Annotated in this window: 166 protein-coding genes, 1 pseudogene and 1 riboswitch (2 of these 168 cut by a window edge); of the genes and pseudogenes, 91 read left to right on the top strand and 76 right to left on the bottom strand. The window is 72.2% G+C overall.

What is annotated here, in order from left to right; all coding sequences use genetic code 11:
• On the top strand, positions 1 to 10,258 hold the 3' portion of the coding sequence (locus ACQP09_RS01090; RefSeq protein ID WP_433395195.1) for an amino acid adenylation domain-containing protein. Its footprint begins 656 nt before the window's first position; only the last 10,258 of its 10,914 coding nucleotides appear in the window; its start codon lies beyond the left edge, outside the window; the stop codon is at positions 10,256 to 10,258.
• A 9-nt stretch (positions 10,259 to 10,267) separates the two neighbouring features.
• Positions 10,268 to 11,971 (top strand): ABC transporter transmembrane domain-containing protein, encoded by a 1,704-nt coding sequence (locus ACQP09_RS01085; RefSeq protein ID WP_433395193.1) that lies wholly within the window; start codon positions 10,268 to 10,270, stop codon positions 11,969 to 11,971.
• Positions 11,972 to 12,037: 66 nt separating this feature from the next.
• Here ACQP09_RS01085 and ACQP09_RS01080 read toward each other — a convergent pair whose 3' ends face one another.
• Complete coding sequence (locus ACQP09_RS01080; protein WP_433395191.1) at positions 12,038 to 13,168, bottom strand: alpha/beta hydrolase-fold protein; 1,131 nt, start codon at positions 13,166 to 13,168, stop codon at positions 12,038 to 12,040.
• A gap of 150 nt (positions 13,169 to 13,318) precedes the next feature.
• Between ACQP09_RS01080 and ACQP09_RS01075 the strand changes: the two genes are divergently transcribed.
• Positions 13,319 to 14,002 (top strand): helix-turn-helix domain-containing protein, encoded by a 684-nt coding sequence (locus tag ACQP09_RS01075; RefSeq protein WP_433395190.1) that lies wholly within the window; start codon positions 13,319 to 13,321, stop codon positions 14,000 to 14,002.
• 27 nt (positions 14,003 to 14,029) lie between these two features.
• Here the strand turns inward: ACQP09_RS01075 and ACQP09_RS01070 are convergent, their stop codons facing one another.
• Positions 14,030 to 14,920: a universal stress protein gene (locus ACQP09_RS01070; RefSeq protein WP_433395188.1), complete on the bottom strand. Its 891-nt coding sequence runs from the start codon at positions 14,918 to 14,920 to the stop codon at positions 14,030 to 14,032.
• A 216-nt stretch (positions 14,921 to 15,136) separates the two neighbouring features.
• Here ACQP09_RS01070 and ACQP09_RS01065 point away from each other — a divergent pair, with 216 nt between their 5' ends.
• Complete coding sequence (locus tag ACQP09_RS01065; protein WP_433395187.1) at positions 15,137 to 16,045, top strand: universal stress protein; 909 nt, start codon at positions 15,137 to 15,139, stop codon at positions 16,043 to 16,045.
• A gap of 17 nt (positions 16,046 to 16,062) precedes the next feature.
• Here ACQP09_RS01065 and ACQP09_RS01060 read toward each other — a convergent pair whose 3' ends face one another.
• Positions 16,063 to 17,067: an Acg family FMN-binding oxidoreductase gene (locus ACQP09_RS01060; protein ID WP_433395186.1), complete on the bottom strand. Its 1,005-nt coding sequence runs from the start codon at positions 17,065 to 17,067 to the stop codon at positions 16,063 to 16,065.
• Positions 17,068 to 17,248: 181 nt separating this feature from the next.
• Positions 17,249 to 17,578 (bottom strand): annotated as a pseudogene (locus ACQP09_RS01055) (response regulator); the annotation flags it as partial.
• A 242-nt stretch (positions 17,579 to 17,820) separates the two neighbouring features.
• Between ACQP09_RS01055 and ACQP09_RS01050 the strand changes: the two are divergent.
• From ACQP09_RS01050 to ACQP09_RS01025, 6 genes are all read left to right on the top strand, one after another.
• A complete protein-coding gene (locus ACQP09_RS01050; protein ID WP_404066201.1) occupies positions 17,821 to 19,158 on the top strand; it encodes a radical SAM protein in 1,338 nt (445 codons plus the stop codon).
• A gap of 270 nt (positions 19,159 to 19,428) precedes the next feature.
• The gene (locus tag ACQP09_RS01045; protein ID WP_432150032.1) at positions 19,429 to 20,190 is read left to right on the top strand and encodes a DeoR/GlpR family DNA-binding transcription regulator; all 762 of its coding nucleotides are present in this window, start codon (positions 19,429 to 19,431) and stop codon (positions 20,188 to 20,190) included.
• A 163-nt stretch (positions 20,191 to 20,353) separates the two neighbouring features.
• Positions 20,354 to 21,724 (top strand): ABC transporter substrate-binding protein, encoded by a 1,371-nt coding sequence (locus ACQP09_RS01040; protein ID WP_433395183.1) that lies wholly within the window; start codon positions 20,354 to 20,356, stop codon positions 21,722 to 21,724.
• The gene (locus ACQP09_RS01035; RefSeq protein WP_433395181.1) at positions 21,721 to 22,686 is read left to right on the top strand and encodes a carbohydrate ABC transporter permease; all 966 of its coding nucleotides are present in this window, start codon (positions 21,721 to 21,723) and stop codon (positions 22,684 to 22,686) included. Before ACQP09_RS01040 ends, ACQP09_RS01035 begins: the two co-directional genes overlap by 4 nt.
• Positions 22,683 to 23,573: a carbohydrate ABC transporter permease gene (locus tag ACQP09_RS01030; protein ID WP_404066192.1), complete on the top strand. Its 891-nt coding sequence runs from the start codon at positions 22,683 to 22,685 to the stop codon at positions 23,571 to 23,573. Before ACQP09_RS01035 ends, ACQP09_RS01030 begins: the two co-directional genes overlap by 4 nt.
• Positions 23,570 to 24,559: a zinc-dependent alcohol dehydrogenase family protein gene (locus ACQP09_RS01025; RefSeq protein ID WP_433395179.1), complete on the top strand. Its 990-nt coding sequence runs from the start codon at positions 23,570 to 23,572 to the stop codon at positions 24,557 to 24,559. The genes ACQP09_RS01030 and ACQP09_RS01025 overlap by 4 nt, the downstream gene beginning before the upstream one ends.
• Before the next feature lie 76 nt (positions 24,560 to 24,635).
• On the opposite strand, the gene ACQP09_RS01020 is transcribed toward ACQP09_RS01025, so the two are convergent.
• The 3 genes from ACQP09_RS01020 to ACQP09_RS01010 all read right to left on the bottom strand — a co-directional run bounded on the left by ACQP09_RS01020 (position 24,636) and on the right by ACQP09_RS01010 (position 28,728).
• Positions 24,636 to 25,088, bottom strand: coding sequence for a peptidoglycan-binding domain-containing protein (locus ACQP09_RS01020; protein WP_433395177.1), 453 nt, complete (start codon positions 25,086 to 25,088; stop codon positions 24,636 to 24,638).
• A gap of 229 nt (positions 25,089 to 25,317) precedes the next feature.
• Positions 25,318 to 26,364, bottom strand: coding sequence for a helix-turn-helix domain-containing protein (locus ACQP09_RS01015; RefSeq protein ID WP_433395175.1), 1,047 nt, complete (start codon positions 26,362 to 26,364; stop codon positions 25,318 to 25,320).
• 171 nt (positions 26,365 to 26,535) lie between these two features.
• Entirely contained in the window at positions 26,536 to 28,728 is a 2,193-nt protein-coding gene (locus tag ACQP09_RS01010) for a discoidin domain-containing protein (protein ID WP_433395173.1), read from the bottom strand.
• Between the two features lie 354 nt (positions 28,729 to 29,082).
• Here ACQP09_RS01010 and ACQP09_RS01005 point away from each other — a divergent pair, with 354 nt between their 5' ends.
• Positions 29,083 to 30,816: a discoidin domain-containing protein gene (locus tag ACQP09_RS01005; protein WP_433395169.1), complete on the top strand. Its 1,734-nt coding sequence runs from the start codon at positions 29,083 to 29,085 to the stop codon at positions 30,814 to 30,816.
• A 45-nt stretch (positions 30,817 to 30,861) separates the two neighbouring features.
• On the opposite strand, the gene ACQP09_RS01000 is transcribed toward ACQP09_RS01005, so the two are convergent.
• A complete protein-coding gene (locus tag ACQP09_RS01000; protein ID WP_433395168.1) occupies positions 30,862 to 31,854 on the bottom strand; it encodes a DUF3048 domain-containing protein in 993 nt (330 codons plus the stop codon).
• Positions 31,855 to 32,125: 271 nt separating this feature from the next.
• On the opposite strand from ACQP09_RS01000, the gene ACQP09_RS00995 reads away from it, so the two are divergent.
• Both ACQP09_RS00995 and ACQP09_RS00990 read left to right on the top strand, forming a co-directional pair.
• Entirely contained in the window at positions 32,126 to 32,581 is a 456-nt protein-coding gene (locus tag ACQP09_RS00995) for a hypothetical protein (protein ID WP_433395166.1), read from the top strand.
• Positions 32,578 to 34,749, top strand: coding sequence for an NB-ARC domain-containing protein (locus ACQP09_RS00990; RefSeq protein WP_433395164.1), 2,172 nt, complete (start codon positions 32,578 to 32,580; stop codon positions 34,747 to 34,749). The genes ACQP09_RS00995 and ACQP09_RS00990 overlap by 4 nt, the downstream gene beginning before the upstream one ends.
• Before the next feature lie 12 nt (positions 34,750 to 34,761).
• Here ACQP09_RS00990 and ACQP09_RS00985 read toward each other — a convergent pair whose 3' ends face one another.
• The 7 genes from ACQP09_RS00985 to ACQP09_RS00955 form a co-directional block, all read right to left on the bottom strand.
• Entirely contained in the window at positions 34,762 to 36,480 is a 1,719-nt protein-coding gene (locus tag ACQP09_RS00985) for a hypothetical protein (RefSeq protein ID WP_433406446.1), read from the bottom strand.
• Positions 36,481 to 36,696: 216 nt separating this feature from the next.
• Positions 36,697 to 37,245, bottom strand: coding sequence for a CchlQ (locus ACQP09_RS00980; RefSeq protein ID WP_433395163.1), 549 nt, complete (start codon positions 37,243 to 37,245; stop codon positions 36,697 to 36,699).
• Between the two features lie 46 nt (positions 37,246 to 37,291).
• Positions 37,292 to 38,128 (bottom strand): ECF transporter S component, encoded by an 837-nt coding sequence (locus ACQP09_RS00975; RefSeq protein WP_433395162.1) that lies wholly within the window; start codon positions 38,126 to 38,128, stop codon positions 37,292 to 37,294.
• The gene (locus ACQP09_RS00970) at positions 38,125 to 39,777 is read right to left on the bottom strand and encodes an ABC transporter ATP-binding protein (protein WP_433395160.1); all 1,653 of its coding nucleotides are present in this window, start codon (positions 39,775 to 39,777) and stop codon (positions 38,125 to 38,127) included. Before ACQP09_RS00970 ends, ACQP09_RS00975 begins: the two co-directional genes overlap by 4 nt.
• Positions 39,774 to 40,943, bottom strand: coding sequence for an energy-coupling factor transporter transmembrane component T (locus ACQP09_RS00965; RefSeq protein ID WP_433395159.1), 1,170 nt, complete (start codon positions 40,941 to 40,943; stop codon positions 39,774 to 39,776). Before ACQP09_RS00965 ends, ACQP09_RS00970 begins: the two co-directional genes overlap by 4 nt.
• Positions 40,944 to 40,950: 7 nt before the next feature.
• A complete protein-coding gene (locus ACQP09_RS00960; RefSeq protein WP_433395157.1) occupies positions 40,951 to 41,859 on the bottom strand; it encodes a hypothetical protein in 909 nt (302 codons plus the stop codon).
• 17 nt (positions 41,860 to 41,876) lie between these two features.
• Positions 41,877 to 44,657 carry a prenyltransferase/squalene oxidase repeat-containing protein gene (locus tag ACQP09_RS00955; protein WP_433395155.1) on the bottom strand — a complete coding sequence of 927 codons (2,781 nt, stop codon included), beginning with the start codon at positions 44,655 to 44,657 and terminating at the stop codon, positions 41,877 to 41,879.
• Between the two features lie 363 nt (positions 44,658 to 45,020).
• A riboswitch (cobalamin riboswitch) is annotated at positions 45,021 to 45,097 on the top strand.
• A 120-nt stretch (positions 45,098 to 45,217) separates the two neighbouring features.
• Here ACQP09_RS00955 and ACQP09_RS00950 point away from each other — a divergent pair.
• Entirely contained in the window at positions 45,218 to 46,627 is a 1,410-nt protein-coding gene (locus tag ACQP09_RS00950; RefSeq protein ID WP_433395153.1) for a hypothetical protein, read from the top strand.
• A 27-nt stretch (positions 46,628 to 46,654) separates the two neighbouring features.
• On the opposite strand, the gene ACQP09_RS00945 is transcribed toward ACQP09_RS00950, so the two are convergent.
• Complete coding sequence (locus ACQP09_RS00945; protein WP_433395151.1) at positions 46,655 to 48,148, bottom strand: short-chain fatty acyl-CoA regulator family protein; 1,494 nt, start codon at positions 48,146 to 48,148, stop codon at positions 46,655 to 46,657.
• Between the two features lie 389 nt (positions 48,149 to 48,537).
• On the opposite strand from ACQP09_RS00945, the gene aceA reads away from it, so the two are divergent.
• From aceA to pgm, 5 genes are all read left to right on the top strand, one after another.
• Positions 48,538 to 49,818 carry an isocitrate lyase gene (aceA, locus tag ACQP09_RS00940; RefSeq protein WP_433395149.1) on the top strand — a complete coding sequence of 427 codons (1,281 nt, stop codon included), beginning with the start codon at positions 48,538 to 48,540 and terminating at the stop codon, positions 49,816 to 49,818.
• 82 nt (positions 49,819 to 49,900) lie between these two features.
• Entirely contained in the window at positions 49,901 to 51,493 is a 1,593-nt protein-coding gene (gene aceB / locus ACQP09_RS00935; protein WP_433395147.1) for a malate synthase A, read from the top strand.
• A complete protein-coding gene (locus tag ACQP09_RS00930; RefSeq protein WP_433395145.1) occupies positions 51,490 to 52,359 on the top strand; it encodes a 3-hydroxybutyryl-CoA dehydrogenase in 870 nt (289 codons plus the stop codon). The genes aceB and ACQP09_RS00930 overlap by 4 nt, the downstream gene beginning before the upstream one ends.
• 250 nt (positions 52,360 to 52,609) lie before the next feature.
• Positions 52,610 to 53,680, top strand: a complete 1,071-nt coding sequence (locus tag ACQP09_RS00925; protein WP_433395144.1) for a chitinase — start codon at positions 52,610 to 52,612, stop codon at positions 53,678 to 53,680.
• 213 nt (positions 53,681 to 53,893) lie between these two features.
• Positions 53,894 to 55,537 carry a phosphoglucomutase (alpha-D-glucose-1,6-bisphosphate-dependent) gene (gene pgm, locus ACQP09_RS00920; RefSeq protein WP_433395142.1) on the top strand — a complete coding sequence of 548 codons (1,644 nt, stop codon included), beginning with the start codon at positions 53,894 to 53,896 and terminating at the stop codon, positions 55,535 to 55,537.
• 214 nt (positions 55,538 to 55,751) lie between these two features.
• Here the strand turns inward: pgm and ACQP09_RS00915 are convergent, their stop codons facing one another.
• A complete protein-coding gene (locus ACQP09_RS00915; RefSeq protein ID WP_433395141.1) occupies positions 55,752 to 56,171 on the bottom strand; it encodes a hemerythrin domain-containing protein in 420 nt (139 codons plus the stop codon).
• A 149-nt stretch (positions 56,172 to 56,320) separates the two neighbouring features.
• Entirely contained in the window at positions 56,321 to 57,958 is a 1,638-nt protein-coding gene (locus ACQP09_RS00910; protein ID WP_433395140.1) for a family 20 glycosylhydrolase, read from the bottom strand.
• A 326-nt stretch (positions 57,959 to 58,284) separates the two neighbouring features.
• Here ACQP09_RS00910 and ACQP09_RS00905 point away from each other — a divergent pair, with 326 nt between their 5' ends.
• Together ACQP09_RS00905 and ACQP09_RS00900 are read left to right on the top strand one after the other, a co-directional pair.
• Positions 58,285 to 59,559 (top strand): glycoside hydrolase family 1 protein, encoded by a 1,275-nt coding sequence (locus tag ACQP09_RS00905; RefSeq protein WP_433406445.1) that lies wholly within the window; start codon positions 58,285 to 58,287, stop codon positions 59,557 to 59,559.
• Positions 59,560 to 59,569: 10 nt separating this feature from the next.
• The gene (locus tag ACQP09_RS00900; protein WP_433395138.1) at positions 59,570 to 60,178 is read left to right on the top strand and encodes a TetR/AcrR family transcriptional regulator; all 609 of its coding nucleotides are present in this window, start codon (positions 59,570 to 59,572) and stop codon (positions 60,176 to 60,178) included.
• Positions 60,179 to 60,246: 68 nt separating this feature from the next.
• On the opposite strand, the gene ACQP09_RS00895 is transcribed toward ACQP09_RS00900, so the two are convergent.
• Positions 60,247 to 62,700 carry a glycoside hydrolase family 3 C-terminal domain-containing protein gene (locus tag ACQP09_RS00895; RefSeq protein WP_433395137.1) on the bottom strand — a complete coding sequence of 818 codons (2,454 nt, stop codon included), beginning with the start codon at positions 62,698 to 62,700 and terminating at the stop codon, positions 60,247 to 60,249.
• 409 nt (positions 62,701 to 63,109) lie between these two features.
• Here ACQP09_RS00895 and ACQP09_RS00890 point away from each other — a divergent pair, with 409 nt between their 5' ends.
• Entirely contained in the window at positions 63,110 to 64,039 is a 930-nt protein-coding gene (locus ACQP09_RS00890) for an SGNH/GDSL hydrolase family protein (protein WP_433395135.1), read from the top strand.
• On the opposite strand, the gene ACQP09_RS00885 is transcribed toward ACQP09_RS00890, so the two are convergent.
• The gene (locus tag ACQP09_RS00885; protein WP_433395133.1) at positions 64,029 to 64,739 is read right to left on the bottom strand and encodes a TetR/AcrR family transcriptional regulator; all 711 of its coding nucleotides are present in this window, start codon (positions 64,737 to 64,739) and stop codon (positions 64,029 to 64,031) included. The two genes, ACQP09_RS00890 and ACQP09_RS00885, sit on opposite strands and share 11 nt — an antisense overlap.
• Before the next feature lie 186 nt (positions 64,740 to 64,925).
• On the opposite strand from ACQP09_RS00885, the gene ACQP09_RS00880 reads away from it, so the two are divergent.
• The 4 genes from ACQP09_RS00880 to ACQP09_RS00865 are packed head-to-tail and all read left to right on the top strand — an operon-like array spanning position 64,926 to position 70,119.
• A complete protein-coding gene (locus ACQP09_RS00880) occupies positions 64,926 to 66,452 on the top strand; it encodes an ABC transporter substrate-binding protein (protein WP_433395131.1) in 1,527 nt (508 codons plus the stop codon).
• A gap of 45 nt (positions 66,453 to 66,497) precedes the next feature.
• On the top strand, positions 66,498 to 67,439 hold the full coding sequence (locus ACQP09_RS00875) for an ABC transporter permease (RefSeq protein ID WP_433395129.1): 942 nt from the start codon (positions 66,498 to 66,500) through the stop codon (positions 67,437 to 67,439).
• Positions 67,436 to 69,235 carry a dipeptide/oligopeptide/nickel ABC transporter permease/ATP-binding protein gene (locus ACQP09_RS00870; RefSeq protein WP_433395127.1) on the top strand — a complete coding sequence of 600 codons (1,800 nt, stop codon included), beginning with the start codon at positions 67,436 to 67,438 and terminating at the stop codon, positions 69,233 to 69,235. The genes ACQP09_RS00875 and ACQP09_RS00870 overlap by 4 nt, the downstream gene beginning before the upstream one ends.
• Before the next feature lie 20 nt (positions 69,236 to 69,255).
• Complete coding sequence (locus ACQP09_RS00865) at positions 69,256 to 70,119, top strand: ABC transporter ATP-binding protein (protein ID WP_433395125.1); 864 nt, start codon at positions 69,256 to 69,258, stop codon at positions 70,117 to 70,119.
• A 9-nt stretch (positions 70,120 to 70,128) separates the two neighbouring features.
• Here ACQP09_RS00865 and rho read toward each other — a convergent pair whose 3' ends face one another.
• The 6 genes from rho to ACQP09_RS00835 all read right to left on the bottom strand — a co-directional run bounded on the left by rho (position 70,129) and on the right by ACQP09_RS00835 (position 76,274).
• A complete protein-coding gene (gene rho / locus ACQP09_RS00860) occupies positions 70,129 to 71,268 on the bottom strand; it encodes a transcription termination factor Rho (RefSeq protein WP_433395124.1) in 1,140 nt (379 codons plus the stop codon).
• A 327-nt stretch (positions 71,269 to 71,595) separates the two neighbouring features.
• Positions 71,596 to 71,835, bottom strand: a complete 240-nt coding sequence (locus tag ACQP09_RS00855; protein ID WP_432150194.1) for a phosphopantetheine-binding protein — start codon at positions 71,833 to 71,835, stop codon at positions 71,596 to 71,598.
• Positions 71,832 to 72,464 (bottom strand): isochorismatase family protein, encoded by a 633-nt coding sequence (locus tag ACQP09_RS00850; RefSeq protein ID WP_433395121.1) that lies wholly within the window; start codon positions 72,462 to 72,464, stop codon positions 71,832 to 71,834. Before ACQP09_RS00850 ends, ACQP09_RS00855 begins: the two co-directional genes overlap by 4 nt.
• Before the next feature lie 49 nt (positions 72,465 to 72,513).
• A complete protein-coding gene (locus ACQP09_RS00845) occupies positions 72,514 to 74,145 on the bottom strand; it encodes a (2,3-dihydroxybenzoyl)adenylate synthase (RefSeq protein ID WP_433395119.1) in 1,632 nt (543 codons plus the stop codon).
• Positions 74,142 to 75,353 carry an isochorismate synthase DhbC gene (gene dhbC / locus ACQP09_RS00840; protein WP_433395117.1) on the bottom strand — a complete coding sequence of 404 codons (1,212 nt, stop codon included), beginning with the start codon at positions 75,351 to 75,353 and terminating at the stop codon, positions 74,142 to 74,144. Before dhbC ends, ACQP09_RS00845 begins: the two co-directional genes overlap by 4 nt.
• 90 nt (positions 75,354 to 75,443) lie before the next feature.
• Positions 75,444 to 76,274 carry a 2,3-dihydro-2,3-dihydroxybenzoate dehydrogenase gene (locus ACQP09_RS00835; RefSeq protein ID WP_433395116.1) on the bottom strand — a complete coding sequence of 277 codons (831 nt, stop codon included), beginning with the start codon at positions 76,272 to 76,274 and terminating at the stop codon, positions 75,444 to 75,446.
• Positions 76,275 to 76,375: 101 nt separating this feature from the next.
• Here ACQP09_RS00835 and fhuB point away from each other — a divergent pair, with 101 nt between their 5' ends.
• Positions 76,376 to 78,772: a Fe(3+)-hydroxamate ABC transporter permease FhuB gene (fhuB, locus tag ACQP09_RS00830; protein ID WP_433395114.1), complete on the top strand. Its 2,397-nt coding sequence runs from the start codon at positions 76,376 to 76,378 to the stop codon at positions 78,770 to 78,772.
• Positions 78,773 to 78,786: 14 nt separating this feature from the next.
• A complete protein-coding gene (gene fes / locus ACQP09_RS00825) occupies positions 78,787 to 80,067 on the top strand; it encodes an enterochelin esterase (RefSeq protein WP_433395113.1) in 1,281 nt (426 codons plus the stop codon).
• Positions 80,068 to 80,155: 88 nt separating this feature from the next.
• Here fes and ACQP09_RS00820 read toward each other — a convergent pair whose 3' ends face one another.
• From ACQP09_RS00820 to ACQP09_RS00810, 3 genes are read right to left on the bottom strand one after another with little or no spacing between them, the layout of a single operon-like run.
• Positions 80,156 to 81,619, bottom strand: coding sequence for a DHA2 family efflux MFS transporter permease subunit (locus ACQP09_RS00820; protein WP_433395112.1), 1,464 nt, complete (start codon positions 81,617 to 81,619; stop codon positions 80,156 to 80,158).
• Positions 81,616 to 81,813: an MbtH family protein gene (locus tag ACQP09_RS00815; RefSeq protein ID WP_433395110.1), complete on the bottom strand. Its 198-nt coding sequence runs from the start codon at positions 81,811 to 81,813 to the stop codon at positions 81,616 to 81,618. Before ACQP09_RS00815 ends, ACQP09_RS00820 begins: the two co-directional genes overlap by 4 nt.
• Positions 81,814 to 81,818: 5 nt before the next feature.
• Positions 81,819 to 89,168 (bottom strand): amino acid adenylation domain-containing protein, encoded by a 7,350-nt coding sequence (locus tag ACQP09_RS00810; protein WP_433395109.1) that lies wholly within the window; start codon positions 89,166 to 89,168, stop codon positions 81,819 to 81,821.
• A 138-nt stretch (positions 89,169 to 89,306) separates the two neighbouring features.
• On the opposite strand from ACQP09_RS00810, the gene ACQP09_RS00805 reads away from it, so the two are divergent.
• Positions 89,307 to 90,515 (top strand): M20 family metallopeptidase, encoded by a 1,209-nt coding sequence (locus ACQP09_RS00805; RefSeq protein WP_433395107.1) that lies wholly within the window; start codon positions 89,307 to 89,309, stop codon positions 90,513 to 90,515.
• 89 nt (positions 90,516 to 90,604) lie between these two features.
• On the opposite strand, the gene ACQP09_RS00800 is transcribed toward ACQP09_RS00805, so the two are convergent.
• The gene (locus ACQP09_RS00800) at positions 90,605 to 91,618 is read right to left on the bottom strand and encodes an ABC transporter substrate-binding protein (RefSeq protein ID WP_433395106.1); all 1,014 of its coding nucleotides are present in this window, start codon (positions 91,616 to 91,618) and stop codon (positions 90,605 to 90,607) included.
• A gap of 149 nt (positions 91,619 to 91,767) precedes the next feature.
• On the opposite strand from ACQP09_RS00800, the gene ACQP09_RS00795 reads away from it, so the two are divergent.
• On the top strand, positions 91,768 to 92,559 hold the full coding sequence (locus ACQP09_RS00795; protein WP_433395104.1) for an ABC transporter ATP-binding protein: 792 nt from the start codon (positions 91,768 to 91,770) through the stop codon (positions 92,557 to 92,559).
• Between the two features lie 83 nt (positions 92,560 to 92,642).
• Here ACQP09_RS00795 and meaB read toward each other — a convergent pair whose 3' ends face one another.
• From meaB to ACQP09_RS00780, 3 genes are read right to left on the bottom strand one after another with little or no spacing between them, the layout of a single operon-like run.
• On the bottom strand, positions 92,643 to 93,638 hold the full coding sequence (meaB, locus tag ACQP09_RS00790) for a methylmalonyl Co-A mutase-associated GTPase MeaB (RefSeq protein ID WP_433395102.1): 996 nt from the start codon (positions 93,636 to 93,638) through the stop codon (positions 92,643 to 92,645).
• Positions 93,639 to 93,650: 12 nt separating this feature from the next.
• On the bottom strand, positions 93,651 to 95,900 hold the full coding sequence (gene scpA / locus ACQP09_RS00785) for a methylmalonyl-CoA mutase (RefSeq protein ID WP_433395100.1): 2,250 nt from the start codon (positions 95,898 to 95,900) through the stop codon (positions 93,651 to 93,653).
• Positions 95,900 to 97,762 (bottom strand): methylmalonyl-CoA mutase family protein, encoded by a 1,863-nt coding sequence (locus tag ACQP09_RS00780; protein ID WP_433395099.1) that lies wholly within the window; start codon positions 97,760 to 97,762, stop codon positions 95,900 to 95,902. The genes scpA and ACQP09_RS00780 overlap by 1 nt, the downstream gene beginning before the upstream one ends.
• Positions 97,763 to 98,053: 291 nt before the next feature.
• On the opposite strand from ACQP09_RS00780, the gene ACQP09_RS00775 reads away from it, so the two are divergent.
• From ACQP09_RS00775 to ACQP09_RS00765, 3 genes are all read left to right on the top strand, one after another.
• The gene (locus ACQP09_RS00775) at positions 98,054 to 98,581 is read left to right on the top strand and encodes a DUF6325 family protein (RefSeq protein ID WP_433395097.1); all 528 of its coding nucleotides are present in this window, start codon (positions 98,054 to 98,056) and stop codon (positions 98,579 to 98,581) included.
• A gap of 77 nt (positions 98,582 to 98,658) precedes the next feature.
• Entirely contained in the window at positions 98,659 to 99,456 is a 798-nt protein-coding gene (locus ACQP09_RS00770) for a tyrosine-protein phosphatase (protein ID WP_433395095.1), read from the top strand.
• Between the two features lie 90 nt (positions 99,457 to 99,546).
• On the top strand, positions 99,547 to 99,708 hold the full coding sequence (locus ACQP09_RS00765; protein ID WP_433395093.1) for a hypothetical protein: 162 nt from the start codon (positions 99,547 to 99,549) through the stop codon (positions 99,706 to 99,708).
• A 66-nt stretch (positions 99,709 to 99,774) separates the two neighbouring features.
• Here ACQP09_RS00765 and ACQP09_RS00760 read toward each other — a convergent pair whose 3' ends face one another.
• Both ACQP09_RS00760 and ACQP09_RS00755 read right to left on the bottom strand, forming a co-directional pair.
• The gene (locus tag ACQP09_RS00760; protein WP_433395092.1) at positions 99,775 to 100,416 is read right to left on the bottom strand and encodes a hypothetical protein; all 642 of its coding nucleotides are present in this window, start codon (positions 100,414 to 100,416) and stop codon (positions 99,775 to 99,777) included.
• Entirely contained in the window at positions 100,413 to 100,991 is a 579-nt protein-coding gene (locus tag ACQP09_RS00755) for a hypothetical protein (RefSeq protein WP_433395091.1), read from the bottom strand. The genes ACQP09_RS00760 and ACQP09_RS00755 overlap by 4 nt, the downstream gene beginning before the upstream one ends.
• 208 nt (positions 100,992 to 101,199) lie before the next feature.
• Here ACQP09_RS00755 and ACQP09_RS00750 point away from each other — a divergent pair, with 208 nt between their 5' ends.
• Positions 101,200 to 101,694 carry a GNAT family N-acetyltransferase gene (locus ACQP09_RS00750; RefSeq protein ID WP_433395089.1) on the top strand — a complete coding sequence of 165 codons (495 nt, stop codon included), beginning with the start codon at positions 101,200 to 101,202 and terminating at the stop codon, positions 101,692 to 101,694.
• A 10-nt stretch (positions 101,695 to 101,704) separates the two neighbouring features.
• Here ACQP09_RS00750 and ACQP09_RS00745 read toward each other — a convergent pair whose 3' ends face one another.
• The gene (locus ACQP09_RS00745) at positions 101,705 to 102,085 is read right to left on the bottom strand and encodes a VOC family protein (protein WP_433395087.1); all 381 of its coding nucleotides are present in this window, start codon (positions 102,083 to 102,085) and stop codon (positions 101,705 to 101,707) included.
• Between the two features lie 223 nt (positions 102,086 to 102,308).
• On the opposite strand from ACQP09_RS00745, the gene ACQP09_RS00740 reads away from it, so the two are divergent.
• Positions 102,309 to 102,827: a DUF6328 family protein gene (locus ACQP09_RS00740; protein WP_433395085.1), complete on the top strand. Its 519-nt coding sequence runs from the start codon at positions 102,309 to 102,311 to the stop codon at positions 102,825 to 102,827.
• 5 nt (positions 102,828 to 102,832) lie between these two features.
• On the opposite strand, the gene ACQP09_RS00735 is transcribed toward ACQP09_RS00740, so the two are convergent.
• From ACQP09_RS00735 to ACQP09_RS00725, 3 genes are all read right to left on the bottom strand, one after another.
• Positions 102,833 to 103,648, bottom strand: coding sequence for a VOC family protein (locus ACQP09_RS00735; RefSeq protein WP_433395083.1), 816 nt, complete (start codon positions 103,646 to 103,648; stop codon positions 102,833 to 102,835).
• Between the two features lie 100 nt (positions 103,649 to 103,748).
• The gene (locus ACQP09_RS00730; RefSeq protein ID WP_433395081.1) at positions 103,749 to 104,663 is read right to left on the bottom strand and encodes a cation diffusion facilitator family transporter; all 915 of its coding nucleotides are present in this window, start codon (positions 104,661 to 104,663) and stop codon (positions 103,749 to 103,751) included.
• A gap of 54 nt (positions 104,664 to 104,717) precedes the next feature.
• Positions 104,718 to 105,074 carry a DUF6479 family protein gene (locus tag ACQP09_RS00725; protein WP_433395079.1) on the bottom strand — a complete coding sequence of 119 codons (357 nt, stop codon included), beginning with the start codon at positions 105,072 to 105,074 and terminating at the stop codon, positions 104,718 to 104,720.
• A gap of 88 nt (positions 105,075 to 105,162) precedes the next feature.
• On the opposite strand from ACQP09_RS00725, the gene ACQP09_RS00720 reads away from it, so the two are divergent.
• The 9 genes from ACQP09_RS00720 (at position 105,163) to ACQP09_RS00680 (ending at position 116,041) form a co-directional block, all read left to right on the top strand.
• A complete protein-coding gene (locus ACQP09_RS00720; protein WP_433395077.1) occupies positions 105,163 to 106,128 on the top strand; it encodes an LLM class F420-dependent oxidoreductase in 966 nt (321 codons plus the stop codon).
• A gap of 90 nt (positions 106,129 to 106,218) precedes the next feature.
• A complete protein-coding gene (locus ACQP09_RS00715) occupies positions 106,219 to 106,614 on the top strand; it encodes a hypothetical protein (RefSeq protein WP_433395076.1) in 396 nt (131 codons plus the stop codon).
• A 48-nt stretch (positions 106,615 to 106,662) separates the two neighbouring features.
• Entirely contained in the window at positions 106,663 to 107,226 is a 564-nt protein-coding gene (locus ACQP09_RS00710) for a (2Fe-2S)-binding protein (protein WP_432150222.1), read from the top strand.
• Positions 107,223 to 108,233, top strand: a complete 1,011-nt coding sequence (locus ACQP09_RS00705) for an FAD binding domain-containing protein (RefSeq protein WP_433395074.1) — start codon at positions 107,223 to 107,225, stop codon at positions 108,231 to 108,233. Before ACQP09_RS00710 ends, ACQP09_RS00705 begins: the two co-directional genes overlap by 4 nt.
• A 28-nt stretch (positions 108,234 to 108,261) precedes the next feature.
• A complete protein-coding gene (locus tag ACQP09_RS00700; protein ID WP_433395072.1) occupies positions 108,262 to 110,358 on the top strand; it encodes a xanthine dehydrogenase family protein molybdopterin-binding subunit in 2,097 nt (698 codons plus the stop codon).
• Between the two features lie 179 nt (positions 110,359 to 110,537).
• Positions 110,538 to 110,996 carry an ATP-binding protein gene (locus tag ACQP09_RS00695; protein WP_433395070.1) on the top strand — a complete coding sequence of 153 codons (459 nt, stop codon included), beginning with the start codon at positions 110,538 to 110,540 and terminating at the stop codon, positions 110,994 to 110,996.
• A 154-nt stretch (positions 110,997 to 111,150) separates the two neighbouring features.
• The gene (locus tag ACQP09_RS00690; RefSeq protein ID WP_433395068.1) at positions 111,151 to 112,563 is read left to right on the top strand and encodes an NADP-dependent succinic semialdehyde dehydrogenase; all 1,413 of its coding nucleotides are present in this window, start codon (positions 111,151 to 111,153) and stop codon (positions 112,561 to 112,563) included.
• A 53-nt stretch (positions 112,564 to 112,616) separates the two neighbouring features.
• Positions 112,617 to 115,022, top strand: coding sequence for a phosphoketolase family protein (locus tag ACQP09_RS00685; protein ID WP_433406444.1), 2,406 nt, complete (start codon positions 112,617 to 112,619; stop codon positions 115,020 to 115,022).
• Between the two features lie 59 nt (positions 115,023 to 115,081).
• Positions 115,082 to 116,041 (top strand): D-2-hydroxyacid dehydrogenase family protein, encoded by a 960-nt coding sequence (locus ACQP09_RS00680; RefSeq protein ID WP_433395066.1) that lies wholly within the window; start codon positions 115,082 to 115,084, stop codon positions 116,039 to 116,041.
• Between the two features lie 55 nt (positions 116,042 to 116,096).
• Here the strand turns inward: ACQP09_RS00680 and ACQP09_RS00675 are convergent, their stop codons facing one another.
• Entirely contained in the window at positions 116,097 to 117,212 is a 1,116-nt protein-coding gene (locus tag ACQP09_RS00675; protein WP_433395064.1) for a chemotaxis protein, read from the bottom strand.
• Positions 117,213 to 117,471: 259 nt separating this feature from the next.
• On the opposite strand from ACQP09_RS00675, the gene glsA reads away from it, so the two are divergent.
• Entirely contained in the window at positions 117,472 to 118,824 is a 1,353-nt protein-coding gene (glsA, locus tag ACQP09_RS00670) for a glutaminase A (protein WP_433395062.1), read from the top strand.
• Positions 118,825 to 118,837: 13 nt separating this feature from the next.
• Here the strand turns inward: glsA and ACQP09_RS00665 are convergent, their stop codons facing one another.
• Both ACQP09_RS00665 and ACQP09_RS00660 read right to left on the bottom strand, forming a co-directional pair.
• Positions 118,838 to 119,659 carry an endonuclease I family protein gene (locus tag ACQP09_RS00665; protein ID WP_433395061.1) on the bottom strand — a complete coding sequence of 274 codons (822 nt, stop codon included), beginning with the start codon at positions 119,657 to 119,659 and terminating at the stop codon, positions 118,838 to 118,840.
• Between the two features lie 205 nt (positions 119,660 to 119,864).
• Positions 119,865 to 120,410, bottom strand: coding sequence for a GH25 family lysozyme (locus ACQP09_RS00660; protein ID WP_433395059.1), 546 nt, complete (start codon positions 120,408 to 120,410; stop codon positions 119,865 to 119,867).
• Between the two features lie 165 nt (positions 120,411 to 120,575).
• Between ACQP09_RS00660 and ACQP09_RS00655 the strand changes: the two genes are divergently transcribed.
• From ACQP09_RS00655 to ACQP09_RS00605, 11 genes are all read left to right on the top strand, one after another.
• Positions 120,576 to 120,788, top strand: a complete 213-nt coding sequence (locus ACQP09_RS00655) for a hypothetical protein (RefSeq protein ID WP_433395058.1) — start codon at positions 120,576 to 120,578, stop codon at positions 120,786 to 120,788.
• 235 nt (positions 120,789 to 121,023) lie between these two features.
• On the top strand, positions 121,024 to 122,178 hold the full coding sequence (locus tag ACQP09_RS00650; protein ID WP_433395057.1) for a methyltransferase: 1,155 nt from the start codon (positions 121,024 to 121,026) through the stop codon (positions 122,176 to 122,178).
• Between the two features lie 101 nt (positions 122,179 to 122,279).
• Positions 122,280 to 123,458 (top strand): acyl-CoA dehydrogenase family protein, encoded by a 1,179-nt coding sequence (locus tag ACQP09_RS00645; RefSeq protein WP_433395055.1) that lies wholly within the window; start codon positions 122,280 to 122,282, stop codon positions 123,456 to 123,458.
• A 269-nt stretch (positions 123,459 to 123,727) separates the two neighbouring features.
• Entirely contained in the window at positions 123,728 to 134,650 is a 10,923-nt protein-coding gene (locus ACQP09_RS00640) for an amino acid adenylation domain-containing protein (RefSeq protein WP_433395054.1), read from the top strand.
• Positions 134,651 to 134,674: 24 nt separating this feature from the next.
• On the top strand, positions 134,675 to 139,147 hold the full coding sequence (locus ACQP09_RS00635; RefSeq protein WP_433395052.1) for a beta-ketoacyl synthase N-terminal-like domain-containing protein: 4,473 nt from the start codon (positions 134,675 to 134,677) through the stop codon (positions 139,145 to 139,147).
• A complete protein-coding gene (locus ACQP09_RS00630; RefSeq protein ID WP_433395050.1) occupies positions 139,140 to 147,518 on the top strand; it encodes a type I polyketide synthase in 8,379 nt (2,792 codons plus the stop codon). The genes ACQP09_RS00635 and ACQP09_RS00630 overlap by 8 nt, the downstream gene beginning before the upstream one ends.
• A 13-nt stretch (positions 147,519 to 147,531) precedes the next feature.
• Positions 147,532 to 148,596 carry a ketoacyl-ACP synthase III family protein gene (locus ACQP09_RS00625; RefSeq protein ID WP_433395048.1) on the top strand — a complete coding sequence of 355 codons (1,065 nt, stop codon included), beginning with the start codon at positions 147,532 to 147,534 and terminating at the stop codon, positions 148,594 to 148,596.
• A complete protein-coding gene (gene fabD / locus ACQP09_RS00620; protein WP_433395047.1) occupies positions 148,596 to 149,966 on the top strand; it encodes an ACP S-malonyltransferase in 1,371 nt (456 codons plus the stop codon). The genes ACQP09_RS00625 and fabD overlap by 1 nt, the downstream gene beginning before the upstream one ends.
• A gap of 105 nt (positions 149,967 to 150,071) precedes the next feature.
• On the top strand, positions 150,072 to 150,491 hold the full coding sequence (locus ACQP09_RS00615; RefSeq protein WP_432150240.1) for a helix-turn-helix transcriptional regulator: 420 nt from the start codon (positions 150,072 to 150,074) through the stop codon (positions 150,489 to 150,491).
• Positions 150,492 to 150,501: 10 nt separating this feature from the next.
• On the top strand, positions 150,502 to 150,918 hold the full coding sequence (locus ACQP09_RS00610) for a VOC family protein (RefSeq protein ID WP_028417068.1): 417 nt from the start codon (positions 150,502 to 150,504) through the stop codon (positions 150,916 to 150,918).
• Between the two features lie 148 nt (positions 150,919 to 151,066).
• A complete protein-coding gene (locus ACQP09_RS00605) occupies positions 151,067 to 153,460 on the top strand; it encodes an ATP-binding cassette domain-containing protein (protein ID WP_433395045.1) in 2,394 nt (797 codons plus the stop codon).
• Positions 153,461 to 153,517: 57 nt separating this feature from the next.
• Here ACQP09_RS00605 and ACQP09_RS00600 read toward each other — a convergent pair whose 3' ends face one another.
• A complete protein-coding gene (locus ACQP09_RS00600; protein ID WP_433395043.1) occupies positions 153,518 to 153,973 on the bottom strand; it encodes a hypothetical protein in 456 nt (151 codons plus the stop codon).
• Between the two features lie 235 nt (positions 153,974 to 154,208).
• Here ACQP09_RS00600 and ACQP09_RS00595 point away from each other — a divergent pair, with 235 nt between their 5' ends.
• Together ACQP09_RS00595 and ACQP09_RS00590 are read left to right on the top strand one after the other, a co-directional pair.
• Entirely contained in the window at positions 154,209 to 156,476 is a 2,268-nt protein-coding gene (locus ACQP09_RS00595) for a tetratricopeptide repeat protein (protein WP_433395041.1), read from the top strand.
• Between the two features lie 167 nt (positions 156,477 to 156,643).
• Positions 156,644 to 158,227, top strand: a complete 1,584-nt coding sequence (locus ACQP09_RS00590) for a phytoene desaturase family protein (RefSeq protein WP_433395040.1) — start codon at positions 156,644 to 156,646, stop codon at positions 158,225 to 158,227.
• A 38-nt stretch (positions 158,228 to 158,265) separates the two neighbouring features.
• Here the strand turns inward: ACQP09_RS00590 and ACQP09_RS00585 are convergent, their stop codons facing one another.
• Together ACQP09_RS00585 and ACQP09_RS00580 are read right to left on the bottom strand one after the other, a co-directional pair.
• Complete coding sequence (locus ACQP09_RS00585; RefSeq protein ID WP_433406442.1) at positions 158,266 to 159,429, bottom strand: SGNH/GDSL hydrolase family protein; 1,164 nt, start codon at positions 159,427 to 159,429, stop codon at positions 158,266 to 158,268.
• Positions 159,430 to 159,625: 196 nt separating this feature from the next.
• A complete protein-coding gene (locus ACQP09_RS00580; protein WP_433395038.1) occupies positions 159,626 to 161,539 on the bottom strand; it encodes a serine hydrolase in 1,914 nt (637 codons plus the stop codon).
• Positions 161,540 to 161,763: 224 nt separating this feature from the next.
• On the opposite strand from ACQP09_RS00580, the gene ACQP09_RS00575 reads away from it, so the two are divergent.
• Positions 161,764 to 162,873, top strand: coding sequence for an NAD(P)H-dependent flavin oxidoreductase (locus ACQP09_RS00575; RefSeq protein ID WP_433395037.1), 1,110 nt, complete (start codon positions 161,764 to 161,766; stop codon positions 162,871 to 162,873).
• Positions 162,870 to 164,420 (top strand): acyl-CoA synthetase, encoded by a 1,551-nt coding sequence (locus tag ACQP09_RS00570; RefSeq protein ID WP_433395035.1) that lies wholly within the window; start codon positions 162,870 to 162,872, stop codon positions 164,418 to 164,420. Before ACQP09_RS00575 ends, ACQP09_RS00570 begins: the two co-directional genes overlap by 4 nt.
• 73 nt (positions 164,421 to 164,493) lie before the next feature.
• Here the strand turns inward: ACQP09_RS00570 and ACQP09_RS00565 are convergent, their stop codons facing one another.
• The gene (locus ACQP09_RS00565) at positions 164,494 to 166,917 is read right to left on the bottom strand and encodes a penicillin acylase family protein (protein ID WP_433395033.1); all 2,424 of its coding nucleotides are present in this window, start codon (positions 166,915 to 166,917) and stop codon (positions 164,494 to 164,496) included.
• A 197-nt stretch (positions 166,918 to 167,114) separates the two neighbouring features.
• On the opposite strand from ACQP09_RS00565, the gene ACQP09_RS00560 reads away from it, so the two are divergent.
• Positions 167,115 to 168,614, top strand: coding sequence for an acyl-CoA synthetase (locus tag ACQP09_RS00560; protein WP_433395031.1), 1,500 nt, complete (start codon positions 167,115 to 167,117; stop codon positions 168,612 to 168,614).
• 73 nt (positions 168,615 to 168,687) lie between these two features.
• On the opposite strand, the gene ACQP09_RS00555 is transcribed toward ACQP09_RS00560, so the two are convergent.
• Complete coding sequence (locus tag ACQP09_RS00555) at positions 168,688 to 170,550, bottom strand: glycosyl hydrolase family 18 protein (protein WP_433395030.1); 1,863 nt, start codon at positions 170,548 to 170,550, stop codon at positions 168,688 to 168,690.
• 242 nt (positions 170,551 to 170,792) lie between these two features.
• Between ACQP09_RS00555 and ACQP09_RS00550 the strand changes: the two genes are divergently transcribed.
• Complete coding sequence (locus tag ACQP09_RS00550; protein ID WP_433395028.1) at positions 170,793 to 171,812, top strand: endonuclease/exonuclease/phosphatase family protein; 1,020 nt, start codon at positions 170,793 to 170,795, stop codon at positions 171,810 to 171,812.
• 42 nt (positions 171,813 to 171,854) lie between these two features.
• On the opposite strand, the gene ACQP09_RS00545 is transcribed toward ACQP09_RS00550, so the two are convergent.
• The 5 genes from ACQP09_RS00545 to paaK form a co-directional block, all read right to left on the bottom strand.
• Positions 171,855 to 172,559, bottom strand: coding sequence for a GPR1/FUN34/YaaH family transporter (locus ACQP09_RS00545; RefSeq protein WP_433395026.1), 705 nt, complete (start codon positions 172,557 to 172,559; stop codon positions 171,855 to 171,857).
• Between the two features lie 116 nt (positions 172,560 to 172,675).
• Positions 172,676 to 173,428, bottom strand: coding sequence for an amino acid ABC transporter ATP-binding protein (locus tag ACQP09_RS00540; RefSeq protein ID WP_433395024.1), 753 nt, complete (start codon positions 173,426 to 173,428; stop codon positions 172,676 to 172,678).
• Positions 173,425 to 174,303 (bottom strand): amino acid ABC transporter permease, encoded by an 879-nt coding sequence (locus tag ACQP09_RS00535; RefSeq protein WP_433395022.1) that lies wholly within the window; start codon positions 174,301 to 174,303, stop codon positions 173,425 to 173,427. Before ACQP09_RS00535 ends, ACQP09_RS00540 begins: the two co-directional genes overlap by 4 nt.
• A complete protein-coding gene (locus ACQP09_RS00530; RefSeq protein WP_433395020.1) occupies positions 174,300 to 175,193 on the bottom strand; it encodes an ABC transporter substrate-binding protein in 894 nt (297 codons plus the stop codon). The genes ACQP09_RS00535 and ACQP09_RS00530 overlap by 4 nt, the downstream gene beginning before the upstream one ends.
• A 178-nt stretch (positions 175,194 to 175,371) precedes the next feature.
• Positions 175,372 to 176,667 carry a phenylacetate--CoA ligase PaaK gene (gene paaK, locus ACQP09_RS00525; protein WP_433395019.1) on the bottom strand — a complete coding sequence of 432 codons (1,296 nt, stop codon included), beginning with the start codon at positions 176,665 to 176,667 and terminating at the stop codon, positions 175,372 to 175,374.
• Positions 176,668 to 176,829: 162 nt separating this feature from the next.
• On the opposite strand from paaK, the gene ACQP09_RS00520 reads away from it, so the two are divergent.
• Positions 176,830 to 178,350, top strand: coding sequence for an alpha/beta fold hydrolase (locus ACQP09_RS00520; RefSeq protein WP_433395017.1), 1,521 nt, complete (start codon positions 176,830 to 176,832; stop codon positions 178,348 to 178,350).
• A 3-nt stretch (positions 178,351 to 178,353) separates the two neighbouring features.
• Here the strand turns inward: ACQP09_RS00520 and ACQP09_RS00515 are convergent, their stop codons facing one another.
• Complete coding sequence (locus ACQP09_RS00515; protein ID WP_433395016.1) at positions 178,354 to 179,217, bottom strand: MBL fold metallo-hydrolase; 864 nt, start codon at positions 179,215 to 179,217, stop codon at positions 178,354 to 178,356.
• Positions 179,218 to 179,392: 175 nt separating this feature from the next.
• On the opposite strand from ACQP09_RS00515, the gene ACQP09_RS00510 reads away from it, so the two are divergent.
• Positions 179,393 to 179,953, top strand: coding sequence for a TetR/AcrR family transcriptional regulator (locus ACQP09_RS00510; protein ID WP_433395014.1), 561 nt, complete (start codon positions 179,393 to 179,395; stop codon positions 179,951 to 179,953).
• 55 nt (positions 179,954 to 180,008) lie between these two features.
• Here the strand turns inward: ACQP09_RS00510 and ACQP09_RS00505 are convergent, their stop codons facing one another.
• The gene (locus ACQP09_RS00505; RefSeq protein ID WP_433395012.1) at positions 180,009 to 181,628 is read right to left on the bottom strand and encodes an acyl-CoA synthetase; all 1,620 of its coding nucleotides are present in this window, start codon (positions 181,626 to 181,628) and stop codon (positions 180,009 to 180,011) included.
• Positions 181,629 to 181,794: 166 nt separating this feature from the next.
• Here ACQP09_RS00505 and ACQP09_RS00500 point away from each other — a divergent pair, with 166 nt between their 5' ends.
• Genes ACQP09_RS00500 through ACQP09_RS00485 form a run of 4 tightly spaced genes read left to right on the top strand, consistent with a single transcriptional unit; the run spans position 181,795 to position 185,808 of the window.
• Positions 181,795 to 182,625, top strand: coding sequence for a crotonase/enoyl-CoA hydratase family protein (locus ACQP09_RS00500; RefSeq protein ID WP_433395010.1), 831 nt, complete (start codon positions 181,795 to 181,797; stop codon positions 182,623 to 182,625).
• A 23-nt stretch (positions 182,626 to 182,648) separates the two neighbouring features.
• Positions 182,649 to 183,596 (top strand): Zn-ribbon domain-containing OB-fold protein, encoded by a 948-nt coding sequence (locus ACQP09_RS00495; RefSeq protein ID WP_433395008.1) that lies wholly within the window; start codon positions 182,649 to 182,651, stop codon positions 183,594 to 183,596.
• On the top strand, positions 183,597 to 184,649 hold the full coding sequence (locus ACQP09_RS00490) for a thiolase domain-containing protein (protein ID WP_433395007.1): 1,053 nt from the start codon (positions 183,597 to 183,599) through the stop codon (positions 184,647 to 184,649).
• Positions 184,642 to 185,808 (top strand): thiolase domain-containing protein, encoded by a 1,167-nt coding sequence (locus ACQP09_RS00485; RefSeq protein WP_433395005.1) that lies wholly within the window; start codon positions 184,642 to 184,644, stop codon positions 185,806 to 185,808. Before ACQP09_RS00490 ends, ACQP09_RS00485 begins: the two co-directional genes overlap by 8 nt.
• Positions 185,809 to 185,865: 57 nt before the next feature.
• On the opposite strand, the gene ACQP09_RS00480 is transcribed toward ACQP09_RS00485, so the two are convergent.
• The gene (locus ACQP09_RS00480) at positions 185,866 to 187,422 is read right to left on the bottom strand and encodes a hypothetical protein (RefSeq protein ID WP_433395003.1); all 1,557 of its coding nucleotides are present in this window, start codon (positions 187,420 to 187,422) and stop codon (positions 185,866 to 185,868) included.
• Positions 187,423 to 187,738: 316 nt separating this feature from the next.
• Here ACQP09_RS00480 and ACQP09_RS00475 point away from each other — a divergent pair, with 316 nt between their 5' ends.
• On the top strand, positions 187,739 to 188,239 hold the full coding sequence (locus tag ACQP09_RS00475; RefSeq protein ID WP_026242033.1) for a hypothetical protein: 501 nt from the start codon (positions 187,739 to 187,741) through the stop codon (positions 188,237 to 188,239).
• Positions 188,240 to 188,340: 101 nt separating this feature from the next.
• Here the strand turns inward: ACQP09_RS00475 and ACQP09_RS00470 are convergent, their stop codons facing one another.
• The 3 genes from ACQP09_RS00470 to ACQP09_RS00460 form a co-directional block, all read right to left on the bottom strand.
• Positions 188,341 to 190,554 (bottom strand): terpene synthase family protein, encoded by a 2,214-nt coding sequence (locus ACQP09_RS00470; RefSeq protein ID WP_433395000.1) that lies wholly within the window; start codon positions 190,552 to 190,554, stop codon positions 188,341 to 188,343.
• Between the two features lie 199 nt (positions 190,555 to 190,753).
• Positions 190,754 to 191,482 (bottom strand): transglycosylase SLT domain-containing protein, encoded by a 729-nt coding sequence (locus tag ACQP09_RS00465; protein WP_433394999.1) that lies wholly within the window; start codon positions 191,480 to 191,482, stop codon positions 190,754 to 190,756.
• Between the two features lie 595 nt (positions 191,483 to 192,077).
• On the bottom strand, positions 192,078 to 193,214 hold the full coding sequence (locus ACQP09_RS00460) for an aminoglycoside phosphotransferase family protein (protein ID WP_433394997.1): 1,137 nt from the start codon (positions 193,212 to 193,214) through the stop codon (positions 192,078 to 192,080).
• A gap of 231 nt (positions 193,215 to 193,445) precedes the next feature.
• On the opposite strand from ACQP09_RS00460, the gene ACQP09_RS00455 reads away from it, so the two are divergent.
• Entirely contained in the window at positions 193,446 to 194,942 is a 1,497-nt protein-coding gene (locus ACQP09_RS00455) for a DNA-binding protein NsdB (RefSeq protein WP_433394995.1), read from the top strand.
• Positions 194,943 to 195,059: 117 nt separating this feature from the next.
• On the opposite strand, the gene ACQP09_RS00450 is transcribed toward ACQP09_RS00455, so the two are convergent.
• Positions 195,060 to 196,481, bottom strand: coding sequence for a PP2C family protein-serine/threonine phosphatase (locus ACQP09_RS00450; RefSeq protein ID WP_433394993.1), 1,422 nt, complete (start codon positions 196,479 to 196,481; stop codon positions 195,060 to 195,062).
• 273 nt (positions 196,482 to 196,754) lie between these two features.
• Here ACQP09_RS00450 and ACQP09_RS00445 point away from each other — a divergent pair, with 273 nt between their 5' ends.
• The 3 genes from ACQP09_RS00445 to ACQP09_RS00435 all read left to right on the top strand — a co-directional run bounded on the left by ACQP09_RS00445 (position 196,755) and on the right by ACQP09_RS00435 (position 198,238).
• Positions 196,755 to 197,606 carry a phosphotransferase gene (locus tag ACQP09_RS00445; protein WP_433394991.1) on the top strand — a complete coding sequence of 284 codons (852 nt, stop codon included), beginning with the start codon at positions 196,755 to 196,757 and terminating at the stop codon, positions 197,604 to 197,606.
• A 128-nt stretch (positions 197,607 to 197,734) separates the two neighbouring features.
• Positions 197,735 to 197,899, top strand: coding sequence for a 50S ribosomal protein L33 (gene rpmG / locus ACQP09_RS00440; protein ID WP_018515115.1), 165 nt, complete (start codon positions 197,735 to 197,737; stop codon positions 197,897 to 197,899).
• 78 nt (positions 197,900 to 197,977) lie between these two features.
• Complete coding sequence (locus ACQP09_RS00435) at positions 197,978 to 198,238, top strand: type B 50S ribosomal protein L31 (protein WP_404065914.1); 261 nt, start codon at positions 197,978 to 197,980, stop codon at positions 198,236 to 198,238.
• 224 nt (positions 198,239 to 198,462) lie between these two features.
• Here the strand turns inward: ACQP09_RS00435 and ACQP09_RS00430 are convergent, their stop codons facing one another.
• Together ACQP09_RS00430 and ACQP09_RS00425 are read right to left on the bottom strand one after the other, a co-directional pair.
• Positions 198,463 to 199,098, bottom strand: coding sequence for a DUF1275 family protein (locus ACQP09_RS00430; RefSeq protein WP_433406441.1), 636 nt, complete (start codon positions 199,096 to 199,098; stop codon positions 198,463 to 198,465).
• A gap of 207 nt (positions 199,099 to 199,305) precedes the next feature.
• Entirely contained in the window at positions 199,306 to 199,806 is a 501-nt protein-coding gene (locus tag ACQP09_RS00425; protein ID WP_433394989.1) for a tetratricopeptide repeat protein, read from the bottom strand.
• A 145-nt stretch (positions 199,807 to 199,951) separates the two neighbouring features.
• Between ACQP09_RS00425 and ACQP09_RS00420 the strand changes: the two genes are divergently transcribed.
• The 6 genes from ACQP09_RS00420 (at position 199,952) to ACQP09_RS00395 (ending at position 204,611) form a co-directional block, all read left to right on the top strand.
• On the top strand, positions 199,952 to 200,689 hold the full coding sequence (locus ACQP09_RS00420; protein ID WP_433394987.1) for a VanZ family protein: 738 nt from the start codon (positions 199,952 to 199,954) through the stop codon (positions 200,687 to 200,689).
• 179 nt (positions 200,690 to 200,868) lie between these two features.
• Positions 200,869 to 201,576 carry a DUF4230 domain-containing protein gene (locus tag ACQP09_RS00415; RefSeq protein WP_433394985.1) on the top strand — a complete coding sequence of 236 codons (708 nt, stop codon included), beginning with the start codon at positions 200,869 to 200,871 and terminating at the stop codon, positions 201,574 to 201,576.
• Positions 201,577 to 201,851: 275 nt separating this feature from the next.
• The gene (locus ACQP09_RS00410; protein WP_433394983.1) at positions 201,852 to 202,367 is read left to right on the top strand and encodes a lytic polysaccharide monooxygenase auxiliary activity family 9 protein; all 516 of its coding nucleotides are present in this window, start codon (positions 201,852 to 201,854) and stop codon (positions 202,365 to 202,367) included.
• Between the two features lie 178 nt (positions 202,368 to 202,545).
• On the top strand, positions 202,546 to 203,214 hold the full coding sequence (locus tag ACQP09_RS00405; protein WP_433394981.1) for a TNT domain-containing protein: 669 nt from the start codon (positions 202,546 to 202,548) through the stop codon (positions 203,212 to 203,214).
• A 6-nt stretch (positions 203,215 to 203,220) separates the two neighbouring features.
• Complete coding sequence (locus ACQP09_RS00400) at positions 203,221 to 203,454, top strand: hypothetical protein (protein WP_432150277.1); 234 nt, start codon at positions 203,221 to 203,223, stop codon at positions 203,452 to 203,454.
• Positions 203,455 to 203,609: 155 nt separating this feature from the next.
• On the top strand, positions 203,610 to 204,611 hold the full coding sequence (locus ACQP09_RS00395) for an alpha/beta fold hydrolase (protein WP_433394979.1): 1,002 nt from the start codon (positions 203,610 to 203,612) through the stop codon (positions 204,609 to 204,611).
• A 6-nt stretch (positions 204,612 to 204,617) separates the two neighbouring features.
• Here ACQP09_RS00395 and ACQP09_RS00390 read toward each other — a convergent pair whose 3' ends face one another.
• Positions 204,618 to 204,983 carry an iron chaperone gene (locus ACQP09_RS00390; protein WP_433394977.1) on the bottom strand — a complete coding sequence of 122 codons (366 nt, stop codon included), beginning with the start codon at positions 204,981 to 204,983 and terminating at the stop codon, positions 204,618 to 204,620.
• 74 nt (positions 204,984 to 205,057) lie between these two features.
• Between ACQP09_RS00390 and ACQP09_RS00385 the strand changes: the two genes are divergently transcribed.
• From ACQP09_RS00385 to lepB, 3 genes are all read left to right on the top strand, one after another.
• Positions 205,058 to 205,567 carry a mycothiol transferase gene (locus tag ACQP09_RS00385; RefSeq protein ID WP_433394975.1) on the top strand — a complete coding sequence of 170 codons (510 nt, stop codon included), beginning with the start codon at positions 205,058 to 205,060 and terminating at the stop codon, positions 205,565 to 205,567.
• Positions 205,568 to 205,679: 112 nt separating this feature from the next.
• Positions 205,680 to 205,988, top strand: a complete 309-nt coding sequence (locus ACQP09_RS00380; RefSeq protein ID WP_432150280.1) for a hypothetical protein — start codon at positions 205,680 to 205,682, stop codon at positions 205,986 to 205,988.
• 122 nt (positions 205,989 to 206,110) lie between these two features.
• The gene (gene lepB, locus ACQP09_RS00375) at positions 206,111 to 206,800 is read left to right on the top strand and encodes a signal peptidase I (RefSeq protein ID WP_433394973.1); all 690 of its coding nucleotides are present in this window, start codon (positions 206,111 to 206,113) and stop codon (positions 206,798 to 206,800) included.
• Positions 206,801 to 206,839: 39 nt separating this feature from the next.
• Here the strand turns inward: lepB and ACQP09_RS00370 are convergent, their stop codons facing one another.
• The 5 genes from ACQP09_RS00370 to ACQP09_RS00350 form a co-directional block, all read right to left on the bottom strand.
• Positions 206,840 to 207,277 carry a protein-tyrosine phosphatase family protein gene (locus tag ACQP09_RS00370; protein WP_433394971.1) on the bottom strand — a complete coding sequence of 146 codons (438 nt, stop codon included), beginning with the start codon at positions 207,275 to 207,277 and terminating at the stop codon, positions 206,840 to 206,842.
• An 80-nt stretch (positions 207,278 to 207,357) separates the two neighbouring features.
• A complete protein-coding gene (locus ACQP09_RS00365; RefSeq protein WP_433394970.1) occupies positions 207,358 to 209,340 on the bottom strand; it encodes a PTS fructose transporter subunit IIABC in 1,983 nt (660 codons plus the stop codon).
• Positions 209,341 to 209,421: 81 nt separating this feature from the next.
• Positions 209,422 to 210,369, bottom strand: coding sequence for a 1-phosphofructokinase (gene pfkB / locus ACQP09_RS00360; protein WP_433394968.1), 948 nt, complete (start codon positions 210,367 to 210,369; stop codon positions 209,422 to 209,424).
• A complete protein-coding gene (locus ACQP09_RS00355) occupies positions 210,366 to 211,127 on the bottom strand; it encodes a DeoR/GlpR family DNA-binding transcription regulator (RefSeq protein ID WP_433406440.1) in 762 nt (253 codons plus the stop codon). The genes pfkB and ACQP09_RS00355 overlap by 4 nt, the downstream gene beginning before the upstream one ends.
• A 193-nt stretch (positions 211,128 to 211,320) precedes the next feature.
• A complete protein-coding gene (locus ACQP09_RS00350; protein WP_433394966.1) occupies positions 211,321 to 211,569 on the bottom strand; it encodes a DUF6296 family protein in 249 nt (82 codons plus the stop codon).
• Positions 211,570 to 211,745: 176 nt separating this feature from the next.
• On the opposite strand from ACQP09_RS00350, the gene ACQP09_RS00345 reads away from it, so the two are divergent.
• Positions 211,746 to 212,591: a PepSY domain-containing protein gene (locus ACQP09_RS00345; protein WP_433394964.1), complete on the top strand. Its 846-nt coding sequence runs from the start codon at positions 211,746 to 211,748 to the stop codon at positions 212,589 to 212,591.
• 123 nt (positions 212,592 to 212,714) lie between these two features.
• Here the strand turns inward: ACQP09_RS00345 and ACQP09_RS00340 are convergent, their stop codons facing one another.
• The 3 genes from ACQP09_RS00340 to ACQP09_RS00330 form a co-directional block, all read right to left on the bottom strand.
• The gene (locus ACQP09_RS00340) at positions 212,715 to 213,842 is read right to left on the bottom strand and encodes a serine hydrolase domain-containing protein (RefSeq protein WP_433406439.1); all 1,128 of its coding nucleotides are present in this window, start codon (positions 213,840 to 213,842) and stop codon (positions 212,715 to 212,717) included.
• 359 nt (positions 213,843 to 214,201) lie between these two features.
• Positions 214,202 to 216,235 carry an ATP-binding protein gene (locus ACQP09_RS00335; RefSeq protein WP_433394962.1) on the bottom strand — a complete coding sequence of 678 codons (2,034 nt, stop codon included), beginning with the start codon at positions 216,233 to 216,235 and terminating at the stop codon, positions 214,202 to 214,204.
• Between the two features lie 117 nt (positions 216,236 to 216,352).
• A complete protein-coding gene (locus tag ACQP09_RS00330) occupies positions 216,353 to 217,321 on the bottom strand; it encodes an LLM class flavin-dependent oxidoreductase (protein WP_433394960.1) in 969 nt (322 codons plus the stop codon).
• A gap of 253 nt (positions 217,322 to 217,574) precedes the next feature.
• On the opposite strand from ACQP09_RS00330, the gene ACQP09_RS00325 reads away from it, so the two are divergent.
• From ACQP09_RS00325 to ACQP09_RS00300, 6 genes are all read left to right on the top strand, one after another.
• Complete coding sequence (locus ACQP09_RS00325) at positions 217,575 to 217,817, top strand: hypothetical protein (protein WP_433394958.1); 243 nt, start codon at positions 217,575 to 217,577, stop codon at positions 217,815 to 217,817.
• 204 nt (positions 217,818 to 218,021) lie between these two features.
• Positions 218,022 to 218,183 (top strand): hypothetical protein, encoded by a 162-nt coding sequence (locus tag ACQP09_RS00320; protein ID WP_356750640.1) that lies wholly within the window; start codon positions 218,022 to 218,024, stop codon positions 218,181 to 218,183.
• Positions 218,184 to 218,882: 699 nt separating this feature from the next.
• Positions 218,883 to 220,235, top strand: coding sequence for an ABC transporter substrate-binding protein (locus ACQP09_RS00315; protein WP_433394956.1), 1,353 nt, complete (start codon positions 218,883 to 218,885; stop codon positions 220,233 to 220,235).
• A gap of 3 nt (positions 220,236 to 220,238) precedes the next feature.
• Positions 220,239 to 221,207, top strand: coding sequence for a carbohydrate ABC transporter permease (locus ACQP09_RS00310; RefSeq protein WP_433394954.1), 969 nt, complete (start codon positions 220,239 to 220,241; stop codon positions 221,205 to 221,207).
• An 18-nt stretch (positions 221,208 to 221,225) separates the two neighbouring features.
• On the top strand, positions 221,226 to 222,179 hold the full coding sequence (locus tag ACQP09_RS00305) for a carbohydrate ABC transporter permease (protein ID WP_433394952.1): 954 nt from the start codon (positions 221,226 to 221,228) through the stop codon (positions 222,177 to 222,179).
• A 180-nt stretch (positions 222,180 to 222,359) separates the two neighbouring features.
• Positions 222,360 to 223,961, top strand: a complete 1,602-nt coding sequence (locus ACQP09_RS00300) for a glycoside hydrolase family 13 protein (RefSeq protein ID WP_433394950.1) — start codon at positions 222,360 to 222,362, stop codon at positions 223,959 to 223,961.
• Positions 223,962 to 224,139: 178 nt separating this feature from the next.
• Here the strand turns inward: ACQP09_RS00300 and tsaD are convergent, their stop codons facing one another.
• Both tsaD and ACQP09_RS00290 read right to left on the bottom strand, forming a co-directional pair.
• A complete protein-coding gene (tsaD, locus tag ACQP09_RS00295) occupies positions 224,140 to 225,210 on the bottom strand; it encodes a tRNA (adenosine(37)-N6)-threonylcarbamoyltransferase complex transferase subunit TsaD (protein ID WP_433394948.1) in 1,071 nt (356 codons plus the stop codon).
• Positions 225,211 to 225,291: 81 nt separating this feature from the next.
• Entirely contained in the window at positions 225,292 to 225,507 is a 216-nt protein-coding gene (locus ACQP09_RS00290) for a hypothetical protein (protein WP_433394947.1), read from the bottom strand.
• A gap of 126 nt (positions 225,508 to 225,633) precedes the next feature.
• Here ACQP09_RS00290 and ACQP09_RS00285 point away from each other — a divergent pair, with 126 nt between their 5' ends.
• On the top strand, positions 225,634 to 226,302 hold the full coding sequence (locus ACQP09_RS00285) for a lysophospholipid acyltransferase family protein (RefSeq protein ID WP_433394946.1): 669 nt from the start codon (positions 225,634 to 225,636) through the stop codon (positions 226,300 to 226,302).
• Positions 226,303 to 226,409: 107 nt separating this feature from the next.
• A complete protein-coding gene (locus ACQP09_RS00280) occupies positions 226,410 to 227,213 on the top strand; it encodes a VOC family protein (protein ID WP_433394944.1) in 804 nt (267 codons plus the stop codon).
• Between the two features lie 15 nt (positions 227,214 to 227,228).
• Here ACQP09_RS00280 and ACQP09_RS00275 read toward each other — a convergent pair whose 3' ends face one another.
• The 4 genes from ACQP09_RS00275 to ACQP09_RS00260 all read right to left on the bottom strand — a co-directional run.
• Positions 227,229 to 228,077: an endo alpha-1,4 polygalactosaminidase gene (locus ACQP09_RS00275; protein ID WP_433394942.1), complete on the bottom strand. Its 849-nt coding sequence runs from the start codon at positions 228,075 to 228,077 to the stop codon at positions 227,229 to 227,231.
• 74 nt (positions 228,078 to 228,151) lie between these two features.
• Positions 228,152 to 229,477, bottom strand: a complete 1,326-nt coding sequence (locus ACQP09_RS00270; RefSeq protein WP_433394940.1) for a sensor histidine kinase — start codon at positions 229,475 to 229,477, stop codon at positions 228,152 to 228,154.
• On the bottom strand, positions 229,474 to 230,136 hold the full coding sequence (locus ACQP09_RS00265) for a response regulator transcription factor (protein WP_433394939.1): 663 nt from the start codon (positions 230,134 to 230,136) through the stop codon (positions 229,474 to 229,476). Before ACQP09_RS00265 ends, ACQP09_RS00270 begins: the two co-directional genes overlap by 4 nt.
• Before the next feature lie 67 nt (positions 230,137 to 230,203).
• Positions 230,204 to 230,686, bottom strand: partial view of a LysR family transcriptional regulator ArgP gene (locus ACQP09_RS00260; protein WP_433394937.1) — the 3' portion only. It continues 432 nt past the right edge of the window; only the last 483 of its 915 coding nucleotides appear in the window; the start codon falls outside the window, past its right edge; its stop codon occupies positions 230,204 to 230,206.

Here is a 230,686-nt window from a genome sequence, read left to right as displayed (position 1 = left end):
CGACCCGCAGTGGCCCGCCGCCCGCAGGGCCGTCGTCATCGAGGACGCCCGGGTCGTGCTCCAGCTCAACAGCTCCGGCGAGTCGGAGGCGGCCGAACCGGACGCCGTCGCCGTCGACCTCGGCCGCTGGGTGTTCGGCTCCCACCCGGCCGACGGACCCGAGGCGACCGTCCACGCCACCTCACTCGCGTACGTCATCTTCACCTCCGGCTCCACCGGCCGGCCCAAGGGGGCGATGATCCATCACGAGGCCATCAGCGAACGCCTGTTGTGGCAGAGGGAGGAGATCCTGCGGTTCGGCCACGACGACGCGTCGCTGTTCAAGGCGCCGCTCTCCTTCGACATCTCCATCAACGAGATCTTCCTGCCGCTGGTCTCCGGCGGCCGGCTGGTGATCCTGCGCCCCGGCGGCGAACGCGACCCGCACCACCTGCTCGGCGTCATCGCCGAACAGCGCGTCACCTTCACCTACCTGGTCTCCTCCATGCTGGACGTCCTCCTGGAGATCGAAGGCGGATCCGGCCGCCTCGACAGCCTGCGCCACGTCTGGTGCGGCGGCGAGGTGCTGACCCCGGAGCTGTACGAGCGGTTCCGCACCCGGCTCGACATCCCCATGTACCACGGCTACGGACCGGCCGAGACGACCATCGGCGTCTCCCACGTCATTTACCGGGGCGAGGCCGAACGCCTGTCGACCTCGATCGGCAGGGCCAACCCCAACACCCAGCTCTATGTGCTGGACGACGAGCTGCGCCCGGTCCCGTTCGGTGTCGGTGGCGAACTGTACGTCGGCGGACTCCTCCTGGGCCGGGGCTACGTCAACGCCCCCGGCCTCACCGCCTCCCGCTTCGTCGCCAACCCCTTCGCCGCCGACGGCTCCCGCCTCTACCGCACCGGCGACCTGGCCCGGTACGCGGCGGACGGCTCGCTGGACTTCCTCGGCCGAGCCGACAACCAGATCAAGATCCGCGGGATGCGGCTGGAGATCGAGGACGTCGAGGCCTCGCTCGCCGAACACCCGCGCGTACGGCACAGCTGTGTCGTCGCTCGCAAGAACAGCGCGGGCGGCACCTACCTGGTCGGATACGTCATCCCCTCGGGCGGCGGTGAAGAGCTCACGGCCGACGAGGTGACGGCCTGGGCCACCACCCACATGGTCGAGTACATGGTCCCCGCCCACCTCGTCGTCCTCACCGCGTTCCCGCTCACGGCCAACGGCAAGATCGACCGCAACGCCCTGCCGGAGCCCGCCCGGCCCACCGGCAACCTCGTAGCGCCCACCACCGGGAACGAGCGCCTGGTGTGCGCGGCGGTCGCCGCCGTGCTGCGCATCGACGAAGTCGGCGTCGACCAGGACTTCTTCCAGCTCGGCGGCGACAGCATCCTGGCGATCTCCCTGCTCAGCGCCCTGCGCGAGGCCGGCCTCCACGTCACGGCACGCCAGATCTTCACCCACACCACCGTCGGCGCGCTGGCCGCGGTGGCGAGCCGCGACGACGTCTCCACCGTGGACCACGCCGACACCGCGACCGGCACCGGCGTCGGCTCGCCCATCGTGCAGTGGCTCGGCGAGACCACCGACGCGATCGACGGCTTCGTCCAGTCGCTCGTCCTCAACACTCCGGCCGAGCTGACCGCCGAAGGACTCGACGCCGTCCTCGCCGCTCTCCTCGACCGCCACGACATGCTCCGCGCCCGGCTGGTGCGCGGTGAACTCTGGAGCTTCGACATCCCGCCGGCCGGACAGGCCGCCGTGGAGTGGCAGGAGAGCGACCGGCCGCTTGAGGAGTGCGTCGAGCTGGCCACCGAAGGACTCGACCCGGACCACGGCGTCATGCTGCGCGCCGTCTGGCGCCGCGCGGAACGCCAACTCGTCCTGGTCGCCCACCATGTGGTGATCGACGGCGTGTCCTGGCGGATCCTCATGGACGACCTGGCCACGGCCTGGCGCCAGTACACCTCGGGCGTCTCCGTCGAACTCCCGCCCGTCGGTACGTCGTTCAGGCGCTGGACCCAGCTCCTCGGCCGCGCACCCTTCGACGCCGACCGCACGTACTTCCAGCGCGCCCTGCCCGCAGCGGACACACCGCTCGGCAGGCGCGCCCTCACCGAGGCCGACACCGTGGCCCGCGAGCGGACCCGGACGGTGGCCGTCGGCCCCGAGGAGACGGCCGCGCTGCTCGGCGAGATCCCCGCCACGTTCCACGCGGGCGTCAACGACGTCCTGCTCACCGCGCTCGCCGTGGCTCTCGCCCGGTGGCGCCGCGACCGTGGCCAGGAGCAGACCTTCGCGCACATCGAGCTGGAAGGCCACGGCCGCGAGGGCCGCTTCGTCGCGGACGCGGCCGGATTCGAACCCGAACTCTCCCGTACGGTGGGCTGGTTCACCACGCTCTTCCCGGTGACCGTGGACCCCGGCACCGCATCCGACCTCACCGCACCCGACTACCTCGCCGCCGCCCTCAAGGCGGTCAAGGAAGACCTCGCCCGGGTCCCGAGCAACGGTCTCTCCTACGGCGCCCTGCGCTACCTCACCGGCACCGAATCGACCGGCCCCGCGCCGCAGGTGCTCTTCAACTACCTGGGCCGCTTCGACGCCGGAGCCGCCGGAGACTGGCAGCTCGCGGGAACGACGGGGCAGTTGGGCGAAAGGCGCGATCCGAGGATGCGCCTGCCGCGTGCCCTGGAGTTCAACGCCATCGCCGAGCCGGACGCCGACGGCGCGTACGAACTCGTCACCACCATCTCCTGGCCCGAAGGCGTCTTCACCGATACGGACATCACCACGCTCGGTACGTACTTCGGCGCGGCCCTCTCCACGCTCGCCGCGCTCGACGAAGGTGGCCCCACGCCCAGCGACTTCCCGCTCGTGCCGCTGCTCACCCAGGCCGACGTGGACGACCTGGACAGCGAGCGGCTGCGGGACATCCTCCCGCTGACGCCACTCCAGGAAGGCCTCTACTTCCACTCGGTCTTCGACGACGACGCCACGGGAAGCTACGTCGAGCAGCAACTGCTCACGCTCCGGGGCGAGGTGGACGCCGACCGGCTCGCGGCCGCTGCCACCCGGCTGCTGACGCTCTACCCCAACCTCGCCGCCCGCTTCACCGCGCTGGCCGACGGCCGGGTCGTCTCGGTCGTCGAGAGCGGCGTCCGCGCGCCCTTCACCACGCTGGACCGCCCCGCCATCACCGACGACGAGATCCGCGACCTCGCCGAGACGGACCGCCGTACCGGGTTCGACCTCGCCACCGGCCCTCTGATGCGCTACACGCTCATCCGCGCCGGAGCCGGCCGCACCGTCCTGGTGCAGACCGTGCACCACATCATCGCCGACGGCTGGTCCGTGCCGCCGATGCTCCGCGCCCTGCTCGCCGAGTACCACGCATCGGGCTCCGTGTACCCGATCGGCGGCTACCACGACTACGTCGGCTGGCTCGCGGACCAGGACCAGGACGAGAGCGACCGTGTCTGGGCCGAGGAACTCGCCGATCTGCCCGGCCCCTCACTCGTCGCCGAGGGCCACACACCCTCCGCGAGGTTCGCCGACATCGCCGCCGAACCCGCCGACGACATCGACATCGCCGCACGGTCGGCGGGCGTGCCGCTGAGCGCGGCCGTCCACAGCGCGTGGGCGGTCACGCTGGGCGGGATCCTGCACGGCCGGGACGTCGTCTTCGGCTCCACCGTCTCCGGGCGCGACGCCGAGGTGCCCGGCATCCGGGACATGGTGGGCCTCTTCATCAACACCATCCCCGTACGCGCCCGTTGGGCCGCCACCGACACCGTGTACGACCTGCTCACCGCGGTGAAGGAGCACCAGAGCACGGTCCTGGCACACCAGCACGTCTCGCTCGCCAGGATCGGCCGACAGGCCGGCGCGGGCTCGCTCTTCGACACCCTGGTGGTGTTCGACGTCGCGACCGACGTGGCCGCGCTGCGCGGCCCGGACGACACCCTCACCATCACCGACATCGTCAACGAGGGTGCCCCGCACTACCCGTTGACGCTCGTCGTCGAGCGGTCGGACGACGGCCGCCCGCGCTTCAAACTCATCTACGACGGTGAGTTGCTGCGCGGGGAGAGCGCCGAGGCGATCCTGCACACCTTCACCCGGACCCTCACCGAGCTGCTGAGCCGCCCGGACGCCCGTGTCGACGAACTGGTCCCCGCCCGGGACCGCGTCCCCGAGCGCGTCACCCCGACGACCCTGGGTGCGCTGTTCGACACCGCCGCACACCGCGACCCGGCGGCCACCGCCGTGACCCAGTGCGCTCTGGACAGCTCCACACGCTCCCAGACGTACGGCGAACTCGGCTCGGCCAAGGACGAGTTGGCATCGGCCCTGCGCGCGGCCGGAGTCCGTCCCGGGCAGCGGGTCGCCGTCGCCGTGCCGCGCTCCCTGGAGCAGGTCGTCGCCCTGGTCGCCGTCGTCACCGCCGGAGGCGCGTACGTACCCCTCGACCTCGCCTATCCGGACGAGCGGCTGGAGTACATCCTCGCCGACGCCGCCCCGCAGGTCGTCCTGGTCGACCGGGAGCAGCGCGACCGCTTCACCGATCTGCTGGAGCGGGCCGGTGTGCGGGCCCGCGTGCTCGTCCAGGGCGAGGACCTACCGCAGGCCGCCGACACCGCCGCGCCGGAGGTGCGCCCGCAGGACCCGGCGTACGTCATCTACACCTCCGGCTCCACCGGCCGGCCCAAGGGTGTCGTCGTCCCGCACTCCGCCGTGGTGGCGCTCCTCGCCAACACCCGGCCGGACATGGACTTCGGGCCGCATGACGTCTGGGTCCAGTTCCACTCCTTCTCCTTCGACTTCGCCGTCTGGGAGCTGTGGGGCGCGCTCGTGCACGGCGGTGAGCTGCTGGTCCCGGAGTACGGACTGACCCGCTCGCCGGTCGACTTCCACCGGCTGGTCCGCGAGCGCGGCGTGACCGTCCTCAACCAAACCCCGTCCGCCTTCCACCAGTTCATCGAGGCCGACCTCCACGCCGACGAACCGGTCACCGCGCTGCGCCGGATCATCTTCGGCGGCGAGGCACTGGACCTCGGACGGCTGCGCGGCTGGGTCGAGCGGCACGGCACCGCGTCGCCCGAGCTGGTCAACATGTACGGCATCACCGAGACCACCGTCCATGTCACGCACCGGGTCCTGACCGACGAGGACTTCGCGCGCTCGACGGACATCAGCCCGATAGGTGGCCCGATTCCCGGTCTGGCCACCTATCTTCTCGACGACCGGCTCCGGCCGGTGCCACCAGGCCGGGTGGGCGCCATCTATGTGGCGGGCGACCAGGTCTCCCTCGGCTATCTCGGCCGCCCCGGCCTCACCGCGAGCCGCTTCGTGGCGAACCCGTTCGCCGGCGACGGCACCCGGATGTACCACACGGGCGACCTCGCGCGGCGGACACTCGACGGCGAGCTGGAGTTCGCGGGCCGCGCCGACGACCAGGTGCAGCTGAAGGGGTTCCGGGTTGAGCTCGGCGAAGTGGAGGCGGCAATCAGGGAGTTGGCGGGCATCGTCGATGCGGCCGTCACGGTGGCGGCCGGCGGTGACCACCTCGTCGCGCATGTCGTGGGCCAGGTGCCCGCCGACCTCACCGCTCTCCTCTCCGCCAAGCTGCCCGTCCACATGGTCCCGGGCCGCGTCCTGCCGCTCGACGCGCTGCCGCTGACGGTCAACGGCAAGCTGGACCGCAAGGCCCTCACCGAGCGCGCGGCCACCACACCACAGAACGCACCGACAGCGCCCAGCGGCTCCCAACTCGCCGCACTCGTCGGCATCTTCGCCGAGGCGCTGCCCGGCGCCACCGTGGACGCCGACACCGACTTCTTCGGCGCCGGCGGCGACAGCATCGTCGCCATCACCGTGATCAACCGGGCCCGCGCACACGGCCTGCCGATCGCACCCCGCGACGTCTTCCTCCTCAAGACCCCGCGCGCCCTCGCCGACCACCTGGCCACCCGTACGCCCCAGGTCGCTCCGGCACCCGTCGCCCGCCGCGAGGACGGCCCGCTGCCGCTCACGCCGATCATCCTGCGCCTGCGCGAGCTGGGTGGATCGCTGACCCGGTTCGCCCAGGCCAGGGCCCTGGCGGCGCCCGACACCGTCAGCCTCGCCGACATCCGGCGCGCCGCCGACGCCGTCGTGGCCGCCCACCCGGCCCTCCGGCTCCGGCTCCACGTCGAGCACGGCGTCTGGGCCCTGCGCACCGAACCCGCCCGCGAGGCCACGGTCACCACCCCGGACACCACCGACGCGACGGCCGCCGCCGACGAGGCCGCCGGACGGCTCGACCCCGAGGCCGGAGACGTCATCGCGTTCTCCTGGCTGGCGGCGAGCCGCACCCTGGTCGTCACCGTGCACCACCTCGCCGTCGACGCGGTGTCCTGGCTGATCCTCCTCGACGACCTGACCACCGCCCTGAACGGCTCCGCTCTGCCGCCGCCGACCACGTCGTACGCCGAGTACGCCGAGGCCCTCGCCGTACGGTCCGCCGCATCCGCCGACGGCCTCGGCCACTGGATCACCACTCTCCAGGCACCACCGCTCCTGCCCACGGACACGACCGCGCCCACGGCCTTGCGCGAGACCACCGTCGTCCTCGCACCCGATATCAGCGACCAGGTCACCCGCACCGCCCCCGCCGCCCTCGGCACCGGCCTCACCGAGCTGCTCTGCGGCGCCCTGCGCGCCGCGCTCACCCACATCCAGCCCGAAGCGGCCCCCACCGACCTGGCGATCGACCTGGAGCGCCACGGCCGGGTCCCGGCGGCGGACCACCACGACTACACCCGTACCGTCGGCTGGTTCACCTCGATCGCCCCCGTACGCCTCACCGCTCACACCGACCCCGTCGCCGCCGCCCGCGAGATCGCCGACCGCCAGCCGGACGAGGAAGGGCACATCGCCTACGGCCGCCTCCGCCACCTCAACCCGCAGACGGCCCCGCTCCTCACCGGCCGCCCCCAGGTCCTCTTCAACTACCTCGGCCGGGGCGGCGAATCGCAGGCCCTGCGCCTCACCGCCGGTGAGCAGCACAGCCCGTACGCCGTCGAGGTCAACGCCTGGACCGACGAGGCTACCGGCAGCCTCCACGCCGCCTTCACCCTCGCCGACGGCATCCCCGACACCATCACCGACCACTGGCTCACCGCCTTGGCACGGATCGGCACCGCCGCCGCGACCGCCGAGCGCACCGCACCGGTCACCCCGCTCCAGCTCGGCCTCTTCTTCCAGGCCCAACTGGCAGGCGCAGCAGGGCATTACGTGGCGCAGAGCTGGTTCACCTTCGACCGGCGGATCGACACCGACGCACTGGCCGAGGCCATGGCGTACGTCATCGCCCGCCACCCGGTCGTCGGCGCAGGCTTCACCACCGACGACGACGGCAACCCGGTCCAACTCCTCAAGGCAGGACGGCGGGTCGACGTCCGCACGGTCGAGCTGACCACGGACGCCGAGGTGGAGGAGGTGCGCACCCGCGACCGTGAGCGCGGCTTCGACCCGGGCGAGCCGCCGCTGATCCGGCTGACCGTGGTCCGGCTGCCCGACGGCCGGGACGGGCTGCTGCTCAGCTACCACCTGCTGCTCTGGGACGGCTGGTCCCGCGAGATCGTGCTGCGCGACCTGTTCGACGCGTACGAGGCCGTCGTCGCGGGCGAGCCGTGGGACGCGGCTCCGGCCGTGCCGAGCTTCGAGGAGTACGCGCGGGAGCTCGCCGCCACGGACCCGGCCGTGTCGGAGCGCTTCTGGGCCGACCACCTGGCCGGGCTGACCGGGCCCACGCTGCTCGCCGGACCGGCCCCCGCTCTCAGCGAGGAGCTGCCGCAACCGCTCACGCACACGCTCTCCGCCGAGCTGACGGATCTCCTGCGCGACGCGGCCCGGGTTCACGGCGTCACGCTGAACTCGGTGCTGACCGGCGCCTTCGGCCTCCTGCTCGGCGCCCGCACCGGCCGGAGCGACGCGGTGTTCGGCGTCACCGTCTCGGGCCGGGAGGGCGAGGGGCACGGCGGCATCGTCGGCGTACTCCTCAACACCGTGCCGATGTGGACCCGGGCCCGGCCCGAGGAGACGGTCGGCACCTACCTGTCCGGGGTGCAGGCGGCGCGGGTCGCGGCGATGGACCACGAGCACCTGGGGCTCGGCGAGATCCAGCGGGCCAGCGGCCACGACACCCTGTTCGACAACCTCTTCGTCCTCCAGAACTTCCTGGACCTGGACGCCTTCGCCGCGATGAACGCCCGCCACGGCATCACCTCCGTCCAGGCGGACGACTCCACGCACTACCCGTACACCTGGGTCGTCACCCCCGGCGACCGGCTCACCGTCAAGCTGGAACACCGCCACGGCGACGCGGCCGCCGCCCGCCTGCTCCTCGGCGACTACCTGCGGGTGCTGGAGGACGTGGCCCGCTCGACGACGGGACGCATGGGCGCCCTGCCGGGACTGGGACCGGTCCCGGAGCCCGCAGAACGTACCGACGTCGGCACCGACACCGTCGTCGACCGCTTCGACCTCGCAGCCGACCGCCATCCGGAACGGATCGCGCTCGTCGCCGACGGCGCGACCCTCACCTTCGCCCAACTCCGCGACCGCAGCCGGGCCGTGGCGGGTGTGCTCGCGCAGCGCGGGATCGGCCCGGAGACGGCCGTGGGCCTGGCGATCCCGCGCTCGCTCGACTGGATCGCCGCACTGTTCGCCGTCCTGCGCGTGGGTGCCGCCTACGTACCGCTGGAGCTGGACCACCCGGACGAGCGCATCGCGACCATCGTCGAGGACGCGAGGCCCGAGGTGATCCTCACGGTGAGCGGTGTGTCACCCCGACTCTCCGGCGAGCTGATCGAACTGGACCGACCGCTGCCGGCCGCCGAGCCGTACGTGACCTTCGCCCCGGACGATCCGGACCGGCTGCGCCACCCCGCGTACACGATCTACACCTCCGGCTCGACCGGGAAGCCCAAGGGCGTGGTGACCGAGTACGCCGGACTCACCAACATGCTGATCAACCATCAGCGCCGCATCTTCGAACCGGTGCTCGCCGAACACGGCCACCGGACCTTCCGGATCGCGCACACCGTGTCGTTCGCCTTCGACATGTCGTGGGAGGAGCTGCTCTGGCTCGCCGACGGCCACGAAGTCCACATCTGCGACGAGGAGTTGCGCCGCGACGCACCCCGCCTCGTCGAGTACTGCGCCGAGCACGCGATCGACGTCATCAACGTGACCCCGACCTACGCGCAGCAGCTCATCGCCGAAGGACTGCTGGACAACCCGCACCAGCGGCCCCCGCTCGTGCTGCTGGGCGGAGAGGCCGTCACGCCGACCCTGTGGTGGCGGCTCGCCGAGACCGAAGGCACGGTCGGCTACAACCTGTACGGGCCCACCGAGTACACCATCAACACCCTCGGCGTCGGCACCTTCGAATGCCAGGACCCGGTGGTCGGCGTGGCGATCGACAACACCGAGGTGTACGTCCTCGACCCCTGGCTGCGACCGCTGCCCGACGGGGCGCCCGGCGAGCTGTACGTTGCGGGCGTCGGCATCGCCCGCGGCTACCTGGGCCAGAGCGCCCAGACCGCGCACCGCTTCGTCGCCTGCCCGTTCGGCGCGCCCGGCGAGCGGATGTACCGGACCGGCGACCTGGTGGTCCGCCGGCCCGACGGGAACATCGTCTACCTGGGCCGTACCGACCAGCAGGTCAAGATCCGGGGCCACCGGGTCGAACTCGGCGAGGTGGAGGCCGTGTTCGCCGCCCATCCGGCGGTCCGGTTCGTGGCCGCGGTCGCCCAGCCCGACCCGCAGGTCGACGGCGCCTACCGGCTGGCCGCCTACCTCGTGCTGGAGGGAGGGGATTTGGCTCAGGTCGCCGCTGAAGTCAGTGCCGGACTACCGGACTTCCTGCGGCCGACCCACTTCGCCCAGGTCGACAGCATCCCGCTGACCGTGAACGGGAAGGCCGACACCAAGGCGCTGCCCGAGGCCCGGCCGCTCGGCGCGCTGACCACGGCGGGGGAGCGCGGACCTTCGGGCGGGACCGAGACCGTGGTCTGCGAGTTCTTCGCCGAGGCACTGGACCTGGACGACGACGAGGTGAGCGCGGTGAGCGATTTCGTCTCCCTCGGCGGACACTCCATGCTGGCGGTGCGGCTGATCGGGCTGCTCCGCCGCGAGTACGGTCCGGTGATCACCATCCGCGACCTGTTCACCCTGCGTACCCCGGAAGCGATCGCCCGCCACCTCGATGAGAACTGACTCCCCTTGATGAAGACTGACACGCAGCGGCCCCGCCACGGCGCCGCCATCCTGCGGACCGCTCTGCGCCGCAACATCGGCGCCATGATCGCGGGCACCGTCCTCATGGGCCTCTACCAGGCGGCCGAGACCGCGTTCCCCATCGCGCTCGGACTGATCGTCGAGCACACGATGCAGGACCGCAGCCTCGGCTCCCTCGGGGTGTCGATCGGCTCGCTCGCCGTGATCATCACGACGGTCTCGCTGTCGTGGCGGTTCGGCATGCGGGTGCTCCAGAAGGCCAACACGACCGAGGCGCACCGCTGGCGGGTCCAGGTGGCGGCCTGCGGGCTCCAACCGGTGGCCAGGGACGACGTGGACGGGCTGAAGTCCGGCGAGATCCTCACCATCGCCACCGAGGACGCCGACCAGACCGCCGACATCATCGAGGTGGTGCCGCTGCTGATCAGCTCCCTGGTCGCGGTGGTCGTCGCGGCGGTCGCGCTGAGCCTGGCCGACCTGCGGCTCGGTCTGCTGGTGATCGTGGGGACCGTCGGCATCCTGTCGATCCTGGCGGTGATGTCCAAGCGGATCGGCTCTAGCACCCAGGTGCAGCAGGCCAAGGTGGCGCGGGCCGGGGCCAAGGTCGCCGACCTCATCATCGGCCTGCGCCCGCTCCACGGCTTCGGCGGCAACCACGCGGCGTTCGGCTCCTACCGCCGGGTCAGCACCGACGCCAAGCGCCAGGCGATCACCGTCGCCAAGGTGAACGGCGCCTACGCGGGCACCGCGCTGGCCCTCAACGCCGTCCTCGCCGCCGCCGTCTCCCTGACGGCGGGCTGGCTGGCGTTCGGCGGCCAGATCTCCATCGGCGAACTGGTGATGGCCGTGGGGCTCGCGCAGTTCATCATGGAACCGCTCAAGATGTTCTCGGAGATGCCCAAGTACGTGATGATCGCCCGCGCCTCCGCCGAGCGCATGGCCCTGGTGCTCTCCGCCCCGCCGGTGACGGTACCGGGTCCCGGACGCCCGGCGCCCGGCGGGGACCTGGAGGTCGACAACGTACGCCATGGAACGCTGCGCGGGCTGAAGTTCACCGTGGCCGCAGGGGAGTTCGTGGCGATCGCCCCCTACCAGCCGCGTGCGGCAGCGGACTTGGCCGCCGTACTCGCGGTGAACGTCCCGCCACCGGCGTACGAGGGAGTGGTCCGGCTCGGCGGTCAGGAGCTGGCGGACCTGTCGGTCGAGGCGGTACGGGAGCACCTGCTGGTGAATCCGTACGACGCGGAGATCTTCGGCGGCACGCTGCGGACCAACATCGACCCGTCGGGCAGCAGCCGTACGCTCCCCGAAGCCGTCGAGGCGTCCATGCTGACCGATGTCGTCGCCCTCCACCGCGACGGGCTCGACTACGCGGTCCGCGACCGCGGGGCCAACCTCTCCGGCGGGCAGCGCCAGCGGCTCTCGCTGGCCCGGGCGCTGGCCGCCGACGCCGATGTGCTGGTCCTGCACAACCCGACGACCGCCGTCGACGCGGTCACCGAGCAGCTCATCGCCCGCAACATCGCGAAGCTGCGGCGGGGCCGGACCACGCTGGTGATCACCAGCAGCCCGGCGCTCCTGGACGCGGCGGACCGGGTGCTGGTCCTGGACGAGGGGGTCGTCACCGCCGAGGACACGCACCGCAACCTGCTCGCGGGCGACGAGGCGTACTGCCTGGCCGTGGCGCGGTAGGCCGTCGGCGGGGGAGGGGCGGGGACCCACCCGCGTACGGCAGCCGCCCCCGCCCCTGCCGACGGCTCAGCCCAGCGCCCAGGCGACATCCCTGAGCAGCGCCTGCCGCCAGCCGGCCCGGTCGTGGTCCGAGGCGGAGCGGGAGACGCGCACGGTGGCACCGGCCCGCTCGGTGAGCGACTCGGTCAGCTCGCAGTGCGGCAGCATCCGCGTCTCGTGCTCGCCCACGTCGAAGGCGCACCGCAGCCGGGACAAGTCGGCTCCGCCGCGCAGGAGTTCGGCGACCGTCCCGCCGACCGGGCCGCCCAGCGGGTCCGGCAGCTCCTCGGCGCCGGGCGCCCACCAGAACGACCCCGACTGACAGGCGATACGGGAGACCAGCCCCGGGAACGCCAGCGCTGCGTACAGCGCGCTCAGCCCGCCCAGGCTCTGCCCGGCGACCACCAGCCGGTCCAGATCGGCCCGGACACCGGATCCGGCCACCAGCGGCAGCAGTTCGTCCCGGACCGCCTCCCACAGCTCCGGGCGGCAGGTGAACTCGGCCTCCCGGTCCTTGGCCGGGAGGAACACCAGCGTGACGGGCTCCGACTCACCGGCGGCCACGGCGGACGCGAAGGCGGTCATCGCCGGATGGAGGTACAGCCAGTCGTCCCCGTCCAGCAGCAGGACCACCGGACCGCCGCCGCCCACCGGATGGACGCGCACGGTCCGCCGCCCGCCGAGCCGCTCGCTGCTCCAGCGCAGCCGGGTCTCCGGGAGCGGCAGGATGTCGTCCGGGCCGACGGCGGGCCAGTGCGGCTGGGGCGGGGCGTCCGGGGTCGCGGCGATGGAGCGGTCGCCGCCCGCCCCGGCCGGGTTGAGCGGGTCTGCGTGGGGTTCGCCGTCCACGAGGAGGCGGTAGGTCACCCGCAGCCGCGCGGGCATGGACACCTCCGCGTACCAGCAGTCCGTCGCGCCCCACCGCCGCAGCGGGACCGGCCCGGACCAGCTCTCGAAGTCCAGATCGGCCGGAGACCCGCGCCACAGGAACAGTGCCGTCCAGCCGTCACCGTCAGGGACCGCCGCAGGGGTGCGCGCCGAGGCCCAGAACGCGTCGGTGCCGGGTTTGCCGGGAAGTCCGATGGGAGCGAAGGGGCTCTCGGCGTCCGGGGCGTCGGAGGAGGCGGAGGAGTCGGAGCCATCGGCCGCGAGGCGCATGAACATCTCCTGGTGGGAGGGGATGGGAAGGGGCGGAGCCCTCATGCATAAGGCGAGCCTAACCTAACGGGCTTCCGGACTGCACGTGGTGCGGGCTCTCGTTAGCGTGGGCACGTAGGGCCCCGCCCCGACGAGCCGAAGGACCACACGATGTCCCGACCACCGCATCCGCCCCGAGGCGACATCGGCCGACGTGTCGCGGCGCGCCGCCTCCAACTCGATCTGACCCGGCAGGACGTGGCCCTGCGGGCGGGCGCCGCACCCGGCTACATCCAGTACGTGGAGGAGCAGTCCGCGACCCCCGGCATCGGCTTCCTCCTCCGGCTCGCCGACGCTCTGGAGACCACGGTCCCGGAGCTGACCGGCGGGACCGTGGACCTGCCGGGCGGACTCGGGCGGGCGGCCCGGCAGGCCCGGATGGTCGAACTCGACGACACCGAATGCCGGCAGCTCCTCGGTGACCACGGCATCGGCCGGGTGGCGCTGACCGGCGGCGACGGCCCCGTCGTCCTTCCGGTCAACTACCAGGTGCTCGACGGCGAGGTCATGTTCCTCACCGGCGACCGCTCCCCGCTCGCCGGAGCGGCGGGCACCGAGATCGCCTTCGAGACCGACCACATCGACGACGCCTTCAGCAAGGGCTGGAGCGTGCTGCTCGTCGGAACCGTCCGGGCCGTGGAGGACGAGGACGAAGCGCGCCGCCTCCGGGAGACGGCGTACTCGGCGCCCTGGGCGGGGGAGGGCCGGGAATACGTCATGGTCCTCACGCCCCGCCGCACCACCGGCCGCCGGATCATCGTGGACGACGCCCCGGAGGATGCCGCTCCCCGCTGAGCGGGACGGCGGGCGAGGATGTACGGCTCACTCGAAGGGCACGACCGCGACCGGGGTCGGGCTGTGGTGGATCGCGGCGTGCGCGACATGGCCGAGGTGCGGGCCCACCGGCGAACGCCGGCTGCGCCGCCCCACCACCAGCAGCGCGGCGCTCCGGTCCCCGTCGACCAGCTCGGCCGCCGCGGACCCGGCCACCGCCCGCTCGGTCACCCGGACGGCCGGGAACCTGGACCGCCAGGGCCGCACCATCCCGGCCAGGCCGTCGGCGGCCTTCCGGCCGAGGCCGCTGCCGACGCCTGGGTCCAGGACGGCCGTGTACCCGTACGCCGGAGGCGGGGACCAGCTGTGCACGATCCGCAGCTCCTCGTCCCTGCGGGCCGCCTCACCGAAGGCGAAGGCGAGCAGCGGATCGCACGGCTGATCGATGTCGACGCCCAGGACGATGCCCGAGCGCGCGCCGCCGGGGTCGTCCCCGCCCGTGCCGCGCACCCCGGACGGGGGCGGCCCCGACCGTACGAGCACCACCGGCCGCCGCGCCCGGCCGACGACGGCGAGCGACACCGAGCCGATCAGGAAGCCCACCACACCGCCGAGCCCGCGCGATCCGAGCACGGTCACCTCGGACTCGTCGGCGGCGGCGGTCAGTTCGGCCGGTGCCCGGCCTCGGGCCATCTCGGTGGTCACATCGAGGCCGGGGTGGTCGTCCCTGACCCGGTCGGCGGTGGCGCGCAGCAGGCTCCCGTACCGCTCGACCGGTGATGCGGCGGAGAGCACCGGCACCTCCGCGGTGACCGGCCACTCCTCCACATGGACGAGGCGCAGCGGAACGCCGAGCAGGGCGGCCTCCTCCGCGGCCCACAGCGCCGCCGCGAGGCTCTCGGGTGACTCGTCCATTCCGACGGTGACATGCGGGGTCATGGCCAAAGCCTCCTCGGTACGCGGGACTCCGGGTGCGGAACCCTGCGTCCACCCTCCCCGCGTCGGCGCCCGCCCGGCGAGGGGCCGAGAGGGCCGGATCGGGGCCGAAGGACCCATGCGCGGCGGCCGTGCCCCGGTGCGACGGTGGAGAGGCAGCCCCCGGCCACCCCGGGCCCCGGGCCACCCCGGGCCCCGGGACACCCCCGAGGAGGAGCCATGACCAGCGACCTTCCCGACCCCGCGGAACTCGGCGCCGTCGTCGTCGGAGTCGACGCGTCCCCGCAGGCCCGGGCAGCCGCCCTGTGGGCCGCCGCCGAGGCGGACCTCCGCGGACAGCCGCTCGCCGTCGTCCACGCCGCCGACCTGGAGGGGCGTTCCGTCCTGACCTCGGCCGAGACCCTCCAGGCCCTGCGCGACACGGCACGCGACCTGCTGGCCGAGACCGTCGACGCCGTACGGGAGACGTACCCGGACCTGATCGTGACGAAGGAGCTCAGCAGCGGCGACGCGGTGGACGGGCTGCACGCGGCGGCCGGGGAGCGGGGCACGATCGTGGTGGGCAGCCGGGGGCTCGGCGGCTTCGCCTCACTGACGCTCGGCTCCGTCGGACTGGGCGTGGCCGCACGCACCGAGGTGCCCGTGATCGTCGTACGGGGCGAGCCCGGCCGGCCGGCGACCGGCGTGGTCACCGCGGCCGTGCGGGACACCTCCGACCTCGACTGGCTGCTGATCGCCGCCGCCGAGGCACAGGTGCGCGGGGCGTCGCTGCGGCTGCTGAGCGTCAGCAACGTGCTGGCGTACGTCGGCAGGTTCACCACCATGCTCGACAGCATCGGGGAGCTCACCGAGGAGAAGGCGCGGGAGACGGCCGCCGTGGCCGAGTGCATCCGGACGGCCTTCCCCGGCCTCACCGTCACCCACGACGTCGAGACCGGCACCAGCGTGCCGGGCATCCTCGTCGAGGCCACGGCCCTCACCGACCTGCTGGTGATGGGCGCCAGGCACCGGGTGATCGGCTCCGGTTCCGCGCTGGGCCGGGTGACCCACGCACTGCTGCACCACGGGCGCTGCCCGGTCCAGATCATTCCGCCCGGTTACGTGACGGCGGCCGACGGCGGCAGTTGAGCGGGACGACCCGCACCTCACTCCACGGTCAGCACCTCGTCCACCGGCCGGCGCGGTGTGGGCGCTCCGCGCGGCCCGTAGCCGAACCGGAACACCATGTGGACGAAACCGGTCAGGGAACCGGGCTCACGGGTCAGGGCGCGGAGCTCGGGCCATTCGAGAGGCTGCGACAGCAGCGAGGTCGACAGACCGTCGAGCGTGGCCTGCAACAGCACCCGCTCCATGGCCTGGCCCGCCCGCAGCCAGTCGGCCGGCGCGTCGTCCACCGTGCCCAGGAGCGCGATCTGCGGCCGCTCCTCGAAGGCGGCGACGGCCCGGCCCGGCAGGTCGCGCGGAGCGTCGAAGTCCCGGGCGGGGGCGCTCACACCGAACTGCCGGGGGCCGAAGGCGTACGACGGGATGCCCTCGGTCGCCGGCCCCTCACCCGCCCTGCCCGTCCGGGTCCAGGAGGCGATCTCCTCGCGGAGCACGGCGTCGGCCGACTCGAAGAGCGCGGCGTCGCGCACCAGGTCCAGGACGGCGTCCGAGTGCCAGGAGCCCGGCACGATCAGCCGGCACCCCTCCAGGAGGGCGGCGCCGCGCAGCCCGTCGAGGATCTCGCCGGGGATCCGCTCGTCGGAGAAGGGGAAGCGGCTGGTGTGCCGCTGCCGTACGGCGGGGTACAGGTCCGCCGGGCCGGACTCCACCGGGCCGGACTCCACCGGCCCTGGCTCCTGGAGCACGACATCGGCCAGGTGCCAGGGGTCGCGCGGATCGGGGAGCAGCTCGGTGGCGGCGTCCCGCCCGTGGTGGGCGGCGGAGACCCGCAGGTTGAACAGCGCGGCCCCGCAGCCGAGGTGCAGCCCGCGCCCCTCCGGGTCACCGGCCGGGAGCGAGCGTGACGGGTCGCCGTACACGGCGATCGAACGGGTGCCCGCGCGGTGGACGAACCTCCAGGGCTGGGCGTTGTGCATGGACGGTGCGGTGACGGCGTCCGCGACCAGCGAGGTCACGGTCTCCACGAGGTGGTCTGTGGTCGGCATGGCTTCCTCTCCGGTGCTCCCTGGGCTCCCTGGGCTCCAGCCTCCCGGAGAGGACGCCGTACGCAGCAGGGGCCGAACGGCCCTGCCCCGGGGACCGACCGGGGTCCCGTTCCGTCCCGGAGGCCCCTGGCCGCCGCCCTCCCCCCGATGCCAGCCTCGGGAGGGAGGAGCCAGGCCCTGCGGTGGCACCGGCCATGATCGCGTCGAGCAGCGCGTCCTCGTCGTCGAAGGACGTCAGCATCAGGCAGGCCAGCTCCGGCATCCGCGAGCGCAGCTCCCGGCAGACCGCGATGCCGTCCCCGTCCGGCAGCCGGACGTCGAGCACCGCCACATCGGGCCGGAGCGCGGGTCCGCGGGCCAGCGCCTGGGCCGCCGTGGACGCCTCTCCGACGACCTCCATGCCCGGCTCGGCCCCCAGCAGATCGTGCAGCCCCCGGCGTACGACCTCGTGGTCGTCCAGCAGGAAGACCCGGATCGGAGCACCGGCTGCGGCGGTCGGTGTGCCGGACATGGGCGGCCCCCGGTGGTCGGCTCGTCGGGCGTTCGGCCAGGGCTTTCGTCGGGGTCGGGCCCCGGCGGCCCCGTCTCCCCGCATTGTCCCAGGGGCGGCGCCGAAGGGCCTCCGGGATCCGTTCTCCGCTGGTCAGTGCAGGTGGCGGAAGGCGTTGGCGTAGGCTTGCCAGCTGACTGGACAAGACCTGCCCACCCGTGCGCGCGCCGTTGCGGTGGGGTGACTTTCGGAGGTTCGCGTACATGCCGAGCAGCAGTCGTACGGCACTGGTCGAGGACCTGATGGGGCGTTTCCCCGAGGTGCCCCGGGAAGCCGTCATCAAGGAGGACCTGCTGCGCGGCGGCATGGCCTTCGACGAGTCCGCGCTCAGCGGATCCATCGGCGGTGCCACCGGTGACGTGAAGCCGAAGTCGTACTTCATCTTCTCCTTCGACCACCGCACCCTGCCCGAGCTCGGTGCCGCCGCGCTCAACCGGCCGCCCGAGGAGGTCGTCCTCACCGGCGGCCCCTACGGGCTGCGCCGCACGGTCGTGTCGGTGCGCGTCAACCCCGACTCCCCGTACGTCGTGCGCGGCGGCGAGGACGGGACGCTCGGCCTCTACCTGGACGGGGCGCGGATCGCGGACGTCGGCCTCCCGCCGATGCCGGAGTACTACCGCCACCAGCTCTCCAACGGCAAGTCCGTGATGGAGGTCGCCCCCACCATCCAGTGGGGCTACCTCATCTATCTGACGGTCTTCCGGGTGTGCCAGTACTTCGGCGCCAAGGAGGAGTGCCAGTTCTGCGACATCAACCACAACTGGCGCCAGCACAAGGCGGCCGGCCGCCCGTACACCGGGGTCAAGCCGGTCGAGGAGGTGCTGGAGGCCCTGGAGATCATCGACCGGTACGACACCGCCGGCGTCTCCCGTGCCTACACGCTCACCGGCGGCTCGATCACCTCCCAGGTCGCCGGCCGCGACGAGGCCGACTTCTACGGGCACTACGCCAAGGCCATCGAGGAGCGCTTCCCCGGCCGCTGGACCGGCAAGGTGGTGGCCCAGGCGCTGCCCCGCGAGGACGTGCAGCGCTTCCACGACTACGGCATCCGCATCTACCACCCCAACTTCGAGGTGTGGGACCGCCGCCTCTTCCAGCTGCACTGCCCCGGCAAGGAGCGGTACGTCGGCCGCGACGAGTGGCACCGCCGGATCCTGGAGTCCGCCGAGGTGTTCGGCCCGCGCAACGTCATCCCGAACTTCGTCGCGGGCATCGAGATGGCCGAGCCCTTCGGCTTCACCAAGGTGAGCGAGGCGATCGACTCGACCACCGAGGGCCTGCGGTTCTTCATGTCGAACGGGGTCGTGCCGCGCTTCACCACCTGGTGCCCGGAGCCCACCACCCCGCTCGGCAAGGCCAACCCGCTGGGCGCGCCACTGGAGTACCACATCCGGCTGCTCCAGGCGTACCGGGCGACGCTGGAGGAGTTCGGCCTCAACTCCCCGCCCGGCTACGGCCCGGCGGGACCCGGCCGCGCGGTCTTCTCGGTGAGCTCCTTCATGGACAGCCTGGAAGGCCTGGAGGAGGAGCCGGTCGCCTGACGTTCCCCGGGGAACGGGTACCGTTCCCCGCGTTCGGGCACGGATCGGGCGCGAAAACCGGCGGAGCGGACACCGGAAGCGCCCGGAAAGGCCGGTGGTACCGGTGTGACCAGCGGCGGTTCGCCGACGGAAACGGGCACGAACGGGCAGAGGGGATGCGGCGAAGAGCCTGGTCGAGCGGCTGACCCTGCTTGTAAAAACGTCACATGGGCCCGAACGGACCGGGTCGCCGCCTGAAAAGTGCCACCGCAAGAGCCAGGGATGTGTGTCGTGGACACCGACGAACGCCGCAGGGGAATTCTCGACACCGCCCGCCGGGACGGATCGGTCGAGGTGAACGCCCTGGCAACGCTGTTCAAGGTGGCCAAGGAGACCGTCCGCCGCGATCTCCACGTACTGGAGGAGCACGGTCTCGTCCGCCGGACCCACGGCGGCGCCTACCCGGTGGAGTCGGCGGGCTACGAGACCACGCTCGCGGTCCGCACCACCCGTAACGTCCCGCAGAAGTCGCGGATCGCGGCCGCCGCCGCCGATCTGCTCGGGGACGCCGAGACCGTCTTCGTCGACGAGGGCTTCACCCCCCAGCTCGTCGCCGAGGCGTTCCCCCGGGACCGCCCGCTGACCGTGGTCACGGCGTCCCTGGCCGTCGCCACCGTCCTCGCGGACGCCGAGAAGATCTCCGTCCTGCTGCTCGGCGGCCGGGTGCGCGGATCCACCATGGCCACCGTCGACCACTGGGCCTCCAAGATGCTCGCCGGCTTCGTCATCGACCTGGCGTATGTCGGTGCCAACGGCATCTCCCGCGAGTACGGCCTCACCACCCCCGACCCGGCCGTCAGCGAGGTCAAGGCCCAGGCCATGCGCAGCTCCCGGCGCCGGGTCTTCGCCGGGATCCACTCCAAGTTCGGCGCGGTGAGCTTCTGCCGGTTCGCCGGTGTCGGCGACTTCGAGACGATCGTCACCGACGCGGGGCTCTCCTCGGCCGAGGCCCAGCGCTACTCCCTCATGGGCCCCCAGGTCATCCGCGTCTGACCCGCGCCCCGGCCTCGTACCGGCCGCGCACCCCCTGACCACCGCGCCCCGCCCCCCGTCGGGGCGCGCTTCGCCCTGCCCGCACGACCCGCCCCCGCAGAACCCGCGCCACCCCCTCGCCCGACCCGATCACCGAGCCGCTACCGACTGATCAGGAGTCCCCATGCGCCACCACCCCCGCCGACGACACGGCCCACGCCGCCTGCCACGCGCCGGCGCCGCGGTCACGGCACTCGCCCTCCTCGCCACCGGCTGCGCCGGAGCGGGCGGGACCTCCTTCGGGGGCGGTGACGCCCTCAACGTCCTGATGGTGAACAACCCGCAGATGGTCGAACTGCAGAAGCTGACCAAGGAGCACTTCACCAAGGAGACCGGCATCACCGTCCACTTCACGGTGCTGCCCGAGAATGACGTCCGCGACAAGATCAGCCAGGACTACTCCAACCAGGCCGGCCAGTACGACATCGCCACCATCTCCAACTTCGAGCTGCCGTTCTTCGCCGAGAACGGCTGGCTGCGCCCGCTGGACGAATACGTCGACGCCGACCCGGACTTCGACCAGCAGGACATCCTCCCGCCGCTGCGCGAGTCGCTGACCCACAAGGACGGCAAGCTCTACGCCCAGCCCTTCTACGGCGAATCCTCCTTCCTGATGTACCGCAAGGACGTCTTCGAGAAGGAAGGGCTCACCATGCCCGCCAAACCGACCTGGAAGGAGGTCGCCGAACTCGCCGCGAAGACCGACGGATCGCAGCGCGGGATGAAGGGCATCTGCCTGCGCGGCCTGCCCGGCTGGGGCGAGGTCATCGCTCCGCTCACCACCGTCGTCAACACCATGGGCGGCACCTGGTTCACCGAGGACTGGCAACCGCAGCTGACCTCACCGGAGTTCAAGAAGGCCACCAAGTTCTACGTCGACCTGGTGCGCGAACACGGAGAGCTCGGCGCCCCGCAGTCCGGGTACGCCGAGTGCCTCAACAACATGACCCAGGGCAAGACCGCCATGTGGTACGACGCCACCGCCGGCGCCGGATCGCTGGAGGCCAAGAACTCCCCGGTCAAGGGCAAGATCGGCTACGTACCGGCCCCCGTCGAGCAGACCAAGAGCTCCGGCTGGCTCTACACCTGGGCCTGGGGCATGCAGAACGCCTCCAAGAAGGCCGACGACGCCTGGAAGTTCATCTCCTGGGCCTCCGGCAAGGAGTACGAGGAGCTCGTCGGCGCCACCAGCGGCTGGTCCAACGTTCCTGCGGGCAAACGGGCGTCCACCTACGCCCACCCCGACTACCGCAAGGAAGCAGGGGCGTTCGCCGACGTCACCCAGCAGGCCATCTCCGAGGCCGACCCCAACAACCCCGGCACCCAGCCGCGCCCCACGGCGGGCATCCAGTTCGTCGGCGTACCGGAGTTCACCGACCTGGGCACCAAGGTCGCGCAGGAGATCAGCGCCGCCATCGCGGGCCGCCAGTCGGTGGACGCCGCACTCGCCACCTCCCAGAAGCTGGCCGAGAAGGTCGCGGAGGAGTACCGATGACCACGACCACCGCCGTACGGCCGACCCCGCCCCGGCCGGCCCCGCCCGGCAAGCGCCCTACGGGCGGCAGAGCCAAGGCCTGGGCCACCCGCGCACCGCTGCTCCCCGCGCTCGTCTTCCTGATCGTGGTCACCCAACTGCCCTTCGTGGCAACGCTGGTGATCTCCTTCTTCGACTGGAACTCGCTCAAGCCGGACCAGCGCCACTTCACCGGATTCGCCAACTACGGCTCCGTCTTCACCGACCCGGCCCTGCGTGAATCGGTCCTCACCACCGTCCTGCTCACCGCGACGGTCGTGATCATCAGCGTCGCACTCGGCCTCGCCTTCGCCCTGCTCCTGGACCGCACCTTCTTCGGCCGCGGCTTCGTCCGCACCCTCCTCATCACGCCGTTCCTCATCGTGCCGGTCTCGGCGGCGCTGCTCTGGAAGCACGCGCTCTACAACCCCGAGTACGGCCTGTTCAACGGTGTGCTGACCTGGTTCGGCAACCTCTTCGGCATCGAGTCCATCGCCCAGCCGGAGTGGACCTCCGAGATGCCGCTGATGGCCGTCGCCGCTGCCCTCGTCTGGCAGTGGACGCCGTTCATGATGCTGATCCTGCTGGCCGGACTGCAGAGCCGCCCCGCCGAGATGATGGAGGCCGCCCGCCTCGACGGCGCCGGGCCCTGGCAGATGTTCCGCTTCCTGACCCTGCCGCACCTGCGCCGCTACCTCGAACTCGGCGTCCTGCTGGGCTCGGTGTACATCGTGCAGAACTTCGACGCCGTGTTCACCATCACCGCGGGCGGCCTCGGCACCGCCAACCTCCCGTACACCGTCTACGAGACCTTCTACCGGGCCCATGAGTACGGACTGGCGTCCGCCGTGGGCGTGGTCGTGGTGATCGGCACCGTGATCATCGCGACCTTCGCGCTCCGGGTGGTCTCCTCCCTCTTCCGTGAGGAGGCGAGCCGCGCATGAGCGCCTCGACCGCAGCCCCGACCCGCACCCGAGCCACCGCGAAGGCCACCGCGCCGACGGCCCGCGCCCGCAGGCGCTCCACCGTCCTCGGCCTGGCCGCCTGGGCCGTAGGCCTCGTCTTCTGCCTGCCCGCCCTGTGGATGGTGCTGACCTCCTTCCACTCGGAGGCCGACGCCGCGACCAACCCGCCGTCCCTGGCAGCCGCGTTGACACTCGACGGCTACCGCACCTTCTTCGGCGGCGGAGGCGGCCCGACCCCCTGGCCCCCGCTGGTCAACTCCCTCACCGCGTCGCTGTTCTCCACGCTGCTGGTGCTCCTGCTGGCGCTGCCCGCCGCGTACGCGCTCTCCATCCGGCGGGTCCGCAAGTGGACCGACGTGATGTTCTTCTTCCTCTCCACCAAGATGCTGCCGGTGGTCGCCGGTCTGCTGCCGATCTACCTGTTCGCGAAGAACACCGGGCTCCTGGACAACATCTGGCTGCTCGTCCTGCTCTACACCTCGATGAACCTGCCGATCGCGGTCTGGATGATGCAGTCCTTCCTCGCCGACGTGCCCGTCTCCATCATCGAGGCGGCCCAGGTCGACGGAGCGAGGCTGCCGACGGTCCTCGGCCGCGTCGTCGCCCCGGTCGCCGCCCCCGGCATCGCCGCCACAGCCCTGATCTGTTTCATCTTCAGCTGGAACGAGCTGTTGTTCGCCCGGGTGCTGACCGGCGTGGTCGCCGGGACGGCGCCCGTCCACCTGACCACCTTCGTCACCAGCCAGGGCCTCTTCCTCGCCCAGCTGTGCGCCGCGTCCGTGGTCGTGTCCCTGCCGGTGCTCATCGCCGGCTACGCCGCCCAGGACAAACTCGTCCAGGGCCTTTCACTGGGAGCAGTCAAATGAGGGCAGCCATCGTCGAGGCCCCCGGCAAGGTGTCCGTCACCACGGTCGACGACCCCAAGCCCGGCCGGCGGGACGTGGTCGTGAAGGTGGCGTCCTGCGGGCTCTGCGGCACCGATCTCCACATCCTCCAGGGCGAGTTCGCGCCCACCCTGCCGATCGTCCCGGGCCACGAGTTCGCCGGCGAGATCGTCGCCGTCGGCACCGGAGTCACCGAGCTGGCCGTCGGCGACAAGGTGGCCGTCGACCCCTCGCTGCACTGCCACGAGTGCCGCTACTGCCGCTCCGGCCGCGGCAACCTCTGCGACAACTGGGCGGCGATCGGCGTCACCGTCCCCGGCGGAGCGGCCGAGTTCGCCGTCGCCCCGGTCGCCAACTGCGTCAAACTGCCCGAGCACATCGACGTCCGCGACGCGGCCCTGATCGAGCCGCTCTCCTGCGCGGTGCGCGGCTACGACGTCCTGAAGGGCAACCTGGGCGCCGAGGTCCTCATCTACGGCTCCGGGACGATGGGCCTGATGATGCTGGAGCTGGCCAAGCGCACCGGCGCCGCGTCGGTGGAGGTCCTGGACATCAACGCGCAGCGCCTGGAGACCGCGAAGCTGCTCGGCTGCACGGGCGCGGCCGCCCGCGCGGAAGAGCTGGACCGGCCCGGCGGCTGGGACGTGGTCATCGACGCCACCGGCAACGCGGGAGCGATCCAGGACGGCCTGGGCCGGGTCGCCAAGGGCGGTACGTTCCTCCAGTTCGGGGTGGCCGACTACGCCACGACCGCGGTGATCGAGCCGTACCGGATCTACAACCAGGAGATCACCATCACCGGCTCGATGGCGGTCCTGCACAGCTTTGAGCGGGCCGCCGCACTCTTCGCGAGCGGCGTGCTGGACCCGGCGGTCTTCATCAGCGACCGGCTGCCGCTGGAGCGGTACCCGGAGGCGATCGACCAGTTCAAGGCGGGGGTGGGGCGGAAGATCGTGGTGCAGCCGTAGGGGCGCGCGTGCCGGAGGCGGTGGTGCGGGGCCTCCGGCACGCGCGCCGACGCCCGTACGGGCGTCGGCGGTGGTTCTAGATCACGTTGGCGAACCGCTTGAACGCGGCCTGGGTGCCGGACCCGGCGATTCCGTCGATGGCCCCGGTATAGTTGTAGTGGGCCTTGAGGAAGCGCTGGAGCGCCTTCACCGTGCCGCTGCCGACGATCCCGTCGATGGCCCCGGTGTAGTTCCAGTACTTCTTGAGGAAGCGCTGCTCCGCCTTCCAGCTTTCGGTGCCGAGCTGGCCGTCGATGGCTCCGTTGTAGTTGTAGTACGTCTTCAGCCAGCGCTGGACGTTCTTCGCCTGGGCGCTGCTCAGCCCCAGGTTGACCACGGCGAACGGGGCGACGGCGTCCGCGCTCACGGCGGGCTGCTGGGCCGGCGGGGTCGCCGCGACACTGGTGCCCGCGGTCGCCAGCCCCCCGACGGCGATACCGACGGCGGTGGTGACACTGACGAGCGTCTTGACCAAGACGTTCGATCGCATGCTGTTCCCTCTCGGGTCATGGCGCGGCGGCCCGGACGGCCGGCGCGCTGGATGGCAAAGGCGATGCGTGTCGTGCACAGGGCGGTTCCCCCGCCCTGTGGGCGCCCGGTCGTCGTGCGTTCCCCGGCGCCCACAAGAACTCTGACCGATCGGCAGTGAACTGTCCTTGACCATCAGTGCCAGGCTGTTGACTCGTAGCGCCATCGTTCCGGCAGACGGGCTCTGCGCTCTACGCCGGAATCGGGTCCCGGTCGGCGGCGGGCGGCAGGGCCGGCGACCGCAGCTCCGTGGCCAGCTGCTGCCGGTGCTCCAGCTCCCGGTACTCCCGGGGCGCCATGCCGTACGCGGCGGAGAAGGAGCGGCTGAAGTGCGCGGCGCTCGTGTAGCCGCAGCGCTGCGCGATGGTCTGGACGGACGTCGTGTACTGCGCCGGGTCGGCCAGGCGGCGACGGGCCTCCGCCAGGCGCCGGCCGCGGATGTAGGCCGCCGCGGTGATCCCCTCGGCCTCGAACAGCCGGTGCAGCTGCCGCGGCGAGACGAAATGGGCGGCGGCGACGCTCCGCGGGGTCAGCGCCGGATCATGACAGTTCTGCTGGATGTAGGAGCGAATGAGGAGGAATGTGTTTCTTCGCCTCGTCTCCGTGCAGAGAGAGGCCTCCGCGTCCAGTTCGCGAGCCGCGAGTCCGGCGACGAGATCCAGCAGGATCTGCTTGAGCCGGGGCATGTCGGACGGCCGGTGCGCGGAATTCCGGGAGACGAGGTGTGACAGTAAATGCGAGAGAACCGCTCCGAATCCCTCCTGTCCGGAAATGCGGCGGCCGACTATGCGGCCGATGGCTCTTTCGGCCGTTGCCGGAAAGTTGCTCCGGGGGATCTCGACGCCGATCCCGACGGCCAGTTCGCTCTCTTCCACTTCGACATCGCACGGCTGTGAACTGTTCAGCAGGTAAAGGTCGTCGACTGCGGAGAGGTGTCTCCGCCCGTTGTGGTCCACCCTCAGTCGGCCGCTTCCCGGCAGGACGAGGGTGAGGTGGTAGAGCTCGGGGTCGCCCTGCCGGACCAGTTCGGCCGTCCGGCGATAGCGTGACGCCTGCATGGCCACCGGCCAGAGCAGAACGTCGTCCAGGGTCAGCAGGCGGGTATGACCCCAGAAGTCGGAAGAGTGCCGGCTGCTGATATGCATCGGGGACATGGTGGCCGCCATGGCTTCCCGCCATACGTCGAATCTGATGTCCGGAGCCACGTCGTCCGTTCGGAGAACCGTTTCGGGGAGCATGTCTCTCCTTCACCGCAGTTCCTCGGGCGCAGGCGTTTTTTCCGCCCGGAGTCCTTGCCGTGATGATATCGACGGCATCCCTTCGGCGCAGCGAGCCGCCGGCAGCCGAGGAAGCCCTCCGGTGGACGGCCATGTCCACCGGAGGGCCTCTGCGCTGCGAGCAGGTTCGGATCAGGGGAAGTTGACGACCGTCGAAGGGATCGTCGACGTCCCCGAGGTGGGTGAGCCGATGTTGTTGATCACGTGCTGGTACTGCCCGTTGCCGCCGAGCGAGACGACCAGGAGGTTGTGGAACTTCACGCCCGGCTTGACCGGTGCCTTGAAGCCGTGTTCCTGGATGATCGTCGGGTCGACGTTGTAGTAGCAGTAGCTGCCCATGCCCCAGCCCTCGTGCTGGTTCACCGAGTCGTCGACCCGGTAGGCCGCGTACCCCTTGGTGGCGCCGTTCTGGATGGCCGCCTGGTTGGGGGCGTCGTACGCCTTCTCGTTCTGGAAGAAGATCGTGCGGCCGCGTTCGCCGTACCACTCGACGTCGTACTTGTTGAAGTGCTCGACGAACAGCCCGGTGGCGAGCACGTCGTCGCCGTTGACCCGGACGCCGTAGTCGGCCCGGTTGGTCTCCCAGCCCCAGCCCTCGCCGTGGTCCGCGCGCCAGATCCAGGTGTGGTCGATGATCACGTCGTCGCTGTTGACCACCAGGCTGGTGGTCGCCTTGCCGGGACCCGCGCCGCCGATGCGGATGAACACGTCCTGCACGGTGGTGGGGTTGACCGCGTGGTCGGCGGAGGCGCCCTGCGGACCGACCTCCAGCAGCGTGGGCGAGTTGACGGGACCGGCGTCGATGAGGAAGCCGGCCAGCTTGACGCCGTCGACGTCGGCGACCTTCATCGCCGTGATGCCGTTGTCCGGGATGATCGTCGCGAGGCCGAGACCGAGCACGACGGTGTTGGCGCGGTTCACGTTGATCGTCTGGTCGATGTGGTAAACCCCGGGCGTGAACAGCAGGTTGAGGCCCTGCGCGAGCGCCGCGTTGATCGTGGCCGCGGTGGCGCCCTGCTTGACGACGTAGAAGCGGTTCAGCGGGATGGACTCACCCTGCTGGTTCCCGCCGTCCCACGAGACGCCGCGCGCGTTGACACGCTTCGCGGGCACGAACACCTTGTACTCGTTGCCGTCCAGGTAGAGGAACGGCTTCTCGCGCGAGATCGGAGTGGTGTCCAGCGTGGTGTACGGCGGGCTCGGATAGCTGGTCGCGGGCGCGCCCTGCACCCCGGAGAAGGTCATGTTCCAGACCGCGTTGGTCCAGCCGCCGACCGAGCTGTCGCGGGTGTACCACTGCTGCTGGGAGTACGGGCCCACGGTGCCGTCGATCTTGCTGTCCGCGATGTAGCCGCCGCTGGCCCAACCGTAGCCGTTCGGGGCCAGGTTGAGGCCGCCCTTGACGTGCATACGGCGGAACGGCGCGGCCTGCGAGACGGCCCAGCGGTTGGTGCCGTTGACCGGATTGAGGGTGAGGTTCTCCGCCGCGCGCCAGAAGTTCTGCGTGGCGTTGCCGTTGAACCAGCCCGCGTCCACGGTCACATCACCGTTGAAGGTGGTGGAGTTGGGGTGGAGGCCGAGGCCCGCGATCTGGGTGTAGAACCCGATCTGCGCGTTGATGTTGTTGTACGTACCGGGCTTGAACAGCAGCGCGTGCCGGCCGTTGCCGAACTGCGCGGACTCCTGCTGCCGGAAGATCTCGTCGACCCTGCCCTGGATGTTCGGCGTGGAAGGGTCGAAGACATGGACGTTCGGGCCGAGGTCGCCGCCGCCCGGAATCTGCGGGCCGCCGCCTCCGTCCCGCGTACCGAAGACCTTGAACTCCCAGAGGGAGTAGCCGTATCCGGTGGCGCGCTGGGTGCCGGTGAGGCGTACGTAACGGGCCTCGCCGGAGACGGTGAGCGTCTCGTTGCCGCCCTGGCCGGTGGTGGTGGAGTAGGCGTTCGTCCAGGTGGTGCCGTTGGTGGAGGTCTCGATGCGGTAGCTCCTCGCGTACGCGGTCTCCCAGGAGAGCTCCACCCGGCTGAGCGCGGCCGGGGAGCCGAGGTCGATCCGTATCCACTGCGGGTCGGAGAACGCGCTGGACCAGCGGGTGCCGGGGTTGCCGTCGACCGCGTTGCCGGCGGCCGTACCGCCGTTCTCCTGGCTGGAGGCGGTCACCGGACTGCCCTGGGAGAGCAGGACGGGCGCGGCCTGTGCCGGAGCGGTCTGCATGACGCCGAGCAGGGTGGCGACCAGGGTGGTCACCAGCGCGAAGCCGATTCCGCGCCGTCGGTGGAGTGCGGCCACCGGGGGCCTCGAGGGTCTGACGAGGGCAACAGGCATGTCCTGATCTCCTGAGGTGTCAGCTGTGCGGGGGGCGGGAGGCGGGGGTGGCACGCGCTCCCGGTGAAGAAAGAGAGCGCTCTCTCGGTAGCCGAATGATTCTCCCGGGTTTCGGCCGCGTCAAGAGTTGTGCACAGGATCACCGGGATCGGCCTCCGAGGGTGCCTGATGTTTCATCTCCTGAAAGCGCAAGGGGAGTTGGCGGTGGACTGGCGGGACAAGTCGGGCGAGGCCCTTCAGGTGTCCGGGCCAACTGCCCCGTAACCCCTTGACGGTTGGCGTCGCTCCCGCCACGCTCCCCACTGCGGGGAGCGCTCTCTCGGCCTCCATCCCGCTACAGAGCAAGGAGTCCACATGAATGCCCGTGGAACACCACGGCTTCGAGGCACCGTGGCCGTCATGGCCGCGGTGGCCCTCCTGTTCACCCTCGCGGTGGCCCTCGCCCCGGAACGGGCCGTCGCCGCCCCCGCCCTCGTCTCGCAGGGCAAGCCGGCCACCGCCTCCAGCGCCGAAGGCCCGTTCACCGCGCCCAACGCAGTGGACGGCAACCGCGGCACCCGCTGGTCCAGCGAGTTCAGCGACAACCAGTGGATCCGCATCGACCTCGGTACGGCCACGGCCGTCGGACAGGTCGTCCTGGACTGGGAGGCCGCGTACGCCAAGGGCTACCGGATCGAACTCTCCGCCAACGGCACCGACTGGACGACGATCCACTCCACCACCACCGGCACCGGAGGCGTCGAGACGCTCACCGTCTCGGGAACCGGCCGCTACATCCGGCTCGTCGGCACCCAGCGCGCCACCCCGTGGGGCTACTCCCTCCACGAGTTCCAGGTCTACTCGACCACCGGCGGTACCGGCCCCGGCGGCGACGTCCTGCTCTCGTACGGCAAGACCGGCTCCGCCTCCACCTCCCAGCACGACGGCACCTGCTGGCAGTGCGGCCCGGACAAGGCCTTCGACCGTGACCCGGCGAGCCGCTGGGCCACCAGCCCCGAGGGCGGCTGGACCGACCCCGGCTGGATCGCGGTCGACCTCGGCGCCCGCGCCGAGATCCACCGCGTGGTCCTCCAGTGGGACCCGGCGTACGCCCGCGCCTACCGCATCGAGGTCTCCGACAACGGAACCGACTGGCGGACGATCCACCAGACCACCACCGGCGCCGGCTTCAAGGAGACCCTGAACGTCACCGGCACCGGCCGCCACGTACGCCTGTACGCCACCCAGCGCAGCGGCCAGTACGGCTACTCGCTCTGGGAGTTCCAGGTCTGGGGCACCGGCGGCGCGCCGATCCCCGCACCGCCGCTGCCGCCGGAACCCACCTACGACCGGCTGGTCTTCAGCGACGAGTTCAACGGCCCCGCCGGTGCCGCACCCGACCCGGCCAAGTGGGTCCCGGAGACCGGAACCGGCCCGAACAACGAGCTGGAGTACTACACGAACAACAAGAACGCCGCCCAGGACGGCAACGGCAACCTCGTCCTGGAGGCCCGCCGCGAAGTCACCCCCGGCTCGTCCTGCCCGCGCGACCCGCTGAGTTCCAGCACCACCTGCCAGTACACCTCGGCGCGGCTCAACACCTACGGGAAGTTCCAGTTCACCTACGGCCGGGTCGAGGCGCGCATCAAGGTCTCCGGCACGCAGGGGCTCTGGCCCGCGTTCTGGATGCTGGGCGCGGACTACTTCGACAAGGGGCGTCCGTGGCCCTACACCGGTGAGATCGACATCATGGAACACGTCGGCAAGGAGCCGAAGACCACCTACTCCACGCTGCACGCACCCGCCTACAACGGTGCGGCCGGCTACGGAGGCCCGCACTCACTGCCCGGCGGCGCGAACTACGCCGACGACTTCCACACCTTCTCGGTGGACTGGAACAGCACGGGCATGACGTTCCGGGTCGACGGCCAGGTGTCGTTCCGGGTCGACCGGGAGGAGCTGGAGCGCACCCGCGGACCGTGGGTGTTCGACCACGACTTCTTCCTGATCCTCAACAACGCGGTCGGCGGTGACTGGCCGGGTCCGCCGGACACCACCAGCCGCTTCCCGCAGAAGCTGAGCGTCGACTACATCAAGGTCTGGCAGTAGCCCCACTCCGGCGGAGGGCGGCCCGGGCCGCCCTCCGCCGGAGCCTCAGCGGGCTTCGTACACGATCCAGAGCGGCCCTTCGGCCAGATCGATCCGCTCGCCGTCCGGTGTGGTGAACCGCGTGTCCGCGTCCGCCACGGGCCGCGTCCACCGGGCCTCGTACGCCCTGCCGTCCCGCAGCACCTGCGCTCCACCCGACCCCACGGTCTCGGTGAACGGCGTGTTGTTCCCGGACCGGTCGCCGAAGGACGACGGACGTACGGTCACCTCCTGCACGATCACCGTGGCGGCCCCGAGCTGCCCACCCTCGCTCCCACGGGCCGGCGAGCCGTCCATGGCGATCAGCCACCGCTCGCGCTCGGCGGACCAGGTGAAGGTGGTGCGCGCGGACGGGAAGCGGACCGTACGGCTCTCCTCGGTGCTCCCGCCGGACGGCGCCGGCCCGAACCGCAGCCCCAGTGCCTCCACGGCCCCGGTCCCCGAAGCGGTGTACGGAATCCGCTCCGGCCGCAGGTAGAGGTTGTGCGGCGCCGGCCGCTCGGAGTCCCGGAAGTACGCCCCCGGCGCGGCCGACGGCGGTACGGCGTCGAGCGGCGCTCGCTCGATGGCCGGCAGCAGCCTGCTCTGCGCCCCCGAGAAGGCGAGCACCGGCCGGTCGAACTGGCGCAGCAGCTCCAGATCGGTCTCCCGGGCGCTGCGGACCGGCCCGATCACCGGCGGTACCTCGGAGGAGTAGACCGCGAGGAGCCGACTGAGCCCGGCCTCCACCTGCTCGACGTAGACGACGTCCGCCTGCTGGAGACCGGTCTGCGGCCGGGCCGGCACCACGTTGTCGATCTTCACCGCGAGCACCTTGGCGTCCGCCCCCGTACCGGACGGAGTGCTGCTCCGGCTCTCGGGCGCCGAACCGCCGCCGCCCGTGCAGCCGGCCGCGAGGAGGACGAGGAGGAGCGCCATGACGAGCGCGGCGGCCGGGGCCTTCGACCGGGGGGCCATGGGCGTCCGGGGGGCTGCGGCCCTGCGGAGGGGTGCGGACATGGCGACGACCGTCCTTCCGGGGCACCGGCCGGCCGTCCCGGCGGAGCGCTGCCGCGTCGGGCCCTTCCTCCATCATCACGCACCGGGCCTGCTCACGGTTGCGTACGCGCCCGCCACACGCCCCGGGTGCACAGCCCACCAGCCGACATGGCTGGAACTGCACGGCGCCGCGCCCTCGATTCCGCTTCCGATGGGACCGTTCGCTCTCTACGGTTGCACCAGCGACGGGTTACGTGTCCGTACGGTGACGGGTGAGGCGGAGGGGGGTCCGGTGGAAGCCGAGTTGACGGCGCTGGCGGCATCAGGTGCGACGGCCTTCGTGGGGCTGATGGCGACCGAGGCGTGGAACCAGGTGCGCGGCCGGGTGGCCCGGTTCCTGGCGCGCGGCGAGGACGGCGAGGACGTGGACGCCGAGCTGGAGGAGTCCCGCGCGGAGCTGCTGGCGGCGCGCCGCAGCGGCGACGAGGACGGGGCCGCGGACATCGCCGCGGAGTGGCGCGTCAGGCTCCGCCGGGCCCTGCGCGACAACCCGGAGGCCGAGCGGGAGCTGCTGAGCCTGCTCGACGAACTGGCCCCGCACCAGCCGCCCGCACCCACCGTCACGGTCAACAACAGCACCAACGGCGGGACGTATTACGGCCAGGTGATCCAGGGGCACGACATCTCCGGGCTGACCTTCAACGGCGGGGGTGCGGCGGCTCCCCGGCCGGAACCGGGCACCAGGTGAGCGCCCCGGGCGCCGGTGACGGGTCCCACCACACCGCCGCGCGGAACGATCTCTCCGGCACCGTCCACGGCCCGGTCGTGCAGGCCGCCACGATCCACGGCGGCATCACGTACGCCGTCCAGCAGGCGCCTCCGACCGGTCCTCGCGTCACACCCGACGAGATCCCGCCACTGATGGTGCGGTTCATCAACCGGACCGAGAACCTCGCCGGCCTCGACGGCCGGCCGACGACCGGGGAGCACGGCGCAGGCGTCGGTTTCGCCGTGCTGCACGGACCGCCCGGCGTGGGCAAGACCGCGCTGGTGACCCGGTGGGCGGAACAGGGCCGGGAGCGGTTCCCGGGCGGACAGATCTACGTGGACTTCGCGGCCCTGCGCGGAGAGACGGCGGGAGCCGACGTCTCCGAGGCGGCCCGCTGCTGCCTGAGGTCCCTCGGCGTCGACGACGCCTACATTCCGGCCTCGTTCGCGGACCGGGTCCGGCTCCTGCGAAGTCTGTCCGCGGACCGGAGGCTGCTGATCTTCCTGGACAACGTCTCCCAGCCCGGCCAGGCCGCCGCGCTGATCCCGAAGGGGAAGGGCAGCTTCCTCGTGGTGGCCGGCGGCAGCGGGCTCGGGGAACTCGTCCACGACGGCGCCCGGCTGATGGCCGTGGAGCCGCTCGACCGGTACAGCGCCCTGGAGTTGCTCGCCGACCGGTGCGGCGCGGAGAAGGTCGCCGCCGACCCGGCCTCGGCGGAGCGCCTGGTGGAGCTCTGCGAAGGGCTGCCGGTGGCGCTGCACGTGGTCGCCGGGCGGCTGGTGGCCCGGCCGCGCCTCACCCTGGCGGCGCTCACGGCGGAGCTGGCCGCGGAGGAGCGCCGACTGGCAGGAATGTCCCTCGGAAAGGAACGGTCCGTGGCCGCCGCATTCGACCTCGTCTACCGCGAACTCGCCCCGGAACCGGCCCGCCTCTACCGCCTGATGGGCTGGTACCCGGGAGCCACCTTCGACGCCGGAGCCGCCGCGGTGGCGGCGGGCCTGGACCCGCGGCGCACCGCCGAAGCCCTGGAAGCACTGACCGGTGCCAGCCTGCTGGAGGAGACGCCGGACGGCCGCTTCCGCTTCCACGACCTCGTACGGCTGCACGCCGGTGACCGCGCGGCGGAGGAGGAGGCACCGGCCGAGCGGCCCGCCCTCCTGCGCCGGGTGACCCTCCACTACCTGGCCCTCACCGCCCTGGCCGACCGGGCGATCCGGCTGGACCGGCTGCGGATCGCCGACCTCGACCACCTGCTCGCCACCGTCCCCGACCCCTTCACCGCGCCGGACGCACCCCGGCCCGTGGACTGGCTGGAGGCCGAGCACCGCAACATCCTCGGCGTGCTGCGGGCCGCCGCGCGCGAGGAGACGCTGCGGACGGAGGTGTGGCAGCTGGCGGAGGCCTTCACGGTCCTCTTCCTCCACCACCGGCACCTCGGCGACTGGCGGGAATCGCTCGAACTCGGTGCGGCCGCCGCCGCCGAGGCCCTGGTGCCCGCGGCCGAGGCGCGACTGCGCAGCCTCCTGTCCCGCCCGCTGATGGACCTCGGTGAGGACGAGGCGGCCCGGCGCGAGCTGGACACCGCCCAGGCCTGCGCCGAGGTCTCCGGCCATCTGGTCGTCCGCGCCTCCGTGCAGGAGTTCTCCGGCCGCTACTGGGACCGCCACGACCCGGTCCGGGCCATGGAGGCCTACCGCAGCGCCCTCGACCTCAACACGGCGGCGGACGAAGACCGGGGCGCCGCCATAGCGGCCTACTTCCTCGGCTGCGCCCAGGAGACGGCCGGGAACACCCGCGAGGCCCTGGACACCCTGCGCGGCGCCCACGACCGGCTCCTCGCCCGCAAGGACCTGCGGATGGCGGCCCGGGCCCAGGTGGCCATCGGCATCGCCCACGACCACCTCGACGAGACGGACCAGGCGGTACGGGCCCTGCGGGAAGCGGCGGCCGCCCTCCGCGAGCAGGAGGCCACCCACTACGAGGCCCAGGCGCTCGTCGCGCTGGCCGACATCCAGGAGCGCACGCAAGGCGACGCCCAGGAGGTGCGCACCCGTCTGGAACGTGCCCTGGAGATCTACGAGGCCGGCGGCAGCCCGCGCGCGGAAGAGCTGCGACAGCGGCTGGCGGGAGGCGGCGCGGCGGGGTGAGCCGGACACCGCCTAGCGGGGTGCGGAGCCGGGCGACGGCGATGTACGCAGCCGGAGCGCCACGTCCTCCTCGCGCGTCCCGATCCGCAGGGTGACCAGGACGTCGTCCAGCGGGGCGGCCGCTCGCAGCAGGGCGTAGACGGCGGCGGCCGGCACACCGGGATCCGTCGCCGTCCCGGTCATGGCCGCCTCCACGACCCGGCCGTCCCGCAGCCCCACGAGAAACCCGCCTCCGGCCAGCGCGGTCGCCGCCAGCCGGCAGCCCGGAAGGCGGTCCAAGGTCTCCGCGACCCACCGGAGGCCCGCCGCCGCGGTACGGGCGGGAGCGCCGCCCAGGAGCACCGACGCGCTCTCCACCACCCGCCGGTCCGGCTCCCGCTCGTCGCAGGCGAGATGCCGGAAACGCCCGGCCGCCGCGTCCTCGTCCGCCTCCTCCCGCGACACCGCCGCAGGAAGCCTCCGTACGGTGACGGCACCAGGCCCGCCCCCGGGCGCGGCCGTCGTGGTGACCGTCCAGGCGGTGACCCGCGCGCCCGTCTCCTCGGGCTCGGCCAGGAACCACCGGGGCGGGGGAGCGGGTACGGGCTCGGCCAGGCCGAGCAGGTCGTAGAGCGCCGTACGCAGCAGGGGCAGCGCCTGGCCCGGCTGGTCGAAGGCGCCCTCGGCGACGGTGGCGAAGCGGTCCGGGCGCTGAGCGGTGAGGGCGGACGCGATCTGTTCGTGCAGGTCACCGTGTACGTCGAGCCGGGGGGCCGCACGCCCGAGCGCGGTCACCGCCGTCCCGGGCACGGCCTCGCTGCCGAAGGCGCCCAGCAGAACGGGTTTGCCGAGCGCGGCACCGTACAGCGTCACCGACCCGTGGTCGCCCACGACCAGGTCCGCCGCGATCAGCGCCGGCCGCCACGCGTGGATGTGCGGGACGAGCATCAGCCCCGCGTCCAGCGCCGGCGCGAGGAGATTGCGGATCTGCCAGGCGCCGTGGCCCGACCAGACATTGGGGTGGACGATCGCCGCCACCCGGAACTCGTCGTACGGCAGCGCGGCGAGCACGCGGGCCGCCAGTTCAGGGTGGTGCCCGATCAGCGACGTCGGCCCCCAGGTGGAGCTGAGCACCACCAGCCGGTGCGCATCGGGCACGCCGAGTGCCCGGCGGTAGACGTCCGCCCGGTCCACGCTGCCCAGCAGCTCGTCGTAGCACGGGTCACCCACGAGCAGCGTCCGCCCGGCCGCCTTGGGGTGCGAGGAGAGCAGCTGCTCCTCCTGACCCGGGTGCGAAATGGCCAGCCAGGCCCGGCCGGACTCCAGCAGGCCGTCCGGTACGACCCCGGACAGCCGGTCACCGGACGCGCGGGAGTCCGGCACCTGCTTCTGGAAGCCGATGCCGTGCGGCAGCACGAGCACGGGACAGTGGCCCTCGGGTACGTCGATGTTCTCGCTGGCGGTGAGGATCAGATCGGGCTCCGCGTGGCCCACCTGCTCCCAGGGGATGACCCGGCAGCCCGCGTCGTGCAGCAGGTCGAGCACCCCGTCGTTGAACGCGGAGGTGGGGTCGTGGGCGAAGACGACGGTGACGCGGCGGTCCCCGCGGAGGAGGGCGGGCAGGCATTCGAGGACCCGGACGGTGGAGGTCACCGTACGGGCCGCTACGACCAGGGTCTTCTCACCGTGAAAGGTGCTCCACCGCCCGGCGTCGGTCCCGACGGGGACGCGGAGAGGCTGGCTAGCGTGCATGGCCACCCCGAAAGGCTACGGGTACGCCCGCCCACTCGCGGCTCGCGGCTCGCGGCTCGCGGCTCGCGGCTCGCGGCTCGCGGCTCGCGGCTCGCGGCTCGCGGCTCGCGGCTCGCGGCTATTGTCGGCCTATCGCATCTCAAGCGGTGCTACAACCGTTTCGAGGTCGGATGGAAAGTATGGAAAACGATGATCGTATTGTACGTTCATCGCCCCTCATGCCCCCACGGTCAGCTCATCCCGGCAGATCGGGCAGCGGTCCTTGCCGTCCCAGTCGTCCCACCCGAAGGACGCGGGCGAGAACGTCCGGTCCCGCAGCTCCTTGCGCACCTGGACCCGGTAGGTCCAGACCCGGTCCAGGTAGGGGTGGTAGGCATCGTGGAAGGCCGCGGACGTGGGCCCGGCGCCCGCGCCCACCACACGCTGGACCGCACGCAGTTGCGCGAACATCGCCTGGCCCGCGCCGGCCACATCGGCCGACGCGTCGATGAAGAACCGCTCCCGTACCTCGTGGACGGCCGCCTCGCTCAGGGCCGCGCGGGCGGCCCGGTCCGGGTCGGTCGCGGTGTCCTGGTCCTGGGCGATCTGCCGCAGCCGGGAGTGGCAGTCCCCGACGGCCGAGATGAACTCGATGTACACCGCGCGCCGCCGTTCCGCCGCCTCGCGGTCGTTCTCGTGGCGCCGACGCAGATGGTCGGCCAGTACGGTCCCCGAGATGGCGATGAAGCCACCGCTGACCGTCGCGACGAGCGTTCCCCAGTCCACGACTTCCCCCAAAGAAGTGATCCCCGTTCCTGCGGTGTCCCCGAATCTACCGTGGGCCCTCCGCCTTCGGCCCCGTGAACCGCACCGGAGCCCGGAAGCGGGCCTTGCGGGCCGCCCGGCGGAACGTGGTGAGGACCGCGGGGCCGGCCAGGGTGATGCAGAGGAAGTTCGTGACGGCCCGTCCGGTGTCCCAGCCCAGCGAGGTCGCCACGTCGAAGGCGAGGTAGCGCTGCCACTGCTCGGTGAAGGGGAGGCCGGGCAGGTAGGCGATGGAGCTGTTCGGGTCCACCGAGAACGGCCAGAAGGACAGGTTCAGCAGAAAGCCGAAGAGGTAGCCGGAGAGCGAGCCGTAGACCGCGAGCATCATCACCTCGCGGCGGCCCGTGGCGCGCGGCAGCAGGCCCGCGAGCATGCCGACGAACGCGCAGCCGAACATCTGGTACGGCATCCACGGCCCGACCCCGCCGGTGATCAGCGCGGAGGCGAAGAGGGACGTGCAGCCCAGCGTGAAGCCGAAGCCGGGACCGTAGACGCGGCCCGCCAGGACCAGGACGAAGAACACCGTCTCGATCCCCGCCGTGCCGGCGCCGAGCGGCCGCAGCGCCGCGTTGACCGCGGAGAGCACCCCGAGCATCGCCAGCGCCTTGGAGTTGATGCCGCCCTCGGAGATCTCGGAGATCACCACGCACAGGACGAGGACCAGCAGGACGCCGAAGATCAGCGGCGGGGCGTAGTTGGCGCCCAGCCGGCCGGGAGCGACCAGGAACGGCCAGAAGAAGGCGACCAGGCCGAGGAACGCGGCCAGCGCGATGACGATCCCGGCGCGCGGGCCGATCCGGATGGCGTCGGCCGGGCGGTCGGTGAGCGGCGGAAGTTCCGTCATGCGCCCGCCTCCCCGGCCCGGAGTGCGGCGGCGACTTGATCGACCGTCAGGTACGGCAGTGGCGACAGGATCTTCGCCACCTGCGGGGCGAAGACCGGTGATGCGACGATCACTTCGGTGGTCGGGCCGTCCGCGACGATGTCGCCCTCGGCCATCACGACCACCCGGTCGGCCGCCCGCGCGGCGAACTCGACGTCATGGGTCGAGATCACCACCGACCGCCCCTCGGCGGCCAGTTCGTCGACCATCGCGATGAGCTGGGTCTTGGCCCGGTAGTCCAGGCCGCGGGTGGGCTCGTCCAGCAGCAGGACTCCGGGCGCCGCTGTCAGCTGGATGGCCAGGACCAGTGCGAGCTTCTGGCCCTCGGAGAGGTCGCGCGGGTGGGTCGCGCCGTCGATGCCGGGCGCCAGCCGGTCCAGGATCGCGCGGGCGGACAGGCCGTGGCCCTCCCGTACCGCCGATTCGGTGTCCGCCTGGTCGAGTTCCTGCTTGACGCTCTCCAGGTAGAGGAGGTCGGTCGGGGTCTGCGGGACGAGGCCGACGAGCTGCCGGGCCTCGGCGGCGGAGAGCGACTTGGGGTCCCGCGAGCCCTGCGCGTCTCCTCGGTCGACGCGTACCGTACCGGACTTGCGCGGTCCCGAGCCCTGGAGCGCCCACAGCAGCGACGACTTGCCCGAGCCGTTGCGGCCCATCAGAGCGGTGATCTCGCCGGCCCGCAGATCGAGGTCCACCTCGCGCACCGCCGCCACGCCCCGGTACGCCACCGTTACCCCGCGCGCCGTGAGCAGCGCCGGGCCCGGCTCTTCCGGCAGCAGGCGTACGGGCGGGGGTGCGGTGGTCGCGAGGGCGGTGCGCAGCGGGGCGGCGGCCCGGCGGGCGTCCCGGACCGAGAGCGGGAGCGGTGACCAGTGCGCGGCGCGGCCCAGCTCCACGATCGGCGGCGCGATGGACGACGTGGTGAAGATGTCCGCCGGTGCGCCCGACACCACGCGGCCGTTGCCGGGGAGATGGATGACCCGGTCCGCGTACTGCACCACCCGCTCCAGCCGGTGTTCGGCCAGCAGCACCGTGACGCCCAGGTCGTGGACCAGGCGGGTCACCGCGGCCAGCACCTCCTCCGCCGCTGTCGGGTCGAGCGCGGAGGTCGGCTCGTCGAGGACCAGGACGCGCGGGTGCGCGGTGAGGACCGAGCCGATGGCGACGCGCTGTTGCTGGCCGCCGGAGAGCTCGTACAGCGCCCGGTGGCGTAGATCCGCCAGCCCGAGCAGATCGAGGGTCTCCTCCACCCGCTTCCGCATCACCGCCGGGGAGATCGCCAACTGCTCCATGGCGTAGGCGAGTTCCTCCTCCACCGTGTCCGTGACGAAACCGTCCAGCGGGTCCTGCCCGACCACGCCGACCACATCGGCCAGCTCGCGCGGCGGATGGTCGGCGGTGGTGCGGCCGTCGACGGTGACCGTGCCGTACAGCGTGCCGCCCGTGAAGTGCGGCACCAGCCCGTTCACCGCGCCCAGCAGCGTCGACTTGCCGACCCCCGTATGGCCCACCACCAGGCAGAGTTCGCCCTCCTCGACCTCCAGGTTCACCTCCCGCAGGACCGGCTCGTCGGCCCCGTCGTACTCCACGGTGACCTGGTCGAAGGTGATCATGCGGCTTCCTCGGTGCGCGGTACGGAGACGTACGGGACGGGCTTGCTCGGCGGCGGAGCCAGGAACCCGGCGGCTCCGGCCAGCAGGATGGCGGCGGCCGGGACGGGCGGCAGCGTCGGCCAGCTGAGCGGATAGAAGGACGGGTTCAACGCGGCCGGGTCGTAACCGACGTCGGTGAACAGCAGCACCGCCGAGAGCACCCCGCACGACGCCACCGCCCACTCCGCGAACCGCCACGGATCGGGCCGGTACGTCGTCCGCGTCACCCGGCGCCCGCCGAGCCGCAGCCCGGCCACGCAGAGCGCCGAACCGGCCGCCAGCGCGGGCAGCCCGAGCAGCTTCGGCGCGGTCGGATCGAGGAGCCCGTACGCTCCGGCGCAGAGTCCGCACATGCCCGCCAGCATCAGCACCCCGGTCAGCCGGCGCGATCCGCGGGTGGCCGAGCCGGCCCGCCCGTAGCCGCGCGAGTCCATCGCCGCGGCCAGCCGCAGCGACCGCTCCAACGCGTCCTCCAGGACCGGCACGACGATGCCCCGCAACGCCTTGAGCCCCTTGTTGCGGCCGGCCCGCAGACGGCGGGCGCGCGAGACCCGTTGCACGCTCTGCACCAACTGCGGTGCCACGCTGATCGATACGGTGACGGCGACCCCCAACTCGTACAGCGCGCCCGGCAGTACGCGCAGCGCCCGCTTCGGGTTGGCCAGCGTGTTCGCCGCGCCGATGCAGCAGAGCATGCAGGCGAGCCGGAGCCCGTCCGTGGCGGCCGACAGCAGCGCCTCCAGCGAGACAGGACCGCCGAGTTGGATGCCCGCGTACCAGTCCGGAGTGGGAATGTGAGGGAGTGAGAAGAGGTGGTGGTCGGTCGGGCGCATTCCGGTGGCGAAGACCGCCCGGAAGATCACGCGGATCGCGACGACCGTCAGCGCCAGATAGAGGTAGTACTTGAAGCCCCGCGCCCACGGAGCCTCGGTGCGGCGCACGGTGATGACGTAACCGAGCACCGCGAGGACCAGGAAGAGCAGCAGCGGGTTGTTGGTCCGGCTGACGGCGGTGGCCAAGGCGAGCGCCCAGATCCACCAGGCGAGTGGATGCAGGGTGCGCGGAAGCCGCCTCCCGCCGGTGTCCGGCACCGGCGTACCGGGTTTCACCGGAGCGGCACGGGTCACGCCGGCGCTACTCCGCACGGCGGCGGCGCTTCGCGGCGAAGACGGCCGCGCCGCCGATCACCGCCATCAGGCAGGCCGTCGCCGCGAGCGGCACCATCGAGCCTGAGTCGTGCTCCGCGTCCGGCGCCGGAGCGGCGTCCACCACCTTCGTCTCCTCGCCCGGCGCCGCGACGACCTCACCCGGGGGTGTGGAGGAGGCGGAAGCGCTGGGGGAGGGGGACGGCGAGGCGGAGGGAGACGCGGACGCGGACGGGGATGTGCCGGCGGAGGCGGTCGGTGAAGGGGGCGCAGCAGATGGCGGCGGCGGTGCGGCCGGAGCGCCACCGCCCGGCTGCTCCGTCGTCCGTACCGGATCGGGCTGCGGCTTCGGCGGGGGCTGCGGGGCCGGATCGCCGCCCGTGGGACGGGAGTTGTGCGCCCGCAGCTGGTTCGGTGTGAGCGTCGGGCGGCCCTTCGTGCCGCCGATGTCCGTCCCGCCGAAGATCCACAGGTCCACGCTGCCGGGCTTCGGCCGGTAGCTCATGGCGCCCAACTGGCTGTACTCCCAGGTGTTCTGCCCGGGGTCGGCGTGCCAGTACGACCAGTAGGCGGAGGCGGGCGGGGTGAGGACGCAGTCCTCCTGCTGAGGCGTCGGATACTGCTTGCCGCCCTGGTGGCCGCTGTAGCCGATCCGGCAGATGAACGCCGGTCCGTCGTGCCCGGTGCCGGTGGTCCGCCAGCCGCCCTGGTTGAGCAGCTCGTAACCGGTCGTCGGCGTCGTACCGCAGGAGCGGTAGACGGGACCGCCCCAGTGGCTGAAGTCCACGGCCAGCACCGCACCCGACGAGGTCGTGCACTTCCCGATCGGCTGTGGGGCCGCTGCCGCCGGAGCGGCGGGCGCGAGGAGCGCCGCGCCCACCAGCCCTAGCACGGCCACAGCGTGAGTGGATGTCCTCACAGCTCACCGCCCACGGTCGTACGCCGGTTGCGTGCGGCCACGACCGAGCCCCAGCCCGCCAGGATCAGCACGGCGGCCGCTGCCGCCAGGCCGAGCGCCTGCCCGCCGGTCGACGCGAGACCGCCTCCGCTTCCGCCGCCCGGACCGTCCGCGTTCACGATCCCCGGCCCACCGGCGGAGCCCGCGCTGTCGCCGGGCGTGACGATCACCGGAGTGGAGGAGGACGGCAGCGGATTCGGGGTCGTACCGTCCAGGGAGCGGGTCAGCACGCCGAACGAGATACCCGTCGAACCCCCCACCGCCTGCGTCGAGGCGCGCAGGTCGGAGCCGCGCTGGCCCTCCTTGGCCACGTTGAAGCCGCCGTCCGCGTTCTGCTGCGAGGCCAGGAACTTCCGCGCCTTCGCGATCTGCTTCCCGTACTTCTCGGCGTCCAGGGAGAGGCCCTGCACGGCGAGCGCCGCCGAGTTGACCGAGTTGCCGGCCGCGCCCGGGAAGCCGCCGTCCGGCAGCTGCTTCGCGGCGATCCAGGCCAGGGCCTTCTTCACGGCCGCCGCGTGCGGGTCACCGGGGACCAGGTCCAGGGCCATCGCCGCCATCGCCGTGGAGTCGACGTCCGCGTCACCCGTCGGCGGGACCAGGCTCGGCCAGGCGCCCGTGGAGGTGTGCTGGAGACCGGCCAGATAGCCGATCGGCGCCTCGGCGGCCTCCGTCTCGCCCGCCCGCACCTGGGCGATGACGCCGAGGGACTGGCCGAAGACGGACATCGCGTAGGCGTAGGCGCCCTGGTCGGCGCAGCTGCGGTCCGGCTGCGGGCTCTTGGCGGTGCAGACCGCGTCGGCGAGACCGGCGATCAGGTCCTTGCCGCCGAAGTCGCGCGGGTCGCGTTCGACGACCTGGGCGAGCACCGCCGCCTTGCCCATCGAGCCGCCCAGCGCGTGCGCGGAGCCGGCGTTGGTCCAGTCGTGCACCGTACGGGCTTCGCCGTCCTTGTCGCCCCGGTCCAGGAAGTCCACGACCGTACGGAGCGCGTCGTTGTCGTGGCCGGTCGCGGCCAGTGCGAAGGCGCCGTCGATGGTGAGGCCGAAGTCGGCCCGGGTGGTGGACCCGCCCGCCGCGTAGTAGCGGCCCTGCTGGAGGTTGGCGGGGCTGGTGAGGTAGGCGACGCCCTTCTTGAGGTCCGGGCCGTCACCTGACGGCGGGGGCGTCGTGGTGGGCGGCGGTGTCGTCGTCGGGGGAGTGGTCGGAGGCTTGGTGGGCTCGGGCACCTTCGTGGTCAGGGTGACCAGGTCGGTGCCACTGCCCGCCAGCACGGCCGGGGCCGTCGCGTAGAGCGCGCCGTCCTCGGCACCCTCGTCGAACCCGAAGCCCCCGTCGGCGAGTTGCTCGCGCGACAGCCACCAGACCGCCGTGTCGGCGGCCCGGGTGGCACCGAGCGCGCGCAGCGCCTGCGCCGCGTAGGCGGTGGCCGGGACGGAGCCGGTGGTGGAACCGTTGTACGCGGCGAACGCACCGCTCCTGAGCTGCGCCTTCTTCAGGTACGCGACGTTCTTGGCGACGACGGCGTCATGGCCGCCCGCCTCGTCCAGCACCAGGGCCACCAGGCCGGTGGTCATCGGGTCGCCGTCGCAGTGCTCCCCGGGGCCGATGAGGATGCTGGTCACCGAGCCGTCGTCGCAGACCAGTTGGGTCAGCCGGGTCACGGTGTCGGCAGGCGGCACCACCCCGCCGCGCAGCAGCGCCAGGACGGCCAGCGCCTGCCCGTCGCCGTACGAGGCACCCCGGAAGTCGCCCTTGGCCGTGCACCCCGGCGCACCGCCCGCCGCGCAGACGTTCTTCTCCAGGTCACCGAGCAGGTCGTGCCCGCCGAAGTCGCGCGCGTCGCCCTCGGTGACCGCCGCGACCAGCGCCAGCCGGGCCGCGGCGGTGGCGTCGGGCGCCTCCTCCGGGCCCGCCGCGTAGGCGTACCCGGTGGCGCCGGAGGCGAGCCCGGCCACCACCTTGTCCAGGGCCGGGCTCTTCCCTCCGGCGGCGGCCAGCGCGTACGCGGCCTCGGTGGTCAGGAAGTAGTTCGGGGTCTCGGAGCCTTCGTCCACCACATGGGAGCCGTCGTGCAGCCGCTCCGACACCCAGCGGGCGGCGGCCGGGACGTCGATCTTCCCGACCGGCACGCTCGGGCCGTCCGTCGGTGTGTCCGACGGGTCCGGCGTGGTGCCGCGCGCGCGGACGTCGTCCGGGGTGAAGGCGGGCCGGCCGGTGGTGCCGCCGACGTCGGTGCCGCCGAACACCCAGGCGTCCACGTCGCCCGCCTTCGGCTTGCGGTCCATGGCGCCGAGCGGGCTGTAGGACCAGTTCGTCTGGCCGGGCGAGGCGATCCAGTACGACCAGTAGGCGGTGGCCTGCGGCGTGAGAACGCAGTCCTCGGTGGCCGGAGTCGGGTACTGCGTACCGGAGTTGAAGGAGCCGGTCCCGATGCGGCAGATGAAGCCGGGCCCGTCGTGCCGGGTGCCCTCGGTGGTGAACCCGCCGTCGCGCAGCAGCTCGTACCCGCTGGTCGGCGTGGTGTCGCAGCCGCGCACCACACCGCCGCCGAACGGGCCGAAGTCCACGGCCACGACGGCGCCGACGGTGGGCGTGCACTGCTCGATCGGGTCGGCGGCCGCCGGAGCGGCGCCGGTGACGAAGGCCAGACCCGCGGCAAAGGTCACCGCTGCCGCCGAGAACAGCGAGAGGAGTCTTCTGCCGGCCGTGCGCCGGTCCTGTTGCTGTGCGGTCCCCACCACGGCCCCTCGTGTTCGTCCGGGCGGGCGTGCGTGGCAGACGGCTCCCCGGGACGCGGCCGTGAAAGGCCGCCCGCAGGGGGAGCTGTTCGAACCACGCCGTAGTCCGCGACGGCGCTTCTCGCTGACATTCCAGGCCCCAGGCATTCCGGCTCGCCCGCGCGGTGGCGGGCCTACGGTTGCGGGTCAGCGCCGGATTCCGACCGGCTTCCCCTGGGGCTGAGTGCTTATCAGCCGGATTGGAACACGCTCTCGAAGAGACCGTCAAGGTGGTGTATGTCTCCTCGCCTTCGCGCCCCCGTGCGCCCCGGCCGTGCCTGGCGCGCCCCTGCCGGCTCGGGTAGCGTCCTGGCCTGCCATGAGGGGGAACCCGGTGCGAATCCGGGGCTGACGCGCAGCGGTGTGGGACGGCAGGGGGCCGTTCCCGAGCCCGAATGCCCTGGTGGCAGCCGTACCAGCGAAGCCGTACCCACGCGTCCGGGCGTCGGCCACCCACCTCCGCCCGGTGCCTGACCGGGCGGCGTGCGGTGCCGTGCGCCCCTCATTCCAGGAGCAGGCACATGCCCCGTTCTCACACGTCCCGTCGTCTCGCCGTCGTGATGCCCGCCGTCGTGGGGGCCTTCGTCCTCACGGCGCTTCCCGCCGCCGCGACCTCCACCCCCGCCCAGATCGCCACCTCCAAGACCAACGGTGTGGCGTACCTCAAGACCCTCCAGGCCGCCGACGGTTCGTACGCCGGTTCCGGGCTCTCCAACGAGTGGGCGTTCAGCGCGTTCGCCGCCGCCGGGACGGCCGCCGTGGACGTGACGCCCGGCGGCGACGCCACGAAGAACGCCCGTACCGTCTACCGCAATCTGCTCTCCACCTCCGGCTGGCCCTCCGCCACCCCGGTGGTCACCGACTACCAGCGCGGCACGCTCAACGCGTACGCCGCCGGGATCGACCCGGCCCGGGTCTCCGCCTCGCGCAACCTCATCGCCGACATCTACGGCTACTGGCAGAACGCCGAGGCCGGCTACTTCGGCCCGTCCGCCAACTACAACGGCACGGTCTTCGCCGCACTCGCGCTCGGCGGTGCCAGAACCCAGGCGGGCGTCCAGCGCGTACCGCAGGCGCTCGTCGACAAGATCGTCACCCGCATCCGGGCCAACCAGCACAACGACGGCGGCTGGACCTACGCCAAGGCCGAGGGCAACGCGACCGAGCTGGCCAAGCCGGGCGACATCGACATGACCGGCGCCTCCATGGCCGCGCTCTGCGCCTCCGGCGTCCCGAACACCGACGCCGACATCGTCCAGGCCAAGGCGTTCCTCAAGAGCAAGCTGGTCAACGGCTCCGGCGCGTTCAACGCCCTGTACGGGATCAACACCAGCTCCAACGGCTGGGCCGTCTCCGGCCTCAACGCCTGCGGCATCAACCCGCAGACCGGCGACTTCCTCACCCCGGCCGGCAAGACCCCCATCGACTTCCTGATCGCCAACCAGTACAACCCGGCCGGCGGCTTCAAGTACCAGCCCTCGGACACCAGCCCGTCCGCCTACTCCTCCACCGACGCCCTGCGCGCGGTCGCCGGCGGCGGCTTCACCGCGGCCCCGCCCACCCCGGTCACCGCCGGCGCGCCGAAGTGGGTCGCGGCGAGCGGCTTCACCTCCGGTACGGCGACGAAGCTGGCGCTCACCGTCGACGACGGGACCGGCACCCTGAAGGTCTGCAACGTCGCCTTCACGCCCACCGGCGCGACGACCGACCTCGGCACCGTCCTGGCCGCCGCGTCGACCGCTTCCACCCCGGCCGGCTGCGTCACCTCCGTGGTCCCCGCCTCCGGGACGGGCACCATCACCTCCGTCAACGGCAAGGCCAACGCCGGTTCGGCGACCTGGAAGGTGTCCACCGACGGCTCGGCGTTCGCCGGGGCCACCCGTAACAAGGTGATCAACGTCGGCGACACGATCGCGCTGCGCTACTCCTGACCCGGTCCGGTGGAGGGGGCGCACCGGCTACCGGGGCGCCCCCTGCACCGGGTACGGCACGAACGTGCTGCTGTTCTCGTCGATGGCCAGCGGCTGACCCAGCGGCGGCACCGCGCGCTGCGGGCAGTCCAGCCGCTCGCAGATCCGGCAGCCCATGCCGATCGGTGTCGCGGCCGAGGCGTTGTCCAGGTCGAGCCCGTCGGAGTAGACGAGCCGCCCCGCGTGCCGGATCTCGCAGCCGAGCCCGATCGCGAACGTCTTGCCGGGCTCGCCCCAGCCGCCCCGGTGGCGCGTCACGGCGCGCGCGGTCCAGAGGTAGCGCTGCCCGTCGGGCATGGCCGCGATCTGTACGTGGATGCGTCCGGGAGCGGCGAACGCCTCGTACACGTTCCAGAGCGGGCAGGTGCCGCCCGCGCGCGAGAAGTGGAACCCGGTCGCGGACTGCCGCTTCGACATGTTCCCGGCCCGGTCGACCCGGACGAAGGAGAACGGGACGCCGCGCAGCCGGGGCCGCTGGAGCGTGGAGAGGCGGTGGCAGACCGTCTCGTAGCCGAGCCCGAAGTGGTCGGTGAGCCGCTCGATGTCGTACCGGACCTCCTCCGCCGCCGTGTGGAAGGCGCGGTACGGGAGGATCAGCGCGCCCGCGACGTAGTTGGCGACCCCGATCCTCGCCAGCGGCCAGACCGCCGAGCCCTCGTCGTAGTCCTCGGAGGCCAGCCGCGCGACCTCTCCGCCGTACTCGAGCAGCGCCAGCTGGGTCGCCATCCGGAACGCCTGCTGGCCGGGCCGGAGCCGGCTGGAGAGGTACAGCACCCGCTCGTCCGGATCGTAGTGGTGCAGCCGGCCGGTGTCCGCCTTCCTGTTGCCTTCGTTGCTGCCGTGGAGCGCCGTACGGCGGCCTCCCGACGGGCGCCCGCTGCGCTGCTGCCGGTCGTCGGCCGTGGCGAGCCGGATGCCGTGCCGCTCGGTGAGCCGGGCCGACAGCGCCCGTACGACCTCACCGGGACGCACGCCGATCTCCGCCGCCAGCTCCTCCGCCGCCAGGTCCGCCTCGTGCAGGTAGTTCTGCCGCCGGTAGAAGAACTCGCGGATCTCCTCGTGCGGCGAGCGCGGTAGCTCCGGCCCGCCGCCGCCCCGCAGCTCGGCCGCCTCCGCGAGCCGGCCGGCCAGTGCCTGGTTGCGGCGGCCCAGGTCCAGCAGCACGTTCGCGACGCCCGGCAGCCGCGAGGCCAGCTCCGACAGCTCGGCGGCCGAGACCCGCGCCGCGCCGACCTCGTCGGCCAGCGCCTCGCGCAGATCCGCCAGCACCCGGGTGGTGTCCCGCTCCGAGAAGAAGCCGGGATCCACGCCGAACGCCTCGGTCAGCCGCAGCAGCACCGGCACCGTCAGCGGGCGCGAATCGTGCTCCATCTGGTTCAGATAGCTCGGCGAGATCGCCAGCACCCGCGCCAGCTCCGCCTGGCTCAGCCCGCGCTCCTCACGCAGCCTGCGCAGCCGCGCGCCCGCATAGGTCTTGCTCATGCCGGGACCCCTCGCACCATGGTCAACATATCGACAACCCTAGCCGCGATACGGCCTCCCGGAGCCTTCGCAACCTTGGCAAAGTGCGCGGAAAGATTCGCAGAACTTGGCATGCGTCCTCGGTTGATGGCACTCAGTGCCACTGCCAGAGTTGTTCCTGCGGCCCACCGGACACCGGCTCCGGACCGGGGCTCCGAGCACGATTTCAAGCCCTGACGTCGTACTCCTCGGATCCTCGGACCGGTTCGCCGGGCGCATTGCTTACCGTTCCACCTCGGAGGTCCGGTGGGCCGCGTCCAGGAGTCGCGTCACTCGGTGACGCAGGCTTCGCACCGTTCACACGATGCACCGTCCACACGATCGACCCACACGACTTCGGGAGTAACGCCATGGCGCAGGCAAGGACGACGGCGGAAGAGCTGGCGCGGCGGTGGGAGAGCGACCCCCGCTGGAAGGGCATCGAGCGCACCTACAGCGCCGAGGACGTGGTCCGGCTCTCCGGCAGCGTCCGCGAGGAGCACACCCTCGCCCGGCGCGGCGCCGAGCGGCTCTGGCGCCAGCTGCACGAGCAGGACTACATCCACGCGCTCGGCGCCCTGACCGGCGGCCAGGCCGTCCAGCAGGTCAAGGCCGGCCTCCAGGCCATCTACCTCTCCGGCTGGCAGGTCGCCGCCGACGCCAACCTGGCCGGCCACACCTACCCCGACCAGAGCCTCTACCCGGCCAACTCCGTTCCCAGCGTGGTCCGCAGGATCAACAACGCCCTGCTGCGCGCCGACCAGATCGCCACCGCCGAGGACGCCGGCGACACCACCGACTACCTGGCCCCGATCGTCGCCGACGCCGAGGCCGGCTTCGGCGGACCGCTCAACGCCTTCGAGCTGACCAAGGCGATGATCGAGGCCGGTGCGGCCGGGATCCACTACGAGGACCAGCTCGCCTCCGAGAAGAAGTGCGGCCACCTCGGCGGCAAGGTCCTCGTCCCCACCGCCCAGCACGTCCGCACCCTCAACGCGGCCCGCCTCGCCGCCGACATCGCGGACGTCCCGACCCTGATCGTGGCCCGCACCGACGCGCTCGCCGCCAACCTCATCACCAGCGACGTGGATGAGCGCGACGCCCAGTTCATCACGGGGGAGCGGACCGCCGAGGGCTTCTACCGGGTGCAGAACGGCATGGCGCCGGTCATCTCGCGCGGCCTCGCCTACGCTCCGTACGCCGACCTCATCTGGGTCGAGACCGGCACCCCGGACCTCGCCCAGGCCCGCGAGTTCGCCGAGGCCATCCACGCCGAGCACCCGGACCAGATGCTCGCGTACAACTGCTCGCCCTCCTTCAACTGGCGGGCCGCGCTCGACGACGACCAGATCGCCAAGTTCCAGCGCGAGCTGGGCGCGATGGGCTACCGCTTCCAGTTCATCACCCTGGCCGGATTCCACTCCCTCAACCACGCCATGTTCGACCTGGCGCGCGGCTACGCCGAGCAGGGCATGACCGCCTATGTCGACCTCCAGGAGCGGGAGTTCGCCGCCCAGGCGCAGGGCTTCACCGCCGTCAAGCACCAGCGCGAGGTCGGCACCGGCTACTTCGACCAGGTCTCCACCGCCATCAACCCCGCCTCCTCGACCACGGCGCTGACCGGGTCGACGGAGGAGGAGCAGTTCCACTAGAAGGCCCGGCCGGGCGCGGGGGACACCCAGATCCCCCGCGCCCGGGGTCCGCCATCGCCCACACCCCGCTGAGGAGACCCGCATGACCACCCTTGCCACGACCGGCCGCGTCCAGGTCCTCGGCGTACCGGGCGACCGGCACGAGGAGGTCCTCACCCCCGAGGCCCTCGACTTCATCGCCCGCCTCGACGCGGCCTTCGCCGCCCGCCGCTTCGACCTGCTCACCGAGCGTCGCCGCCGCTCCGCCCTGCTGCGCGGCGGCACCCCGCTCGACTTCTCCCGCGCCACCAAGTCCATCCGTACGGACCCCGACTGGCGCGTCGCCCGCCCCGCCCCGGGCCTCACCGACCGGCGGGTGGAGATCACCGGGCCGCCCCAGCGCTCCATGGCGGTCAACGCCCTCAACTCCGGCGCCCAGGTGTGGATGGCCGACTTCGAGGACGCCACCTCGCCCACCTGGGAGAACATCGTCCAGGGCCAGCTGACCCTGATCGACGCCATCGACCGCCGCATCGACTTCACCACCACGAGCGGCAAGGAGTACCGGCTCACCGACCGGCCCGCCACCATCATGGTCCGGCCGCGCGGCTGGCACCTCACCGAGAAGCACCTCGTCATCGACGACCGGCCCGTCCCCGCCGCCCTGGTCGACTTCGGCCTCTACTTCTTCCACTGCGCACAGCGGCAGATCAACGCGGGCAGCGGGCCGTACTTCTACCTCCCCAAGCTGGAGAACCGGTACGAGGCCCGCCTCTGGAACGACGTCTTCCTCCTGGCCCAGGACCTGCTGGACATCCCCCGGGGCACGATCCGCGCCACCGTCCTCATCGAGACGATCACCGCCGCGTTCGAGATGGAGGAGATCCTCTACGAACTGCGCGAGCACAGCGCCGGCCTCAACGCGGGCCGCTGGGACTACCTCTTCAGTCTCATCAAGAACTTCGCGCACCGCCCCGACTTCGTCCTCCCCGACCGGTCGACCGTCACCATGACGGCCCCCTTCCTGCGCGCCTACACCGAACTCCTCGTCCGCACCTGCCACAAGCGCGGAGCCCACGCCATCGGCGGCATGGCCGCCCAGATCCCCGGCGGCGGACCCGAGGCGCAGGAAGCGGCCCTGGCCAAGGTCCGGCTGGACAAGGAGCGCGAGGCCGAGGACGGCTTCGACGGCTCCTGGGTCGCCCACCCGGGCCTGGTCCCGGTCTGCCGGTCCGTCTTCGACGGGGTGCTCGGCGACCGCCCGCACCAGCTGGAACGTACCCGCGACGACGTCCACGTCACCGCCGAGGAGCTCGTCGCCGTCCGCCGTACCGCAGGACGCCCGACCCCGGAGGGCGTGCGCGACAACATCGCCATCACCCTGCGGTACTACGACGCCTGGCTCAACGGACAAGGAGCCGTCGCGCTCAACGGCCTGATGGAGGACGCGGCGACCGCCGAGATCGCCCGGGTCCAGATCTGGCAGTGGCTCAAGCACCGTACGGTCGACCGCGAGAGCGTGGAGCGCCTTTTCGAGGAGGAGCTGGCCACGCTCGGCGCCACCTACCCCTGGGCCCGGCTTGACCAGGTCCGCGACCTCTTCGAACGCACCGCCCTCGCCAAGGAGCTGCCCGCCTTCTTCACCACGGAGGCGTACGCACGCCACCTCGTCGGCCGCCCGGCGGTGCAGGCATGAGCGCGCCCATCACCAAGGTCGGTGTCGTCGGCGGCGGCCAGATGGGCGCCGGGATCGCCGAGGTCTGCGCCCGGGCCGGGGTGCACACCGTCGTCTGCGAGGCCGACGCCACCGCCGCCGACCGGGCCCGCGAACGGGTCGCGATCTCGCTGGAACGAGCCGTCCAGCGCGGCAAGCTGGACCGTCTGAGCGCCGAGGACGCGCTCGGCCGGCTGGTCTTCACCGGCGATCTCGACGCCTTGGCCGACCGCCGGCTCGTGGTCGAGGCCGTCGTGGAGAACGCCGAGGCCAAGACCGAGGTCTTCACCGCCCTCGACAAGATCGTCGAGGACCCGGGGGCCATTCTGGCCACCAACACCTCCGCCATCCCGGTCATGCGCCTCGGCATGGCCACCCACCGCGCCGACCACGTCCTCGGCCTGCACTTCTTCAACCCGGTCCCGGTACTGCCGCTGGTCGAGGTCGTCCCTTCCCTGCACACCGTGCCCGCCACGGTCGCCGCGGCCGAGGCGTTCGTGACCGACGTGCTCGGCAAGACCGTGGTCCGCTCCCAGGACCGCTCCGGCTTCGTCGTCAACGCGCTGCTGATCCCGTACCTCCTCTCCGCGATCCGGATGGCCGAGTCCGGCTACGCGACCGCCGCCGACGTGGACGCCGGGATGGAGCTGGGCTGCGCCCACCCGATGGGCCCGCTGAAGCTGGCTGACCTGATCGGCCTGGACACGGTGGCCTCCATCGCCGTATCGCTCTACGAGGAGTTCAAGGAACCGCTCTACGCCCCGCCGCCGCTGCTCCAGCGGATGGTGGAGGCGGGGCTGCTCGGCCGGAAGACCGGCCGCGGGTTCCACACGTACGACCGGGGCTGAGGGGCCCGGGTGGGCCGCGGTTGAGGGACCGCGGCCGGTGCCGAGCGGGGTGCGGAGCAGTTGACTGTGCTGCTTCCCACCCCGCCGCGGTGTTCCCACCCTCCTGCCGACCCCCCGGGTGGCTGGTCCAGACCTCTTGACCGAAGGTCTGGACCATTCTACGGTTTTGGCAGGGTCACGACACTGGACGGGTCGGGGCGAACCCTTCGCGCCGTCGGCGGTCGACCCGGGCAGGAAGGACCTACGGATCATGAGCCGTACCGCACGCCTGCTGAGCCTCGGCCTGGCCGCGGCGCTCGCCGTACCGATGCTGATCGGAGCCGTACCGCCGAAGGCCGCCGATCCCCTCAGGGCCACGGCCGCCGAGACCTGCGCGGTCAAGTCGAAGCCCACCGGCAAGGTGCTCCAGGGCTACTGGGAGAACTGGGACGGCGCCGCCAACGGCGTCCACCCGCCGCTCGGCTGGATCCCCATCACCGACTCCCGTATCACCCAGCACGGCTACAACGTCGTCAACGCGGCCTTCCCCGTCATCCGCTCCGACGGCACCGTGCTGTGGGAGGACGGCATGGACAACACCGTCAAGGTGGCCACCCCCGCGGAGATGTGTCAGGCGAAGGCCTCCGGGCTCACCCTCCTCATGTCGATCGGCGGAGCGACCGCCGGGATCGACCTCAGCTCCAGCACGGTCGCCGACCGGTTCGTCGCGACCGTGGTCCCGATCCTCAAGAAGTACAACTTCGACGGCATCGACATCGACATCGAGACCGGCCTCGTCGGCACCGGCACCATCAACCAGCTCTCGCCGTCGCAGGCCAACCTCATCCGCATCATCGACGGCGTCCTCGCCGCCATGCCGTCGAACTTCGGTCTCACCATGGCTCCGGAGACGGCGTACGTCACCGGCGGCAGCGTGGTCTACGGCTCGATCTGGGGCGCGTACCTGCCGGTCATCAAGAAGTACGCGGACAACGGCCGGCTCTGGTGGCTGAACATGCAGTACTACAACGGCAGTATGTACGGCTGCTCCGGTGACTCGTACTCCGCCGGCACGGTCGCCGGCTTCACCGCGCAGACGGACTGCCTGAACCGGGGGCTCGTCATCCAGGGCACCACCATCAAGGTCCCGTACGACAAGCAGGTCCCGGGCCTGCCCGCACAACCCGGCGCCGGCGGCGGCCACATGTCCCCGTCGCTCGTCTCCCAGGCCTGGAACCACTACAACGGCTCCCTGAAGGGCCTGATGACCTGGTCCCTGAACTGGGACGGCTCCAAGGGCTGGACCTTCGGCGACAACGTGAAGCGCCTCCAGGGCCGCTGACCTTCGAGACCCACCGCGCCCCCGGCCCCCGCCCCGGACCGGGGGCGCGGTGCTGCCCGGCCGGGACGCGGGGTCGCGATGGCGCGAACCCGTCACGCGCCGAGGCGGGGCAACGGGACAGAATCGGGTACGGATCGCATTGATCGCCCACCCCGGGACGCCGGCCCGCCCACCAGGGCCGACGCCGACGAAGCAGACGCAAGAGGAGACCCGATGGCGCACGCACGGGCCGGGCAGCCGGCGCAGCCCGCAGACCTGGTCGACGTGGCACGGCTGGTGACGGCCTATTACGCCCTCCACCCCGATCCGGCCGACCCCGCCCAGCGGGTCGCCTTCGGCACCTCGGGCCACCGCGGCTCCGCGCTCGCGGCCGCGTTCAACGACGACCACATCGCCGCCACCACCCAGGCGATCTGCGACTACCGCGCCCGCCAGGGCACCGACGGGCCGCTCTTCCTCGGCGCCGACACCCACGCACTCTCCGAACCGGCCCGGACCACCGCGCTGGAGGTGCTCGCCGCCAACGGCGTCACCGCCCTCATCGACAGCGACGACGGCTACACCCCGACGCCCGCCGTCTCGCACGCCATCCTCACGTACAACCAGGGCCGCACCGACCACCTGGCCGACGGCATCGTGGTCACGCCGTCGCACAACCCGCCCGCCGACGGCGGCTTCAAGTACAACCCGCCGAACGGCGGACCGGCCGCGTCCGACGCCACCTCCTGGATCCAGGACCGGGCCAACGCGCTGATCGAGGCGGGCCTCGGTGAGGTCCGCCGCATCCCGTACGCCCGCGCGCTGGCCGCCGACACCACGCACCGGCACGACTTCCTGACCGCGTACGTCGACGACCTGCCCTCTGTCCTGGACCTGGACGCCGTACGGGACGCGGGGCTCCGGATCGGCGCCGACCCGCTCGGCGGCGCCTCCGTCGCGTACTGGGGGCGCATCGCGGAGCGGCACCGGATCGACCTCACGGTGGTCAACCCGCTGGCCGACCCGACCTGGCGGTTCATGACGCTGGACTGGGACGGCAAGATCCGGATGGACTGCTCGTCGCCGCACGCCATGGCCTCGCTGATCCAGCAGCGCGACGCGTACGCCATCTCCACCGGCAACGACGCCGACGCCGACCGGCATGGCATCGTCACGCCCGACGGCGGCCTGATGAACCCCAACCACTATCTGGCCACCGCCATCGACTACCTCTACACCCACCGCGAGGCCTGGCCCGCCGGGACCGGTATCGGCAAGACGCTGGTCTCCTCCTCGATGATCGACCGCGTGGCCCATGACCTCGGCCGCACGCTGGTGGAGGTCCCGGTCGGCTTCAAGTGGTTCGTGGACGGGCTCTACGACGGCAGCCTCGGCTTCGGCGGCGAGGAGTCGGCCGGCGCCTCGTTCCTGCGCCGCGACGGCCGCGTCTGGACCACGGACAAGGACGGCATCCTGCTGGCCCTGCTCGCCTCCGAGATCACCGCCGTCACCGGCTCCACCCCCTCCCAGCGGTACGCCCAGCTCACCGCCCGCTTCGGCGACCCGGCGTACGCCCGCGTGGACGCGCCCGCCACCCGCGAGGAGAAGGCGGTCCTGGCCAAGCTCTCCCCGCAGCAGGTCAAGGCCGACACCCTGGCCGGCGAGCGCATCACCGCCGTCCTCACCGAGGCACCCGGCAACGGAGCGGCGATCGGCGGCCTCAAGGTCTGCACCGACAGCGCCTGGTTCGCCGCCCGGCCCTCCGGCACGGAGGACGTCTACAAGGTGTACGCGGAGAGCTTCCAGGGGCCCGAACACCTCGGCCAGGTCCAGGAGGAGGCGCGCGCCCTGGTCTCGGAGGCGCTGGGCAGCGCCTGAGCCGGGCCGCTGGAGGCTCTGTGCCCCGGACAGGTCCTGCGCGCCGCGCCGGGTGTGGGAGGGAGAGTCTCCCGCACCCGGCGCGTACCGGTCCGGCGTGGACGGCCCGGGTTCCCGGGCGGGCGGGCGGTCCGGGTGCGGCGGGGGCGCTCACGGCCTCCGGGCGGTCGGCTCATGGGCGGCAGGGGCGTCCCCGCGTCCGGCCGGTCCGGGCTCAGCGGGGATGGGCCGCGCGCCAGGCCTCCATGGACCGGTCCCACTGGTCGCCGGTCAGTTCGGTGAGGGAGGCCGGGAAGAGGCCGTCCTCCTCCTTCGCGATATGGGCGTGCAACTCGTCCACGGCCCGGACGAACGCGGCCCGCTCCCCGGCCGAGTCCAGGTCGAGGGCGTCGAGGAAGGCCGCCAGCTCCCGGTGCTCAGCGGCGAGCGCGTCGACGTACGCCGTGTACTCCTCGTTCTCGCGCATCACGGCGAACAGCCCGCGCTCCTCCCCGGCCCAGTGGGCCCGCAGTTCGACGGCGACGCGCTCCACGAGGGCTCGCGCGCGTTCGCGGTCACCGGATGCCAGGGCCCGCACAGCCGCCCCGGCCAGATCGGTGACGGACTCGTGCTCCGCGATGAACTCCCTGATCAACGGGATCTCACGACACCCGCAGTAGTGACACATGCCCGGTCGTCCTCTCGTCCCCGAGATCGTGCCACCCCGACGACCCGCCCACCGCCGACGCGCCGGTGCCACCGCCGTGCCGGGCCCGGCACGGCGGACGCACCGCCACCCGCGCCTCAGCTCTCCGGCGCCGCCGCCCAGGGGATCTCCGTGGAGGGCAGGTAGGCGAGTCCGCGCTGCTCCCAGAGCCGGCCGTGGTGGGCCAGGCGGGCCCGGTGGCCGGTCCAGTCGGGGGCGCGCCCGGTCCAGGCCGCCGCCGCGACGGAGGCGAGGCGGGGCAGCAGAAGGGTCGTCACATCGTCGAGCGACTCCACCGACTCGGCGAAGACCGTCGCCTCCACCCCGGCGACCCGGTCCTCCGGAATCCCGTAGGACATCGGGTCCCAGGCGGCCGTGTGCTCGACGCCGAGCGGGCGGTAGGTCGGGAAGCCGAGGCGGGCGGCATCCGCCTGCCGACCGGCCGGGACGACCTCCGGGGCGTAGGCGCGGTCCAGATAGAGGTGCGACTGCGGGGAGAGCAGCACACGGCCGCCGCCGTCGAGAATGCGGGTCAGATCCTGATCGGTCGGGGCGAAGAACGACTTGAGGGCCTGGACGAACTCCAACGTGGTCCCCGCAGCCACGAGTTCGGGGCGGGCGGCGATCTCGTCGGCGGTGTCGGGCAGGTCCATCATCGGGACGTCGACCCAGAACTGGAGGATGTCGTCAGGGTCGACACCCGCCCGGGACGACTCCTGCCAGCCGATCGGCCGCTTGCCCGACTCCCTTACCAGCGCGCGCAGTTCGCGGATGGAGTGGGCGAAGCTCTCCTCGGTGGCGCCCACGGCCTCGTCGCCGCCGACATGGACGAAGGGGCCGTCCGTCAGCCGGCACACCTCGGCGAGGATCGCGGCGACGGCCTCCTGGGTCGCCGGGTCGGTGAGGTCCAGCGGCGCGACGTACGGGAAACGGCCCGCCAGCCAGGCGGGCGCGGGGGCGTCGGGCAGACCGGGCAGCGCCTCGCGCAGGGTGGCGCAGTGGCCGGGCAGATCGATCTCGGGCACCACGGTCACGAACCGCTGCGCCGCATACGCCTGGAGCAGGCGGTAGTCGTCGGTGGTGTAGAAGGCGCGAGGTGTGCCGTCGGGCGCGGGTGCGGTCAGCTGAGGGGTGCCGGGGAGCTCCAGCCGCCAGCCCTCGTTGTCCGTGAGGTGCAGGTGGAGCACGTTCAGCTTGTAGAGCGCGGCGAGGTCGATCACCTGCCGGACCTCGTCGGGGGTGAGGTAGCCGCGCGCCGGGTCCAGGAGCAGGCCGCGCCAGGCGTGTCGGGGAGCGTCGGCCAGCTCCTGGCGGGGGAGGCGGCCGCCGGATGTGGCGAGCAGCTGGAGCGCCGTGGTCGCGGCGCGGAACACGCCGACGGGTGTGGCGGCACGGCAGAGGATGCCGTCGGCCTCGACGGTCAGGCGGTAGGACTCGTCCACCGGCCGGGCCGCTCCGTCCGGCGGGACCCCGATGGTGCCGGGGGTGTCGGAAGCCGCGGGGATCTCGTCGACGAGGGCGAGCGTCAGTGCCGAGGCTTCCGGCTGGTGCTGTTCGGCGCCCAGGGGCAGCAGGCGGCTTCCCAAGTGGGGTTCCAGCAGGGCGTGGACCATGGCGGCGACGCCGGCCAGGCCCGGGTGGGCGGCGTGGACGCGCCAGGGTCCGGCGGTACGGGGGCCCGGGGCGTGGCCGGTGGCCGGGGCGGTGGTCCGGGGCTCGGGAATGACGGCGTTCATGGGGCTCCTCCACTGGCAGGGCCGGAACGGGGCCGGGTGTCCGGCCTGTGTGCCGGGCCGGTCGCGGGGCGTGGTGGACCGGGAGGCCGGGCGTCCGTGTCAGGTCGGGCCGGGCCTCCCGGAGCAGGTGGCTCCCGGGGGCCGGGATGGGCTGCGGCTCTTCCTGCCGGGCCGGGTGCGCCTGTACGCTAACACGAAAACCGATCAATGAACGCTTTTCGCGGACGGAGTCGACGCCCCCTCGTCGGCGCGTACTTCGCGATGGAAGGAGCCGCCTCGTGGTGCTGCCGAACACCCCCGGACCCGCCCTGCCCGAGGGCTTCCTCATGGGGGCGTCCACCGCTGCCCATCAGGTCGAGGGGAACAATGTGTCCAGCGACTGGTGGGCCGTCGAGAACCGTCCGGGCACCTTCGTCGCGGAACGCAGCGGTGACGCGGTCGACAGCTTCCACCGCTGGCCGGAGGACATGGACCTGCTCAGCGGACTCGGCTTCAACGCCTACCGGTTCTCCATCGAGTGGGCCCGGATCGAACCCGAGCGCGGACACGTCTCCCGGGCGGCGGTCGCCCACTACCGGGCCATGGTCCTGGGCGCGCTGGAGCGTGGTCTCACCCCGGTGGTGACCCTCCACCACTTCACCTCGCCGCACTGGTTCAGCGCGCTCGGCGGCTGGAGCGCCCCGGAGGCGACCGACCTCTTCGCCGCCTACGCCGAGGTCGCCACCGAGATCCTCGCCGCGGGCGTCCGCCATGTGGCGACCATCAACGAACCGAACATGGTCGCGCTGATGCACACGGTCGTCCGCCGCATGGGGCTCGGACAGGGGGAAGTCCCGGCGCGGGAGGGGGCGGAGCGGTCCGGTGCGGCCGCCTTCGACCCGGCCACGGTCGACCCCGACCCCGAGGTCACCCAGGCCCTCATCCGTGCCCACCGGGCGGCCCGCGAGGTCCTCAAAGCGGCCGATCCCGGGCTCCAGGTCGGCTGGACGGTCGCCAACCAGGTCTACCAGGCCGAACCCGGAGCGGCCGAGGTCGCCGCCGCGTACGCCTGGCCCCGCGAGGACATCTTCCTCCACGCCTCCCGTGAGGACGACTGGGTCGGCGTGCAGGCCTACACCCGCCACCGGATCGGCCCGGACGGGCCGCTGCCGGTGGAGCCGGGCGTGGAGACGACGCTGACCGGCTGGGAGTTCCACCCCGAAGCCCTCGGCGAGGCGATCCGCCACACCGCCGACGTGGTCGGCCCGCACGTCGCGGTCCTGGTCACCGAGAACGGCATCGCCACCGACGACGACGAACGCCGCATCGCCTACACCACCCGGGCGCTGGCCGGGGTGGCCGACGCGCTGCGGGACGGGATCGACGTACGCGGCTATCTGCACTGGACCGCGCTGGACAACTACGAATGGGGCTCCTACCGGCCCACCTTCGGGCTCATCGCGGTCGACCGGAAGACCTTCGCCCGGACCCCGAAGCCGTCGGCCCACTGGCTCGGCGCCCTGGCCCGCGCCGGACGCCTCCCGGGCCCGGAGCCGGAGCCGAACCCCGAGCCGCACCCGGAGCCCGCGGCCGTGCCCGCCGGTGGCCGGCACGCCGGTTAGGCTTCCGGGCATGGCGAAACGGGGCCCGTACGAAAAGGGCGAGGCGAAGCGCACGGAGATCCTGCACGCGGCACTGGAGATCTTCGCCGCCGAGGGCTATCGGGGCACCTCGCTGCGGAAGGTGGCTGCCCGATGCAACCTCAGCCTGCCCGGCCTGATGCACTACTTCAGCTCGAAGGAGGACCTGCTCACCCAGGTCCTGAGGATGCGTGACGAGACCGCCCGGGTGCGCCAGACCGAGCGGCCCGGGGAGCCGAGCTATCGCGACATCATCCGTGAGGGGGCGCAGACCCCCGGACTGGTGGAGCTGTTCGTCTCCATGGCCGCCGCCGCCAGTGACCCGGAGCACCCGGCGCACGCGCACTTCGCCGAGCGCTATCCGGTGCTGCGCGAGCGGGTGGCGGGATACGTGCGGCAGCGGATGGACGAGGGGCGGCTGACCACCGAGATTCCGGCGGAACGGCTCGCCGTGCTGCTCCTCGCGGTGGCGGACGGCATCCAGTTGCAGTGGCTCATCGACCGTTCGACGGACATGGAGCAGCCGATCGACGACGTCTTCCGGCTGCTGGCCGTGGACCGGGACGGCGGACGCGAGGCCTCGGAGCCCGAGCGGGAGTGAGACGACGACGGCGGGCGGGGACGGCTTTCCGGCCATCCCCGCCCGCCGCCACCCCTCTGTCAGGCGACCTAGCCCCCGGCCCCGGCCCCGGCCCCGGCCCCGGCCCCGGTCCCGCGAACGCCGAGCGGCGCCGCGCCTTCGCCCGCCCCGTCCGACACGGCAACGTCCGCGCCGGACGTGCTGGAGGTGCCGGAAGCGCCGGGTGGGGCCGCCGACGCGGCCGTCACCAGCGCGGCCACGCCCTCGGGGCCCACCGGGCTCTGCGGGAAGTCGGCGATCACCTCCAGCGGCATGCCGGCGAGGAATCGCCAGAGCACCGGGTTCTCCAGGGCGCTCGGCCCCGCCTCGGCACCGGCGGCGGCCCGGCCCTCGGCGAACGCCTTCATCAGCAGCGGGCCGCCGGCCGGGTGCTCCAGCCACTCGGCGAGGGAGTTGCGGCCGGTGAGCGCGAGCCGCGAGGGGTCTCCCGCCACGGTGACCTCCGCGCTGAGCCGGAGGTCGCGTGAGGACGCGCCCGCCGCGATGACGTAGTCACCGCCCTCGACCCGCCATCCGCCCTCCCGCTCGCTGTAGTACGCGAGGTCGTCGCGGGAGACGTGGACGACCAGCTCACGGCTCTCGCCCGGAGCGAGCGTCACCGAGGTGAAGGCGCGCAACTCCCTCGGCGCGCGGGCGACGGACGACCCGGCCGGGCCGCCGCTGTAGATCTGGACGGTCTCGCGCCCGGTACGGGAACCGGTGTTGGTGACGGTGACGGCCACCGCGAAACGGCTGCCGTCGTCCTCCGCCGTGACCCGCAGCCCGTTGTAGGCGAAGGTCGTGTACGACAGCCCGTGGCCGAAGGGGAAGGCCACCTCGCGGTCGGCCGCGTCGTACCCCCGGTAGCCGACGAAGACGCCCTCGCCGTACCGGACATGCCCTTCCTCGCCGGGGAAGGAGAGGTGGCTCGGGGAGTGCTCCAGTCGCAGCGGCAGCGTCTCGGCGAGTCTGCCGGAAGGGCTGACGTCGCCGAACAGGACACGGGCCAGCGCCCCGCCGCCCGCCTGGCCGAGCAGCCAGCCCTCGACGAGTGCGGGGACCGTGCGGTGCCACGGGTCGGTGCGGACGGCGCCGCCGTTGGAGAGGACGACGGCGGTACGCGGGTTGGCGGCCACGACGGCTTCCAGGAGGCGCAGTTGGTCCTCCGGCAGATCGATGTGGTCCCGGTCGAACCCTTCGGACTCGTCCTGGGAGGAGAGGCCGAGGAACAGCAGCACGGTGTCGGACCCGGCGGCGAGCCGGACCGCCTCCTCCGTGAGCGCGTTCTCGTCGGCCGGGGCCCGCACGGTGCCGCCGACCGCCAGGGCGTACCCGGGGGCGAAGGCGACCCGTGCTCCCTCGGCGCGGTCGCGCAGCGCGTCGAGCGGCACGTCCAGCCGGGTGGGGGTGACCTGGGAGCTGCCGGCCCCCTGGTAGCGGGGGGTGCGGGCCAGCTCACCGATGACGGCGACGCTTCCGGCGTCCGGGCTCAGCGGCAGCAGCCCGTCCTCGTTCCTGAGCAGCACCACGCACCGCTCCGCCGCCTCCCCGGCGAGGCGGTGGTGGTCGTCCACGGTCATCCGCGGCTCGGGGCGGCCGTCGCCGGTCGCGGCGCGCCGGGCGAAGCGGACCAGGCGCTCCACGGCGGTGTCCAGCACCGCCTCGTCCAGGGAGCCGTCGCGCACGGCGGCCATGACCTGCGCGTCGGTACGCCCCTGGGTGCCGGGCATCTGGAGGTCCAGACCCGCGCGGAGGGCGGCGACCCGGTCGCGTACGGCACCCCAGTCGGACATCACGATGCCGTCGAAGCCCCACTCGGTGCGCAGGATGTCGGTCAGCAGCCGGGCGTTCTCCGAGAGGGTCACCCCGTTGACCGCGTTGTAGGAGGACATCACGGACCAGGGGCGGTCGCGGCGGACGATGCGCTCGAAGGCCCGGAGGTAGATCTCCCGCAGCGGGCGCTCGTCGATGTCGGCGCTGACCCGCATCCGGTCGGTCTCCTGGTTGTTGGCCGCGTAGTGCTTGAGTGCCGCGCCCACACCGGACTCCTGGAGCCCGCGCACCATGGCCCCGCCCAGCTCGGCGGTGAGCAGCGGGTCCTCGGAGAAGTACTCGAAGTTGCGCCCGCAGAGCGGTGAGCGCTTGATGTTGATGCCCGGACCGAGGAGCACCCGGACACCGTGGGCGGTCGCCTCGTCCGCGAGCGCTCCGGCGACGCGCCGGGCGAGCTCCGGGTCCCAGCTGCTGCCGAGCGCCACGGCGGGGGGATAGCAGGTGGCGGGGGCGGCGCTGTGCAGGTCGAGCTGGCCTCCGTCGCCCGCCTTCTTGGGCAGGCGCAGCCCGTGCGGCCCGTCGGAGAGGGTGACGGCCGGTACGCCGGCCCGGTCCACGGCCGAGGTGACGAAGTCCCCGCCGCCGCTGGTCAGTGAGGCCTTCTCGGCCAGGGTGAGCGGATCGGCGGAGGGGTCTGCCGCCGGGGGCGGTGAGGTCTGGTCGGTCGTCATACGGCGCACCTGTCGGGTCGAGTGGGGGCGTGGGTGTGGATGCGGGCGGCGGGGGAGCGGCCGGCTCTCGGCGGCGGGTCCGCCCCGGGGCGGCTCGGAGGGGGTGAGGCCGGACGTACGGCCGCCATCGCGCAAAAACCGTAAGTTGATCGGTTTTGGGTGTCAAGGGTGCGCGCCGCCCGGCTCCGAGCCGTGCGCCCGGGGGTGCCGGCGGTGGCGGAACGGTGCCGCGCGCACCCTTGACGGCTGGAAACCGTTCATCGTACGGTTTTTGCTCTCCGGTCCGTCCGGTCTCCGAGTGACCCTCGTCCGACCCCGCGTCAGCCGGTGCCCACCGCTCCGCACCCGCGTCCGCCTCTGCTTCCCACCTTCCGACGGCGCCTCCGTGCCGAAGAGACGAGGATTGGCCATGCACCCTGCCGCCAGGCACCCCGCCCCCGCCGTACATCGACGCCGTACCACTGCCGCCGCCCTGGCCGTCACCGCCGCCACGGCTCTCCTGGCCACGGCCGGCACCTCGGCCACGGCCGCCCCGGCACCGGCACCGGGAACGTCCGGCGGTGCCGCGCAGAGCGCCCCGGTCCGCTACGTGGCGCTCGGCGACTCCTTCAGCTCGAGCCCCGGCATCCCCGAGCAGACGGACGCCGCCTGCGGCCGCTCCTCGCGCAACTACCCGGCCCTGGTGGCCGCCGCCCTCCCGGTGGCGTCGTTCACCGATGTCACCTGCGCCGGCGCCGACACCCGTCACATGACCGTCCCGCAAGGATCGGCGCCGCCCCAACTGGACGCCCTGCGGCCCGACACGACCCTGGTCACCCTCGGCATCGGGGGCAACGACCTCGATCTCCCCGGCGTCCTCACCCGCTGCGTCCTGCTCGGCAAGCTCGCCCCGCTGGGCGCACCGTGCAAGCGGAGCTACACCCTGCTCGGCACCGACGAGATCGGCACCCGCATCGGCGCCACCGCGCCGAAGGTGGCCGCCGTCCTCGCCGCGATCCAGGCCCGCTCGCCGCAGGCCCGCGTCCTGGTGGTGGGGTATCCGGCGATCGTCCCGGACGACGGCACCTCCTGTCGTCCGGTCGTCCCCTTCGCCGACGGCGACTTCGCCTGGTTCCGGGACAAGCAGAAGCAGCTCAACGCGATGCTCGCGCAGCAGGCGGCCGGGCGGGGCGGGGCCTATGTCGACGCCTGCACGCCCTCGGTCGGGCACGACGCGTGCAAGCCGCAGGGCGTGCGCTGGATCGAGCCCGAGGAGACCGCGGAGGCGACCGGGTTCCACCCCAACGCAGCCGGACACCGGAGCACGGCCGATGCGGCCCTCGCAACCCTCAACGGCTGACGCCACCGGCCTCCGCGCCGTCCCTCGCCCTCTGCGTGGCCTCCGCACCGTCCTCGGGCAGCAGTCCCAGGCGGTCCAGGAAGTCGCGTACGAGCGCCTCCATCGGTACGGCCTCCGGCTCCAGCAGCCACTGCGTCTGCAAGCCGTCCATCAGCGCCAGCAGCTGACCGGCCACCACACCCGGGTCCACGGCGCCGTCCGTGCCGGCGGCCCGCTGGAGGCCGGCCACGACGCCGGTCAGCTCGGTGCGCAGGTACCGGTAGCGCCGGGTGAAGTAGCTGTGCGCCGGGTGGTCCGGATCGGTCGCCTCGGCGGACAGCTTCGCGTAGAGCGCGACCAGGCCCGGCGTCCGGCTGTTGCGCGCCACCAGATCCAGCAGCAGCCGCAGCCGTCGGGCCGGTTCCGGAGCGGGCGAGCCCGGCCGCAGCAGACCCGGGAAGAGTTCGCGGGCGTCGATCAGGTCGCGTCGCTCCAGCACCTCCATGAGCAGGCGGTCCTTGCCCGGGAAGTGGTGCAGCAGCCCGGCGTGGGTCAGCCCCGCGTGGGCGGCGATGTCGCGCAGCGAGACCGCGTTGAAGCCGGAGCGGGAGAACAGCTCGGCCGCCGCGTCGAGGATGCGGGCGCGGGTGCGTTCCCCCTTCGACGGACGGGCTCCCTCGGCCCCCGGCCGGTGCGGGGCGCGCCCGGTCCCTGTGCTCATCGCGGCGGCCCCCTGTGCTCGTCGGACACGGCGTCGCCGCCCGGTACCCCTGACTCCACCCCACGGAATTTACCAGCTGGTCAATTTCCCGCTCAAAAAACCTACCAAGTGGTTAATTCCGCAGGTAGGCTCACCGCCACTCCTTCCCGGGACGTCTTTCCCGGGCTCTCCAGACGGAGCGAACCCATGAGCAGAACCACCCGAAACGCGGCCCTGGCCGGCTGCCTGGCGGCCGTCCTCACCCTCGCCGGCTGCGCGGACAGCGGCCCGCAGGGCAGCCCGGGATCGCAGCTGAACCTCGCCACGCTGACCTCCCCGCAGAGCCTGGACCCCTCCCAGGCGATCGGCAGCGCCCTGCCGTTCTTCCAGGCCGTCTACGACACCCTGGTCAAGCGCGAGGCCGACGGCGACTACAGCCCGATGCTCGCCACCGGGTGGACCTACGACGACACCAGGACCGCCCTCACCCTCACCCTGCGCGACGACGTGAAGTTCGCCGACGGCACCGCCTTCGACGGCGCCGCCGTCAAGGCCAACCTGGAGCGCTTCAAGAAGGGCGGCGGCGCGGCGGCCAAGTGGCTGAAGGACCTCACGTCCGTCGAGGTCACCGACGCCACGCACGTCACCCTGAAGCTCTCCCAGCCCGACCCCGCGATGCTCTTCTACCTCAGCGACGCCGCCGGGCTGATGGCCAACCCCGCGGCCTTCGCCAAGGGCGACGCCCTGAAGACGACCCCGGACGGTACCGGCCCGTACCGCCTGGCCAAGGCGAGGACGACCATCGGCACCAAGTGGGTCTACGAGCGCAACGCCGACTACTGGGGCGAGGAACTCCCGTACAAGGAGCTGGCGATCAGCTTCTTCGACAACGAGACGGCGATCGTCAACGGCCTGCGGACCGGCCAGGTGAACGCGGCCCTCCTCCAGAACGCCGACCAGCAGATCAGCATCGAGTCCGACCCCCGGGTGAAGACGACGGAGCAGGAGTTCGACTTCCAGGGGCTGCTGCTGTTCGACCGGGGCGGCGCCATCACCCCGGCGCTCAAGGACGCCCGGGTGCGCCAGGCCCTCAACCACGCCGTCGACCGGAAGACCATGCTCGCCACCATCCGGCAGAACCGCGGCGAGGCCACCGGACAGGTCTTCGGCCCGGACTCCGCCGGCTACGACAAGGCGCTGGACACCTCCTACGCGCACGACCCGGCCAAGGCCAAGTCCCTGCTCAAGTCCGCCGGGTACGCCAAGGGGTTCACCCTCAAGCTTCCCCGGATGAGCGCGATCGTCAACGACGCCCTCGCCTCCTCCCTCGCGACCGACCTCAAAACCGTCGGCATCACGCTGAAGTGGGAGGAGCTCGACGGATCCACCGCGCTCCGCAAGATCTTCACCGACCGCGCCTACTCCGGCATGGTCATGAACATGGGCCAGGCCGCCGACGACTGGATCGTCGTCAACGAACTGGTCACCCCGGGCACGTTCAACATGTTCGGCACCACCGACGCGACCGTCGGCAAGCTCCTGCCGCAGATCCAGAGCGGCGGCGCGAAGCAGAAGGAGGCGGCCCGGCAGCTGAACCGCCATCTCGTCGAGCAGGGCTGGTTCGTGCCCTTCTACCGGATGACGTATCTGCACGTCTCCGACGGCACGGTGAAGATCACCCCGCAGTCCGGCATGGCCGTCCCGTCGATCTACAACTACGCCCCCGCCGGCTGAGACCACGACGGCCTCCCCTGAAGCGCCCGACAGATACCGAGTGCCATGCTGAACTTCATCGCCCGCAGGATCGCGGCGGGAGCCCTGCTCCTCCTCGTCATCTCCTTCCTCTCCTACCTGCTGCTGTCCGTCCCGGACACCGACGTCGGCCGTACGCTGCTCGGCCAGGGCGCCGACCAGGCCGCCGTCGACGCGAAGAACACCGCGCTCGGACTCGACCGGCCGGTCCTCGCGCAGTACACCGACTGGCTCGCCCACGCGGTCCGCGGCGACCTCGGCACCTCCTGGTTCACCAGCGAGGACGTCACCACCGCGGTCACCGCCCGGCTCCCGGTCACCGCGAGCCTGATGGCGGGGGTGACCCTGGTCGCCACCGTCGTGTCGTTCCTGCTCGGCGTCTGGGCCGGAGTGCGGCGCGGCGCCGCCGACCGCTTCGTCCAGGTGCTCGGCGTGATCGGCTACGCGCTCCCCGGCTTCTTCGTGACCTTGATCATCGTGCTGGTCTTCGCGGTCAACCTCAACTGGTTCCCGGCCATCGGCTACACCGCCTTCTCCGTGTCGCCGTCCGGCTGGCTCTCCACCATCACCCTGCCGGTCCTCGCGCTGTCGGTCGCCTCCGTGGCCGGCGTCTCCCAGCAGGTCCGGGGCGCGGTCATCGACGTGCTGCGCCAGGACTACATCCGTACGCTGCGCGCCCGCGGACTGCCCACCTCGCGGATCGTCCTCCGGCACGTCCTGCGCAACGCCTCCGCGCCCGCCCTGTCGGTGCTCGGCATGCAGTTCGTCGGACTGCTGGGCGGCGCGGTCATCGTGGAGCAGATCTTCGGGCTCCCCGGCATCGGCAGCATGACCGTCACCTACACCACCCGCGGCGACATCCCCGTGATCATGGCCCTGGTCATGCTCACGGTCATCGGGGTCGTCCTGATCAACCTCCTGGTCGATGTCATGATCGGCTGGCTCAACCCGAAGGCGAGGGTCGCATGAGCGACAACCTCCCCGCCGACCCGGCGCCCCCGCCCCGCCCGGCAACCGACTCCGCGACCGCCTCCGACACCCGGGCCGCCGTGCACGGCGGACTGCCCCGGCGCCTGCTGCGCAACCCGCTCGGCGCCGCCTCCGCCGGAGTCCTGCTGCTCCTGGTCGCCGCCGTGCTCCTGGCGCCGCTCATCGCCCCGCAGGCCCCCGACGCCTCCGCGCTAGGCGCCGCGTTCGAGGGACCGAGCGCGGCGCACCCGCTCGGTATGGACTCGGCCGGCCGCGACATCCTCTCCCGCATCCTGTACGGCGGCCGCAACACCCTCGGCGGCGCGCTGATCGCCCTGGGGGTCGCCCTCGCGCTCGGCGTGCCCACCGGGCTGTACGCCGGGTACCGCGCCGGCTGGTTCGACTCGGCGGCCAACTGGGCCGTCAACCTCGTCATGGCCCTGCCCGCCATGGTGGTCCTGCTCGCCTCCCGCGCCATCCTCGGCCCCAACGTCTGGGTCCTGATGATCGTGCTCGGTGTGCTCGCCGCCCCCAGCTTCTTCCGCCTGGTGCGGGGCATCGTCGCCAACGTCCGCAAGGAGCTGTACGTGGACGCCGCCAAGGTGTCCGGACTCTCCGACGCGCGCATCGTCGGGCGGCACATCCTCATCGTCGTACGCGGCCCCGTCATCATCCAGGTCGCCCTCGTCGCGGGGATCGCCATCGGCCTCCAGGCAGGGCTGGAGTTCCTCGGCGTCGGCAGCGGCTCCTCGGCCACCTGGGGCGCGATGCTCAACGAGGCGTTCCAGAACATCCAGCGGGCCCCGCTCCTCATGCTCTGGCCCGGTCTCGCCCTCGGGATCACCAACGGCGCACTGGTCCTCCTCGCGGGCGCCCTGCGCGACGCGCTGGAGGAGCGCGGCGGACCGGCGGACGGCGGACGCACCACGCGCCGGCCACGCCCCGCACCGGCCTCCGCGGCCCCGGCGGAGTCCGGCCCGCGCAGCCCGCTGCTCTCGGTGCGCGGCCTCACCGTGGCCTACGACCGGCCCGACGGCCCGCCCAAGCACGTCGTGCACGGCGTGGACCTGGACGTCCGGCCCGGCGAGACCGTCGGCCTGGTCGGCGAATCGGGGTCCGGCAAGTCACAGACGGCGTTCTCGGTCCTCGGCATCCTGCCGGAGGGGGGCAGGATCGGGTCGGGCAGCATCACCGTCAACGGGCGGGAGACCGTCGGACTGCCGGAGCGCGACCACCGCACCCTGCGCGGCGGGACCGTCGCGTACGTCCCCCAGGAGCCGATGAGCAACCTCGACCCGGCGTTCACCGTCGGCAGCCAGCTCATGGAGCCGATGCGCCACGTCCTCGGTATCAGCCGCAAGGAGGCCGAGACCCGTGCGCTGGACCTGCTGCGCCTCGTGGAGATCCCGGCGCCCGAACGCGCGATGCGGCTGTACCCGCACGAGATCTCCGGCGGCATGGCCCAGCGCGTCCTGATCGCCGGCGCGATGTCCTGCGACCCGGAACTCCTCATCGCCGACGAACCCACCACCGCACTCGACGTCGTCGTCCAGGCGGAGATCCTGGACCTGCTGCGCCGCCTCCAGCGGGACCGCGGGCTCGGGGTGCTCCTGGTCACCCACAACCTCGGTGTCGTCGCGGACCTCTGCGACCGGGTGGCGGTGATGAGCGCCGGCCGGATCGTGGAGACCGGCACCGCCGAACAGGTCGTCCACGAGCCGCGCGACCCCTATACCCGGTCCCTGCTCGACGCGGTCCTGGACGACGCGCCGCCGCGGGAGCCGTGGCAGCCATGAGAGGCGAGGAGCACCACCGTATGACCAGCGACGCCACCGGCGGGCCCGGCGAGGAGTTCCCGGACGCCCTGCTCTCCCTCCGCGACCTGCGGGTCTCCTATCCCGGCAAGGGCCGCCGCGCACCGCGCGCCGAGATCCTCAAGGGGGTGAACCTCGACATCCGCCCCGGGGAGACCCTCGGCCTGGTCGGTGAGTCCGGCTCGGGCAAGACGACGATCGGCCGGGCGGTCCTCGGCCTCGCACCCGTGGAGTCGGGCACCATCACCTTCGCGGGCAGCCGCATCGAGCAGGCCGGGCGGGCGCGCCGACGGGCCCTGGCCCGCGACCTCCAGGTCGTGTTCCAGGACCCGTACACCTCGCTCAACCCCTCCCGTACGGTCGGCGACACGCTCGGCGAACCCCTGCTCGGCCAGGGCACCGGGACCAAGGAGGCACGGGCCCGGATCGCGGAACTGCTCGACCGGGTACGCCTGCCCGCCGACGCCGCCGACCGGCTGCCCCGGGAGTTCTCCGGCGGGCAGCGCCAGCGGGTCGCCATCGCCCGCGCCCTGGCCCTGCGGCCCCGGCTGGTCATCTGCGACGAACCGGTCTCCGCGCTGGACCTGACCACCCAGCGCACGGTCCTCGAACTCCTCCTGGAGTTCCAGGAGGAGACGCAGGTCGCCTACCTCTTCGTCACGCACGACCTGGGGGTCGTCCGGTTCATGAGCCACCGGGTGGCGGTCATCCAGGGCGGCGAACTCGTCGAGACCGGTGACGCGGTCCAGGTCACCTCGGAGCCCCGCCACCCCTACACCCGGGCGCTGATGCTCGCCGCACCGGTCGCCGACGTACGGGAGCAGCGGCGGCGCAGGGAGGCGGCGGAGCTGTCCGCGCGGAGCTGAGCGGTGTGCTCAGGCGCCCGGCACGGTGGGCTGCACCTGACGCAGGAACGTGGCGTTGTCCGGGGTGCGGCGCACCTTGTCCAGCAGCGCCTCCAGGCCGCCGTGACCGTCCCGGGCGTGCAGGGCGCGGCGCAGCGCCCGTACGGTGGACAGCTCGGCGGCGCCCATCAGCAGCTCCTCGCGGCGGGTCCCGGAGCGGGCGATGTCGACGGCCGGGAAGACGCGCCGGTCCGCGAGCGAGCGGTCCAGGTGCAGCTCCATGTTGCCGGTCCCCTTCAACTCCTCGTAGAAGAAGTCGTCGGCGCGGGAGCCCGTCTCCACCAGCGCGGTCGCCAGGATGGTGAGCGAGCCGCCCTCCTCGGCGTTGCGCGCCGCACCGAACAGCTTCTTGGGACCGGCGAGGGCCGCCGCGTCCACACCGCCGCTCAGCGTGCGGCCGCCCGGTCCGGCCGCGTTGTTGTGGGCGCGGCACAGCCGGGTGAGGGAGTCCAGCAGGACCACCACGTCCCGGCCCTGCTCGACGAGGCGCTTGGCGCGCTCCACGGCCAGGTCGGCGAGGGCGATGTGCTCCTTGGCGGGCCGGTCGAAGGTGGAGGCGTACACCTCGCCGCGTACCGAGCGCCGCATGTCGGTGACCTCCTCGGGGCGTTCGTCCAGGAGGACCACCATCAGGTGGCACTCGGGGTGGTTGGTGGCGACGCCGGCGGCCAACTGCTGGAGCAGGACCGTCTTTCCGGTCTTCGGCGGCGCGACGAGCAGACCGCGCTGGCCCTTGCCGACAGGAGAGACCAGGTCGACGATCCGGAGCGCCGGACCGCCCTTCTCCGTCTCCAGCCGCAGCCGTTCGGCGGGGTGGACCGGGGTCAGGTCGCGGAAGTGGGCACGGCCGCCCGGGGCCTGCGGCGCGAGGCCGTTGACCCGGTCGACGGAGGCGAGGACGCGCGGCCGCTCGCAGCCTCCTTCGACGGCGTCGCCCTTGCGCAGGCCGTACCGGCGCATCAGCGCGGGGGAGACCTTGATGTCGTCGGGGGAGGGGTGGCCGCCACGGACGCGGAGGAGGCCGTGGCCGCCGGGGGCGGTGTCCAGGAGCCCTGCGGTCCGCACCGGGCGCGGCTCGTGGACGGCGGGGCGTTCGAGTGTGGTGGTCATGGGAGGGGTCCTTTCGCGGACATGGCGCAGGAGGGACCGGCGTACGGAGGGGCGGCATCGTCACACCCGCTCCGGGGCACGGAAGCCCGGCAGCCGGAAGGAGAGACAGCGAGATCGCTGCGGGAGAAGCTGGATCGCCGGTCGTACGAGGACGGGCGCAACAGCGATGGAGAGAGAAAATCAGCACCGGTGCCCGACGAAGGGGCATCCACGTATGCTCATCGGACTGTAGCACGGGCCCTCCGGAAAACGCGCCGAGGGCGGTGCGGACCCGGTACTGCCGGGTCCGCACCGCCCTCGGAAGGACTGCCTACCGCCGCCGTCCGCTCAGGCGGCCACGCCGAGCAGCGGCGCCCAGGCCTCCAGGGCCGGCTTCTCGGCCAGGTCGGCGAAGGCCACCTCGATCCCGTGGTCGCGGCGCCAGGCCGCCGCCAGGGACATCAGACGGACGGAGTCGAGCCCGTAGTCGACGAGGTTCTCGTCGAGCGGGATCTCCTCCGGCTCCTCACCGAGGATGTCGGCGACATCGGCGCGCAGCTGCTCCAACGTCAGCGCCACGGCGGTCACTTCCCTTCGAAGGCGGCTCGGGTGGTGGTGACGACGGCGCACTTGCCGGCCGCCCAGCGCAGCGCCATCGCGTGGTCGTCGGCGGAGAAGTCCGCCACCGCGTCGGCGACCACGAACGCCTGGATGTCCTGCATCCAGGCGTCGCACGCGGTCATCAGGACGCCGATGTGGGCGTAGACGCCGGTGAGGACGATCTGGTCGCGGCCCTGCTCGCGCAGCCGCTCCAGCAGATCGGTGCGGACGAAGCCGCTGTACTTCCACTTGGTGATGACGGTGTCGCCGTCCTCGGGCGCGACCTCGTCCGCGATGGCCGCCGCCTGCTCGTCGGCCGGCAGGCCGGGGCCCCAGAAGTCCTGCTGGAGCCCGCGCTCCTCGGCGCTCTGGCCGCCGGGCTGCGCGGTGTAGAGGACCGGCACGCCCAGGCGCGCCGCCTCCTTCTTCAACTCGGCCACATGCGCCAGGAGTTCGGGCACGGGCGCGGCCTGCCGGTCGTACGCCGACAGGAAGTAGTTCTGCAGGTCGTGGACGAGGAGCACGGCGCGCGCCGGGTCGACGGTCCAGTCGACCCGGTTGGCGGGCAGTCCGTCGGCGGCCGGCATGGGGTACGGGGTGATGGCGGGGAGAGCCATGGTGGTGAGGGTTCCGTTCGAGGAGGTGCGGGGAGGTGCGGCGGAAACGTCAGGGAGCGGGGACGGCGGTGCGGGCGGCGGCGTTGCGCAGGTCCTTCTTGGAGACCTTGCCGACGCCGGTCTGCGGGAACGCGTCCACGAACTCGACCCGGTCCGGCACCTTGTAGGCGGCCAGGCCCCGTTCCCGTACGAAGCGTTTGACCGCCACCGCCTTCAGCGGACCGGCGCCTGAGCGCAGGATCACGTACGCGCAGACGCGCTCACCCAGATACGGGTCCGGTTCCGCCACCACGTTGGCGTCGTGCACGGCCGGGTGGGCGAGGATGTGGTTCTCCACCTCCTCGGCGGCGACCTTCTCGCCGCCCCGGTTGATCTGGTCCTTGGCGCGCCCCTCCACGACGATGTGGCCGGACTCCGTGACCCGGACGACGTCGCCGGTGCGGTAGAAGCCGTCCTCGGTGAAGGAACGGGCGTTGTGCTCGGGCGCGTTCCAGTAGCCGCGGATCGTGTACGGACCCCGGGTGAGCAGATGCCCCGTCCCACCCGGCTCCACCTCCCGGTCCTCGTCGTCGACGACCAGGATCTCGTCGTCCGGTGAGATGGGCCGCCCCTGTGTGGTGACGATGGTCTCCACCGGGTCGTCCAGGCGCGTGTAGTTGACCAGGCCCTCCGCCATCCCGAAGACCTGCTGGAGCGTGCAGCCGAGCGCGGGACGCACCCTGCGGGCCGCCTCCTCGCTGAACTTGGCGCCGCCCACCAGCAGTACGTCCAGGCTGCTGAGGTCATGCGCACTGCCGGGGGCGGCCTCGGTCCACAGCAGGGCCAGCGGCGGCACCAGGCCGGTGATGGTCACGCCCTCGCGCTCGATCAGCGGGAAGGCCACCTCGGGCGAGGGCTGCGGGCAGAGCACCACACGCCCCCCGGCGTACAGCACACCGAGCGAACCGGGGGAGGAGAGCGGGAAGTTGTGGGCGGCGGGCAGCGCGACCAGGTAGACGCTGCTCTCGTCGACCCCGCAGATCTCGTTGGAGCCCCACAGCGAGTAGATGTAGTCGTCGTGGGTGCGCGGGATCAGTTTCGGTACGCCGGTGCTGCCGCCGGAGAGCTGGAGGAAGGCCAGATCGTCCGGGCGCGGCCCGCCGTAGCCGACCGGCTCCTCGGCCACCTCGGCCAGCGCCTCGAACGCGCCGGGATCGCCTTGTGCGACGAACACGTGCTTCAGCGTCGGGACTTGGGCGCGGGTCTTCGCTGCCAGCTCCCGGTAGTCGTAACCGCCGTGCTCGGCCGCGACGATGTAGGCGGCCGCCTCGGTGAACTCGCAGAAGTAGGCGATCTCACTCTCGCGGTGGGCGGGCAGCGCGAAGACGGGCAGCGCGCCGATCCGGAACAGCGCGAAGATGACCTCGAAGAACTCGGCGATGTTGGGGAGTTGGACCACCACATGGTCGCCCTTGCCGATACCGCGGGCGAGGAAGCCCGCGGCCAGCCGGTCGGCGCGCCGGTCGAGATCGGCGTACGTCCACCGGCTCCCGGCCACCGGGTCGACGATCGCGATCCGGTCCGGGTGTTCCTCGGCGCGCTGCCGCAGCATCTCGCCGAAGGTCTCCCCGCGCCACCAGCCGGCCGCCCGGTACTTCTCGGCGAACTCGGCCGGCCAGGTGGGAGCGGCTTGCGTACTCACAGCTCGGCTCCCACGGCGCTCAGGAACGTACGGAACTTGGCGCCGGTCTCGGCGGTCTCCGCCTCGGGCTCGGAGGCGGCGACGATGCCCGCGCCGGCGTAGAGGCGCAGCGTGCGCTCCTCGGCCTCGGCGCAGCGGATCGTGACGACCCATTCACCGTCACCGTCGGCCTTCCCCCAGCCGACGACACCGGTGAAGAAGCCGCGGTCGAACGGCTCGGTCTCCGCGATGACCTGACGAGCCGTCATGGTCGGCGTGCCGCAGACGGCGGGCGTCGGGTGCAGCGCCATCGCCAGGTCCAGCGCCGAGGCGGAGGCGGAGGCGGAGGAGAGGGTGCCGGTGACCGTGGTCGACAGGTGCCACATGGTCGCGGTACGGATCAGGGTCGGCCGGGCCGGGACGGTCATCCCGGTGCAGTGCGGGGCCAGTGCCTGGTGGACGGCGTCCACGACGACGGCGTGCTCGTGGAGGTCCTTGACGGACTCCAGCAGCGTCGCGGCGCGGCGGACGTCCTCGGCGAGGTCGTCGCTGCGCGGGGTGGACCCGGCGAGCGGGTTGGCGACGACCTGGTTGCCGTGGCGGGAGACGAGCAGCTCGGGGCTGGCGCCGATGAGGGTGCGGGCGGGGCCGGTCGGCAGGGCGAAGGTGTAGCCGGAGGGGTCGCGGCGGGCCAGCCGCTGGAGCATCGCGGGCAGGTCGAGCGGGGCGCCGGAGGTGAGTTCCAGGGTGCGGGCGAGCACCACCTTGCTGAACTCGCCGCGCCACATGCGGGCCACGGCGGCGGCGACACCCTCGCCGTAGACCTCGGGCTCGGGCACCGGGCGGATCTGCCAGTCCGCGGTGGCGGAGGGGCCGGCGGGCAGGGCGATGAGCGGGTCGGAGGCGAGCGGCGCGGCGGTGCGCACCGACACCGGCACGGTGAGCGCGGCCGGTGCCGTGTGGTCGAACGGGATGGCGCCGATCACGACCGGCGCTTCCTGTCCGGCGGCGACGGCCTCGGCCAGCGTGGCCTCCACCCGTTCGGCCAAGGGTCTCTCGTCGTGCGGGACGTGGCGTCCCGCTCCGCGTGCGAGCAGCGTGCGTCCGGGCGTGGCGAGGAACGTGTCGCCCGGTGCGTAGGCGTCCAGGAGAGAGGTGGCCGCTCCTACGGCGGGGTGGGCCGGATCGGCCGGGGGGATGTGCGTGGCGACCTGGGATGCCGTCGACACGGGGACTCCATTCTCGATGGTCCCGTCAGCGGGTGCGGGGGGCTGGCTGGGAGGGTGAAGTGGTGCGGAGGGTCGTGCGGGGGCCGCCGGTCAGCGCAGGGTCGCGCCGCCGTCGACGTACAGCTCCTGGAGCGTGATGTGGCGGGCGCGGTCCGAGGCGAGGAACGCCACCGCGTCGGCGATGTCGGCGGGTTCGGCGATCCGGCCGAGCGGAATGCCGGTGCGGTACGTCGACGGGTCCCCGTCGATCACCCGCTGTTCGGCGCCCGGGTCGGTCCACAGGGCCCGCTGCATGGCGGTGTCGGTGGAGCCGGGGGCGACGACGTTGCAGCGTACGCCGCTGCCGGCGAGTTCGAGGCCGAGACACCTGGTGAACACGGCGGCGGCGGCCTTGGAGGCGGCGTAGGCGGCCATGCCGGTGCGCGGGATCCCGGCGGCGTTGGAGCCGACGGTGACGATGACGCCGGTCCTCCGGGCCGCCATCAGGGGAGCGACGCTCTGCGAGACCTGGAAGACGCCGGTGGTGTTCACCGCGAAGGTGTCCGCCCAGTCCTGAGCGGAGAGCGCGGTCACCGGGCCGGTGCGCAGGATGCCCGCGACGTTCACCAGGACGTCCACCGGGCCGAGTTCGTCCTCGACGCGGGCCACGGTGTTCTCCACCGCGACGCGGTCCGTGACGTCCATCACATACGGTTCCAGACAGCCCGCCGACCGTTCGCCCGCGGGCAGTTTCTCCTGCCGCCGGGGCCAGTCGGCGGCCAGCGCCTCGATGGTGTGGCCGGCCCGGTCGGTGGCGGCCACCTGGGCGCCGAGGTCGGCGAGCAGTTCGGCGACAGCGGCTCCGATGCCTTGTCCGGCGCCGGTCACCAGGGCCGTGCGGCCCTCGAACTCGCCACTTCTGCCCGGTATGTCCTCAGGCATGAACAACCTCCCCCTGGGTGTTAGGTAAGGGTAACCTAAATTGAATCGACCGCCCAGAAGGGTGTCGAGCCGTCGATATACGGTTAGGTTAGCCTCACCTTATGCAAACGCCGCACGCGGGGGCCACGGCCTCGGCTCCCGAACATGACTCCTCAGCCGCCCAGTTGGACGGAGGGGGGAGCGAACGAGAGGCGAAGACATCGCCCGCCGGACCGGAGGAACCTGCTCCGGAATCCGGTTCCGTACCCGGTGCGGAGATATCGCCGGGCGCGGAGACGGCTTCGGGCGTCCCGGCACCGGCCAGGGGTGCAGCCGCAGCCCCAGCCGCAGTTGGGGCCAAGCCGTCGGCCGGCCGCCGGACCGTGGCGCTCGCCGTCGCCGGTCTCACCGCGGCCGTCCTTCTGCTGAGCGGTCTCTCGCTCTCCATCGGCGCGGGCGAGGTCGGCGTCGGCGGCGTGCTCGACTACCTGCTCAACCGGGACGGGGCCCGCGACAACGCCCGCCTCTCCCTCGTCGTCGGTGACCTCCGCCTCCCGCGCACCCTCACCGCGCTGCTCGTCGGGGCGGCCCTCGGTGTGGCCGGCTGCCTGCTCCAGGCGGTCACCCGCAACCCGCTCGCCGAGACCGGTCTGCTCGGCGTCAACGCGGGCGCCTCGCTCGGCGTCGTCGCGGGCATCGCGCTCCTCGGCTTCGATTCCGGTTACGCCTACCTGGTCTGTGCGTTCGTCGGCGCCGTGGTCGCCAGCGGCCTGGTCCTCCTCATCTCCGGACGACGCGGCGGCGGCTCTCCCATGCGCCTGGTGCTCGCCGGTGCGGCGCTCGGCGCCACCTTCGGCGGGCTCACCAGCGTCATCGTCGTCAACTCCGCCGAGACCTACGACCGATTCCGCTTCTGGGTCCTCGGCTCCCTCGCCGGCGTCGAGGGCTTCGGCGAGCTCGGCCGCCTGGCCCCCGTCCTCGCCATCGGCTTCCTCGTCGCGCTGCTCGTCGCCCGACCGCTCTCGGCCCTCGCGCTCGGCGACGATCTGGCCCGCAGCCTCGGCCACCGGCCGCCCGTCATCCGTACGGTCGTCGCCATCGGCGTCACGCTCCTCACCGCCTCCGCCGTCGCGCTCGCCGGACCCATCTCCTTCCTCGGCCTGCTCGCCGGATTCCTGGCCCGTGCCATCGCCGGCACCCGGCTGGCCGCCCGCCTCCTGCTCGCCGGGCTCATCGGCGCCTGCGTCCTGGCCGTCTCGGACGTCGTCGCCCGCGTGGTCTCGCGGCCCTTCGAAGCGCCCGTCTCCGTGATCGTCGCCCTCATCGGCGCCCCGGTCCTCATCGCCATCGTCCGCTCCAGGCAGCTGGCCTCGATGGGCATGACGGAACCCGCCACCGAGGAGCGCGCCCCGGACCGCCCGCGCCGCTTCAAACTGGCCCTGCCGCGCCCCAAGTCCCGTAAGCCGAAAGCCGTTCGGGTCCGTCCGCCGGACACCGTCGTCGTCCGCCGCGGCCCTCTCTCCCTGCTGATCACCCGCCGCGCAGCCCTCGCCGCCGTCGCGCTCGCCACGGCCCTGCTGCTCGCCGTCGTCCTCTCCGCCTACGCGGGCCAGAGCGAGATGGGCGTGGCCCGCACCTTCCGCGCGGTCTTCGGCCAGGGCGACCGCTTCGACGTGCTGCTCGTCCAGAACTTCCGCCTCGGCCGCATCGTCGCCGGCCTCACCGCGGGCGCCGCACTCGGCCTCGCGGGCTGCCTCACACAGACCCTGGCCCGCAACCGCCTCGCCACACCCGAACTCCTCGGCGTCAACGACGGCGCCACCGCCGCCGTGCTGCTCTCCGTGACCCTCAGCGCCACCGGAACGTTCGGCGCCTGGTGGGCCGGGCCGATCGGCGCCCTGGTCGCCGTCATCGTCGTCACCACCGTCTCCGGCGGCCTCGGCCAGCGCGGCTACCGCGTCCTCGTCGTCGGCCTCGCCATGTCGGCCCTGGCCTCCGCGATCACCCAAGTCGTCCTCTCCCGAAGGTCCTTGAGCTCCGCCAGCTCCCTGTACGTATGGACCTCGGGCAGCCTCAACGGACGCAGCTACTCCGTCGCCGTACCCGTCCTCATCGGCCTCGCGATCCTGGTCCCCATCAGCCTCGCCGTCGCCCGCCACCTCGGCGTCCTGCGCTTCGACGACGCCACCGCCTCCTCGCTCGGCTCGGCGCCCGGCCGGGTCCGCGCCCTCGCGCTGCTGCTGGCCGTCGGCCTCGCGGGCCTCGCGGTCGGCATCTGCGGACCGGTCGGCTTCGTGGCGCTCGCCTCACCGGTCATCGCCTCCCGGCTCGCCGGCCCGCTGCGGGTCCCGCTGGTCGGCTCGATGCTCACCGGGGCCGTCCTCGTCGTCGCCGCCGACACCCTCGGCCGGATCGTCTTCGACGGCGTCGAACTCCCCGTCGGCATCGTCACGACCGTCCTCGGCGGCCCGTTCCTGCTCTGGGTGCTCCTCGGCCGCTCCGCCGCCACCCGCGTCTGAAAGGCGGCCCGCACATGACCTACCCACCGCGCCGCAACCCGCCCGCCCCGCCCGTGTCCACGGGACCGAACCGATCCGAGGTGTCCACCGTGCGAAGCCCCTTGCTGCGTACGCTCCGTGAGGACGTACGCGCGGGCAAGCCGGACGCCGAGGAGGCGTTCTGGCGGTACGTCTCCGAAACCGGCGCCCCCCTCGTGGAACCCGACCCCGAGGGCGAGGCCGACCACCGGCTGGTCACTTTCGTCCGCCGCGAGGACCCCGCGCGCCCCGCCACCCACGTCCTGGCCCTGGTCCACACGGTCACCGACAAGGACCGGCACGCCGGCGACCTCGCCCCGCACCTGATGGAACGGGTCGAGGGCACGGGGGTCTGGGCCATCAGCCACCGGCTGCGCACCGACCACCGCGCCTCGTACCAGTTCCACGCCACCCGCGGCACCCGCGAGGACGCCCTGCGCGCCGACCGCCCCTCCTGGCGCCGGGTCCTCGACCAGGCCGAGCCCGACCCACTCAACACCGGCGCCCCGCTGCCCTCCCGCGACGGCCGCAACCCCGCCTCCGTGCTCGAACTCCCCGCAGCACCCGACCAGTCGCGCACCCACCGCCGCGACGACGTGGACCGGGGCCGGACACTCGACACCGAGGTGGACGGCCGCCGGATCACGGTCCACCTCCCGCCGGGACACCACCCGGACGGCGGCCCGTACGCGCTCGCCGTGCTCCTGGACGGCGAGATGTGGGGGCCGGTCCTCGGCGTCGGCGACATCTTCGACAACCTGCACGCAGACGGCGAGCTTCCGCCCACCGTCGCGGTGTTGGTCGACACCATGGGCCGCCGCATGGAGGACCTGGCGTGCAGTGCCCCGTTCGTCGACTGGCTCGCGGACACCCTGCTGCCCTGGGTGGAGCAGGAGTACGGGGCCGGGGCGGACGCGGCCCGTACCGTCGTCGCCGGCCAGAGCGCGGGCGGCCTGACCGCCGCCTTCGCCGCCTTCCGACGCCCCGACCGCTTCGGCCTCGCGCTCTCCCAGTCCGGCTCCTTCTGGTGGCCCGACGACGACCGCGACGGCGAGTGGCTCACCAGGCAGTACGCCTGGGGCGAGCGCCGGCCCGTCACCCTCCACGTGGAGGTCGGCCACCAGGAGTGGATGCTGCTGGCGGAGAACCGCCGCTTCCGCAACATCCTGCGGGCGCGTGGCTACGACGTGCGCTACCGGGAGTTCAACGGCGGCCACGACTACGCCTGTTGGCGTGGCGGTCTGGCGGACGGACTGGTGGGGCTACTCGGCTCATAGCAGTCACAGCACCCTCCCCACGAGAACACCAAAGGGGCGGGACGGCATCCCCCCTCCGGATGCCGCCCCGCCCCTCTCCTGTGCGCTCTCAGCCCTTGACGGCCGGAGCCTCGTCCACCGCCAGGCCCTCGCCCGGCGGCGGCGCGTCCTCGTCGTCGAACGGCGGCGGCTGCGGGGCCTCGCGCGGCAGCCGCAGCGCGATGACCGCCCCGACCGCGACGAGCCCCGCCGTCACCCAGACCGCCGTGCGGTACGGGCCCGGGTCGGCGGCGGCCTCCGTCACGTGGCCGCCCCCGATCACCGCCGCGCAGGCGGCGATGCCCAGCGCACCGCCGAGCGTGCGGACGATCTGGAACAGGCCCATCGCCTGGCCCATGTCGGCGGGCCCGATCGACTCGAAGCCGGAGATCTGCACGGTGAGCACCGCCGTACCGAGCACCAGACCGATCAGGAACATCAGCCCGCGCACGCTCCACGCGTTCTCCGCCACGCCCGGGATCGCGAGCGTCGCGAAGACCGCCGCCGCGACCAGCAGCGCCGGTACGGTCAGCAGCCGGGGGCCGAGCTTCGGCAGCAGCCGGTCCACCACCTGCGAGGCCAGCATCAGCCCGACCGCCTCCGGGAAGACGCTCAGCCCGGCGTCCAGCGCCGAGGCACCCAGGCTCGCCTGGTAGAGCAGCGGGAAGACGAACAGCACGCCCATCAGCCCGGCCGCGGTGACCCCGGCGAGCGCCGAGGCCGACCCGTACACCCGGTCGGCGAGCAGCCGCAGCTTCAGCAACGGCGTCTTCGCCCGCACCTGGTGCAGTACCGCCGCGACCAGCAGGACGGAGCCCAGCGCCGCGCTGACGGCGACGGCGGGCCGGGTCCAGCCCTGGGAGGGGCCGAAGCCGAGCGCGTACGTCAGCAGCCCCAGCGCCGGAGTGGCCAGCCAGAAGCCGACCGTGTCGAACTTCCCTTCGGGGCCCTCGACATGCTCGCGCAGACCGAAGACGCCGAGCAGCACCGCCGCCGCGCCGATCGGCACGTTCACGAAGAACAGCCAGTGCCAGGAGAGGTGTTCGGTCAGCAGCCCGCCCAGCGGCGGGCCGAGCGCGGGCATCAGGGCCGTCGGCACGATCAGCACCTTGGCCAGCTTCATCCGCTCGTGCGGCGGGAACGCCCGGAACAGCAGCGTCATCCCGACCGGCGTCAACAGCCCACCGGCCAGGCCCTGTACGGCCCGGGCCACGACGAGCGTGTCGAGGTCGGGTGCCAGACCGCAGACCGCCGAGGCGATCGTGAACGCGGTGAGCGCACCGAGGAACACCCGCTTCGTCCCGAACCGGTCGCCCAGCCACCCCGCCACCGGCAGCCCCACCGCGAGCGCGACCAGGAAGGCCGTCTCGACGGTGTTGGCGGCGGACAGCGGGCGGTCGAAGTCGCCCGCGATCGTGAAGAGGGCCGGGTTCACGATCGTCGAGTCCAGGCCGTTCATGCACATGGCGGCCGTGTAGACGAGGACGACGGCGAGCCGGGGACGTATCCGGGGCCGGATCAGCAGCCCGCTCACCGGGCGGCGAGGGGGCCGGACCAGTGGGCGCCGATCCAGTCCAGCGCCTTCTGACGGGCGCACGGACCATGAGCCGTCGACCAGCCGGCGGGCACCGCCGCGAAGAGCGGCCACAGCGAGTGCTGACCCTCTTCGTTGGTCAGGACGAGGAACTCCCCGTCCGCATCGAAGGGGTTGGCGGGTGCGTCACTCATCGGTGTCACTTCTCCAGCTCGGTGAGTCGGTCGGCGACCACGCGCGCGATGTGCGCGATCGGTTCGGGCAGGGTCATGTCCTTGTGCGAGCAGGCGACGTTCGTGTTGTCGATGCGCCCGCTCACGTACGGGGTCCAGGTCTCCGGCGTCAGGGTGTCGTCGATGGTGTCCACCGTGGCCCGGAAGAACAGCACATCGCCCTGGAACACCCGGTGGTCGTAGGCGCGTACGAGGTCGTTGGTGTTGAGGTAGACCTCGCCGAGGGCCTCGATCTTCGCGGCGGAGAGCGCGGCCAGCGGAGACCCTTCGCGGCGCAGCACCTCCACCACGTTGGCCGTGGTCAGCTCCTTGTCCCCGAGGCTGTCGGGGCCGTAACCGCCCATGGTGAGCAGCGATTCGAGCGCCTCGGCCCGGTCGGGCACCGGCAGGCCACGGAAGCCCTCGGCCGGGTAGGCGTCCAGGATCGCCAGCAACTCGACCTCATGGCCCGCCTCTTGGAGGACCGCGGCGATGGCATGCGCGATGATGCCGCCGGTGGACCAGCCGAGCAGCCGGTAGGGCCCCTCGGGCTGGACCTCGCGGATGCGGGACGCGTAGTGGGCGGCCAGCTCCTCCAGTGTGGTCGGCAGCGGTGCCTCCGCCGTCGCCTCGCCGACGCCCTGGGCCTGGAGCCCGTAGATCGGCACATCTGCGGGGAGATGGCGGATCAGTCCCGCGTAGCACCAGCTCAGACCGCCCGCCGGGTGCACACAGTGGACGGGGGAGCGGTCGCCGGGGCGGGCGGGCCGCAGCGGCAGCAGCACATCCAGCGGGTCCTCCTCGCGCGAGACGTCCAGCGCCGCGTCCAGCGCGGCCGGAGTCGGCGCCTGGAAGACCGTGCCGATCGACACCTCGATGCCGAACGCGGACTTGATCCGCCCCGCGAGACGGACCGCGAGCAGTGAATGGCCGCCCAGGTCGAAGAAGTTGTCCTCCACCCCGGCCGCCGGCAGCCCCAGCACCTCCGCGAAGATCGAGCAGAGCTGCTCCTCGCGCACGGTGCGCGGCGCCCGGCCGCCACCGCCCACCGGCACCCCGGGCGCGGGCAGCGCCTTGCGGTCCAGCTTGCCGTTGCCGGTCAGCGGCAGCCGCTCCAGCACCACCACGGCCGACGGCACCATGTGCACCGGCAGCGTGGCCGCCGCGTGCTCGCGCAGCTCACCCGGAACGGGGTCGGCACCCGGCGCCGGAACGACGTATCCGACCAGCCGCTTGTCGCCCGGCACGTCCTCGCGCACCACGACGGCCACATCCGCGACCTCCGGGTGTGCGGCCAACACGGCTTCGATCTCGCCCAGTTCGATCCGGAACCCACGGATCTTCACCTGCTGGTCGCCGCGCCCGAAGTACTCCAGCGTACCGTCGGTACGCCGTCGGGCCAGGTCGCCCGAGCGGTACATCCGGGTCCCGCTCTCCCCGAAGAGATGCGCGAACGGGTCCGCGACGAAACGCCCCGCCGTCAGGTCGGGCCGCCCCAGATAGCCGAGAGCCACACCCTGGCCGGCGACGTACATCTCACCGGTCACCCCGGGCGGCACCGGCTGGAGCCGGTCGTCCAGCACATAGACGCGCAGGTCGGGGATGTTGACCCCGATGGTGCTGGAGACGGCGGAGGCGGCCGTCTCCCGGTCGAGCGCCAGGTAGGAGACGTGGACCGTGGTCTCGGTGATGCCGTACATGTTGACCAGCGTCGGCGCGTTCTCCTGGTGGCGGGTGTACCAGTCCGCGAGCCGGCCCAACTCCAGCGCCTCACCACCGAACACCACGTACCGCAGCGCCAAGTTGTGCCCGGGAGCTTCCCGGTCGGCGGCGGCCAGCTGGTAGAACGCGGACGGCGTCTGATTGAGGACGGTCACCTGCTCATCGGCCAATAGCCGGAGGAACGCCTGCGGGTCACGGCTCGTCAGATGCGGGACGACGACGACCCGGCCGCCGTAGAGCAGCGCGCCCCACAGCTCCCAGACCGAGAAGTCGAAGGCGTAGGAGTGGAACAGCGTCCACACATCGTCCGGACCGAACGCGAACCAGTGCTCGGTCGCCGTCATCAGTCGCGTCACATTGTGCTGTGTGACCACAACTCCCTTGGGGCGCCCGGTGGATCCCGAGGTGTAGATGACGTACGCCGGGTCCTGCGGGCTCAGCGGCCGCGTCCGGTCGGCCTGGCTCAGCGGCCCGTCGGGGAAGCCCGCCGCCTCGTCCACCGTGATCAGCGGCAGCGCGTGCGCGGGCAGCCGGTCGCCCGTCGCCGCGTCGGTGATCAGCGCGGCCGGCCGGGCGTCCTCCAGCATGTACGCCAGCCGGTCCGCCGGGTAGTCCGGGTCCATCGGCAGATACGCGGCACCCGACAGCGACACCGCCAGCAGTCCGGCCACCAGGTCCAGCGAGCGCGGCAGCGCGAGGGCCACGATGGAACCGGGGCCGATGTCGCGGGCCGCGAGCAGCCGAGCCAACGACTGTGCGCGGGAGGAGAGTTGCGCGTACGTGAGCGACTCGCCCGCGCAGCTCACGGCCACGCGCTCCGGGTGGAGGCGCGCCGCCACCTCGTACACCTCCGCGAGCGTGAGCGGCACCGGCCGGTCGGCGGGCACGCCGTTGGCCTCGACCAGCGCGCGGCGCACCTCGTCCTCACCGAGCACGGGCAGCAGCCCGACCGGGGTCTCCGGCTCCGTGGCCGCTGCGGTGAGCAGCCGGGCCAGCCGGTCCGCGAGCGCCTGGGCGGTCGTCCGGTCGAAGAGGTCCGTACGGAACTCCAGGAACCCGGCGATCCCGCCGTCGGCCAACTCGCCCGCGTTGAGGGTCAGATCGAACTTCGCGGTGCCCGACGGCACGGCGGCGAGCCGCGCGGTGGCCTCCGTACCGAAGGCGGCGGGCCCGTCCGCGATCGACTGCCAGGCCAGCATGACCTGGAAGAGCGGGTGGCGGGCCAGCGAGCGCGGTGGGTTGAGCGCCTCCACCAGGTGGTCGAAGGGCAGCGCGTCGTGCTCGTAGGCGGCGAGCGTCGTCGTCCGCACCCGGTCGAGCAGCGCCCCGAAGCCGGGGTCGCCGGAGGTGTCGGTGCGCAGGACGACGGTGTTGGTGAAGAAGCCGACGAGCCCGGCCGTGGTGTCGTCGTCGCGGCCCGCCACGGGGGTGCCGAGCGGGATGTCGGTCCCGCAGCCATGCCGGGTCAGCAGGGCGGCGAGACCCGCCTGCACGGTCATGAAGACCGTCGCGCCGTGCGCCCTGGCCAGCCGGCGCAGCGCCTCGTGCGTCGCCGCGTCCAGCGCGAACGGCACGGTGTCGCCGGCGGAGGTGGCGACGGGCGGGCGGGGCCGGTCGGTGGGCAGCTCCAGCTGGTCCGGCAGCCCGGCCAGCGCCCCGCGCCAGTGGGCGAGCTGCGCCTCGGCGAGTGGAGTCGGCTCGGCGGGGGTGCCCAGGAGCTGTTGGAGCCGGGCGGCGTGGTCGACGTACTGGCCGGTCAGCGGCGTGAAGTCGGGCGCGCGGCCCGCGAGGCGGGCGGTGTAGGCCGTGGTGAGGTCGCGGGCCAGGGGTGTGGTGGAGGCGCCGTCGCCCGCGATGTGGTGGAGCAGGAGCAGCAGGGTGTGGTGGTCCGGGGAGTCGCTGAACAGGACCGTGCGCAAGGGTGGCTCGGTGGCCAGGTCGAAGCAGTACCGCACGGCCTCGGTGAGGTCGCTGCCGGGCTCCGCGAGGCGCAGCACGGGACGGGCCGCTTCGTGGCCCGGAGGAAGAATCACCTGGTGGGGGGCGCCGTCCGCGTCCGCTCCGAGGCCGTTGTCAGTGGACGGATATACGGTTCTGAGTGTCTCGTGACGATCCACCAGATCGTGCAGGGCGAGCTGGAGTGCGTCCCGGTCGAGGGGGCCGTTGACGCTGAGGACGAGCGGGATGTTGTAGGTCGGGCTGGGGCCTTCGAGGCGGTTGAGGAACCAGAGCCGCTGCTGGGCCGGAGAGAGCGGGAGGGGACCGGTGCGGGGGAGCGGGGAGAGCGGTACGGAGGCGGTGGCCGCGCCGCTGCGGGTGCGGACCTGGGCGGCGACGGCGGCCGCGGTGGAGTGGCGGAAGACGTCGGCGATGGAGAACGGGGCGCCGAAGTGCTCGCGGACGCGGGCGGCCAGCCGGGCGGCGAGCAGGGAGTGCCCGCCGAGGTCGAGGAAGCCCGCATCGGCGGCCGGGGGCTCCGCGATACCGAGCACGTCGGCGTAGAGGCCGCGCACGATCTCGGTGTGCGGGCCGCTCTCGCCGACGACCTCGGCCCCGATGGCGGGGGCGAGCGGTTCGGGGTCGGGCAGCGCGCGGTGGTCCAGCTTGTCGTTGGCCGTACGGGGGAGGGCGTCGAGCAGCGTCACGGTCGCGGGGACCATGTGCTCGGGCAGGGCGGCGGCCAGGTGGTCGCGGAGGGCGTTGGGGGTGGGCGGTGCCTCGCCGTCCTTCGACGGGACCGCGTAGGCGAGGAGGCGCTTGCCGTGGCCGGTCTCCCGGGCGATGACGGCGGCCGCCGCGAGCTGCGGGTGGGCCGCCAGCCGGGCCTGGATCTCGCCGAGTTCGATGCGGAAGCCGCGGATCTTCACCTGGTCGTCGCTGCGGCCGAGGAACTCCAGGGTGTGGTCCTCGCGGCGGCGCACCAGGTCGCCGGTGCGGTACATCCGGCCGCCGGGAGTGCCGTGCAGATCGCCGAACGGGTCGGCGACGAACCGCTCGGCGGTCAGGTCGGGGCGGCCGAGGTAGCCGAGGGCCAGGCAGGGCCCGGCGACGTACAGCTCACCGGTGACCCCGGCGGGCACGGGACGCAGGGAGGAGTCCAGGACGTAGACCCGCGATCCCCGCACGGGTCTGCCCTCGGGCCGGTCGGCGGAGTCGCCGGGCAGCCAGTAGTAGGCGTCGACGGTGGTCTCGGTCGGCCCGTAGAGGTTGACCGGGTGTACGGCCTCGGCGTCGGTGAGCCGCTCCCAGAGGGCCGGGGGCACGGACTCGCCGCCGACGACGAGGTGGGCGGGGTGGTGGCGGCCCTCGTCCAGCAGGCCTTCGGCGATCAGCGCTTCGGCGTAGGAAGGGGTGACATCGAGATAGTCGACGTGGTGGGTGGAGACATACGCAGTGAGGGCGGCGGGGTCCCGGTAGGCGGCGTCGTCCAGCAGGTGCAGCTCATGGCCGTGGACCATCCATAGCAGCGGGTCCCAGGACGCGTCGAAGGCGAACGAGGCGCTGTGCGCGACCCGGAGCCGCTCCCGGCCGGTGCGGGCGACGGCCGGGGCGATGTGGTCGGTGAGGTGACCGGCGCCGAGATTGGCGAGTGAGGCGTGGCTGACGAGGACGCCCTTGGGACGCCCGGTGGAACCGGAGGTGTGGATGAGATAGGCGGGGTCACCGAGCGCGGGCCCGGCGGGCAGCGGCCCGTCGGGGCAGGCGGCGAGGGCGGCGGCCGTCTCGGGTTCGTCGAGCGCGAGTGCCGTCACGCCGTGCGGCGGGAGCGCGGCCAGGGTCGCGGCCGTGCCGATGACGCAGACGGGACCGGCGTCCTCCAGGACGGCCAGCGTCCGGGCGGCAGGATAGCCGAGGTCCAACGGCTGGCAGACGAGGCCCGCCTTGAGCACGGCGAGCAGGGCGACCACCATGTCGGCGGTCCGGGGCAGGGCCAGCGCCACGGTGGCACCGGTCCGCGCAGGGGCCCCGAGCCCGGCCACCAGGTGGGCCAGCCGGTCGGACGCGGCGTCCAGCTCGGCGAAGGTGAGGGTGGCGCCTTCCGCCTGCTCGGCACCTTCCGCCTGCTCGGCGCCTTCCGTCGGCTCGGCACCTACCGTCTGCTCGGCGCCCTCAGCCTGCCCCGCCCCCCGGAACGTCCCCGCGAGGGTGGAGCGTACGGCGACGGCTTCGGGCGTCAGTGCGGCCTGAGCGGTGAACGTCTGCGGGACGGTCAAGGCGACGGCCGGCTCGGTGCGGCCCGCCGTGGCCTCCCGTATCTCGTCGTCCGTGAGCAGGTCCAGCGTGGCGACCGGCCGGTCCGGGGCCGTGAGCAGCAGTTCGGTCAGGCTGTCGAGATAGCGCAGCCAGGTCGCCTCGTGCGCGGCGAGGTCCACCTCCCCGTACGCGGCCGGGCTGGCGTCCAGCGTGAGCCGCAGGCCGCCGTCCGGGCCCGGGGCCGCACCGACCGCCAGGCTCTCCACGGGACCGGCGGCGAGGTTGCGTACGGTGCCGGGGAGACCGGCGAAGTCCAGGGCGCTGTCGAAAGGCTTGATGTTGACCATCGGACCCGTCAGGGGTGCGTCGGCCGACTCCAGGGCCAGATCACGGCGGAGGTCGGCCTGCGGGTAGCGCTGGTGGCGGCGGACCGCGCGGATCTCCAGCACCACCCGGCGCAGCAGCTCGGCCCCGGTGTCCTGCGGCCGCACCGAGATCCGCAGCGGCAGCACGTTCACCGTCATGGCGGGGGTGCGCAGGGCGGCCGGGCCGCGCCGGTTGGTCAGCGGCAGGCCGAGCACCACGTCCTCGGTGCCGGTGAGCCGGTGCAGATGACCGGCGGTCGCGGCCACGACCAGCTCCGCCCAGGTCGCCTTCGCGGCGCGCGCCGCCCGGGAGAGCCGGTCCAGCGTGCTCGCGGGAAGGTCGGTGATCCGGTGGAGGAGGTCGCCGCCGGCCGAGGCGCCGGCGTTCACGGGCGCTGCCTCGGGGGCGTACCCGGCCATCCGCTCCGCCCAGAAGGCCCGGTCCGCCGCGTACTCCTCACCGGACAGATATGCCGTCTCGTCGTCGGTCAGCTCGCTCAGTGGGGCGAACCGGCCCTCGGGCGCGGGCTCCTCGGCCACGGCCGCCGAGTACAGCTCGGCGACCCGGCGGCCGGTCAGCGAGAGCGCGTAGGCGTCGACGGCTATGTGGTGGACCCGCTGGTACCACCAGTGGCGGTCCGCGCCGACACGGATCAGCGCCTGCGTCATCAGCCCCTCGGCGGAGGCGAGATCCACGGGCCGGGCCAGGTCCTCCCGCATCCACGCCTCAGCCTGATTAGGCATCATTTCCAGTCGCCGCACGACGACTTCGCCCCGCGCGACGTGCTGCACCGGCGTGCCGTCGGCCTCGGAGACCCGTACGGCCAGCGTGTCCGCCTCGCCCACGGCCCGCGCGAGGGCCTCGGTGAACAGGTCCCCGTCGAGCGGCCCTTCGATCTCCACGCAGTCGGCCGTGTTCAGCTCCGTGCCGAGCGGCGCCAGTTGGTGCGCGTAGTAGATGCCCGCCTGCGCGGTCAGAAGAGGAAGCGCTCGGGAGGGAGGGCCGCCGGGGTGCGCTGCCGAAGAGCTGGTCGGGCGGTTCGGACGCTCATGCATGTGTGTGACGACTCCCCTGAAGGACAACGGACACCGGGCCACCAGGCTCCCCGGCACGCACTTAGGTAAGGCTAAGTTAACCTATTCCCGACAGTGCAGGCGACCGTCCCCGGGCGGTCCGGAACGCCAGGAGAGCCCATGACCGCCCCCGGAACCGACCGTCCGCCGTCCCCCTCCGACGAAGGCGCCGACGAACGGCTCGGCGCCCTGAAAGCGGCCGTCCGGGACACGGTCACCAAACACGCCGACGCCCTGCTCGACCTCAGCCGGCGCATCCACGCCGACCCCGAGACCGCCTTCCAGGAGCACCGCTCCGCCGCACTCTGCGCCGAACTCCTCGCCGCCCACGGCTTCGACGTCACCGCACCCGCCCACGGCCTGGAGACGGCCTTCCGGGCCACGATCGGCTCGGGCCCCGTCACCGTCGCCATCGCCTGCGAGTACGACGCGCTGCCCGGCCTCGGCCACGCCTGCGGCCACAACCTGATCGCCGCCGCCGGGGTCGGCGCGGCGCTCGGCCTCGCCCTGTACGCGGACGAACTCGGCCTGACCGTACGGGTGATCGGCACTCCGGCCGAAGAGCGCGGGGCGGGCAAGGCGCTGCTCCTGGAGGCCGGTGCGTTCGACGGCGTGGACGCCGCGATGATGGTCCACCCCTGCCCCTTCGAGCTGGCCGACTTCCGGTCGTTCGCCCTCGGCACCCTCGACGTCACCTACACCGGCCGCACCGCGCACCCCAGCCTCAACCCGCACGAGGGCCGCAACGCCGCCGACGCGCTCACCGTCGCCCAGGTCGCCCTGGGCCTTCTGCGTCAGCAACTGCCGCCCCAGTGGCGGGTGCACGGCATCACGACGGCGGCCGGAACCTCGCCCAACGCGATACCCGACCGGGCCACCGCCACGTACGAGATCCGCGCGCTCGCCGCGGAGGACCTGCGCGAGCTCCGGCAGCGCGTCGAGGACTGCTTCCGGGCCGGTGCGCTCGCCACGGGATGCGAAGTGACCCTGGAACAGCCCGAACCCGACTACCTGGACTTCCGCGGCGACGCCGAACTGCTCCGGCTCTGGACCGCCAACGCCCGCGAGCTGGGCCGCGCCGAATCCGTCGAGCGCCCGGCCTTCGCCTGCACGGACATGGGCAACGTGTCGCACGTGGTGCCGTCCATCCATCCGGTGCTCGACATCAGCGGCGGCGCCTGCGGACCGCACGAGCCCGAGTTCGTCGCCGCGGCGGTCTCGCCGAAGGCCGAACAGGCCCTGCTGGACGGCGCGGTGGGCATGGCGTGGACGGCGGCGGACTTCGCGGCTACCCGTACGGCAGGTGCTCAAGCCACTCCGCCCGCCTGACCCGCCGGAAGCGCAACCCGACCCGGAGACCCGGGTCCCCGGCCCGGCCCGGGGACCCGGGCCGGGCCGAACGGCACAGCGGCACAGGGCTACTTGGCGGAGAGCGCCTTGACGTAGTCCGCCATCACGACGTCGGCCGCCAGCGGTCCGCCGCGCGTCGACCACACCGAGCCGTCGACGGTCACGACCTGCTTGTTCTTGACGGCGCCGAGCTCCTTGTAGGCCGGCTTGTCCTGGACGTCCTTGAGCGCCTTCGCGCCGTCCGAGGTCAGCGTCGACAGGAACAGCCAGTCGCCGTCGATCTCGTTGATCTTCTCCAGGCTCAGCGACGGCGTGTGCGCGTTGCCGTCCTTGTTCTGGGACGCGGGCCGCTTCAGCCCCATCTCCAGCGCGACACCGCTGGCGAACTGCTTGTTCTCCATCCAGCTCGGCCCGTCCGGGTTCCAGCGGACGATGGAGACCTCGGCGCCCTTGTTCTTGCCGAGCTTCTCACCGGCGGCCTTCGCGGCGGCCTCGTGGTCGGTGATGAACTTGTTGGCCGCGTCCAGCTTGTTGACGGCGTTGCCGACACCCCGGAAGAACAGCTTCCAGTCGTCGGTCGGCGCCATCGTCACCAGCGTGGCCGGGGTGATCTCGCGGAGCTGCTTGAGCACCTGCTCGTCCTGCATGTCACCGGCGAGGATGAGGTCGGGCTTGGCGGCGACGACCTTGTCCATGACCGGCTGGAGCAGGTTGCCGACGACGTTGATGCCCTCGACCTTGTCCGCCAGGTAGGCCGGCGGCTTGTCCAGACCCTGCCCGTTGGTGATGCCGACCGGCTTGATGTCCAGCGCGAGCACCGCGTCCAGGTCCTCCTGGGTGAGCGTCACGATGCGCTTCGGCTCGGCGGGTATCTCCACCGCCGTCCCCGTGGCGTCCTTGACGGTGCGCGTCTTGGCCGAGGCGGAGTCCGCCGCGGTGCTCTTGTCGCCGGACGGCTTGCTGCTGCCGGAGTCGGAGCCGCCTCCGCAGGCCGTCAGGAGGAGTACCGCCGCTCCCAGCGTGGCGACGGCCTGGGCCGCTCTTCGGGAGGCGGTGCGGACGGGGCGGTGGTGCAGGATCATCAAGGGCTCCGGGATCAACGGGACATGAGTCGACGAGGGTCTTCCGGCAGCACGGGGGCTACCGACGACCTCTCGGCGGGCTAAGGTTAGCCTTACTTTACTGGCGTCAGGCAAGATGATGCCCCATTTCTTCGGAAAGGCCGGTCCTCGTGGACATCCGTGTTGAACAGCTCACCGCTGGATACGCCGGTCATACCGCCGTGGACCATGTCGATCTGACCGTCGGATCCGGCCAGGTGGTGGCGATCGTCGGGCCCAACGGCTGCGGCAAGTCGACCCTGCTGCGCTGTGTGGCCCGGCTCCACCAGCCGCGCTCGGGGAAGGTGTTCGCCGGCGGGTCCGACATCTGGGAGCTGCGCCAGCGGGACGCCGCCCACCGCATCGCCCTGCTGCCCCAGGCCCCGCAGGCCCCCGAGGCGGTGACCGTCGCCGGACTCGTACGGTACGGACGCCACCCGCACCAGGGGCTGTTCCGCCAGTGGTCGCACGAGGACGAGGAGGCCGTGACCCGTGCCCTGGAGGCGACCGGCACGACCGGCCTCGCCGACCGCCGGCTCGACCAGCTCTCCGGCGGCCAGCGTCAGCGGTGCTGGCTCGCCATGGCCCTCGCCCAGGAGACTCCGATCGTCCTGCTCGACGAGCCCACCAGCGCCCTGGACATCGGCCACGCGGTGGAGGTTCTCGACCTGGTGCGCGAGGTCGCGGCGCAGGGCCGGACCATCGTCATGGTCGTCCACGACCTGGCCGGCGCCGCCCGGTACGCCGACACCCTGGTCGCCATGCGCGCCGGGCGGATCGTCGCCTCCGGCCCGCCGCGCGAGATCGTCGACGCCGACCTCGTACGGGAGTTGTACGGCATCGAGGCCGAGATCCTCACCGCCACCTCCGACGGCACCCCCGTCGTCGTACCGACGGTGAGCGCACCCCTGGTCGCCGCCTGACCCCCGGTCGTCCGACGCCCCCTGAAACGCCGATGGGCCCCTCCGTCCAGGGGCCCATCGGTCTGTTCGGATGTGGATACGGCTCAGGCGGGCTCGTCGCCCCGGAACGCGTGCAGGATCTCCTCGGCGGCCAGCGTCGCCGTCAACGACCCCTCGCGCACGCGCTGTTCGAGCTCCGGTGCCAGCTTCCGTACGGCAGGGTGGTCGCGCAGGCTGTCCAGCAGCTCGTCGCGGACCATGGACCAGGTCCAGTCCACCTGCTGGTCACGGCGCTTGGCCGCCAGCCGGCCGGTGGACTCCAGGGCCGTACGGTGCTGCTCCAGGCGGTCCCACAGCGTGTCGAGCCCGGTCGACTCGCGGGCGCTGCAGGTGAGCACCGGAGGCGTCCAGGCCGCGTCCACCGGGTGCATCAGCCGCAGTGCGCCCGCCAGTTCACGCGCCGCCGACCGGGCGTCGCGCTCGTGCGGGCCGTCCGCCTTGTTCACCGCGATGGCGTCCGCCAGCTCCAGGACACCCTTCTTGATGCCCTGCAACTGGTCGCCGGTGCGCGCCAGCGTCAGCAGCAGGAACGTGTCGACCATGTTGGCCACGGCCGTCTCCGACTGCCCGACCCCCACCGTCTCCACGAGCACCACGTCGTACCCCGCCGCCTCCATCACCACGATGGACTCGCGGGTCGCCTTCGCCACCCCGCCCAGCGTGCCCGCCGTGGGGGAGGGACGCACGAAGGCGGCCGGGTCCACCGCCAGCCGCTCCATCCGGGTCTTGTCGCCCAGGATGGAGCCGCCGGTACGGCTGGAGGACGGGTCGACGGCCAGCACCGCCACCCGGTGGCCGAGCCCGGTGAGCATCGTGCCGAGCGCGTCGATGAACGTGGACTTGCCCACGCCCGGCACACCACTGATCCCGATCCGCCGGGCCTTCCCGGCGTGCGGCAGCAACTGGCTCAGCAACTCCTGCGCCAGCAACCGGTGTTCGGCCCGCGTCGACTCGACGAGCGTGATCGCACGGGCGATGAACGCCCGCTTCCCGTCGAGCACTCCCTGTACATAACTGTCGATGTCGATCTTGGCAGCCATCCGGTCAGCGGCTCACAGCTCGTGGCCGAGCGCGGCACCGAGCCGCGTCACCAGGTCGTGGGCCGCGTCCGGGATCACCGTCCCCGGCGGGAAGACCGAGGCCGCCCCCGCCTCGTGCAGCGCCTCGATGTCCTGCGGCGGAATCACCCCGCCCACCACGATCATGATGTCCTCCCGGCCCTCCGCCGCCAGCTCCTCGCGGAGCGCCGGCACCAGCGTCAGGTGCCCCGCCGCCAGCGAGGAGACGCCCACGATGTGCACGTCCGCCTCGACCGCCTGCCGCGCCACCTCGCCCGGCGTCTGGAACAGCGGGCCGACGTCCACGTCGAAGCCCAGGTCGGCGAAGGCCGTGGCGATCACCTTCTGGCCCCGGTCATGGCCGTCCTGGCCCATCTTGGCGACCAGGATGCGCGGACGCCGCCCCTCCGCCTCCTCGAACGCGTCGACCAGCGCGCGGGTGCGGTCCACCGACGGGGAGTCTCCTGCCTCTTTGCGGTACACACCGGAGATCGTACGGATCTGCCCGGCGTGCCGCCCGTACACCTTCTCCAACGCGTCCGAGATCTCGCCGACCGTGGCCATCGCCCGCGCCGCGTCGACCGCCAGCGCCAGCAGATTGCCCTCAAGCCCCGGACCCGGCGCCCGCTCGGCGGCCGCCGTCAGCGCCCGCAGCGCCTCCTGGCACGCCACCTCATCGCGCTCCTCGCGCAGCCGGCGCAGCTTCTCGATCTGCTGGGTGCGCACCGAGGAGTTGTCGACCTTGAGCACGTCGATCTTCTCGTCGGTCTCCACCCGGTACTTGTTCACGCCGATCACCGGCTGCCGCCCGGAGTCGATCCGCGCCTGCGTACGGGCGGCCGCCTCCTCCACCCGGAGCTTCGGAATGCCCGCGTCGATGGCCTTCGCCATCCCGCCGGCCGACTCCACCTCCTCGATGTGCTGCCAGGCCCGCTCCGCCAGGTCGCGCGTCAGCTTCTCGACGTACGCGCTGCCGCCCCACGGGTCGATGACCCGGCAGGTACCGGACTCCTGCTGGAGCAGGAGCTGGGTGTTACGGGCGATCCGCGCCGAGAAGTCCGTCGGCAGCGCCAGCGCCTCGTCCAGCGCGTTGGTGTGCAGCGACTGGGTGTGCCCCTGCGTCGCGGCCATCGCCTCCACACACGTGCGCGTCACGTTGTTGAACACGTCCTGCGCGGTCAGCGACCAGCCCGAGGTCTGCGAATGGGTGCGCAGCGAAAGGGACTTGGGGTTCCTCGGGTCGAACTGCTTGACCAGGCGCGCCCAGAGCAGCCGGGCCGCCCGCAACTTGGCGACCTCCATGAAGAAGTTCATCCCGATCGCCCAGAAGAACGACAGGCGCGGCGCGAACGCGTCGACGTCCAGGCCGGCTTCCTGCCCGGCGCGCAGATACTCCACCCCGTCGGCCAGCGTGTACGCCAGCTCCAGATCGGCCGTCGCGCCGGCTTCCTGGATGTGATACCCGGAGATCGAGATGGAGTTGTAGCGCGGCATCTTCTGCGAGGTGAACGCGAAGATGTCGGAGATGATCCGCATCGACGGGGTCGGCGGATAGATGTAGGTGTTGCGGACCATGAACTCCTTCAGAATGTCGTTCTGAATGGTCCCGGCCAGCATCGAAGGCGGTACGCCCTGCTCCTCGGCGGCCACGATGTACAGCGCCAGTACGGGGAGCACCGCGCCGTTCATCGTCATCGACACCGACATCCGGTCCAGCGGAATGCCGTCGAACAGCTGGCGCATGTCGTAGATGGAGTCGATCGCCACACCGGCCATACCGACGTCACCGGTGACGCGCGGATGGTCGCTGTCGTACCCCCGGTGGGTCGGCAGGTCGAAAGCGACCGACAGACCCTTCTGCCCCGCCGCGAGGTTGCGCCGGTAGAAGGCGTTGGACTCCTCGGCCGTGGAGAAACCGGCGTACTGACGGATCGTCCAGGGCTGGTTGACGTACATCGTCGGGTACGGACCGCGCAGATACGGGGCGATGCCCGGGTAGCTGTGCAGCGCGTCCAGGCCCTCCAGGTCCTCGCCGGTGTAGAGCGGCTTGACCGTGATTCCCTCGGGCGTCTCCCAGAGCGGGGCCTCGGCCCCGTCGGCCGCCTTGGCCACGGCCGCCTGCCACTCCTGGGCGGAGGCGGCCGGGGGAGCGGAGGACTCCAGCGCGACCTCGGAGAAGTCGGGAACGGTGGATTTCCCGGAGGACTCCCCGGCGGATTTCTGTTCCGTGGGCGATGTCTGCATCACGCCACTCCCATGCGGTCGAGTACGGAGGTGAGAACGGCGACCGTGTCGCAGCCCGCGAAGACGTAGGAGTCGACACCGGCGTACTCGCCGGGACGTCCCGCCAGGAACACCTGGGCCGCGCCCGCCGACTTGAGCGCCCCGGCCACGTCAGCCGCCTGCTCGGCGTACAGGGTGTCAGAGGAACACAGACAGGCGACGCTCGCACCCGAGGCGGTCAGCGCGTCGGCGGCGCTCGCCGCGTCCACCGACACCGGCTCGTGCACCGCCTCGATCCCGCCCGCCCCGAAGAGGTTGACGGCGAACGAGACCCGTGCGGTGTGCGCGGCGGCCGGACCCAGCGCGGCGATGAACACCTTGGGCCGCGCGCCCGTCGCCGCGAGGTGCGCGTCCGACCGGGCCCGCAGTACCTCGAACGCCTCGTCGCGCCGCACCCGGGGCAGACCGCCCGGAGCACCGGCGTACGGATCGGGCGCCGGCTCGCGCTCCACCGGCCGCTCGGACGGCATCGGGAACTCGCTGACCCCCGTCACCGGCTCCTTGCGGCGCGCCAGCTTCGCACTGCGGGCCGCCCAGGTGGCGGCGAGCCGCTCCGCGACCGTTCCGGAGCGCAGAGCGGTGGGCAGTCCGCCCGCCCGCTCGGTCTCCTGGAAGAACGCCCAAGCGGCCGCGGCCAGTTCGTCGGTCAGCCGCTCCACGTACCAGGAGCCGCCCGCCGGGTCGATGACCCGGGCCAGATGCGACTCCTCCATCAGGATCGTGGAGGTGTTACGGGCGATGCGCCGGGCGAACGCGTCGGGCAGGCCCAGCGCGTGATCGAACGGCAGGACGGTGACGGAGTCGGCGCCGCCGACCCCCGCGCCCAGGGTGGCGAGCGTGGTGCGGAGCATGTTCACCCACGGGTCGCGGCGCGTCATCATCACCGGCGACGTCACGGCGTGCTGGCGCTGCGCTCCGGCCCCGGGTGCTCCCGACGCCTCGGCGACCCGCGACCAGAGCCGGCGCGCCGCCCGCAGCTTCGCGATCGTCAGGAACTGGTCGGCCGTGGCCGCGTAACGGAACTCCAGCTGCGCGCAGGCCTCCTCGACACCGAGCCCGGCCGCCGTCAGCGCCCGCAGATAGGCGACGCCGGTCGCCAGCGAGAGTCCCAGCTCCTCGGCGGCCGAACCGCCGGCCTCGTGGTACGGGAGCGCGTCCACGGCGACCGCGCGCAGCCCCGGATACTCCGCGCCGCAGACCTTCGCCCAGTGGACGGCGGCGGTGAGGTCCGCCGCGATGCCGGTCCGGGCCTCGTGGCCCAGCGGGTCGGCGCCCAGCGTGCCGCGCGCCTCGCTCCGGGCGACGCCCCGCTCCTCGTAGAGACCCAGCAGCTCGGTGGCGGCGGCGTCCAGATCGGCCGGAGCGTCGAGCGCGACGGGTGCGAGGTCGAGGTAGACGCCTTCCAGCGCGCGGCCGAGCGAGCCCACGGGGACGCCGGCCGGGCCGCCCACGGTGAGCCAGAGCGAGGTGACCCCGTTCTCCAGATCGCCGAGCACCGCCTGGTTGAGCTCGGCGGGGTCGCTCAGGGCGTGGCGTTGGCGCACGTCCCAGCCGCCCGCCGCGTTCCCTTCGGCCCGGCTGCCCCGGGTGAAGGGCGCGAAGCCGGGAAAACCGGTGTCCGGCGAGGTGTCGTGCGCGGTGTAGAGAGGCCGGGTGGTGAGCCCGTCCTCCACTGTGGTGGACAGCGCTTCCTCGGCGGCCGAGCCCGAGACTTCCTTGCCCGACTTGCGCAGTACGCCTTCGACGAGGCTCTGCCACTGGTCATGGGAGGGGTCGGGGAACGCGGCGGCCGGAGAGAGCCCGTCAGCAGGCTGGACCGTCATGCTCAGATGCTAGGCCAGCGCGGGGAACGAGCAGCAGGGGCACGTGCTGTGACCTTGCCCTCTCCGGTCCGCGCTTGAACGTTTACTTACCGTCGCGTTACTGGCCACGACGTTTTCGCGCGCTCGGAGTCCGTGCGTTCCGGGCGCAACACGGCCATGCTCGACAACGGGGTGAATTCGACTGTTGATGCATATTATGTGCGAAGTTTTCCGGTTTCTTATGCAATCCCTGGAATGCCCGTATCCACCCCGGAGCCCTCGCGGCCGCCGGGATGCGGAGAGGACGCGACCGTGGCCGTCGGACCTGTGGAACACCTCGTCATCGCCTTCCCCGGCAGCGGCTTCACCGGGGCCGTCGTGCCCGTCCTCGCCGATGCCGTGGCCTCCGGTGCTGTGCGCGCCGCAGACCTGGCCTTCGTCCGCCGCGCCGAAGGCGGTGCGCTGACGCCGGTGGAGCTGGGGGTGCTGGACCCGGAGGGCACGGTTTTGCCGGCTGCGGCGGAGGGCGGGGCGGCCGTGGCGCTGGGCGCCGGGGAGATCGGGGTGCTGGAGCGGAGCGTGCCGCAGGGTGAGGTGGTCGCTCTCGTCGTCCGGGAGGACCTCTGGACCTCGCAGCTCGCCCGCACCTTCCGGGAGGCAGGCGGCGCCTTCGTCGCCCATGAGCGCTTCGGTGCGGCCGCGGCGGAGACGGACGAGGCCGGGGACGGCGAGGGCGACGACATCATCACCCGGCTGGAGCGGCTCGCCGATCTCTGGGGGCGGGATGTGCTCACGGACGCCGAGTTCGCGGAGCAGAAGGCGAATCTGCTGGCGGACTGAGTTCCGGCCGGTGGGCCGGGTGGGTCGTTGGGCCGATGGAGCCCCAGGCGTTCTCATCAGGAAAGAGGCAGTTCATCGTGCAGACCGCCCGGACCGTTCCGGCCGCCACCGTTGTCAATCTGCGCGACCTGGGCGGCATCGCCCTGGGCCGCGACCGCCGGGTGCGGCAAGGCGTCGTCTTCCGCTCGGGCCAGCTGAGCGACCTGCAGCCGGACCGCGACCGCGCGGTGGCCGCGCTCGGCATCCGTACGGTCGTCGACCTGCGCACCGCCGACGAGCGCCAGTGGGCACCGGACCGGCTCCCCGACCGGGCCCGGCTCTTCGTCGCCGACGTCCTCGGCGACCACCCGGGCGTCGCACCGGCCCGGCTCAAGGCGCTGCTCGCCGATCCGGACGAGGCGGAACGCGCGCTGGGCGGTGGCCGGGCCGAGGAGCTGTTCGCCGAGACCTACCGCAAAATGGTGCTCTCGCCCGGCGCGGCGGCCGCCTACCGGGCCTTTCTGGAGACCGCGTCCGACCCCGGCGCTCGGCCGGTCCTCTTCCACTGCACGGCGGGCAAGGACCGCACGGGGTGGGGCGCGGCCGTTCTGCTGATGATCCTGGGCGCCTCCCGCGAGACCGTGCGGCAGGACTTCCTCGCGGTCAACCCCGCGGTCCGGGCCGCCTTCGCTCCGTACGTCCAGAAGTTCCTGGACGGCGGCGGTGATCCGGCCGTCGCGGCGGCCATCGTCGAAGTGCGCCCGCGCTACCTGGAGGTGGCGCTCGACGCGATGGACGAGCGGTGGGGCGGCCTCGACGGATACGTACGCACCGGGCTGCGGATCCCCGAACCCGTGCTGGACCGGCTGCGCGAAGGGCTGGTGGTCACCGGGTGAGCGCCGGCGCGGGCTCCGGCGTGACACTCATACCCCCAGGGGGTATGTTGGGCGGCGTCGGAAACCGTCGTCGTCCGCTGGGGGACTGCCATGAACACCGGACTGAGGGTCGCGGCCTTCGCCGCCGCGGTCGCCGCCGTCTTCGCCATCGCCTTCGGTGTCGGCCGGGTGGCGGGGCCGGACCCGGAACCCACGCCCGGGCCCGGCACCAGCCGGCCCGCCACCCATCAGGGGGAGAGCCACGGCGGGTGAGCGCGCGGCCGCACGCAAGCGAGGGCCGGTCCCACCGAGGTGGGGCCGGCCCTTGTTCGTCACCGCTCAGAGGCGTACGAGGCGTTCCGTCAGGTCGCGGTAGTGCTGGAGGGCGATCCGCAGATCCTCCGTTCCCGCCTCCGACCGCTCGCCGTCCCGGTCCGCGCGCAGCAGGCGGGACCGGTCGGCCAGAGCCTTCGTGAGCTCGGCGACGACCTCGTCGAAGGTGGCGTCGGCCTCCTGCACCGCCTGGCGCGGGTTCTCCACGAAGCCGGCCACGGCCTGGTGGATGCGGGCGTCGAACTTCTCCCGCGCCTCGGCCGCGAAGAGCGGGCGGCCGTTCTCGCCGGCCGTGTCCGTCCGCCCGGAGGAGGCCGTCGTACGACCGGTCTCCCGCGCCTTGTCCGTACGGGCCGGACCGGCATGGGCCTTGTCGGCGTGCACGGGGTCGGCGTGCGTCTTGTCGGCGTGCGCCGGGTCCGCGTGCGTCTTGTCGGTGTGCGCGGGGTCGGCCGCCGGCGTGGTCGTGCCGTCCGTGCGGGTGGTCGTCGGCGGGGAGCCGGACGGCTTGGCGGCCGTCGGCGGTACGGGCGTGCCGAGCGGGTCGCCGGGAGGCGTCACCGGCGGGACGCGTTCGGCCCCGGTCGACGGGGTGGGCCGGTTCGGCGTGGAGCCGGTGTCGCCGGTGCTGTTCGGAGTCTGCGTCATGATGTGCCGTGCCCCTTCGTGAGCTGTCGGTTGCCGTGGTCGCGAGGCGCCGGGCCGTCCGCGATGAGCGCGTCGAAGAGACCGCGGGCCTCGACGAAGGCCTCGCGCATCTCCTCGGTGCCGGTGGAGTCGTTCCGTGCGGTGTGCATCCTGCGGTAGCCGTGGACATGGTCGGCGTGGTGGACGGAGAGCGCGTCGGTGCGGTCCTCGAAGCTCTCGCCGGGGAAGCCCCGGTCGCGGGCGAGGTCGGCCAGCAGCGCGTCGGCCTCGTGGAGCGCCTGCTGCGGCGACTCGACGAACTGCTCCTGCGTACGGGCCCAGCGTGCGGTGTAGTCCGCGCGGGCCGCCTCCGTCAGCGGCCGCTTCTCCAGGTCGCCGTGGCGCTTCACCCGCTCTTCGAGCTCGTGCTCGGCCGCCTTGGTGTCGCCGCCGTGCCGTTCGACCACGCGGTCGTACTCGGGGCCGAAGCGGCCGCGCAGGCTCCGGCCGCCGCCCGCACCGCCGCGGACCAGGAAGAAGTAGACGCCGGCGGCCACGACGAGGGCCACGGCGATGATGATGATCACTGTTGTCACGGCTACCGCCCCCGCCGCTCATCGGCCGGTCCGCAGCTTCGTTGTCGCACGGTGGTCAACCCCTCTCGTCCGGCCCGGCGGAGCAACCACCGGGCGACGTGCAGGGTCCGTGTACCCCCGAACAGCCGTTCATGCGTGGCGGCCTCACGGAGTGCTCCGTGTACCGTGCACATGGCGTACTGACGCTGTCGTACGTAATACTCGACGCATGAGACCAGGTGTTACGAACTCCGGCCGCGGCCCGCACCGCCCGGACCCCCTGGTCCGCCGGGCCACCGCCCGTGACGCCCGCAGGCTCACCCGGCTGGTGCGGACGTCACGCGCCTACGAGGGCCCGTACGCCCCGATGGTCGCCGGCTACCGCGTCGGACCGGACTACATCGAGGCGCACCGGGTCTTCGTCGCCGCCGACCCCGGCGACGACCGGGTCCTCGGCTTCTACGCGCTGGTCCTCCAGCCGCCCGAGCTGGACCTGATGTTCGTCGCCGACGAGGCGCAGGGGCTCGGCATCGGGCGGCTGCTCATCGGCCATCTGCGCGAGGAGGCACGGCAGGCGGGCCTGAGCGGTGTACGGATCGTGGCGCACCCGCCCGCCGAGGGCTTCTACCGGAGCGTCGGCGCCGAGACCACCGGCACCGTCCGGGCGAACCCGCCCGCGGTGATGTGGGACCGCCCCGAACTCCTGCTCCCCGTGGGGCGCTGAAGGCCCGCGCTCAGCCGCCGTAGGGGCGGGTGATGATCTCCATGCCGTGGCCGCTCGGATCGGGGAAGTAGACGCCCCGGCCGCCGTCGTTGTGGTTGATCCGGCCCGGAAGCTTCATATGGGGATCCGCGTAGTACGCGATGCCCAGTTCCTGGATCCTGCCGAACGCCGCGTCGAACTCCGCCTCCGAGATGAGGAAGGCGTAGTGCTGCGGAACGATCGATTCCTCGGGGATCGTCGCGAAATCCAGGGTGACGCCGTTCGCGAGGACGACGGGGACGAACGGGCCCCATTCCTCTCCGACTTCCAAGCCCAGCAGATCCGCCAGGAACGCGGCGGACTCGCGGTTGTCGCGGGAATGAATGATGGTGTGGTTCAACTCGACCGACACGGTGGAATGCCTCCAACGGGCACTCACGGGCCACCTCCACGCCTCACCCGGACGGTGACCGACGCGCGATGCCGTGGAAGAGATCTTAGTGGGTCGGCGCGACCGGGTCGAGTGGGAAGTGGGCGCCGTTCCCGGTGGATTGGTTCTGGGCGACCGGGGCATCTGTAGTCCCGGATCGAACGGGTGTGTCAGCGCCCGGTCATGTCGAACAGAGGGGATCCGCGTGTCGGAGGGCAACGGCAGAGGCCGCGAGGAGACCGAGGACGAGAGAGCGGACCGGCAGTGGTCCGAGCTGCTCCAGGAGCTGCGCGTCGCCCAGACCGGCGTACAGATCCTCTTCGGCTTTCTCCTCGCCGTGGTGTTCCAGCCGAGGTTCGGCGACCTCTCGGAAGTGGACCGCGACATCTACGTCGTCACCGTGGTGCTCGGCTCCGCGACCGTCGCCGCGCTCATCGGCCCCGTCACCTACCACCGGCTGCTCACCGGCCGCCGGATGAAGCCGGAGACGGTGATCTGGGCGTCACGCATGACCGTCCTCGGTCTCGTGCTGCTCTTCTTCACGATGTGCTCGACCCTGCTGCTGATCATGCGGGTCGCGCTCCACAACACGTTCGCCCTCTGGCTGGTCGGCGGGATAGCGCTGTGGTTCCTGGCCTGCTGGTTCATCTTCCCCGTCTGGGCCCTGGCCCGCGGCCGCTCCGGACCGCGCGAGGACGAGCCGCGAGTCCGCCCCGAAAGCTGAGCGGCTCAGCTCTCCGGACCCCGCACGTCGGTCACCGTGAACAGGGCGCCGTCGGGGTCCCGCAGGGTGGCCTCCCTGCCGCCGAGGACGGACCGCTCCTCGACCAGGGAGCCGCCCTCCCGCTCGGCCGCCGCGACCGTCACGGGGACGTCCTCCACCGGGAACTGCACCTGCCAGTGCGGGCGCACCAGCGGATCGACGGCGGCCTCCACCGCACCGGAGCTGATCCGGGCCAGCGGCCGCCCCTCGCACCGCACGATGACCTCGTCACCCTCGTACGCGACGTCGCAGCATCCGGGACGCCCGCTCGCCCAGTCGAGTACCTCGCCGTAGAAGATCGCCGCGTCGAAGGCGTTGCGGGTCCGCAGCCGCAGCCAGGCGTGCGCGTGGCCGTCAGGAGCCGGCAGCGAGGTGGCGGGCTCGGTGCGCTCCCAGAGGCCGAACGCGGCACCGTCCCGGTCCGATGCCAGGACGCCGCGCCCCTTGCCGAGCGTCAGCGGCCCCACCGCCACCGTGCCGCTGCGCTCCCGCACCCGGGCGGCGGCCACGTCCGCGTCGGCCACCGAGAAGTACGGCGTCCAGGCCACCGCCACCTGGTACGCGGTCGACACGGCGAAGACGCCCGCCACCGGGACGTCACCGCGCCGGGCCACGGAGAACTCCGCGCCGAGGTGTCCGGGGCGGAACGACCAGCCCAGGACCCCGCCGTAGAACCGCTGGGCGGCCTGGAGGTCCCGGGTCATCAGGTTGACCCAGCACGGCGCGGCGGGGCCGGTCAGGGGCGCCGCCGAGGGTGCCGTACGGGGCTCGCTTCCGGTCATGGTCCACTGCCTTCTCACGGGTGGGCGGCACGGGGGCGGCCGCTTGCGGTCCAGCACCCACCTTCGGGCGGCCCGTGCGGCGGCGCAACGCGGGCCCCGCTCACAGCCCGATGCGCGGCGGCGCGTTCGTGATGTCCAGGAAGACCTGGTCCGCCTGCGGCCACCGCTGCGACATCGCGCGGCGGATGCGCATCGAGACCTCCTCCACCTGCTCGCTGTCGATACCGGGGGCCAGGTCGATGCGGGCCGCCACCAGGACGGAGTGCATGCCCATGCGCATGGTGAGGAGTTCGGCCACGTTGTCGATCTCCCGCTGGCGCATCAGGAAGCCCACGAGTTCGAGCTGGAGCTCCGGGTCGGCGGACTCACCGATCAGCTGGTCCCGGGCGTTCCGGCCGAGCCGGAAGGCGACGTAGACCAGGAGCAGCCCGATGCCCAGCGAGGCGGCCGCCTCCCAGACCACGCTGCCGGTGGCCAGGTGCAGCGACATGCCGGCGATGGCCAGGCTGACGCCGAGCACCGCCGTGCTGTCCTCCGCGATGACCGTGCGCAGGGCCGGGTCGATGGCCGCGCCCTTCTTGCCGCGCGCCTGGTGCAGCGCCCGGGCCAGCGAGGTGCTCTCGGCGACGAGGGCGACGCCGAGCACGATCAGCCCGGCGGTGTAGCCGGTGGGGGACTCGTCGTCGTCGCGCCGCAGCGCGTGGAGCCCCTGGTAGAACGAGAAGCAGCCGCCCATCACGAAGATGCCGACCGCCGCGAGGAGCGCCCAGAAGTAGCGCTCCTTGCCGTAGCCGAACGGGTGACGGGCGTCGGCGGGGCGGCGGCTGCGCCGGAGGGCGGCGAGCAGGAAGATCTCGTTGAGGCTGTCGGCGACCGAGTGGGCCGCCTCGGACAGCAGCGCGGGCGAGCCCGAGATGAGCCCGCCCACGGTCTTGGCTGCCGCGATCACCAGATTGGCCGCGAGGGCGACCAGAACGGTGAGGCGGGTCTGTCGGTCGGCGGCCGACCGGCTCATCACTACCTCCGGTGACGAGGGGGCCGGCGGATCCGTCCCCCGTAGGGGAACGGATCAGCTGCGGGGAGGATCCGTATCGGTGCGCGGATCGTCCTGGTGGGGCGGGAGCGGCGCGTTGCCGTGGTCGTCCAGCTGGTGGGGGTTGAGGGCGCTGCCGTCCTCGGGGAAGCGGTCGCTGGCGTGCGGGTCGTGCGCGTCGATGTGCGTGCGCCCCGCCGGCTTCGCGGGCTGCTCGTGGGGGAGCGGCGGCGGCAGCTCGGCGTCCCTCTTCCGCTTGCCGAGCAGGAAACCGCCGATCAGCAGACCCACCACGGCGAGCGCGGCGATGGGGAAGAGGACGGCCGCCAGCGCGCCCGTCCCGTCGGCGAGTGGGGCGGCCAGTGACTGCGTGGCTCCGTTCGATACGTCCATGGTTGCCGCATACCCCAGGGGAAGGCTGTCAGTCGGCCAGTCACATCAATTCATGTTTTATGAGTATGTCACGGGAAAAGCGTTTCGCATGGTGCGAATCGGCTACACGATGATGACCGAACAGACCGGACCGCGAGAGCTCGTACGGGATGTGGTGGCCGCCGAGAGGGCGGGCTTCGACTTCTCCGTCACCTCCGACCACTACTTCCCCTGGCTCCAGGAGCAGGGTCACGCCCCGTACGCCTGGGCCGTGCTCGGTGCGGCGGCGCAGGCCACCGAGCGCATCGGGCTGATGACGTACGTGACCTGTCCGACCACCCGCTACCACCCGGCCGTCGTCGCCCAGAAGGCCGCGACGCTGCAGATCCTCGCCGAGGGCCGGTTCCGGCTCGGCCTCGGCTCCGGCGAGAACCTCAACGAACACGTCGTCGGGGGCGGCTGGCCCGCGGCCCACGTACGGCTGGAGATGCTCGAAGAGGCCGTGGAGATCATCGGCGCCCTCTTCGACGGCGGGAACGTCAACCACCACGGCACCCACTTCGACGTGGAGAACGCCCGGCTGTGGGACCTGCCCGAGACCCGGGTGCCGATCGGCGTCGCGGTCTCCGGACCGGCCTCCTGCGCGCTCGCCGGCCGCGGCGCCGACCTGGTGATCGCGACCGAGGCCAAGAGCGAGCTGCTGGACGACTTCGACCGGCACGGAGGCGCCGGAAAGCCCCGGGTCGGCCAGCTGCCCGTCTGCTACGACCCCGACCGCGACGCCGCCGTCGCCCGCGCCCACGAGCAGTTCCGCTGGTCGGTCGGCGGCTGGAAGGTCAACTCCGAACTCCCCGGACCGGCGAGCTTCGCCCAGGCGACCGAACTCGTCCGCGAGGAGGACATCGCGTCGGCCATCCCGTGCGGACAGGACGTCGACACGTTCGTCGACGCGGTGCGCGCCTACAGCGACGCGGGATTCACCGAGATCGCACTCGTCCAGATCGGCGGGGAACACCAGCAGTCCTTCATCTCGTGGGCGGAGAAGTCCCTCCTGCCCGCTCTGCGCGAGCTGTAGCCCTCTTCGGCCCTCCCGTGTCGCCGTCGGCCCGGCGCGGGGTGAGCCTGGAGTTGACCAGGAGGCCGGCACCCCACGGAAGGAACCTTCGTGAACAGCACCCCGGAACGAAACGGCGACGCGACCACGGCCGGCCACGGCGAGGAGGTCCTGGTGTCGCTGAGCCGATGCGACCTCGCGGACGCGCGGAGCGTGTTCGGCGTGCTCGGCAGCGCCTTCGACTCCGACCGCGACGCGGACGACGAGCCCGAGGCCACGAGCGGCCCCCGTCCGACCGTCTGGGTCACCACGGTCGACGTCTCCGAGCCGAAGGCCGCCGCCGAGCCCGTCACGCTCTCCGCGCCGGTCACGGTGGACGCCCAGGGCGGCTACTGGGCCGTCGACCGGCTGCGTACCCACCTCACCGGCGCGTTCGCCGTACGCGTCGTCGGTACGGCGGCCGGGGACCAGGAGCAGGAGGTACGGCTGCGCCTGGAGAACCGCTGACGCGCCCTCGCCGCCCCGACAGCAGCCCGAAGTGAAAGGTGTTCACGCATGGATTCCCTCGCCCTGGAGACGGTCACCGCACCGGAACCGGTCACCGTCGAACGGTCCACCGTGACCCTCCACATCAACGGGGAGGAGACCGAGGTGACCCTCGACCACCGCACCACGGTCCTGGACCTGCTACGCGAACAGCTCGGCCTGACCGGTGCCAAGAAGGGCTGCGACCACGGCCAGTGCGGCGCCTGCACGGTCCTCGTGGACGGCCGCCGCGCCAACAGCTGCCTGCTGCTCGCCGTCGCCCAGGACGGCTCCGCGATCACCACGGTGGAGGGCCTCGCCGACGGCGACACCCTGCACCCTCTGCAACAGGCGTTCGTCGAGCGCGACGCCCTGCAGTGCGGCTACTGCACCCCCGGGCAGATCTGTTCGGCCGTCGGCATGCTCCAGGAGGCCGCCGACGGCCACCCGTCCCACGCCACCCCGCCCGACGCCCTGACCGCCGGCCCCGCCCCTCTCGACACGGACGAGATCCGCGAGCGGATGAGCGGCAACCTGTGCCGGTGCGGGGCCTACCCCCGGATCGTCGAAGCCATCGAGGACGTGACCCCGTGAAACCGTTCGGCTACCAGCGACCCACCACCACCGCCGAAGCCGTACGGCTCTGCGCGGAAGGATCAGGAGCCCGCTTCCTGGGCGGCGGCACCAACCTCGTCGACCTCATGAAACTCGGCGTCGAGGAACCCGGCCTCCTCATCGACGTCACCAAGCTCCCGCTGGACCGGGTGGCCCCGACCCCGGACGGCGGCCTGCGCATCGGCGCCACCGTCCGCAACAGCGACCTCGCCGCGCATCCCGACGTACGCCGTACCTATCCGGCGCTCTCGCAGGCGCTGCTCGCCGGAGCCTCCGGACAGCTCCGCAACACAGCCACCACCGGCGGCAACCTCCTCCAGCGCACCCGCTGCACCTACTTCCAGGACGTCTCCAAGCCCTGCAACAAACGGCTCCCCGGCTCCGGCTGCCCCGCCCGCGAAGGCCACCACCGTGACCTCGCGATCCTCGGCCACTCGCAGGAGTGCGTGGCCACCAACCCCTCCGACATGGCCGTGGCCCTCGCCGCGCTCGACGCGACCGTGCTGCTGCTCGGACCCGAGGGCGAACGGGCCGTCCCGGTCACCGAGTTCCACCGGCTGCCCGGCGAGAACCCCGACCAGGACACCGTGATCAGGCCCGGCGAGCTGATCACCGAGGTGGTGCTCCCGCCGCCGGCCCCCGGCACGGTCTCCCGCTACCGCAAGGCCCGCGACCGCGCGTCGTACGCCTTCGCCCTGGTCTCCGTCGCCGCCACCCTCCAGGTCGACAACGGCCGCGTCGAGCGGGCCACGCTCGCGTTCGGCGGCGTCGCCCACCGCCCGTGGCGCGCCCGCCGCGCCGAGGCCGAACTGCTCGGCGCCCCCGCCACGCCCGCCGCCTTCCAGCACGCCCTGATCGCCGAACTCGCCGAGGCCCAGCCCCTGCGCGACAACGCCTTCAAGGTGGACCTCGTCCGCCGCGTCGCCCTCGACGTCCTCGGCGAGCTCACCGGGCCGCAGAGCCCCGAGGCCGACCCGACCACCTGACCCCCCACCGACCGGAGGCCCCGCCGCCATGTCCCACGCCCCGCAGCTCACTGGTGCGCCCGTCGTCCGCAGGGAGGCCCGGGACAAGGTCACCGGCGCCGCCCGGTACGCGGCCGAGCACACCCCGCCCGGATGTCTGTACGCCTGGCCGGTCCCGGCCACCATTGCCGCCGGCAGGGTCACCGCCGTACGCGCCGTCGACGCGCTCGCCGTCCCCGGCGTGCACACCGTCCTCACCCACGACAACGCGCCCCGGCTCGCCGAACCCGACGACCCGATCCTCGCCGTCCTCCAGAGCGACCGGGTACCGCACCACGGCTGGCCCATCGCCCTCGTCGTCGCCGACTCCCCGGAAGCGGCCCGGACGGGCGCCGGGCGGCTGCTCGTCGAGTACGAGTCCACCGAGCACGACGTGACGCTCACCGAGGACCACCCGGGCCTCTACACACCCGAGGAGGCCAACGGCGGCTTCCCGGCCGTCCGCAGGCGCGGCGACTTCGAGCGGTCCTTCGCCGCCGCCCCCGTCCAGGTGGACGCCACCTACCACCTGACCTCGCTCCACAACCACCCGATGGAGCCGCACGCCGCCACCGCGTGGTGGACGGACGGACACCTCACCGTCCACGACTCCAGCCAGGGCTCCGACGCCGTACGCAAGAGCCTCGCCCAGGCCTTCGACCTCGGCTCCGAGCACATCACCGTCGTCTCCGAGCACGTCGGCGGCGGCTTCGGCTCCAAGGGCACGACCCGGCCGCAGCCGGTCCTGGCCGCCATGGCCGCCCGCCACACCGGCCACCCGGTGAAGATGGTCTTCCCGCGCGCCCAGCTCGCGGAGGTCGTCGGCCACCGCGCCCCGACGATCCAGCGGGTGCGCCTCGGCGCCGACCTCGACGGCGCCCTCCAGGCCCTCTCGCAGGAGGTCGTCACCCACACCTCCACCCTCAAGGAGTTCGTCGAGCAGGCCGCCGTACCCGCCCGCACGATGTACGGATCGCCGGACAGCACGACCACCCACCAGGTGACCGCCCTCGACGTCCCCAGCCCCTCCTGGATGCGCGCACCCGGCGAGGCCTCCGGGATGTACGCGCTGGAGTCGGCCATGGACGAACTGGCCTCCGCGCTCGGTATGGACCCGGTCGAACTGCGGCTGCGCAACGACCCGGCCACCGAACCGGACAGCGACCGCCCCTTCAGCAGCCGGGGCCTGGCCGCCTGCCTGCGCGAGGGCGCCCAGCGGTTCGGCTGGCAGGGCCGCGACCCCCGCCCCGCCGCCCGCCAGGAGGGCCGCTGGCTCCTCGGTACGGGCGTGGCCTCCGCGACGTACCCCGTCCTCGTCTCCCGGTCCTCCGCACGCGCCCACGCGGCGGCCGACGCCACCTTCCGGATCGAGGTCAACGCCACCGACATCGGCACCGGCGCCCGGACCGTCCTCGCCCAGATCGCCGCCTCGGCGCTCTCCGTGGACGTGGCGGCCGTCGACGTGGCCATCGGCTCCACCGACCTGCCCACCGCGCCGCTGGCCGGCGGCTCCTCCGGCACCGCCTCCTGGGGCTGGGCCGTGCACAAGGCGGCCACCGCGCTCGCCGCCCGCCTCGCCGAGCACCGGGGCCCGCTGCCGGCCGAGGGGTTCACCACCACCGGCGACACCGAGGAGGAGACCGCCGCCGACTCCCCGTACGCCCGGCACGCCTTCGGCGCCCACTTCGCCGAGACGGCCGTCGACTCCGTCACCGGCGAGGTCCGGGTCCGCCGGCTCCTCGGCGTCTACGCCGCCGGGAAGATCCTCAACGCCCGCACCGCCCGCTCCCAGTTCACCGGCGGCATGGTCATGGGGATCGGCATGGCGCTCACCGAGGGCTCCGCCATCGACCCGGTCTTCGGCGACTTCACGGCCAAGGACCTCGCCGCCTACCACGTGCCCGTCCACGCCGACGCCCTGGACATCCAGGCGCACTGGATCGACGAGGACGACCGCCACCTCAACCCCATGGGCTCCAAGGGCATCGGCGAGATCGGCATCGTCGGCACGGCGGCCGCCATCGGCAACGCGGTCCGCCACGCCACCGGCGCCCGGATCCGCGAACTGCCGCTCACCCCGGACCGACTGCTGCCGTACCTCGTCTGACCGCTCCGATGCCGGCCGGACGGTCCTCACCAGCGCCGATAGCTCATCTGTTGCGCGGACGGCGCATCCGAGTCACCCTGTTGAGTGACCCAGAAGTGATTGGTGCTCACGCTTCGTGTTCGGGGGTCGTTGGTACGACGGGGTGAAGCATGTGGGCCTCGTGGTGAGGAGCCTCGACGATGACCGTTCCACTCGACCGGCACTATTCGGTCGAACTGCAGGTGTCGGCAGAGCGCGTTTCCCAGGTGCGGCGCATCGTCGCCGCGCACCTTCGTCACTGGAGTCTCGAACTCCAGGTCCGGCCGGTGTGCCGGGCCATGGACGAACTCCTGACCAATGTCCACCGGCATGTCGGCGACACCAACCAGTGTGTCGTCGAACTCCGCTGGACCGGACGGCACGTCACCGTCTCCGTCGCCGACAACAGCGCGCGGATGCCGCGGCTGCTGCCGGCCGGCGGTGGGCTGAGCCGGGTGATGGCGCTCAGCGACAGCTGGGGCACCTGCCGGACCACGGACGGCAAGGTGGTCTGGTTCACCCGCTACGCCCAGGCGCAGCAGACCGCGGGACTGCTCCCGTACCCGCCGCTGCCGGGCGTCCGCGAATCCCGCCGCACCCCGCTGGCGGCGCTCGTATAGGTCCCCGACAGCTCGCCCACCCGGCCGACGCGGAACGTGCCCCACCCGGCACGCATGATCCGCGTCGGCCGGGTACGTGCGGGAGGAGGGGCCGCGTTGCGTCCGACGACGGGGCGCGGCACCGTCGAAGTACCGATGCAAGGAGGCCACTGCCATGCCCATCGCGACGGTCAACCCCGCGAACGGCGAACTGATCAGGTCCTACGACGCCTTGGGCGAGGAGGAGACCGAGCGCAGGATCGCCGCCGCCCACACCACCTTCCAGCAGTACCGCACCACCTCCTTCGAGCAGCGCGCCGCCTGGCTGAACCGGGCCGCCGACCTGCTGGACGAGGACCGCGACACCATCGCCCGTACGATGACGCTCGAAATGGGCAAGCCGGTCACGGCGGCCCGCGCCGAGGCGGCCAAGTGCGCCAAGGCGATGCGCTGGTACGCGGCCAACGCCGAGCGCCTGCTCGCCGACGAGCACCCGGACCCCGACGACGTGACGGACTCCGGTGCCTCCCGGGCCCTGGTCCGCTACCGGCCGCTCGGTGTCGTCCTCGCCGTGATGCCGTGGAACTTCCCGCTCTGGCAGGTGGTCCGCTTCGCCGCCCCCGCCTTGATGGCGGGCAACACCGGCCTCCTGAAGCACGCGTCGAACGTGCCGCAGACCGCGCTCTACCTGGAGGACCTCTTCCACCGCGCCGGATTCCCGGCCGGCTGTTTCCGTACGCTGCTGATCGGCTCGGGCGCCGTCGACGCCGTCCTGCGCGACCCCCGGGTCGCCGCGGCCACCCTCACCGGCAGCGAACCGGCCGGCCGGGCCGTCGCCGCCACCGCCGGTGACGAGATCAAGAAGACGGTGCTGGAGTTGGGCGGCAGCGACCCGTACGTCGTGCTGCCCTCGGCCGACGTCGAGAAGGCCGCGGCCACGGCGGTCACCGCGCGCGTCCAGAACAACGGCCAGTCCTGTATCGCGGCCAAGCGGTTCATCGTCCACGCCGAGGTGTACGACACGTTCGCCGAGCACTTCACCGCCGGGATGCGGGCCCTCACCGTCGGCGACCCGCTGGAGGAGGACACCGACATCGGGCCGCTCTCCAGCGAACAGGGCCGCACCGACCTGGAGGAGCTGGTCGACGACGCCGTCGAGCGCGGCGCCACCGTCCTGTGCGGCGGCGGCCGGCCCGACAAGCTGGACGGCGGCCTGGAGAACGGCTGGTTCTACCAGCCGACCGTGCTCGCCGGGATCACCCCCGCCATGCGCATCCACCGCGAGGAGACCTTCGGCCCGGTCGCCACCCTCTACCGGGTCGCCGACCTCGACGAGGCGGTCCACCTGGCCAACGACACGCCGTTCGGGCTGAGTTCCAACGTCTGGACGCGGGACGCGGGGGAGCAGGAGCGGTGCGCCCGCGACCTGGAGGCGGGCGGGGTCTTCTTCAACGGGATGACCGCCTCGCACCCGGCGCTGCCCTTCGGCGGGATCAAGCGCTCCGGTTACGGGCGCGAGCTGGCCGGGCACGGCATCCGCGAGTTCTGCAACGCGACCACGCTCTGGTACGGCCCCGAGAAGTCCTGACGCAGCCCTCCCTGTTCCTTCCACCCCACGAGGAGACCCGCTCCGTGAGCGACATCCACGATGCGAGCGACACCCGCGATGCGAGCGACACCCCGACCCCGTCCGCGCTCTCCGACGAGGAACTCGCCGCGCTCGACGCGCATTGGCGCGCGGCCAACTACCTCGCCGTCGGCCAGATCTACCTGATGGCCAACCCGCTGCTCACCCGGCCGCTCACTCCTGAGGACATCAAACCTCGGCTGCTCGGCCACTGGGGCACCTCACCGGGGCTCAACCTCGTCCACACCCACCTCAACCGGGTCGTCAAGGACCGGTCCCTCGACGCGCTCTGCGTCTGGGGACCCGGCCACGGCGGCCCGGCCGTCCTCGCCAACGCCTGGCTGGAGGGCAGCTACTCCGAGACCTATCCCGACGTGCCCCGCACCACCGAGGGCATGGGCGCGCTCTTCAAGCAGTTCTCGTTCCCCGGCGGCGTGCCGAGCCATGTCGCACCGGAGACGCCCGGCTCCATCCACGAGGGCGGCGAACTCGGCTACGCGCTCACTCACGCCTACGGCGCCGCCTTCGACCACCCCGGCCTGCTGGTCACCTGCGTGATCGGTGACGGCGAGGCGGAGACCGGACCGCTCGCCGCCTCCTGGCACGCGAACAAGTTCCTGGACCCGGTCCACGACGGTGCGGTCCTGCCGGTCCTCCACCTCAACGGCTACAAGATCGCCAACCCGACGCTCCTGGCCCGGCTCCCGGAGGACGAACTCGACCAGCTCCTGCGCGGCTACGGCCACGACCCGCTGTACGTCACCGGCGACGACCCGGCCGCCGTCCACCGGGCCATGGCCGCCGCGATGGACACCGCCGTGGAGCGGATCGACGCCTTCCAGCGCGCCGCCCGCGAGCACGGAGCCACCGAGCGCCCCCACTGGCCCGTGATCGTGCTGCGCACCCCCAAGGGCTGGACCGGCCCGAAGGAGGTCGACGGGCTGCCCGTCGAGAACACCTGGCGCTCCCACCAGGTCCCGCTCTCCGGCGTCCGCGACAACCCGGAGCACCTGCGGCAGCTGGAGGCCTGGCTGCGCTCCTACCGGCCCGAGGAGCTCTTCGACGCCGAAGGCCGCCCCACCGAACAGGTCCTCGCCTGCGTCCCCGAAGGCACGGCCCGCCTCGGCTCGACCCCGTACGCCAACGGCGGTCTGCTCCTGCGCGCGCTGCTCCTGCCCGCCCTGGAGGACCACGCCGTACGCGTCGACAAGCCGGGCTCCGCCTCCCACTCGCCCACCCAGGTGCTCGGCGGGCTCCTGGAGGCGGTGATGGCGGCGACGGCCGAGCGCCGGGACTTCCGGGTGGTCGGCCCGGACGAGACCGCCTCCAATCGGCTCCAGGACCTCTACCACGCGACCGGCAAGGCCTGGCAGGCGCGGACCCTGCCCACCGACGAACACCTCGCCCGCGACGGCCGGGTGATGGAGGTGCTCTCCGAACACCTCTGCCAGGGCTGGCTGGAGGGCTACCTCCTCACCGGGCGGCACGGGCTCTTCTCCAGCTACGAGGCGTTCGCCCACATCGTCGACTCGATGGTCAACCAGCACATCAAGTGGCTGCGCACCTCACGCCGGCTGCCCTGGCGGCGCCCGATCGCCTCCCTCAACTACCTGCTCACCTCGCACGTCTGGCGCCAGGACCACAACGGCTTCTCGCACCAGGACCCCGGATTCGTCGACCACATCCTGAACAAGAGCCCCGAGGTCGTCCGCGTCTACCTGCCGCCGGACGCCAACACCCTGCTCTCCGTGGCCGACCACGCGCTCCGCAGCCGGGACTACGTCAACGTGATCGTGGCCGGCAAGCAGCCGACCTTCGACTGGCTCACGATGGAGGAGGCCCGCGCCCACTGCGCCCGTGGCGCCGGTGCGTGGGAGTGGGCCGGGACCGAGGACGGCACCCGCGAGCCGGACGTGGTGCTCGGCTGCGCCGGGGACGTGCCGACCCAGGAGGTGCTGGCCGCCGCCGGTCTGCTCCGCCGCCATCTGCCGGAGCTGGCCGTCCGCGTGGTCAACGTCGTCGACATCGCCCGCATGATGCCGCACGAGGAGCACCCGCACGGGATGACGGACGCCGAGTACGACGCGCTGTTCACCCGCGACAAGCCGGTCATCTTCGCGTACCACGGCTATCCGTGGCTGATCCACCGGCTCGCCTACCGCCGTACCGGCCACGCCCACCTGCATGTGCGCGGCTACAAGGAGGAGGGCACCACGACCACGCCCTTCGACATGGTGGTCCGCAACGACCTGGACCGCTACCGGCTGGTCATGGACGTCATCGACCGGGTGCCGGGGCTCGGCGTCCGCGCGGTCGCCGTACGCCAGGCGATGGCCGACGCGCGCACCCGCCACCACGCCTGGATCCGCGAGCACGGCGTCGACCTGCCCGAGGTCGCGGATTGGAGCTGGAGCGGCTGAGGCGTTTCGGGCGATCATGGTCGGTGCCCGCCCGCCCCGCCCGCCGGAGAGAGCCCTTCATGAAGCTGCGTTGCGCCGTGATCGAGGACTTCCAGTCCGCCGCCACCACCGTCGCCGACTGGTCGCCCGTCACGGCGGAGGTGGAGGTCGTCACGTTCACCGAGCACCTGGGCTCGACGGAGGAAGTGGCCGCCGCACTCGCGGAGTTCGACATCGTCGTCACCCTGCGCGAACGCGTCCCGTTCCCGGCCGAGGTGTTCGCGCGGCTGCCCCGGCTCCGGCTGCTGATCGCCTCCGGCATGCGCAACTCGGTGATCGACTTCGCCGCCGCCGAGCTCCACGGCGTCACCGTCTGCGGAACCGCCAGCTCCTCCACCCCGCCCGTCGAGCTCACCTGGGCCCTGCTCCTCGGCCTCGCCCGCTCCATCGTCCCCGAGGTGAATGGCCTGCGTACGGACGGGCCTTGGCAGTCCACCGTCGGTGCCGACCTGCACGGCCGGACGCTCGGACTGCTGGGCCTGGGCAAGATCGGCAGCCGGGTCGCACAGGTGGGCCGGGCCTTCGGCATGGAGGTGGTCGCCTGGAGCCAGAACCTCACGGAGGAACGTACGCGCGAGGTCGGCACCGCCCTCGCCGGGTCCAGGGAAGAGCTGCTGGAGAGCGCCGACTTCGTCTCCGTACACCTGGCCCTGAGCGAGCGCACCCGGGGCCTGATCGGCGCCGCAGAGCTCGCCCGGATGCGCCCCACCGCCTACCTGGTGAACACCTCGCGGGCCGCCGTCGTCGACCAGGACGCCCTGCTCGCGGCCCTGCGCGCCGGGACCATCGCGGGCGCCGGGATCGACGTGTTCGACACCGAGCCCCTCCCGGCCGGCCACCCGATGCGCACCGCCCCGCGCCTGCTCGCCACCCCGCACCTCGGATATGTCTCGCGCGCCAACTACGCGACGTACTACGGCCAGGCGGTCGAGAACATCCGGGCGTTCCTCGATGGTGAGCCGGTGCGGCGGATCGGCTGAGGGCGCCTCGGCGGGGGTGTGCCGGGGCGCCCTCGTACAGCTCCGCTCGAAGGACTCAGAACCGCAGCGCCGCCGCGATCCGGCCGTGCTCGGCCAGCGAGTCGTCCGCGACGAACACCACGTCGGCCCCGCCGTCCAGCGCGGCTTCGATCAGCTCGTCCACGATGTCCTCGCGGACCTCCGGATCCTCCGTCGGCGTGGTCCCTTCGGCGACCGGCTCCAGGTGCTCGTCGGTCACCCGCACCGTGGTCTGGAAATGCTCCTCCACCGCGATCAGGCCCACCCGGCCCTCCCGGACCGCGGCCCACACCTCGTCCAGCCCGCCGGCGAACGTGTGGGCGCTGCGCGCGTTGTCCAGGCGCCGCTCGACGTCGGCCGTGGCCTGCCGGGCGCCTTCCTCCAGCGCGGGCCGCAGCTCCTTGAGAACCTCGGCCGGCGGCAGGTCGGCCGGCGCACCCTTGGCGACGCGTCCGACGGCCGCCTTCGCGCTCTCGCCGACGTCGTCCAGGAGCGAGAGGGCGGGCGGCAGGCCCATCACGTACAGCGGGCGCGGGTCGGCGGCCAGCAGGGCCCGCAGCTTCTCGTCGACGGTACGGAAGAAGTTCCGCGTGTCCTCGTCGGTGAACGTGCTCGGGGTGTCGCCGATCCGCTCCTCCCGCTGCGGGTTGGGCGGCTCCTTCGGCGCGGTCAGCGGGAAGCCGCCGGTCTCCCGCACATCGATGGAGCCGTCCGTGCCGTGCCACAGGGTGGCGTGGTCGGCGGCGACGGTGAGCGCCCAGTACGGACGGGCCTGGGCCTTCGCGGCGACGAGGTTGCGGGTGAGGTAGGTGTCGCTGAGCACCACCCGTTCAGGCGCGGTGCGCGGCAGCTGCCAGATCCGGTGCTCGTCGGCCGTGGCCAGCACGACCAGCGAGTCCAGCGCCCGGCGCGGGTCCACCTCGTCCACCGCCCGGTCCAGCTCGGCCCTGATCGCGGCGGCCGTCTCCCGGCTCACCTGCGGATCGGCGTCCAGACGGTGGACCGCCTCCGCCACCAGGTTGCGCAGCCGCACGGGGTCCTGGGCGTTGTCCGGGGCCGTGCGGTGGGTCGGCATCGTCAGGGACAGGGCCGGATAGGGCCGGGTCGCCCGCAGCTCCCGCAACAGGCCGGCGGTCAGGGCGTCCGTGTCCATCGTTCCCTCCCGGGGATCGAACCCGCTCCCGTATGAAGCGGATGCTTCGACGAGTCAATTCATACCGTTTGATCCTAGTATGAGCGAGTTGGTGATCATCGGCTGCGGAGAGGCGCGCGCGATGTCCACGCTCGCGGCCTCCTCCTTCCCGCTCGTCTTCTCCTCATCCCCGATTGGACGGACCGTCCGTGAAAGCGAACCCCTCGCCGCGCCGCCGGGCCCGGCTCCTGGTCCCCACCGTGACCGAGGGGCGGCGCGGATGAGTGCCGCCGACGCGGTGACCGACTCGCTCAAGAGGATGCGCGCCGAATTCGGCGACCTGCCCGGCGGCCGGCCCGCCGACTACATCCCGCAACTGGGCCTGGCCGACCCCGACGCCTTCGGTCTGGCCCTGGTCAGCATGGACGGCCACCGCTACAGCGCGGGCGAGGCCGAGACCCCCTTCACCCTCCAGTCGGTCTCCAAACCGTTCATCTACGCCCTCGCGCTCTCCCTCCTCGGCCTCGACGAGGTGAGCCGGTGGGTGGGCGCCGAGCCGAGCGGCGACGCGTTCAACGCGATCAGCCTCGAACCCGGCACCGGCCGCCCGGCCAACGCGATGGTCAACGCCGGAGCCATCGTCACCACCGCGCTGATCCCCGACGGTCCCGGCGAACCCGCCTTCGAACGCATCCTGCGCTGCCTCGGCCGCTTCGCCGGGCGCGAACTGGACGTGGACGAGGAGGTGTTCACCTCCGAGTCGACGACCGGCGACCGCAACCGCGCGCTCGCCTATCTGATCCGCGCCACCGGCACCATGCCCGTGGACCCGGTGGCCGCGGTGGACCGGTACTTCCGGCAGTGCGCGGTACGCGTCACCGCGCTCGACCTCGCGACGATGGCCGCGACCCTCGCGTACGGCGGAGTCAACCCGGTCACCCGCGAGCAGGTCGTCTCGGCGGAGGTGGCGGCCCGGGTGCTCGCCGTGATGGCGACCTGCGGCATGTACGACGGCTCGGGGGAGTGGCTGCTGCGGATCGGGCTGCCCGCCAAGAGCGGCGTCTCCGGCGGCCTCATCGCGGTCGGCCCGGCCCGCTTCGGCCTCGCCACCTACAGCCCGCCGCTGGACACCGCCGGCAACTCGGTACGCGGCCAGGCGGCGCTCAGGGCGCTCTCGGAGCGGTACGGACTCCACCTGATGCTCAACCCGGCGCTGCCCGGCTCCACGGTCAGCCTCGTCACCACCGCCGACGACCTGCCGTCCGCGCCCTCGGCGGAGCACGAGCGGGTCCTGCACGAGAAGGTCGGCGTGGTCGTCGCGCAGGGGGCCATCGACTTCACGGCGGCCGAGCGGGTGCTGTACGCGCTGGACGAGACGGCGGCCGACGGCAACGGGTCGGTCGTGCTGGACCTGCACGACGTCACCGCCGTCGACTCGGTGGCCCTGGGGATGCTGCACATCGGTCTCGGCCGGCTCTCCGCCGACGGCCGGCGCGCCGCGGTCGTCGACCCGCGCGATCTGCTGGGCCCACCGGACGTCGTACGGGAGGACATCGGCCAGGACCTGCCGCGCTATGCCACCCGCGAGGCGGCGGTGGAGGGCAGCGCGAAGGTCCTGGCCGGGGAGGAGTGACCCGGAACCGGGCCTACCAGATGGCGTCGAGCCACTCCGGGTGGTCGATGAACGGGTTCCGGTTGTGCTGGAACTGCTCGAATATGACGTCGTTACGGCGCTTCTCGAAGGCGTCCGGCGGGTCCTCCTGGCTCCACTGCTTCAGCACGGAGAGCTTGCCCATCTTCGGCGCGGAGCCGTTGTTCACCTGGTCGTTGGGTTCGAGGTCGGCGAAGGAGTCGTTGCCCTCGTAGCGCACGGCCATGTACAGGATCATGCGGGCCACGTCGCCCTTGACCGCGTCGCGCGGTTCGAAGGAGTCGCCGTCGGTGTAGTTGCCGGGCGCCTCGCTCAGCTGGCTGCCGCCGTTGTCGAAGTCCTTGTTGCCGCGGGCGGAGTTGACCGAGACGTCCTCGGGCCGCAGATGGTGGATGTCGGTGCCCGGGCCCGTGGCCGTACCGAAGTCGCCGTGCGACTTGGCCCAGACGTGCTCACGGTTCCACTGGTCGGCGTTGCCGCCGTTGTCGTTCTTGGACTGGGAGCGCCCGGTGTAGAGGAGGACCACGTTGGAGGAGTTGGCCGGGTCCTCGTCGGTGGCCTTGAGCGCGTCCCACCCCTGGCTGTAGGAGAGCTTGGTCTGATCGCTGATGATCGTGTGCAGAGCCGCCTTGAGCTCGGTGCCGGTCTTGCCGAGGGCGTCCTGGTAGTACGTGTCGTCGAGCGCGGCGGCGAGGGTGGCGGGACGGTCGGGCGGGGTGTCGGCGGCGGGTGCGGCTGCCGCGGTGCCCGCGAGGACGGCGACGGCGGCCGCGGTGGCCAGGAGCGGACGCGCGTAGAACGGATGGAGACGGGACATGTGGGGTGTCCTCTCGAACGCGGTCACCGCGACGCCGGCCCTGGGTGGGGGCGCCGGTCGGGGCGGCCGGGCGGTGGGTGGTACGCGGGAGCCTTCCACACGCACCGTGGCCCGCGTGTGAACGCTGTGTACCTATCATGTGCAGGTCAAGAATGAGCTCGGCCCGGCCCCTGGGTGCGGTCGCTCCAGGGGTCGGGTAGGGCCGCTAGGGCCTGTCGCGCAGGGCCTGGACCGAGTCGAAGTCGGCCACGTTCTTGTCGAGCGGGTCGTCGGTGTACTGGTGGATCCGCCAGGACGCCTCGATCCAGGGCCTGGCGGCGGAGACGTAGTCGGCGATCCACAGCCCGTCGCCCGCGTAGCCGGTGGTGTCGTGGGTGCGCCAGAAGGCCCGGTTGCAGTAGAGGAGGACCCGGTGACCGGGCCGCTCGCGCTTCACCGCACGGATGAAGCGGTCCTTCTCGGCGCTGCTCGCACGCGTTCCGCCGCCGGTCTGCTCCCAGTCGACGGCGAGCAGATCGCCTTCCCTCTCCGGGGTCCCGCTCAGGAAGTACGCCACCTGGTCCGCCACGTCGCCCGGCCAGAGGAAGTGGTAGAAGCCGACGACGCACTCGGCGTCCCGGGCCTGTTGCACCTGGGCGTCGAGACGTGGATTGACATAGCTGCGGCCCTCGGTCGACTTGATGAAGACGAAGTCGAGGCCGTCCGTGTCGTAGGAGGGCTGGTAGGCGCTGACGTCGACGCCGTGGAGCATGGGCACCGCCTCAAGAGATGAGAACCGACATTCCGGTTTCTGCCCACGCCTCGTACGGCCCAATGACCGGTTCAGTCTCCCGGGTGGCCCACCGGCCCCGGCGCTCTCGGATGCGGCCGGGCCCGTGCGGCGCGAGAATTACCGCAAGGACGAGGAGGAGGCGGCATGAGCGAAGATCCCGAATCCGTATCCGTGGCCGTGCCCCAGGCGTCGGGCGTCACCCCCGACCGGCTCCTGCACACGGGTGCGAGCGAGCGGCCGAGCCCGGAGGACGTGGTGCTCGCCTCCGGGCGGGACCTGACGCCCGAGACCCTGGAGTGGGCGCGGCGCAAGCTGGCCGACGAGGGGCGCTCCGCGCTCGACAGACAGCTGCCCTGACCGGACCGGCCGCCCGCCCGGAGGCCGGGGGAGTGTGCTCGGCGCGCCGGGCGGCGGGGCGATACGACCGAGGGGCCGGGGGGCGTGTGGGGCGCCCCCGGCTCCTCGGTCAGCCCGTCCCGGTTCATCGGTCGGCCCGGCTTGGTTCCTCGGTCGGTCCGGCCTGGTTCCTCGGTCGGCCCGGCTTGGTTCCTCGGTCGGTCCGGCCTGGTTCCTCGGTTAGCCTGAGTGACATATGAACCGTTTGACGACCTCACAGGGCGCTTTCGAGCTTGCCCGCTTCCCCGAGCACCCGAGCGACCCCTTCCGGGCCTGGGATTCCGCCGACGAATACCTGCTCCGGCAGCTGACGGACTCCGAGACGGGTCCCGTCGACCTCTCGGGCACGGTCGCCGTCGTGGGGGACCGGTGGGGTGCCCTGGCCACCGCGCTGGCCGCCCACCGGCCCGTACAGATCAGCGACTCCTACCTGGCCCGGCGCGCCACGCTGGCCAACCTGGAGCGCAACGGTCTGGACCCGGACGCCGTGACGCTGCTGTCCTCGCGCGATACCCCGCCGGACCGGATCGACGTGCTGCTGGTCCGGGTGCCGAAGTCGCTGGCGTTCCTGGAGGACCAGCTGCACCGGATCGCCCCCGCGCTCCACGCCGGCACGGTGGTCATCGGCACCGGCATGGTCAAGGAGATCCACACCTCCACCCTCAAGCTCTTCGAGCGGATCGTCGGGCCGACCCGCACCTCGCTCGCCGTCCGCAAGGCGCGGCTCATCTTCGCCACGCCGGACCTTGAGCTGCCGCGTACGCCGAGCCCGTGGCCGTACCGCTACGAGCTGCCCGCCGACGTCGGCCCGGTCTCCGGCCGTACCGCCGTCAACCACGCCGGGATCTTCTGCGCCGAGCGCCTGGACGTCGGCACCCGCTTCTTCCTGAAGCACCTGCCGACCCGCGGCGGATCGGTCAAGGTCGCGGACCTGGGCTGCGGCAACGGTGTCCTCGGCCTCTCCGCGGCGCTCGCCGACCCCGACGCGCACGTCACGTTCGTCGACGAGTCGTACGGGGCCGTCGCCTCCGCCGAAGAGACGTTCCGCCTGGGTGCGCCGGACGGTGCGAAGGCGGACTTCCTGGTGGGCGACGGACTCGCGGACCTCGCGCCGGGCAGCCTGGACCTGGTGCTCAACAACCCGCCGTTCCACTCCCACATGGCGACCACCGACGCCACCGCCCGCACGATGTTCGTCAGCGCGCGCACCGCCCTGCGGCAGGGCGGCGAACTCTGGGTGGTCGGCAACCGGCACCTCTCGTACCACACGCACCTGCGCCGGATCTTCGGCAACTGCACGACCGTCGCGGGCGACCCGAAGTTCGTGGTCCTGCGAGCCGTCAAGCGCTGACGCGGAGCAGCGTTGTCACGGCCCTTCCAGATTCTTGCAACACGTTCTACTGTGTGCGCCGCCGCACACCGGCGACGCGGACGCGAGACTCCGGAGGGGCCGTGCACCTCGAATACACGCCTGAGCAAGAGCAGTTGCGCACCGAACTACGTCACTACTTCGCCGCCCTGGTCCCCGACAACGCCTACGCGCGCTACGCGGAACCCGCCGCCCAGAAGCGCTTCTACCGCGAGACGGTCCGCCGACTCGGTACCGACGGCTGGCTGGGCGTGGGCTGGCCGAAGGAGTACGGAGGCCGCGGGCTCACCCCGATGGAACAGTTCATCTTCTTCGACGAGGCGGCCCAGGCGGGCGTGCCGCTGCCGCTGATGGCCCTGAACACCGTCGGGCCCACGATCATGCAGTTCGGCACCGACGAGCAGAAGGCGTACTTCCTGCCGAAGATCCTCGCCGGAGAGATCGACTTCGCGATCGGCTACAGCGAACCGGACGCCGGCACCGACCTCGCCGCACTCAAGACCCGCGCGGTCCGCGACGGGGACACGTACCTCGTGAACGGCCAGAAGATCTGGACCACCAACGGCGACACCGCCGACTGGGTCTGGCTCGCGGTGCGCACCGACCCCGAGGCCCCGCCGCACAAGGGCATCACCATGCTCCTGGTCCCCACCAGCGACCCCGGCTACTCCTGCACCCTGATCAACACGCTCGCCTCGCACGACACCACGGCCAGCTACTACGAGAACGTCCGTGTCCCGCTCACCCACCGTGTCGGCGAGGAGAACAAGGGCTGGCGGCTCATCACCAACCAGCTCAACCACGAACGCGTCACCCTCGCCGCCCACGGCACGATGGCGGTCCGCGCCCTGCACAACGTCCAGCGCTGGGCCGCCGACACCAAGCTCACCGACGGCCGCCGCGTCATCGACCTCCCCTGGGTCCGCACCCGTCTCGCCCGCACCCACACCCGCCTGGACGCCATGAAACTGCTCAACTGGCAGATGGTCTCGGCCCTCCAGGACGCCACCCTCACCCCGCAGGACGCCTCGGCGGTCAAGGTCTACGGCTCCGAGGCCCGCCGCGACGCCTACGCCTGGCTGATGGAGATCATCGGCTCGGTGGGCCCGCTGAAGGAGGGTTCGGCCGGAGCGGTCCTCCACGGCGAACTGGAACGCGGCTACCGGTCCGCGGTCATCTTCACCTTCGGCGGCGGCAACAACGAGATCCAGCGCGAGATCATCTCCTGGATCGGGCTGGGGATGCCTCGGGTGCGGCGGTGATCCGACGCGCGGCGGCAGCGTGCACCACGTACTCCGCGCCGGCCGAAACGTATAAGTGATGTAGCCCACAGCGGAACAGACGTACGAACACGCAACGGTCTGCGGGCCATACTGATGGTCATGACACCGACGGCCACATCCGTGGGCGCCTGCTGCTGTTCGCCGCTGCGCGCAGGCCTCGAACGCCCGGCCGAGATGCCGCGTCGGGTCAGGCTTCGCTCTTCTGCTGCCGCGTCATGCCTGGGTGGCGTGGCAGGAAGGATTGCGTCATGAGCCTTCGCGCGCTCGCCCGCATGTACGCCGACGGCGAGATATCGACCAGGGAGGCACTGGCAGAGCTGGGCAGACGCGTGGACATCCCGCTGTCCGAAGGGCAGCGCGGCCTGTGGGCGCTCGCCAAGATGGAGCCGGAGACGTACGCGTACAACGTTCCCGTGTGCTTTTCGGCCGCGGACGTGGACACCGAGGCGCTTCAGGCCGCCTTCCGCGACACGCTCTCCCGGCATCCGCTGCTCTCGGCCACGGTGCGCGAGACGGACGACGGGCCGCGTCTGTCCCACGGAGACGCGGACGGTTTCTCCGTCGAGTACGTGGACATCTCCGATATGCCGTCCGATCGGGTGCCGGACCTTTTGAAGGAGAGGGCGAGGCGGCCGTTCGACCTGGCCGGTGGTCCCCTGACCCGGCTGGCTGTCCTGCGTCGCTCCGCGTCCGAGGCGTACGTTCTGCTGGTCGTCCATCACCTCGTGATCGATGGGGTGTCGGGGCGTCTCGTCGTCGACACGCTGTTCCGTTCGTACCGGGCGCGGGGCGAGGGGCGCGACGTGCCGAGTGAGGTGGGCTCCGCCTCGTTCGGTGAGTTCGTCGCGTGGGAGCGGGACGCACTCGCCGGTGAACGCGCCGAGGAGGACCGCGAGTTCTGGGTACGGGAGCTCGCCGGCGCGGACGTCCTCACCGGGTTGCCTTCACAGGTGGCCCTACCGCCGGACGCGCCTCATGTGGGCGAGGTGCACACCAGCCGGCTGTCGGAGGAGCGGGCCGCCGCCATCGCGGTCTTCACCGCCTCCCACGGGATCAGCCCGGGGATCTTCTTCCTGGCGGCCTTCCTGACGCTGCTGCACCGGTACACCGGGAGCGAGGACCTCGTCATCGGGATGCCGGTGGCCGGGCGCCCGACGGAACACTTCGACCCGGTCGTCGGCTGCTTCGTCAACACGCTGCCCGTCCGGAGCAGGCCGGACGCCTCCGAGGAGTTCACGTCGTTCGCCCGGCGCGTCCGCTCCACGGTGCTCGACGTGCTGGAGCACGGGACCTACCCGTTCCACCGGATCGTGGACGATCTCGGTGCCCGGGGCGTGAATCCGCGGTCGCCTCTCTACCAGATCGTCTACAACTACCAGGATTCCGCTCTCTCCGGATACCTGGGCGAGCGGGCCCGCGCCACCGGCGAGAACGACTTCGAACTCGTCGACGGGCTGTACCAGTTGGGTGAGTACGACCTGACGGTGGACGTGGCTCCCGGTGACGGGTTCCTGGTCAACTGGAAGTACCACCCTGACGCCTTCTCGGCCGACGCCGTCGCGCGCATGGCAGACCACTTCGCCACCCTGGTGGACAGCATCCTCGCCTCGGACGGGCAGTCGCCGATCGGCGCGCTTAACCTGCTCGACGACGAGGAGCGGCGCCTCGCCATCGAGGCAGGGAACCGCACCGAGGCCGACTTTCCCGCGCATCGGACGTGCTGGGATCTCTTCGCCGAACAGGCGGAGGCGAAACCGGACGCCCCGGCGGTCAGCTGCGGAGAGCGGACGCTCACCTATGGCGAACTCGCCGACCAGAGTTCGGCGTTGGCGCAGGCGCTGACGCGTCGAGGCGTCGGCCCCGGGGACGTCGTAGGGGTCTGTTACGAACGGTCGCTCGACCTGGTCGTGGCCCTCCTCGCCGTCATGAGGCTCGGCGCGGTGTACCTGCCTCTGGACAGCCGACTGCCGGCCGAACGTCTCTCCTACATGGTCGAGGACAGCGGCGCGCACCTCGTCATCTGCCATGAGGCGGTGATGGACAGGCTGGCCGCCGTGGGGACGCCGGGGGTGAGGCTGTACGCGACCGATCGCCAGGACGATCAGGTCGTCCAGGGGTCGGCAGCGGCAGCGTCGGGGGAGACGGCCTCCGATGCGCCGGGCCCGCGAGCCGCCTACATCATCTACACCTCGGGCAGCACCGGGAAGCCCAAGGGCGTCGTCGTTCCGCACGCGGCGCTGACCAATTTCCTGCTGGCCATGGCGGACACGCTCCAAGTGGCCTCCGACGACCGGCTGTTGGCCATCACCACGCACAGCTTCGACATCGCCGCCCTGGAGCTCTACCTCCCGCTGATCACCGGCGGGCAGGTCTGCGTCGCTGACTCGGCCACGGCCGCCGATGCCACGTTGCTGGCCGAGAAGGTCGCCGAATGGCGGCCCACCATCATGCAGGCCACTCCGGCGACCTGGGCCATGCTGGTGCGCGTCGGGTGGCGGAACACCGAGGGCGTCAAGGTGCTGTGCGGCGGCGAGGCGTTACCGGACGGCCTCAAGGACCAGCTCGTGGCGCGCGGCGAGGCCTGGAACCTGTACGGGCCCACGGAGACGACCATCTGGTCGGCGGCCAAGCGGCTGAGCCGTGAGGAACCGGTGACCATCGGCAGCCCCATCGCCAACACCCAGCTGTACGTCCTCGACCAGCAGCTGAGTCCCCTGCCGGTCGGCGTGACCGGCGAGCTGCACATCGGGGGCGACGGGGTCGCCCTGGGCTACCACCGGAGGCCGGAGCTGACGGCCGAGCGCTTCCTGGACAACCCGTTCGCGCCCGGACGGCTGTACCGGACCGGCGACCGCGCGCGCCGACTGCCCAACGGCGAGATCGTCGTGCTGGGCCGGATGGACCACCAGGTCAAACTGCGCGGCCACCGCGTCGAACTCGGTGAGATCGAGGCGGTGCTGGATGCCCGGCCGGAGATCGGCCGAAGCGTCGTCCTGCTCGAACATGCCGGCCTGTCGGACAGGCTCACGGCCTATTACACCGCCGGGAACGAGAACGGGAAGGGGGATGCGCCGGTCGACGCCGCGTTGCTGCGTACGGAACTCGCCAAGACCCTCCCCGCCTACATGCTGCCCGCCGCATTCGTGGCCCTGGACGCCCTTCCGCTCACTGCCCACGGCAAGGTCGACCGGGCGAAGCTGACCGAGGCCACCCGGACGGTGCCGCTCCCGGCCGCCGACAGCCCAGCCGCCGACAGCCCGGCCGCCGACAGCCCGGTGGCCGCGCTCGACATCGAGCGGACCGTGCGCGGGATCTTCGAAGAGGTGCTCGGCTCGCGTGACATCGACCGTGCCGCAGGCTTCTTCGACATCGGCGGAGACTCGTTCGCGGCCATCGAGGCGGTGGAGCGGATCAACCGCGAGTTCGGCTGCTCGCTGCGGCCCACCAGTGTTTTCGCGCACCCGTCCGTCGCGGCGATGGCCCGACACCTGACGGGGCTGCTGCCTGCCGGCCGGGCAGCTGCTGAACAGGCATCTGCGGCGCAGCCGGTCGGGCCCGAGCAGCACCCTGATCCGCACCCTGCCACTCCGGCGGCCGACGACGCCTCGCTCGATGGTTCGATCGCGGTGATCGGCATCTCCTGCCGGTTCCCGGGCGCCGTGGACCACCGCGCCTTCTGGTCCGCGCTCGTGGAAGGACGCAGCGGCTCCACGTCCTGGTCGGCCGAGGAACTCCGTACGCTCGGAGTGCCGGAGGAACTGATCACCCGAAGCGGCTACGTGCCGCAGCGGTCGGTCGTGGACGGCAGGGCGGAGTTCGACGCGGCGTTCTTCGACATCTCCCCGCGTGACGCCGAGTTCATGGACCCGCAGGCGCGCTTGCTGTTGCAGCACGCGTGGCAGGCGCTGGAGGACGCCGGCTACCGCCCGGAGGATGTTCCCCGGACCAGCGTCACCACGTCCACGAGCACGAACTTCTACCAAGCCCTGCTCCCGGCTCTGATGGCGAACGCGTCGGGCCCGCGAGTTCTGGCCAGTTCCGAGACGTACGCCGCGTGGCTGTTCGCCCAAGGCGGCACGGTGCCCACGATGATTTCCACGAAGCTGGGCCTGCGCGGCCCCAGCATGGCGGTGAGCACCAACTGCTCCTCCGCTCTGAGCGCGGTGCACGTCGCCTGTCAGGGACTCCTGGCCGGCGACGTGGACCAGGCGGTCGTCGGCGCGGCCAGCCTGTTCTCCGCCGGGGAACTGGGATACGTGCACCAGCCGGGCCTGAACTTCTCCAGCGACGGACGCAGTCGTGCGTTCGCCGACGGCGCCGACGGCATGTCCGGCGGCGAAGGTGTCGGCGTGGTCGTCCTCAAACGCGCCGGTGAGGCGATCGCCGCCGGCGATCACATCTACTGCCTGATCCGTGGCATCGCGGTGAACAACGACGGCGGCGACAAAGCGGGGTTCTACGCGCCCAGCGTGCGCGGCCAGGCCGAGGTGATCCGCAAGGCGCTGGACAAGGCGGGCACGGACCCGTCGACCATCAGCTACGTCGAAGCGCACGGCACAGGTACGAGGCTCGGCGATCCCATCGAGGTCGCGGCGCTGACCGAGGCGTACCGCCACTACACGGAACGCAGCCAGTACTGCGGCATCGGCTCGGTCAAGAGCAACATCGGCCACCTGGACGCGGCCGCGGGGATCGCCGGCCTCATCAAGGTGGCCCTGGCCCTGCAGCACGGCGAGGTTCCGCGGACCCTGCACAGTGACGTGCCGAGCTCGGAGATCGACTGGGACGAGTCGCCGTTCTTCGTGGCCGACCGGAATCTGCCGCTGGACGGCGACGGGCCCGCACGGGCGGGACTGAGCTCCTTCGGGATCGGCGGCACCAACGTGCACGCCGTACTGGAACAGGCGCCGACCTGTGCGCGGGCCGCCGGACGCCCCGGCCCCCAGGCGGTGGTCCTCTCGGCCCGCCACGGGGAGCGGCTCGGCGTCCTCGCGCGGCAGCTTCTGGAGTTCCTGCCGGGATACCGGGACGCGCACGGTGATTTGGCGCCGCTCGCGTACACGCTGCAGGTCGGTCGGCGGGCGATGGCCGAACGCGTGGTCTTCGTCGCGAACGACGTCGACGGGCTGATCGCCACCCTTCAGGACTACGTCGAGCGCGGGGCGCGCGGAACGGTGTTCGAAGGGACGGCCCGACGGCCTGAGGACGAGCTGCGGGCCATGTTCGACCGCCCCGGGGAGCTGCGGGACCTGGTCGCCGGGTGGCTCGAACGCGGGGAGTGGGACAAGATCGCGCCCCTGTGGGTGAACGGCATCGATGTCGACTGGCACGCCTACCACCGCGCGCATCCGTCGGCGCGGGTGAGCCTGCCGACGTATCCGTTCGCCGCGAAACGGTACTGGCCGGCTGCCGAGGCGGTGCCGGTTACCCGGGCCACCGACCCGCTCGACGCCGTGCCGGTTCACCGGGCGACCGATCCGCTCGATGCCGTGTCGGTTCCTCGGGCCGCCGACCCGCTCGACGCGGCCTCGTTGCTCGCGGCCGCGGCCGAGCCGGAGAGCGTCGAGACGTTCCTGTCCGGTCGCACGTCCGCCACGGAAGAGCTGGACAGCCTCTCGCGCCCGCTCGTGCTCGCCCAGCTCGTGGCGGCGGGACTCTTCGACGCGCCCGTTCGCCGCGACCTGATCGGCCTGAGCGGGCAGAGGATCACGCCGTCCCTCGCCCCGTGGCTCGACCACACGGTGACCGTGCTGCTGAGCCACGGAGAACTCGTGCGTGAGGGCGATTTCGTGGCGCCCAGGAAGAGTGCGCCGAGCTTCGAACAGGCGTGGCGCGCCTGGAGTGCGTGGAAGGACGCCCGTGCCGACGATCCGGAGCTGGCGGCCAAGACCGGCCTGACCGAGCGCATGACCGAGGCCTTGCCCGCGATCCTGTCCGGGCGGACGAAGGCCACGGCGGTCATGTTCCCGGGTGGCTCGTTCGAGCTGGTCGAACCGGTGTACCGGGGGAATGCGACGGCCGACTACTTCAACGACGTGACGGCCGACGCGGTGCGTGCGGAGGTGGACGCCCGGGGCGACGGCATCCGGCTGCTGGAGATCGGAGCGGGCACCGGCAGCAGCAGCGAGCGCGTCTTCGCCCGGCTGACGGGCCGCGACGTCGCCGAGTACCGCTACACGGACATCTCGAAGGCGTTCCTGATCGACGCGGAGCGGCGGTTCGCCGGCCGCGTACCGTACGTGTCCTTCTCGACCTTCGACGTGGAGCGGGAGCCCGGCGCACAGGGACTTGCCACGGGTGGGTACGACATCGTCATCGCCAACAACGTCCTGCACGCCACCCAGGACATCGTGCGGGTCGTGCGTCATGCCCGAGCACTGCTGCGGCCCGGCGGGGTCCTCGTACTCAACGAACTCGCCCGGAACGACTGGTGGTCGCACCTGACCTTCGGGCTCCTCGACGGATGGTGGCGGTTCACGGACGGAAGGCGCATCCAGGGCGGACCGGCGCTGTCCTCGGACGCGTGGCGCGAGGTGTTGCGGGAGTGCGGGTTCGGCACGGTCGACCTGCTGGCGGAGCCCGCCCGGGATCTGGGCCAGCAGGTACTGCTGGCGCGCGCTGGTTCGCCTGTCCCGCGCCGGGGTTCGCGGCCTGCCGCGTCCGGTTCGGTCGAGCAGCACGTCCGCGCGAACGTCGAGCGGATCCTCGCCGAAACGTTGAAGCTGACGGCGGACGAGCTCGCGCCCGAGAAGCCCTTCGCCGACTACGGACTGGATTCGCTCACCGGCGTCTCCCTGGTGCAGCGGCTCAACGAGTCGCTCAGCACCGACCTGGATCCGAGCGTGCTGTTCGAGAACCCGTCGATCAGGCGGCTGACGAGTTACATCGTCGACGAGGAGGGCGCCGCCGTCGCGGCCGCGGTGTCCGAGCCGGCGGTGGTACGTGAGGTGTCTGCCGTATCCGAGGCGTCAGCGGTACGTGAGGCGTCCGCCACACCCGAGGCGCCTGCCGTACGTGAGGCGTCCGCCACACCCGAGGCGCCCGCCGTACCCGGGCTGTCCGCCGTAGCCGAGCCGTCCGGCGGAGGCCGGGAGCCCGTCGCGATCGTCGGCATGAGCGGCCGGTTCCCGGGGGCCCGGGACACCGATGAGTTCTGGGACCTGCTGGCCTCCGGCCGGGACGCCGTCTCGAAGGTGGACCGCTGGGACCTCGCGGCGCTGGGCAGCGTCTGCCTGGACGGCGGTCTCCTGGACGGCGTCGACGAGTTCGACCCGCTCTTCTTCGGGATCTCCGGTGCGGAGGCCGTCTACATGGAGCCGCAGCAGCGGCTGTTCCTCCAGGAAGCGTGGCGGGCGCTGGAGGACGCGGGCCACGCGGGCGAGTCGCTCGACCGGGACCGGTGCGGTATCTACGTGGGCTGCGCCGCGGGCGACTACCTGGATCTGACGGGGCCGTCCGACTACCCGGGCCAGGCGCTGTGGGGCAACATGAACTCGCTCGTGCCGTCCCGCATCGCGTACTACCTGGACCTGCACGGGCCGGCGATCGCGGTCGACACCGCATGCTCCAGCTCGCTGGTCTCCCTCTACCTGGCCTGTCAGGCGCTGTGGGCGGGCGAGGTCACCACGGCGATCGCGGGCGGTGTCTACGTACAGAACTCGCCGCGGCTGTACCTGGCGGCCTCGCGGGCCGGAATGCTCTCCCCGACCGGCCGGAGCCGTGCGTTCGACCAGGCGGCCGACGGATTCGTGCCCGCCGAGGGGGTCGGTGCGCTGGTCCTCAAACGGCTCTCGGACGCCGAGGCGGACGGCGACCACATCCATGGCGTCATCCGTGGCATCGGGATCAACCACAACGGCACGACCAACGGGATCGCCGCGCCGAACGGGACCTCGCAGGAACGGCTGATCCGGCAGATCTACCAGGACTTCGCCATCGACCCGGCGGGGATCGGGCTGGTCGAGGCGCACGGCACCGGAACCAAGCTCGGCGATCCGGTGGAATTCCGGGCGCTCGACCGCGCGTTCCGTGGCTTCACGGACGCCGAGGGGTTCTGCTCGCTCGGCTCGACCAAGGCCTCCATCGGTCATGCGCAGGCTGCGGCCGGCGTGATCGGCGTCATCAAGACACTGCTGGCGATGAGGCACGAGGTGATCCCCGGTCTGCCCCACCACACGGAGACGAACTCCAGCGTCACGTTGGCCGGCAGCCCGTTCTTCGTGCACACGGAGCCGAGGCGGTGGGCCGTGCCGGAAGGCGGCAGGCGGCGCGCCGCGGTCACGTCGCTCGGCGCGAGCGGAACCAACGCCCACGCCGTCATCGAGCAGCCGTCCAAGCCGCGCAAGCCGTCCAAGCCGCCCACGCCGCCGCGCAGCAGGCAGGACGGGGCCCGAATGATCGCGCTGTCGGCGGCCACGGAGGACGCCCTGCGCGAACAGGTGGCCCGGCTCGCGCGCCACTGCCGCGAGCACCCGGACCTCGATCTCGGCGACATGAGCCACACCCTTCTGCTCGGCCGTAGGCACCTGCGGCATCGATGGGTGATGGTGGTCCGGGACATCGCGGAACTGGAGAGCCGGTGCACCGCCTGGCTCTCCGGGCAGGACATCCCGGCGCAGAGCCCGGACTCCAGGTTGCGGGCAGTCGCCCAGCAGTTCCTCGACGGCGAGGCACCGGATTTCGCCGAATTGTTCCGCGACAGCCGCTACCGCCGCGTTCCGCTTCCCGGCTACCCCTTCGAGCGGGAACGCTATGCGCTGCCGAACCGCGCGCCGGTGGACGACGGGCCGCAGCGCGATGACGAAGTCCTCACCGGCGACGAGTTCTACCTGCGGGAACATCAGGTGCAGGGAACCGGGATCGCCCCGGGAGCCATGTATCTGCACTGGGCCGCAGCAGCGGCGAGGCGGACCGCGAGCGACCCGGTCCGCTTGAACGACATCGTCTTCCTGCGGCCCCTCGCGGTGTCGGGCGTGCCGCGCGCACTGCGGGTGGATCTTCGCGCGGACGGCGACGCCACCCGGTTCACGGTGTCGTCCACGGAGTCCGCCGGAGACGAACCCGTACTCCACTGTCAGGGCGAGGTGTCCGGCACCGAGCCGACGGCCGTGCGGGCTCTCGATCTGCCCGCACTGCTCCGGGAGTTCCGGTCCACAGCATTCGACCCCCAGCGGTTCTACGCCGAATGGCGGGAGCGCGACATCGCCTACGGCCCCACCTTCCAGGGGGTCGTGGCGGTGCACCGTAGCGACAACGCGGTGCTCGCCGAACTGCGGCTGCCCGGCGCGGCGTCAGGGGCCACGGACGGCCCCGTCCCGCATCCCGCGCTGGTGGACTCGGCGATGCAGTGCATGCGACTGCTCGACGGCGACGGCGACGGCGGCGACGACGATCGGGTCGGGCTGGTGTTCACCATCAAGTCGGCCGAAGTCCTCGCCCCCGGCGCGACCACGATGTGGGCCCTGGTACGCCGTGCCGAGGACACGCGCGGCGCGGACCGGATCGACATCGACCTCGCGACCGACGACGGCACCGTGTGCCTGCGGCTGCGAGGCATCGCAGGCCGTCGAACCGAGCGGACGCCGGACCCGGCGCGTGCCGAGCGGACGCCGGACCCGGCGCGCGCTGAGCGGACGCCGGACCGGGTGCGTGCCGAGCGGGCGTCGGATCCGGTGGACGGTGTCACCACGCTGGTGCCGGTGTGGGATCCCCTTCAGCGGACGGAGTCCGCGACCTGGCCGCAGAGTTCCGCATCCGTGGGCATCATCGCGGCCCCAGGGCAGGCGCGGGACGCTCTCCTCGCGCGCCTGCCAGGCGCGCACGTGCTCGCGGACCCGTCGCCGAGTACGTACGACGACCTGGAGACGTCTCTCCGGTCGGTCCCGGAACTCGACCATCTCATCTGGGTGGCGCCCGGCGCCGTGGACGACCGGTCCGGTGAGAGCGTCGTCGAGGGCCAGGCCGGCGGCTCGCTGCATGCCTTCCGTACGGTGAAAGCACTCCTGGCCGCAGGGTACGGCGACCGCTCCTTGGGCCTGACCCTGATCACCGAACGGGCGCACGCCGTCCATGAGGCCGAGGCCGTGGACCCGGCGCACGCCGGTGTCGCCGGCCTGGCGGGGTCGACCGCGAAGGAGTACCCGAACTGGCGGGTGCGGGTGGCAGACGTCGAGGACTACGACGCGCCTTCTCTCGACGCGGTGCTCGGCCTGGCCGCGGACCCGGACGGCAACCTGCGCATCCACCGCGACGGTCGGTGGCACGGGCAGCGGCTGATGACGGTTCAGTCGGCCCCACCGACGTCGTCCCGGCTGCGGCAGGGCGGCACGTACGTCATCGTCGGCGGCGCGGGCGCCCTCGGCACGGTCATCAGCGCGTACCTGATCCGCCGGTACCGCGCCCAGGTGGTGTGGCTCGGACGCAGGCCGCAGGACGCGCGCGTCGAAGCCGCCATCGCTCAGGCGACCGGCGCGGAGGGACCCGCGCCGCTGTACCTGCGGTGCGACGCCACCGACCTCGCGGCCCTGCGCGAGGCGAAGGACGAGATCGCCCGACGGTTCGGCGCGGTGCACGGCGTCATCCACTCGGGCCTGGTGTTCTCGGGGGCGAGCCTGGCCCGGATGAGCGAGGCACAGTTCGAAGACGTGCTGCGCTCCAAGGTCGACGCGAGCGTCCGGTGCATGCAGGTGTTCGGCGGTGACTCGCTCGACTTCGCCCTGTTCCTGTCCTCGATCAACTCCTACCTCAAGGCCATCAAGCAGGCGAACTACGCGGCCGCCTGCACGTTCCTCGATGCGTTCGCGCTGACGGTGCAACGCGGGTACGGCGCTGCCGGCAAGGTGCTGAACCTGGGCTACTGCTTCAACAACGCACCCACCGAGGGAGAGCGGGGCGCGGTGGTCGGAGCCCAGGCGCCTCTCATCCAACCGGACGAGCTGACCGCGGCGATCGAACGACTGTGCGCGGCGCCGGTCAGCAGGCTGACGCTGATGAAGTTCAGCCCCGCGCTCAACGACCGGGGCATCGTCCTGGGCGACGACGACGTCATCCTCCCCACGGCCGTGGAGCCGGACGCTGTGCCCGCCGACGTCCAGGAACCGGCGGCGGCGCCGACCGGCGACCTGGACCAACTGCGCGCCCGCATCGCCGAGCTGACCGCGCTCGCCATCTGATCGCGGCCTTCGAAGGGACTGATCATGAAACAGCTGCTGCTCGACTTCCTCTGGTCCCATCTGCGCACGCTCGGCGCGTTCCGTGTCTCCGGGCAGACTCCGGAGGCCGCACGGGGGTCGGCAGGCCTCGCGCCGGGGTACGGCGCCTGGTTCGACGAGTGCCTGCGCATCTTCGAAGGGACCGGCTACATCGAGCGGCGGGACGGCAGGATCCTGCTCGACGAGGCCAGGCCGCACCGGCCGATCGAGCAGCTGTGGCGCGCGTGGGAGACGGAACAGCCCACGTGGCGGGAGAATTCCGACCTCGCGGCCACCCACCTCCTGGTGGAGACCACCCTGCGTGCCTTTCCCGACATCCTCACCGGACGGCGGCCGGCCACCGAGGTCATCTTCCCCGGCGGATCGCTGGAGCTGGTGCAGAACGCCTACGCGACCAACCCGGCGTCGGCGTTCTTCAACCAGGTGCTGGCCGCCGACCTGGTGGCGCGGCTGCGACGGCGGGCAGAGGCCCGGACGGCGGACGGCGCGCGGATCCTGGAGATCGGCGCCGGTACGGGAGCCACGAGCGCTGTCGTCCTGGAGGCGCTGCGGTCGGCGCGGCTGGACGTGCGCGAGTACTGCTACACCGACATATCCAGGGTCTTCCTGAACCACGCGGAGCGTCTCTTCGGTGCGGAGAACCCTTGGCTGACCTGCGAAATCCTGGACATCGAGCGCCCGGTGGCGGATCAAGGCCGCATCCTCGGCGAGTACGACGCCGTGGTCGCCGCCAACGTCCTGCACGCCACCCTGGACATCCGCCACACCCTGCGCAACGCCAAGGCGCTGCTTCGGCCCGGCGGACTCCTTGTCCTGAACGAGCTGACCGCGAACAACCTGCTCAGCCAGTTCTCGTTCGGTCTCCTCGACGGATGGTGGCGCTACGAGGACCCGCACCTGCGGATCCAGGGCAGCCCGCTGCTCTCCACGGAGCACTGGCGGCACGCCCTGACGCAGGAAGGATTCCGCGCGATCGCTCTGCCCGCGCGGGATGCCGAGGATCTGGGACAGCAGATCATCGTGGCCGAGAGCGACGGCGTCATACGGCAGCCGACGGCCGTACCGCGCCCGTCCGCGCCGCACGTGGCGCCGGTGCGCGAGAATCCGGCGCGAGCCGTGGCCGATCACAGCGACGCGAGCGAGCCCGGAGACCGGCTGCGCGTCCACATCGAGGCAGTCGCGCTCGATGTGCTGGCCGAGGCGCTGGACATCCCGCGAACGAGGATCGGGCGGGACGAGTCCTTCTCGAACTACGGGCTCGATTCCATCTTCGCGGTGAACGTGGCCCGGACCCTCGGCGGGACGCTCGGTATCGACCTCGACATCACGGTGCTGTTCGAGCACAACACCCTGGCCGAGCTGGGCGAGTTCATCGTCTCCGAGTACGCCGAGGAGCTGCGGGACGCACGTCCGCCGGAGCCCGCACCGCCGGACGGGGTACCCGATCCCGTACAGCCTGACCCTCAACCTCAACCTCGACCTCAGGCTGAGGTCGACGAGGCCGCGCTCGACGGCATGGCGATCGTCGGCATGTCCGCACGCTTCCCCGGGGCCGACGACATCGACGAGTTCTGGCGGATCGTCGAGCAGGGCGGACGGTGCATCACCGCACCGCCGGAGAAACGTGCGGACTGGGCGTCGTACGACGGCGACGAGGCGGCCGCGCTGCGGGGCGGATTCCTCGACGGGGTGCATGCGTTCGATCCGCTCTTCTTCCGTATGTCGATGACCGAGGCGCGCCAGGTGACGCCGGAGCTGCGCCTGCTGCTGATGGCGTCGTGGAACGCCGTCGAGGACGCGGGCTACCGGCCGGCCGAGCTGCGGAACCGGCCCACGGGGGTGTTCGTCGCCACGACGCAGAGCGAGTACCGGCCCGCGGTCAGCGACCTGATGAGCCTGCCGTCGCCCGCGATGGTGCCCAACCGGATCTCCTACCTGCTCGACCTCAACGGCCCCAGCGAGCAGTACGACACGACGTGTTCGTCCTCGTTCGTGGCCCTGCACCGGGCAGTCCGGTCCATCCGCGACGGCGAGTGCGAGCAGGCGATCGTCGGCGGGGTGAACCTTGTGATGTCGCCTGCGGGTTTCGGCGGGATGCGGGCCGCCGGGATGCTCAGCCCGAGCGGTGACGTACGGCCGTTCCAGGAGGGCGCCGACGGTACGGCGCGCAGTGAGGGCGTCGCCGCCGTACTGGTCAAACCCCTGCGCCGGGCCGTGGAGGACGGGGACTTCGTGTACTGCGTCGTACGCGGCACCGGAGTGTCCCACGGCGGCAAGGGTGTGTCTTTCACGGCACCGAACATCAAGGGCATGAAGACAGCCGTCGCGCACGCCTACGCCGACGCCGCGATCGAGCCGGGCGCCGTGGAGTACATCGAGACCCACGGCATGAGCTCGATGCTGGCGGACAGCGCGGAGCTGGCGGCGCTCGGCGCCGGACTCCGCACCGAGAACAACAGCGGAGACGTGACGTATCTGGGCAACGTGAAGCCCTGCATCGGGCACACGGAGGTGGTCTCCGGCCTGGCCGCGCTGGTGAAGACGGCGCAGGCGATACGGCACGGTGTGATTCCGGCGATCCCGGGCTTCGGGCAGCTGCACCCCGACCTCTCCCTCAAGGGGACTTGGCTGCGCATCGCCGAGCAGAACCTGCCGTGGCCCGAGCGCACCGACGACGCCGGCCGGCCGCTGCCGCGCCGCGCGGGCATGCACAGCTTCGGGATCGGCGGCGTGAACGCGCATGTCGTGCTGGAGCAGCACATCGCCCCCGCGCACCCGGACGACGACCCGGGTGAGCAGGTCCTTGTGCTCTCGGCGCAGAGCGTCGACGCTCTGCGCGAGCGGGCACGCCGGCTGACGCACCGGCTGGCCGGAGCGGATCCGCACTCCTGGGCGGACATCGCGTACACGTTGCAGGTCGGCCGGGAGGCGATGAGCTGCCGGCTGGCGTTCGTGGCGCAGGGCACCGACGAGGCCGCTCGCGTTCTGGACGCCTGGCTCGACGGCGACCCGGACACACTCGCCCGCGTGGCGTTCGCCGACGGCGTCGATCCCGCTGCCGGCGTCGTGTACGACGGGAAGCCGACCCACCGCGACGAGGTGGCGGAACACTGGGTCGCGGGCACGTCCATCGACTGGGACCTGATGCATCGCGGCGCTCGACGCAGGCGAATCCCGCTGCCGGGTTATCCCTTCGCCCGTCTGACGTGTTTCGCCGATCAGGTGCCGAGGTCGGATCAGGCCGTGCACACCGGCGACGGCTCTCCTGGCGGTGCGGACGGAGTGGACGGCGAGGACCGCGAAGCCTTCGTCGCCGATCTCGTCGCCTCGGTGCTGGGCCTGCCACGGCACGAGATCGACGGCACGAGGTCGCTCGCCGACTACGGTCTCAACTCCCTGCTCCTGGTCGCGATGCTCGGCCGGATCAGCAGCGCGTTTCCGGGCTTCCGGCCCGAATGGTGGCAGCCGCACGACACGTTGGACGACGTGGTCGCGAGGCTGTCCGAGGCGGAGGCCCGCTCCTCGCGCGGGTCGGCACCGGAGCTGGTCCGTCTCAACGGCGCGACCGAGGGCAGGCCGGTGTTCTGGATCCACGGCGCCCTCGCCGGCGTCGAGTCCTACCGTACGATCGCCGAGCGGATCGACCGCCCGTTCTACGGCATCCAGGCCCGCGGCCTGCTGACCGAGGACGCGCCGATCGAGGGCGTCACGGCCGTGGCCGCGTACTACACCGAGGTCATCCGCTCGGTGCAGCCCGAAGGGCCGTACGACATCGGCGGGTTCTGCCTCGGTGGCATCGTCGCCTATGAGGTGACCCGGCGGCTGCAGGAGCAGGGGCAGGACGTGGCCTCGCTGACGATGGTGGACTCGCCGGACGGGACCGGTCTGGCGAAGTCGAACGCGAACGGGTTCCAGTCGGCGCGGAGCGCGGCGCTCCAGGTCGTCAACTCCCTGCTCTGGCCGGCGGGGGAGAAGAACCCGGCGGTCCTGCGTGCCCGTCTCGTCCACCGGGACGAGGTCGCGGAGGACCTGGACGAGGACGCGTTCGTCCTGCGGCTCGCGGAGTTGGCGGCCGAGCGCGGCCTTGCCATGAGACCTGACCGGACCGCGCGGTTCGTCAGGCGCAACATGGCGATCCAGCTCGCCTACCGGCTCGGCGAGCACACCATCAGGCCGCTGCCGCGGCCGGAAGCCGTGGTGTGCACCTACTTCCGCAACCGGCGCGGGCTCTTCCTGGGCGAGGTCGAACCCTACTTCCAGGTCGTCGGCGAGACCTTCTCCCTCGACGACGTGAACTACCGCCAGGACTGGGAGCGCGAGCTGCCGGGCCTTCGCCTGGTGGAGATCGACGCCGCGAACCACATGACGATCCTGAACGACGCGGGGCCGCTCGCCGCGATCGAGGAGACCTGCCTGGCGCTCTACGCGCCCGACGAGATCGGGGCCACCCGTGTCTGATCTGACCGCCACCCGGACGTACGGCCGCCAGGAGCCGGTGGCGATCGTCGGCATCGGCTGCCGACTGCCGGCCCGGATCGATGACCCGACCGCACTCTGGCAGGCGCTGCTCGACGGTGTCGACGCCGTGCGTCAGGTGCCGGCCGACCGGTGGAACGCCACCGCCTGGGCCGACGCGGAGGCGTCCGGCGGGGCGGCGAACCGTCGCGGTGGATTCCTCGACGACGTCACGGGATTCGACGCGGAGTACTTCTCCATCCCACCGGCCGAGGCCCGGCAGATGGACCCGCAGCAGCGGATCGCCCTGGAGGTGGCGTGCGCCGCCGTCGAGGACGCACGGCGTTCCACGACGAGTCTCGCGGGCACGCGCACCGGCGTCTTCATGGGCGCGATGTGGCAGGAGTACCCGCTGTTCACGCAGGGCGCCGCCGAGGCGATCCACGCCCACTCGGCCATCGGCTGGGACACCTCGGTGATCCCGTCCCGCATCGCGTACGCGCTGGGGTTGCGCGGCCCTGCGATGGGCGTGGCGACCGCGTCCAGCTCCTCCCTGGTCGCGGTGCACCTCGCCGTGCAGAGTCTGCGCTCCGGCGAGTCGGACTTCGCCCTCGCCGGCGGCGTCAACCTGATGCTGCATCCGAACACCTCGGTGGCCATGACGAAACTCGGCACGCAGAGCGCTGCCGGCCTGAGCCGAGCCTTCGACGGCGACGGCGACGGCTACGCACGAGGCGAGGGCTGCGCGGTGGTCGTGCTGCGCCGGCTGTCCGACGCGCTCGCCGACGGCGACCGCGTCTACGCCCTGGTGCACGGCAGCGCCGTCAACAACGACGGCGCGACGGACGGACTGACCGCCCCCGGCCGCGAGGCGCAGACGGAGGTGCTGCGGTCGGCGTGGGAGAACGCCGGCGTCGCGCCGCGTGCGGTGTCGTACGTCGAGGCGCACGGCACGGGTACGCCGCTGGGCGACGTGACGGAGGCGGGCGCGCTCGGCGCCGTGTTCGGGCCCGACCGGCCCGAGCCGCTGCGCATCGGCTCGGCGAAGACGAACTTCGGCCATCTCGAACCGGCGGCCGGCGTGCTCGGGCTCGTCAAGGCCGCGCTGGCGGTGCACCACGGCGTCATTCCGCCGAGCCTGCACTTCCGCACACCGAACCCGCGCATCGACTTCTCCGCCGCACGTCTGGAAGTGGCCACCGAAGCAGTCGCGTGGCCGGACGGGCCACGGTTCGCGGGGGTGAGCAGCTTCGGATACGGCGGCACCAACGCGCATGTCGCCCTCGGCGAGGCGCCCGAGGGCGCGGCGGTACCGGCCGCACCGGATGCGGGCGGTCCGGTCTGCCTGGCGGTGTCCGGCACGAACCCGAACGCGCTCACGCGCAACGCCGCACGGCTGGCGAGCCACCTCGGGCAGTCGCCCGGGACGAGGCTGTCCGACGTCGCCCACTCGCTGGCGACGACCCGTACGCAGCACCCCGCGCGCGGCGTGGTGATCGCCGGCACGACGGACGAGGCGGTCGCCGGTCTGCGGGCGCTCGCCGCGGACGAGAGCCACGACGCTGTGGTGACGGGCGCGGCCGCCGAGCGCGGCCGCGTCGCGTTCGTCTTCCCCGGCCAGGGCGCCCAGTGGTGGGGGATGGGCCGGGCGCTGTGGGAGCAGAACGACGCGTTCCGCGAGGCCGTGACGGCCTGCGACGAGGCCCTCGCCCCGCACACCGGGTTCTCGGTCGCCGCGGTCGTGCGTGGGCAGGACGGGATCGCGCCGCCTTTCACGCGTACGGACGTGGTGCAGCCGGCGTTGTTCGCGATGTACGTCGGGCTCGCCGCGATGTGGCGCGCCTGGGGCGTCGAGCCCTCGGCGGTCGTCGGCCACAGCCAGGGGGAGGTGGCCGCGGCGGTCGTCAGCGGGGCGCTGAGCCTGGCGGACGGCGCTCGCATCGTGGCGTTGCGCGCCCGGGCCGTGCACGACCATGCGCCGGACGGGGCGATGGGACTCGTGGAGCGCCCGGTCGGCGAAGTCACCGAGCAGCTGGCGGCCTACGGCGAGGCGCTGTCCGTCGCGGTGGTGAACACCGCGCGATCGACCGTCGTGGCCGGAGACGCCGAGGCGGTGGACCGCTTCCTCGCCCAGATGGAGGCCACCGGCGCGTACTGCCAGCGCGTGGACGTGGACTACGCGTCGCACAGCCCGCACATGGACGTGCTGCTGCCCGGGCTGCGCGAGCAGCTCACGGGCCTGGCCCCGGCGGATGCGGGGATCGCCTTCTACTCGAGCGTGACGGGGGAGCGGGCAGCCGGTCCGGAGCTCGGCGCGGACTACTGGTGCCGCAACCTGCGCGAGCCGGTCCGCTTCGATCGCGCGCTGGAACGCCTGCGGGCGGACGGGTTCGGGGTCTTCGTCGAGGTGAGTCCGCATCCGGTGCTCCAGATAGCCCTGGCGCAGGGAACCGAAGCCGACGCGGCGGCCGTCGTGGTGGGCAGCCTGCGCCGCGAGCGCGGCGGGATCGAACAGCCGCTGCGGGCGCTGGCGGAGCTGCACGTCCAAGGGGTCCCGATCCCGTTCTCGGCCCCGGATACGCGCCGGGCGGACCTTCCGACGTACGCGTTCGAACACCGCCGCTACTGGCTGGACGAACACGACGACGCGGTCCCGGCCGTCGACAACGGCTCGTGGCGCGAGGACGTGATGGCCCTGCCCGAAGCCGAGCGTCCGGGATCAGTGGTCGCACTCGTCACGCAGGAGGCCGCGGCCTTGCTCGGCCGGCCCGCGGCAGGCGTGCGCCCCGACCTGACGCTGCGCGAACAGGGCTTCGACTCCCTCATGGTGGTCGAGCTGCGCAACCGGCTCAGCGCACGGACCCGGGTCTCGCTGCCCACTGTGCTCGCCTTCGACTACCCCACACCGCAAGCCATCGCGACGCTGCTGCTGACGCACGCCGACGCGCAGGACGCGCAGTACGAGGCCCCGGAAGCCGCGCCCGCCGTCGCCGCAGCGCCCGTACGGCCCGATGATGACGACCCCGTCGTGATCGTGTCCATGGCCTGCCGGCTTCCCGACGGAATCGACACGCCCGAAGCGTTCTGGGATCTGCTCGCCGACGGCCGCGAAGCCTCCTCCCCGTTCCCGCAGCGCTGGGACGGATGGGATCTCGACACGATCGAGGAGACGGAGCGCGCCGCCACCGGCAGGCGCTTCGAGCGCAAGGGCGGCTTCGTACGCGACGTCGAGGACTTCGACGCGGCGTTCTTCGGGCTCAGCCCGCGTGAGGCGCTGTCCCTGGACCCGCAGCAGCGGCTCGTCCTGGAAGTCGTGTGGGAGGCGATCGAGCGGGCCAATCTGCGCACCGCGTCCCTCGAAGGCAGCAACACAGGCGTCTACCTCGGCGCGATGAGTTCGGACTACGACGTCGCCCGGCGCTGGGACGTCGGGAGCAGCGACGGCTACAAGATCACCGGCAACGGGTCGAGCCTGATCTCCGGGCGGGTGTCCTACACCCTCGGCCTGTCCGGGCCGGCGCTCACCGTCGACACCGCATGCAGCTCCTCGCTCGTGGCCCTGCGCCTGGCCTGCGAGGCGCTGCGCAGCGGTGAATGCGACCTGGCGCTCGCCGGCGGAGTGACCGTGATGAGCACCCCGCAGATCTTCGTCGAGTTCAGCCGCCTCAACGGGCTCGCGGCCGACGGCCGTTGCAAGAGCTTCGCCGACGACGCCGACGGGACGAGCTGGGCGGAGGGCTGCGGCGTCCTGGTGCTCAAGCGGCTCTCGGACGCGAGGCGCGACGGTGACCGGGTGCTGGCCGTCGTACGGGGCACCGCCATGAACCAGGACGGCCGCAGCCAGGGCCTCACCGCGCCGAACGGCCTCGCGCAGCAGCGCGTGGTCCGCAGTGCCCTGGCCGACGGAGGACTGACCCCGGCCGACATCGACGCCGTCGAAGCGCACGCCACGGGCACCGTGCTCGGCGACCCCATCGAAGCCGGCGCCCTTGCCTCGGTGTTCTCGGGCCGCGTACGACCCCTGCACCTGGGATCGGCCAAGTCCAACATCGGCCACGCCCAGGCGGCCTCCGGCGTCATCGGCGTCATCAAGATGGTGCTGGCGCTCCAGCACGAGTCGCTGCCCCGCACGCTCCACGCGGAGAAGCCGAACACCCGGATCGACTGGACCGGCGGCGAACTGGAGCTTCTGCGGGAGCCGAGGAAGTGGCCGCGAACCCGGCGGGTCCGTCGCGCCGGCATCAGCTCCTTCGGCATCAGCGGCACGAACACCCACGTCATCATTGAAGAAGCACCGGAGACACCGCAGGCCGTCGTCGCGGACCGGCCCGGCGACGATCCCGTCCATCCGCTGGTGATCTCGGGCACCGACACGGCCGCCCTGCGCGCGCAGGCCCGGAACTGGGCCGAGTGGCTCGACGCGCGGCCCGCCGCGTCGATGCGGGACATCGCCTACACCTCCGCCGTCGGCCGTACGCACTTCGACGCGCGCGCCGTGGTCTTCGCGGGCAACACCGTGGATGCTGCCGAAGCCCTGCGGGCGGTCGAGCCCGGCTCCGGCACGGCGCTGGGGAAGATCGCCTTCGTGTTCCGCGGCCAGGACGCGCAGCCGCCGGGGACGAGCCGTCAACTGCTGGAGCAGAGCGCGGTGTTCCGCGACACCCTGGCGGAGTGCGACGCGGTCCTCTCGCCGTTGACCGGCTGGTCCGTGCTGAAGGTGCTGCGCGGCGAGGAGGACGTGAGCGGTCCGGATGTGCTGCCGTGCACGCTGTTCGCAACCTGCCTCGGACGCGCGGCGCTGTGGCGTAGCTGGGGTGTGGAGCCGGCGGCGGTGGTGGGCGACGCGCAGGGCGAGGTCGCCGCCGCGGTGGTGAGCGGGGCGCTGAGCTTGGAGGACGGTGCCCGCGTCATCGCCCTTCGAGCCGGCGCGCGCTCGGGGGACGCGGTCGGCGGTGCGATGCCAGGGATGGTCCCTGCCCGGACTTCCGTCCCCTTCCATTCGGGTCTGACGGGCGAGGTCGTGCCGGGCTCGCAGCTCGGCGGCGACTACTGGCTCCGCGATCTGCAAGAGCAAAAGCAAGAGCAAGAGCCGGAGCCCATGGGACTCGACCGTGCGCTGGAGCGGCTGCGCGGCGAGGGGATCGGAGCGTTCGTCGAGCTCGGCCCGTCCTCCGACGGCGGCTCGGGCGGCGTGGACCAGCTCTGGCGAGCGGCCGCCACGTTGTTCGAGCGGGGCTTCCCTCTGGACTGGGAGCGAGTCCTCGGGTCCCATGGCGTCGGCAAGGTCGACGTCCCGACGTACGCGTTCCAACGCCAACGCTTCTGGCTCGGCGAGCTTCCGTCCGGGCCCGTCGCGGTGACGGCCGGTCAGGCTACGGACAGCCACCCGTGGTTCGACGCGATCACGACGCTCGCGGGCAGCGGCGGTCACCTCTTCACGGGCCGGCTGTCGCTCGACGACGACCCGTGGCTGGCCGATCACGTCGTCGGCGGGCAGGTCTACGTACCCGGCGCGGGCTTGATCGACGCCGCGCTGTTCGCCGCCCGGACCGCAGGTGCCGACGCTCTGGCAGACCTGACGCTGCTGGAGCCGGTCGTCCTCCTTCCGGGCCGTACGCTGCGGATCCAGGCCACCGTCGGCGATCCGGACGCGCACGGACGACGCCCCCTCGCGCTCCACAGCCAGCCCGAGGACACGGATGAGCCGCTGGTCTGGCAGCAGCACGTGACCGGAGAGTGCGTGACCCGTGCGGGCGCCGACGCCACCATGCCGCCGGATCTCGACAACTGGCCGGTGCCCGACGCCCAGGCCCTGGACATCGAAGCCTTCTACGGACGCGCCCTCGCCAACGGGCTCGACTACGGCCCGGCGTTCCGGGGACTGCGCGAACTCGCCTGCCGCGACGGAGTCCACTACGCGCGGGTGTCCCTTCCGGGCGCGCTGGATACGGCCGGCCACGGCCTGCATCCGTCGCTGTTCGACGCGGCCTTGCAGGTCGTCGTCGCCGGTCTGATGGAGGCGGGTGCGGCTCCCGGGCCGCTCGTCCCGTTCATCTGGTCGGACGTCGAGCTGTTCCGTACCGCAGGCAGAGAACTGACCGTGCGCGTGTCGTACGAGTCCGGCGGGGACGAGGACCTCGCGCCGGCCACCGTATGGCTGGCCGACCCGGCAGGCCAGCCGGTGGCCCGGATCGGCGGGCTGAAGTTCCAGCCCGGCCGACGCCGCGGACACCCGTTCGACGAGCACCTCTACCGCGTCGGCTTCGAACCCGTACACCTCGTGGCCGAAACCTTCGACCCCGCGGGCACTCTCGTGGTCGGTGGCACGGAGCTGGGCGCGGGGCTCGGCGCTGACGTCGTACCCGACCTGGACGCGCTCGTGAAGCGGCTCGATGCCCGGGCGGGTACGCCTCGGCGGCTGCTGTTCGCGCTCCCTAACGACGCGTCCGCCCAGTCGGACGACGCGGAACGCAGCGCCGCCGAAACGCTGCGGACGCTTCAGGTGTGCCTCGGCGACGCCCGGCTTCAGGGCGCGGAGCTCGTGTGGATCAGCCGTGACGCGGTGTCGTCGCGCCCTGATGACCAGGTGGGGAACTGGGCCCAGGCCGCCGTGTGGGGCATGGTACGCACGGCCCGCACGGAACAAGCTGAGCGCGTCCTGCGCCTGATCGACCTCGGTCCCGGTACCCCGGACTTCCGGCTTCTGGCGCGCGTGATCGAGACCGGCGGTGAGCCGGAGTGCGTACTGCGCGGCGCGAGCGCCCACGTACCACGGGCAAGGCCGACCGTCGCGGAGGTCGACGCGCTCGTCCTGCCGGACGGAGGCGGCTGGCACGTGGACCGGCGGGACGACGGTCGGTTGGACGTCATCGCCGCGCCGCACGACGAGGTCGCGCCGGGGCCGGTCGTGCCGTCGGAAGTCCGCGTCGAAGTACGAGCCGCCGGGATGAGCCCGGAGCGGGCACCACAGGTCCTGGAGTTCGCGGGGATCGTCAGGGAGGTCGGCAGCGGCGTCACCTCCGTCCGCGCGGGTGACCGGGTCATGGGCCGTGCGGCAGCCGCGCTCGGCGATGAGATCCGCGTGGACGCTGCCACCCTCAGGCCGCTGCCCGCGCACCTCACCTTCGCCCAGGCGGCCGCTGATCCGTCCGCCCCCGACGCGAGCCAGGACAAGGGGGCGTTCACCGCCTTCGACGTACGCGAAGCGCCGTACGCCCTGCGCCACGCGCGGCAGGACGCAGCACACCAGGCCGTGCTGACCCTGCCACGGGCCCTCGATCCGGACGGCACGGTGCTGATCACCGGCGGTCTCGGTGAGCTCGGCAGCGCGCTCGCCGCCCACCTGGTCCGCGCGCACGGAGCGCGGCGGCTCGTACTGCTGTCGCGGCGCGGTGGCAACGCGCCCGAAGCCGGCGCGTTCGTGCGGGAGCTCGAAGCCGCTGGCGCCGAGCGGGTGGACCTGGCCGCGGGCGACGTCGCGGACCGGGCCGCGGTGGCCGCCGTACTGGAAGGGATCGACCCGGGCCATCCCCTCACGGCCGTGTTCCACCTCGCCGGCGTGCTCGACGACGGCCTGGTGGAGGGCTTCACCGCGGAGCGGCTGCACCGGGTGATGGCACCCAAGGTCCAGGGCGCGCGCCTGCTGGACGAGTTGACCGAGCGGCTGGACCTGGCCGCGTTCGTCCTCTTCTCCTCGGCGGCCGGAACGCTGGGCACCGCAGGCCAGAGCGGGTACGCGGCGGCCAACGCGACGCTGGACGCCCTGGCGGCGAACCGGCGCAAGCGGGGCCTTGCCGGACTCAGCCTCGCCTTCGGGCTCTGGGAACAGGCCGGAGTGGGCATGACCGCCCACCTCGGCAAGGCCGAACTGGGACGCCTGCGACGTCAGGGGATCGGTGCCCTGACCTTGGCCGAGGGCCTGAACGCCCTGGACGTCGCACTCGCTCGGCCCGAGACCCAGCTGATGCCCGTACGCCTGGAACTGGCATCGCTGCGCCACGCGCTCGGCGACGCGGAAGCGCCTCCCTTGCTGCGCGCCATGCTGCGGCGCACCACCGAGGGGCGCGAGGCCGAAGCCTCCGGGACCGTACAGTCGCTCGATACGCGGATGGCGGACGCCTCGGAGGCCGAACGGCCGGCCCTGCTGCTGGACCTCGTCCGCAGCGAAGTCGCCGACGTGCTCGGCCTGCCCGGACCCGACAGCGTGCCGGCCGACCGGGCACTGCGTTCCCTCGGGATCGACTCGCTCACCATGGTCCAGCTGCGCAAGCGCCTCGCCAAACGGCTGAACACCACGCTGCCCGCCACCCTGGTGTTCGACTACCCGACCGCCGAAGCCATCGCCGGGCTCCTGCTCCACGACGCCACCACCTGAGAGGGAACGGGAAGTGAAGACAGAGGCCCTGTTCATCGCGGGCACCGCGACCTACCTGCCTCCGGCGACCAAGGTCGAACAGGCCGTCGCCGACGGCCGGTTCGACGCCCAGGACGCCGAGGACACGCAACTCGAATCGGTCTGCGAAGCCACGGACGAAGCCCCGCCCGAGATGGCGGTGGCCGCTGCCAGAGATGCCCTGGAAAGGTCGGGTCACCGGGCCGACGACATCGCGCTGCTGCTGCACGCCTGCGTGTACTTCCAAGGACTTGAGCTCTATCCGACGGCTTCCTACATCCACCGCGAAGTGCTCGGGGACCATCCGGCGCTCGCCTTCGAGGTCAAGAACGCTTCCAACGGCTGTATGACCGCGCTGGACATCGCGGCGCGTTCCCTCTCGGCCACCGACGACGTGGCGGCGCTGGTGACCACCGCCGACAAGGTCAGCCTGCCCGCGATCGACCGCTGGAACAGCGACATCGGCATCGTCCCCGGTGACGGCGCGTCGGCGATGGTGCTCAGCACGAGGTCCGGGTTCGCCCAGGTGCTGAGCACCTCCACGGTGTCGGATCCCACCCTGGAGCGCCTGCACCGCGGCGACGCGCCCTTCACGCCCCACCACGACCCGACGCTCCCCATCGACCTGCGGTTGCGCAAGCTGCAGTACCTGGGAGACGTCGAGCTCGACGAGTTCACCCGCCGGTTCCGGGCCGGCCTCAGCGACTGCGTCGACGGAGCCCTGCAGGACGCCGACATACGCCTGGGCGACATCGCCCGGTTCGTCGTCCCGCACTTCGGACGCACCGTGCTGCAGCGCGAGGTCCTCGCCGCACTCGACATCGACCTCGATCTCACGACCTGGTCCTGGGGCCGCACCGTCGGCCACCTCGGCGCGGGCGACCAGATCGCCGGACTCGACCACCTCGTGCGGGAGCGCGCCGTGGACGTCGGCGACCTCTGCATGCTGCTCGGCGTCGGCGCCGGCTTCACCTGGACGTGCGCAGTGGTCCGGATCACCGAGCTTCCCGCGTGGCCGACGCGGCCGGCCGGATTCGACCTCGGGGCCGGGCGGATCTGATGCGCTGCTACGTGTTCCCGGGACAGGGCACCCAGAAGAAGGGGATGGGACGCAGCCTGTTCGGAAGGTTCCCCGACCTCCTTCGGCGCGCCGACCGGGTGCTCGGATACTCGGTCGAGGAGCTCTGTCTGGAGAACCCGGAACGACGGCTGTCCGAGACGGCGTACGCGCAGCCGGCGATCTACGTCGTCAACGCGCTGCACTGGTCGGCGGCGCGGGAGGACCTGCCACCCGCGGACTTCTTCGCGGGCCACAGTCTCGGCGAGTACAGCGCCCTGTTCGCGGCCGGCGCCTTCGACTTCGAAGGCGGCCTGACGCTGGTGCAACGCCGTGCGGAACTGATGGGCCAGGTCAGCGGCGGTGCGATGGCCGCGGTCGTCGGTGTCTCCGAACAGATCGCCGAGGAGACCCTGAAGCAGCACGGCGCCACCGGCGTCGTCATCGCCAACTACAACGCGCCCGAACAGATCGTGCTCTCCGGCAGCCACGAGGAACTGGCGCGGATCAAGCCGGTCTTCGAGAAGGTGGAGGGTGTCCGGGGCTTCATCCCCGTCCGGGTCAGCGGACCCTTCCACTCGCCGGCCATGGCCCCGGCCGCCGCGCGTTTCGGCGACCTACTGGCCTCGGTCGACCTGGCCGAACTGCGGACCCCGGTCATCTCCAACGTGACCGGCCGGCCGTTCGGCCCCGACACGCAGGAAGTCCGCGCACTGCTCGCCGAGCAGATCGCCCAGCCCGTCCGCTGGACCGACTGCATCCGGTATCTGCAAGACGCGGGCGTGTCGGTCTTCACGGAACTGGGCGAATCGAAGGTGCTCACCTCGCTCATCGACCGGATCACCACCGCGCGGGAGCCCGCGACCACCACCGCGCAGGAGCCCGCGATCACCACCGCGCCAGAGCCCGCGATCACCACCGCGCCAGAGCCCGCGCCCGATCCACGCCGCGACCTGATCGAGCGCATCAGGCGCGAGATCCTCCAGCCGGAGATCGGCGACGAGGCGCTGAGCTTCGACGAGGACGCGTCGTTCCGGCAGCTCGGCCTGAACTCCATCATCTACGTACGCCTGGCCCGCCGGGCCGGGACGGCCCTCGGCATTCCGCTCAAGCCGGACGTCATCTTCCAGCACCGTTCCTGCGCGGCCCTGGCGGACCACCTCCTGACCCGCGACGACATCGCCCCAGCCATCGCCCACGCCGGTGCCCCAGCCGGCGGCACCCCGGCCGTCGCCCCCGCCGCAGCGCCGGAGGCCCCACCCGCGCCTCTGCGCGCATACCAGGACGAACGGGTGACGGCCCTGCTGCGCGACTGCGCGAACGGGACCCTCACCGTGGACCGGACCATCGAGGCGATCCGCGCCCTCGTGTGACGAGCGCCGGTTGCGGCATTACTTCGTTCTGCCGTCGGGGAGGCGCACGACGGCGAGCGGGGGCACGACCTCTCGCTCACTCCGCTCCCATGGGAAGATGGCTGAGTGACGCTGGAGGACCTCGTCCGGCTGCGCCGGGCCCGTGACCGCATGGACCGTGAGTACGCGGAGCCGCTCGACGTGCCGGCGCTCGCCCGTGGTGCGCTCATGTCGCCGGGGCACTTCTCCCGCAGCTTCCGTTCCGCGTACGGCGAGAGTCCGTACAGCTACCTCATGACCCGCCGGATCGAGCGGGCCAAGGCGCTGCTGCGCCGCGGGGACCTGTCGGTGACCGAGGTCTGCTTCGCCGTCGGGTGTACCTCGCTCGGGTCGTTCAGCTCCCGCTTCACCGAGCTGGTCGGCGAGAGCCCCAGCGCCTACCGGGCGCGGCCGCACGAGGAAGGCGCTGCCATCCCGGCCTGTGTCGCCAAGATCCACACGCGACCAGTCAGGAATGGAGAAGCGAAAGCGCCACCCCGTCCGTAGCGTGAACCCCATGGAAATCAAGCTCGCACAGACCTTCATCGCCGTCGACGACCACGACAAGGCGCTCACCTTCTACCGGGACGTTCTCGGCCTGGAGGTACGCAACGACGTCGGGTTCGAGGGGATGCGCTGGGTCACGGTCGGCTCCCCGGCGCAGCCGGACGTGGAGATCGTCCTCGAACCGCCGCTCGCCGACCCCAACGCCCCGGCCGCCGACAAGCAGGCCATGGCCGAGCTGCTCGCCAAGGGCCTGCTGCGCGGTGTCATCTTCTCCACCGACGACGTCGACGCGACCTTCGAGCGCATCCGCGCCGCGGGCGGCGAGGTGCTCCAGGAGCCGATCGACCAGCCCTACGGCGTCCGCGACTGCGCCTTCCGCGACCCGGCCGGCAACATGCTGCGCTTCAACCAGCCGCGCAAGGGCTGAAGCCCCCCCGCCGATGGACCGGTTCCGCTGCGGTGCGGGACCGGGGCGGACGAGAATAGAACGTGACGTTCGAACCTGGTGAGACCGGGCCGGGGCCGCCGGAGACGGACGTGAGCGGCGGCGGCCCCGCGCGACAGATGGAGAGACGATGAGCAAGGCCGCAAAGACCGGATCGCAGTCGGCAGCGCAGCCGGTCGCGGACAGCCACGAAGTGATCCGGGTGCACGGGGCGCGCGAGAACAACCTCAAGGACGTCGACATCGAGATCCCGAAGCGCCGGCTGACGGTGTTCACCGGGGTCTCCGGCTCCGGCAAGAGTTCGCTGGTGTTCAACACGATCGCCGCGGAGTCGCAGCGGCTGATCAACGAGACCTACAGCGCCTTCGTCCAGGGCTTCATGCCGACGCAGGCCCGCCCCGAGGTCGACGTGCTCGAAGGGCTGACCACGGCCATCATCGTCGACCAGCAGCGGCTGGGCGCCGACCCCCGCTCCACCGTCGGCACCGCCACCGACGCCAACGCGATGCTGCGCATCCTCTTCAGCCGGCTCGGCAAGCCCCACATCGGCTCGCCCAACGCGTTCTCCTTCAACGTGGCCTCGGTCAAGGCCAGCGGCGCGATCACGGTGGAGCGCGGCGCCGGGACCAGGACGGAGAAGCAGACCTTCACCCGTACCGGCGGCATGTGCGTCCGCTGCGAGGGCCGGGGCACGGTCTCCGACATCGACCTCACCCAGCTGTACGACGACACCAAGTCGATCTCCGAAGGCGCGTTCACCATCCCCGGCTGGAAGTCGGACAGCTGGTGGACCGTGCGGACCTACGCCGAGTCGGGCTTCCTCGACCCGGACAAGCCGATCCGTAAATTCACCAAGAAGGAGATGCAGGACTTCCTCTACCGGGAGCCCACCAAGGTCAAGGTCGAAGGCGCCAACCTCACCTTCGAAGGGCTGATCCCCAAGATCCAGAAGTCGTTCCTCTCCAAGGACAAGGAGGCGATGCAGCCCCACATCCGCGCCTTCGTGGAACGCGCCGTCACCTTCACCACCTGTCCCGAGTGCGAGGGCACCCGGCTCAGCGAGGGCGCCCGCTCCTCGAAGATCAAGAAGATCTCCATCGCCGACGCCTGCGCGATGCAGATCAGCGACCTGGCCGAGTGGGTGCGCGAACTCGACGAGCCCTCGGTGGCGCCGCTGCTCAGCGCGCTGCTCGGCACGCTCGAATCGTTCGTCGAGATCGGCCTCGGCTACCTCTCGCTCGACCGGCCCTCGGGCACGCTGTCCGGCGGTGAGGCGCAGCGCGTCAAGATGATCCGCCACCTCGGCTCCTCGCTCACGGACGTCACGTACGTCTTCGACGAGCCCACCATCGGCCTCCACCCGCACGACATCCAGCGCATGAACGACCTGCTGCTGCGGCTGCGCGACAAGGGCAACACCGTGCTCGTCGTGGAGCACAAGCCGGAGGCCATCGCCATCGCCGACCACGTCGTCGACCTCGGACCCGGCGCCGGCAGCGCGGGCGGCACCGTCTGCTTCGAAGGCACGGTGGAAGGACTGCGGGCCGGCGGGACCCTCACCGGCCGCCACCTCGACGACCGGGCCGTCCTCAAGGAGAAGGTGCGCACGCCCTCCGGCACGCTGGAGATCCGCGGCGCCTCGGCCCACAGCCTCCAGGACGTCGACGTCGACATCCCGCTCGGCGTCCTCTGCGTGGTCACCGGCGTCGCCGGTTCCGGCAAGAGCTCGCTCATCCACGGATCGATCCCGGCCGGCGAGGACGTCGTCTCCGTCGACCAGACCGCGATCCGCGGCTCCCGCCGCAGCAACCCGGCCACCTACACCGGGCTCCTCGAACCGATCCGCAAGGCGTTCGCCAAGGCCAACGGCGTGAAGCCCGCCCTGTTCAGCGCCAACTCCGAAGGCGCCTGCCCCACCTGCAAGGGCGCCGGGGTCATCTACACCGACCTGGCGATGATGGCGGGCATCGCCACCGTCTGCGAGGAGTGCGAGGGCAAGCGGTTCGAGGCCTCGGTGCTCGACCACCACCTCGGCGGCCGCGACATCAGCGAGGTCCTCGCGATGTCGGTGGACGAGGCGGAGACGTTCTTCGCCGAGGGGGAGGCCCGCGTCCCCGCCGCACACAAGATCCTCACCCGCCTCTCCGACGTCCGCCTCGGCTACCTCCGCCTCGGCCAGCCGCTCACCACGCTCTCCGGCGGCGAGCGCCAGCGGCTGAAGCTCGCCACCCACATGGGCGAGAAGGGCGGTGTGTACGTCCTCGACGAGCCGACCACCGGTCTGCACCTGGCCGACGTGGAGCAGCTGCTCGGGCTGCTCGACCGGCTGGTCGAGTCCGGAAAGTCGGTGATCGTCATCGAGCACCACCAGGCGGTCATGGCGCACGCCGACTGGATCATCGACCTCGGCCCCGGCGCCGGACACGACGGCGGCCGGATCGTCTTCGAGGGCACCCCGGCCGACCTGGTCGCCGACCGCTCCACCCTCACGGGCGAGCACCTCGCGGCGTACGTCGGAGGCTGACGGAAGTCCTCTACGGGGCCGGGGGACGCCCTCCGGCCCCGAACCGGTCCTCGCGGCTCAGGACGGCCGGTCGCGGCGGAGCCACGACGGAACCTCGGGAACATCCGCGTCCCACGCCCGCGGCTGTTCAGGCTCGGGCTCCGGTTCCGGCCGCGGCCGCGGCTTCGGCGGTGGCGGGAGCACCGGTTCCGGTTCCGGCTCCGGTTCGGGGGCGGCCGGAGGTACGGGCTTCGGCGCCGCGCTGTCGTACAGCTCCTCGATCACCGTGAACCGGCAGTGGAAGCTCTGCCAGGCCCCGTCCAGGACCAGCACGAACCCGTCGGACTCCCGGTAGAGCCTCCGGCGCTTCGGGCTGGCCGGATGCACCGGCCGGTACGTCTCGGCCCGCTGCCGCAGAACCTCCAGCGCCTCCTCGCGCGTACCGTCCACATGGTCCATGACACCGGCCGACCAGACCCGGCGCTGACCGCCGAGCCCGAGGTTCTGCTCCACCAACAGCCCCCACCTGGGCATGATTCCCCCGCTCGTCGATCGTTCCGCCGTGCCGCGACGGCTCTCCGTCCCCGCAGGCCCCGCGTCGTACCATTGTTCCTGATCTTGTTACGCGTCCTGGCACCGCCCGTACGCCCAGGCGTCGTCCGGCAGTGCGCCCCGCCGCGTACCGGCTCCGCCGGGAGGCCGCCATACTGGACGGGCCGGGGAGGGCGCGCGGGCAGTGGCGGGGAACGACGGGGGCGAGAAACGGGAGATGGCGGACACCAGGCTGATCCAGAGCCGGTACCGGCTGCTCGATCTGATCGGGCGCGGCGGCATGGGCGAGGTGTGGCGGGCGCGGGACGAGTCGCTGGGCCGTCTGGTCGCCGTCAAGTGCCTCAAGCCCATGGTCCCCCAGCACGACCAGGCCTCCACCCGCATCCTGCGCGAGCGCTTCCGCCGCGAGGCCCGGGTCGCCGCCTCCCTCCAGCACCGGGGCGTCACCGTCGTCCATGACTTCGGCGAGCACGAAGGCGTCCTCTACCTCGTCATGGAGCTGCTGGAGGGGCACAACCTGAGCCAGCTCCTGGAGGAGAACCAGCAGCGCCCGCTCCCCGTCGACCATGTCGTCGACATCGCCGAGCAGGTCGCCGACGCGCTCGGCTACACGCACCGGCAAGGCATCGTCCACCGTGATCTGAAGCCCGCCAACATCATGCGGCTGACGGACGGCACGGTGAAGATCTGCGACTTCGGCATAGCGCGTCTCGGCCACGACATCGGCGTCACCTCCCGGCTCACCACCACCGGCATCGCCATGGGCACCCCGCACTACATGTCGCCCGAGCAGATCGGCGGGAAGGAGGTCGACCACCGCAGCGACCTCTACTCGCTCGGCTGTGTGCTGTACGAGATCGCCACCGGCGTACCGCCGTTCGACCTGGACGACGCCTGGGCCGTACTCGTGGGACACCGCGACACCCCGCCCGAACCGCCGCGCACCCACCGCGCCGAACTCCCGGGCTTCTTCGACCGTGTCGTCCTGGACCTGCTGGCCAAGGCCCCCGACGAGCGGCCCGCCGACGCGGGTGACCTGCGCCGCCGGATCGTGCTCGGCCGCACCGGCGGTCAGGCGGTGACCGGCCTCGCCTACCCGTCGGCCCCGCTGACCGGGCCGCCCCACGCCACTCCGCCCGCCGTCCTCCGTCCGGACTCCGAACTGCCGTCCTGGGCCCGCGACATGACCCCCGGACACAAGGCCACCGCCTCCCTCGTCCCGGGGGCCGCCCTGCCCGACCCCGCCGCGGGACTCACCGGCCGCTGGACCACCGCGAAACCCACCACCGCACCCTCCGACACCGACGGTTCCACCGGGCTGAGGCCCATCGCACCCACCCCCGAGCTGCTCGCCGACCTCGCCGGCCGCCACAGCTCGGGCGTCGACCTGGGGCGGCTGGGCCGGTGGGAGGAGGCGGGCGAGGTGCACCGCGCGGTGGCGGCGGAGCGCGAGAGCGTGCTCGGCCCCGACCATCCGGACACGCTGGCCAGCCGGTACGAGGTCGGCCTCACCCTCAGCCGCACCGGCCGGGCCGCCGACGCGCTGCGCGAGTTCGGCCAGGTCGCCGCGGGCCGCGAACGCGCCCTGGGCCCCGACCACCCGCAGACCCTCGCCGCCCGGCAGCAGACCGCCCACGTCCTCGGCCAGCTCGGCCGCCACTTCGAGGCCCATCAGGTGTACGCGGCGGTCCTCGCCGCCCGGACCCGCTCCATGGGCCCCGACCACCCCGAGACCTTGCGCTGCCGCCACAATCTGGCGTTCAACCTCAGCCGCCTCGGACGGCCCGAGGAGTCGTGGCAGCTGGCCACCCAGGTCGCCGACGACCGGGCCCGGCTGCTCGGCGCGACCCACCCCGACACGCTCGCCACCCGGTACGAAGTCGCCTACACGCTGGGCCGGTTGGGGCGCTGGGCGGAAGCGCTGGAGACCTACCAGGAGGTCGCCCGGGCCCGTGCGGCCACGCTCGGCGCCGACCATCCCGACACCCTCGCCGCCCGCTACGAGGCCGGTATCAGCCTCGGCCGGCTCGGCCGCAGCGCCGAGGCCCTGGAGCTGTACCGGGGCCTGGTCGCCGACCGTACGCGGGTGGGCGGACCGTCCGACCCCGAGACACTCCGCGCCCGCCACGGTCTGGGCGTCAACCTGGGGCGGATGGGCCGCTGGGAGGAGGCGCTCGCCGAGGCGCGCGACGTGTGCGCGATCCGCGAGCGCACGCTCGGCGCCGACCACCCGGACACCGTGACCAGCTGCCGCGAGGTCGCCGTCGCGCTCGGCTGGCTCGGCCGGTGGACCGACGCCCTCACCGCGTACCGGAAGGTCGCCGAGGCACGCCGCCGATCCCTCGGCCCCGACCATCCGGAGACCCTGGCCGCCCGCCACGACGAGGCGCACTGCCTGGACCGGCTGGGGCGGAAGGAGGAGTCCGCCGAGCTGTTCCGCACGCTCGCCGCCCACCGGGCCCAGAACGCGCTGCCGCCGAACTGAAGCCCCCGCCTGCGGAAGCCGCCCTCGCGAACAGGCCCTCGCCTGCGGAAGCCGCCCCCGCGATCAGGCCCCCGCCTGCGGAAGCCGCCCCTCCGAACAGGTCCCCGCCTGCGGAAACGGCCCCAAGACCTCTGGCCGGAGGACAGCCCTCCATGTTACGAAGGTGCATGCCCGCACCTGAACCTGAACCGTCCGCTCCCCACCCCGGCGCACCCGCCCGGGGCCGCTACGACGCCGTGATCGTGGGCGGCGGCCACAACGGTCTGGTCGCCGCCGCCTACCTCGCCCGCGCCGGACAGTCCGTCCTCGTCCTGGAACGCCTGGACACCACCGGGGGAGCGGCCGTCTCGACCCGCCCCTTCGCCGGCGTCGACGCCCGCCTCTCGCGCTACTCCTATCTGGTCTCGCTGCTGCCGCGGAAGATCGTCCGGGATCTCGGCCTCGCCTTCGCCGTACGGAAGCGGACCGTGTCCTCGTACACCCCGGCCGTCCGCGACGGACGCCCCACCGGACTCCTCGTCGGCGGCGACCGGACGCGGGAGTCGTTCGCCGCGCTGACCGGCGGCGAGCGCGAGTACGAGGCGTGGCAGCGCTTCTACGCCATGACGCGGCGCGTCGCCGAACGGGCCTTCCCGACCCTCACCGAACCGCTGCCCGAACGGGAGGCGCTACGGGCCCGGATCGACGACCCGGAAGCCTGGCGGACGCTGTTCGAGGAGCCGATCGGCGTGGCCGTCGAACGGAACTTCAGCGACGACCTGGTACGCGGCGTGGTGCTGACCGACGCCCTGATCGGCACCTTCGCCGACGCCCACGACGCCTCGCTCCTCCAGAACCGGTGCTTCCTCTACCACGTGATCGGCGGCGGAACCGGCGACTGGGACGTCCCCGTCGGCGGCATGGGCGCCCTCACCGACGCGCTGGCCGGGGCCGCCCGTGCGGCGGGCGCCGAGATCCGCGTACGGCACGAGGCGACCCGGATCGAGACCGACGGCACCCACGCCGAGGTCACCGTCCGCACCCCGGACGGCGAACACACCGTCGCCGCCCGCCGGGTGCTGGTCAACGCCTCCCCGCAGGCGCTCGCCGCCCTCCTCGGCGAGACCCCGCCACCGCCCGCCGAAGGCGCCCAGCTCAAGGTGAACATGCTGCTCACCCGGCTCCCGCGCCTCCGCGACCGGTCCGTCGACCCCCGGCAGGCCTTCGCCGGTACGTTCCACATCGCCGAGGGGTACGGGCAGCTGGCCGACGCCTACCGGGACGCGGCGGCCGGACGGCTGCCCGCCGCACCCCCGTCCGAGATCTACTGCCACTCGCTGACCGACCCCTCGATCCTCGGCCCCGACCTCGCCGCGCGCGGCTACCAGACCCTCACCCTCTTCGGCCTCCACACCCCGGCCCGCCTCTTCGCCGCCGACAACGACGCCACCCGCGCCGCCCTGCTCAAGGCCACCCTCGCCGAACTCGACGCCCACCAGGAGGAGCCGATCACCGACTGCCTGGCCCGCGACGAGAACGGCGAACCCTGCATCGAGGCCAAGACCCCGCTCGACCTCGAACGGGACCTCCGCCTGCCCGGCGGCCACATCTTCCACCGCGACCTCTCCTTCCCGTACGCGGCCGAGGCCACCGGGAAGTGGGGCGTCGAGACCGCCCACGCCAACGTCCTGCTCTGCGGAGCGGGCGCGGTGCGCGGCGGCGGGGTCAGCGGGGTGCCCGGCCACAACGCGGCGATGGCGGCGCTGGGTTAGGGGGTGTCCGGCCCTGATCCGCCGGACACCCCCAGCCCCTACCGCAGGTGCCGCTGTTCGACGGCGGCGGCGATGGCCGTGTGGCCCGCGGGTCCCGGATGGAGGCCGTCGCCGCTGGCGTACTCCGGCAGCAGCCGGGACGGACGGTCCGGGTCCCGGAGCGCGGCGTCGACATCGGTGACGGCGTCGAAGATCCGCCCGGTCCGCACGGCCTCGTTGACCCGTCGGCGTACCGCGTCCTGCTCCGGCGTCCACCGCGGCCACCCTTCGAACGGGGTGATGGTGGAGCCCACCACCCGCAGCCCGGCGGACCGGGCGCGCAGGGCCAGTTGGCGGTACGCGGCCACCATCCGCGACGGGTCGCGTTCGGCGGGCACATGGAAGAGGTCGTTGACGCCCAGGTGCACCAGGACCGTCCGCAGCCCCGGCAGCGACAGCACGTCCCGGTCGAAGCGGGCCTGGCCACCGGGTCCGTACGGGGCGCTGTCGAGCAGCAGCCGGTTGCCGCTGATGCCGAGGTTGGCGACGGCGGAGCCGGGCAACCGGCGCGCCAGCTGGTCGGGCCAGCGCAGGTCCGCGTCGTCGGGTGTGCCGGAGCCCTCGGCGATGGAGTCGCCCAGCACGGCGACGACCGGGCCGCGCGCGCCGGTCGTCTCGACGCCGGTCAGGAGGAGGACGGACCGGGTGCGGACGCCGTCGACGGTGTGCCAGGCGTGGGTGTTGCGGTGGAAGGAGAGCGGGCCGGTGGGGCCCGGGAGCCGCGTCTCGACCGTCAGCAGGGAGCCGTCCGGCACGCGGAGGCCCTCCACCGGGTCGCTGGTGAGGGTCGCGCCGGCGGCCAGCCATCCTTGCGGCTGCCCGGCGAAGGTGACCGGGCGGCCGTCGGCGGTCACCGGGCCCACCAGTACCGGCGCGGTCCCGAAGGCGTGCGCGTACCGCAGTCTGACCTGCCCGCCCGCCGAGAGCCGCAGCCGGGTGGTGTAGAGCCCGTCGGTGAGTCCGGCGGCCGCGAGCGGGTCGTCCGCCGTGGGCGCGGTCTGCGCGGTGGCCCAGGAGGTGGTCCAGGGCGTGGCGGGGTGCGGGCGGGCGGCCTCGCGGTGACCGGCCGCCCGCGCGTCCGGGGCGGTGAGAGCCGCCACCATGCCGGTGGCCGCCGCGTACAGCAGACCCCGTCTCGCCGTCGCGGGAACCCGGCCGGTCACGGGGAGGGCTGCGGTGTGCGGGACGCTGCTCATGGGGTCGGGCCTCCTGGGATCGGTCCCGGGGAACGCGCACGCGGACCGACCTTGACGGGGCTCGGTGACGTCCAACAGCCCCTGGACGGAACGGTGCTGCCATTCTGGCGGCAGCCGGCGGCGCGCGACAGCCCATTGCGCAGCGCGCCGCCCGCCCCGCCGCTCAGTCGGCCGACAGCACCCAGCCCGCCGCCGCGATCCGGCCCGCGTCCCGGGGGCGGCCGGAGTCGAAGACCGTGGCGGCGCCGTCCCGTACCCGCAGCGAGTCCACGTACGCGCCGCGCCCCACGTACAGCTGGTCCGTCGCGTACCGCCACCGCAGTTGGACGCTCTTGCCGCGCCAGGCCGACAGGTCCGCCTCCAGCCGGTGCCACACCCGCCCGGACCAGCCGGAGACCCAGCCCTCCGGGCGCGGCTGAGGTTCCGGGCGGTGGCGGCCCGGCCCCACGGTGGTGAACGGCACCGGCTGCCACGCCCCGTCGGCCGACGCCTCCAGCACCAGCCGGTCGGAGCCGGGCTCGGTGTCCCACCACAGGGCGCACTCCAGCCGGGAGCGCGCCGAGTCCAGGCGGAGTGCGGGCAGGGTGAGCGTGGCGGTGGAGGCGCTCGCCATGCCGGAGAACCAGGCCGTACGTCCTCGCTCCGGCCGGACCGGCACTGCCCGGGCCAGCTGGTTGGCGGTCGCGACTCGGGGCGCGCTGCCCGAGCGCCAGCTCCGAACGGGGTGGACCGAGTTGCCCAGCACGATCAGGAACGTGTCGGTGGACGGGTCGAGCACCAGGCTGGTCCCGGTGAAGCCGGTGTGGCCCGCCGAGCGCGGCGTGGCCATCGCGCCCATGTACCAGTGCTGGTAGAGCTCGAAGCCGAGGCCGTGTTCGTCGCCGGGGAAGGCGGTGTTGAAGTCGGTGAAGAGGAGGTCGACGGAGTCCTCGGAGAGGATGCGGGCGCGGCCGTAGACACCGCCGTTGAGCAGGGTCCGGGCCAGGACGGCCAGGTCCCAGGCGCAGGAGAAGACCCCGGCGTGACCGGCCACGCCGTCGAAACCGTAGGCGTTCTCGTCGTGCACCTCGCCCCAGACCAGGCCGCGTTCCAGGCCGGACCACGGGAGCCGGGCGTCCTCGGTGGCCGCGATCTTCGGCTTCCAGGAGGCGGGCGGGTTGTAGCGCGTGCGGTGCATCGAAAGCGGAGCAGTGATCTCGTCGTGGAGCAGGCCATCCAGAGTGCGACCGGTGATCTCTTCCAGGATCAGTTGCAGCGAGATCAGGTTGAGGTCGGAGTAGAGGTAGGCGCTGCCGGGTGTGCTCGCCGGGACCTCGTTCCAGAGCATCCGGAGCTTTCCCTCCCGGGTCGGCTCCTGGTAGAGCGGGATCCAGGACCGGAAACCCGTGGTGTGGGTGAGCAGCTGACGGACCGTGACGGACTGCTTGCCGCCGCCCGCGAAGTCGGGAAGGTACGAGGCCACGGTGGCCTCCAGCTCCAGCGCGCCGCGCTCGATCTGCTGCACCGCCAGGATCGACGTGAACAGCTTGGAGATCGACGCCAGGTCGAAGACGGTGTCCTCGGCCATCGGAATCTGCTGCTCCACCGGGAACTCCACCCCGGTGTCCGTGTTCTCGTCGTACGCCGCGTAGCGCACGGCATGGCCGATCGGCCGGTGCAACGCGACCGTGCCGCCCCGTCCGGCGAGCAGCACCGCGCCCGCGTACCAGGGGTGCTTGGGCGAGTCGGCGAGGTACGCCTCCGCCTCCCGGACGAGCTGGTCCAGCGGCCCCTGGAGCAGCCCGGCGCGTGTGGCGCTGCCCCGCCGCAACGTGGGCCTGGGCCGGCGGGCCTCCGATCCCATGCCCGCTCCCGTCTCCGCCGCCACCGTGCCCGGCGCGCTCCGCTCGGCCGCCCCCGCCAGAGGGATCGGCGCCAGCACGAGCGCGCCGCCGAGTGCCAGTATCCCGCCGCCCAGCCTCCGCCGGCCGATGCCGCTCCCGCTTCCCCGCGGCTTCTCGTCACCCGCCGTGTGCCCGGCTCCTCCCGGCTCCCCGCCGCCCGCCGTGTCCCCGTTCTCCGCCGCGTACCCGGTCATCCGCAACCCCTTCCCATGCCCGGAAGGGCCGCCGGGGCCGATCCCCGCACGACCGCTCCGGCGCGAAAGTAACTTCCGAAATTTCGCCGAGCAGTGAAAGTTCCTGCCGCCGCAGAGGTTACTGTCGCCTCCGCCGTCCCGTACGCCTCCGGGCACGCAAAGAATCTGACACGGCATCAGAAAATCTCTTCCCTCGGCCGAACGGCTGCGGCATCCTGCCGCCCATGGAGACGGAGCTGAGCAGAGAACTGGGCATCGAGCACGCCATCTTCGGCTTCACGCCGTTCCCCGCCGTCGCGGCGGCCATCAGCAGAGCCGGCGGTTTCGGTGTGCTCGGCGCGGTCCGCTACACCGATCCGCGCGAGCTGGCCCGCGACCTGGACCGGCTGGACAAGCTGGCCGACGGCAGGCCGTACGGACTCGATGTCGTCATGCCGGCCAAGAAGGTCGAAGGGGTCACCGAGGCGGACGTCGAGGCGATGATCCCGGACGCGCACCGGGGGTTCGTCCAGGATCTGCTGGCCCGCCACGGCGTCCCGGAACTCCCCGAAGGCGAGGCGAGCGGCTGGCGGATCACCGGCTGGATGGAGGAGGTCGCCCGAGGCCAGCTCGACGTGGCCTTCGACCACCCCATCAAGCTCCTCGCCAACGCCCTCGGCTCCCCGCCCGCCGACGTCATCGCCCGCGCCCACGACCACGGCGTCCTCGTCGCCGCCCTCGCCGGAAGCGCCGAACACGCCCGCAGGCACGCGGCCGCGGGCATCGACGTCGTCGTGGCACAGGGCTACGAAGCGGGCGGCCACACCGGCGAGATCGGCTCCATGGTGCTCGTCCCCGAGGTCGTCGAGGCCGTCGCCCCGCTGCCCGTACTCGCCGCCGGAGGCATCGGCAGCGGCGAACAGGCCGCCGCCGGACTCGCCCTCGGCGCCCAGGGCGTCTGGCTCGGCTCCGTCTGGCTCACCACCGAGGAGGCCGATCTCCACTCCGAGGCCCTCACCCGCAAGCTCCTCGCCGCCGGCTCCGGCGACACCGTCCGCTCCCGCGCCCTCACCGGGAAACCCGCACGCCAGCTCCGTACCGCGTGGACCGACGCCTGGGACGACCCGGCCGGACCCGGCACCCTGCCCATGCCGCTCCAGGGCCTGCTGGTGGCCGACGCCGTCTCCCGGATCCAGAAGTACGAGGTCGGCGAGCTGCTCGGCACGCCCGTCGGCCAGATCGTCGGCCGGATGGAGACCGTACGCAGTGTGCAGGCGGTCGTCGACGACCTGACGCGCGGCTTCGAACGGGCCGTCACCCGCATCAACCGCATCGCCGGAAGGAGCGCCACGTGAACCAGCCGCCCAACGGTTTCTGGGCCCAGGCCGCCGCCGACCCCGACCGCACCGTCCTCGTCGCGCCCGACGGCGAGGAGTGGAGCGCGGGGAGGCTGCACGCCGACGTCAACCGCATGGTCCACGGACTGCGCGCGGCCGGGATGAGCGAGGGCGACGCGTTCGCCGTCGTCCTGCCCAACGGCACCGCACTCCTCACCGCCCACCTCGCCGCCTCCCAGGCCGGTTTCTACCTGGTCCCGGTCAACCACCACCTCGTCGGCCCCGAGATGGCCTGGATCGTCACCGACTCCGGTGCCCGCGTCCTCATCACCCACGAACGCTTCGCCGCCGCCGCGACCGCAGCCGCCGACGAGGCCGGTCTCCCGGAGAGCCACCGCTACGCCGTCGGCACGGTCCCCGGCTGCCGCCCGTACGCCGACCTGCTCGACGGCCACCCCGCCACCCGGCCCGAGGGCCGCACCCTCGGCTGGGTCATGAACTACACCTCGGGCACCACCGGCCGCCCGCGCGGCATCCGCCGACCGCTGCCCGGCAAGCTCCCGGAGGAGACGTACCTCGGCGGCTTCCTCGGCATCTTCGGCATCCGGCCGTTCGACGACAACGTCCACCTGGTCTGCTCGCCGCTCTACCACACAGCAGTGCTCCAATTCGCGAGCGCCGCTCTCCATATAGGACACCCGCTCGTCCTCATGGACGGCTGGTCGCCCGAGGAGATGCTCCGTCTCATCGACGCCCACCGCTGCACCCACACGCACATGGTCCCGACGCAGTTCCACCGACTCCTCGCGCTGCCCGACGAGGTCAGGACCCGTTACGACGTCTCCTCCATGCGCCACGCCATCCACGGGGCCGCGCCCTGTCCCGACCATGTGAAACGCGCCATGATCGACTGGTGGGGGAGCTGTGTCGAGGAGTACTACGCGGCCAGCGAGGGCGGCGGCGCGTTCGCCACGGCCGAGGAGTGGCTGAAGAAGCCCGGGACCGTCGGCAAGGCCTGGCCGATCAGCGAACTCGCCGTCTTCGACGACGACGGAAACCGGCTGCCGGCCGGTCGACTCGGCACGGTCTACATGAAGATGAGCACCGGTGGCTTCAGCTACCACAAGGACGAGACCAAGACCCGGAAGAACCGCATCGGCGACTTCTTCACCGTCGGCGACCTCGGTGTGCTGGACGCGGACGGCTACCTCTTCCTCCGCGACCGCAAGATCGACATGATCATCGCCGGTGGCGTGAACATCTACCCCGCGGAGATCGAATCCGCCCTGCTCACCCACCCCGCCGTCGCGGACGCCGCCGCCTTCGGCATCCCGCACGCCGACCGGGGCGAGGAGGTCAAGGCGGTCGTCGAACCGGCCGAAGGGTACGAAGCCGGGGACGCGCTCGCCGCCGAGATCCTCACGCACTGCGAGGAACGGCTCGCCGGCTACAAACGGCCGCGCTCCCTCGACTTCATCGCCGCCATGCCCCGCGACCCCAACGGCAAGCTCTACAAACGGCGGCTGCGCGAACCGTACTGGGAGGGCCACGAACGGCCCCTGTAGCGGGATCTGTGGGAGAACGGCCCCTGGAGCGGGGTCTGCGAGAAGGGAACCCCTCACAGACCCCGCCGGCCGGCTACCGCCGCTCGTGCACCCGCACCACCTTCAGCTGCGGCGAGCGCGCGATGTCCTTCTCGCAGAACCGGGACGTCACCCACCGCTCACCGGAGAACAGCCGCGTCTGGTCGCTGTAGTGCGGCGAGTTCGGGTTGGACGACTGGGAGTACGTGAGCAGCGTCCGGGCCACCGGGCACCGGCCGGCGTTCCAGCCGACCGCCTGGATGTAGCTGGAACCGGCCGACACCTCCGTGTAGCCGCCCGCCGCCGGGTTCCACACCGGCTCGATCTTGTTCCAGATGCCGAGCGACTCCGTACCGCCGCCGACCGGGATGCGCTTCCCGTTCCGTACGACGAACTGGTGCCTGCCCAGCGGCGCGTCCAGCGCGATGCCCGACGCCCGCAGCTCCGTCACCGTGTCGGCCAGAGCCCTGGGCAGGCCGGGCGCGGCGGTGTCGATGCCGCGCGGCGTACGTACCGGATCGGCCGGGTCGAACGGCACCTTCCACAGCGCTGCCGCGGGCACCGAGGAAGCCGCCTTGCGCCAGAACCGGTCGAAGAGCAGCGCGCCCCGGCTGTCGCTGTCCACGGTCCGGTCCCACCGCCGCAGCACCGGGCAGGCCGCCGACACATCGACCGCCGTACCGTCGCCGCCGACAGCGGTCCCGCCGGGCAGCGCCGCACACCACCGCGCCACGTCGGCCGCGACCAGATCGCCGGTCGGCGCCCGGTTCGCGAACTGCTGGCGCTCCAGATCACCGACGCGCAGCCGCCCGCGCTCCGCCATCGCCGCGACATCCTCGATCGCGCCCCGGGTCCGGATGGACCGCTGCGTGGCGACCGTGCCGAAGACCCGCTCGTAGCCGGTCAGCGGCCGGTCGGCGTTGGTGAGCCAGGCGCTGTCGTTGGAGTTCTCGACGTACGGGGCGTCTCTGAGCGTCGGCATCCGGCCCGGCCCGAAGATCCCGGGCTGCACCGCGTCCCGGTCGCGGCCGAGCGCGCACGCCGACGTCGAGCCGTCCAGCACCGCGAGACCGGCCGACGGATAGGTGGCCTGGCCCAGCGGCGTCGAGCAGCGGACCGTCAGCTCGTCCGTGATCCTCGGCAGCACCTGCGACTGCGAGAAGAAGGAGCTTCCCGACCGGTCGGCGGCGATCGTGTTCACCCACGGCAGCCCCTGCGAGCGGCGGAGCGACCGCTCGATCCCGGCGGTGGAGCGGGCCTTGCTGAAACCGAGCGCGGTGTCGGCGGCGCGCAGGTTCGCGGCGTTCGGGTCGTTCAGCGCGTAGGCGGTGGACGCCGTCCAGGGCAGCGGCAGCGCCGCACCGAACGCGGTGACGACCGGGCCGTACCGGGTCCACCACTGGCTCCGCGTCACCGGCGCGCCGCCCTTCACCGGCACGGTGACCGTACGCTGCGTCATCCGCTCCGGCACCCCGTCCACCAGATAGACCGTGGGGTCGGCCGGATCCAGCGTCAGCTGGTGCAGGTTCAGCGGCACGCCCGTCGCTACGGTGTGGCTCCAGGCCACGTCCGCGTTGTGGCCGATCGAGATGGTCGTCGAGCCGAGGAGCGAGCCGCCCGCCACGTTCAGCTCGCCGGGGATCGTCTGCTGCGACTGCCAGAAGCGGCGGCCGCCGTCCCACGGGTAGTGCGGGTTGCCGAGGAGCAGGCCGCGCCCGTTCGCCGTGGCCGAGCCCCGGAAGGCGACCGCGTTGGAGCCCATGTCCGCGTCCTGCGTCGACAGCAGGCGCTCGGCGGCCGCCGCCGCCTCCTTCGGCGTGACTCCGGCGGCGGGCGGTGCGACCGTCGGCGGCTGCGCGGCCGTGATGCCGTCGATGCCGCGCCCCTGGCCGCCGAGCACGGAGAGCGCGGCGCCATGGGCCGCCACGTCCAGTGCGCTCACCGGCCGTACCCAGGCGGCGCCGCGGCAGGCGGGATCGGTGATGCGGGTGCGGTTCTGCGCGAGCCACGCGTTGTACCCGGCGGCGAACCCGCGCATCGACTCCTTGACGTCCCGGCTCGGGCCCGCCGGAGTCGGCACCTTCAGCAGCCGCTCCACCGTCCCGCTGTCCCGGACGCCCCGGAAGAACAGATCGCTGGAGAGGTTCTTCGTCGCCGAGGAGAGCGAGCCGCCCGGTGCCGCGTCCGGCCCGAAGAACTTCGACCGCTCGCCGCGCACGGTCACGAACCCGTCGGCCAGCGTGCACACCTGGTCGGCGGCCTGCGCCCAGCCGGTGCCGAAGCCCAGGGCGGCGTAGTCCTTCGCCACGATGTGCGGAATGCCGTACTCCGTGTACCGGATGGTGGCGGAGCGCCCGCCGCCGGACAGGTGCCGGGCCTCAGCTCCTCCGGAGGCGATGGCCGGCGGCAGCGACGCCGACACGGTGAACAGGGCGAGGGACGAGACCGCGAACAGTCTCAGACGGTTACGGAAGGTCAAGGGTGTTCCTCCCAACAAGGCGGGTGGCCAAGGAGGTTGCCCGAACCCGCCGGGCAGCCACGCGCCACTCAGCCAGGGCACTCGTCCCTCTGTCAACCGTCTGGTCGGTATCCGGCCGCTCAGGCGGCCCCGATCACTCCCCGGCACTCCCCGACGGCCCCTTGACCCGCCGCGTCCTGCGGCACAGGATCACGCCCATGACCGGTGTACGCAGCAGTACCGTCGACGGCGTCCTCACCCGCAGCGCCCGCCGCACCCCGGAACGGATCGCCGTGCGGTACGGCGACCGGGCCTGGAGCTACGGCGCCCTGGACGCGGCGGTCTCCACCGCGGCCGCCGTCCTGACGGCCGAACACGCGCTGCACCCCGGCGACCGGGTGGCCTCGTACGCGCACAACTCCGACGCCTACCTGATCGCCTTCCTCGCCTGCGCCCGGGCCGGCCTCGTCCACGTCCCGGTCAACCAGAACCTGACCGGCGACGACCTGGCGTACCTCCTGGACCAGTCCGGCTCCGCCCTCGTCCTCACCGACCCGGACCTGGCGGACCGCGTCCCGGCCGGCCGTCCCGTACGCGCCCTGCGCGACGCCCCGGGATCGCTCCTCGACGCCCTGGACACCGAGAGGCCCTTCACCTCGGAGCGCGCGCCCGGCTCCGGCGACCTGGTGCAACTGCTCTACACCTCCGGGACCACCGCCCTCCCCAAGGGCGCGATGATGACGCACGGGGCCCTGGTCCACGAGTACGTCAGTGCGATCACCGCGCTCGGCCTGGCGGCGGGCGACCGGCCCGTGCACTCGCTGCCGCTCTACCACTCGGCCCAGATGCATGTGTTCCTGCTGCCGTATCTGGCGGTCGGCGCGGAGAACATCATCCTGGACGGGCCGGACGCCGGCCGGATCTTCGACCTGGTCGAAGCGGGCCTCGCCGACAGCCTGTTCGCCCCGCCCACCGTCTGGATCGGCCTCGCCAACCACCCGGACTTCGCCGTCCGGGACCTTTCCGCGCTCCGCAAGGCGTACTACGGGGCGTCGATCATGCCCGTACCCGTCCTGGAACGGCTCCGCGCCCGCCTGCCGCACCTGGCCTTCCACAACTGCTTCGGCCAGAGCGAGATCGGCCCGCTCGCCACCGTCCTCGGCCCCGACGAGCACGAGGGCCGGATGGAGTCCTGCGGCCGGCCCGTCCTCTTCGTGGAAGCCCGTGTGGTCGACGAGGAGGGCCGCGAGGTCCCGGACGGAACCCCGGGCGAGGTGGTCTACCGCTCGCCGCAACTCTGCACCGGCTACTGGGACAAGCCCGAGGAGACGGCGGACGCCTTCCGCGACGGCTGGTTCCGCTCCGGCGACCTCGCGATCCGCGACGCCGAGGGCTACTTCACCGTGGTCGACCGGGTGAAGGACGTCATCAACTCCGGCGGCGTCCTGGTCGCCTCCCGCCAGGTGGAGGACGCCCTCTACACCCATCCCGCCGTCGCCGAGACAGCCGTCATCGGCCTGCCCGACGAACGCTGGGTCGAGGCCGTCACCGCCGTCGTGGTCCTGCGCGAGGAGGCGACCGACACCGAACTCATCGACCACGCCCGCGAGAAGCTGGCCCACTTCAAGGCGCCGAAGCGGATCGTCTTCGTGGACGAACTCCCGCGCAACGCCAGCGGGAAGATCCTCAAGCGGGAGTTGCGGGACCGGCTGGTCTGACAGGCCCCGTAAAAGACGTCGAGCCCGCCCTCCCCACGTGCGGGGGAGGGCGGGCTCGACGTCGTACCGGTGCTTACTTCAGACCGTTGCTGATCGCGGTCACGAGTTCGCCGTTGGCGGTGTCGCCGTTGAACTCCCAGAAGAACGCGCCACCCAGGCCCTGGCTCTTCGCCCAGGCCATCTTGGTGCCGACGGTCGCCGGGGTGTCATAGCTCCACCAGTTGTTGCCGCAGTGGGCGTACGCCGTGCCGCCGACGGTGCCGGTGGCCGGGCAGGTGGTCTTCAGGACCTTGTAGTACTGGTTGCCGGGCTCGATGCCGGCCGCCGGGCCGGAGGCGGAGCCACCGGGAGCGGACTGGGTGACTCCGGTCCAGCCGCGGCCGTAGAAGCCGATGCCGAGCAGCAGCTTGGAGGCCGGGACGCCCTTGGCCCGCAGCTTGGCGATCGCGTCCGCCGAGTTGAAGCCCTGAGCCGGAATGCCGGGGTACGACGTCAGCGGGGAGTGCGGGGCCGTCGGACCCTGCGCGGACCAGCTGCCGAAGTAGTCGTACGTCATCACGTCGTACCAGTCGATGTACTGCGCGGCGCCGCCGTAGTCGGCGGCGTCCAGCTTGCCGCCGTTGGAGCCGTCCGCGGTGATGGCGGCGGTGAGCAGGTTGTTCGGGCCGAACTTGGCGCGCATGGCCTGCATCATGTTCTTGATCGACGCCGGGCCGCTGCTGTCACAGGTCAGACCACAGGCGTTGGGGTACTCCCAGTCCAGGTCGATGCCGTCGAAGACATCGGCCCAGCGCGGGTCCTCGACCAGGTCGTAGCAGGACTGCGCGAACGCGGTCGGGTTCTGGACGGCCTGGCCGAAGCCGCCGGACCAGGTCCAGCCGCCGAACGACCACAGGATCTTGATGTGCGGGTACTGCGCCTTCAGCTTGCGGAGCTGGTTGAAGTGGCCGCGCAGCGGCTGGTCCCAGACGTCGGCCTTGCCGTCGACGGAGTTGGCGGCGGTGTAGGACTTCTCGTAGTCCTCGTACGCGTCGCCGATGGTGCACTTGCCGTTCTGCACGTTGCCGAACGCGTAGTTGATGTGCGTGATCTTCTCGGCGGAGCCGGAGGTCACGAGGTTCTTCACCGTGTACGAGCCCCAGTTGGTGAAGTAGCCCAGGTTGATCTTGCCGCCGCCGGGGTTCTCACCGCCTCCGCCGCCGGTGGTGCGGACCGTGGTGGCGGCCGAGGCCGGGCCGGTCTGGTCGGCGGTGTCGCGGGCGACCACGGTGTAGCTGTAGTCGGTGCCGGCGGTCAGGCCGGTGTTGGTCCAGCTGGTGCCGGTGACCGTGGCGACGGTGGCGCCGTCGCGCTTGACGTCGTAGTTCTTGACGCCCTTGTCGTCCGTGGCGGCCGCCCAGGAGAGCTTCACCGAGGTGTTGGTGATGTCGCTCGCGGTGGGCTTGCCCGGGGCGGAGGGGGCGTTGTCACCGGGGACGGTGGGTCCGCCGTCGCAGGGGTTGCCGTTGAGCTTGCAGCCGGAGGGCGCGCCGGAGCCGGAGCCGTTGAACCCGAAGGAGGCGGACGCGCCGGGGGCCAGGGTGCCGTTCCAGCCGAGGCTCTTCGCCGTCCAGCGGTTCGCGGAGTTGGTGACGGTCGCGTCCCAGGCCGAGGTGACCTTGGTGTTCGCGGGGAAGTCCCACTCGATGGTCCAGGAGGTGAGCGTGGTAGTGCCGGTGTTCTTCACCGTCCACTTGCCCTCGAAGCCGGAGCCCCAGTCGGACGCCTTCGTGTACGTGGCGGTGGCCGAGGTCGCGGCTTCCGCGGGGCTGGCGAGGCCGACCATGGCGGCCAGCGGGAGGAGCAGTGCGGTGGCGCCCGCGAGGGCTTTGGACCGCTTGTTCGGGCTGGTGCTCCGGGTGGGTCTGGCTCTGCGCCATCGTGCGTCGGTGCTCAAGGAAGGCTCCTCGGGTGAACTCCGGAGGCCATGGGGGGTCCCTGGCCTGACAACCCTGCGTGGCCTCGAGCACGTGATGTCTCTTCTCGGCACCTCTGCAGTGTTGCCGTGACCCTAAGAAGGCCTAGACCAATCGTCAAGAGGTCTGGACCAAAAGATCGTTGAGCGTCGAAAGCCGGCGGTCGACCGGTGGTCGCGTTCTCCTTCTGCGAGACTGTCCTGGCCGTCGGGAGGAGCGGGACATGGCCGTCGAGTCGTCGCGTGGTCGTCGGGCCCGCGTGGTCGCCGTAGCGCTGGCGTCGCTGCTGATCTGCTCGGGTGCCGGGGCGCCCGCGCACGCGGTCGTCGCGGACAATCCGGACCCGGAAACCGTCCGCCTGCTCACGTACAACGTCTGCATGAACACCAAGTGCGCCCAGGCGTACGGACTTTCCGGCACCGACGCGCGCCTCGCCCAGATCGGCGAGTGGGTCATCGGACGGGACGCCGGCACGAAGCGCCCCGATGTGCTCGCGCTCCAGGAGGCGTACTACAAGGAGGTCAGTACGGGACCGGAGGGGAACGGCGAGAAGCTGGAAAGGGCCTTCCCGGGGTATCGGATCGCCCAGAAGCAGGACCAGCGCTGGATTCTGTACAACACCGCGACCCTGACGAGGACCGACGGCGGCGGGGTCGGGGTCGGGGAACCGCAGCGTGACACGAAGGTCTTTCCCTGGGCCCAGTTCGCGCGGAAGGAGACCGGCCACCGGGTCACGGTCGTCAACGTGCATCTGGCGCACGGTGACGGCCCCCGGCAGCGGCGGGAGGTGGACCGGCTGGCCGAGGGGATCACCCGGCAGCTGCCGCTGGGCACCCGCACCGTCCTCGCGGGGGACTTCAACTCCACCAGGAACGACGACACGGCCGGAACCCATCTGAACCAGGTCTTCGAGCGGTACACCGGCGGCCTCACCGACGCCGTCCCGGTGGACCGCCGGACGAGCACGCTCCACCGGACGGAGTTCACCACCGCCTACAGCCCGGTCCTGGGGCCGTCGGCGGAGCCCGGACGGGGTCACCGGAACCTCCCCATCGACCACCTTTTCCACGGCACGGGCCTGCGCTGCGTCGTCGGTGCCGGAGAGGTCTACAAGGACCGGGGAGAGCCCGCGCAGGTCACCAGCCAGGCCGAGGAGGACGCCAGGTGGGCGGAGGTCCACCGCCGGCGGTCCGACCACAACGCCGTCTACGCCGAGCTGAGCTGGAGCGCGGACCGCTGCTGAGCCCGGCACAGCCTCCGGCGGGCGTCCGCCCTCCGGAGGGCCTCACAGCTGGTGGCGGACCCCGGCCTCCTGCTGGGCCTCGGTGAGCTGTTCGCGCAGGTCACCCTCGATGGACTCGCGGGCCTTCCCGCGGCGGAAGAGCGGCAGCACGGTGCGCTGTTTGCCGTCCTCGACGAGCAGGGCGAGCCCGCCGTAGAGCGCGAAGACGCCGATGCCGAGACCGGTCCAGCCCGCCGCGACCTGGAGCGTGTTCCCGAGGCCCGCCTCGTAGAGGCCGGTGAGGGCGAAGCGCACCGCGGTCAGGGTGAGCAGGACGGCGAACAGCGGCTTGGACTGCGCGGCCGCCCCGGCGAGCGCGAGCACGAACGGGACGAGGGCCAGGAGGAAGACGGCCTGGGCCATAACCGGCTTGCCGGGCGGCGAGTCCAGGGACGTCACGCTCGTCCCCGCCCAGGCGGCACCGAGCAGCAGCAGCGCCGTACCGGCGCCCGCGTCGCGGGCCAGGAAGGCGAAGATCCCGCCGACGAGCTGGAGCGGCACGACGAAGATGAGGACGAGGAGCAGAAGGATGCTGCTCTGCGCGGCCGGTACCCAGCCGAGCTGGAGCGAGGACAGGACCGTGCTGCCCATGCCGAGGGCGAAGAAGCCCAGCGGCAGCGGGCTGGCGATCGGTCGGAGCACGATGCGCGTGACCGCGTCGGTGGTCAGCGGTTCTGAGGGGCCGTTCGGGCCGGAATCCTGGGACACCGCGCAAGCGTACGAGTCCTGGACCGGCTCCCGGGCACGGCGTCGCCTCCGATCTCACCCGCGTCCCGCCGGGCGGAGGCCGGCGCGCCGGTGGGAGGCCCGGAGCGCGGCACCTCTCACAGCCGTCCCGCCTCCACGATCCGCCGCAGGAACTTCCGCGTACGTTCCTCGCGCGGCGCGCCGAACACCTCGCCCGGTGTCCCGCGTTCCAGCACCACCCCCGCGTCCAGGAAGCAGACCTGGTCGGCGACCTCGCGGGCGAAGGCCATCTCGTGGGTGGCGATCACCATCGTCATGCCCTCGTCCTTCACCTCACGGACCAGGCCCAGCACCTCGCCCACCAGCTCAGGGTCCAGGGCGGCGGTGATCTCGTCCAGGAGCAGCAGCCGGGGCCGTACCGCCAACGCCCTGACGATCGCCGTACGCTGCTGCTGGCCGCCGCTGAGCCGGTCCGGGTACTCGTCCGCCTTCGCCCCGAGCCCCAGCCGCTCCAGCAGCTCGCGCGCCCGCGCCTCCGCCTCGGCGCGGGAGAGGCCGTGGACGCGCTGCGGGGCGAGCGTGATGTTCTGCAGGACGGTGAGGTGCGGGAAGAGGTTGTACGCCTGGAAGACCACCCCGATCCGCCGGCGCACCGCGTCCGCGTCCGTCCGGGGGTCGGTGATCTCCTCGCCCTCCAGCCAGATCGCCCCGTCGTCGATCTCCTCCAGGAGGTTGGCGCACCGCAGCAGGGTCGACTTCCCGGAGCCGGAGGCGCCGATCAGCGCGGTCACGGTGTGCGGGGCGACCTCCAGGTCCACGTCCCGCAGCACCAGCGACGTACCGAACGACTTGCGGACCGCCTCCATCCGCAGCACGGGCGCGGTGCTCATACCAGTCCTCCCTGGGCCCGCCGCCGGTCCATCCGGGCCGTCACCCAGTCGGTGAGCCGGGTCATCGGGATGGTCAGCGCGACGAACACCAGGCCCGCCACGACGTACGGCGTGTAGTTGAAGTCCTTGCTGGCGATGATCTGCGCCGCGTACACGGCGTCGACCGCCCCGGCGATCGAGACGAGCCCGGTGTCCTTCTGGAGGGAGACCAGGTCGTTGAGGAGCGGCGGCACCACCCGGCGCACCGCCTGCGGCAGCACGACGAACCGGAGCGTCTGGCCGCTGCCGAGCCCCAGCGACCGCGCGGCGGCCCGCTGCGAGGGGTGCACGGACTCGATGCCGGCCCGGAAGACCTCCGCCACGTACGCCGAGTACGTCAGGACCAGCGCGGCCCCGCCCAGCAGCACCGGATCGTTCGTCACGCCCTCCAGGCGCAGCGCCGGCACGTCGAAGACCACCATCAACAGGCAGATGATCAGCGGCAGTCCACGGAAGAAGTCGGTGTAGGCGGTGGCCAGCGCCCGGATCGGGAAGAAGACCGGCCCGCGCAGCGTACGGGCCACGGCCAGCAGCAGGCCGAACGCCAGCACGGCGCTGCCGCACACCGCCAGCAGCCGGAGGTTCAGCCACAGGCCCTCCAGGACCTGCGGCAGGGCGACGCGCGCGTAGTGCGGGCTGAAGAACGTCTCCTGCGTACGGTCCCAGCCCGGCGAGCCTGTGATCAGCAGGAACAGCACCGCGCCCACCACCAGCGTGCTGGTCGCGGCGATCGCCGTCGCCCGCCGGGTACGGGCCCGCCGGTGGCGCTCGCGGGCGATCCGGCGCTCGGACGGGACGTAGCTGTCCTCGCCGGGCAGCGCCTTGTGCAGGGTCACTTGAGCACCGGCGCGTCGACGGCGTCGGAGAGCCACTCCTTCTCCAGGGCGGCGAGCGTGCCGTCCTTCCGCAGGGCGTCCACCGCGCCGCTCACGCAGGAGGTCAGCGGGGACTCCTTGTCCAGGACCAGGCCGAACTGCTCAGGCGTCTCAGCCGAGTTCGGGAACTGGCCGACGACCTTCGCCTCCGGCACCTCGGCCCCGGTGATGTAGAAGGCGGTCGGCAGGTCCACCACGATGGCGTCCACCTGGCCGGTCTTCAGGGCCGACTTGGCGAAGTCGTTGCGCTGGTAGACGGCCGGCTTGGTGTCCGGCTTCACCAGGTCGTCGATGAACTCCAGGCTGGTGGTGCCCACTTGGGCGCCCAGCTTGACGTCCTTGAGATCCGCCACGCTCTTCGCTCCGGCCGCCTTCGACGACTTGAGCGCGACGACCGCCTGACGGACGTCGTAGTAGCCGGAGGAGAACGCCACGGCCTTCTTCCGGGACTCGCTGATGGAGACCTGGTTGATGTCGAAGTCGAACTTCTTGGCGCCGGGCGCGAACGCGCTGTTGAACGGCACGTGCTGCCAGACCACCGCATCGCGGCCGTAACCGAGCTGCTTCGCCACGGCGTACGCCACCGCCGACTCGAACCCCTTGCCGTTGGACGGCTCGTCGTCGGAGAACCAGGGCGCGTACGCGGGCTTGTCCGTGCCGACGGTCAGCTTCCCCTCGACCTCGGTGGCGAGCCCGCCCGGCGCGCACGCCTCGGTCGTCGCACCGGCCTGACCCGAGGCCTTCGGCTTCTCCTCCGCTTGCGGCGCGCAGCTGGTCAGCGCGGCGCAGAGGACGACGGCGGAGCAGGCGGCGGTGACCGTGGTGACCAGGGAACGGTTGGCGAGATGCATAGCGGGAGACTGGCAGTGCGCGGCCCTCGCTGTCGAGATTTTCGAGCAGGTGTCCGCATAGTGGGAACGGGTGTTGCGGTGATGTGAACACACCGGTCACCAGCGCTGCTCACCTCGCCGTGAACACACCGGTCACCTGGGGGTCACCTCGCCGTGAACCCACCGGTCACGTGGGCGGTCACCCCGTCCCGGACTCCCGCAGGTCCACGATCCGCCGGATCTTGCCCACCGAGCGCTCCAGCGACTCCGGCTCCACGATCTCGACGCCCACCGACACCCCGACCCCGTCCTTCACCGCTGCCGCGATCGCGAACGCCGCCTTCTCCCGCTCGGCCGCCGTCGCGTCCGCCCGCGCCTCCGCCCGTACCGTCAGCGCGTCCAATCGGCCCTGCCGGGTCAGCAGGAGCTGGAAGTGCGGGGCGACGGCGGGCGTACGGAGCACGATCTCCTCGATCTGCGTCGGGAACAGGTTGACCCCGCGCAGGATCACCATGTCGTCGCTGCGGCCGGTGACCTTCTCCATCCGGCGGAACGTGCGGGCCGTGCCCGGCAGCAGCCGTGTCAGGTCGCGGGTGCGGTAGCGGATCACCGGCATCGCCTCCTTGGTGAGCGAGGTGAAGACCAGCTCGCCCTCCTCCCCGTCCGGCAGCACCTCACCGGTGAACGGGTCCACGACCTCCGGGTAGAAGTGGTCCTCCCAGATGTGCAGCCCGTCCTTCGTCTCCACGCACTCCTGCGCCACCCCGGGGCCCATCACCTCGGAGAGCCCGTATATGTCGACGGCGTCGATCGCGAACCGCTCCTCGATCTCCCGGCGCATCGCCTCGGTCCACGGCTCCGCACCGAAGATCCCGACCTTGAGGGAGGTCGTGCGCGGGTCGACGCCCTGCCGTTCGAACTCGTCGAGCAGGGTCAGCATGTACGACGGCGTGATCATGATGATCTCGGGCCGGAAGTCCTGGATCAGCTGCACATGGCGCGCGGTCATCCCGCCGGACGCGGGAATCACCGTGCAGCCGAGCCGCTCGGCCCCGTAGTGCGCGCCGAGGCCACCGGTGAACAGCCCGTACCCGTACGCCACATGGACCTTGTGGCCGGGCCTTCCGCCCGCCGCGCGGATCGACCGGGCGACCACGTCCGCCCAGGTGTCCAGGTCCCGTTCGGTGTAGCCGACGACGGTCGGCCGGCCGGTCGTGCCGCTGGAGGCGTGGATGCGGCGGACGTCCCGCTCCGGCACGGCGAACATGCCGAAGGGATAGTGGTCGCGAAGGTCGGCCTTCGCCGTGAACGGGAAGCGGGAGAGGTCGGCGAGCGTACGACAGTCCTCGGGCCGCAGCCCGGCGGCGTCGAACGCCGACCGGTAGAACGGCACGTTCTCGTAGGCGTGGCGGAGCGTGGTGCGGAGCCGTTCGAGCTGGAGGGCCTCCAGGTCGGTGCGGCTCAGCTGTTCCGCCGCGTCCAGCATGGCTGTCATCAGGGCCCTTCCTCTCCCGAAGCGGACGACCGACCATTCGGTCGATCTCTCCAGGACCAGTAATTCAGGAGACCGGGGGAGCTGGCAAGGGGGTGAACCCCCGGATCGGCTGACGGCGAAGGCCGGTACCGGCCCGGCAGGCGTTCCTGTTGGATGGACGGCATGCCGATCTTCTCCGCGTACGACACCACTCCGCTCGCCTACCACCTGGTCGGGGAGGGCGAGCCGCTGATCGTGCTGCCCGGCGGGCCCATGCGGGCGAGCGCGTACCTCGGCGATCTCGGCGGGCTCTCCGCCGTACGGCAGCTGGTCCTGCTCGAACTGCGCGGAACGGGCGGATCCGCCGCACCCGAGGACCCCGCGACCTACCGCTGCGACCGGCTCGTCGACGACGTGGAGGCGCTGCGCGAACACCTCGGCCTGGACCGGATCGACCTGCTGGCCCACTCCGCCGGCGCGAGCCTGGCCCTGCTGTACGCCGCCCGCCACCCGGACCGCCTGCGCACCCTCACCCTCATCACCCCGGCCACCCGGGCCGTCGGCATCCCCGTCACCGACCAGGACCTCCGCGAGGCCGCCGAGCTGCGCAGCGGTGAACCCTGGTACGCCGAGGCCCGGGCCGCCCAGGAGGCGCTGTTCGCCGGCGGGCCCTTCGCCGAGCTGTGGCCCGCCGTCCGGCCGCTCACCTACGGCCGCTGGGACGACGCGGCCCGGGCCCACGCCGCCGCCTCCGCCGGGCAGACCAACGCCGAGGCGCGCGGCCGCTTCGACGACGGCGCGTACGACCCCGCCGCCACCGTCCCCGCCCTGCGCGAGCTGCCCGTGCCGGTGCTCGTGCTCGCCGGTGAGTACGACGGCGTCCCGAGCCCGGACCGGGCGACGGAGCTGGCCGCGCTCTTCCCGTACGGCGAGTTCACCGTCCAGCGGGGCGCGGGGCACTTCCCGTGGCTCGACGACCCGGGCGGCTTCTCCCGTACCGTGGCGGCCTTCCTCGATCCCGGCCTCCTCACCGTGCGTGCGGGCGGGGTCCGGCTCGCCTACCGGGTGTGGGGCGAGCCCGCCGCGCCGCCGGTCGTCCTCCTCCACGGCCGGGCCGGCTCCTCCCTCACCTGGACCCGCATCGCCGAGGCGCTCGCCGCCGAACACCGCGTGTACGCACCGGACTTCCGGGGCCACGGGCTCAGCGACTGGCCCGGCCGCTACTCCTTCGAGCTCTTCCGCGACGACCTGCACGCCTTCCTGGAGGCCCGCAACCTGGCCGGCGCCACCGTGATCGGGCACTCCATGGGGGGAGTGGCGGCCTACCTCCTCGCCCAGCGCGAACCGGGACTCATCGGCCGGCTCGTCATCGAGGACGCCCCGCCGCTCCTCCCGCTCGACCAGCCCCGCCCGCCGGCCGAACGGCCCGAAGGCGAGCTGGACTTCGATTGGTCCGTCGTCCCGGACACCGACGCCCAGCTCAACGACCCCGACCCGGCGGGCCGGGAGCGGCTGGCGGAGATCACCGCGCCGACCCTCGTCATCGGCGGCGGCCCCACCAGCCACATCGACCAGAAGCAGCTCGCCCGGATGGCGGACACCATTCCCGGAGGCACGTTCGTCACCATCGAGGCGGGCCACCTCGTCCACACCACCCGGCCGGAGGAGTTCCTCGCCGCGCTCCGGTCGTTCGGCCTGGGCTGACCGTCAGTGCTGCGGCGGGACCGGGACCAGCCGGTACGCGTCGCCCGCGCGCCGCACGTATCCGGCGGTGGGCGGCGGGAAGTGGGTGCCGAGCAGCAGGGCCGGGGTGTCGGCGAGGGAGTCGAGCAGGCGGTGCCGGGTCCTGGCGGCGAGGTCGGGTGCGAGGTCCGCGCAGCTGCAGATGTCCGGATGGGCCAGCTGGACCGGGTGGTGGATGCTGTCGCCGGTGATGAGCGCCTTCTCGCCCCGGCTGCTCAGCTCCACCGCCACCTGTCCCGGCGTATGGCCGGGCGTCGGCAGCAGGCGTACGCCCGGAGCGATGTCCGTACCCTCCTCCGCGACGTCGACGAGGTCCAGGAGCCCCGCCTCCCGGACCGGGTGCACGGAGTCCCGGAACATCTGCCGCCGCGGCTCGTCCATCTCGGTGCCGGCCCAGTGGTCCCACTCGGTACGGTCGGTGAGATAGCGCGCGTTGGGGAACATCGGCACCCAGTCGTCGCCCTCGGCCCGCGTGTTCCACCCCACGTGGTCGGTGTGCAGATGGGTCAGGACGACGAGGTCGACGCTCTCCGGGGCGAAGCCCGCCGCCCGCAGCCGCTCCTCGTAATCGCTCTGCAGCTCGTGCCAGGCGGGATTGGCCCGCTGCTTGCCGTTGCCGATGCCCGTGTCCACCAGGATCCGTACGCCGTCCACCTCGACGGCGAAGCTGTGGCTCGCCAGGCGGAGGACGCTCTCCTCGTCGGCGAAGTCGGGCCGCAGCCAGGGCGTTCGAGTTACGACATCGGCCGTCGCTCCGGGCAGCAGCCACGGTCCGGTCTCCGGCGGCAACGCCGACTCGTCGATGCGGCGGACGGTGTGGTCGCCCACGGACCACGAGGGGACGGTGTGCGCGGCGGACGGGTTTGTTCGGAGTGGCCTGGTCACAGGAGGTTCTTCCTTCCCGAGCTAAAAGCAACGCGTTTGCTTTAGTCGACCGTAGGGCTTGCGGCCAGTTAAAGCAAACACTTCGCTTTTAGGTGCATCGAGCGTTACGGTGGAGCGCATGAGCCCCAAGCCGATGGCCCGCCCCGGCGGGCGCAGCGCACGTGTGCAGGAGGCCGTCCACAGCGCCGTCCGTGAGCTCGTCGGCGAAGTCGGCCGGGACGCGCTCACCGTCCCCGTGGTGGCTGCCCGGGCCGGCGTCACGCCGTCCACCGTCTACCGCCGCTGGGGCGATCTCCAGGAGCTGCTCTCCGATGTCGCGGTCGAACGGCTGCGCCCGGAGGCCGACCCCGCCGATCTCGGCAGCCTCCGGGCCGACCTCGACGCGTGGGCCGAGCAGTTCGCCGACGAGATGGCCTCCCCCTCGGGGCGCGCCTACGTCAGGGACGCGCTCCTCGGTGCCCCGGACGGCTCCAACGCCGGCCGCTGCTCCGGGTACGCCGCGGAGCAGATCGACACCATGCTGACCCGGGCCGCGCACCGCGGTGAACCGGTGCCCGATACGGAGCTGGTCATCGACCGAGTCGTGGCACCGGTCATGTACCGCATCCTCTTCCGCCCCGGCCCGCCGGACGCCGCGTACGCGCGCGAACTGGTGGCGAACGCTCTCGGCGGGCGCTGAACCTCCCGCCGGCTCAGCTCCCCATCTGCCGCGACTGGGCTCCCCACCTGCCGGCTCAGCTCTCCACCGCGGCCGCCGCCACCGCCTTCGCCCAGCGGTAGTCCGCCTTGCCGCTCGGCGAGCGCTGGATCCGGTCGGCGAGGACCAGCGCGCGCGGGATCTTGTAGCCGGCGAGCCGGGTCCGGCAGTGGCTCTGCACCGCCTCCAGGCCCAACGCAGGAGCGCCCTCGCGCAGTTCGAGGACAGCGGCGACCCTGCTGCCCCAGCGCGCGTCGGGAACACCCGCCACCAGCGCGTCGTACACGTCCGGATGGGCCTTCAGCGCCTGCTCGACCTCCTCCGGATAGACCTTCTCACCACCGGTGTTGATGCACTGCGAGCCCCGGCCGAGCACGGTGACGATGCCGTCCGCGTCGACGGTCGCCATGTCGCCGAGCAGCACCCACCGCTCGTCGCCCTTGCGGAAGAAGGTGTCGGCGGTCTTGGCCGGGTCGTTGTAGTAGCCGAGCGGCACATGGCCGCGCTGCGCGATCCGGCCCACCTCGCCCGGTGCCACCGGCTCGTACGTCGCCGGATCGACCACCGCCGTACGGGAGTTGACCTGGACCCGGAAGCCGCGCTCAGGGCCGGAGTCGGCGGTGGCCGTCCCGTTGAAGCCGGACTCGGAGGAGCCGAAGTTGTTGAGCAGCATCACGGTCGGCACGAGCGCCTGGAACTCCGCCCGCACCGAGTCCGACATGATCGCACCGGAGCTGGAGACGGAGAACAGCGACGAGCAGTCCGTCCCGCGCAGCGGCCCGTCGAGGGCGTCGATCAGCGGCCGCAGCATCGCGTCACCCACCAGCGACACACTGGTGACCTTCTCCTTCTCGATCGTCCGCAGCACCTCTTCGGGGGCGAACTTCCGGTGCACGATCACCCGTTGGCCGAAGTTGAACCCGATGAACGCGGTCAGCGTCGAGGTGCCGTGCATCAGCGGGGGAGTGGGGAAGAAGCTGATGCCGTCGCCGCCCGCCGCCACCCGCTCCGCCAGCTCCTGCGGGCTCTTCACCGGCTCACCGGTCGGCGCACCGCCACCGAGTCCGGAGAAGAACAGGTCCTCCTGACGCCACATCACCCCCTTCGGCATGCCCGTCGTGCCGCCGGTGTAGATGATGAACTGGTCGTCGGCGGAACGTGGTTCGAAGCCGCGCGAGGGGGAGCCGGACGCTTCGGCCTCGGTGAAGGGGACCGCCTCCAGGCCCGGGGGCGCGGCTGCGGACCCCACCCGGACCAGATGGCGCAGGGCCGGAGCCTGCCCGGAGGCCGCCGCCACCCGCTCGTCGAACTCGCCGTCGAAGACCAGCGCCGCCAGGTCCGCGTCCCGGTAGAGGTAGACCAGCTCCTCCTCCACGTACCGGTAGTTGACGTTCACCGGCACCAGCCGCGCCTTCAACGCTCCCAGCACCGCCTGGAGATACTCGATGCCGTTGTAGAGGTGCAGCCCCAGGTGCTCGCCCGGGCGGAGGCCCGCGTCGATGAGGTGGTGGGCGATCCGGTTGGCGGCGGCGTCGAGTTCGGCGTACGTGAGGCGCCGCTCGGCACCCGTACCGGGATGGTCCACGTACAGGAGCGCCTCGCGGTCGGGGACCACGTCGACGATCGACTCGAACAGGTCGGCAAGGTTGTACTCCACCGTTCCTCCTGACCCCGGATGACTGGCGACTCGGCCGTCATTAGAGCGCCGGTCGGCACAAGTGGGAAGGGGCTGCGTCGAAAGAATCTGACTGACTGTCAGAAAACTATTGAACTGCGACCCCGCCTACTGCAACCTGTTCCAGGTCTGCAGACGGGAGTTCGTCATGGGCGGTACGGAACACGTCGGTACGGAAGGCCTCGGTACGGAACACCTCACCGTGGAGCGCCGGGGCGCCACCATGGTGCTCACCTTGAACAGGCCGCGGGCCAGGAACGCGTTGTCGCTGCCGATGCTCGTCGGCCTGTACGACGGATGGCTCGCGGCCGACGCCGACGACGAGGTGCGCTCGGTCGTCCTGACCGGTGCGGGCGGCGCGTTCTGTTCCGGCATGGACCTCAAGGCGCTGGCGGGCGACGGGATGGAAGGCCAGGAGTACCGGGAGCGGATGGCCGCCGACCCGGACCTGCACTGGAAGGCGATGCTGCGCCACCACCGGCCGCGCAAGCCGGTGATCGCCGCCGTGGAGGGGCCGTGTGTCGCCGGCGGCACCGAGATCCTCCAGGGAACGGACATCCGAATCGCCGGTGCGGGCGCCACCTTCGGCCTCTTCGAGGTCCGGCGCGGCCTCTTCCCGATCGGCGGCTCCACCGTCCGGCTGCCGCGCCAGATCCCGCGTACCCACGCCCTGGAAATGCTCCTCACCGGCCGCCCGTACACCGCCGATGAGGCTTCCGCCATCGGGCTCGTCGGCCGCGTCGTCCCCGACGGCACCGCGCTGGACGAGGCCCTCGCCGTCGCCGAGCGGGTCAACGCCTGCGGGCCGCTCGCCGTGGAGGCGGTGAAGGCCTCGGTCTACGAGGGCGCCGAGCTGACCGAGAGCGAGGCGCTGGCCGCCGAACTCAAGCGCGGCTGGCCCGTGTTCGCGACCGAGGACGCCAAGGAGGGCGCCCGCGCCTTCGCCGAGAAGCGCCCGCCCGTCTACCGCCGCGCCTGAACCCTGAGTCCTTGGAGAGAGCCATGACCGAGATCCTCAGCGCCCCGCTGGTGGTCGAATTCCCCTTCACCCGCTCCCTCGGCCCCGTCCAGAGCGCCTTCCTCACCGGACTGCGCGAGCGCACCGTCCTCGGTGTCCGTACGGACGACGGCACGGTGCTCGTCCCGCCCGTCGAGTACGACCCCGTCACCGCGAACGAACTCCGCGAGCTGGTGGAGGTCGCCGCCACCGGCACCGTCACCACCTGGGCCTGGAACCCGTCGCCGCGCCGCGCCCAGCCGCTGGAGACCCCGTTCGCCTGGGTGCTCGTCCGCCTCGACGGCGCGGGCACCGCGCTCCTGCACGCGCTGGACGCGCCCGGACCCGACGCCGTACACACCGGGATGCGCGTCCGGATCCGCTGGGCCGCCACACGCACCGGCGCCATCTCCGACATCGCCTGCTTCGAGCCGTACGACGGTGACCCCGGCCCGACCGAACCTCCCTTGCACGAGGGGGAGTTCACCGACCCGATCACCGGTATCACCGTCCCGGCCCGCCTCGACTACACCCACACCCCCGGCCGCGCCCAGAGCGCCTACCTCAAGGCCCTGGAGGGCCACCGCACCGTCGGCGAACGCTGCCCCGCCTGCCGCAAGGTCTACGTACCGCCGCGCGGAGCCTGCCCCACCTGCGGCATCGCCACCGCCGAACAGGTGGAGGTCGGCCCGCGCGGCACCGTCACCACCTTCTGCATCGTCAACATCAAAGCGAAGAATCTGGACATCGAAGTTCCCTACGTCTACGCCCACATCGCCCTCGACGGCGCCGACCTCGCCCTCCACGGCCGCATCGCCGGCATCCCGTACGACCAGGTCCGCATGGGCCTGCGCGTCGAGCCCGTCTGGACCGAGGGCGCCCGCCACCCCGACCACTACCGGCCCACCGGGGAGCCCGACGCCGACTACGACACGTACAAGGAGCTGGTGTAGATGCGAGACGTGGCGATCGTCGCCTTCGCCCAGAGCCCGCACCGGCGGCGTACGGACGAACTCTCCGAGGTCGACCTGCTGATGCCCGTCCTCCACGAGGTCCTGGAGGCGACGGGCCTGAGGGCCAACGAGATCGGGTTCACCTGCTCCGGCTCCGCCGACTACCTCGCCGGGCGGGCCTTCTCCTTCACCATGGCGCTCGACGGCGTCGGCGCGCACCCGCCGATCTCCGAGTCGCACGTCGAGATGGACGGGGCCTGGGCGCTGTACGAGGCCTGGGTGAAGATCATGACCGGCGAGGCGGACACCGCGCTGGTCTACTCGTACGGCAAGTCCTCGCCCGGCCAGGTCCGCGACGTCCTGACCCGCCAGCTCGACCCGTACTACCTCGCGCCGCTCTGGCCGGACTGCGTGGCGCTCGCCGCTCTCCAGGCGCAGGCGCTCATCGACGCGGGCCACACCGATGAGGCGGCCCTCGCCTCCATAGCCGCCCGCAGCCGCGCCGACGCCACCACCAACCCGTACGCCCAGCTCACCGGCGACGTCCCCGCGGGCGATCACCTCGTACACCCGCTGCGCACCGGGGACTGCCCGCCCATCGGCGACGGCGCCGCCGCCGTGGTCCTCGCCGCCGGGGACACCGCCCGCTCCCTGTGCGCGCGGCCCGCCTGGATCCGGGGCATCGACCACCGCATCGAGGCCCACAGCCTCGGCGTCCGCGACCTGACCGACTCACCCTCCACCCGGCTCGCCGCCCAGCACGCCGGAGCCTTCGAACGCCCCGTGGACACCGCCGAGTTGCACGCCCCGTTCACCTCGCAGGAGGTCGTCCTGCGCAAGGCCCTCGAACTCGGCGACGACACCCGCGTCAACCCGTCCGGAGGCGCACTCGCCGCCAACCCGATCATGGCCGCGGGCCTCATCCGGCTCGGCGAGGCCGCCGCCCGCATCCACCGCGGCGCGTCCGACCGGGCCCTCGCCCACGCCACCTCCGGGCCCTGCCTGCAACAGAACCTGGTCGCCGTCCTGGAAGGGGAGAGCGCTCATGGCTAAGGAGCCCGTCGCCGTCGTCGGCATCGGCCAGACCAAGCACGTCGCGGCCCGGCACGACGTCTCGATCGCCGGACTGGTCCGCGAGGCGGCCGTCCGGGCCCTGGAGGACGCCGGACTGACCTGGAGCGACATCGACGCCGTCGTCATCGGCAAGGCGCCCGACTTCTTCGAAGGCGTCATGATGCCGGAGCTGTATCTCGCCGACGCGCTCGGAGCCGTCGGCAAGCCGATGCTCCGCGTCCACACGGCGGGCTCGGTCGGCGGCTCGACCGCGCTCGTCGCCGCCAACCTGGTCGCCGCCCGTGTCCACCGGACCGTCCTGACCCTCGCCTTCGAGAAGCAGTCCGAGTCCAACGCCATGTGGGGCCTCTCCCTGCCGGTCCCCTTCCAGCAGCCGCTGCTGGCCGGGGCCGGCGGCTTCTTCGCGCCGCACGTGCGCGCGTACATGCGCCGGACGGGAGCACCGGACACGGTCGGCTCCCTCGTCGCGTACAAGGACCGCCGCAACGCGCTCAAGAACCCGTACGCGCACCTCCACGACACGGACATCACGCTGGAGAAGGTCCAGGGGTCGCCCATGCTCTGGGACCCGATCCGCTACTCCGAGACCTGCCCCTCCTCCGACGGGGCCTGCGCGATGGTCCTCACCGACCGCGCCGGCGCCGCCCGCGCGCCCCACCCGCCCGCCTGGGTGCACGGCGGCGCGATGCGCAGCGAACCGACGCTCTTCGCCGGCAAGGACTTCGTCTCACCACAGGCCGGGAAGGACTGCGCCGCCGACGTCTACCGGCAGGCCCGGATCACCGACCCGCGCCGGGAGATCGACGCCGCCGAGATCTACGTCCCGTTCTCCTGGTACGAGCCGATGTGGCTGGAGAACCTGGGCTTCGCCGACGAGGGCGAGGGCTGGAAGCTCACCGAGGCGGGCGTCACCGAACTCGACGGCGACCTCCCGGTCAACCCGTCGGGCGGAGTGCTGTCGACCAACCCCATCGGTGCGTCCGGCATGATCCGCTTCGCCGAGGCTGCCCTCCAGGTACGGGGACGGGCCGGCGAGCACCAGATCGACGGGGCCGCCCGGGCGGTCGGCCATGCCTACGGCGGCGGGGCGCAGTTCTTCGCCATGTGGCTCGTCGGATCGCAGCCTCCGCCGGGGTGACGGCCCCGGGGCCCGCCGGGCGAGGTCTGGCACGCATGCCGGGCCGGTGCGCGGGTCTCACGGCAGCGGGCAGCTGACCTGCATCACCCGTTCGGTCAGCCGGCCCGTGAGGCGGCTGTCGGTGACGGCGGCTTCCTCCAGCCAGTCCGCCACGGTCAACTGCTCGACCAAGGGCTCCAGTTCACCGGGTTCGACGGCACACCAGGAGGTGAGGACCGCCAGGTCGACGCCTTCGCCGTCCTGGCCCAGCCGGCCGTCGTTCGTGGTCCGGACCGCCAGGGCCAGGGCCAGGAGCCGGGTGGCGGCGCCGGTCTTCTTCTTGCGGAGCTTCTTGTCCCCGACGACCCGCTGGGCCCATCCGCTGAGCTTGGGGCGCGTCTTCCGGCCGAAGTCGAACGGACCCTGCCCGTCCTCGCCGGGCATCAGCGACGGGATGGTGATCGGGGTCGGGCTCTCCGGACGGGAGTCGAGCAGGTCGTCGGCGGTGCCGGGGATGGAGAGCCAGCCGGAGTCCACGAGCCGGCCGATCAGCTCCTCGGGCTCGGTCAGGGGCCAGCCCTTGACGTCCTGCCCCACCAGGTTGCCGGTGCCGGTGAGCGCCGAGCGCAGGGTCAGCATCAGCGCCATCAGACGGGCCTCCGGGCCGGGCAGCGGGGTGTGCTCGGCGACGTGGGCGAGGACCGTCCGCGCGTGCTCCCACTGCGTGAGCCCGGGTAGCAGGCGGTTGGTTACCTCTCCCTCGCCGACCGGGCTCTGCCCCGTGCGCTGCTGGTGCTGGAGGAGAGCGGCGGCGGCTGCCTGCTCGGCGCGCCGGGCCTCCAGCCGCAGCTCGGTCTCGCCGGTGACCTCTGCCCAGGTGATGAACGCCTTCGCCTTACGGGCGTGGAGCTCGGCGAGCTGCTCCAGGTCGGGTTCGGGGCGCTCCTGGTAGGCCCGGAAGAGGTCGCCCAGCTCGATCAGCTCGTCGCGCAGGGCGATCGGGTGCAGGTCGTACGGGACGAAGCGCTGCGCGATCTTCCCGGTCCTGCGGTTGCGCCGGGGCTTCGCGCGGGGCGTGCGCGGAGCGGGCACCGACTCGGGCACGGGGGGCTCGGACGAGGCGGCGTGGGAGAACTGCGGGCCGGCCGGGACGGGCGGACGGCCCGCCGCCGCGCGTGCTCCCGCCGCGGGCGCCGGCGGAGCGGCGGCCGGAGCGGTGGCGACGATCTTGGCCGAGGGGTGGGCGGCCGCGCAGCGGGCGCAGCACTCCAGCGCCCGCCACCAGCGGCCCTGCCGGTCGTTGATGACGGCCAGGACCATCGGGCCTCCGCACCGCGAGGCCGGCACACGGTCGCGGGGGCCGTCGTCCCGGACGTGCGTGTGGCACTCCTCGGCCCGGCAGGCGCAGTACGCCCCGGGCCGGGGCCCCGACGCGGCGCGCAGATGCGACGCGAGGTGCGCGACGGCCGTCGTCCGGCCGACGGCGGCGGAGGGCAGGACCTGGGGGGCGCAGGCCGGACGGTCGCACGAGACGCGTACCGCGGCGCCTCCCCGGTCGGCCGGGTCCAGACGCACCATCCACGCGCGTCCCACCACCCGCTCTTCCAGCCCGCTCACTGTGCCCTCCACCGTCATCCTGTCCTCTCCTCCGGCGTATCGCCGTACCCGTCCTGCTGCCTGCCGCCGCCCCTGTGCGCGCCGCTGCCGCGACGGGCGGCGCACGGCGGTGATCCAACGGTATGCGGCACATGGCCTCGCCGCGGGCGAACTTGCGCCTATTCCACGCGGAAGAGTCTCGTACGCACCACGGAGGAGTCTCGTACGCACCCGGAGGAGCCTCGTACGCACCATGGAGGAGCCTCGGCCTCGCCATGGAAGCGCCTCGGCGAAGGGCCGTGTTCCGCTTCGGGCCCGGCTCCGCGGGGTGAGCCGGGCCACGTACCATGGCTGCATGTCCTTCCTCCGCCGCCGTAGCGCCGCAACACCCGCGGGCCCGGACTTCGACGTCCTGGCCATGGACCCGGGGGACTGGCCCGGCAACCTCGGCGCCGGTCTGCTCCCCGCGCCCGACGGCAGCTGTCAGGGCGTCTTCCTCCGTTACGACCTGTACGGCGGCCGCGGCCCGGCCATGATCATCGGTAATCTCCCGGCCGGCTCGCCCGCCCGCGAGACCGAGGACGGCCAGGTTCCCTTCGAGGTCGCGCAGCTGCTGCTGGCCCTGGAGAACGACGAGCCGATCGAGGTCGTCAGCAGCGAGGACGTCCCCGTGATGCAGGGCGACAACCTGCTGATCGTCCGCCGGGTCAAGCTCTCGGAGAGCCGGATCGCCTGCGTCCAGTTCGACCGCAGCGACGGGGTGCTCGTCACCATCGCCAGCTGGGACCGGCCCATCACCGACGATCTGTACACCCTTCTCAAGCCCCTCCCCGCAGAGCTGTTCCAGCAGGGCTGAAACGTCACTGCATAGGCCTCCCGCATATGCGGGAGGGCTATTTTCATGGTCGCTCCCGGCCCGTCACGACAACCTCGCCACGGGCCGGGAGCGACTCGCGTCTAGGCCCTGCTGCCCGCCGGCTCGGTGAACAGCCGCGTCACCTGCGCCGCCGACGTGCCGAGCCCCGTGGGGCCGCTGAGGTGCCAGGGGGCGCCGTGGCCGCGCCGCAGGTCCTCCTCGCGGTACCGGCGGCAACCCCGGTGCCAGATCAGGATGCCCGCGATCCAGTGCTTGAGCTCCAGCACATAGCCGGCCAGCACCTCCCGGGCCTCGGCGTCCAGGTCGAAGTCGTCGTACAGCACCGGCAGTTCGACCTCCGCCACGTGCAGGAACTGCCGTAGCCGCGACTTCATCAGGTCGTGCACGATCGCCACACCCGTCGGGTAGTCGACCCCGAAGAAGTTCTGCACGACCAGGACGCCGTTGTGCACCTCACCCTCGTACTCGATCTCCTTCTGGTACGAGAACAGGTCGTTCAGCAGGCACGCGTAGTCGGCGGCGGCGTTCTCCAGCGACTGCATCGGGCCGCTCCGGTAGATCGCCTTCGGCACCTTCCTGCCGTGGGCGAGCCGGCACAGGCTCATCGTCAGGTTCGAGCCGAAGGTGTCCCGCCGCATCTCGACGTAGTCGACCGGATCGGGGATGCGGTTCTGCGCCTGATTGGCCAGCTCCCACAGCCAGCTCTCGGTCATCGACTCGATCGCGTCCCGGAACGTGCGCCGCGCGTCCAGGTCCATCGGCGCCGCGGTCCTGCGCCACAGATCGCCGAGCGACCGCTCCAGCGCGTTCACCGGCTCCGGGGTGCCTTCACCGTCCAGCGGCATGAAGAGCGAGAGCCGCTCGTTGGCCGCCCGGGCCCCGGCCAGGTCCCTGGCCCGGCCGTGCACCACCGGGAACCAGTCGTCCCCGTACGTCCCCCAGGCCAGCCATGCCGAGGAGATGTCCAGCTCCTCCGGTGAGGCGTCCGGATGGATGCCCGCCGCACACAGCGGGAGGTCGATCGCGATGATCCGCTCCTCGTCCCAGATGTGCGAACCCGGAACGCCCGGCTGCGCCTCCAGGATGCCCATCCGCCGCGCCCAGTCGACGAGCCGGACCCGGGCGCCTTCCAGATGCGGGCTCAGTGTCGTCCCGAACGGCAGCTCCAGGTCGGGGACGATCGAGGGGCCCACGTGCTGGAACGGCAGATGGCTGTGGCTGCGCGCCCGCGCCGTCTCCGAACGCGGCGTGAACGTGATCGAGGCGGCTGACATGCCGAATCCCGGCACCGCCTCGCCGGCCCCGCCACCGTTCATGTACCGACTGGAGCGCATGTGCCATTCATGGCCGCCGGACTGCCAGTCCTGGAGCCCTTTGACGTACGCGAGGACGGACGCGGTCTGCGCCGGGTCGAGGCCTTTCTCGGCGCAGAGCGGGCCCAGCTCGGTGAGGGCGGTGTTCTCGAACTGCTGGAGCCGTGAGGTCAACAGGTCGTTGACGGCATCGGCGGCCTCCTGCGTGGAGCAGCCGAGGAACTTCTCCAGGACGAGGACCCCGTTGCTGTTCTCGCCCTCCTCCTCGACCTCGCGCTGGTACGAGAAGAGGTCGTTGCGCAGGTGCACCCCGTCGGAGAAGGCGTCGCGCAGGACGCGCAGCGGGCGTGCGCCGGCCACTTCGGCGGGCACCTCGGCGTCGGCCGCGTACTCCACCAGACCGGCCGACCAGGGGGCGCCGCCGACCTTGCGGCGCATCTCGATGTACTCGACGGGGTTGGCGATGCGGCCCTCGTTGATGTTGGAGAGCTCCCACATCGACTCGTTGAGGAGGTTCTCCGTCGACTCCGCGAACCGGGTCCGCCAGGCGTCCGACATCGCGGGGACCGTACGCGTCCACAGATCGGCGAGGCCCGCCTCGACGGGGTTCTCCGGCTCGGGGGTCGCGGCCCCGCGCTCCATCGGCATGAAGGCGGGCAGCCGGTCCAGATACCGCTTGGCACCCTCACGGTCGGGGGTGCGCTTGAACAGCTCCAGGAAGTGGTCGTCGAAGAAGAAGACCCACACGTACCAGTCGGTGACCAGGGACAGCGCCTCGGCCGAGCAGTCGGGGTGGGTGTAGGCGCAGAGCAGGGCGTAGTCGTGCGCCTCCAGGTCCTTCTCCTCCCAGACGCCGGATCCCTCCAGCATCCCCATGGAGCGCGCCCACTGACGCGTGTGCGTCCGTGCCGCCTCCACATGAGGGTTGAGCCGTGCCGGATACGGAACATAGAAGTCCGGCAGTGAGAAGGGCTGTGCCATGTGCGTCAGGCCTTTCCAGAAGCCTCCGCGCGGTGAGCGCGCGGACCAGTGGTGTCCGCGCCAGCTCTACCCTTCGGCCAACCGGGGCACGCACCAGGGCGATTAGTCGGATGATCGCGGTCTGGTCTGTGCCCGTTCGGCGGCGGTCCGCCCGGCGGGCGGAGTGGACTCGGCGCACGAGTTCTCGGCGCACGAGTTCTCAGTACGCGGAGTCGACGTTGTCGATCGAGCCGTACTTGTCCGCGGCGTAGTTGGCGGCGGCGGTGATGTTGGCGACCGGGTCGGTGAGCTTCTTCTCGGTGCCGTTGACGTGGTAGGCGTCGAAGGTCGGCTGGATCACCTGGAGCAGGCCCTTGGAGGGAATGCCGTTCTGCGCGTTGATGTCCCAGTCGTTGACGGCGTTCGGGTTGCCGCTGGACTCGCGCATGATGTTGCGGTGCAGCCCCTCGTAGGAGCCGGGGATGTTCTTCTTCTTCATGATGTCGAGCGACTCGCGGATCCAGCCGTCGAGGTTGTTCTTGTACTGCTTGGGAGCGGCGACGGCCTTGCGCTCGGTGGAGCGGTTGGCGGCCTGCTTCTCGGAGCGCGCCTTCTCGGCGGCCTTCTTCGCCTCGGCCTTGCGGTCGGCCACGGCCTTCTCCGCAGCCGCCTTGCGCTCGGCGACGGCCTTGCGGTCCGCGGCCGCCTTCTTCGCAGCGGCGTCGGCGGCTGCCTTCTTCGCGGCGGTCTCCTGGGCGGCCTTCTTGGCCGCGGCTTCCTTCGCCGTGGAGACACCGGCGACCTTCTCCGCGGCGATGGAGGTCTTGGCCGCGGCGGGCTGTGCGTCGCTCTGCCCGCCGGTCGCGGCGATGGCCGTGACGGAACCGGCCGCGACGAGCACGGCGGTGGCGAGCTTGTGGGAGCGGGTGATGCGGATGGTGCGGGGCATGCGTGAGCTCTTCCTGTTGGGGACGGGATCTGCGGCCTGTGGCCGCGTGAGCAGAGACCGAGGGGGATTCGGCTGCCGACCGCCGGTGGGCGCTCGTCGCAGGCTCGGTCTCGGTGCTTGCCGGAATCCATGGTTAACGGCCACCGGAACAGGACGCAATGACCCTGTTTACTACGTGCGGTAGGAGGTGGCGGGGAATACCCGCTTCAGGTGTTCCATGACGCCGCAGGGGTGGGCCCGCACCCACTACCGAACCTCGTAGGTGACGTGGGTCTCGTGGCGCGCCTCACCCGGGGAGGACGTCCGGGCGCCGCAGAGTCAGGGCCCGGTCACGCGGGGGCGTGGCCTACGGGGGCGGTGAGGCCGCCGCATTCGCTCGGCTGACGAGCCGAACGGCTCGGCCGGCGGGCGGAACGCAGACCGGCGCGCCCATCTGCCCGGCCGGCGGGCAGCACGCAGAACAGCGCGCTGCGGACCGGTGTGTCGGCACCGGTCGCGCAGCGCGCTTCCCTTACACAGTGGCTTCTCCGCCGTGGGTCTTCGGAGGAAGGCGGCACACCCGCCTTCCTCCGAAGACCCACGCGGCCGCGCCGGCTCAGCGCGTCCCGACCGCCGCCCGCACCGCCCGCCGCGCCATCGCGCAGTCGTCGTGCAGCCGGCGCAGCAGCAGTCGCTGCTCCTCGCCGGAGGAGAGCACGCCCGGCCGGTCCTGGCCCGCGCCCACCGCGGGCGCCTCGCGCATGGTGCGCTGCACGGCCGTCTCGTAGTTACGGATCTCCCGGGTCAGCACCAGCATCAGGTTCACCAGGAACGCGTCCCGCGCCGCCGGCCCCCTCGCCTGTGCCAGCTGGCTGATCTGGCGTCGCGCCACCGGGGCGTCACCGAGCACCGCCCACAGGGTCGCCAGGTCGTAGCCCGGCAGATACCAGCCCGCGTGCTCCCAGTCGACCAGCACCGGGCCGGTCGGGGAGAGCAGGATGTTGGAGAGCAGCGCGTCCCCGTGGCAGAACTGGCCCATGCCCTGGCGGCCGCCCGCCTGGGCCAGGCCGTGCAGCAGCTTCTGCAGGTCGCCCAGGTCACGGTCGGTGAACAGGCCGAGCTCGTGGTAGCGCGCGATCCGTGAGCCGTAGTCCAGCGGCGCCTCGAACAGCCCGGGCGGCGGCCGCCAGGCGTTCACCCGGGCGATCGCACCGAGCGCGGCACGGATGTCGGCCCGCGGCGGCGCCTCCGCCGGGTGCCGGGTCAGCGCGGCCACCCGGCCGGGCATCCGCTCGATCACCAGCGTGCAGTTCTCCGGGTCCGCCGCGATCAGCCGGGGCACCCGAACCGGGGGGCGGTGCCGGACGAACGCGCGGTACGCCGCTATTTCGTGCTGGAACCGCTCGGTCCAGGCGGGGGAGTGGTCCAGTAAACACTTCGCCACGGCGGTCGCCCGCCCGGTGGCGCCCACGATCAGGACCGAACGGCCGCTGCGCCGCAGGACCTGGACCGGGTTGAACTCGGGGCAGATGCGCTGCACGGAGGCGATGGCCATCCGCACCTGCGCGCCCTGCGGCCCGGAGAGGTCGATCCTTCCGCTGAGAGGTCCGGCACCCGGTCCCGCCGCCCGCCGGGTCCGGCCCAGACCCTGCGCCGGCGCACCGGCGTGGGGGGCGAGATACGGCCCGCCGCCCGCCCCCATGGGACGGATCGGCCGGGGCGGGGCGGACACGGAGGACGATGCTGTGTACATGGGCGATACAGATCCCTTCGTGCGCCGACAAGTTACGTGCGCCAACCCGGCCGACGGCCGTTCGGCACCCTGGGGAGTACCTAGGGCTGCCGGGCGGGGTGGCGCTTTCCTACCTGACAACGAGTCACGGGTGGCAGACCATCTGGCGGACCCTGGCGAACCCTGGCGAATAGTCACAGCGCATCTGACAGGGGGTTAGTGTCAAGTCAGCCGAGAACCTGGGGGCTTGACGTGACCGGAGAACCCAACACCCGCCTTTCTGACCTGTTCGGCCTGGCCGGCTGGTCCAAGGGCGAACTCGCGAGAATGGTGAACCGGCAGGCGGCGGCCATGGGCCACCCGCAGCTGGCCACCGACACCTCGCGGGTCAGGCGCTGGATCGACATGGGGGAATCGCCCCGTGATCCCGTGCCCGAAGTGCTGGCAGCCCTGTTCACCGAGCGGCTCGGCCGTGTCGTGACCATCGAGGACCTCGGGTTCGGCCGGCGCGGGCGTGTGGGGAAACGGCGTGACGCGGGGAAGGAACACGACCCCGATCAACTGCCGTGGGCGCCCGAACGGACGGCAGCGGTCCTCACCGAATTCACGGGAATGGACCTCATGCTCAACCGACGCGGCATGGTGGGCGCGGGCGCCGCGCTCGCCGCCGGCTCAACCATCGCCGGCCCCATGTACGACTGGCTGCGCAGCAGCCCCGCCTCCGCCACCGACGCGCCACGCGCCAACGATCCCCAGCACGCCGACCCCGCCGGATTCGACCGGTACGAGGCCGCGCCCGTGGGCTCCGAGGAGATCGAGGCCCTGGAGCACTCGGTCGAGGTGTTCCGCGCCTGGGACGCCTCCCGCGGCGGCGGCCTCCAGCGCAAGGCCGTCGTGGGCCAGCTCAACGAGGTGGGCGGCATGCTCGCCTACCGCCACCCCGACCATCTCCAGCGCCGCCTGTGGGGCGTCGCCGCCAACCTCGCCGTACTCGCGGGCTGGATGTCCCACGATGTCGGCCTCGAACCCACCGCCCAGAAGTACTTCGTCATCGCCGCCCACGCGGCCAGAGAGGGCGGCGACCGGCCGCGCGCCGGTGAAGCGCTCTCCCGCGCCGCACGCCAGATGGTCCACCTGGGCCGCCCCGACGACGCCCTCGACCTGATGAAGCTGGCGAAAACCGGCTCGGGCGACGAGACCCTGCCCCGTACGCAGGCGATGCTGCGCACCATCGAGGCCTGGGCGCAGGCGGCGATGGGCAAGGGCCAGGCCATGCGGCGCACCCTCGGCGAGGCCGAGGAGCTCTTCGTCTCGGACAAGGGCGACGTACCGGCGCCGAGCTGGATGCAGATGTTCGACGAGGCCGACCTGCACGGCATGCAGGCCCTGGCGTTCCGCACCCTGGCCGAGCACGACCCGGCGGCCGCGTCGATCGCCCAGCGCCACGCCAAACAGGCCCTGGATCTGCGGATCAACGGCCGCCAGCGCTCCAAGATCTTCGACTACATCTCGCTCGCCTCGGCCCTCTTCATCGCCAACGACCCCGAGCAGGCGGACCGGTACGCCCGGCTCGCCCTGGTGTCGATGGGGGAGACCTCCTCGCACCGCACCTGGGACCGGCTGCGCGAAATGTACCGGCTCACCGGCCAGTTCGCGGGGTACGCCAAGATCCAGGACCTCCGGGAGCAGATCGAGCTCTCCTTGCCGCAGAGCCCGGTCGCCAAGAAGGCCAGGGGTACGCAGGCCTGATCCCCGTACGCGAACGCCGACGGAGGCCGTAACCGTCGCGCGTGCCCACCGACATGACGCACCGGCAGTCCTGAGGGTCCTGAGGGCTGCAGTCCTGAAGACCGGTCCCGCGCTCCCTCACGCCCCGATGCGGGCGACCAGCACACACGCGTCGTCCAGGCGCTCGGCCCCGCCGAACTCCTCGGCCACACCCCGTACGCACTCCTGCGCGTCCCGGGCCCGTGCGAACAGAGGGGCCAGGGCCAGCAGTCGCTCCGGGCCCGCACCCCGGTCGCCGCGCCGCGTCAGGCCGTCCGTGTGCAGCATCAGCACGTCACCGGGGAGCAGGCGCACCTCGTCCTGCTCATAGGCGACCTGGGAGGCGGCACCGAGCAGCACGCCGTCCGGGGGCGGCAGCCGACGCCCCGTTCCGTCGCGGAAGAGCAGGGGCGCGGGGTGTCCCGCCTGCGCCCACGAGAGCATGCCCGTCGCCGTGTCGACGCGGCAGCACAAGGCGCTGCCCAGAGCGGGCCGCATCGATGTTTCGAGGAGGTGGTCGAGGTGACCCATCAGGGCGCCCGGCTCGATGCCGGCGACGGCCATGCCGCGCAGCGCGCCCAGCACCATGGCCAGGGCCGAGGTGGCGGGAAGACCGTGCCCGGTCAGATCGCCGACGGCCAGCAGGGTCCGGCCGTCCGGCAGCTCCATCGCGTCGTACCAGTCGCCGCCGGTCAGGCTGCCGTCCACGGAGGGGAGGTGGTGAGCGGCGATGTCCAGGGCGCCGACGCGCTGTCGCGGAAGCCGTAGCGAACCGCGCCACGACGGCACGGCGGTCTCCTGAGCCACGACGGTCCGGCTTTCCGCGCCTCCGACGTGCTCCTCGCGCCGCGTCGAATCCCGGTTCCGGTCGACGGTCTCCTCGCTGCGGCGCAGCTCGCCGACGTCCCGGAGCACGGCCCACATGGCGGCCGTGCACCCCTCGGAGTCGAGGACCGGTTCGCCCGTCATGTGCAGCGTGCGCACCTGGCTGTCGGGGAGGACGATGCGGAACTCCCCGTCCATCGGCTGCCCGTCCACGAGGCAGCCCGTCACCATGGAGGTCAGCTTCGGCTGGTCTCCGGGGAGCAGGACGGAGGGGAGGTCGTCCAGGGAGAGGGGTGGCGAACCGGGCGGCCGGCCGAAGATCTCGTACAGCTCGTCGGACCAGCTGACCTCATCGGTGAGCAGGTTCCATTCGGCGCTGCCGACCCGGTGCGGCGTGGAGCCGGCCGCCGGGCCGTCCTCGGCCGCGTGGTCGTCCCGGACGGCGGGGCGCTGGGCGGGCAGACCGGCCTTGAGCTGACCGAGGTGCTGGTCGAGGTTGTCGAGATGCTGGACGGCCAGGTCGCACAGCGCGCGCTGCCAGCGCGCCTGAGGGTCGTCCTCGTCCGCCACCGCCGTGTTCCGTCCCACGGCGTCCACGTCTCCGCGCAGCCGCCGCGCGCGATGGATCAAGGCGTCGACGGCATCGTGCGCGGGAGGCTGTGGTGCGGGGCGGTCCGCGAACAGATGGGACGGCATCTCGTACTCCGATACAGGCGCGGTGCGGCCGGGTTTCCGGGGTCGACCGCTATCGACTGTCGCACAGGCCGCGGCAGCCCGTAAGGGATTCGACGACACTCGATGCGTTGTTGCTTCTGGCATATGCCAGCGGCTGCGCGAGAGGGGGAAACCTCCGAACGGGCGTACGGATGAGGGGTGTTGGCCTGACCCGGTGGCATAGGCGCTCCGGACTGAACGGCCCAGCGATCAATGCGCGTGCGCGCGGCAGGACAGCCCGGCAGGATGCATCCCATGCCCGAGCAGCCGTACGCCATCCTTCCCCCGCCCGCCGTTCTCGACGCCTTCGGTCTACACGGCACTCCCGAGCCGCTGGCCGGAGGTCAGGGACGCAGCGTGCGGGTCGGTGGAGCCGTCCTGAAGCCGGCGGAGGGGACCGAGGGCGAATCGGAATGGGCCGCGTCCCTCCTCGAAGGGCTGCCGAGGGGTGCCGGTTTCCGCGTGCCGCGGCCGCTGCGGTCGGCGACGGGGGCCGGTGTGGTCGACGGCTGGACGGCCGCCGAGTTCATGGAGGGCCGCTCCGGCCCCGGCGGGCGGTGGCCTGGCGTCGTCGCCGTCGGCCGCGCCTTCCACGCCGCCGTACGCGATCAGCCGCGCCCGGACTTCCTCGACCGTCGGACGCACCCCTGGGCGGTGGCCGACCGGGTCGCGTGGGGCGAGGAGGAGGGCGACGTGGTCCCGGAGCTGGCCGAGCCGTTCGAGCGCCTGCTGTCCCTGCGCCGGCCCGTGGAGGCGGTGGCGCAGCTCGTCCACGGCGACCTCACCGGCAATGTGCTCTTCGCGCCAGGACGGGACCCCGTCGTCATCGACTTCTCCCCCTACTGGCGCCCGTCTCTCTACGCGGAGGCCGTGATCATCGCGGATGGCCTCCTCTGGTACGAGCCCGCCCCTGACCTCCTCACCGGCGGCGGCGGCGACCCCCGCTGGCGGCAGATGCTGATCCGCGCCCTGATCTTCCGGCTCGTCGCGCTGAGCGGGCTGGTCGACCCGTCCTGGCGCGCCGGGGAGAAGGAGGCGGCTCGGTTCCTGGCGGCCACGGAGGCCGTGGAGCGCGGAACGTACGAGGGTCGGGCACGGCGGCCCTGACGGCCGCCGGGAACCGGGCGGCCCGGCCCGGGAATGCCGACGGGACGGGCCGCGTTACTCCACCAGAACGAAAACGAATCCCATTCCCGTTACGGGGGTGGAGTCGTCGAGCACCACGGGAGGCGCCCATGGCCCGCAACGAACTCAGGCCCGTCGTGACCCTCCGGTCCACCGCCGGAACGGGCAGCAGCTACGTGACCCGGAAGAACCGCCGCAACACCCCCGACCGGCTGGAACTGCGCAAGTTCGACGCCGCCGCCGGTCAGCACGTCCTCTTCCGCGAGACCCGCTGACCGCACGGAGCCTGCCGCACGGAGGAAGCCCTCACACGTCACCACCGCCGCCACCGGCGGTGAGGAAGGAACGCATCGATGAAGCCCCGTATCCACCCCGTCTCCCGCCCCGTGGTCTTCCGTGACCGCGCCGCGGACGTCGCCTTCCTGACCCGCTCGACCGCCGACTCCGGCGAGCGCGTGGCCTGGGAGGACGGCAACACCTACCCCGTCATCGACGTGGAGACCTCGTCGGCGAGCCACCCGTTCTACACCGGTGGCCGCCAGGTGCTCGACACGGAAGGCCGCGTGGAGCGGTTCCGTCGCCGTTACGGCACCGGTGAGGCGTCCAGGAGCTGACCGGCGCCGGCTCCGGCCGGCGGCGGAACCGGGGATTCCGTGCCATGGATCACATCCACAGGGGCGGGTTCCCGGGAACAGTCCTAGATGGTTTATCGTTCATCTATACGTGGGTGTGAGGGGGACCGTGTCCCCGGGCCTCACCACCAGCCCATGGGGAAGCTCGCACCGCCGAAGCCCCATGGAGCCCCTCGCCGAGAGGCGACCGCCCTTCGCGCCCGCACTCAAGCCGCCCCGGCTGGATTCCCCCGATCCGGCCGGGGCTTCCCCGTATCCGAGCCCTCGCGCCACCCGGGTTCGAGGGCCGTCGCCCCGGCCACCAGCACGACCGCCCCCAGCGCGGCCCCGGGGCTCCACCACCGTTCGGCCGACGCCGCGAGCGCGGCCCCGGCCACCACCGCCCCCAGCCGCCCCAGCACCCAGACGTCCCCAGGCGCCGGCTCCCGTGCCGCCGCACGGCCGACGAGGGAGGTGAGGGTCCCGGTGAAGTAGTTCGTCGGTGTCCCCCGTACGCGCCCCTGGACGCCCATCGCCAGCGCCACCAGGGCCAGCAGCCCGAGCCGTTCACCGTACGACGCGACCAGACCGAACCCCCACAGCGCGGCCGCCACTCCGAGCAGGACGACCTCGCCCAGGAGCAGCGCCCGCAGCGGAAACCCGGCCATCAGCGCACCGCACGCCACCCCGCAGGCGTACGCGGCCAAGGCGGTCACCACCCGAAGCGCCACCCCGTCCTCACCGGCCCCGGCGGCCGAGGCCCCGAGCAGAACCAGATTCCCGGTCATCACCCCCGCGAAGACCTGGCCCACACAGAGGAAGGCGAACGCGTCCGCCGCCCCGGAGGCCGCGGACAGGAGCAGCAGCGCCCACGCGCCGCGCCGGCAGGGACTCCCGGCCCGTGGCGCGGCGGGCGAGGAGGACGGAGGCGGGAGAGGGGAGTGCACGCGAGCATTCTCGGTACACGCACCCGCCCGGCCCGCGCGCCGCGCCGCTCCACCGGGCCGGCGCTCGACGCCGTCGGCCGGGCGGCCGGAGCCTCACCGCTCACGCAGGCCGTGGTCCCCGGTTCACATCGTCTCGTGGAGGTCCTTCGCGTAGTGCTCGATGGCCGGCCGGTACTGCTGGACGTGCCGGTCGTCACTGGTCGACGCCACCAGCCGCAGCAGCAGCTGCATCGCCTCGTGGTGCTCCTCCGTGTTGAACAGTGCCATCGCCAGGAACGTCTGCAGCGCCCCGTCGTCCGGGAACTCCTCGATGCCCCGGCGGAGCGTCTCCACGGCCTGCCCGTACCTCCCCAGCACCCGGTAGGTACTGCCCAGACCCAGCAGCGCCCCGCGCCGGTCCTCCGCGCTCAGCCCGGTGCCCGCCAGGCTGCGTTCGTAGTACGCCACCGCCTCGCTCTCCAGACCCAGGACGTCGTGGATCCACGCGGTCCGGTACGCCACCTCCGCGTCGTCGGGGAACTCGGCGGTCAGGGCGAGCAGCCGCTCCCGCGCCTCCCCGGCCCGGCCCTCCTCACGCAGCCGGTCGGTCTCGGCCAGCAGATCCTTCTTCTCACGTGCGCTCATGGGCCCATCGTCGCAGGCGGTGCGGGAGGGCCGGGCGTTTTTGAGGTGCGGACGCCCACCGGTGTGTTTTCCGTTCCGGTGGGGGCATCTGTCCGCCATGACTGCAGAGACGAACCCCCGTACGCGACAGGGGGCATGGGCACGCGTGTTGCTGAGGGTGACCGTCCTGACGGTGGTGCTACTGGGGCTGGTGGCCTTCTCCGTCTTCCTGGCCAAGGTGACGCTGACCCCCTCACCGGCCTCCGAGGACATCGTGACCTCGAACCTCCAACCGGGCCGGTCGCTGCGCCAGTACGCCGAGAACTACACCTTCCTCGCCGCGTGCAAGCAGGCGGGCGGCAATCTGCTGCTCGGCGTGCCCTTCGGACTGCTGCTGCCGTTCCTCGTGCCGCGCCGCCTGCGGATGATCAGCATGACGCTGCTCACCGCCGCCGTGATGGTCATCGTGGAGCTGGTCCAGGGCGCCCTGGTCACCGGCCGCGCCTTCGACATCGACGACGTCATCCTCAACACGGCGGGCGCGCTGATCGCCTATCTGCTGGTCGGCCGCCGGATCAGCCACCACTACCACGCACACGCGCACGCCCCCCGGACTCCGGCGGCGAAGCCCGCGCCGGAGCCGAAGGCCGAGGAGAAGGCGACGGCCTCCCGGACCAAGTCGAAGAACGGAACGAAGGCCCGGACCACGCTCGGGACAAAGGCCCGGACCACGCCCGGAACGAAGACCCGGGCCACGACCGAGGCGAAGGAGCCGTCCAAGGCCGGGGCGCGGACCGGCGGCACGCGCCTCGGGAAGGGCGGAGAGCCGGGCGGACGCCCCACCGGCGACACCACACGCCCCGCCTCCGGCCGCGCCCTGCTGAACCGGCTCCGCGGGCGCTGACCGCGCCGAGGCTCACCGGAACGGGGCCGCAAAGGATCACCGGAGCCGGTCCTCGCGGCCCTGGGCGCTCCGGCGGGCCTGTGTGTGCGGTCGCGGGCCCGTCCACATCCCCGTACCCGAACTGGCCCATTCCGTAAGGCAGATGGGTTGAAAGCCCGGCAGCGGGTCACATGCACTCCATGACGTCCAGCGACGCAACCACGGATCCGGCCCCGCAGAGCGGGCAGAAGCGCACGTCCCGGCCCGCTCTGCGGGGGGTGCTGAAGGTCGTCGGCGTCCTCGCCGCCGTCCTGGCCCTGATCTTCGCCGCCGGCAAGCTCAGCCTGCTGCCGGGCCTTGACAGCCTCTTCGGCGAGGAGACCCATGACCGGTCCGGCCCCGCGGTCCTCAAGTCGATCCAGGACATGAGCGCGTACGAGGCGGCCTCGGGCAACTTCCAGGTCGTCGTCGACCTGGAGAAGGACGCCAAGTTCCTGCCCGACGCGGTACGCGGCACCCGCACCCTGTTCGTCGGCGCGGGCACCGTCGGCGCCTCCGTCGACCTGGGCAAGGTCACCGAGGACGGCGTCGTCGTCAACGAGGACCGCACCACCGCCGAGATCCGGCTGCCGCACGCGGTGCTCGGCAAGCCGGCCCTGGACCCGGACCGCTCCTACGCCGTCTCCAAGCAGCGCGGACTCCTCGACCGGCTCGGCGACCTCTTCTCCGACAACCCGAGCAGCGAACAGGCGGTCAACCAGCTGGCCGTCCGGCACATCGGCGAGGCGGCGAAGGAGAGCGGGCTGACCGCCCGCGCCGAGAAGAACACCGCGGACATGCTGAAGGGTCTGCTCGGCTCCCTCGGCTTCGAGCGTGTCACCGTCCGCTACGGCGACGACCAGGGCTGATGGGCTTCGGCGACCCGGCGCGGTGACCGTCCGTCACGACCCGTGCCCGGTCGCTGTCCCACCCGTCCCTCGTGCAGCTCCCTTGACGCGTCCGCGACGATGAGTATGGTCTAGGCCAAGTGCAAGGCCTTTCCGGCACCGGTCATCAGGCCTGTCCGGCAAGGGACTTGTGGCCCTTCGCGCCTCGTAGGCCCCACACTCACGAGGCCTTGCCGCCGACCCCGGGCCCCCCACGGCCCGCCACCGCGCGGTGCGGTCTCAAGTGAAGGAGAAGCATGCACACGAAGAGGAAGACCGCACTCGCCGTCGGTGCCGTTCTCGCCCCGGTCCTCGCCCTGAGCCTCCCGGCGAGCTCCGCCAGCGCCCACGGCTACATCTCCAACCCGCCCAGCAGGCAGGCCCAGTGCGCGGCCGGCACGGTCAGCTGCGGCTCGATCAGCTACGAACCGCAGAGCGTCGAGGGCCCGAAGGGGCTGACCAGCTGCAGCGGCGGCAACAGCGGATTCGCCGAGCTCGACGACGACTCCAAGGGCTGGGCGGTCACCCCGGTGAACCGCTCGCAGGAGTTCGAGTGGAAGATCACCGCCCGCCACTCCACCAGCACCTGGCAGTACTTCGTCGGCGGCGAGAAGATCGCCGAGTTCGACGACGGCGGCGCTCAGCCCGGCGCCACCGTCACCCACCAGGTCGACTTCGGCGACAAGACCGGTCAGCAGAAGGTGCTCGCGGTGTGGAACATCGCGGACACCGTCAACGCCTTCTACGCCTGCATCGACGTCAACGTCGGCTAGCCGCAGGCCCTGTTCCACCCGTCGCGCCCCGGCCGGGCCCCAGCTCCACCCGGCCGGGGCGCGATGCTGTCCCGGCGGGGAGCAGCGGAATCCGGCATGGCGCGAACGCACCAGGTAGCCGAGCGGTTACCCTTCGTCAGCTGTCTGATTGATCATCAGCGTTCGAGGGGATCCCTGAATGAACCGCATGCGTACCGTACTTGCCGCGCTCGGCATCACCGCCGGACTGATCACCGCACCCGCCGCGAACGCCGCGCCGCAGCCCGGCGCCCCGGTCGCCGCCGAGCGGCACGAACCGTGCACCGGCGAGTACCGCGGCGACGCCCGGCTCGGCCCGAAGTGGCTGCCGAACAACCGCCTGGCCCCGGTCGGCCCGCTCCTCAAGGGCTACCAGCGCACCGGCGACCTCTCTCCGCAGGCCTTCCTCAAGAAGTACTGGGAGGGGCCCGCGGACACCGGAAGCTGGAAGTACCCGCCCAACGACGGCTTCGGCGAGGTGAACGGCGAGATCGACAAGGAGCCCGCCAAGCTCCGCACCGGCCAGCGCCTGGACCGTTTCGGCTCGGAGTACGGCGGTTACCTGGCCCCGGCCGGCGACGCCTACGCCGAGCGTGCGCTGCCTCCGCAGAACCTCAACACCCGCGAAGCGGCGACCCCTTGCGACTACCGCGTCTACAAGGTGGCGAAGCCCTTCTGGGTCTGGGAGGGCAGCATCGCCCCGTGGTTCGAGCAGCCCGGCGGCGGCCGGCAGATCAAGCTCGACCCGGTCTTCCTCAACCCGGGCGAGGGCCAGCGGCTGAACGTGAAGTGGCTGCTGGACCACGGCTACCTCACCTCGGCCGCGTAACACCTCGTGGACCGTCAGGCACTGCACGCCGCACTCGTGGAGGCCGGAATCCCCGGCGGTTACTACCGGATCGAAGGCGTCCACGAGCCGGCCCCCACCCCGACCGACTTCCTCTTCCTGCGACGGGCGGCGGACGGCGGCTGGGAGACCGGCGCATACGAACGCGGCCGGGACGAGATCCTCGCCCGCCACCCGGACGAGGCCACCGCCTGCGCGCACCTGCTGCGGCTGCTCGTCTGACCCTCCTCCCTTTGCCGGTACGGCAAAGATCCTTGTACGGGCGGCGGACGCCCGCGAATGATCGTGACCGGGCGGCCGGGCCGGACCTGAGGCCCGGCCGCCCCACCGCACCCGTCACGAACGCTCCGTACCCCTGGAGCGTCCAAGGAGGAACCGTGCCGCAGCCCTTGACGGACCCCGCCACCCCCGCCGACAAGGGCGCGGTCCACCGCCTCGTGGACACCCCCGGCGGCCGGATCCACCTCGTCGAGCAGGGCACCGGCCCCCTCGTCCTCCTCGTCCACGGCTTCCCCGAGTCCTGGTACTCCTGGCGCCACCAGCTCCCCGCGCTCGCCGCCGCCGGATACCGGGCCGCCGCCATCGACGTACGCGGCTACGGGCGCTCCGCGAAACCCGCCGCCACCGACGCGTACCGCATGCTCGCCCACGTCGCCGACAACACCGCCGTCGTCCACGCCCTCGGCGAGGAGACCGCCACGGTCGTCGGCCACGACTGGGGCTCGCCCATCGCCGCCAACAGCGCCCTGCTCCGGCCGGACGTCTTCACCGCCGTCGGCCTGCTCAGCGTCCCCTACGCACCCCGGGGCGACCTCCGCCCCACCGACGGCTTCGCCCGGATCGGCGGGGACGAGGAGTTCTACGTCAGCTACTTCCAGACCCCCGGCCGGGCCGAGGCGGAGATCGAGCAGGACGTACGCGGCTGGCTCGCCGGCTTCTACACCGGCCTGACCGGCTCCACCCTCTCCCCCGAGGAGCACGGCAAGCTCTTCTTCGTACCGCCGGGAGCGCGCCTCGCCGACCGTTTCCCCACCGGCCCGCTCCCCGCCTGGCTCACCGAGGCCGACCTCGACGTCTACAGCGGCGAGTTCGAACGTACCGGCCTCACCGGCGCCCTCAACCGCTACCGCACCATCGACCGCGACTGGGAGGACCTCGCCGCCTGGCACGGCGCGCCCATCACCCAGCCCTCCCTCTTCATCGGCGGTGCGCTCGACGCCTCCACCACATGGATGGCCGACGCCATCGACGCCTACCCGGCCACCCTGCCCGGCCTCTCCGCCGCGCACATCCTCGACGGCTGCGGCCACTGGATCCAGCAGGAACGCCCCGACGAGGTCAACCGGCTGCTGACCGAGTGGCTGGACGGGCTGCGGTAGGCAGCCTCAGCCGGCAGGGCCCCGCGTCGTCGCCGTGGCCCGGAGCAGATCCCGTACGAGAGTGAAGTCGATCTTCTCCGGGGTGCGGAAGCGGAGGCAGCCCTTGCCCATGTCGTGGCCGGCCAGCCGGTCCGCGAACGCGTCGCGCACATCGGTGCGCAGAAGGTAGACCGAGATGTACTGCTTCTGGCTCGCGAAGGCGACCTCGCCGGTCCCGTCCCGCTCGTAGACGGGCATGCCGTACGCCATCACCTCCCGGAACCCCGGCAGCTCCGCCCGGCAGAGCGCGCGCAGCTCGGTGAGTGCGGCCCGGCGCTCCTCCGGCAGCTCGGCGAGGTACTGATCGACGTCTTCCGCACGGCTCTGGACCATGCGCCGATCCTAAGGCGGGCGGCGCGCGTGTGTCGGAGCGCGGTTCGGGCGGGACGGGAGGCGAAGGTGAACGGATGAACAGTGCGAACATGCTCGCGGAGGCGTTCGACCGGGTCGGGGAAGCGGTCCACGGGGCCGTCGAAGGGCTCTCGGCCGACGACCTCAATGCCAGGATCGACGACGGGGCGAACTCGATCTCCTGGCTGATCTGGCACCTCACCCGGGTCCAGGACGACCACATCGCCGACGCCGCCTCCACCGGCCAGGTCTGGCTCACCAAGGGCTGGGCCGAGCGCTTCAAGCTCCCGTTCGACGAGGCGGCGACCGGGTACGGACACAGCAGCGAAGAGGTCGGCGCCGTCCGCGTCGACTCCGCCGACCTGCTCCTCGGCTACTACGACGCCGTCCACGAACAGACCCTCGCCTTCGTCCGCGGACTGGACGGCCGGGCCCTCGACCGCATCGTCGACGAGGCCTGGTCACCTCCGGTGACGCTGGGTGCCCGGCTGATCAGCGTCATCGCCGAGGACCTCCAGCACGCGGGCCAGGCCGCCTTCGTCCGGGGCGTACGGGAACGGGCCTGAGACCGGGGTGCGGAACAAGCGCCTCCGCACCCCGTGCACCCTCCCAACAGCGGTGCCATACTCGGAAGAAGTCCGCCGCAGAGGCTTGTCATCGTCCGAAAGGCGACACGTCATGAGCTGGGCATCGTGGACGACCAGCGGTGTCTTCGCGGGAACAGGCGGAGTCCGCACCGAAGAAGCCGGCATCCTGAGCGGAGACCTCACGGTGCATACGACGTGGTCCGACGGCCAGGCGTCGGTGGCCGTGCAGTACAGCGGCTCCTCTGACTGGTTCACCCTGGCGGGCAGCCCCGTGCCGTGCGGATCGGAGGAGGAGAGCCGCGCCTTCCACCAGAGCGTGGTCGAGGCGGTGCGCGGCGGCGACGGGGCCACGGTCCCGCCGGACGACACCACCCCCGCCGCACCGCCCGCCCCCGCCTGAGGCCTGTGCGTGGCCTGCCGGAGGCCGCCACCCGGCGCGTCCGCCGCGCCCCATAGAGTGACCCGACAAGATCCGTTCCCCACCGGGGCGGGTGCGCGGGACACGGGGCGAGGAGCGGCGATATGGTGCGTGCGGGTGCACGGCGGGCGGGAACGAGAAAGAAGCGGCCGTTCTGGGTGGAGCTCCCGCTCCTCATCGGGATCGCCTTGATCCTGGCCCTGCTGATCAAGACGTTCCTCGTCCAGGCCTTCTCCATCCCGTCGGATTCCATGCAGAACACGCTGCAGAAGGGCGACCGGGTCCTCGTCGACAAGCTGACCCCGTGGTTCGGATCCGAGCCGGAACGCGGTGAGGTGATCGTCTTCCACGACCCGGACGGCTGGCTGGACGAGGTGGCCGTCGAGCCGCCCAACACCGTGCAGAAGGCGCTGAGTTTCGTCGGCCTGATGCCGTCGGCCGAGGAGAAGGACCTCATCAAGCGGGTGATCGGCGTCGGCGGCGACACCGTGGAGTGCGCGGGCGACGGACCGGTGAAGGTCAACGGCAAAGCCCTGGACGAACCGTACGTGTTCCCCGGCAACACCCCGTGCAGCAACGACGACAAGGGCACCTTCAAGGTCACGGTCCCGCAGGGCAAGCTCTGGGTGATGGGCGACCACCGGCAGGCGTCGGCGGACTCCCGCTACCACACCGACGACCGCAACAAGGGCATGGTCCCGGTCGACGAGGTCGTCGGCCGGGCCGTCGTCATCGCCTGGCCGGCCGGCCGCTGGAACACCCTGCCCGTCCCCGCCACCTTCTCCGCACGCTGACGGCGGCCGGCCGGGTCCAGGTCCGGGTCCGTGTTTTGGTTACTTGGCCCGGCCGAACTTGCGTACGTACCGCCGCTGCCACGGGGTCTCCACTGCGCGCGGGTGGTACCCGCGTCGGACGAACGCCACCGCGTCCTCGGCGGGGACCCCGTCCAGCACGGCCAGGCACGCCAGCGCCGTCCCGGTCCGCCCCATCCCGCCCCCGCAGGCGACCTCGACCCGCTCGCCGGGCGCCCGCCGCCACACCTCCTCCAGCAGCTCCCGGGCCTGGTGCGGATCGGCCGGAAGCAGGAAGTCCGGCCACCGCAGCCACCGCGACTCCCAGCCGGCCGGCGGAGGCGTACGCCCCAGCAGATACACCGCGAACTCCGGCTCGGGGCCTTCGGGCAGCGGATTGCGCAGGCCCCGGCCGCGGATCAGGCGCCCCGAGGGCAGTGTCAGTACGGCCCGGTCGGCCGCGTCCCAGCTCTCGCTCATGCCGGTCAATCTAGCCACCGGCAGCGGTAGGGGGGCACAAGACCGGAGATCCTGTGCCCCCCTACCGTGAGCGCTTCGGATCAGGCGGGCACACCCACCCGCGAATCGACGGCCGCCGCCTCTTCGGCCGGCACCGCGGCCGTCCGGCGGGCGCCCTTGAGCAGGACGACCAGCGCGGTCGCCACGAGGGTTCCGGCGGCGATCGCCAGCAGGTACAGGAACGGTTCACCGATCAGCGGGACGACGAAGATGCCGCCGTGCGGAGCGCGCAGGGTGCATCCGAAGGCCATCGACAGCGCACCGGTCACCGCGCCGCCCGCCATCACGGACGGGATCACCCGCAGCGGGTCGGCGGCGGCGAGCGGGATCGCGCCCTCGGTGATGAACGAGGCGCCCAGCACCCAGGCCGCCCGCCCGTTCTCCCGTTCGGTCTTGGTGAACAGCTTCTTCCGTACGGTGGTGGCCAGCGCCATCGCCAGCGGCGGGACCATCCCGGCGGCCATGACCGCCGCCATCACCTTGAGGCTGCCGTCGGTCGGATCGGCGAGACCGCCGACCGCGAAGGCGTACGCCACCTTGTTCAGCGGGCCGCCCATGTCGAAGCACATCATCAGGCCGAGGACGACGCCGAGGATGACCGCGTTGGAGCCGGACAGACCGTTCAGCCAGTCCGTGAGGGCGCTCTGCAGCGCGGCGATCGGCTTGCCGACCACGATGAACATCAGGAACCCGACCACCGCCGAGGCGATCAGCGGAATCACCAGCACCGGCATGATCCCGCGCAGCGTCGGATGGACCGGGACCCGCTGGATGGCCATCACCACCGCACCGGCCAGCAGACCGGCGACCAGACCGCCGAGGAACCCGGCGTCCACGGTGAGCGCGATCGCACCGCCGACGAACCCGGGCACCAGCGCGGGCCGGTCGGCCATCCCGTACGCGATGTACCCGGCCAGCACCGGCACCAGGAAGCCGAAGGCGGCGGAGCCGATCTGGTTGAGCAGCGCGGCCCAGCTGTCCGCCTGGCCCCAGACGAAGTGGTCGGCGACCGACTTGGCGTCCGCGATCTCGTAGCCGCCGATGGCGAACGACAGCGCGATCAGCAGGCCGCCCGCCGCGACGAACGGCACCATGTAGCTCACGCCGGACATCAGATACGTACGCAACCGGACCCCGAAGTGCGCACCGTCCGCCCCCGGTCCGCCGTCCGCACCGGCCTCCGGCCCGTCCCCGCCCTGCGGTACGGCGGCGATCTCACCGCGCTCCGCCTTGCGGCGGGCCTCCGCGATCAGCTCGGCGGGCCGGTTGATGCCCGCCTTCACCCCGACGTCCACGAGCGGCTTGCCACCGAAGCGGCCCTTCTCCCGCACCTCGACGTCGTGCGCCCAGATGACCGCGTCGGCGGCGGAGATGACGGCGGGGTCCAGTTTGCTGAACCCGGCCGACCCCTGGGTCTCCACGGTCACCTCGACGCCTTCGGCCTGGCCGGCGGCGGTGAGGGCCTCGGCGGCCATGTAGGTGTGCGCGATGCCGGTGGGGCAGGAGGTGACGGCGACGATCCGGAAGGGAACGTCGGCTGTGGCTTCGGCCTCTTCGGCTGCCGGTATCGGCGCCGGCGCCGGCTCCTCGCCCCGGATCAGCGCGGCGACCGTGCCCGGATCGTCTCCGGCGCGCAGTGCGGCGGTGAACTCCGGGTCCATCAGCCTGCGGGCCAGACCCGACAGGATGGTCAGATGGTCGTCGTCGGCCCCCGCAGGCGCGGCGATGAGGAAGACGAGGTCCGCCGGGCCGTCGGCCGCGCCGAAGTCGATGCCTTGCGCACTGCGTCCGAAGGCCAGCGTCGGAGCACTCACATGCTCGCTCCGGCAGTGCGGGATGCCGATCCCGCCGTCGAGACCCGTCGGCATCTGCGCCTCGCGGGCGGCGACATCGGCCAGGAAGCCGTCGAGGTCGGTGACGCGGTGCGCGGCCACCATCCGCTCGGCGAGCGACTGCGCGGCGGCGTCCTTCGTTGCGGCGGACAGATCGAGGTCGACCAGATCCGCGGTGATCAGCTCACTCATCGCGGTGCTCCTTGCTCGGGGACCGCCGGGCGGCGGTGCGGGGGACGGAAGGCGGCGGGCTTGCGGGGGTGGGTACGGCGGTCATGGGGCGGGCTCCGTCAGCGGGCGGTCCAGAGGGACGTCGGCGCTCGACGTGACCGCCGACAGGTCGAGATCGGCCGGTGTCGGCATGAGGCTCCCGGCCAGCTGTACCGCCGCCGCCCCGTGGGCGACGGCCGAGGCGAGCGCCCGGGGCCCCTGACCGCCCGCCGTCAGGAACCCGGCGAGGGAGGCGTCCCCGGCGCCGACGTTGCTGCGTACGGTCGCCACGCGGGCGGTCGCGAAGTACGACCCGGCCTCCTCCACCAGCAGCTGGCCGTCGGCCCCCAGGCTGGCCAGCACCGCCCGGGCGCCGCGCTCGCGCAGCTCCTCGGCCGCCTTCAGCGCGTCGCCGACCGTGGTGAGCGGGCGGCCGACGGCCTCGGCCAGTTCCTGGGCGTTGGGCTTGATCACGTCGGGCCCCTCCTTCAGGGCGGCGGTGAGCGCCGCACCGGAGGTGTCCAGCGCGATCCGCGTACCGGCCCGGTGGCTCCGCGCGACCAGCTCCGCGTACCACTGCGGCGACAGCCCGCGCGGCAGGCTTCCGCAGCACGCGATCCAGTCGGCGGAGGCGGAACGGGTCCGCACGGCCTCCAGCACGTCCTCGGCCTCGGCGGCGCTGAGCTCGGGCCCGGCCGCGTTGATCTTGGTGAGCGTGGAGTCGGGTTCGACGAGCGTGATGTTGATCCGGGTGGATCCGGCGACCGGCACCCCGGCGGCCTCGATGCCGTGCTCGCCGAGCAGCCGCGCCAGCAGCGCGCCCTCCGGCCCGCCCATCGGAGCGACGGCGACCGTGCGGTGGCCGGCCGCCGCGACCGCGCGGGAGACGTTGACGCCCTTGCCGCCCGGGTCGACGCGGTCGGCCGTGGCCCGCAGGACCGTGCCGCGGACCAGGCCCGGCAGCTCGTAGGTGCGGTCCAGGCTCGGGTTGGGGGTGACGGTGAGGATCATGCGCGTACCACTTCCGTGCCCCGGCTCTCGATGGAGCGGGCGTCGTCGGGGCTGAGGCCCGTGTCGGTGATGAGGAGGTCCACGTCGGTGAGGTCACCGAAGCGGGCGAAGTGCCGCTGACCGAACTTGGCCGAGTCGGCGAGCAGGACGACCCGGCGGGCGGCCTTGATCACGGCCCGCTTCACGGCGGCCTCCGCGAGGTCGGGTGTGGTGAGGCCGCTGTCGGGCGCGAATCCGTTGGTGGCGAGGAAGACGACATCGGCGCTGATCTCGGCGTACGCGCCGAGCGCCCAGGCGTCGACCGCCGCCCGCGTCCGGTGCCGGACCCGGCCGCCGACCAGGTGCAGCGCGATGCCCGGGTGGTCGGCGAGACGGGCGGCCACCGGCAGCGCGTGCGTCACCACGGTCAGAGCCGCGTCGACGGGGACGGCGGTGGCGAGGCGGGCCGTCGTGGTCCCGGCATCGATGATCACGTTGCCGTCCGCCGGCAGCTCGGCGAGCGCCGCCTGTGCGATCCGGTCCTTCTCGTCGGCGGCCACCGCGTCCCGCTCGGCGAGATCCGGCTCGAAGTCGAGCCGCCCGACCGGGATGGCCCCGCCGTGCACCCGGCGCAGCAGCCCGGCCCGGTCCAGGGCCTTGAGATCCCGCCGCACGGTCTCGGCGGTCACCTGGAACTCCTCGGCCAGCGAGAGCACGTCGACCCGGCCGCTTTCCTGGGCGAGGCGGAGGATCTCCTGCTGACGCTCCGGTGCGTACATGTGGTTTCGTATCCGTTTCATGCCCGAGTCTGTGGTTTCGCGCTCAGGTTACGTCCGAGGTTCGGGAAAGTAAACACATTCGGGCGATGAGTGGGCAGGGGTGGACACGAGGTGGGTGCTGGTGCGGGCGCACGCGTCGGCGGGGCGCACCGATGCGCCGGTGCGCCCCGCCGTAACGCGGGTGTCCGCCGTCTCAACGCCTCCCGGGAACGCCCTCGGTCAGCGGTCGGGCGAGGAGTGGGGTGCCGGGGAGCTGGTGTCCTCCGCTGGCGAGCATCCGGACCTCGCCACGGTCGCTGATCTCGGCGCGGACGATGCCCGTCTCGTCCTCGTACACCGGAGATCCGCCCGCCCCGGTCCGGTCCGTCAGGCCGACGGCGACCACGTCGTCCTCGGCGCCGGACATCTGGAAGATGAGTTCGTAACGCTCCGTGTGCTCCATGACGGCCTCCCGGCAGGGCCTCGACGACATCCGGGCCCTGCTCCCATTGTTTCCCACCCGGGTGCGCGCCGCCCGGGGAGAGGGCGGCGGCCAACGGGCGGAGGTGGCCGGTCGATCGGGTGACTCCGGCCGGTAGGACAACATGACTGATCGCCGCGAGGGCTAGGCATGCGTACATGAGACTTGAGCCCCGACGAAAAAACCGTCTTTCCCCACGTTCCCGCAACCTCCGGGCGACCGGTGCCGCCGCCTGCCTGGCGGCCGCCGCTCTCCTGCTCACGGCCTGTGGTCAGAGCTCGGACAGTGCGACGTCCGCGGCCACCGAAGCCGCGAAGGTCGTTCCGCAGAAGACGACGGCTTCCCCGTCGGCCACCGCGGACCTGACCGAGGACCAGCAGGAACGCAAGAGGGTGCTGGACGCCACCGAGGTCACCTTCGACGACGCCGCGACGACCGCGGTCGGCGAAGTGGCCGGCGGCAAGCTCGTCGATCTGGACCTGGAAGGTGTGGACGACGACGACCGCGACGAGAGCCCCAGCCCGGCCGGCAGCCCGACCGGTAGCCCCAGCCCGACCGGCAGCCCCAGCCCGACGGGCGGCACCGCGAGCCCGACCGGCAGCCCTGCCACGACCGGTTCGCCGACCGCGAGCCCCGGTGCCGACGCGCCGGTCTGGGTCGCGGAGGTCGCCGAGAAGGACGGCACGGTCCACACCGTGCGGATCAACGCGGTCGACGGCAAGGTGATCGAGGCCCGCGTCGACGCCGACCAGGACGCCGAGGACAAGAAGCAGACGGCCGACCGGCTGGCCCAGGCCACGCAGACGCCCGAGCAGGCGGCCAAGGTAGCCACGGAGAAGAAGAAGGGGACCGTCACCTCCGTCAGCCTGGACGAGGCCGACGGCAACGACGGCAGCAGCGTCGTCTGGTCGGTCGACGTGGTCGGCTCCGACTGGAAGAAGACCACGTTCGACGTGGACGCCAAGAACGACACCATCGTCCGCGAGGAGACCGACAACGACTGACCGTCCCCGGACGGGTCACCGACACGCGGGAAAGGGGTACGCCGGACACCCGGCGTACCTCCCCCGGATGGGTCACCGACACGCGGGAAAGGGGTACGCCGGACATCCGGCGTACCCCTTCTCCTATGCTCCGTGCGGCTTCCGCCGCTCCAGCAGCCGGCAGACGAAATCCTCCTGGAGGCCGCGCAGGGTGGCCAGCAGCCGCGGGTTCGTCGCGCTGTTGACCTGCGAGGTGAGCGAGACGGTCAGCGACCGCTTGCCGTCCTTGGTGGCCGCCGCGAGCTGGGTGTAGCCGGGGAAGTTGCCGGTGTGGCCGTACACCGTTCCGCACTTCGTCCGGTACGCGAAGAGGCCGAGCCCGGCCTCGTTGCGCCCGGGGCCCGCCGGTTCGGAAGCGCCCGCGACGAACGTGAGCTGCTCACGTCGGATCCGCGGGCTCAGGTCCCGGCCGCCGGCCCAGGTGCGGATGAACGCGCCGAGGTCCTCGGGCGTGGAGACGATGCCGCCCGACGCCCACACCCCGGAGGCACTGATCGCGGTGGAGATGTCCTCCGGCGGATTCGGTGGGTCCACGTCGTAGCCGTGCAGATACGGCTTCGGCAGCCGGTATCCCTGGGGGAGCGAGGTGGCGCGCAGCCCCAGCGGCTGGTAGACGATCTCTGCCAGCAGCCGCTCGTACGGCGTGCCCGTCGCGGCCTCGGCGACCAGGGCCACGGCGATGTTGTCGGAGTTGGAGTAGCGGTACGCCGAACCCGGCCGGAACCGCAGCGGCTCCCCGGAGACGTACCGCAGCAGCTTCCGCGAGTCGAAGTGCCGCCGCGGATCGGCCGCGAACTCGGCGATGAACGCCGGCGACTCGGTGTAGTCCGGCAGCCCGCTGGTGTGGTCGAGGAGCTGGCCGACGGTGACCCGGTGCCAGGCGGCGGGCAGCCGGGGCAGCCACCGGCCGAGGGTGTCGTCGAGCGAGAGGCGCCGCTGATCGGCCAGGTGCAGCGCGACCGCGCCGCTGAAGGCCTTCGCCACGCTGGCGATCCGCATGTGGTCGGTGGGCTGCGGCGGGCGGCCGGTGCCCACCTCCGACGTACCGGCCCGGTACACCTCGCTGCGGCCGCCGGTGGTCAGTACGGCGATGGCCCCGGGCGGTCCGCCGGGCGTCTCGACCAGCGCCTGGAGCCTGCGCTGCAGTTCGCGGTCGACCGGCCCGTGCGGGCCGCCGCCCCCGTCACCGCCCGCCCGGGCCGGACCGGTCATCAGCCCGGCGAGCGAGGCGGCGGCCACGGCAGCGACGACGGCTCTTCGCCGCAGCGGCCGGGAAGGGGCGCGCAGAAGGGGACGAGTGGGCACGGGCGTACCTCCTGAAGGTGGGATCGGGACGGCGGGCCGGGCCTTTGGGAGGTCGTACGGAAGGGGGCCGGGCACCGCTTCCGCGTCCCGGGCCCGATTCGCCCGACAGCTCCCTGGCCACCGGCTGCCGCGAGCTCAGCATCAGGCGGTCGCGGGGTGCCTGCCCGCGAGGGTGGGCCGTCCGGCGGATCAGTGCCACGCCGTGGTGGTGGGGGCTTAGGAAAAGGGCTCGGTTGAGGGGCGCTGTGGAACCCGCCGGTCCCCGGTCACGAAGGGAGCTGTCGCTCCAAGGCGTGTGCCAGGCCGCGTTCGGCGTCGTCGGCCGAGGCGCGGCGGTAGGCGCTCTCGTACGCCGTGTTGCCGGCCGCCTGCCGCGCCCGGAGCTCCCACTGCTCCCGGATCGCCCCGAGCTCGGGCGTGCCGCGGTGCGGGTGGCCGATGATCCGCCAGTACGTGTGTCCCGTGCCGGAGGTGCGGGCCGCAGCGACCCCGTCCCCCTGGGCGGCGATGGCACCGGCGAGGAGGTCGAGGCCGAGGGCGATGCCGAGGCTGTCGTGGAGCTCGTGCTTGCTGGCCAGCATCGCGCGGGCGTGGTTCTCGGCGTGGCGGGGGCGGCCCTGGAGCAGGTGGATGAGGGCGAGCTGGTGATCGGCGTAGGCCCGCGCCCAGTGCTCGCCGAAACGCAGGCTTATCCGCTGGAGCCGCGTCGCCTCCTCGTACGCCTCGTCCAGGCGGCCCAGCGCCGACAGGGCGAAGAGGCGTATCACCCGGCACCGCATCTGGGAGGGGGCGTCGGCGGGGTCGCCGGGGTGCTGCCGCAGAGCATGGTCGCTGACCAGGTGCGCCGTCTGCGGCCGGCCCATCATCAGGTAGGTGAAGCTCATGGAGTGGGCCGCCAGAAGAGCCCCTTCGGCGTCCTGGCCGAGCCGCGCCGCCTCCTCGCACTCCTTACCGACGCGGCGGGCCGCCTCGTGGTCGCCCTGGAGGGTCAGCGTGATGCCGAGGGCCCAGAGCGCGCGGGTGCGGTGCGGACCGGCCGAGAGGGGCAGGGCCAGCACCCGTTCCAGATAGGCGCGGGCCTGGTGCAGATGGCCGCAGCAGCTCCAGAACAGACCGGCGCACCCGGCCATCTCCATCGCCCGCTCGGGATCCTCGGCCAGCAGGTGTTCCAGAGCCGCGCAGAGGTCCGCGTGGGTGGAGGCGACCCTGCGGTACCACTCGACCTGCTGGGGGCCCAGCCAGCCGGTGTGCGCCTGCACGGCCGTCTGCGCGAAGTGCCGGGCGTGCCGGTCGGTGAGGAGCGCGTCCTCCGCCAGTTCGGCGAGCCACATCGCTCCGTACTCGCGCAGCGTGTCCAGCATCCGGTAGCCGTCGCCGGTGCGCCGGAGCACGGACTGCTCGGCGAGGCTCTCCAGCGCCGGTGCGACCTCCGCGGCGCCGAGCGGCCCGCCCGCGCAGACCGCCTCGGCGTCGGCCGCCATGATGACGCCCCGGAAGACGGAGAGCCGCGCCCAGAGCAGGCGCTCCAGCGGGGCGCAGAGCTCGTGGCTCCAGCCGATCGTGGTGCGCAGCGCGCGGTGGCGGCGGGGCCAGAGCGTGTCGTCGCTCAGCGCGTCCAGCCGGGAGGCCAGCCGCCCGGTGATCTCCTGCGCGCTGCTCTCCCGGAGCTGCGCGCAGGCCAGCTCGACGGCGAGCGGTATCCCTTCGAGGCGGCGGCAGATCTCGGCCACGGCGGCCGTGTCGCCCGGCGAGTCGAGCGTCAGACCCGGGACGACGGTGGCGGCGCGGTCGCGGAACAGCCGGACGGCCTCGTCGCCGTCCTCGCCCGCCGAGAGCGGCGGAACTTCCACGGCGTGCTCGCCTTCCGCACCGATCGGCTGCCGGCTGGTGGCCAGGACGGTCAGCCCCGGTGCGGCGGAGAGCAGTTCGGTGACGAGCTGCCGGCAGGAGTCGACGACGCGCTCGCAGCAGTCGAGGACGAGCAGCAGATTCCGGTCGGAGAGCCACTCGCAGAGTGCGGCCACCGGACGGCGGGGACTGTGGTCCAGCAGCCCGACGCCGTCGCACACCGTCGTGGTGAGCAGCTGGTCGTCGTCCAGATGGGAGAGGTCGGCCCACCACACGCCGTCCGGGTACCGGTCCCGGACCTGCTCGGCGGTCCGCAGGGCAAGGCGGCTCTTGCCGACCCCGCCGCTCCCGCTGAGAGTGACCAGTCGGTGATCCCGAAGTGCCCGGTCGATGCTGTCCAGTTCGCTGTCGCGGCCGACGAAGCTGGTCGTCACGACAGGGAGGTTGCCCATCACGGAGGCCATCCTGCCTCGCCGAGCCGCACGGCCTCCGTCCATAGCGAAAAACAGTCAGAAACGGCTGACAATGTCTCCTGTCCGATCGAAAGTCGACACAGATGAAAGGTCCCGTCAGAGCACGCCGGCGAGCGACTCCAGGGCCTTGAGCGGGTCCGGTCCGACGGGGGCGAGCACGGCATCGGTGACGCCCGCTCCACCCAGCTCCCGCAGCCGGGCACGGGCCGTCTCCGGCGTTCCCGTGACCGTGAGCCGCGCGACCCAGGCGTCGGGCAGGCGACGGGTGAACTCCTCCCGGTTCGAGCACGCCGCCCGCAGCTCCACCAGCTCCCGGGCGATCGGGAGCGGGGCGATGTGGGCGTGCCAGTCCGGCTCGCCGATCCATTCGAGACCGGGCCGCGCCGCGGCGAGAGCCGCCTCGGGATCGGCGCCGACCGAGGCGACGTTGTAGGCGACCAGACGGTGCGGGCGGGTCGCGGCGATGTGCCCGAGGGCCGCCTGCGCGTACTCGGGAGCGACGGGCTCGGCGAGGATCGTCCCGTCGGCCACCTCACCGGAGACCGCGAGGGACTTGGGGCCCCGGACGCCCGCCAGGATGTCCGGCACCACGTCGGGCAGCGCACTGCTCTCCAGCCGGACGCCGTCGAGGTGCACGTACCGACCCTGCCTCTCCAGGGTCTCGCCGCGCAGCAGCGCGCGCAGGGCGTCGACGTACTCGTGCAGGAAGGTGAGCGGGCTCCGGGGCCACTGTCCGACGCTCCGCATCCAGCCCGGCATGCCGTGTCCCACGCCGATGTCGGTCCGGCCGGGGAAGAGCTGGGCCAGCGAGGCGATCTCCATCGCCGCGAACCCCACGTTGCGGGCTCCGGCGGGCAGCAGCCCGATGCCGACCCTGATCCGGGAGGTGGAGGCCAGCACGGCGGCAGCCTGGGCGACCCCGCCGCGGAACCCGAGGTCCTCCACCACCCACACCGAGCCGAACCCCAGCTCCTCGGCCCGGCGGGCGAACGGCAGGATCAGGTCGGTGGGCAGATCACGCGGCAGCAGGACGCCGACGGTGGGGGAGGGGGTCGGGGAAGGCACAGGTGTTCTCCTCGGGGTCTCGGCATACGGATCAGGCCGACGGCGTACAGATCAAGGCCGGAGCGTACGGATCAAGGGTGTACGGAGAACCTAGCGAACCCTGGATCCGTGGCCCCGGCCGCCAGGAGCCCGGGGGCGCTGTCAGACCCCTGCGTTACGTTGCTGCCATGACGAACTTCGTACTCGTAGCAGGCGTGCGGCTCGGCTCGTGGGCGTGGAGCGATGTGCTGCCTGACCTGCGCACGGCCGGGCGATGACGGCGGACGGCGCTCCGGAGCCCGGCAAGCAGCCCCGCGCCCAGCCGGTGACGGCACACCCGGAGATCACGTTCATCGGATGTGCCCGGTGCGGCACCCAGATCGCCGGGCTCGACGGCCGGTACGCCTGCTCGGGCTGCGGCTGGGTGAACGAGTGGACCGAGGGCCACCGGCCCCTGCCCGCAGCCCGGCGCCGCCGCACCCAGGGGACGCCCGCCCCGCGCCCGCAACAGCCCTGAACCACCTCCGAGTCGGCGGTGGCAGGCGGTGACGGGCCGCTGTCGGCAGCCGCCGGGACCGTGGTCCGGTCGTCGTTCCGGCAGGTCCGGGGCCGTCTCGGTCCCCGGACCGGGAATCGCGGCGTCCGCCGCCCACCACGTACACTCGCCCCCGCTCCGCCGACCGGCGGGGCTTTTCGCACCAGACCTGACAGGGAAATCCGCATGAGTTCCGCAGACAGCACCGAAGCACCGATCTACGCCGGCCTCGTGGAGGAGCAGGGAGACGTGCTCGCCGAGGTACGGCGCGTGGCCGAGGAGGTCCTGCGCGACGCGGACCGCGCGGTCGACTTCGGCGGCGCCCGGTCGGCCGCCGCCTTCCGCTAGAGCAGGCGCAGACAGAGCAGACCGCCAGGAGATGGACACCGCCATCACGCGGCGCGTCCATCACGAGACGATAAACGTCTTGCAACTATTGCCATGTTCTTGCGTATCCGAAGCGACGGCTTACTGAAGAACCGTCGCCGGCGAGAGTGGGTGAGGCCGCGGTACGGCCGAGTGCCTGATGGGGCACCGGTGTCACCGCGGCCACCCGGCGCCAGGCGCTGAAAGACGCGCCCCCGCCCCGGTGAGCCGCCCGCACATCTGTGCGGAGAGCGCTCCCAACCCGCCGGTGACGGACAACGGCCGAGCGCGTAATCGCCGCCGATCCGGCCCTCGTAACCCTTCCGAAACCACTCCGGAAGCATCCCGGGGGCATTCCCCGAGCTCCCCGCGCCTCTCCGCTCCTCCTCGCGCCCCCCGTATCTCTCCGTGGTTCCCGTACCGCCGAGTGCCCCCGCGCCCGCCGCCACTTGCGAACGTTGCGCAGCCGTCGTGCCCGTAATAGTCGGATCCACCCCTCCGTGTACAGCCTCATGACCGCACTTCTGCAGGCGCTTGTCGTGCGCAACGGCCGAGAGCTGTCAATGATTTACGAAATCAACGTGACATCTTGCGGACATTCGTCGGCGGTGGTTGAGTGTGGTCCGCCGCACAGCTCGGGGCTGTGGGCTTCCCGCACTCCTGCCCTAAAGGGGTCCACCGATGAGAAGTTCTGTTCTTCGTCGTACCTGCACCGTCGCCGTCGCCACCGCACTGGCCGTCACCGGCCTGGCCGCCTGCAACTCCGAGGGCGAGAGCGCCGCGGACGGCAAGACGCGCATCACGGTCAACTGCTGGCCCCAGCCGAGTGCGAAGATCGACCACCAGCGGTTCGACGAGGACGTCAAGACGTTCGAGAAGCAGAACCCGGACATCGACATCACCGCGCGCGACGCCTTCCCGTGCCAGGACCCCAAGACGTTCGACGCGAAGCTGGCCGGCGGTCAGATGGAGGACGTGTTCTACACGTACTTCACCGACACCGAGCGGGTCGTCTCCATCAACCAGGCCGCCGACATCACCGAGTACGTCAAGGACCTCAAGGCGTACAAGGACATAGCCCAGCCCCTGCGTGACGCGTACACGGTCGACGGGAAGATCTACGGCGTCCCGCGCACCAACTACTCCATGGGCCTGCTCTACAGCAAGGCCCTCTTCACCAAGGCCGGCCTCGACCCGGAGAAGCCGCCGGCCACCTGGCCCGAGGTCCAGGCCGCCGCCAAGAAGATCGCGGGCCTGGGCAACGGCACCGTCGGCTTCGCCGAGTACAGCGCCCAGAACCAGGGCGGCTGGCACTTCACCGCCCACATCTACTCGCAGGGCGGCTCGGTCGTCAGCGAGGACGGCAAGAAGGCCACCGTCGACACCCCCGAGGGCAAGGCGGTCCTGCAGAACCTCAAGGACATGCGCTGGCGCGACAACTCCATGGGCAGCAAGCAGCTCCTCATCATCAACGACACCCTCCAGATGATGGGCTCCGGCAAGCTCGGCATGTACCTCGCCGCCCCCGACAACGTGCCGCGCATCGTGAAGGAGGCCGGCGGGAAGTACGAGGACCTCGCGTTCGCCCCGATGCCCGGCGGCCAGGGCACCCTCATGGGCGGCGACGGCTACATGTTCAACAAGAAGGCCACCCCCGAGCAGATCAAGGCCGGCCTCAAGTGGCTGGAATGGACCTTCCTCACCCCCGGCCAGGGCTACATGAACAACTACGCCCGCGCCGCCGAGGACAAGTCGCCGGTCGGCCTGCCCGAGCCGCGCCTGTTCACCGGCGCCACCGACGCCAAAGACCAGGAGCTGAAGAAGGCCTCCGCCAACGTGCCGGTGGAGAACTACCAGGCGTTCATCGACGGCGGCCAGCAGCTCGACATGAAGCTGGAGCCCAAGCACGGCCAGCAGATCTACGCCGTCCTCGACGGCGCCGTCTCCGCGGTCCTCACCAAGAAGGACACCGACATCGACCAGCTCCTCAAGGACGCCCAGTCCAAGATCGACGGAATCCTGACCCGGGGCTGATCCATGAAGACCACGTCCCAGCCCGCTCCACCCGCGGTGACGCGGCCCGCCGGCGCGACGCCCCCTCCGGGGGGCGCCCGCCCGGCGGGCCGCGGGCCCCTTACCCCGCTCCGCCGGAAGATCGCCGACCAGGCCACCGCCTACGCGTTCCTGACCGGCGGCCTCCTCTGCTTCATCCTCTTCTCCTGGTACCCGGCCGTCCGGTCGGTGATCATCGCGTTCCAGAAGTACACGCCCGGCTCCGACCCGCAGTGGGTGGGCACCGCCAACTTCACCCGGGTCTTCCAGGACCCGGAGTTCGCGGCGGCCTGGCGCAACACGCTGACCTTCACCGTGCTCGCCCTGGTCATCGGCTTCGCCATCCCGTTCGTCATGGCCCTCGTCCTCAACGAACTCCGCCACGCCAAGGCGTTCTTCCGGGTCGTCGTCTACCTGCCGGTGATGATCCCGCCGGTGGTCAGCGCCCTGCTGTGGAAGTGGTTCTACGATCCGGGCGCGGGCCTCGCCAACGAGGTGCTCGGCTTCCTCCACCTGCCGACGTCGAACTGGACCAACGGCGCCGACACCGCGCTGGTCTCCCTCGTCATCGTCGCCACCTGGGCCAACATGGGCGGCACCGTCCTCATCTACCTCGCCGCGCTCCAGGGCATCCCCGGCGAGCTGTACGAGGCGGCCGAGCTGGACGGCGCCTCGCTCTGGCAGCGCATCCGGCACGTCACCATCCCGCAGACCCGCTTCATCATCCTGATGCTGATGCTGCTCCAGGTCATCGCGACGATGCAGGTGTTCACCGAACCCTTCGTCATCACCGGCGGCGGGCCGGAGAACTCCACCGTCACCGTGCTCTACCTGATCTACAAGTACGCGTTCCTCTACAACGACTTCGGCGGCGCGTCCGCCCTCAGCGTGATGCTCCTGCTGGTGCTCACCGCCTTCTCCGCCCTGTATCTGCGACTCACCCGCACCGACTGAGAGGAGCGGTCGCCCACCATGACCCGGACAGCTCCGCCCCCGGTACAGCAGCCCGTCGCCGCCCTCGCCGGGCGGCCGGCGGACGCACCCGCCGAGCGCTCCGTACGCACCCTCGTCTCCCCGCTCGCCCTCGCCGGCCGGCGCGGCAAGGTCACGTACTGGTCGGTGTTCGCCCTCGTCGTCGTCCTCTTCGCCTTCGCGTTCCTCTTCCCCGTCTACTGGATGGTCACGGGCGCGATGAAGCCGCCCGAGGAAGCGGTCCGCACCCCGCCCACCCTGGTCCCCGAGCAGTGGCAGGTGACCGGCTACACCGACGCCTGGGACCTGATGCGGCTGCCGACCCACCTGTGGAACACGGTGGTCCAGGCGACCGGCGCCTGGGTGCTCCAGATCGTCTTCTGCACGGCCGCCGCCTACGCCCTGTCCAAGCTGAAGCCCGCCTTCGGCAAGGTGATCCTGGGCGGCATCCTCGCCACCCTGATGGTCCCGGTCCAGGCTCTCGTCGTACCGAAGTACCTGACCATCGCGGACATGCCGCTGATCCATGTCAACCTGCTGAACGACCCGCTGGCCATCTGGCTGCCGGCCGTCGCCAACGCTTTCAACCTCTACCTGCTCAAACGGTTCTTCGACCAGATCCCGCGGGACGTCCTGGAGGCCGCCGAGATCGACGGCGCGGGAAAGCTCCGTACGCTCTGGTCCATCGTGCTGCCCCTGTCCCGGCCGGTGCTCGGCGTCGTCTCGATCTTCGCGCTCGTCGCCGTGTGGCAGGACTTCCTCTGGCCCCTGATGGTCTTCTCCGACACCGAGAAACAGCCGATCAGCGTCGCCCTGGTCCAGCTCTCCCAGAACGTGCCCCTGACCGTGCTGATCGGCGCCATGGTCATCGCGAGCATCCCGATGGTCCTGATGTTCCTGGTCTTCCAGCGGCACATCATCGCCGGGATCAGCGCGGGCAGCACCAAGGGCTGACCGACCGGCCGCACCGAGGGACGGCCGACCGGCCGCACCAAGGGCCCCTCCGACCCGCCGCCGCCCCCGGCCTTCCCGCCCCGCTCCGGGGCGGCGGCGTCAGAACCTCCAGCTCCTCCCTGTTGCGCGGACCGGCACACCCCGCCGGCGACCGCGCCCCGTCCGAAAGGAACCCGCCTTATGGAAGGCAGCCAGCTTGCCGCCGACGACTGGTGGCGCTCGGCCGTCATTTACCAGGTCTACGTCCGCAGCTTCGCCGACGGCGACGGCGACGGCACCGGCGATCTGACGGGCGTGCGGACCCGGCTGCCCTACCTGGCCGAACTCGGCGTCGACGCCCTCTGGTTCACGCCCTGGTACCTCTCGCCGATGGCGGACGGCGGCTACGACGTCGCGGACTACCGGGTCATCGACCCGGCCTTCGGCACGCTGGCCGAGGCCGAGAAGCTCATCGCCGAGGCCCGGCAGGCGGGGATCCGGACCATCATCGACATCGTCCCGAACCACGTCTCCGACCAGCACGTCTGGTTCCAGGCGGCGCTGGCGGCGGGCCCCGGCAGCCCGGAACGCGAACTCTTCCACTTCCGCCCCGGCCGCGGCGAGGACGGCGAACTCCCGCCCAACGACTGGGAGAGCGAGTTCGGGGGAGTGCCCTGGACCCGCACCGAGGACGGCGAGTGGTACCTGCACCTCTTCGCCACCGAACAGCCCGACCTCAACTGGGCCCATCCGGCCGTACGCCAGGAGCACGAGGACGTCCTCCGCTTCTGGTTCGAACGCGGTGTCGCCGGGGTCCGCATCGACTCCGCCGCCCTCGTCGCCAAGGACCCGGCGCTCCCCGACCTCGCCGGACACCCGGGACCGCACCCGTACGTCGACCGCGACGAGCTCCACGACATCTACCGGGGCTGGCGGGCCATCGCGGACGAGTTCGACGGCATCTTCGTCGGCGAGGTCTGGCTCCCGGACTCCGAGCGCTTCGCCCGCTACCTCCGCCCCGACGAGCTGCACACCGCCTTCAACTTCAGCTTCCTCAGCTGCCCCTGGGACGGTGAACGGCTGCGCCGGTCCATCGACGAGACCCTTGCCGAACACGCCCCCGTCGGCGCCCCCGCCACCTGGGTCCTCTGCAACCACGACATCACCCGCACCGTCACCCGCTACGGCCGCGAGGACACCAGCTTCGCCTTCACCGCCAAGGCGTTCGGCGTCCCCAGCGACCCGGAACTCGGCACCCGCCGCGCCCGTGCGGCAGCCCTCCTCTCGCTCGCCCTGCCCGGCTCCGTCTACCTCTACCAAGGCGAGGAGCTGGGCCTGCCGGAGGCCGACGTACCGCTGGACCGCATCCAGGACCCGATGTACTTCCGCGCCCAGGGCCGCGCCCCCGGCCGCGACGGCTGCCGCACCCCGCTGCCCTGGGCGGCGGACGAACCGTACGCGGGCTTCGGCTCGGCGGTGGAACCCTGGCTGCCGCTCCCGGCGGACTGGGCCTCCCGCGCCGCCGACCTCCAGGCCACCGACCCCGACTCCATACTGGCCCTCTACCGCGAGGCCCTGCGGCAGCGGCGCTCGCTGCCCGAACTCCACACCGGACAGCTGCGCTGGCTGAGCGAGGAGCGGGACGTCCTCGTCTTCGCCCGCGGCGCCACCCTGGTCTGCGTGGTCAACCTGGCCGAGAGCCCCGCCGAACTCCCCGCGCACACCGGCGTACTGCTGGCCAGCAACCCCCTGGACGAGGACGGCCGGCTGCCGAAGGACACGGCGGTGTGGCTGGCCGTCTGACCTCCGTACGTTGAATGGTCGGACCACTCCGGAGGGGATGGTCCGACCTCGTAGAGGCGGCGATCCCACCTCAGAGAGGCAGTGAAAGGTCTGACCTCACAGAGGCAAGCGGTCCGACCTCTCGTACGGCGGACCGCCTCGGCCCCGGACCCCGCAACGGCGTCCGGGGCCGGGCCCTTCAGGCCGCCGCGACCGCGCCCCGCCCCACCGGATGCAGCGCCGCGTACTCCAGCGGCGCCGACGGGTCGATCGACACGTCCAGCGGAGCGGGCCGAGCCCCCGCCCGTACGAGCAGGTCGCCGACGGCCGCGATCATCGCGCCGTTGTCCGTGCACAGCCGCAGCGGCGGTACCCGCAGGGTGATCCCGGCCGCCCGGCACCGCTGCTCGGCCAGCTCCCGTACCCGCGAATTGGCGGCCACCCCGCCGACCACCACCAGGGTGGACACCCCGTGATCGCGGCAGGCCGCCACCGCCTTACGGGTCAGCACATCGGCCACCGCCTCCTGGAGCGACGCGGCACCGTCGGCCAGCGGCAGCTCCCCGCCCTCCACGCGCCGCTGCTCGGCCCAGCGGGCAGCGGCGGTCTTCAGCCCGGAGAAGGAGAAGGCGTACGGGGCGTCCCGCGCACCGGTCATCGGGCGCGGGAACGCCACCGCACCCGGATCACCCTCCCGCGCCACCCGGTCGATCGCCGGACCGCCCGGATACGGCAGCCCGAACACCCGGGCCACCTTGTCGAAGCACTCACCGGCCGCGTCGTCCACGGTGTCCCCGAGATGCACGATCGGGTCGCGGGCCAGGTCGCGGACGAGGAGCAGCGAGGTGTGGCCGCCGGAGACGATCAGCACCACGCACGGATCGGGCAGCGGCCCGTGCTCCAGGGTGTCGGCGGCCACGTGCCCGGCCAGGTGGTGGACCCCGTACAGCGGCACATCCAGCGCGTACGCCAGCCCCTTCGCTCCGGCCAGCCCCACCTGGAGCGCTCCGGAGAGCCCGGGCCCGGTGGTGACGGCGACCGCACCGATGTCCGACATCCGCAGCCCGGCGCTGTCCAAGGCCTGCCGTACGACCGGGGCGAAGGCGTGCACATGGGCCCGCGCGGCGATCTCGGGCACCACACCGCCGAAGCGCGCGTGCTCGTCCATGCTCGACGCGAGCGCGTGCCCGAGCAGGCGTCCGTCCCGGACCAGACCGGCTCCGGTCTCGTCGCACGACGACTCGATCCCGAGCACCACGGGAGAGCCCACGGCCGCCTCCTTGCCATCGATCAGTAATTGCAACCTATGTGCAACAAGGTAGCCGACGGGCCGTCGTAGCCGCGTACCGGATCATGAGGCCCGGTGCTCCAGCAGCGTCGTGGCCAGCTCGAACCGGTACGGCACCGGGCCCGTCACCCCGCCCTCCACCAGGCTCGCCCAGCGGATGTCCAGGGTCCGGCCGGCACCTCCGTCACCCGCCGCCCCCGTCCGGCTCCGCCGACAGCGGGCGCCCCGCGTCCAGCTGCCGCCGGAGCCGCGCCCCACGCGCACTGTTCTCGTCCCCACCAGGGCCCCACAAGCCGAGCACCCCACCTCACCCCGGCTGAGTATCCGAACTCAGGTCCGAGGAGCACGCCGCCGCGACGATGATCACGACCGCCCGGGCCACCCCACCAGGACCTCAGGAGAACCGTGCTCAGCAGCGTCGCAGCCGCCGTCATCCCTTGCCTCGGCCGCCTGACGGTCACCTCCGACCACACCGCCGCCCCGGCGCCCGGCTCCATCATCGTCGCCAACCACACCTCCCTCGCCGACCCCGGCGTCGTCCTCGCCGCCCTGCTCCGCCTGGACGTCGAACCGGTCGTCCTCGCCACCGCCGGCCTCTGGCGCGTCCCGGTCCTCGGCCGGCTCCTGGAGCGCGGCGGCCACGTCCCGGTACACCGCAACACCCACCGCGCGGCCGACGCCCTCGACACGGCGGCCGCCGCGCTGCGGGCGGGACGGCACGTCCTCATCTACGGCGAGGGCCGGATTCCGCTGCGCACGGACGCCGCCGAGGCGCCGCCGGAGAACTTCCGCAGCGGCCTCGCCCGGCTGGCCCACGCGTCCGGCGCGCCCGTCGTCCCGCTCGGGCAGGCCGGTGCCCGCCGGGTGACCTCCGGTTCGGGCGCCAAGCAGATCGCCGGGCTCCTCACCGCCCCGGCTCGCCGCCCCCGGCTCCACGTCCACCTGGGCGCCCCGCTGCACCTGCCGCCAGGCGTCGACGCCGCGACCGCCACCGCCCGCGAAGCCGTCACCGCCGCCTGGCGCACGGCCGCCCGGCACCTCGGCGAACCGGCTGCTGCGCTCGCCGTACGGTGAAACCGGCCGCGGCCGCACGGTGAGACGGGTACCCGCCCGGGTGGCGCCGCCGACCCCGGCAGCGTAGGTATGGAAGGCATGTTGTTCCGGCGAGGAGACGGATCCCGATGATGGAGGCCGAGCGGACCACCCCTGTGCACGGCGTTCCCTGCTGGGTCAGTCTCATGACCCGGGACCCGCGCGCCGCACAGGACTTCTACACGGCCGTCCTCGGCTGGAACTTCCGCTCCGGCACCCTGGGCGAGGGGTTCACCGTCGCGCACGCCGACGGCCTGCCCGTCGCCGGGATCGGCCGGATCGGGCCCGGTCTGCCGACCGCCACCACCTGGACCCCGTACTTCGCCGTCGCCGACGTGGACGCCACCGCCGCCCGCGTACGGGAACGCGGCGGCACCATCGCCGTCGGACCGATCCGGCTCGGCCCCGGCAGAGGAGCCGTCGCCGCCGACCGCGAAGGGGCGGGGTTCGGCTTCTGGGAGGGCCGCACACCGCCCTGGTCCATCGGACGCGGCAGCGCACCCGCCGCCCTCGAACTGCGCACGAGCCACGCCTTCGACGCCGCGATCTTCTACTCCGAGGTCTTCGGCTGGGACCCGCACGACCCCGGCGGCTGCGAGGTCGGCTATGTGTACCAGCAGGACACCGTCGTCGTCCGCCAGGGCGGCCTCACCGTCGCCACCCTGCGCGGCGGCGGCGACGGGGCGTCCCCCGACCCCCGGCTGCGCCCCCGGTGGCACGTCCGCTTCCAGGTCGACGACCTGACGGCGGCCACCGAGGCCGCCCGGAAGGCGGGCGGCGAGGTCGCGCCGCCGACCGTCTCCCCGGACGACGGACCCGAATCGATGATCGCCGACCTGGAAGGCGCCCTCTTCACGGTCAGCTCCCGCCGGAAACCCGAACCCCGCGAGTGAGGGGGCACGCGCGTATCAGCAGGCGCGGAAGACGTACCCCTGCCGCCCCGCGGGCCGGACGTCGAGGTCCCGCTGGACCACGGAGAGCTTCGCGCCGACGGCCGAGCAGGCCTTGGAGAAGTCGCGGGCGGTGTACTCGATGACGAAGACCTTGTTGCCGTACGCGGTGGCGTAGTCGGCGCACTCGTCGTAGCGGCCGCACTCCTCGGCGACCGCGAAGTCGAAGCCGATGCTCTTGCGCTGTCCCAGCAGGTCCGTGGTGTTCTTCTGGCCGATCGCCAGCCCCGCCGCGTGCGCCCGCGTGGCCAGCAGCTTGGCGAACGCCGCGTTGTGCGCCCGCGTGAGCCGGCCTCCGGAGCGCTCGTACGAGTCCAGGTTGTCCGGCTCCACCGCCTGGAACCCGGACTTCGCGCAGCCGTCGATCCAGCCGCCGACGATCTTCGCGAGCCGGGTCCGCTTGGCGGCCGTCGAGGTGTCCAGCAGCGCCTCGCCCCACGCCTCGTCGTTGACCGGCTTGCCGCTGCCGTCGCGCAGCAGCAGGTCCGGGTTCTGCTTCTGCCACCAGTCCATCGCGTCCGGCTGGGTCTGGAAGGCGTTGACGTAACAGACGTTGTACAGACCGCGTACGGGCTTGGCGCCCCGGTCGCGCGAGAGCGCCCTGACCCCGGCGGGCGGGGTGTAGGCCCCGCCGATCTGGTAGTCGAAGGTGGCGTTCGCCGTCGGGAGGACGACCTTCGGCGCGGGCTTGGCCGCGAAGGCGCTGGAGAGCAGGAAGCCCGCGCCGGCCGTCACGGCGACCCCGCCGGCCAGGGCCGCGAGCGTGGAGCGGCGGCGGAGGAACGGGGTGGCGGCGTGCTGGGGCATGGGGAGGCTCCTGTGCGTGGTCTGTGTACCTGCCCCCGCATCATGGACGGCCGATCATGAGCGAATCGTGAGCGTCACCTGTCGCCCTTCCGCCTCCGCCGCGACCGGACCGGCGCGAGCCGCAGCACGAACACCGCACCCCCGCCCGGCCGGGCACGCACGGTCAGGCCGCCCCGATGAGCGCGGGCCACCCGGCCCACCAGGGAGAGGCCGATGCCCGTACCGCCGCCCGGCGAGCGGAACCGCTCCATCAACTCCGGCAGCCGCCCGGGCTCCACCCCCACACCCCGGTCGGCGACCGAGACCTCCGGTCCGCGCACGGCCACGAGCACCTCGGCCCCGCCCGCCTCCCCGGGCGTACGGCCATGGCGTACGGCGTTGTCGAGCAGGTTGCGCACGGCCACCCGTACCAGCGCCGCGTCCGCCGCGACCACCGACTCCTCCAGCCGCAGCTCCACCCGGTGCCCGCCCTCCGGCAGCTCGGCGCACACCTCCTCCACGAGCTGGTCCAGCCGCAGCGGCTCCGCCCGTACGGAGTCCACGGCGGCCTCCAGCCGGCCCCGCGTCAGCAGGTTCTCCACCACCTGGTCCATCCGGTCCGCCGCCCGCCGGATCCTCGGCAGATGGGCCTCCGGCCCGCCGGTCCCGCGCTCGGCCATCTCCACCGAACCGCGCATCACCGCCACCGGAGTCCGCAGCTCGTGTGCCGCGTCGGCGAGCAGCCGCTCCTGCTGCTCCAGCGCCTGCCAGGCGGGCCGCATGGACCGCCCGGAGAGCAGGTGGCCGGTGAGCGCGGCCAGCGCACTGAGCGCGGCGCACCCGACGACGAGCGAGAGGACCAGACTGCGGTGCTCGGCCGACCCGTACGCCGGGTCCCCGACCGCGACCGCCGCGCCCGCCACCTCGTCGGTCGCGTCGTGCCAGAAGGGCACGGCCAGCAGCCGGACAGAACCGCCCGTTCGGTCGCGGGCCTCCTGACGCACGGTCTCCTCCGTACGCATCGCCGAACCCGCCGCCTGGGCGAACGCCGAGGCCGGTACGTCGAACTGCTGGACGCTGCCCCGGAACACCACGGCCGGACCGCCACCGGGCCGTTCCTCCAGGACCACGATCTGCGGTGTGCCGGCGGTCGCCTCGTCGTCGGCCAGGCCGTCGAGGCGGATGCGGTCGTCCTGGTAGTAGACGAGCGAGGCGGCGACGGCGGCCCGGCGGCGCATCTCGTCGTACTCGGCGGCCTCCCGGGACCGGTCGTCGGTGCGGATCACCAGCCAGGAGAGGCAGCTCAGCCCGGCGACGGTGATCAACGTGTACGCGGCGGTCAGCCGCAGCTGGAGCCGGCGCAGCCGCCTCCGGGCCGGAGAGCCGCGCCGCGCGGAGCCGGAGCCTCTCGTGCGCCTCACGCCGGGCCCATCAGGAACCCCTGGCCGCGCACGGTCCGCACGAGAGACGGACTGCCGAGCTTGCGCCGCACTCCGGCGATCACCGCGTCCACCACATTGGAGACCGGGTCGGCCATCTCGTCCCAGCAGTGCTCCAGCAGCGCCGTCCGCGTGACGACGCTGCCCTGGTGGACCAGGAGCTGCTGGAGCACGGCGTACTCCTTCGGGCTCAGCGAGAGCAGCACCCCGCCCCGCCGCACCTCACGCCGCGCCAGGTCCATCACCACATCGGCGCAGCTCAGGAAGGCGGGGAGCCGCTCGGCCGCCCGCCGGGTCAGGCTGCGCACCCGCAGGACCAGCTCACGCATCGCGAACGGCTTGGCCAGATAGTCGTCCGCCCCGCTCTCCAGCCCGCGCACCCGGTCGTCCAGGGCGTCCAGGGCGGTGAGGCAGAGCACGGGCACCGACCAGCCCGCTCGGCGCCTGCTCTCCAGCCGCGTGAGGGAGTCGCCGGAGGGCAGCATCCGGTCCAGGACCACACAGTCGTACGCGGTGACGTACAGCATCACGTCCGCCTCCGGCCAGTCGTCCGCACCGTCGACGGCGAACCCCGCCTCGCGCAGCCCCGCCGCGATCACGGCCCGCAGGTCGTCGTCGTCCTCCACCAGCAGCACGCGCAAGGAGACGCCTCCGGGTCACTCGGGGTGGCCCCCGGGCGCTCCGGGCCTGGGGGAGGGACCCGTCATCCTAAGCGTCCCCGTCGAGCGCCTCGGCCGCCTCCGCCACGACCGCCTCGGCCACGGTGGCGAGCGCCGGTGAGTCGAGTTTCCACTGCTGCCAGTACAGCGGGACGTCGATGTGCCGGTCCGGTGCGAGGACGACCAGGCGGCCGGTGTCCAGCAGCGGACGGGCATGGACATCGGGCAGCATGCCCCAGCCCATCCCCGCGGCCACGGCGTCCACGAACCCCTCCGACGTCGGTACGAAGTGGCGCCGCGCACCCGCCCGCCGACCGCACCCGAGCGCGCGGACGAAGGAGTCCTGGATGTCGTCGCGCCGGTCGAAGTCCACCACCGGCGCGTCCGCGATCAGCTCGCGCAACGGAGTCGCCGTACCGAGCCCGAGCCACCGCCCGGCGAAGGCCGCCGTCGCCACCGGCAGATAGCGCATCCGGCCCAGGCTCCGCACCGAACAGCCGGACACGGCCTCGGGCGAGGAGGTCACCGCCGC

Source organism: Streptomyces sp. CA-146814 (genome assembly GCF_050942385.1).
Classification (GTDB): Bacteria; Actinomycetota; Actinomycetes; order Streptomycetales; family Streptomycetaceae; genus Streptomyces.
Note: the sequence above shows the minus strand (reverse complement) of the source record. Positions and strands in the feature narration are given on the sequence as shown.

Excerpts from the sequence above, each read along its gene's own strand:
- ACQP09_RS01040 (WP_433395183.1), top strand. The coding sequence starts at position 20,354 with ATGCGCCACCACCCCCGCCGACGACACGGCCCACGCCGCCTGCCACGC.
- ACQP09_RS01025 (WP_433395179.1), top strand. The coding sequence starts at position 23,570 with ATGAGGGCAGCCATCGTCGAGGCCCCCGGCAAGGTGTCCGTCACCACG.
- ACQP09_RS00350 (WP_433394966.1), bottom strand. The coding sequence starts at position 211,569 with ATGGAGCACACGGAGCGTTACGAACTCATCTTCCAGATGTCCGGCGCC.
- ACQP09_RS00805 (WP_433395107.1), top strand. The coding sequence starts at position 89,307 with ATGACCGCCCCCGGAACCGACCGTCCGCCGTCCCCCTCCGACGAAGGC.
- ACQP09_RS00300 (WP_433394950.1), top strand. The coding sequence starts at position 222,360 with ATGGAAGGCAGCCAGCTTGCCGCCGACGACTGGTGGCGCTCGGCCGTC.
- ACQP09_RS00390 (WP_433394977.1), bottom strand. The coding sequence starts at position 204,983 with ATGGTCCAGAGCCGTGCGGAAGACGTCGATCAGTACCTCGCCGAGCTG.
- ACQP09_RS00710 (WP_432150222.1), top strand. The coding sequence starts at position 106,663 with ATGGATTCCCTCGCCCTGGAGACGGTCACCGCACCGGAACCGGTCACC.
- ACQP09_RS00910 (WP_433395140.1), bottom strand. The coding sequence starts at position 57,958 with ATGAACGCCGTCATTCCCGAGCCCCGGACCACCGCCCCGGCCACCGGC.
- ACQP09_RS00815 (WP_433395110.1), bottom strand. The coding sequence starts at position 81,813 with ATGAGTGACGCACCCGCCAACCCCTTCGATGCGGACGGGGAGTTCCTC.
- ACQP09_RS00445 (WP_433394991.1), top strand. The coding sequence starts at position 196,755 with ATGCCCGAGCAGCCGTACGCCATCCTTCCCCCGCCCGCCGTTCTCGAC.
- ACQP09_RS00985 (WP_433406446.1), bottom strand. The coding sequence starts at position 36,480 with ATGCACGCTAGCCAGCCTCTCCGCGTCCCCGTCGGGACCGACGCCGGG.
- ACQP09_RS00890 (WP_433395135.1), top strand. The coding sequence starts at position 63,110 with ATGCACCCTGCCGCCAGGCACCCCGCCCCCGCCGTACATCGACGCCGT.
- ACQP09_RS00335 (WP_433394962.1), bottom strand. The coding sequence starts at position 216,235 with ATGGGCAACCTCCCTGTCGTGACGACCAGCTTCGTCGGCCGCGACAGC.
- ACQP09_RS00385 (WP_433394975.1), top strand. The coding sequence starts at position 205,058 with ATGAACAGTGCGAACATGCTCGCGGAGGCGTTCGACCGGGTCGGGGAA.
- ACQP09_RS00580 (WP_433395038.1), bottom strand. The coding sequence starts at position 161,539 with ATGACCGGGTACGCGGCGGAGAACGGGGACACGGCGGGCGGCGGGGAG.
- ACQP09_RS00540 (WP_433395024.1), bottom strand. The coding sequence starts at position 173,428 with ATGAGCACCGCGCCCGTGCTGCGGATGGAGGCGGTCCGCAAGTCGTTC.
- ACQP09_RS00680 (WP_433395066.1), top strand. The coding sequence starts at position 115,082 with ATGAAGCTGCGTTGCGCCGTGATCGAGGACTTCCAGTCCGCCGCCACC.
- ACQP09_RS00500 (WP_433395010.1), top strand. The coding sequence starts at position 181,795 with ATGGGCGGTACGGAACACGTCGGTACGGAAGGCCTCGGTACGGAACAC.
- ACQP09_RS00315 (WP_433394956.1), top strand. The coding sequence starts at position 218,883 with ATGAGAAGTTCTGTTCTTCGTCGTACCTGCACCGTCGCCGTCGCCACC.
- ACQP09_RS00650 (WP_433395057.1), top strand. The coding sequence starts at position 121,024 with ATGAACCGTTTGACGACCTCACAGGGCGCTTTCGAGCTTGCCCGCTTC.
- ACQP09_RS01030 (WP_404066192.1), top strand. The coding sequence starts at position 22,683 with ATGAGCGCCTCGACCGCAGCCCCGACCCGCACCCGAGCCACCGCGAAG.
- meaB (WP_433395102.1), bottom strand. The coding sequence starts at position 93,638 with ATGGCTGCCAAGATCGACATCGACAGTTATGTACAGGGAGTGCTCGAC.
- ACQP09_RS00370 (WP_433394971.1), bottom strand. The coding sequence starts at position 207,277 with ATGAGCGAGAGCTGGGACGCGGCCGACCGGGCCGTACTGACACTGCCC.
- ACQP09_RS00945 (WP_433395151.1), bottom strand. The coding sequence starts at position 48,148 with ATGAGCAAGACCTATGCGGGCGCGCGGCTGCGCAGGCTGCGTGAGGAG.
- ACQP09_RS00655 (WP_433395058.1), top strand. The coding sequence starts at position 120,576 with ATGAGCGAAGATCCCGAATCCGTATCCGTGGCCGTGCCCCAGGCGTCG.
- ACQP09_RS00885 (WP_433395133.1), bottom strand. The coding sequence starts at position 64,739 with ATGAGCACAGGGACCGGGCGCGCCCCGCACCGGCCGGGGGCCGAGGGA.
- ACQP09_RS00835 (WP_433395116.1), bottom strand. The coding sequence starts at position 76,274 with ATGCCTGAGGACATACCGGGCAGAAGTGGCGAGTTCGAGGGCCGCACG.
- ACQP09_RS00340 (WP_433406439.1), bottom strand. The coding sequence starts at position 213,842 with ATGACCGGTCCGGCCCGGGCGGGCGGTGACGGGGGCGGCGGCCCGCAC.
- ACQP09_RS00925 (WP_433395144.1), top strand. The coding sequence starts at position 52,610 with ATGAGCCGTACCGCACGCCTGCTGAGCCTCGGCCTGGCCGCGGCGCTC.
- ACQP09_RS00750 (WP_433395089.1), top strand. The coding sequence starts at position 101,200 with ATGAGACCAGGTGTTACGAACTCCGGCCGCGGCCCGCACCGCCCGGAC.
- ACQP09_RS00690 (WP_433395068.1), top strand. The coding sequence starts at position 111,151 with ATGCCCATCGCGACGGTCAACCCCGCGAACGGCGAACTGATCAGGTCC.
- ACQP09_RS01015 (WP_433395175.1), bottom strand. The coding sequence starts at position 26,364 with ATGCTCCCCGAAACGGTTCTCCGAACGGACGACGTGGCTCCGGACATC.
- ACQP09_RS00470 (WP_433395000.1), bottom strand. The coding sequence starts at position 190,554 with ATGGCACAGCCCTTCTCACTGCCGGACTTCTATGTTCCGTATCCGGCA.
- ACQP09_RS00725 (WP_433395079.1), bottom strand. The coding sequence starts at position 105,074 with ATGGACGTATCGAACGGAGCCACGCAGTCACTGGCCGCCCCACTCGCC.
- ACQP09_RS00605 (WP_433395045.1), top strand. The coding sequence starts at position 151,067 with ATGAGCAAGGCCGCAAAGACCGGATCGCAGTCGGCAGCGCAGCCGGTC.
- ACQP09_RS00700 (WP_433395072.1), top strand. The coding sequence starts at position 108,262 with ATGTCCCACGCCCCGCAGCTCACTGGTGCGCCCGTCGTCCGCAGGGAG.
- ACQP09_RS00380 (WP_432150280.1), top strand. The coding sequence starts at position 205,680 with ATGAGCTGGGCATCGTGGACGACCAGCGGTGTCTTCGCGGGAACAGGC.
- ACQP09_RS00900 (WP_433395138.1), top strand. The coding sequence starts at position 59,570 with ATGGCGAAACGGGGCCCGTACGAAAAGGGCGAGGCGAAGCGCACGGAG.
- ACQP09_RS00950 (WP_433395153.1), top strand. The coding sequence starts at position 45,218 with ATGCCCCGTTCTCACACGTCCCGTCGTCTCGCCGTCGTGATGCCCGCC.
- ACQP09_RS01010 (WP_433395173.1), bottom strand. The coding sequence starts at position 28,728 with ATGCCTGTTGCCCTCGTCAGACCCTCGAGGCCCCCGGTGGCCGCACTC.
- ACQP09_RS00325 (WP_433394958.1), top strand. The coding sequence starts at position 217,575 with ATGACGGCGGACGGCGCTCCGGAGCCCGGCAAGCAGCCCCGCGCCCAG.
- rho (WP_433395124.1), bottom strand. The coding sequence starts at position 71,268 with ATGACCACCACACTCGAACGCCCCGCCGTCCACGAGCCGCGCCCGGTG.
- ACQP09_RS00460 (WP_433394997.1), bottom strand. The coding sequence starts at position 193,214 with ATGTACACAGCATCGTCCTCCGTGTCCGCCCCGCCCCGGCCGATCCGT.
- ACQP09_RS00975 (WP_433395162.1), bottom strand. The coding sequence starts at position 38,128 with ATGACGGAACTTCCGCCGCTCACCGACCGCCCGGCCGACGCCATCCGG.
- ACQP09_RS00880 (WP_433395131.1), top strand. The coding sequence starts at position 64,926 with ATGAGCAGAACCACCCGAAACGCGGCCCTGGCCGGCTGCCTGGCGGCC.
- ACQP09_RS00475 (WP_026242033.1), top strand. The coding sequence starts at position 187,739 with ATGTCCTTCCTCCGCCGCCGTAGCGCCGCAACACCCGCGGGCCCGGAC.
- ACQP09_RS00610 (WP_028417068.1), top strand. The coding sequence starts at position 150,502 with ATGGAAATCAAGCTCGCACAGACCTTCATCGCCGTCGACGACCACGAC.
- aceA (WP_433395149.1), top strand. The coding sequence starts at position 48,538 with ATGGCGCAGGCAAGGACGACGGCGGAAGAGCTGGCGCGGCGGTGGGAG.
- ACQP09_RS00575 (WP_433395037.1), top strand. The coding sequence starts at position 161,764 with ATGGAGACGGAGCTGAGCAGAGAACTGGGCATCGAGCACGCCATCTTC.
- ACQP09_RS00530 (WP_433395020.1), bottom strand. The coding sequence starts at position 175,193 with ATGCATCTCGCCAACCGTTCCCTGGTCACCACGGTCACCGCCGCCTGC.
- aceB (WP_433395147.1), top strand. The coding sequence starts at position 49,901 with ATGACCACCCTTGCCACGACCGGCCGCGTCCAGGTCCTCGGCGTACCG.
- ACQP09_RS01065 (WP_433395187.1), top strand. The coding sequence starts at position 15,137 with ATGACCAGCGACCTTCCCGACCCCGCGGAACTCGGCGCCGTCGTCGTC.
- ACQP09_RS01080 (WP_433395191.1), bottom strand. The coding sequence starts at position 13,168 with ATGCGCCTCGCGGCCGATGGCTCCGACTCCTCCGCCTCCTCCGACGCC.
- ACQP09_RS00760 (WP_433395092.1), bottom strand. The coding sequence starts at position 100,416 with ATGACGCAGACTCCGAACAGCACCGGCGACACCGGCTCCACGCCGAAC.
- ACQP09_RS00720 (WP_433395077.1), top strand. The coding sequence starts at position 105,163 with ATGGTGCGAATCGGCTACACGATGATGACCGAACAGACCGGACCGCGA.
- ACQP09_RS00970 (WP_433395160.1), bottom strand. The coding sequence starts at position 39,777 with ATGATCACCTTCGACCAGGTCACCGTGGAGTACGACGGGGCCGACGAG.
- ACQP09_RS00310 (WP_433394954.1), top strand. The coding sequence starts at position 220,239 with ATGAAGACCACGTCCCAGCCCGCTCCACCCGCGGTGACGCGGCCCGCC.
- ACQP09_RS00905 (WP_433406445.1), top strand. The coding sequence starts at position 58,285 with ATGGGGGCGTCCACCGCTGCCCATCAGGTCGAGGGGAACAATGTGTCC.
- ACQP09_RS00365 (WP_433394970.1), bottom strand. The coding sequence starts at position 209,340 with ATGAGTGAGCTGATCACCGCGGATCTGGTCGACCTCGATCTGTCCGCC.
- pgm (WP_433395142.1), top strand. The coding sequence starts at position 53,894 with ATGGCGCACGCACGGGCCGGGCAGCCGGCGCAGCCCGCAGACCTGGTC.
- ACQP09_RS00410 (WP_433394983.1), top strand. The coding sequence starts at position 201,852 with ATGCACACGAAGAGGAAGACCGCACTCGCCGTCGGTGCCGTTCTCGCC.
- ACQP09_RS00865 (WP_433395125.1), top strand. The coding sequence starts at position 69,256 with ATGACCAGCGACGCCACCGGCGGGCCCGGCGAGGAGTTCCCGGACGCC.
- ACQP09_RS00665 (WP_433395061.1), bottom strand. The coding sequence starts at position 119,659 with ATGTCCCGTCTCCATCCGTTCTACGCGCGTCCGCTCCTGGCCACCGCG.
- pfkB (WP_433394968.1), bottom strand. The coding sequence starts at position 210,369 with ATGATCCTCACCGTCACCCCCAACCCGAGCCTGGACCGCACCTACGAG.
- ACQP09_RS00495 (WP_433395008.1), top strand. The coding sequence starts at position 182,649 with ATGACCGAGATCCTCAGCGCCCCGCTGGTGGTCGAATTCCCCTTCACC.
- ACQP09_RS00870 (WP_433395127.1), top strand. The coding sequence starts at position 67,436 with ATGAGCGACAACCTCCCCGCCGACCCGGCGCCCCCGCCCCGCCCGGCA.
- ACQP09_RS00510 (WP_433395014.1), top strand. The coding sequence starts at position 179,393 with ATGAGCCCCAAGCCGATGGCCCGCCCCGGCGGGCGCAGCGCACGTGTG.
- ACQP09_RS00355 (WP_433406440.1), bottom strand. The coding sequence starts at position 211,127 with ATGTACGCACCGGAGCGTCAGCAGGAGATCCTCCGCCTCGCCCAGGAA.
- glsA (WP_433395062.1), top strand. The coding sequence starts at position 117,472 with ATGAGTGCCGCCGACGCGGTGACCGACTCGCTCAAGAGGATGCGCGCC.
- lepB (WP_433394973.1), top strand. The coding sequence starts at position 206,111 with ATGGTGCGTGCGGGTGCACGGCGGGCGGGAACGAGAAAGAAGCGGCCG.
- ACQP09_RS00450 (WP_433394993.1), bottom strand. The coding sequence starts at position 196,481 with ATGCCGTCCCATCTGTTCGCGGACCGCCCCGCACCACAGCCTCCCGCG.
- ACQP09_RS00490 (WP_433395007.1), top strand. The coding sequence starts at position 183,597 with ATGCGAGACGTGGCGATCGTCGCCTTCGCCCAGAGCCCGCACCGGCGG.
- ACQP09_RS01005 (WP_433395169.1), top strand. The coding sequence starts at position 29,083 with ATGAATGCCCGTGGAACACCACGGCTTCGAGGCACCGTGGCCGTCATG.
- ACQP09_RS00780 (WP_433395099.1), bottom strand. The coding sequence starts at position 97,762 with ATGACGGTCCAGCCTGCTGACGGGCTCTCTCCGGCCGCCGCGTTCCCC.
- ACQP09_RS01075 (WP_433395190.1), top strand. The coding sequence starts at position 13,319 with ATGTCCCGACCACCGCATCCGCCCCGAGGCGACATCGGCCGACGTGTC.
- rpmG (WP_018515115.1), top strand. The coding sequence starts at position 197,735 with ATGGCCCGCAACGAACTCAGGCCCGTCGTGACCCTCCGGTCCACCGCC.
- ACQP09_RS00320 (WP_356750640.1), top strand. The coding sequence starts at position 218,022 with ATGAGTTCCGCAGACAGCACCGAAGCACCGATCTACGCCGGCCTCGTG.
- ACQP09_RS01060 (WP_433395186.1), bottom strand. The coding sequence starts at position 17,067 with ATGCCGACCACAGACCACCTCGTGGAGACCGTGACCTCGCTGGTCGCG.
- ACQP09_RS00275 (WP_433394942.1), bottom strand. The coding sequence starts at position 228,077 with ATGCCCCAGCACGCCGCCACCCCGTTCCTCCGCCGCCGCTCCACGCTC.
- ACQP09_RS00735 (WP_433395083.1), bottom strand. The coding sequence starts at position 103,648 with ATGACCGGAAGCGAGCCCCGTACGGCACCCTCGGCGGCGCCCCTGACC.
- ACQP09_RS00405 (WP_433394981.1), top strand. The coding sequence starts at position 202,546 with ATGAACCGCATGCGTACCGTACTTGCCGCGCTCGGCATCACCGCCGGA.
- fabD (WP_433395047.1), top strand. The coding sequence starts at position 148,596 with ATGCGCTGCTACGTGTTCCCGGGACAGGGCACCCAGAAGAAGGGGATG.
- ACQP09_RS01020 (WP_433395177.1), bottom strand. The coding sequence starts at position 25,088 with ATGCGATCGAACGTCTTGGTCAAGACGCTCGTCAGTGTCACCACCGCC.
- ACQP09_RS00305 (WP_433394952.1), top strand. The coding sequence starts at position 221,226 with ATGACCCGGACAGCTCCGCCCCCGGTACAGCAGCCCGTCGCCGCCCTC.
- ACQP09_RS01035 (WP_433395181.1), top strand. The coding sequence starts at position 21,721 with ATGACCACGACCACCGCCGTACGGCCGACCCCGCCCCGGCCGGCCCCG.
- ACQP09_RS00875 (WP_433395129.1), top strand. The coding sequence starts at position 66,498 with ATGCTGAACTTCATCGCCCGCAGGATCGCGGCGGGAGCCCTGCTCCTC.
- ACQP09_RS00520 (WP_433395017.1), top strand. The coding sequence starts at position 176,830 with ATGCCGATCTTCTCCGCGTACGACACCACTCCGCTCGCCTACCACCTG.
- ACQP09_RS00640 (WP_433395054.1), top strand. The coding sequence starts at position 123,728 with ATGAGCCTTCGCGCGCTCGCCCGCATGTACGCCGACGGCGAGATATCG.
- ACQP09_RS00415 (WP_433394985.1), top strand. The coding sequence starts at position 200,869 with ATGACGTCCAGCGACGCAACCACGGATCCGGCCCCGCAGAGCGGGCAG.
- ACQP09_RS00810 (WP_433395109.1), bottom strand. The coding sequence starts at position 89,168 with ATGCATGAGCGTCCGAACCGCCCGACCAGCTCTTCGGCAGCGCACCCC.
- paaK (WP_433395019.1), bottom strand. The coding sequence starts at position 176,667 with ATGACAGCCATGCTGGACGCGGCGGAACAGCTGAGCCGCACCGACCTG.
- ACQP09_RS00485 (WP_433395005.1), top strand. The coding sequence starts at position 184,642 with ATGGCTAAGGAGCCCGTCGCCGTCGTCGGCATCGGCCAGACCAAGCAC.
- ACQP09_RS01070 (WP_433395188.1), bottom strand. The coding sequence starts at position 14,920 with ATGACCCCGCATGTCACCGTCGGAATGGACGAGTCACCCGAGAGCCTC.
- fhuB (WP_433395114.1), top strand. The coding sequence starts at position 76,376 with ATGCAAACGCCGCACGCGGGGGCCACGGCCTCGGCTCCCGAACATGAC.
- ACQP09_RS00930 (WP_433395145.1), top strand. The coding sequence starts at position 51,490 with ATGAGCGCGCCCATCACCAAGGTCGGTGTCGTCGGCGGCGGCCAGATG.
- ACQP09_RS00635 (WP_433395052.1), top strand. The coding sequence starts at position 134,675 with ATGAAACAGCTGCTGCTCGACTTCCTCTGGTCCCATCTGCGCACGCTC.
- ACQP09_RS00550 (WP_433395028.1), top strand. The coding sequence starts at position 170,793 with ATGGCCGTCGAGTCGTCGCGTGGTCGTCGGGCCCGCGTGGTCGCCGTA.
- ACQP09_RS00595 (WP_433395041.1), top strand. The coding sequence starts at position 154,209 with ATGGCGGACACCAGGCTGATCCAGAGCCGGTACCGGCTGCTCGATCTG.
- ACQP09_RS00465 (WP_433394999.1), bottom strand. The coding sequence starts at position 191,482 with ATGCCCCGCACCATCCGCATCACCCGCTCCCACAAGCTCGCCACCGCC.
- ACQP09_RS00345 (WP_433394964.1), top strand. The coding sequence starts at position 211,746 with ATGAGACTTGAGCCCCGACGAAAAAACCGTCTTTCCCCACGTTCCCGC.
- ACQP09_RS00675 (WP_433395064.1), bottom strand. The coding sequence starts at position 117,212 with ATGGACACGGACGCCCTGACCGCCGGCCTGTTGCGGGAGCTGCGGGCG.
- ACQP09_RS00730 (WP_433395081.1), bottom strand. The coding sequence starts at position 104,663 with ATGAGCCGGTCGGCCGCCGACCGACAGACCCGCCTCACCGTTCTGGTC.
- ACQP09_RS00425 (WP_433394989.1), bottom strand. The coding sequence starts at position 199,806 with ATGAGCGCACGTGAGAAGAAGGATCTGCTGGCCGAGACCGACCGGCTG.
- ACQP09_RS00660 (WP_433395059.1), bottom strand. The coding sequence starts at position 120,410 with ATGCTCCACGGCGTCGACGTCAGCGCCTACCAGCCCTCCTACGACACG.
- ACQP09_RS00590 (WP_433395040.1), top strand. The coding sequence starts at position 156,644 with ATGCCCGCACCTGAACCTGAACCGTCCGCTCCCCACCCCGGCGCACCC.
- ACQP09_RS00600 (WP_433395043.1), bottom strand. The coding sequence starts at position 153,973 with ATGCCCAGGTGGGGGCTGTTGGTGGAGCAGAACCTCGGGCTCGGCGGT.
- ACQP09_RS00435 (WP_404065914.1), top strand. The coding sequence starts at position 197,978 with ATGAAGCCCCGTATCCACCCCGTCTCCCGCCCCGTGGTCTTCCGTGAC.
- ACQP09_RS00800 (WP_433395106.1), bottom strand. The coding sequence starts at position 91,618 with ATGATCCTGCACCACCGCCCCGTCCGCACCGCCTCCCGAAGAGCGGCC.
- ACQP09_RS01085 (WP_433395193.1), top strand. The coding sequence starts at position 10,268 with ATGAAGACTGACACGCAGCGGCCCCGCCACGGCGCCGCCATCCTGCGG.
- ACQP09_RS00280 (WP_433394944.1), top strand. The coding sequence starts at position 226,410 with ATGATGGAGGCCGAGCGGACCACCCCTGTGCACGGCGTTCCCTGCTGG.
- scpA (WP_433395100.1), bottom strand. The coding sequence starts at position 95,900 with ATGCAGACATCGCCCACGGAACAGAAATCCGCCGGGGAGTCCTCCGGG.
- ACQP09_RS01000 (WP_433395168.1), bottom strand. The coding sequence starts at position 31,854 with ATGTCCGCACCCCTCCGCAGGGCCGCAGCCCCCCGGACGCCCATGGCC.
- ACQP09_RS00560 (WP_433395031.1), top strand. The coding sequence starts at position 167,115 with ATGACCGGTGTACGCAGCAGTACCGTCGACGGCGTCCTCACCCGCAGC.
- ACQP09_RS00695 (WP_433395070.1), top strand. The coding sequence starts at position 110,538 with ATGACCGTTCCACTCGACCGGCACTATTCGGTCGAACTGCAGGTGTCG.
- fes (WP_433395113.1), top strand. The coding sequence starts at position 78,787 with ATGACCTACCCACCGCGCCGCAACCCGCCCGCCCCGCCCGTGTCCACG.
- ACQP09_RS00765 (WP_433395093.1), top strand. The coding sequence starts at position 99,547 with ATGAACACCGGACTGAGGGTCGCGGCCTTCGCCGCCGCGGTCGCCGCC.
- ACQP09_RS00895 (WP_433395137.1), bottom strand. The coding sequence starts at position 62,700 with ATGACGACCGACCAGACCTCACCGCCCCCGGCGGCAGACCCCTCCGCC.
- ACQP09_RS01050 (WP_404066201.1), top strand. The coding sequence starts at position 17,821 with ATGCCGAGCAGCAGTCGTACGGCACTGGTCGAGGACCTGATGGGGCGT.
- ACQP09_RS00850 (WP_433395121.1), bottom strand. The coding sequence starts at position 72,464 with ATGGCTCTCCCCGCCATCACCCCGTACCCCATGCCGGCCGCCGACGGA.
- ACQP09_RS00480 (WP_433395003.1), bottom strand. The coding sequence starts at position 187,422 with ATGACGGTGGAGGGCACAGTGAGCGGGCTGGAAGAGCGGGTGGTGGGA.